Below are 217968 nucleotides of genomic sequence, written 5' to 3'. Positions count from 1 at the left end.
GGTAACGCATGTCTTTGTCAAGGCGGGAGACAAGGTCGAGCCCGGTACATTGCTCGTCGAGCTTCAATCGTTCGACATGGTCAAGGAGATCGCGGAGCTGCTGTTGCGACAGGGTGAACTCGCCGTTCGCGAGGGCCAGCTCCACAGCCGACACGAAGCGATCCAGTCCGTGATGCCGCTGGCCGAGCGGACAGCGCGTGAAACCAGGACGACACTTGCGAGAATCGACACCATCGTCACGGCAGGCATCGTCTCGACTTCGACGAAGGACGAAGCCGTTCGTGGCAGCTTCCAGGCCGCCGAACATCTGGCTGATCTGACCGGTCAATTGCAAGCGACCAAATCCGAACTCGCCCTGGTGGCGCAATTCCGTGCGAGATCGGGCGAGGCTATGGATGAGGTAAAGGCCATATATGACGGCGGAAACATCCGCTCGGTCACGGAGGGGGTCGTTGGCGCGAAGGTGCCGGTCCCTGGCCAGGTGCTGCGGTTCGGCGATCCGCTTCTACAGATCGACGGCGGCAAGTCCTACGTCCTCGCCTATCTGCCGGACAACTATCTGTTTTCGCTGCGCGAAGGAATGGCGGTCGACGTGGGTAACGGAACCGAGCGTGCAAGAGGAACAGTCGAAAAGATTCTGTCGGTCGCCGACGCGTTGCCGGACGAGTTTCAGAACATGTTCCGGCCCCGCGACAGGTCAAGGCTGATCCGTATCGCACTCGATGAGGCGAATTCCTTCGCGGTCTCGCAAAAAGTATCAGTGAGTGGTTGCGCGTTCGGCTTCTGTTGGGCCAGGTAATGCCTGCTTAATCCTGCGGAGGCAGCTACTTAGCCGTCCCGGGAACGCAGTCAATCTTCCTCGCCCGATACGACGTTCCAGGCCCTTCGCGTTGCGAGCAACGCCAGTGCCACCATGGCCGCGCGAAACCGTGGGATCAAAGAGGTGAAGTCAATCCACCAGGATCCGTGCCGCGTCCTCCGGGCACCGTCCGGCAAGCTTGATTCGTTTTAACCAAGTGGCTAGGAGAGGCGGCCTTGCGCTAGGGTGAGCCGGCATCCTATTTACACAATAACGATCCAGAACCGATTCTGCCCGATTGCAAATCTCCGGCGCCGGAATCCCATCCTCAAAAAGGGATAGTCCATGAAGAACCCCGTCGAAACCTACATGAACCTCGTTCCGATGGTGGTCGAACAGACCAATCGCGGCGAGCGGGCCTACGACATTTTCTCGCGGCTCCTCAAGGAGCGCATTATTTTCATCACCGGCCCGGTCGAGGATGGCATGGCGACGCTGGTCTGCGCGCAGCTGCTGTTCCTCGAGGCGGAGAATCCGAAGAAGGAAATCAACCTCTATATCAACTCGCCCGGCGGCGTCGTCACCTCCGGCATGGCGATCTACGACACCATGCAGTTCATCAAGCCTGCGGTGTCGACGCTCTGCATCGGTCAGGCCGCCTCGATGGGCTCGCTGCTCTTGACGGCGGGCCACAAGGACATGCGCTTTGCCACGCCGAACGCCCGCATCATGGTCCACCAGCCTTCCGGCGGCTTCCAGGGCCAGGCTTCCGACATCGAGCGCCATGCCCAGGACATCATCAAGCTGAAGCGCCGCCTCAACGAGGTCTACGTCAAGCACACCGGCAAGAGTTATGATGAGATTGAAAAAACGCTCGACCGTGACCATTTCATGACTGCCGACGAGGCCAGGGATTTCGGCCTCATCGACAAGGTCATTTCGTCACGTGAGCCGGTCGAAGGTATTGCCTTATAGGTCCGCGGTGGCCCCGCGGTGGCAATGAGTGGCGGGATCACGCGCTTTTGGCGCAGCTTGCGGCATTTCGGCCACAATTGGCTGTTCCCTCGACGGGTGCAATTGCCTACGTTAAGGCTATGTTGATTTTCGACGGCTTAGCTTTGCGTGGGGTTGTTCGAATCATTGCCCCGTTTTCCGATTTGTGTTTCGTACGGAATGCGTTGCGGGAGCCGGGGCACTGGCGGCGGCGGATTCCCGCGATAGATTGAATATGCGCCCTTTCAACCAGACCATCGGCGGGCGGCCATGAAAGGACATGAAAATGAGCAAGGTCGGCAACAACAGCGGTGATTCCAAGAACACGCTTTATTGCTCGTTTTGCGGCAAAAGCCAGCACGAAGTGCGCAAGCTGATCGCCGGGCCGACGGTGTTCATCTGCGACGAATGCGTCGAACTGTGCATGGACATCATCCGCGAGGAGAACAAGACCTCGATGGTGAAGTCGCGCGAGGGCGTGCCGACCCCGCAGGAAATCCTCAAGGTTCTCGACGACTACGTCATCGGCCAGCCTTACGCCAAGCGCGTGCTGTCGGTGGCCGTCCACAACCACTACAAGCGCCTCGCCCATGCCGGCAAGAACAACGACGTCGAGCTGGCGAAGTCGAACATCCTGCTGATCGGCCCGACCGGCTGCGGCAAGACGTTGCTGGCGCAGACGCTGGCCCGCATCATCGACGTCCCCTTCACCATGGCCGACGCGACGACGCTGACCGAGGCCGGCTATGTCGGCGAGGACGTCGAAAACATCATCCTGAAGCTGTTGCAGTCGGCCGACTACAATGTCGAGCGCGCCCAGCGCGGCATCGTCTATATCGACGAGATCGACAAGATCTCGCGCAAGTCGGACAATCCCTCGATCACCCGCGACGTGTCGGGCGAGGGCGTGCAGCAGGCACTTTTGAAGATTATGGAAGGCACTGTCGCCTCCGTGCCGCCGCAGGGCGGCAGGAAGCATCCGCAGCAGGAATTCCTGCAGGTCGACACCGCCAACATCCTGTTCATCTGCGGCGGCGCTTTCGCCGGCCTGGACAAGATCATCTCGGATCGCGGCAGAAAGACCTCGATCGGATTCGGCGCCATCGTCGCTTCGCCCGAGGATCGCCGCACCGGCGATGTTTTCCGCCTGGTCGAGCCTGAGGATCTGTTGAAGTTCGGCCTCATTCCCGAGTTCGTCGGCCGTCTGCCTGTCCTGGCGACGCTGGAGGATCTCGACGAGCCGGCGCTGATCCAGATCCTGACCGAACCGAAGAACGCGCTGGTCAAGCAGTATCAGCGGCTGTTCGAGATGGAGAATGTCGACCTGACCTTCCATGAGAACGCGCTGTCGGCGATCGCCAAGCGCGCCATCGAGCGCAAGACCGGCGCACGCGGCCTGCGTTCGATCATGGAAGCGATCCTGCTCGACACCATGTTCGAGCTGCCGGCACTGGAAGGCGTGCGCGAAGTGGTTATTTCGGAAGAGGTGGTGTCAGGCAACGCCAGGCCGCTCTACATCTATTCCGAGCAGAAGGAAAAGAAGGGCAACGTCAGCGCCTGACGTGAGCCGGCAATGGATTTTTCTGAAACGGCGCCGCAGGGCGCCGTTTTGCTGTCGCACACCGCGTACGGCGCCGCGTAGTTGCTGCGGATTGGAGGGACGGACCGTGTTGACCCTTGATCTTTACCCCCTGTGCCTCCAACTAAAGGCGGAAGGCCGTGGTGCCGAATTCTGTGCTGTAAAACTCCCGTCACAAACGGTGGTAGGCGGAACGATCCCCGGTCGTTAATATGAGATTCGCGGTTGGCCGATTGGCGGCCGCGACATGAAAGGTTGGACAATGGCCAAATTATCCAAGGCTCCCAGCGACGGCGTCTTCGCAGTCCTCCCACTGCGCGACATCGTGGTGTTCCCGCACATGATCGTTCCGCTCTTCGTCGGGCGTGAAAAGTCGATCAAGGCGCTGGAAGAAGTGATGGGTCAGGAAAAGCAGATCCTGCTCGCGACCCAGATGAATGCCGCCGACGACGATCCGGAGCCCGATGCCATCTTTGACATCGGCACGCTCGCCAATGTGCTGCAATTGCTGAAACTGCCGGACGGCACCGTGAAGGTGCTGGTCGAAGGTGCCTCGCGCGCGAAAATCGTCGCGTTCACCGACCGTCCCGACTTCCACGAGGCCCGTGCTGCGGCGCTGGTCGAACCGGAGGAGGAAGAGGTCGAAGTCGAGGCGCTGGCACGTTCCGTGGTCACCGACTTCGAGAACTACGTCAAGCTGAACAAGAAGATCTCGCCCGAAGTGGTGGGTGCTGCCAGCCAGATCGACGACTATTCCAAGCTCGCCGACACGGTCGCTTCGCACCTTGCCATCAAGATTCCCGAGAAGCAGGAGATGCTCGCCACGCTGTCCGTCAAGGAACGGCTGGAAAAGGCGATGGGCTTCATGGAAGCCGAAATCTCGGTGCTCCAGGTGGAGAAGCGCATCCGCTCGCGCGTCAAGCGCCAGATGGAGAAGACGCAGCGCGAATACTACCTCAACGAGCAGATGAAGGCGATCCAGAAGGAGCTCGGCGAGGGCGAGGACGGCCGCGACGAGGCCGCCGAGATCGAGGCGCGCATCAAGAAGACCAAGCTCTCCAAGGAGGCCCGCGAAAAGGCGGAAGCCGAGCTGAAGAAGCTGCGGACGATGTCGCCGATGTCGGCTGAATCGACCGTCGTGCGCAACTATCTCGACTGGCTGCTATCGATTCCGTGGGGCAGGAACTCCAAGGTCAAGCAGGACCTGGCCTTTGCCCAGAATGTGCTCGATACCGATCATTTCGGCCTCGACAAGGTCAAGGACCGCATCGTCGAATACCTCGCTGTGCAGAGCCGCCAGAAGAAGCTGAAGGGGCCGATCCTGTGCCTCGTCGGACCTCCCGGCGTGGGCAAGACCTCGCTCGGCAAGTCGATCGCCAAGGCGACCGGCCGTGAGTTCATCCGCATGGCGCTGGGCGGCGTGCGCGACGAGGCCGAGATCCGTGGTCACCGCCGCACCTACATCGGCTCGATGCCCGGCAAGGTCATCCAGTCGATGAAGAAGGCGAAGAAATCCAACCCGCTCTTCCTGCTCGACGAGATCGACAAGATGGGCCAGGATTTCCGCGGCGATCCGTCATCGGCTTTGCTCGAGGTGCTCGATCCCGAGCAGAACTCGACGTTCATGGACCATTACCTCGAGGTCGAATACGACCTGTCGAGCGTGATGTTCGTGACGACGGCGAACACGCTGAACATCCCTGCGCCCTTGATGGACCGTATGGAGATCATCCGTATCGCCGGCTACACCGAGGACGAGAAGATCGAGATCGCCAAGCGTCACCTGATGCCCAAGGTGATCCGCGACCACGCGTTGCAGCCGAAGGAGTTCTCCGTCGGCGAGGACGCGATCCGCGGCATCATCCAGACCTACACCCGTGAAGCGGGCGTCAGAAGCCTGGAGCGCGAGCTGATGAAGCTCGGGCGCAAGGCGGTGACCGAGATCCTGAAGACGAAGAAGAAGACGATCAACATCACGGCGGACAATCTTGCCGATTACCTTGGTGTTCCGCGCTTCCGCTTCGGCCAGGTCGAGAGCGACGATCAGGTCGGCGTGGTCACTGGGCTCGCCTGGACGGAAGTCGGCGGCGAGCTGTTGACGGTGGAAGGCGTCATGATGCCCGGCAAGGGCCGCATGACCGTGACCGGCAATCTGCGCGATGTGATGAAGGAATCGATCTCGGCGGCGGCCTCTTACGTCCGCTCGCGGGCCATCGATTTCGGCGTCGAGCCGCCGCTGTTCGACAAGCGCGATATCCACGTCCACGTGCCGGAGGGTGCAACCCCGAAGGACGGACCGTCGGCTGGCGTGGCGATGGCGACGGCGATCGTCTCGGTGCTGACCGGTATCCCGGTCAGGGCCGATGTGGCGATGACCGGCGAGATCACGCTGCGCGGCAGGGTGCTGCCGATCGGCGGCCTTAAGGAAAAGCTGCTTGCCGCACTTCGCGGCGGCATCAAGAAGGTGCTGATCCCGGAAGAGAACGCCAAGGATCTGGCGGAGATTCCGGAGAACGTGAAGAGCGGCATGGAGATCATTCCGGTCTCACGGGTTGGCGAAGTGTTGCGCCATGCGCTGGTGCGCATGCCGGAACCGATCCAGTGGGTCGAACCCGTCAATGCGCCGGCCGTGGTCGATGTCGGAGACGAGGCTGGTAAATCGCTGGCGCATTAGTGCTTGCTAAAGTTGCAATGCACAAAGAGAGAGCCGGGCCTTGATCCCGGCTTTTTCATGTGAAGAACCGCGGATTTCCGGGCTTTTTTCGACTTTCCTGGCGCTTTTCGACTTGGTTGCCGGAGCGCTTCTTTCTAAAGTCCGTTTCCTGCCGGATGAGTCGAGTGTTCCGGTTTTCTCATGGAAGGGAATTTTTATGAACAAGAACGAACTGGTGTCCGCTGTCGCCGATGCCGCGAGTATTTCGAAGGGTGACGCGCAGTCGGCGGTTGATGCGGTGTTTTCCGTGATCACCGGCGAACTGAAAAAGGGCGGCGATGTCCGGCTTGTCGGCTTCGGAAATTTCACCGTGTCAAAACGCGCCGCGTCGACCGGCCGCAATCCGCAGACCGGTGCGGAAGTGAAGATCCCGGCGCGCACCGTGCCGAAGTTCTCGGCCGGCAAGGGCCTCAAGGACGCGGTCAACTAGGCGCCTCCTTAAGTCTTTCAGAGAAAAGAAAAGCCGGCATATCCGGTTTTTCTTTTCTGTTGGAAAAGGCGGCGCTATGCCGTCGGCGCGTCCGTGCGCATCAAGCCTTCTTTCTTGAGATCGGTCCACAGCGCCGATGGCAGCTTTGCGTCGAGCAGCGAGCGATTGCTTTCGACTTCGCCCGGCCGCTGGCCGCCGGGGATTACCGAGACGACGGAAGGATGCAGCAGCGGGAACTGCAGCGCCGCCTCGATCAGGCGCACGCCGTGGCGTTTGCAGACGGCCTCGATGCGGGTGACGCGGTCGATGATGTCCTGCGGCGCCTCCGAATAATTGTAGTAGGCGCCGGGCTTCGGCCCGGTTGCCAGGATGCCGGAATTGTAAGGCCCGCCGAGAACGATGCCGATGCCGCGTTGCTGGCATAGCGGCAGGAAAGACTGCAGCGCTTCCTGCTCCAGCAGCGTGTAACGCCCGGCAAGCAGGAACAGATCGAAATCGCCGCGCTCGGCCAGCGTCTGGGCAACCTGCCACTCGTTGATGCCACCGCCGAATGCCTTGATCACGCCCTGGTCGCGCAATGCCAGCAATCCGTAGTAGCCGGAGCTCATGAATTCCTGGATGCGCTGGTCCGAGGCTTCGTTGCTGCCATGGGTGAAGATGTCGACATCGTGCACGAAGAGGATGTCGATGCGGTCGACGCCGAGCCGTTCCAGCGAGGCTTCGAAGGAGCGCATGACGCCGTCATAGCTGTAGTCGTAGACCTCGCGGCGCGACGGCGTGTCGAAGAACTTGCCGATGCCGGTGCGCTGTTTCGGCGGGCAGGCGCGCATTATGCGCCCGACTTTGCTGGACAGCACGTAGTCGTCGCGCTTCTTCGAACGCAGGAACGGATTGAGCCGCGTTTCGGCTAGGCCTAGCCCATAAAGCGGCGCGGTGTCGAAGTAGCGGCAGCCGACCCGCCATGCCGCCTCCAGCGTAGCATTGGCATCCTCGTCGGAGACGGCGCGGTAAAGATTGCCGAGCGGTGCGGTGCCGAAGCCGAGCTCGGTGAAGGTGATGCCGCCATTGCCGATGCGGTCGAAATGCCGTGTCTTCATATGTCGTCGTTTCCTCATTCACGATTTGCCGTGACACTATCACGGCTGTAGCGCATCAAAAGCACTGCGTGTCGTTGGACACCGATTTTCGCGGTGATAGCATGAATGAAAACAAGCTGTTCGGGGCAAAGGTGACTGAGATATTCAAATGGTTCTCCGGCACCGGCAGGCTGGTGCAAATGTCATGACGGACGCCGGCGAAAACCTGTTTGGGATTGCGCTGAACGAGCTTGGCACCGTGCTGGAGCGTATCGACGCAAGCCGCATCGACGCCGCTTGCGCCATCTTGGCCGGTGCGAAAAAGATCGTCACCTATGGCTGCGGCCGCGAGGCGCTGCAGGTCAAGGGTTTTGCCATGCGGCTCTATCATCTCGGTCTGCCGGTGTCGGTCGTCGGCGACATGACCACGCCGCCGCTGGGCGCGGGCGATGTCTTCCTCGCCAGTTCCGGCCCGGGTGAGACGTCGACGGTGCTGACCTTGATGCAGGTCGCGCGCGAGGCCGGTGCCACCGTCCTGCTGCTCACCGCGCAAGCCGACAGCACTGCCGCGAAGCTGGCCGACCTCACACTGCTTATCCCGGCTCAGACCATGGCCGACGACCAGGGTCCCGAAAAGACATCCGTCCTGCCGATGGGCTCGGTGTTCGAAGGCGCGCTGTTCGTCCTCTTCGAAGTGATGGTGCTGAAGCTCAGGGACCTGACCGGCGTCTCGGCGGAAGCGATGCGCGCCCGCCACACCAATATGGAGTAGGTGTCATGCGCTACGAATTGATGCTGCCGCATCAGATACGCAAGGTGATCGCCGAAAACCGGCCGGTCGTGTTGCCGCTGGGTGTGCTTGAATATCACGGCGAGCACATGGCCGTCGGCATGGACACGCTGGCGGTGGTCAAGAGCCTGGAACTGTTCGAAAAAGAAGCCGAAATCGTCATTCTGCCGCCCTTCTATTACGGCGCGGCGAGCTATGCCGTTGCAGCACCGGAGGGCAGTGGTTCGCTGCAGGTCGGCGGCAATGTGCTGGCGCCATTCGCGGAAGAACTGTTCTATAGCCTGCTGCGCATCGGCTTCCGCAACATCCACGCCATCATTCACCACCAGACCGAAAATTTTGCCGCCGGCATGCCAACCGATCTCGCCTTCAAGGCCGCCGGCCGGCAGGCGATCTTCCGCTTCCTGGAGAAAGAACGTGGCGAAGGCTGGTGGGGCTCTGCGGCGATGGCTGACTATTATGCCGAACACGCCGAGGGCAGCAATTTCTTCAACTGGGTGCAGGTGCATCCGTTGATGCCGGCCTCAATGCACAGCCAGTACCCATTCGACCATGCCGGCATCGGCGAGACGTCGCTGATGCTGGCGCTGTGCCCGGAGGCGGTGGATGCCGGCCGCTTCGCCGACAACACCGGCTGGTACACGGCAAGTGCGCCCGAAGCCTCGGTGGAGTTGGGGCAAAAAGGGGTTGCCATGATCCTCGAGCATTTGCGGGCAACACTTTCGGGTTAGCGCGCTTTTCCCTTCTCCCGCAACAAGGGGAGAAGGGAGAGCCGGCGCAGTTATTTCACCGCGCCCGCTGTCATGCCCATGATCAGGTAACGCTCGAGCGCGATGCCGATGACGGCGAGCGGTGTGATGGCGGCGGTGGCAAGCGCCGCCATTGACCACCAGTTGATGCCTTGTGAGCCGGTCTGGCTGGCCACCATGACAGGAATGGTTTTTGCGTCGGTCGAGGTCAAAAGCGCGGCGAAGAAATACTCGTTCCAGCACAGCACCATCGCCAGGATGAAGGCGGCGACCATGCCCGGCAGCGCGATCGGCATGACGATGCGCAAGAAGGCGCCCCAGATCGACAGGCCGTCGACGAGTGCTGCCTCCTCCAGCTCCACCGGGATGGAGTTGAACTGGTCGCGCATGATCCAGATGACGATCGGCAGCACCATCAGCGTATAGAGCAGGATCAGCCCGACGCGTGTGTCGAGCAGGCCGACCTCCCGGTAAAGCACGAGGAAGGGCAAGGCCAAAACCACCGGCGGCAGGATCAGCTGAGACAGGAAGAAGAAGGAAATATCCTCGTTCCTGAACCAGGCAAACTTGTAACGATAGCGGGTCAGCCCGTAGGCGGCGAGGCTGCCGATGACGATGGCGAGGCTCGACGCGCCGACCGAAGTGATGACCGAATTCATGAAGCGCTTGATGAATTCGTCGCGGACCGTCGACGTCCGAAAGATCGAGTCCGGCGACAGGCCGAGCGAACGCCAGCCTTTCCAGTCGGGCCGGAAGTCGACGAACGGGATCAGATGGCCCTGGGTGACGTCGACCGCGGTCTTGAACGAAGTGGTTATCGTCCAATAGATCGGGAACAGGCAGATGAAGGCCCAGAAGATGAGCGCGCCATAGATGAAGACGCGGTTAGCGAGGAAGCTCGCCGGCGAGCGGATTTCGGAAGCGGCATAGTCGGTGGTCTGAACGCTCATCTTGCCGGCCCGATCAGTTGACGTTGCGCACGAAGCGGCTGGCGAACTTCAGCAGCCAGGTCACGAACACGATGATGATGATCAAATAGGCCATCGCCAGCATCGTGCCGTAGCCGACGTTCGAACGGTCGCGATATTCGCGGTAGATGAAACTGGACACCGAATCGGTCGCGCCGCCCGGCCCGCCGGAGGTGACGGTGATGATGATGTCGGCGAGCTTCAGCTTGAAGATGATGCGCAGGATGACCGCTGTCACCGACACCGGCAGCATCAGCGGGAAGGTGACCTGCCAGAAAGTCTGCCAGGCAGTGGCGCCATCGACACGCGCCGCCTCGAGCACCTCGCGCGACATCGCCTGCAGGCCGGCGAGCAGCATGATCATCATGAACGGGATGAACGTCCACGCGTCGAGCACCATGATCGAGATGCGGGCGGTGATCGGGTTGGAGAAGAAGGCCGGGTTCTCCCAGCCGAGATGCCGCGCCAGCGTCGCGGCGGGCCCGAAGCGGTATTCCATCAGCGACTTGCCGATCATCCACGACACCGCCACCGGCGACAGCATCAACGGCATGAGAAACACGACGCGGAAGAATTTTCGTGCCCTAATCTGCGCGTTGAGCAGCAGCGCCAGGCCGAAGGCGATGACATATTCGACGAACACCGCCAGCACGTAGAGGACCATGTTGAACAGCGCGTTGCGATAATAGGCGTCGTTTAGCATCTGCCAGAAATTGTCGAGCCCGTTGAACTGCCGTCCGCTGAAGGAACTGAGGTTCCAGTCGGTCAGCGCGATGTAGAAGCCGAACAGCGTCGGGAAGATCACCATGGCAATGGTAAACAGCAGCGCCGGCAGCAGGAACAGCGCGCGCTGGCCGTCCTCGCCGCGCGTCAGCACCTGGCCGATGCCGAGCGCGACACCCCACAGCACATAGGCGTAGACCACCGGCCGCCAGGTCTCGAAGCCGATGGTGTCGACCTCGCTCTTGTAGAGGATTTGCAGCGCGATCACCGCCAGAAGGCCGAGCGTCGCAGCAGCCATCAGCGCCCAGCCAAGCCGTTTGCGGCTCCGCGGAATCAGGTCGGATGGCACGGCGCCTGCCGGCCATTCACTTGTCGACAAAGTCTGGTCAGCCAGGGTCCGGTCAGCCACGCGTCTTGCCTGTTCACAGGAGGCTCGATGACCGGCCGAGCCGATCGAGGCCGGGCCGGTCAAGCGGATGTCCGGCGGCTGTGCGCCGCCGGACCAGGTTTCACGATCTCAGCCTACATGCCGAGCGATGCCTTGTAGAGCTTGACCTGTTTGTCGCGGCCGATCTGGTCGGTCAGCTTCTCCCAGGCGGCTGCGATGGCGTCGGCGCCTTCCTGCGCCTTCATCTTGCCGGCAAAAGTGTTGGCCAAAATGTCCTCGGCGGCGCTGTAGTACTGGAAGATGCCGGGGATGCGCGGCTCGATCGCCGCGTTCGGATGGTTGTAGCTGTCGGCTTCCGACTTCAGATACGAGGTGATGAACGCCTCGTCGTAGCCCGCCGCCACCCATTCCGGAATGTTGAAATGCGAGTTGCGATAGGGCTGGAAACCCGACGGATAGGCCGCGCACCAGAGCGACAGGTCCTTGCCGCCGAGATGGGCAGCGGCAGACCATGCCGCCTTCTTCTTCTTTTCGTCGCTGTCGACGCGGGCCATGACATAAACGCCCCAGCCGAGATAGGCGCAGTTCGGCGCATGGTTCGGGCCGCTGGCGAGCTTGTCCCACTGGCCGGTCTTGGAGTTGTAGACATCGTCCGAGCCCGGCAGGATCGAGAAGCCGGTGATGTCGCCGACGACCGAGGAATCGTTGGTCTTGACGTTCGAACCGACGTCGCCCCACCAGGTGACCATCGAACCGGTGCCTGCCAGGAATTGCTGGAAGGCGGTGGTGTTCGGGTCGGCGTTGATCTGGTCGGCGGGTTCGGAGGGCAGGGCATCGATGACGTCCTGGATCGCCCGCACCCATGCCGGATTGTTGACGCGCGGCTTCATCGTGTCGGCATCGAACAGCCAGGCCTTGTCATCGGGATGCTTGGCGTAGGCGCTGGCGCGGCTGCCGAGGAAATAGAAGCCGAAACCGCCCCAGGGCTTGGGCGCATCGAGGTAGCCAAAGACATCCTGGCCCTTCACCTGCTTGCCCTTGAGGAATTTCGTCACCGCCTGCACCTGCTGCCAGGTCTTCGGCACGCCCCATTCGCCTTCTCCGCCGCCGTCCTTCCAGGCCTTGGCGAGGTCGGCATCGGCAAACACGTCGGTGCGGTAGTTGAAATTATGTGCGTCGCCGTCAACGGTCACGCGATATTGCTTGCCGTCCCAGGTGCCCACCGGCGGCTGCAGATAGGCCACGACATCCTTCATGTCGATCTGGTCCTTGACCCAGTCCGGCATCTCGGAGGTGAGACCCTTGCCGCAGACGTCGCCTTCGAACGGTGCCCCCATTTCGATGATGTCGAAATCGACGGTGCCGGTCGCGATCGACTGCTGCAGGCGGGCGTTGTAGTCAGCCTGCGCCAGGTCGATCCAGTTGATCTTGGCGCCGGTATAGGTCTCCCACGGCTTCAGGAAGCCGCGAAACAGCACATTGTGCAGGTTCTGGTTGTTGAGGCCCATGAAGGTGAGTTCGACACCGGCGAATTCGCCTTCCTTGACATTGGCCTTGGTGGCGCCAAGGCAAAGCTCGCCGACCTGCTGGAAGTCGGCATCGGTCGGCTGACCCTTGCCGACACCCGGAATCTGCAGGATCTGCGCACGCAGGTCGTCGGCGGCCGCAGCCGTGCGCGTCAGCGCACCAAGCCCGGCGCTTGAGGCCGCCGCGAGGGCGGCCATGCTGGCCGCTCCCTTCAGCACGTCGCGGCGGGTGGCCCCGGCGCGGACAAGTTGGTTATAAAGGCTGACTTTCATTTCGTTCCTCCCAGAAGGTCAATTGTGCATTGGTTCAGATGGTGGAGCGCCGATTATGTTCCCCAACGACAGCGACTCCGGTAAATAGCGGCCCGAATTCTCCCTCCCGCGACGCTTGGCATTCAGTGCCGGACAAGCGTACCGGTGCGCCCGGAACAGGGTCATAAGCCGGACACTGTCACTATTCGCACAACGAAGTGCGGTGTCAACGTGAATGGGTTTTTTATCTATAAGAGACTGACTTGCCCTAGCCGTTTGCGTTGTTTAGCTTCACGGCAACTGAAGGGGGAATGATGGCTCAAGTCGCGATCCGCAATGTGGCCAAGGCGTTCGGAACCGTCAAGGTTCTGCACGATGTCAGCGTCGACATCGCCGACGGGCAGTTCGTGGTGCTGGTCGGGCCTTCCGGCTGCGGCAAGTCCACGCTGCTGAGGATGGTGGCCGGGCTGGAGACGGTCTCCGGCGGCACCATCGCCATCGGCGAGCGCATCGTCAACCATCTGCCGCCGGCCAAGCGCGACATCGCCATGGTGTTCCAGAACTACGCGCTCTATCCGCACAAGACGGTCGAGCAGAACATGGCCTTTGCTCTCAAGCTGCGCAAAACCGACCCGGCGGTGGTCACTGAGCGGGTCAAGCGCGCCGCCGACATCCTCGACCTCAATCCCTACCTCAAGCGCTATCCGCGCCAGCTCTCTGGCGGCCAGCGCCAGCGCGTCGCCATGGGCCGCGCCATCGTGCGCAACCCGCAGGTGTTCCTCTTCGACGAGCCGCTCTCCAATCTCGACGCCAAGCTGCGTGTCCAGATGCGCACCGAGATCAAGGAACTGCACCAGCGGCTGAAGACCACCACCATCTACGTCACCCACGACCAGATCGAGGCGATGACCATGGCCGACAAGATCGTGGTGATGCGCGACGGTCGCATCGAACAGGTCGGCGCGCCGCTGGAATTATTCGACCGGCCGGCCAACCTGTTTGTCGCCGGCTTCATCGGCTCACCCTCGATGAACCTGCTCAAGGGCGTCGTGCGCAAGGGCGACAAGCCTGTCGTCGAGATCGCCGGGACGCCGTTCCCGATTGCGGCGACCAGTGCCGTCGAGGATGGCCGTAATGTCGTCTACGGCGTGCGGCCCGAGCATCTCGAAATCCATCCCGATGGTGTTCCGGCGAAGATTTCGGTGGTCGAGCCGACCGGTTCCGAGACTTTGGTGTTCCTGCGCTTCGGCGAGGGCGAGATGGTGGCGCTGTTCCGTGAGCGCCACGACTTCAAGCCGGGCGACACACTGCACCTGAAACCGCGGCTCGACCAGGTGCATCTCTTCGACGCAGAGACCGGCAAGCGTCTCTGATTTCGCCCCAGCAAACTTCGCGAGGAATACCATGCTCAAAGGAATCAATCCGCTGCTCAATGCCGATGTGCTGCAGGCGCTGCGGGCGATGGGCCACGGTGACGATCTGATTATCGCCGACACCAATTTCCCGTCCGATTCGGTGGCGCGCCAGACCGTGCTTGGCCGGCTGCTGCGCATCGATGCGTCGGCGGCCGACGTGGTCAAGGCGGTACTGTCGCTCTATCCGCTGGACACCTTCGTCGACGATGCCGCCGCGCGCATGGAGATCGTCGGCAAGCCGGACGACATTCCCGCCGTGCAGAAGGAAGTGCAAAAAGAGATCGATGCCGCCGAGGGCAAGGCCTGGCCGATGATCTCGGTCGAGCGCTACGCCTTCTACGAACGCGCCAAGAAGGCCTATTGCGTCATCCAGACCGGCGAGCGCCGCTTCTATGGCTGTTTTGCGTTCCGCAAGGGCGTCGTGCCACCGGATGCGGAGTAGCGGGATGCCGGCGAATCCGATCGTCATGAAGCCGGTTGTCATATTGGGCGTCTTCGTCGCCGATACGGCCTACCGCGCCGCCCGCCAGCCGCGCATGGGCGAGACGATCCTGGGCACGTCCTTCACGCTCGGCCCCGGCGGCAAGGGCTCGAACCAGGCGGTGGCGGCCGGCCGGCTCGGCGCCGACGTCACCTTCCTTACCCGCCTCGGCGTCGACCCCTTTGCCGATATGGCGAGACAGACCTGGTCGCACGCCGGCGTGAAGAGCGCCGTCATCGACACACCGGAAAGCTACACCGGTGCCGCCTATATCTTCATCGAGGAGACGAGCGGCAACAACGCGATCATCGTCAGTCCGGGTGCGGCGATGCTGATCTCGCCCGCCGATATCGAGGCAAATGCCGGCCTCATCCGCGCGGCCGGCGTTTTCGTCACCCAGCTCGAACAGCCGATCGAGGCGGCGCTGCGGGCGCTGGAGATCGCGCGCGGGGCAGGGGTGACCACCATCCTCAACCCGGCGCCCGCGGCCAGGCTTCCGGACCGCATCTACACGCTTTGCGACTATGTCACGCCGAACGAAACCGAGGCCGAGGAACTGACCGGCATCAAGGTGTCCTCGATCGACGACGCCCGCCGTGCCGCCGACAGCCTGCTTGAGAAGGGCGTTGGGGCAGTCATCGTGACGCTTGGCGAAAACGGTGCGCTGCTGCACACGGCCGACCGTTCCGAGCATGTCGCAGCGGTCGCCGCCGGCCCGGTGGTCGAGACCACAGGCGCGGGCGACGCCTTCAACGGCGGCCTGGCTGCCGCGCTGTCGAGGGGGATCGAACCTCTGGAAGCGGTGCGCTTCGCCTGCGCCGTCGCCGGCATCTCGGTGACGCGCCCAGGCACCGCGCCGTCCATGCCGACGCTGCAGGAAGTCGAGGCGCTGCTCGCCAAGAGGTGAGACCGTATGGATTACATCATGAACGACGACGGTTTTTGACAAATCAACGTCGACATTTCTCCGACACCAGGGGACGTGACCCCAAAGGAGAAATGGCGCGAGTGACGGGGCTCGAACCCGCGACCTCCGGCGTGACAGGCCGAATAGAAGCCCTTTCCAAACAGCGACTTCAGAGTTTTCCACAGGTTTCTAGTGGCTGTGGACAAACCGGGAAACTTTGAACTGCGGTCGCATAGGCCGGCCAGGGAACCAGGATGGCCTTGGCCGCTCCAGGCCAAAAAGGATGCATGGCCGGAGGGCTGAGACCTGCACCCGTGTCGGATCACTTCCCCTCGAATTCAGACGCAAAAATTTTGACTGCGTCATCGACCAAATTCGCGCCCTTCACAAATGCACTGAGAACCGATGCGCCCTCGAGCTTTGTCCCTACTGGAAAGACCGCGTCAACGGTCGAGTCTGGTTGCTGTTGGCCTTCAGCCGCGGACCATCCGACTGTTTGAAAAGCGGGGTTTGCCTTGCCGAATCCAGAGATGCGGGCACCCTCGATCGAGAGGCCAGGCATTGCGGTGGTGTGCACGTCGGCGAATATTACCGTGGGCGTGATGAGCCTGTGTTTGTCGATGTTGTCCATCGTGATAAGGCGCCAAAGGAAGTCACCGAACTCGCCTTCACCTCCGTTCCAAGGCTGGATGCGGTCCATGACGATCTCCTTCAGGCCCTGGTATCGAAGTTGAACATTATAGAGCGCTTGGGCGCGGCGTTGCTTATTAGCATCATCCTTGAAAGATTTCTCAACATCACCGCGTGTCCCACCGAATGGGAACAAAATGCTATCGTCTGGGAGCGAAGCCTTCCTGGCAAGGGCGCTTACTAGATAATCCAAGCCGCTGCGGAGGCAGCGGAGGCAGTCGCTTATGGGAAGAATAAACTCGGCTGGTGGGACAAGGAGATTCTGATAGAGACTGTGCGTTTGGCTGGATGCGTCGTAGTCTATCCTAGCCATGTCGGTTGTTTCACGTATCCAAATTTCCCAAATCTGGCTCGCCTCATAGGCAAAGCAATGTGCCCTGTACACCTTCAAGCGTGAATCGTTGAAGATCGATGACGGGACGAGAACCGGCAGTTGCGGATTAGGCACAACCAGAGACGATGAGCGGCATTTCTTATCAGTCATTTGACAGCTTCCCTTAATGCCACGAAATCCGACGCCGCCTAATCCACTGACAACACTGGCAGAAAGCTTGTAAAAGAAAGAGAGGGCCAGGTGGCCACGAAAACAAAAAGGCCCTAACGACCAGTCGCTAAGGCCCTTTTGTTTCGGGAGCGAAGGCATTGCAGCACCAGTGGCAGCTAGCATACGCTCCTTAACGTCCCCGAAGGGATAGAAAAGTAATATGGGGTGTTTCTGAGCTTTACGCAATGCCGATCGCGTGGCGAAGTCCGACCGCTATGCGCTCCACGTCTTCAGGCGTCAGGTCTTCAAAGAGGTCCTTGCCTTTTGCGCGGACCGGGGTGAGCCGGGCGTGTGAAACGCTCGATAGCGCGTCGCAATAAGCCCAGGTCTCTTCTGTGAGGCTCGCATACACGTTGGCGGCGAACGGTACATAGCAGGGTCTGTTCGCAACTGGTGCTGCCGATGAGAAGGGGACGACGAGACACCGTCCGGGCCCAGCTCCATGGCGTCTGTTGTAAGAGCGGGGAGATACCACTACCACCCGACGTTCCTTCGCCATTTCAGGCGGCACACAGGCCATGTCGAAGTCGCAAATCAAAATCCGCCCTCGCGGCGGGACAAAGTAGATAGGCATTCGATAGCTCCCCGGTCGCGCCCTTTGAAGCCTTCTATAAACCGTGTTGCCGTCTACGACAAAAGCCGCCAGGCGCGGCCTTTTCATCATCGCACCACCCTTGCTGCCGCCGTGCCGGCGTTGCTTGGCATGGTGATGCCGACGGCGACCCGGCGTGAGCCGCATTTCGGGCAGCGCAGCCGGCCGGACAGCATGGCCAGCGGGAAGTCGCGGCCGCGCGTCCACAGCATGGTGTAGACGTCCAGCTCGTAGCGGTTGCCGCACTCGCGGACGGTCTTCAGCCCCTCGCGATTACCCCAAACGCAGCGCACAGTCAGCCTTACGCCGTGGTTCCAGGCATCACCCAACGTCTCGATTTCCATGAGAACGGAATAAGAACAAATTCCTGCTCCCGGTCAAGCCGTCTTGACGACCGTCGGGCGCGCGCCAGTATCCTAACGATGGATGAGAATTACATCTACGGGGAAAGAACCGGCCTGCAGCTCGTTCGCATGGCGATCGAACTCACTTGTCCAGCCGGCGTTCTGCTGAGCGAGGAAGCCGTGAATTGCCTCTACGGCCCGTTGCCGGTGCACGAGGGTGAAGCGCTTGCAAAGGCGATTATTGAGACGGTCGAGCGATTGACCCGGTAGCTAGCCCTCGTCATCGAAGCCCAGCAGCGAAGCGTGGCGTATAAATTTGTGCTCGCCCCGAAGGTGCTTGATCCGCAGCTTCACGCCTGGCCCAACCCACTGCGTTGCCGGTCGCTTCTTGACACCCTCCGGAGGTGGCCCGGCATGTTCCTGGACCCGCCTCCAGAGCCGTTCTTTCATGTCGCGTCCCAAGCTGATGAAGGCTGACCCGACATACTTTCCGGTACCCGGCTCGGCCAGCAGGGCAAACGCCGCTTTACCAGGTTCGCGCTCGACGCCCAGCAGTTCGTACTCCTGGACCGTGAAGCTCTTCGTCTTCAGCCAATTCGATGTCGGGCCGCTTCGATACGGGCTGTCGGCGCGCTTCGACACGATCCCCTCGATCCCGGCCTGGTCGACGAGGTAGAAGATCGCCTTTGGGTCACCTGGAAGCGCCTCGCTGAACTGGATCCTGCTGTCAGGCTTGATGATGCTGTAGAGCATTTCGCGGCGCGCTTTGCAGCCGATGTCGCGCAGATCGTGGCCGTTCAGATGCAGAATGTCGAAGGCGCCGAGGATCATCGCGTAAGGATCGCTGTGGACGGCCTTCTGCAGCGCGTCGAAGTCTGGCAGCCCGGCCTTGTTGGTGACCACCGCCTCGCCCTCGAAGATCGCGTTTTCGACGTCGAGCTCGCGCGCGGCTTCAATGAGGCCGGTATATTTGCTGGTCCAGTCCGCTCCGCTCTTGGTGAAGGCGCGGATATCATCGGGGCTGTTGATGACGATCTGGGTGCGGTAGCCGTCGAGCTTGACCTCGTGAATCCAGTGTTCACCCTCGGGTGGCTTTGAAACCAGCTTGGGCTCCATCGGCGGAATGAACTCGAGGCGGCCGGCGCCGGTACTTACAATTTTACGCACTCAATGAATTGTAGGTACAAAGCTTATATTAGCCAGAGTGAACGGAACGTGATTCGCATGGCTGCCGCAACGAACGGTAGTTCCCTGAATTATGTGCAATGCACAGACATGATGCGACATTATGGGCAAAGACTGTGATACGGCAATCGTTGACGACTAAGCCTTTTCTACACAACAGAAGGATGCATGATGCCTTGGATTACCGCGACCTGCCCGATCTCGAAACACCCTGCAACTCTGATGTTGGAGACCGTTGACGATGTAAGGACGTTTCGCTGCCCGGCATGCGGTGAGTTTCACATCACAACGGCTGCGCTTGTTAAATTTGCAGCACTGTCCGTAGAAGAGAAGTTAGAGCGCTTCGTTTACGCAAAGTCGCTAGCAAGCGACAAGCACGCTGTTACCGTCGCGATTTAATGTAAAAAAGCTGCCGCACTCGAAACTAGTTCAGCGCCGGCGGCTTGCCAGGTCTGAAACCCTTCAGCGCCGCGGCGATGCCCATCATCACCGACTGGTCGGGATGGTCGAGCACGCGCAGCGTACCCGGTTCGTCGCCGCCGACGCCGCAGATCGGCAGCACATGGTAGTCGCCTTCGAAGGGCAGCGCGTCACCATTGGCGAAAAACTCGAACTCGGGAAAGCAGCCCTTCAGAAATGCCTCGACCCCGCGCAAGGCGGCTTCGGACCGAGCCCCTGACGGCGGTAGGATGATGAAGCTGTCGACCTGGTCGCCGGCAGGCATGCCGGAGATATCGATGGCGGAATGCATGAGATCCCCCGACTGGATGTTCTCATTCCGTTCATGATCGGGCGGCCGTGTCAACCCGGCCCCAAAAACGCAAAAAGCCCGCCGCGCTGTTCGCGCACGGCGGGCATCAAGCGCTGACACCAAGCTTAGGGACTTCGGGGGTCTGGGCTTGCCTGGCGCCAGATCGTGGGGGAGAAGTTAGGCGAATCAGCTATAACGTGTCCACCAACCGACGGTGGAAGAAGGCTACTGTGGAGCCGTGGGACTCGCTACCCAGAGAAGCAATACAACTCCGATCGCATAGGGAACCAGCACAACCGCCAGCGCCACCCAAAAGCCTGGATCCGCCAACGCCGCCATTTCACTGCGAAGCTGTTCCATCGCGTGTTTCCGACGTGGGTTTGTTTTCAGCCTTCAGCCGCTGCTCCCGGAGCCGAGCCGTCTTTGCGTCTCGGGCCGACCGCTCCACCTCGATTAATGACCGTGCAGCATCTGTCGTGCGCTGCTCTCTGTCGTCCCTTCGTGTCCAAATGGGCAAGCGGCGCTCTCCTCTGTGCATGCCGCGACATGGCGGCACGGTGCTGCTTGATCAAACCATGGTCGCAGGCGAGTGTTCCACCAACACAGCAAAAAAGCCCGCCGCACCTTTCGGTACGGCGGGCGATGTTGCTGGCGTCGGGAGAATGATCAGCGGGACGCGGCGGCCTTCGCGGCTTCGATCTCCTCGGGCGTGGCTTGGCGCTCGAACACTTCGAACACCGAGGGGCCGCCGTTGTTGTGCGGAAGGCCGAAAGACTTCTCGACCATCGAGCCGGGGCCGACAGTGCCCGCTTCGACGCCGTTGATCTTGATGGTCGACACGTAGTTGCCGTTGGTGTTCACCTTGATGGTGGTGGTCATGTGTGCGGGTGTTCCCTTTTGGCATTGCCCGGAACCGCCGGGCGCGGATCTAGTAGCTGCTGACGGATGCTCCGATCAGAAAGCCGGCCACGAGCGAGGCGGTTGCGACGGCCGCCACCAAGGCCCAGACCGTCTTTTTCCGGATGCCCTCGCTCCTGACGCCGGGTGCTGCGATGAACAGCAAACCGGCCAGCACATAGCAGTAGGGCCAGAAGCCTGGTATTGCCGATTCCTGCCATGATTGCGGCTGGCCTGCCCAATTGTAGAGGATCACATAGGTGCGCTGGACCATCACCACGGACCAGAGCAGGAACGTGCCAAGGATCAGCATCCATTCCCCACCGGCGACATTCTCTCTCGCCGCCCTGTAGGCCGATGGTCCCCAAGTCATGGCGATGATGAGCGACACGCCGAAGGAAAGCGAGTTGACGACGTCCCTCAGAAGATGATGGTCCACGACGATGGATAGAGCCCAGTATAGGATGATGGCAACGACAGACCCGGCAACCACTCTGTTGGGGGAAAACTCCGGTCCGTGGATCATTGGTCGTCTCCTGAGACTATGCTGAGAACTCTTCCCGCAAGGTCCCTGCGAACCTCCCAGCTCTTCCGGCGCAGATCGATCGCGCTAACGATCAGTTTGGAGGTAGCCGCCTTCACCTCCCGCTCTTTTTCCGCAGGCCGCTCGGCCGAGGGCACTTCGTTGTGTGTCACGGGGCCGACCCGATCGAGCCAGAACAGCTTCCTGAGTGAAGTCATCTGGAATCCCTTCCTCTGACTGTCATGGCGAAGGCGTCCATCGTGGATTGAAACGACTTGGCCAGGTCGAAGCCGACGCGCGCCTCCTTGAGCCGGTCCTCCTGAAGTTCATTGATGAGGGAGTCTTTGGCCGCGAGCTCCACCTTGTGAGCGGCTCGAACATCCCGGAGCTCGGCGCGCAGCATGAGGATGAAGTAGACGAGCGCCAGGCAGATGGCGCCGAGAAGGCCCTGGGAAAGAAAGATCGAACCTACGTCTTCTAGCGGGATCGGGACCGGACCCGAAGCTGCCAATGCGATGTCGCCTGTCATGCTGTCTTATTCCCAGCACTTACGGCGCTGGCCGTTCCGGTCGTTGCCGAGCACCCGCTCGTAGCCGGGTCGGTCTACGCCGATCAGCGCCACTGTCCCAGCCGGGCTAAGGCTGTTCTTCAGGAACCCCGCGCAGCTGCTCGCAGGCGTCGACTGGCATGCCACTCCCGCGCAGGCCAGAAACGCAAAGATCATAGTCAGACATACCAGCGAGCTTCGCATTGTCGCCTTTCCTTTCGAGTTCAGCTTTGACGTCCGCCGCGGCGACTTCGGCGACGCGGCGGTTGTAACCTTGCGTGTCGCCCTTCCAGTGCCCGATCGAATAGGCGATGGGCACCGCTCCGATGAGCGCGCCGAGGGCGATCAGTTTCCAGTTCTTAAGTGCAACGGCGAGGAGCTCGAGCATCAGCAATCCCTCAGAACGCCGTGATGCAGAAAGCCGTGAAAGCCAGTTATGGCGATCGAACCGGCGCCTGCAGCGCAGGTATTCCCGTTCTTGTCGACATGCAGCGTGCCATCCTCGGGACGGCCATGGCGGACCCAGCAGAAGTGCTCCCTTTCGTCAGGCATCGTGCAGTTGCTGGCGCGGTTATCGATATGCCAGTCGTGATTGCCGGGGCACTTGACCACGAGGGACCGATAATCGGGACCAATCATATAGCCGGAGCCGGTCGGACCCTCCTTGCGACGCTCGGAAATCCACCATGCATCCCAGCAGGCACCGACGGGCGCCTTGTCGAGCGTCGAGCGCTGGCCTGTCGCCTGGCAGATGTAGATCTGCTTGCCGAAAAGCTGATGTGGATCATTGTCACCGAACAGCCGGCCGCAGGCCTCGCAGGATTTCGGCCAACGAGGGTCATCTTCTGGAGGTTTCCGATCGTCTCGGTCACCCGTGATATAGCCGTCCTTCGTGTACAGGATATCGGCTTCACCAAGTTCGAACATGGCGTTGCAGTAGCTGCCCGTCCCCGAGCATTTGTGCTGGTCGCTCGATGTATACCGGCGAAGCCATTGCCGCTTGCGATCGGTCGGCTCCCACCACGATATCTTGTACTCGCTCATCAGAGTGAGCCCTGGGCGTTGATGGTCTCGACCTTCGCAGCCTGGGCGCTCTTCATGCGGTCACGGCGGATGATGAGAAAGGCCGCGAAGGCGGCGACAACCACAATCAGCGTGATGGCGACGATCGGCGCGGCGCCACTCAGGAACGTGCCCACGCCAGTAGCAACAGGCGCTGCGGCCGGGATCAGCACCTCAGGCGATTGCCAGGCGGGCTTCTCCAGTTCCTTCACAGGCACCGCCACCGGCTCCACAGTGGTCACCGGTGCCGCCTTGACCTCGGGTGCCCGCTCGGGCTTTGCAGTCAGCTTGACCAGGCGGGCATGCAGAGCGGCGCGCGTCTGTGGGCCGGGATCGCCGTCGACCTTGCCCTTGTAGTCGCCGGTCTTCTGCGCGTTGGTCTGGAAACGCTCATACTCAGTCGGTCCGTAGTCCAGCATCACCAGCGCGGCGCGATCGTAATATTCGAGGCGATCGGCATAGCCATTGAGGCCGCCGTTCACGCGCTTGGTTATCATCTCGGCGTTGTTTTGGTCGGCATAGGCGTTGAGCGACTTGCCGGTCGGATTGCCGACGTCCCAATACCAGATCGCCGATGCACCTTCCCAAGGATCGGTGTTGACCAGCTCCGGATGCGCCACGCAGTCGGGGGCGGACGCGTCGAGCTTGCGCGCCCATTTGGTGAAAGCAGCGTAGTTCTTCCTGCCTGTGAGCTGCATTGGGCCACGACCTTTGAACCTCTTGCCGTCGCCCCTGACCGTGTTGCCGAGATCCTTTCGGCCTTCGTATGCGGCGCCCGAGGCGATCTCCTGATCGTATTTGAACGACCCGCTCTCATGCATGATCTGCGATAGAAAGTGAGCCAGGCGATGCGGCTGATCGAGGCCCGTGGCGGCGCCAAAGCAATCGAGCGCGATCAGGACCGAATTCATGTTCGCAGCATTCGGCGTGCCCTTGCTGATTTTGCGCAGCAAGGCGGCCGTCAGGATAGACGACATAGCAGTTCCTTTCCGCCCTCACGGGCAGTTGAATGAAGGCTGGGTTGTTAGAATTGACTTGCCGGTCGGCTAAGCGCTTAGGTTGCGCTGCAAAATCTGGCGGAAATCAAATGGCATTTCGTATCAAGCTGCCTGGCGGCACGCTGAAGGTGAAGACCTATCGCGAATTGCGGAGCCGCGAGCGCGACCGGCGCGTGCCGGTGTTAAAATTGGGCTCGATATACCTGATCTGGTGGTCGAATAAGCATCACCAGGACAGCACCCCGGGGACCAGTTGAGATTTTCAGGGGTTTGAACTATTCACGACCGGCGGGTGCGGCCGATGGCTGGTCCAAGTGGGTCCGTCACAGACCGCTTGGTCGCTCGACGGCTTTGTAACCCCCGAGCCACCCGCACCAGTCGGCGCACCAATCACCAGCAGATCGATCCGATATCTAGGGCATTTTTCGCCCTCGCGGGGCAGGTTGTACGCTTCGGATTTTGGGGCGTGCCGGCAAAGCGCTTCAAATGACCCACATCCCAAGCGGCCTGACCAGCGAGTTTCTGCTCAATAATTTAGCGGCCGATGCCCAAGTAATAGGCGATTGAATTTGACTTTGCCCGTTATTGGTGCATTTTATGTCCTTGGGCATTGGGGATCATTTACATGCAAAGTTTGACGCGGCTTCGGGCCGCCGTTTCATCTGGCTTGGCGCCGGATAACCGGCTGGCGCCCTAACAGTCTGCTGTGCTTGGCGGCACGCTGAAAATAAAAACCTCTGGTCTGGTGGTCGAACGGGCGACGACCTTTCTAGCGTCCTGTGTTCTCGGGGGGGTATAGTTGGCAAAGTTTCTGATTGCTTTTGGCCGGAAGGAGACACCTCTTTCCCAAAATGATCTGCGGCGCGCTTTTCAGCCTGAATGTGCTGCCCTTGGCATCAAGAAGCCGGATACACATGTCTGCGGCCACGTAAGCACTGCGATGCTAGGGGGCGATGAACTCGTTGGCCACGAAGACCGCGCCTTCTGTTTTGGCATTCTGCTGCGGGACCAAAAGGAGTGGGCAAAAGTCGGCAGCAACACACCTGAAGGTGCTTACGCTCTGGTCCGATACGACGATGAAACCATCGAGCTTGTGACCGACATGGTCGCAAGCCGCGCGATTTGGTATGCGGTGACAGATGACAAGTTTATAGTCTCCACATCGCAGTTTGCCGTCATTCGATCGCTGCCTGACTTGCAGTTCGATCAAACAACCCTTGCCTGGTACCTGGCCGCAGGGACCCTAGGCCCATATCGATCTTGGGATGCTCGCGTTCAAATGCTCAAGCCAGATTCGGTTCTGAGGTTTGACCGCCACGCCTGGCGGCACACAGTCCAAACCGGCAACGTCGAGTTTTGCGAGGCCCGATCGTCCGAAGCTGCAACCACCAAAGACTTGGAGGGAACCATCGACGCGTCGTTCTCCCAGGTACGGCTAGACGAGAAGTCTTGGCACATCTCCTTGTCAGGTGGTTACGATAGTCGATTGAACTTGCTGAAGATTGGCCCCACCAAGCTGCAGTGTTTCAGCCATGGTCGTCGCGACGCATTATCCGATCCGGTTGGCGACGCTGCCGTCGCAAAGTCTATAGCCATTGCAGTGGGTGCAAAGTTTGAGTTCCTGCCCTTCGATCTGTCGGACTACTCACCGAGCGTGCTGCTCACCAGTTTGCTCCACGCTTCAGATGGGCGCGTCTCCAATTTCACGGGCGTCCTGGACAATCTCGACAGCTTCCGAAAATTGTCTGCCGAAGGCGTGAGAGGCATCGTTAGGGGTGACGAATGTTTTGGATGGTTAGAAACCACCACTGAGGAGGACGTGCGCCGCGGTGTCGGGCTTGCGCTGCTCTCGGACTTCTACGCTCCTGCTCAAATCGCAGAGTGGGGTCTTACCTGCCCAGAACTTCCTGTCGAATGGCAACGCAGGCCAGCCGAAAGCCGGGAGAATTGGCGAGATCGCCTTTATCAGGGCTACCGACTGCCGCTTGTCCTCGCCCCTTTGTCCGACATAGTTCTCAACTTCATGGAGGTCGCCAATCCACTATTGACCCATCCGATCATTCGCATGGTCAGGCGGCTTCCTCCGAACCTGCGCACCGCGAAGAAGTCAATCAAGCACATCAGCCTCAAGCTAAAACCGAGGATACCTTACGCAACGAACGGTTCCTTGCCGCCGTATTCTGAATACTGGTCGCAGGGGTTTCTGATCGAATTGGCCGCTGCCTTGTCAAATCCGGCTGCGAAAAAAGTTTTCAACAACAGCTTCATTGAGCATGTGCTCACCTTGATCCCGTTACATGCCGCCGAGCGTACAAACAGCAGGCGTCGATGGGGGAAGTTGGCCTCACGCTTTTTACCCAAATCTCTCCGGAGCGTCCTCAGATTGACGGTGGCGCGGCCGAAGCTTGGTCGTGAACTAGCACTCAATGCCTACATGGCCTTACGTGTGTATGAATTATTGACGGCGGAACCGGTGGCCGGCGCCTCTCATTCGTCATCATTCTCGGCAGCCGCCAGCTGATCGTCGCTCGGCATGCTATCCAAGGCCGCGAAGACTTCTGATGCGGTGCCGAAAGCGCGTGTGAAGCGACTGCCGTCGGATCCGGTAAGCCTGCCATCCGCACCGATTATGATCGATCGGCCTCCCGCGTCGGTCCATTTCATACTCAAGTCGTTGTCGAGCACTCGTGACCAGCCAGCCGGGCCGAACAAGGCGTCACCTTGCTCGATCGAGATCCGGTAGCGCCGATCCTCGTCGTTTTCAGGCCGCGCCAACGTGCCGACGACCTTGGCCACTGATACGCCCTGGTCTGCTGCGAACTTTTCGATCGCTTTCGCAACATGATGCGCCTCCTCGCCGAAGCTGGTGTCGGAGAATTTGGCGATTACGGCTGAAAGGGTGTGTCTGGCAATTTTCATGGTCCGTTTCCCTCTCTTATGCTGCGATGTAAGTTGTGATGGTGCCGGAGAATGCTCCGCCGGACCGGTTGCTGTTGGCGCTTACCAGCCCTGACGTTCTGATGGTCGATCCGGTGCCGGCGTCGAGATCGAAGGTCGAACCTGACGACGTGCAGCCATCCAGCCACATCTGAGTGCCGGGCGTCTCGGTCGCCAGGCCGGAGGCGAAGTTGACGCTGTTTGTGCCGCTCGTGCTGTCGCGTGCCGTGCAGCCCATGTTCAGCGAGAATGAGTTCCCAATGTCGTGCACGTTGCGGTTCTGGTTGTGGTGATACAGCCCTCTCGCGCGAATGATCCAGCCACCTTCGTGCATAGTCGAGCCGTTGTTGGTGCCGGCGGTGTCCGTGCCGTTGTGGCGGCCGATGCAATCCACCTCGATCACCTGCGGCGCAAGCGAGCCGAAGATGGCATGATAGTTGAAGCCGTCTTGGGCACTCCATGCAGCGATGCATCTCTGCAGAACGCAGTAGGTATCACCGTTGATGTCGAAATTGTCCGTGCCGCCATACTTGAACGTGCAGTCGCGGGCATAGACGTTCATCTTGTAGGCGGGATCGTCCAGCCGATTGAAGAACGGGGAGAGGCCGCCCTCGAAATAGATGCCTTCGAGGTAGATCGTCCCATTGCGCGTCTGGAAGTTGCCGTTGGTGTCGTTCGCCGTCGTGGTGGCGTGCTTTTTGTAGATGCGCAGGTCCGGGTCTGCGACCAGCGACCGACCGTCGACCGGGTTCACATAGATGCTGGTCCCGGTGATGAAATACGTGCCCGGAGTTGCCTGGCACGCCGCCAGAGAAGCCGCGAGCGTAAGACGGCCATAATCGCCATCGGCGGTCAGGTTGGCCGTCTTGGCATCCCATGAGTTGACGACGCGACCTGCGAAGGTCGCTACATAGGTCGTACCCGAGTCGAGCGACCAGACCAAGCTCGCGTCATGCATCGACGATATGACCGGAACGCCATCCCAGGAGACGACAGCGATCGTGCTGGATGCTGGAGCCACACTTTTCCAGCAATTGTCGAAATCGTAGAGACCGCCCTTGACGTAAATGATCACCTTCGACCCGGCAAGACACCGTGCCAGGGCGGCATTGATGGATTTCAGCGGCGAGGTAGAGGAACCGATGTTGATATCGCTGCCAGTGGCGATATCGACGTAGATGCTAGCGACGTCCGGATCGTAAATCGACAGCACCTGCGCCAAGGTCAGGCTAACGTTGGCAATATAGACCGCGCCCGAGTAGTAGAACTTGCGAGACGTTGGGACTATCGGTGTCCATCCGGCAGGCATGTGCCGACGCATTGTCTCCAGCAAAAGCTGTACCGCCGCCAAATCCCCCATTTCGTTATCACTGATGCGCTCGTCATGCCGGCTGCGAGCAAAGTCGTCGATGAGCGAATCGAAGGTGCTTTCCTTTGGGAGGAAGTGAGTGACGCTCGTTGTGCCGGTACCGCCGCTTTGCGCAAGAGACATGACGTCGCCGATCGGCACGCCTGTCGCGCCGAAGCAGTATGGAGACTCGCTGTTCTTGAACAGCTGCACATAGATCGTGCCATTATCGTAGACATCGACACGCCATTCGATGACGTCGCCATTCGCGAACGTCGGACCAGAGGTCGAGATCGTGGCAGCTCCGGTTCCAACGCGGCTCATAATGCCGGCGTTGGAGAGCAAGAAGGTCGATCTGCTGGTACCGTCGAAAAGTGAAAAACCGACCCGGCAGCTGCTCGGAAAGGAAGTGACGGTTTGGCGGCAGCGAAACCGCGTATGCCGGCCGCCGATCTTATTGCGGGTCGAATAGAGAATGATGCGATTGCCGCCCGTCGTGCTGGCGATCTGAAGGCCGGTGGGGACGGCCGTGGCGACGTACGCAGGCACCAAGCCATCGGTGATATTGGTGGCGACCATATTGTCGTTGTCGCTGAAATACTCCTCGCGATAGCCTTTCCCAGCCATGTTCTTCTGCTGGTCGCCAGTCGCGTCCAGGCGCGCTCCTAGACTGAGAGCGCCACCGCGCGCTGTGTTCACCTCGGCCGCGTAGCCTGGCTCGATGCCCGCCGGGGAGAAATTAAGCGGGGTGACGCCGAGATTGATTGCGCCGGCAGCCATGGCCAGCGTCCATTTCTCGCCTGCGCCCGCGGTGCCTGCTTGCAGCACAAAACCGATGTGCGTTAGCTCGGCGGCGCTGTCAGCCCACGTGGCGCGCACACCGGCGCCGGCCGCCACCCCAACATACAGCCCATTCTGCGACGGGTCGGTTTGCAGACCGAGGAAATAGAACTTGCCGGTCTGGACCACCAAACCGTTGAGCGCCTGGCCGTTCACCAATCCCGTGGCGAGATCGACATTGGCCGTCGACCTGCATTCGACGCGCTGTGTCGTCCAATTGATGCCAGTCGCCGCGATGGCTTCGACGGAAGTGAGCCTGCCGTCAAGCGCACTATCCGCCGCAGCTCGGGTCGTCTGTTCTGTCGCAAGGCCGGCATCTAATGTGGAAACATCCGCCTCGATAGCGGTGATATCTTGCTCCACGAGGACAAGTCGATCGTTGATTGGACCGCCCGCCGACAGCTGGCTAGCCAGGTTGGTATGCAACTGTCGGCCGGATTTTTTGATGCCATCGACGGTCTTGTTGACGATGACCTCATCTGCGGCATCGTAGAGTGTGAGATCGGTGGTCTTGCTGCCGTCCATAGTTCCAGTCTCTCCGTTCGGGTTCTAGAGGGCCAGCGCGCCCTTGGCGCCGAGATACCTGTTAATCGACGGCCTGGAGCTGCCAGGATCGCCGAGCAGGATGATCCCGCCGAAAAAGTTCATGCCGTTCGCGATGCCGAGCTGAACGCCGCAGCCGGCGACGGTGTCACCGGCAACCCACAGGTTCGCCACTGGAGAGGTGCCGGTCGCTACGCCGTTGACGTTCAAATCGGTAAGACCGGAGATCGAGAGCGTATCGGCGACCTTGGTCGCCCCGGTGGGAAAATTGTTGTTGGCGCATGTCGGCGATATGGCCGTGAGGTGGGCAGTGCTGCGCAGCGACGCGGAGACGCGGTTGTTGGTCGCCACATTGATGAGACGATGAAAGTTCGAAGCGTCCTTTATGAGCGAAAAGAAGGAGGTCGAGTTTTGGGCTGCCTTGGAAAAGCAGGCAGCGATGTAACTCGGCAGCGAGAGCGTAATCGTCAGCGCCGACGACATGGTGTCATCGACGCCGTCGAACTCCAGCCATCGATAGGTGCCATCCGTCCTATATAGCGGGCTCGCCGCAAGAGAGGCCGTGGTCAGGTTGTGACCACGACCTGACTTGTCGTTCATGCGCCGCACGGGGTCGCCATCGGCAGCTACCGGGGTGGTCGCGGCGGTATCCTGCCACAGGCTCGACAGGTCGGATGGGTCGTACCAGGCACCATCGGCACCTGTCGCAAACAGCGTCAGCGGGTCAAGGACCTTCTTGGGTCGCTGCAGCAGCATACGTTGGATGCTGGCCAGCATATCAGTCGACCGGCGCGAACTTGGCACGTACGGTCAGAACCTCACCGCTGATGGGCGTGTAGGTGTTCAGCACCTTCACCAGGAAGCGGAAGTCTCTGTTGCCCACCGTCGTCAGGCCGATGCCGAGGTTCTGGAGGTGAACGTGGTTGTTGTTAGCACCGACCGCCATGATGAAGGGCACTTTCGCCACCAGCGTCTTGATCTCGGCATCGGTGACGCCAAAGGCGGTGTTGTCGTTCACCGCCGTCACGGCGGTGTCGAAGATGTAGATCTCGCCCTGGAGGGCCGTTGCCGCCGAGCTGCTCGAGGCGATGATGATGTCGGTCAGAATGCACGACTTGCCCGCCGCCCTGACCGCATTGGCGAAGGTAAAGCCGCCGGCCGTCGGCGCCGAAGTGCTGTCTGATAGGGCATCGCCAATTGCGTATTGGATGATGTCGGCCGGCCGGGTGATGTCGACCGAGCAGGTGACGATACCGTCATTGCCGCGCACCGGCACAACAGCCAAAGCGGCAAGGATAGCCGCAGCGGTGGCTTCCGTGGCCGGAGCCGCGATGACCTTGGCAAGTAGAGCTGCCAAGGTGGTCTGTGTTGCGAAGTCCTTTCCCGAAATCGTGGCAAGCAGGGCCTCGATGCCGTCCGTATAGCCGGCGATCGCTGTCAAGATTGCTGACTGCGCGTCCTGTTTGGCAGCCGTGGCAGGATCGACAAGAGCGCCAGTCGAGTCGACCGATGTTCGCGAGGGGTAGTGCTTGCCCCCGATAAGCTGCGTCGCTATCGGCGCAGTTGCACCGGTTACGGTGTCGGTCGTGTTGATCTGGCTGTCGGCCATGGTGTTTCTCTAAAGCACGAGCAAAAGGAGAGAATTGGCTGGGACGGGCGGCACGAAGTCGTCGGCACCAATGGTTACGGAAACGATGGGGGTCAGGCCGCTGTCGACGCCGGCGATGCTGACCGCCCAGGCCTGCAGCTCCACCTCATCGCCGAAGAGATAACCGGCCACGTCGAAGGTGGCCTCGGCCGGCGTGCAGGTGAGCGGCGGCTGCCAGACGAGATCGCCCGCAAGTCTCGTCTGCAGCTTGAAGGCGGCGACTTCGACCGCATTCGACGTTCCAGGGGAGACCATGACTCTCAAACCGTTGGCGCTACCGGTGCCAGTGCTGCCAGTTTCAATGCCTGAAAATTTCGGCGTTGCCGGAGGAACCAAAGATTGGTCGATCTCGGCGCCGACGCGGCCGCTCCAGGCCGGTGGCACTTCCGCATCGGTCAACTCGTCGATGATCGGCGCCGCCGGTAGCATCGACAACACCGTCGAATTGTTCTTGCCGCGCGTGATCCCCGCAACAATCAGCGGAATGCTGTCCAGGGCCGACGGGCCGAAATGGATGATGTCGCCCGGCTCCGGCCTTTCGCCTATGCCGGTCAACCGCACGGATGAGCTTTCGCCTTGCACTGTCGCAATCGTACGGACCACGCTGGTGCCGATCGTATCGTCGACATCGAACTGGCGGAAACGGATCGCGTAGCTCTGGTCGGCGACCATTGTGAAGACGCCATCGGTCTCGACATAGTCGTCGCGTACAGCCTTGACCCTGGCCGAATGCATGGCGCGTTTCAGAACGTCGCGCGAGGCAACCACGAGGTCGCCGGTGGTGGCCGTCCGTGCCGCACCTTGCTGGACGGCCGAATAGGAGACGGCCCGGTTCATGATTTCGTACTGCCGGCGGCGTGCCTCCCGCCAGATCTCGTCCGGATGGGTCTTGCCCGGGAGTTTCAGTTCCTCCGTAATGTCGATCGCGCCGACATGACCGGGCCACGGCACGATGCGTTCAGCCTGCTGATAGTCATTGGTCTCGTCGATGAATGGTACGCGCAGCGCGTGCGGCGGCTCGAAATAGGATGGCGACCAGCGGAAGTCGGAAGAGTTCCTCGGGTTGACGTGGTCGACGACCAGGTCGCGCGGACGATCGATGACGACAGTCCACTTCCGGCCGTCCCATTTGACCGCAGCGCGGCCGGCGGCGCCGATCGCCGCCATTACCTCGCCGAACTTGGCCTCAAAATCGTGGATACGGTTGTAGGCGAGGCCCTTGGCTGTGCAGAACTCGTGCCACTCATGGAACGCTGGAAAGTCGATCTCACTATCTGGCTTTGGCCGATAAAGGGCAGGACCGCGCAATGCATACAACGCCAGCGAAGCCGGATTGTTTGTCACCCTGTCGATCCAGGTCTCTGTGCCAGCGTCCCAATCCGGAGCAATGCGCTTGATGAGCACATTGTAAGTGTCAAGCGTGCCGTTGAGCTGGGCCGTCGCCTTGACGCGCACAGCCTGCATGGCAACAGGCTTGCGGAAGTTGAACGGGTATTCCGGCCGGAAGCTCTGCAGCACCACCCAAGTGCAATTCTCGACGAACTGCGAGCCGCCGCCCGGCTCATGTTCCGAGGCTGTCAGCCGCTCATATTCGATCTCATAGATGCCGCGGACGGGATAATCGATGCGATCGGCGCGATAGAAGCCGACCCTTTTCGTGGCGCTGATCTTGAGATCGGGCAAGTCGGTCCATGGGTCGGTACCCGCCGGCCGGTAGCGCCGCTTGAATACAACTTCAACGGAATGCTCCTCGCCCTCTTCGTCGATCTTGATCAGGCCAGCGGGAAACGACAGGATCGTGATCGACCAAGCAGTGTCGCGGGCCGTGAAACGGCTGACCGGCTTTGGTATTTCCGCAGCTCCGGAGACGATCTTGCCCCTGTCGTTTTTCTCCAACAGGCGTTCCAGGTCAGTACCGATGCGCTCCTCGATCACCTGGTTAACATAGAGGGATAGCGGCGCGTCGTCGGGGTAGCCGAGCCGAGTCTCTGTCTCGATCTCGTCGAACTTGGTCACGACCGTGTCGCCGATCTTCTCCCCGGAGATCTCAACCGGCCCGTAACCGCACAGGAAGACGGCGCGGTCATAGAGCCAGTCGCCAACCACCTCGATGTATGACATTGCCCCGAACGGCGGCGCATAGCGGTGGGTACCCATCACCATCGGCACCGGTGCATCCGGCGTGAACTGGTTTTGCCAGCCGGCGATGGCATAGGTCGGCTTCTCCTCGCCCGGCGGCTTCGGCAGGGGCAAGAGAGCGTTGATCAGCAGCCCGCCGAGTGCCGTCAGGCCGACGGTCAGGGCCGTCTTTGCGACGTTGGCCAGCAGCTCGGAGCCGAACAGAGTGGCGCCGGCTGGGAAGAAGAAGCCGGCGATCGCGATCGAGGCGATGGATACCAGTACCTGCAGCACAGACCGAAGCGCGTCGCCGCCCGGGATAACGCGGATGACAATGTTGACGCCGGGGTTGGGACGCGCGCGATGCCAGAGCGCACGCGGGACGATCTGCATCCCGTCTCCCTTGACCAGAGCGACACGTGTCCGCTCAAGCACCGAGTCAGGCGCGCCAGGCAGTACCATTTCTACTATTTCAGCGATCGTCATGCCGGCCGGCAGCGTGATCTCGATGCGGGCGCGGTCCGGCTGGAAGGCGATCGGCGCTGCGGTGACGCGGACGTTCATCCGCCACCTCGCCAACGATAGATGCCAGTCACTCGGCTGGCCCACGGCGATCCGCCGTCGAAGCGCTCAATCTTTGAGCAGTCATGTTCCGCCATGTGCAGCATCAGCCCAGGCCGCAGGTAAATCCCGCAATGAGCATCGAAGCGGCCACGCCGGAACCAGATGATGTCGAGCGCCGCCGGTGTGGCATCTACCTTCAGCCAATGCGGCGATTGCGCTTCGCGTGCGATGATTGAGGCGATCTCGCGCCGCTCGTCCGCACCGAGGCCAGTGTAGGACGGTAGATCGTTGCCGGCGTGCTCGACATGCACGAGGCGCACGAAGCCCCAGCAATCGCAGCCGCTCCAGTCGCGGCCCTTGTCGGAGAATGGCAGGCCGATGAAGACCTGCGTCCAACGAAGATTGTCCTGGGCCACGATCAGGTTCATTTGTGCAACCCCGGGAAGCGTTCCTTGGTCAAGCGATCGGCCGGATAGGGCTCATCAGCTATTGGCTCCATCGAGAACTTGAGGCTTACCTGGCCGCCGTCGCCGTCCGCCCCAGTCATCAGCAAGCCGATCCATTCGGCCTCGACAATATCCGGGCTCGACGCCAGAACGATCGCCATGTGGCAGGTCGCCTGCACGGTAGTGGACGTCAGGACGTCGGCGATGTCGCTGTCGAGGATCTCCAGCACCAGCGAGGCCTGCGCCGGCGCGTCGTCCTCGTCATCGGGAACGAGAGCATCCAGCATGATGAAGAGGAACGGCGAGGCATCCTCGGTGCGCCAGCTCGAGCGCGTGCCGTAAATCAGCGGCTCGACCGAGATTCTGTCAGCATTGTCAGATGAAAGCCGCACCGGCGTGTCGAGCAGTGGATGCTCGATTATCACCAGAACGACCTCCAATTCGTCGGTCGCAATCTGGTCGAGAGCGAGACGGGCATTGAGGGAGACCCGCCTCATGGCATCACCACGACCTGGAAGGTGACTTTCCAGATCATGTCCATCGCCGCCACGACAGGTAGCTGCTGCCCGAAAAGGCAGAGCCAAGTCTCAGCCATGAGGATCGGCACCCCTTCATCGGTCAAAAGGGGCGTACCGTCGTCACTCAGCAGTGGCCATCCGTCCGTTCCGGGATCCGAAAGCAGGAATGGCAGCGTCCCTTGCTTCGTCTCTTCATCGTAGAATCTGTCGAAGCGAGCGAGCTGGGAGCGGTCCAGCTGCGTCGAGAACGACACTGAGCTGGCAACGGCGGAAAACCGGCGGCGGACGTTTGGCGGACCCGCATCTTCGGCCAAGCGTGTCCGACCATCGCCACGCGCGACCTGGTAGCCTTCCCGCAACGGAGCGGGAAGTTCTGGCGGATATGAGGGCAGCATTGCTTCCTATCGCCGCTTGAGGGGCTGTCTCGCGCCACGGGAATTCAGCACCCGATTGGGGGCCGAGCCCGGCCTGTTCATTTCAGTTGCAAGCTGCTCACCGATGATGACGTTGGTCCGGCGACCGCCCTTGCCATCATCTTCCTCTTCGGTTCGTACATTGCTGTTGCCGTAATTATGAACGACGGTATCGTGCTTGAGCTGGATGAGGGTTTGTGGTGGACCGCCGCGCGGGGCACTGTCGTACCGGCCGGGATCACCCATCCAAGCACCGGGATCTTCCGAACGACCGTGCCTTTGCGGAGCCATTCTTGCATTTCGTATCAAGTCGCGAAGTCCGGTGCTTGCGGACATCGAACTGCCGTGATCCATCACCTGCTCGCCGCCGCGCATCCGAATCAGCTCCGGACCGTCCTCGCCGACCCATGCCCATCCTGGAGGCGCATAATCGGTTCCTTTGGCGTAGAGGCCGATATACCCGCCCGGGTTCGCACTCATCCAGCTGTAGGCGGACGTGCCGCTGAAGGCAGAGCTGAGGCCAAGCAGAGAACTAAGGAAACCGCTGATGCCGCCGCCACCAGCTGGCGCGCTCGGGAATTTCAGGTTGCTGAGTTGGTCGCCGAAATTGCCCATGCCTTTGCCGAGTGAGTTCAGCCCGCTGCCCGCCTCCGTCGCATTGGTCGTCATCTTGTCTAGCGCCTTCGAGGCCGTCTCGGCGCTCTTGTCGACTTGGAAGTGCATGGTGTCGGGCTTGTTCCAGTTCCCGCCCCAGAACAGTCCGTTCTTTTTGGCGAGGTCATTGACGTCTGCCGGCAGGTCGGTTCGCTTGTTGAAGCTCCATGGGTTTTCACGAGGATTGATGTCGAGCGCGTTGCCGTAGGCGTGATTCGACAGGTTCTTGCTGCCCGCGACCGTGCGATAGCTGTAGCCGCCTTCACCGAGGCTCTTGATCTTGTAACCCCGATCGGTGAGGTCGTTCAGCAGACCTTGGAAGCGTTCCGCATATTCCGCGTTGACTTTTGCGGTGAGGCCCTGCGCCGATATCTCGGCAAGGGGAATGCCTGTCTTGGTGACCCCAGCACTCGCAAACGTGGTGCCGCGCATCCCCGCCCACGGATCAGCCGAATTGCCGTTGGCCGGGGAAAACACCCTCTTGACGGCGTCGACCAGCCCACCGGTACCGCCGGTGACGCCGAGCGCACCGGTGATGTTGACGACGCCGGCGCTGACTGACATCGCGCCAACACTCTTGTCAGTAGGCATTGCGCCACCGGTCAGGGCGGAGAGGATTCCGCCGATACCGCCCATGCTGTCCATGGTGGGAAGACCGGCGTTGTAGACCGCGTTCTTCAGAGGATTTGCGACCGAGAGCTCGAGCAGCTGTTTTGCGATGTCCTTGGCGATGTTGGTGGCGACATCCTCGATGTTCGTGAAGCCCTCCATGGCGCTGTCGACGAGCTGGTCGATCGCGCTCTTGCCGACATCAGCAACGCTCTTCCACGCCTCGGCGATTTTCTCAACGCTTTGCGCATAACGGATCACCGCGGCATCAGCCGAGTTCAGGTCGACGGCAATACCATACTGCTTCAGGGTCGACGCGACATCCTGTTCACCGGGGGTGCGGACTGCTTGGGCGATCCTGAAAGCCATGTCGTCGGCAAGCGTCAGGTGAGCCCGCTTTTCAGCGGCATCAGCAAGCGCCGCCGCGTTCTCACGGATTTTGAGCGCTTCTTCGCCATAGAGATCGATGCCGAGCCGGCGGATCTCCTGTTCGGCTTTGAGGGCGGCCATGGCGCGATCATGGGCGAGAGTGCTCTGGCCGATCAGGGCTATCTCGGCGCGCTGACTTTCGAGGCCGATGCCTTGGTCGAATATCGACTGCCGGGCCTTCTGGACCGCGGCCAGCTTGCCGTATTCCGCCGCGGCAGCCTTGATCTGCTCGATCTCGGCGCCGAAGTATTTCAGAACGTCGGCTTCACTTGTGATGCCGTTCTGGGCGGCTACCTCGCGGACCTGGGCGAGAAGGTCGAACTCCTTCCGCTGCGCCTCCGCAGCAGCCGTCGTCGCGCCGACCAGACTGATGTCGAGCTGCTGCGAAGCCAGAGTTTGGACAAGCGATCGGAGGCGAGTCTGCTGGGCGTCATCGAGGGTCTTTTCGGCCTGCGCCAGAGCGAGGGCTGCGGCCGTGGCCTCACGGTAACCGCGCACTTCGGGACGCTCGTTCCCATCGACCGGCTTTGCCTCTTCCGCTGCACGAGCGGCGGCGGCCCGCTCTGCGGGAGAGCGGGCATAAAGCTGGCGAAAGGCCACATCTCGATCCGAAGTGAGTTGGCGTAGACGTGCGACGTTGCCGGCGAGATACCTGGTGAGATTGTCACCCTCGTCGCCGCGGCCGACGGTGACACCCTGGATCGTTGAGACCGCGGCGCCAGTGCCGCGCAGCTTCTCCTCGAGCTCCGCTGCTTTATTTGCCGCAGCCTGGAGTTGGTCAGCAAATTCGTGGGCTTGCTTCGACAGCGCGGGGTCGACCCGCAGTTCACCAAGGCGCTTCTGCACATCGGTGGCGCCGATCTGACCGGCTTGGATTTCAGCCGCTAGCTTGGCGAAAGCAGCCGTGCCAGCCTGCCCGAGCCTCGCGAAATCAGCATTCGCCGGGTCTTGTGGACCAGTCGTCGTAGCGATCGTCATCTGCCGGCGAATGTTGCTCAGTCCTTCGATAAGGGACTTCTGCTCGTTCTCAGCCTGCTTAAAGGCATCGGCCGTCACAACCGACTGCGGGAGGAGCTTGGCTTGATCTTCGTAAGCCTTGGCAGCTTCTGCCGCATGTGGATAGGCGGCGGCGATTTCGTCGATGATTACCTTGTGGCTTTTTAGGACCTCCTCAACGCTCAAGGCTCGCTCGCGAACCAATGAGTAAAACGCGCCGGCGGCCAAGCCGACCGCCACGAACCCACCCGCCACAAGACCGAGCGGCCCCATGAAGCTAGCCACTGCGCCAGCGGCGGAGGTGGCTTCGCTCTTGATGGCCTTTAGTGATCCGCCGATACCACCTTCGCCCTGTTGCAGAAGCTGGAATACCTGTCCACCCTGCGAGGCCGCGATCTGGGACAGCGGCGCCCCTAGCAACGCCATGGTAATCACGTCGTTGCCCTGGAAGGACAGGTTTTGCCATTGGCCGGAAGACAGACGGTTGCGCCCGCCGGGCATCCCCGCGAAGGCTTCTGCGGAATCGCGCGCCGAATTGACGGGCCGGCCGATGCCCATACGAGCGTTTAGATCAGCGGCAAAATTCGATCCGATCTGCTGAGCGCGCAATTGCGCGATCTGGTCGATGCGATCGAGCTCCGCGTTGAAAACGGAAGCCGCATCTCGTGCCGACTTCAACGTTCCCGCCACCAGGCTCCTGTCGAGGTCGGCACCGAAGTTCTGGCCGATCTGCTGGGCCCGAAGGCCGGCCGTGGCCTCCATGCGAGACAATTCGGCATCAAACACCGAAGCGGACGATCGAGCTGCACCAGGCGAGATGTCGCGAACACCCAACACGGTATTGACCTGCCTTTGCGCCTGGTCGGCGGCCAAGCCTGCCCGGCCGGCTGCCGCCAGCCGCAGATATTCGTCGGCCTGGCGCCTCGCCGCGGCGGCCGCGGCATCATGCTGCAAGGTGACCGCCGACATCACCTTCGAGACCTCGGCGGCATCGACGCCGAGCAGCTTCATGGCGCGATCGGCAAGCATCGTCGCCTGCTCAACCTTCTGGGTCGCGCTGAACGCCGGATCGATCGAGGCCTTCAGCCGGTCCCACGCCTTCGCCGTCGTTCCGATAGAGCCCGCCGCGTTCAGCATAACGACGTTGCCGTTGCTGGTCGCGAGATCCATGGCGCGCTGGCGATCGATATACCGGTCGACAGCTGCTTGCGCCGACGCCATGGCGCCACGATATGTTGCGGAACCCGCTTCGGCGCCACGGGCGTCGATCGTCAGCTCAGTGACGACGACCTTCTCTGCTACAGCCACGGTCTCGCGCACCTCTGCCTATTGGTTGTCTTCCGGAGGCTTGGCCGACAGGTAAAGGTCGTCCACATCTTCAATGATCTCGATTTCCCAGGAATCGAGCCGACGGTTCGTCTGCCGCGTAAAGGCGTCGATATCTGGCCATTCGATCGGTGCGGCACCGGCCATCGTTGGCGCTTTTCGCCGCCGAAGCCGCCAGTAGATGTTCCATATGTACCGCAATGGGAGTGGAAACGGCGGGAGCTCGAGCTCGGCTTCGTATTCAGCGATCTTTTCCGGCTTGCGTGCTCGATCCAGCAAGCCGCTGATCCGCTTCCGATGCGAGACGCCATCTTCGTCAGGGGCATCTAGCGAAAAACGCCGCTCCGCGTGCTCGATCAGGGCTTCGCGGAGGTTTTGGTAAAAAGCTTGTCGGCGTTGAGCGCCTCGCTGACCTGGGTGAGAACGAAACCAAGCTCGGGCTTGATCAGCAAGTCCTCGGCCGTCTTGTCGGAGAAGGTATAGACCTCGCCGAACAGCTTGACGGGCGTGAAGTCGATGACACGGGCGATGATCCAGCCGACGTTCTCGCGCCGAGCCTGTTCCGGCGTGTTTTCTTCGGATTGATATTTCTTGCCGTTGACCTGGGCCTGCTCGATCAGCTTTTGCTTGTGCAGATTGCGGCGCGCCTGGTCATCGGCAAAGGCAACTGCCTTGGGGTTACCGGGGGCACAAAGTGTCCATTTCCAGCCGGTCGGCCTGCCATCTTGGGTGAGGATTGGCAGGACAGTGTTTTCGGTCGGGACGAATGACGTGATGTCGGCGATGTCGCCAGTTTCGATGTCGGTTTTCACGATTTTTTCCTTTGCCGGAAAGGGTGACGGCGGGACCGGCATCCCGCCGCCGTTGCACGTGCAATGTCGACCCGGTGACGGCCGGGATCTCTGGTCAGCTGGGAGCAGCAGCCTTGTCGACCACCTTGTCAGCCGCCTTCTGGGCTGCGACGCCAGCCTTTGCGGTCACATCAGCCGATACCGCTTCGGAGGTGTTCACCACGACCGTCACCGCCGCCTTCTTCGTCTCGCTGACCGCGATCGCCGGCAGGTCCTCGGCGCGATGCGGCCACTGGACGCTTAGCCCAGTCTCGCGAGCGGCGAGGATTGCGGTATGGAGCGCCACTGCCGCGTCGCGGACCGCCTGTTCTTTGGACTGCATGGAAACCTCCTTTTAGGTTGCGTTGGAAACCTGCAACTTGATCTGAGTGGCATCGAAGGCGCCGCCGCGGCTGTCGATACCAATCAGCGATGAAGGGACGGAGCGGGTAACGGTGCGCGCTCCGCCCTGCTTCGACAACGCGGACTTGTCGATCCCGCCGTAGGTGAAGTTTGGAATCGCCAGCGACATGAAGTCCGCCGGCGCGTTCTCATGCTCGGACGCGAGAAGGTGCAGCGACAGCTGGTTCTCCGCGATGAAGTCCGCAACGTCGAGGAGGTCTTTTCTCATCGCCGTCAGGTTCAGCGTCAGCATCTGTGTCCCAAGGAACACGTCAGGTGCGTACTTGCTCGGACCGGTAACGGATGGTGCGCTCGCCTGGAGGTCGATTGTCAGATCGAACGATGTGAGGTCGAGAATGTCGGTCGTTCCGACCCGGAGAACGGATTCCACCGCGGCCAAGGACAGAGCAGAAGGGTCTGCTGGGGCGGTGAAGAACGGTGCGTCAACGCCTTCCTTGGTCTCAAACTGGCCGGTGCCTGTCCATCCGAGTTCCGTAGTCAATACGCCGTCGGGCGACATTGCGATGCGGAGACGCGACCAGACACAATCGGTGAAGATCTCCGAGCCGTCGATGTCGTATTCGTGTTCCTCGATGGTGAAATACGTCTTCACTAGCCCGCCTGCGCCGGGATTGGTGAGAACCCGGCCTGGACGGGTGATTGTGAAGGCGTTGTCGGCGACGGCGTTGACGACGAGCGTCTCAGCCACCGTGATGGTGAGCGCGGTCAGGCCAGTGATACGAAAGTTCTTGCCGTTGTTAGCGGCATCGGGCAAGCCGGCCGCCCTGATGACGTCACCAACGCGCAGCCCTTGCGTGATCCAGGAGCCGGCGGCAGCCACGATGGTGTTGGCGCCGGTGGTAACGCTCGTCATCGTCGCCTGCGTGATGGCGAGGTCAGCGGCCGAGTAACCGGTCCTCATGATAGCGGCAAGGATCGGATCGGAGGCACCGATAGCGATGGTGCCGCTATATGTACCGGCTGTCTTCTGGGAACCGTGACGGCCCCTGATCTGCATGGCGTCACGACGGATAATCGGATCCTCGATCGCTGCCTTGGTGAGGCGTCCACCCTGGCCGCCGGCCTGGGGCAGGATAAGCGCGCCGGCGCCCGATGCCTGGACGCCCTTGCCGCTCTGGGCCTTGTAGGCGACGTAAGCATTCCAATTTTCTGAATAGCCCACGGGAGGCCTCCTTCGGTTTCAGAGATGTTGACGGGATCGGCCTTAGCCGCGGTGCCAGTAGGTGAAGTCGACGGACATCGTCACGCGGAACCAGTCGCCGTCGTCGTCCGAGGTGCCGCCATCGTCTACTGACGGGGCCAGTGTCCGGACGCAGTACCCGGGTGTTCCGTTGTAGAACTCAGCTGCCCGGAAGATCTCGCCAATCTGGTTGGCGTATTGATCAGCGCGTTCTTGCCCTTCGCCAACCGGAACGAAAACATGGACAAGAATGTTGCCGAAGTAGTGCCAGAGGTGGTTGCCCCTCTTGCCGGAGCCGGCGATCTCAGACCCGGTACTAAGGATTTCAAGAAGGGTCCAGGGCAGCAACACCGCATCGGCATCGACGGGGGGCCAGGCCGCGGTCCAGCCTTCCGGTTTATCCTTGTTCTGCATCACCACGGGCGTGGTGGTCCAGTTCGCTGTGAGCCGCTGCTGGATCGCGACTTTTGCGCCGGGATAGTCTGGCATCGTCAGCGCTCGGTGATCACGAGGACAGGAAACCGGACATCCGATCTATTATGTGCGCCTGGCCTCAGGCGTCGCTCGATATTTCCAGTTGCGGCGCGACGGCGTGTCGCAGTCAGTTCCTGGTTGATGTTGTACCCACCGACGATCGCACGGTAGGTGAATTTGACATCCACCATATTGCCGTATCGGGCCATGATCTTGCGACGCGCCCGCTGATAGACAAGATCGGTGCCTGGTACCCGCATCTTCATTTTCCCGACCTCGATCTTGCGCGCGTACGGTACAGGATTGGTGATCGAGATCTCGAGGCCAGGACGCCAGCCCTTGAGGTTCGGGTAGGGGACACCATTGATGAAGAGCATATGGCTGTTGCGATACTCGCCGGACAGCACGGGCGAGAGATCGAAGAGCGTTTCCATCGCGAATTGAACGACCTGCTCGACACGAGGGTATCGGTAGACGATGACGCCCGTCGGCTTTACCGATTCTTCCGGAGCGCCCATCGCGCCATCGACGATGCGCACGAACGAGCTCGGAACCGGATCAGCGGTCATGATCTTGGCATGCTCACGCTTCGCCGTGGCGACCAGGACGCGATGCGTTTCTGCAAGCGTTCCTTGCAGGGCGACGCGGAACATCTCCGCTATCGACTGGAGCCTGGCCATCAGCCACGCACCTGCAGTTCAATCCTGACCAGCACGCCGCCTGACATGATGGGGTTGGGGACGATGATGCGGCGCGGACTGCCGTCGACCACGACGAAACCGTTCGCCGGCGGAACGCCGAAGGCGTCAAGGCCGGTTGGCGAAAGGATGATCTTGCTGTCCCCGGCCGTGATGATGCCGGCGATCTCATCAGGCTTGTAGAACCGGACCTTTGCTCGGACGGTGACCTGGCCTACCGCGGTATTGGTCTTCCGAAGCTTCACGTCCTGGCCGCGCCTCGCCAAGGCGTCGTCCAGCCTGGCAATCATCCCCGCCGGGGCGTCGGTGAAATCGACCATCAGGCGATGCTCACATTGATATAGCGGGCAAGCTTGGCCGCAATATCATCCGGAACGGGACCAGATGAAGTGCCGGGTACAGCTCCGACCCATCGGTCGATGCGGACCGTTTCCACGTCAGGGATTTCGACCTGCCGTCCCTTCTCGAGCGGATCTGTTGCCGCTGAGGACAATCGTAGCCGCGCCAGGTCCATTGCCGCGCCGACGAGGTCGGCGGGCACAGTTTCAAACCCAGCGGTATACTCGATGACTGCGTCGCCTCGACGCCACGGGAACTCGCAAGTGCCTGAGATCCTGTAGAGCAGCCCGGACTCAGCGTCGAGGATGGTGTCAGTGTCGACGAGTGCCGTGCCGGCCTCGGTGACCAGCGTCAAATCAGAGATGAAGCGTCGAGCAAGAAATAAGAGGTCATCGCAGCCGCGCTGCCTGAAAACCTCGAGGACCCCTTCGCTGCGTAACGTGGGAACATGGACGCCGTCACCACGGATCTGACACGCCGTCGCGATATCGGCGGAGACGCGGGCACCGAGATCGGTCAGTTCTGTATCGCGGCTGGCGTCGCCGGGGAGGAGACCTGCGGCAGCGCGCAGCTGCTCGATCGTCAGCAAGGAAGGGTCGGCCGCAGGCGTTACCACGGTGAAAACTGAACGCATGCGGCCGCTCCGGGTATCTTATATCAGGCCGACTTGCCGGCGTTGATCGCCTCGATGATATCGGCCTTCGTTTTGGCGGCGCTGATGTCGACGCCGCGATCGGCTGCTACCTTCTCGAGCTCGGCCCTGGTCATGCTGTCGAGATCGTCGGCCTTGGCTCCTTCGCCAGACGGAGCCTGTCGGGATGGCAGGGGATCCCCGAACTGATTGGTCGCCTTGTTCTCGCCCGCGGCGACCGCTGCCGCTTCTTTAACGGCCTGCTGTTGTTCCACCGCAGCAGCAGCTGATGGCGGCGTCGCCTCGCCAGGCTTCGAAAGCGGCTGCTCGGTGACCCCGGCGTTGGGATTGATACCCATGACCGGAGCAGCACCTTCCATCTCGGCAAGCATCTGCTGCTTGGCCGCGAAGACGAGACGCGCGTGCACCAAGTTGCCACTATACGGCGTGCCGGAGCGGGCAATGATATCCTTGAGGTCCTGGTCGGAAGCCGCGGCGAGGCGACGATCCATTGCCTCGATGATGCTGCGGTTCAGCGCTTCCTCGGGTGGCAACGTCTGCGTTTTACCGGCTTCGATGTAGCCGGCGTCGACCAGACCATTGAATGCGCCATCGGTGACGATCTGGCCCTCCGGGGGGAATGGCTGTCCAACAGCCAAGTGCTGCACATTGATCCCGTCAAATGCAAACGGGAATGCCTTGATGACCTTGCCGTCCATGGCGGTCGATCCTTCTGTACGGTGCTGCGGGAGCCGGCGCCGAGGCGCCGGCCGGTTCATTCAAACCCCTCAAGATCGATGAGTTATGCCGGCGGATTGGCCGCCGGAGTCAGGTTGAGCATGCCGTTGATCCAGGCGCCGGCGGCGAAGATGTTGCCGGTATTGGCGGCGGGCGTCAGGGTGACGCGCTGATACTGCTTGCCGCCCGTATAGCCGATCTTGAACACCTTATCGTCACTGGAAAACAGCGGTGTAGCCAGCAATTCGGTGCCGTTCAGCATGTCGTCCGGAACCGCGACGGCGTCGGACAGATTGGCGGCATCGCCATGCTCCATCAGGAACGTAAAGGTGGCATCGACGTCGGCGATGGCACCCATCAGCAGTAGGAACGCGACCGATTCGGCGCCAAGTCGGTTATTGATCTGCGAAACAATCGCAGTGTTGTCGGCGACCGCGGCAGCCGGCGAAATGCCGCGCTTCGGGTCGATGTGAGAGATGATGTCCCGCACGGGAACCTCCTGTTCTGGTTTGCCGGCGCGCATGGCGCGATCCGGATCCGATGTTGAGATGGCGAGGCGCGGTCATCGCCGCGCCTCGGATGGATCAATCAGAAGATCAGGCGCTGACGACCTGCAGCGCGTATGCCTCGAAATCGACGACGTCGCCGCCGACACGCTGGCGCGTGTAGAATTCGACGAACGGCTTCGAGGAGTAGGGGTCGCGCAAGACCCGGATGCCGAGGCGATCTACCACGGTGTAACCGGCACGGAAGTCGCCGAAGGCCACCGGCAATGCGCCGGCACCAACGGTGGGCATGTCGTCAGCCCGGCGGACGTTGTAGCCGAGCAGCACCGAAGGCTTGCCGGCTTCGAGGCCGGGACGCCACATGTACTGCCCGTTGAGGTCCTTGAAGAGCATCACGGAACCGACCGTGCCGCGCTTCATCAGCCAATTGGCATTCGCGAGATACTTATCCTTGATGGAAAAGGTCATGGTGACCAGGCCATCCGCGGTGAGGAGGGTCGCATTTCCCGAGGCCACCTGCAAAATGGTACCGCGAACGCCGGCAGCACCCGAAGGATAGGTGAGGATGCCACGAGGCTTCTTGATGCCATTGCCCGAGATGAAGGCGAGGGCGCGCATGCGAGCGAACTTCTCCCCGACCTTGCCAGCCAGCCAGGCCTCGACGTCGATGCCGGCGTCTTCGAGCAGCTGTTGGGTCGCTTTCGGCTTGGCGTAGATTTCGTGCACTGGAATGCGCTGAACGCCGACCTGGGGAGTGCTGGTCTCCGGCCTGGCTTCGGTCTCGCCAACCCAGCCGGCGCCAGCCTCGTCGGTGTCGACCGCGATTTCGAGAGCGTCGGTCGAAACGTTCTCGTGGTAGGCGAGCTCGTCGAGCGGACTGGTTTCATAGACCTTGGTGATGATTCTGGCCGACGTCTGCGTCGGAACCAGAGATCCGCCGTCGGGGTCGCTTCCGACCATCATCGCCTTCTGCTCGTCGGGCGACAGCTGGTTGATTTCGCGGCGCAGCGACATCGCGAACGCGGCCTGGTAGGCCTTGTACTCGTCGAGATTGACGCTCTCGGGGCTGAGAACGGTGTTGGTCTTCAGCTCGCCACGGCGAGACATGGCGACGCGTTTGAAGTCGATCGCGTGCTTCAGGAGATTGTCCTGCTCGCCGATGCCGGCGCCAGGACGGCCAAGCTTCTTTTCGATCGCGATGATGGCGTCGGCCTCTTTCTGGGCCTTCTCCATCATCTCCTTGACCTTGGCTTCGATCGCGGTGTGCTTCTCTTCGACGCCGCGGCTGAGATTCTCAAGGTCTTTCTTGAGCTGGGTACCCGCAGCGGCGTCACTGCCGGCCTTTTCGGCCAGCTCGCGGACCGCCTTAAGGTCCTTTTCCATCGAGGTCTTCAGTGTGCCGACGTCGTCGCCAAACTTCTTCACCTCGCGCTGGACATCTTCCAGCACGTCCTTCAGTTCGGGCATTGTGCCCTCCTTATGCTTGGTTGGGGGAAATCAGCTTGCGCGTGGACCGAAGTCCTTCCAGCAAGCCAGTTACGTCCAGATCGCCCCCAGCCTCTCGCCGTGCGATCTTGGTCAGACGGCCGACGAAATCGCGGGCCGTGTTCTTCGTCCATCGCGGTCCGCCTGCCTCGCGCAAGAAGTCCTCGAAGTCCGAAAGGGTGTTCAAAGCGTCGATCTGGGCAGACTTCACCGCGCCAACGGTCGCCTTGTCATTTGATGGGAAGGTAACGACACTGAGCTCGACGAGGTCAATTTCGTGCAGCGTCCGTGACGGATCGGTCGGCTTCGTGCCGACTGTATATTTCTTAGCGCGGTAGCCGATGGAGAGGCCGTCCAGCGAGCCCGCCTTCATGCCCTCATAGATCAGCTGGCCACGATCGGTGCCGAGCGCGAAGAGCTGGCCCTCGACCTTCAGCCCCTTGGAGTTTTCCTCCATGGACTTCCATTTGCCAATCGGCAGCATGTCGTCGACGGGGCCGAAAAAACCGCCGTGCTGCAGCAGCATCGGTGGCAGCTTGCCCTTGGCTTCCCATGCTCGCAGGGACTCCTTGAAGGCGCCTTTCTCGATGACGTCTCCATGGCTGTCGACGTTCCCAAAGATGGAACCGTAGCCGGAGAATGTGCCGTCCTGGGCGCCATTGGCGAATTTGACCTCGCAGAGATCGGAGGTGAAATGCTCCATATTCATTCTCCAGTGGGAGCCGGTGCGCCCGGCTTGGGGTCTGGCGTCCGTGGGCGACCGTCAGGTCCGATTGGTGCCGTGTTGATGCCGACGTAGAGGTTGTCGCCTCCGTCGACGGGCGGAAGCTCGTCAAAGGCGCGGACCTCATTCGGGGTCAGCCAGCCAGGGTTGCCGCCGCCGCCGAGCGCGATCTTGTTGTATTCGCCCTTGTCTTTCAGGACCGGACTGATGAAATCCCCGTCGACGAAGCCGGTGTAGAAGCCCTTTTTCCGCTCATCCTTTGATAGGAGATGCAGATCGCCAGAGCCGCCGAACCGACGATGAATCGGACGCACCGTATGTGTGAGATGCGCATTGAACATCTGCTCGGCAGACGCGAACGTGGCGTTCTTGTCGCCGGAGAATCCGATCATGATCGGCATCGTGCGAAGCACTTCGCAGATTCGCTCGACCTGGAATTTCCTGGTCTCGATGTGCTGGCTGTCGACGCCAGTCATCTGCATCGGAACAAAGTTGGCGTTCCGATCGACGACCATCAGCCGGCCGGTGTTGTTGGCGCCGCCGAAGTTACGACGGACCCATGCCGCGAGCCGTATCAGCCCGGCCTCGTTCATCGCCCCTTCGACCGAAAGCATACCGCTCGGCCGGACGCCGTTCCGGTGGAAGGCGGCGTGACTTTCTTCGGTCGCGAGCGCGAGACCAATCGCTTCGGCGGCAAGACGGACGACGTCCAGGCCGTCAATCGTATCCCAGGATGGCCCCTTCACCTCCCAGATCTTGTCCCCGGAGACGGTTTCCGTGGTGCCGTCGAGACCATAGAGCGTATAAACACGGGAGTAGTCTGAATTCACGCGCTTGGTAACGCGGTTGGGATCGAGCAGGATCATTTCGACGATCTCGCCCCGCACGATATTCTTGAAGGCGTATGAGCGGCCGGCGAGATCGACATGGAAACTCTGCGTTTCCCGGAATTCCAGGCTCGTCATCCATTCGTTCGGTGCGGTCGCCAGCAGATCGTAGAGTGGATGGTCGCGGGCCTCGCGGCGCCCCACGACCATACGCCCGTTTTTGGTGGTTTCCGTTCGCTGATAAAGCTTCCATGGCACTGTGGCGTGACCGTCGGCGCGAACTCGGCAGCACGCCAAGACGGTCGTGTTCGACAGCGAGGACTTCCAGTTTACCGAGACGCCGGATTTCGACGACCGGAGGCCACCGAAGAAATCTGCCCACATCTCGTCGACCAGACCGTATCGACTTCCTCCCTGGTCCTTTCGCTCTCCGCCGGCGAGCGCGCCGAAAAGGCCGCGCATCAAGCATCACCTCGTACGGGAGACGCGCGGCGAGCGAGCAGCAGAGCGGCACCAGTCAGCATGATGCCGCCGGCGATGTAGGCGGCTGGGACGTAAATCTGCCAGATGCCATAGACGATCGATCCCGCACCAGCGATGCCGACGAGATCACGCAGCAGTGTCGGAACCGCGGCGATCGCCACGGCTACACCGCGGCCAGCACCGCGCGCGGCGGCCGAGACAAAACGCATCTGCTGCTCCAGCGGTCAGTAAACGTGGGAAACTGCGTCGGCCCTGGCTTCCGCCAACGCGTTCGCTTCGGCTCGGGCAACCTCGGCTTCGATCTTCGCCTCGAGCGCGTCCAGATCGTCGGTGTCCCAGCCAGAGGCGCCGGAGGCGATCGGGTTCAACCCCATCAGGACTTGCGCGTGCAGCCCAGCCATCAGCGGATCAATCTTCGCGGACCCGCTGACCTGCTTGTCGATCGAGATCGCGTTGCCCCGCGGAACGATCTTGGCGTTACCGACCGCGAAATCCATGAGCTCGAGGCCGGAATGGACCAGTTGCCCGCCGGCGAGATCTCGTTCCATGTCCTTGATGGCGCCGTTGAGCTTCCAGCCTTGCGAGATGCCGACGATCCGCTCCTTGGCGATGCCACGTTCTTCGCTTGTCAGCGCCTTGGTGATGGCGGCGACGCCGAAGGAGTCGACGCCGATCGCATTCTCGGCCGCGAGCAGTCCGGAGGCTTCGACCTCCATCACAATGTCGGCGAGCTGGTAGACGTCGTCGCCGGGCAGCTTGACGAACGTCAGCTGCTTCAGATCCGCGAATTGGTCGAGGCGGGTAGCGATCTCGGTGCGCCGCTTCTTGACGATTTCATGAGCCCAGGCATGTGACCACAACAGATTCTTGCGGGTTATCTTGCATCTGCCCATCACGGCGAGGCCGAGAAGGTCGTCGAGGCCACCGCCGTCGATGCCAATCACGATCACATCAGACCGCCGAATGACCTCCTGGAGCGTCAATCGCTTGTTCGTCGCCGCTGGCCAGAACTGAGCACCCGCCCAGTTTGCGTCCTTCAGGCCGAGACCGGCCTCGATGTTGAAATGCTTGGAGACGAAAAGACTGAGCGTCTCGGTGCTCTCGATCTCCGCCTGCTTCAGCTTGGTCGAGAGCCATAATTCGTCGACTGATTTGCCAAGGCTTGGGTTCGGTATGTACCAGGTCTTCGGGTCGCGCCAAGGCTGCGCCTTCTTCATCTCCTCCGGATACTCATAAATGAGAGCAAGCGAAGTGGGATCGTCGATCGTGCCGTCGCGAACACCGCGGAAATAGCGCAGTTTCTGCAAGAACACGCCTGTCGGTGGCTCGTCGCTCTGTGTCGTCGCGTAGATGACGAAACCTTCGTTTCGGGAAGCCTGAGACCCCGTCGCCTCCGACAATATGTTGGCCGCCGACGCCTTCTTGCCGAAGAGCCAGAGCTCATCGATGAAGACCACGGTCGCCTTCTGACCGCCGACAACATCGGCATCAGCTGATTTAACCGCAAGGATCGAATCATCGAGGCGGTTGATGATCTCTCGCGTCGTGGTCGACGGTTTGAACCGCTTGTAGAGCGCGTTGTCCTCCGTCACCATTCCATAGGCGGGCTCGAAGCTGTTGTCGGCCACGTCTTTCGTCGGCGCGAGGATGAGAAACTCGCCCATCGCGCGCTCGTTCAGGATGAGCGCTGTCAGCATGATGCCGGCGGCGATCGTCGATTTCCCGTTCTTCTTCGAGATCAGCACGAAGATTTCCCGGACGAGCTGGCGTCTTGCCACGGGATCGAAACACCCGAACACCGCCCAGACCAGGTCGAAGATCCATTCCGGCGAGCATTCGCCGAGCGTCGGCTTCCCCGGGATATCGACGACCTTCAACCGCTTGAAGATGCGCAGCGCCTTATCGGCGCGCTCTCTGTTGATCGGCAGGCCATCGGGCAGCAGGCTCTCGCCCGCGACGATGCGCGCCTCCCAGTCGGGGCGCGCAGTTGACCACTTCATTAGTTCGGTTTCGTGCCCGGGATCGGTGCGAGATCCTCGCCCCATTCGGAGTTGGTGCCGGCCGTAAACGCCTCCTCGCGCTGGGTCTCCTTCTTGCCGGGCTTAGCGACCCGGGCAGATAGCTGTTGCGGCGCTGCGCCGGCTTGTTCCTGCCGCGTCTCGAAGTCGGCCGCAGCGCCGGAGATCCTCGTCATCTCCTCGAGCCGCTTGATCAGTGTGGCGTTGCCCTTCTTGGCGCCGTCGTACATCAGCTTCAGGATCTCACGGCGCTTCTTGGCGTATCCGTTCTTCAACTCGTCGGCGAAATGAGCGCGGAGAGTGTTGTCCTGGATGCCGATCGCACGCGCGATTGTGTCATGGCTGTCGCCACAGGCAACCATTTGCTCGACGGTGCGCTTCATCGTTGCTGTCGGCCTGAAGGCGGGACGGCCTGGTCGGCGGGCGGGCTTCGTCATCAGGTTTGTAACGCCTAGTTTTTGCACCGATTTCGACGGTTCGGCTGAAATTCCGAGGTGGTGAAAAAATTTCGTGAACCTGAGCCCCGAGCGGTTGCGGCCCCCAAAGGCCGCAGAGATCGATGCCCCCCCCGGTTCAGGTCGGTCGCGCCATCCTTGCGGCGCGTGCCCTGATGCCCTTGAGGGTGTTGTGCTGGACGCATAGGCACTGCCCATTGGCGACGTCGAGGGCGGCACCACCATCCTTGCGCTCGACGATGTGGTCAGCGATGAGCCTGTCATGTGGTGCTGCTTTGATGCAGCGTCTGCCGTTCTCAACCCATTCGCATCTGAAGGCGGCGCGCTGCAGTACCTGGGTGCGCCATGCCCGATGCTCTGGTGTCAGTAGTTCTGGATCGGCCTTCTTGGGTGCCGGCATGGCGGTACGCAGATCGACCTGTCTGAGCTGAGGTCCGATCTGCTTTGCCATTGAGGTGCTGACCTTGGTGACGTCTGTCCCACAGACGACATGAGCTCGCGCAAGCGAGCGCTCTCTTCTTCCACGGTTCTTGATGTAGAGCCTACCTTGAGAACGTAGAGCGCTACGATGGCGGTTTCGGCCTGACGGCCGACCGCAACGTGTCTACCAATCAGAACTTGGCGTCTACGCGAGGGGAGGGAGCCGCGAGAAGATGCATGTTTTCAGCGGGTTGTGGGAAATCACGAATTGTATCGTGTCAGGTCTGTCCCGCGGGGACATAGAGCCTGCGGGCATTTGAACATACCAGCGTCCCGCTCTGTCCCCGTAACCGGTCCCGCTATTGCCAGCGATTTCGCTTGACCTATATCGACCGACTCGCCGCAGATGATAGAACCATTCAAGGGAGGACAGCATGGCAGACGATAAATCGAAGCGAGGTCCCGCGGATCGTAGCCGGATCTCCGCCGACGAGCCTTATGAGGTAGACTACTTCGCGAAAAAGCATGGGATCACCCAAGGTCAGGCGAGGGAGATTATCAAGAAGCATGGCCCATCTCGCATGAAATGCGATGTCGCCGCGACAGCCCTGAAGAGATGATCTGAGGAGTCAAGTTCCTGTCGCTGATTGGGTAGCACTCTTTCGCCGACGCAGCTTGTTCTGCTTTTCGAGGCGTTTCCGTAGCGCTTCGATCTCGGTCGGTGTCGGGTAGCGTGGCTTCGATCCGGGCTCCATGAACCCGACGATCCCTTCGTTTTTGTCTTTGGCAGAAGTCTCGGAAGATACCGTTTGTGATGCGGGTTCTGGCTCGATTTCGGCAACGTCGTCAACGGCTTGCTCGAAGCAGGGAACTTTGCGTTGCTCAAGTTGGTCCGCAATAGCTTGGCAAATCCGGGTTATCGTCCAGCGCAGCGTCCGGGATTTGATGCCTTCCCTTGAGGCGAAATCGTCCAGGAACTTGCCTTTGCGGGTCTTCGTCCAGGCCCAAGCGTAGAGGAGACGCCGATCCGACTCGGATTGCAACGCGTTTATCCACGCCCAAGTCTCCATCATTCTGGTCAGCGCGCCCGGGGAAGGGCGGATCCTGATCTTCATGGCTCTGGGATAATGCGGAATGTATTCGGGCCAGGCCGAGCCGGCGGAACCACCAACATTCGGCGTCAGCATTAGTGTCTCCGCGGCTTCAATGACACGGTATTCGACAGCTTTGGCGGTCCAACTCATCGGAAAAGCGACACCAGGCTGAGGATCAGGCCGAGACCTCCCAGTAGCACCGACCAAAATGCAAGCCATGCCGGCACGTGAATGGCTGGGTCTCCATGGTGCAAATACCACCAGAGTTTCCCTTTCAGGCCGACCCGGTCGATCCGCAGTTTGACGGAATCGCCCTCGCGCACGCCGAGCGTTTCTCTCTGGTCAAAGTCCAACCGAATATCCGCTGGGGAAAGGCGATGCCCTAGTGCGACGGCAAGGAACGGCCGGCCGGTTTCCGGCGTGACCTTTACGACCTCAAACCGTTCAGCTCCGCCCCGCCGGGAATGATGGACCCGAATTCGTCCCGTCCACGCATCTCCTTCCAACGCTTCATGGACAATGTAAGAATTCAATTCTGATGTCATGCCGCCCTCCTGTCGTCACGCTGAACCATATCACCGGCCAGCCTCACCGCCAGCAGCACCCGCATAACGTGAGCCAACGGGAGGCCGACAGCGAGCACCTTGGCCTGGTGCCGGATCTCGGCGAGGCTGATCCGGTCGAACTCGTCGAACAGCCTTCCACCTCTGGCCTCGATTGCCGGATTGGCGAGGAGGGCGGAGACCGCCTGGATGGTCTCGCTATAGAGCTCGGCGGCGTTGCCATAGGTTTCCACGATAAGCCGCAAGGTGAGGGCGAGATGCGCCTCACCATGCCGCTGCCCGATCTTCTTCAGCGTCTTCTTGGCGAAACACTCCCTCGGCCGGCGTTGCCGCCAGGCGTGGCTATCCGGATCAGCGAGGCGGACCCCACATTGTTCGGCGACTCGCCAGATGTCAGTTCGATGGTGTTTCATCGCCGGCGGACCTCCACCGGGACGACGCGGCCATCGACGACGACACCACCGAGCGTTTCGATCTGCAGCGCGATCTCGGCGGCGGCGCGGACCTCATGGAAGCTCCGGGCACCGAGGATGTCCTCGTCTGCCGGCTCCGCGGGCTTGAAGTGCAGCGCGAGCTCGGCCGCCTTGACAGCCGCCGTTGCTGAAGCGAACCGTTCAGGTCGTCCATCGGCACCATCAAGCAGGACGTCCGGGACACCATCACTGCGATATGCGGCGCAGTAATATGACCCGAAACTGATGGCTTCGATGCGTGTTCCCGTCATTTCTGCACCGCCGGCTTGCGGGACATTGGAGGGACACTTAGACGATGCGGCGGGACCATTTCCGCTACTGAAGGGACAAACACGATATGTATGCCGTTGGCGGCGACGAGATCAGCAATCTCGCTCAAAGGCTTACTGTGCAAGGCGTAGCGTATTGTAATTGCCTCTCGGTACCAGCGCACCTGCGGGGACATCATGACGATGTCCCCCGGGACCGCGAGAGGACTTCGAGATATCGCGCCTTCAGTGCTCCGTGGCTCGTTTTTGGCTGAGGTCCCGGCTTTGGCGGTCGCGCCAGAAGGGCTCGGCACTCACTCGCTGCGTCGCCCGGGGCGATATCGAACCACTCACCCTGCAGGCGGCGCTCCCGCAAGCATGAATGGATTCTGCTTTCCGCTACCTGGATGCCGCCAAAAGACACGAAGACGGTGTCGTAGACGAACAACAGCGAAGGATTGCCGCACTGGAGGCCAGATAGCCTCTGTTCCAGCCGCATGGTCTTGCCGATCTTGACCGGACCAGCATCGCACCACGCGACCATGTAGATGACGCCGTCACCGGATGACGCCAAAGCCTGATCGAGCGTCCTGATCTGATTGAGGGTGTAGCGGCTCAAAACTGGATATCTCCATCGATGACCTCAGCCATGCCGTCGCTGATGGGCTCCGGCCGCGACAGCTGACTGAAATCCATATCGCTATCACGCTTGAATCCCGGCACCGGCCTGCCAGTGAGCCAGACGTATGGTTCGGCGCGCCCGATCCACTTCGCACCGAAGAAGCGTTCGCCGGCGCGTTGCAGCGCCTTCTTGATCCGCTCCTGCTTTTTCTTCGGATCCTCGTCATCCTGCATCGATAGTGCGGCGTACTCCTGACGCCAGTGACCCATGCGGACGACGGTCTTGATGCTCCTCGGCAGCTTGAGCATGTCCGGCGTGGCCTCACCGTGCCGTTCCAACGCATTGATCAGCGCCTGCATGGCAATGGCCTGCTGATCGCTAAGGCGCTTGTCGTCGGTCACTTCAGGCCCCTGGCCGCCCGGCGGGGCGCAGACCACTGACGTCAACGGCTTCCCATTCGGCCGGGTACCGAGCTTGACCTGCTTCAGGATGAAGTCCCAGCCATGCCCACGCTCGCCATCCTTGTTCTTCTGAATTGTCGCCCGGTGGATCTGGCGGACCAGCTGGGTGCCGTCTTCCCGGAAGGCGACATCGAGACGAGGCGTGATCTCGAGCTCGATTGCGTTGTCGACGTTGGCGAACAAGCTGGAGTGACCACGGGGGTTGTTGCCGTTCCTCGGCTTGTGATGGACCATCAGCACGGTGCACCTGCATTCGTCGCGGATCCGCTCCAGGTTGGTCAGAACAACGGACATATCGGTGGAGGCGTTTTCGTTGGCGCCGGGCGTCGCTGTCGCCAGAGTATCGATGACGACGAGCTCGAGCGGTACTGTGAAGGTCTCCGCCCAGGCCTTGATCTCGGCGATGAGAGCATCAGTGCCGCGCGAGGTTTCGACATCCTGCTCGCCGGGTTTCGCGAAGAGATCGACGCGCGCCGGCAGCAAGACGAAATCGACGCGCTCGCCGGGCTCCATGTAGGTCTGGCGATAGGCGCGAAGACGAAGCTTGACGCCGATACCGCCTTCTCCGGCCTGGTAGATGACGCCGCCCTTCCGGACCTCCTTGCCATTGAACGGGACACCCCGATCGACGGCCATCGCCATGTCGATGGCCTCGAAGCTCTTTCCCGATCCGGATTCGCCATAGATCACGGCGACCTCATGTCGGGTCAGGATATCCTCGATCAGGTATTCGTGCTCCTGGCCGGTTTCGTCGAGGCGATCCCAGGTGACGGCGCCGAAGCGTGACTTCGGTGGCTCCTTCGACCATGGTTTCGCATGCTGGTCGACGAGGTCGAACAGATCGGAGGCGTCACCACCGGCTTGAACCCAATCCCAGATGTCGCCCTTTTCGGGCACCTCAGGCCAGAACAGCCGGATATCGAGCATCATGACCGAGGCCGCGACATCCTTCATCCTGGAGCCGACGAGTTGCATGTGGATGCGGCCGGCGTCATCGTTGTCGGGGATTTGGATGATATGGGCGCCGCGCAGCGACTCGGCGTGGTAGGGCGTCCATTTCTTCGCACCGCCGGCGTTGCAGGTCGCCGCGATCCCAGCCTGCCAGAGCGCATCGGCCTTCTTCTCGCCCTCGACGAGATAGATCGCCTGACCCATGGAAATGGCTTCCGCGACCTCAGGCCAGCGATAGAGCGGCAGATGTTCGATGCCGTCGAAGGTGCGCCGCTCCTTCATCCCCCATTTGTCGAAGGTCTTCGGATCGTATCGGGTCCAGTTATGACCGGGGCCCTTGCGCATGTATTCCTGATCGAGGAGACCGTTGATCCAGACGTCCTTTTCCTCGGCGAAGCGGCGGCGCTGCGCGAAGGTTTTGTCGATCTTGCCGTGCTTGTTCAGACGCCAAGAGCCATCCGGTTGCTTGTATTGCATCCGGACCACCTGGAAGACGAGGTTACCGTCGATGTCGAGATAGTCGTAGGCGGCAACGATCTCCTTCCTTCCGGGTCCCGCGTTCTGGTTTGAGCCCGCGGCGGCACGATTATCAGGGATGTCGAACCCGTTGTCGCGAAGCCACTTGACGGCGCCGCCGGGATCTCCGGCTTTCCCTTCGCGCTGGATCAGCCAGAGCGTGCCGCCGCCTTGATCGTTCTGATGATCAAAGGCTGTGTTCTTTTCGAGGTCGATGGAAAGCGATCCGTTCGTCCCGTACCGGAGGTCGTTGCCCTTGCTGTGGTGCGGGTTCGGATCGCCCAGCAACAGCTTGGCGACCTCAGGCATCAGCATTCCGAAATCAAAGTCTGACATGCTAGGCGGCGACCTCCGCGCCCGGCTTCCATTTGTTGAAGTCGGCCTCGATCTGGGCCCAGTTCGTTGGGTGTTGCGCCTTCAGGTCAGGGGTGTATTTGCCGGATACGAACTGACCGCGTTCGATGCCACGCTCCAGCCAGTCTCGCGTCCATCTGCTCGGATCGATCTTGACGTGCTTGAAATCCGCCTTGGTGACGAAGCCTTGGCGCTCCATGATGATGAGCAGCTTGATCGCCTGTATTTTCCAGTTCGTGAGGCTAACCGGCGCGGAGTGACCGGCACCGACATCGGGGATGTATTCCGGCAGGGTGCAGCGCACGCCGGGGCAACGGTCATACCAGTCGTGCTCGCGGCCGCTCCAATACATGCGAGAGTCAAGGGTTGGCAGATCAGGCCTGAACGCCGGCGATCGCCAGCCATAGCGCTTCTCGGTGTCGTCGTCTGGATGCGTTACGGTGATGATGGTGATGCCGAGCATGGCGCAGATCTCGGACATATGCTTTTGGACGTGCCCCGCCGGCACCAACGCGGCACGGAAGTCGGGTCCCTCGGCCAGGGGATCGTGGCCCCATTCTTTCGATGCCTGGACGACGACCTCGGCGTTGAGTCTCAGCTTCGCTTCAACACCGATCTGGAGGCCATCCTCACGCGCGAGCAAGATGTCGAAACCGGCGGTCTCGTTGTAAGCGGTCCAGCCTGTGGGCAGCGCCGCAACGAAGGCGGCGCAGAGTTCCGCCTCGGTTTTGAAAAAGGCTCCCTTGGTCATCTGCGTTCAACCACCACCGGTTTCTTGCCGTGACCGGGGAATATCTTGCCGAAGCGCTTTTCCGCCTCGGTGCGCGCGATTGAGGCTTTGTCACCACTGCCGACGATGTCGCCCTGCAGGTGGGCGAGCAGCGCGCGCCAGGCGGCAACCTCGGCGGCATCGGCGGTATCGTAGAGTTGAGCGACACCGTTGACCTGGACGGGCTCCCATTCGGACCGATGGACCTTGCGGAACTGGCCTTCAAAGCCGCCCCGGGTTGGGATTGACCGTGCGTTGACGCCGTTCATGCCGATACCTCCGTTTTTGACGAAGGTGAGCTTGTCGCCGTTTTCACCGTGTTACGTTTTACGGCCTGCGGACGGTATGTTATCCCTCCTGCATGGGGCGAAGCGCTTGGACGATCATCTTCTACGCATACTGCGTTGTGCTGGCGGCAGTTATCCTGCTGCCTACCTATACTGACGCCCTCGATTACTGCCCAAAGGAAGAAGATGGAGTTATGTGCGTCCGGGAATGGTTCGGCACTGCGAGCGGCTATTTCGCCACAATAGTCGCGGCCATCACGATCACTTACCTCTACCAGCAAAACAATGAACTGAAGAAACAGACGCAATTCACCATCGGTGACGCGAGCGCCACCTTGGATGTCGTTCCGCACCACAAGACTGATGACGAGATCGTGGTGAGGATAGTGAATTGGAATAGGCGGAGTTTGCTTCTTCGACGGGTTGAGATTATCGGCATGGACTGCGCGACTTTTGTTTTGAAAGCTGAAGTCGATGACGTGTTGATACCGGATGTCCTCTCCCCGAATTTTGAACCACCTATCGACGTCAATGGTTGGGAAGACCGCAACGACAAGCCACATGTGGCGAAGCTTCGTGTTTTTGCCATGGATCCCACCGGCAGCGTCCGCGTGAGGGACTGGCCAGCCGGGACGAGAGTGGCTGTCACGGCGCAGGTAGTCGGCGACAGGCATGACAAGAAGATTCTCACTGGTGATGTGATGCCAGAGGGATGAACTCACGAGCCAACCCTCCACGTCCCGCCGTAGTCGACCAGGAAGCCGCGCATCAGGCTTTCGGGCGCGACGTATACAGGCGGCTGCGTCCGGCCGGAGAGAATGCTGATGAAGATGCGCTTGGTCCGGACGACCTCGGCGAGCTCGGCCTCATCTAACTCCCAGCACGAAACAGAGCAGTGCCCGTTCGTGAAAGTGTGCATCTCCCCAACGTTTTCCGCGCCCTCAGGGGCGCGGAAAGTCATGTTGCATCCTAGGAACTCGACTGGCACTGGCATGTGATCAGGCGTCCTCGAATTCGTCTTCTTCCTCGTCGACCTCGTCGAAGTCGGGATCGTGCTCGGCTGGATCGTGGTCGCCGATCTCTGGTACCTTGCCAGGTCCGGAGTAGGTCGGAGCTCGCAGCTCAGGCGGGAGCCAGCCGGTCTGAGGCACGTTCGCGAGCGCGAACGCTGTGAGATCAGCCTTCTTCATCTTGTCGGCCTTGCGGGCCTCCTCATCGTTGATGGCCTCGCGAATGGCTTGGACGACGAATGGCTTCGAGGCGCCACCGAAGTAGTCGGCGGCATCGAAGGTTTCCTGCAGGGCCACGGCCAATAGGTCGGGCCTGATCGAAGCAGCAAGAGGCGCTGCATCGGCGTCGAATGGCATCCTGCCGTTGTGCGGCCGCTCCATATGAACGGCTTCAGCGGCGCAGCCGGCGGCGACCGCGAACAACTCCTGATCCGTCATGTCGGACAGCCGAGCGAAGACGCTGGCGAAACTTTCCTTGTCCTCGCCATGTTTCTTGGCGAACCCTTCATGGTAGACGCGCACCGGGCTGTTGGCATGCATGCGACGGTGTGTCATAAACCCAGCGAGTAGGGCGACCAGACCGACGCGCGGTTCCTGCTGGAGCGCCTGTCGCACCGCTAGTGTGGCCTGCCCACTCAGCCGCTGGTGCAGCGCATTCGATATCGTCGGCGGGCCTTTCTCCTTCGGTGCGCCAGTTGAGTGGGTCTTCTTCTCGGCCTGTGGTTTCACGACGGCGCGACAGACCTCAAGGTCACCGTGGTGGCCGATCTTCACGACGGCGCCAGCCTTGCTTAGCTGGTCAGGTGTCCATTGCCGGCCAGCGATGGCCTTCTGCAGCGCGGCGAGTTCTTCCGCGCAACCTGCGTCCCCAGTCTTGGCGACAGTCTTTTCAAGCTTCTTGATCTGCTTCTTTTCGTCCGCCGTCGCCTTGCCGTCGCCGGCTTTCTCGCGCTTCCAGCTATGCTCCCAGTAATAGCCGAGGTCGGCGCCCATGCTGACCCAGGACCAGCCCTCCGCCTTCAGCCCGGCGATGGTTGCCGCGATCTTCTCCTCGGCGACTTTCTCGGCGATGTCAGGATCAGTGATGACATGGTTGTCACCGAAAAGGTCGGTCGTCATCTGCCCGCCCGCAGCCTTGTACGCTTCGAGACCAGCGATCTTGATATTCCTGGCGGCTTGCGGGTTGTCGGCGCCAAGGGCGCGTTTCACCGCCCATGCGCGGACATCGCCTTGCTTGAGCAGCTTCTTGAACAGTTTCTCCTGATCGTCGAGAGATGGCGCCAGCGTAAAGGCACAAACTGCACCGAAGACTTCATTGCTCTGCTCTTGCTGCCGCCACCAGTCGATGACAACTGAAGACAACCGGCCAAGGGCCAGGATGCGCTTAACGCGCTTGGGGTCGATGCCGAACCTGCTAGCGATCGACAGTTCCGACATACCTGCGTCGGCGAGCTCGCGGAATTCCACGTATTCGTCTGCGGGATGCAGGTCGATGCGGTTAATCTGTTCGGCGAGGGCGGCCTCCTTGGCGTCGACGGTGGCATCGAATTCGGTGCACTCGACCGGATCGCTGACCGCCATCTGGCTTTGCTCGACGAGGAGCCGCAGTGCGGCGAGACGACGATTGCCGGTGCCGACAAAGATGCCGACGACGCCGTCTTTGTCGTGGCTTTCCTTCACCTTCAGCGGCGTCTGCAAACCGTGCGCGCCGATGGAGGCGGCCAGTTCGGCGATGCCGTCATCACGGCCGACGCGGCGGGCGTTGATGGGTGGATCGGCTTCGTGACCGAAGCGGAGCTGGTCGAGCGGGATGAGGCGAGTGGTCATGTCGGTGTCCTTTCCGATGTCGGTCGGTTTGGTTTGAATGAAAGCTTCAGCACCGCGGCTTGCCGGGCCACATTGACGTATGGCCGGCCGATGGATGCAGCGGTGTCAATCAAGCTGTCGCCGCGCCCGGAAGCTGCTTGGAGCAGCTGATATTCCTCGGCCGTCCAGGCGGTGCGCTGCTTCAGGCCGAGATTGCTGGCGCGGGTGCGCACCGAGGCGATCGGCTTGCCGAGCGCAGCGGCGATCTCCTTGACCGGCTTCTTCGCGGCATAGAGTTCGCGCAGCTTCTCGATATCCTCGTGCGTCCAGGGATCGGGGGCCCGGTTGAAGTTGTTCTTGGCGGCGAACTTGAAAATCGCGGTGTGCCCGCGCTCAAATCCGGCGTCACGGAGGTCCTGCAGGATCTCGCGGTACGGTTTTCCAGCTTGCAGACCGGCGATAGCGATCGCCTTCTCCGGCTCCGTCCAATAGTTGACGCGATCGCGCGTGATACCAAGCGCGATCGCCCTCATCTGGACAGACACTCGGCCGCGATCGTATCCGGCATCGGCGAGCAGCTTGGTGATGTCGATGATCTTGACCTCGCGCGCATAGGCATCGACGAGGATCTGATCTTCCTCCTCGCACCAATCCGCTTTGAAGACAGCGCTCACCAGGCCGAGATCATGGGCGCGCATCGAGATACCGCCGACGCTGCGCCGCCGGAAGCCGGCAGCCTCGAGGCGATCAGCTACCTGGCGAACCGGAAGCTTGTCGGCATACCCAACCTTGATGATCTGATCTTCGCCGGCGTCCCAGCCGCGGCCACGCTTGCCCGGGGTGCGGCGGTCGAGATCGACTTGGCGTGCCGCATCCGGCACTTTCAGAAGAAGCGCGGCGGCATCGGCCGCCGATATCGATGGCGGTGCCACGATCTCAGGCGCGCGACCCTTGTGACGCGACAGCACGGCGCCGGCCTTGAACCGGATACGGCGAGGACCGGCGATGGCGGGCCCGATCGCGAGAAACTCGCCATCGGCGAGCGTACGCAGCGCGCGACTGTGGCCCAATGTGAAGCCGAGCAGGGCGCCGGCGCGCTCAAGATCTCGATCGAAGATGGTACGGCCGACGACCACGTTCGTGGCCTTGGACACCACTGCCTTTGCTGTTTCAGCGATGCGCTGTGTCGCGATGACGCCGGCGATCCCGCGTTTCCGGCCGCGGCCCATGAGGTCGGCCAGCATCGCGGTCGATCGCTTCCGAGTGTCGGCGGTGACGTCGCCGGTGTCGTAATGCGGCGCCAACGTCTGCGCCTCATCGACCTGGACGAGAAGTGGATGCCAGAACTGCTCTGCCGCGGTCAGCAGGCCCTCGGCGAGATCGGCGACGATATCGAGGCGATCTTCTGATGTCGCGTCGGATAGGTCCAGTACGGCGCTGTAGCGGTGCTCGCGGAGATGGTGTGCGAAGACCTCGCCGCCGATCCTGCTGATATCGGCGGCGGTCAGCACGGCAACATCAAAGTGTTCCTTCAGCGTCGAGAACTCGCCATCGGGATCGATGAGCAGCTGCTGGACGCGGCCGAAGGCCTTCTCGAACAGTCGGCGCAGCAGCATCGACTTGCCGGCGCCGCTGTTGCCCTGAATCAAAAGGCGGCCGTCGATCAGCTTCGCGAGGTCGATGCCGACCGGCTCACCCTTGGACGTCGCCCCGATGTGGATGTCGCTGTCAGTGATCGGCCGCGCTGGCGCCGAGATCTCGATCGGTAGCACCGTAGCGCGCGGTTCGCGCTCGATCGGCTCGTCGTCCTGGATGCGCACAGGTGAGGGCAAGCCGGCTTCCTCCGCCAGCAGCGCGGCAACCTTCTGGTCGGCCGGCGACAGCTTTGCCATGGCTTCAGGCTTCGGAAACGAGATGCCGAACCGACGATCAATTGGCCGTTCCGCGGCCTCACGAATGAGCTGTTGCATAGCGATGCTCCTTTGGTGCGAGATTTCGCCATTCCCGTGCGCCTTCGACGTCACGCATCGCGCCGTGATCGATCGCAGCTGCCATGTCGCCGGCGGCGCGGCGGAGCAGATCGACGGACCAGTCCGCGAGGGCGTCGACGAGCTCCTCGAGGTGGCGGCTAGCGGTGGATAGTGGTCCGGTCATTTGCCACCACCCATGCCGGCGGCGTTGAGCCGATAGACCTCGCATGCCGCGGCGAGCTGCTTGCCGAGGTCCTTGATCGTTTTCGCGGCGGGGTCGCCGGCGAGAACAAGACCGGCGTTGAGCATGACGTCGTTCAACGTGAAGGTCTGCTCGACGGTGGCGTCATCACCTTTCACGGCGACGATCGAGAAGCCACGTTCCTCAACGCGGACTTCGCGCATCGTATCGGGCGCGTTGTAGACCTGGTTGGCGACGATCGTCGGCCCTGTACGTACGGCGATCGGCGCCGGCTCGCCCATCTGAACCAACTGGACGCCGGCATCGGACAGGATGCGGATTAGATGGTCAGCGCGGCGGCGGACCTCTTCCCGGCTATCCTCGTCCCAATCCTGCCAAAGCGGCCGGATCAATCCGAGTCGTTCACGCCTCATGCCCTCAGCGAGGATGTCGCGGATAGGGCGCATCATGGCCGCACCCGCCGAACCGACCGCCAATGCTCGATGACCGCCGCTTCGCGGTCCTGGCGGCCTTGCTTTGACCAGGGATGACGGCTGGCCCAGCTGCAGGGGCAGACCGCCAACGCCTCGCCGGTCTTCGGGTCGGTCTGCATGGAGACGACGTGTGCCGCAAACAGCGGCTCACATGGCTCGCAGAACGGGATATCCGACCGGTTTAGATAGCGCCGACCTTCGCAGACGACACAATCGGGGATACTCATCGCGCCGCCCTCACGCGCTGACGGAACACCGGGGTGAAGCCCTTGGGCTCGAACTGGTACCCGCGGCCCCAGATTGTTCGGACGACGTCGAGCCCATCATTCATCTCGAGCAGCTTGTGGCGCAGCTTGCAGACGAGGACGTCGATGATCTTCTGTTCTGGTTCGTCCTCGCCGCCGTACATGTGATCCATGAGGTCGGCCTTCGAGAAGATCTTGGATGGATCCAGCGCCAATGCCGTGAGCAGTCTGGCCTCTGTTTCGGTGAGGTGCTGCTTCCTTCCAAGACCCTCTGCGTTGCCGGTCTCGGCGTCGTAAACGCAACCCGGCATCTTTATGAAAAGATGATCGTTGTAGGTGCCGCGACGGGTGAGGGCCTTTAACCTGGCGACAAACTCATCGGTGTGGATCGGGGCGGGCTGGACGTCATCGGCACCGCATTTCAGGATCAGCGCCGCGGACCCGTTGTCCCATGCGCCGGCGTCGAGAAGCACGAAGATCAGGTTGCGGACGTCGGCCTTGCGGAAATCCCGGCAGGTCACCGCGGCGAAGGCGCTGTTCGGTGAGCGGATCACCGCCAGAGCATCGGGATCGCGGTAGAGCGCGCTGCAGAGCTCTTGTGGAAGCGGCTCGCCGCCAGAATCGAAACCGGCACTCTCGGCCGCGGCGCGCAGCTCGGTTTCGACCTCACGGCTGGGAGCCAGGACGATGACGCGCATCATGATGGCCCCGCGCCGTCGCACATCACGAAAATGATGAAGGCAATAGCTGCGATCAGCACGCCGATCGACAGCGCCAGGCTGAGCGAGTGGTTGCCGCGCATGCGGCCGTTCGCTGGGCGCGCGCTCATGCCGGCACCCCTTGCGGCCGCTTGACCGGCGGAACGCGCACCTGCCGGAAGACGTCCAGCCGGCGTTCATCGAGCGGCAAGAACGCCCGACTGTCGAACACCGGCTCGTAGGGACCGAGGATGCTCGGATATTCCGGGTTGTGGATTTCATCGAACCGAAGAAAAGGCATGATCCCGCCGGCGTGCCGGAAGAAATCGACGGTTCTGATCCGATAGACGGCGCCCTTGCGCGGGATCACCACCCCGGCTTCGCATTCCCGCGTGAACCTGAAATTGCCGTCGATGCAGGCGACGAGCTGCCCGAGGTGGTACTCCATCAAAATCGCTCCGGCACGGTTGCGGGTTGATATCGGCGACTAAGTTCCTCGGCCTCGCGTTTGCGGCGCTCCGAGGCGATGAAGAGATCGTCGACCGGTTGGGTGTATCGAGGGGCGACGTCGCACTCGACGTAGGACCAGACAGCCAGGGCGTCACTGCGATCGAATGATTGGTCGGCGTCATCCTTGCCGATCCAGCCGAGAGCCCGGCACTTCGCCATGATGGCGGGCTTCTGCTCGCCCTGACCGCCGACGAAATGCTTCTTCACCGAGGACTGGTTGATCCGGACGTGACGATAAACCTTCAGCTGGTAGGCCATGAATTCCAGAACGGCGGGAAGGCCGAGCAGGATGGTGGCGGTGCTGATGTTGGTATGCCCCTGGACGAATGATCCCGGCAGCGGCGCCTCGATGGCAAGAACATCGACCTGGTTGGCGGAGATGAAGCCGGTGATCCAGCGGCCGGCGCCCGAGAAGATGGCGCCGCGTGAGGCGCCTTCGGTCGCGCACTCGATCGAGCCGGAGATCGGTTTCGAGCCGGCGGCGCCATAAGCCCAGCCCATGCGTCTGGCGCAGTCGAGGGCAAGGATGCGGGGAGCGTTCGACATCAGCCAGCCTTCCGAACCGGTTGATTTATCGCTCGCTCAAACGACCATCCTCGGCAAACGCGATCGTTTACGATCGCAAAATCGAACCCCTTGCGTTCGCAGAATTCCGAAAGCGCGACTTGCTCGCCATCGCAGTCGACCATGCGGTTCGAGCGACGGTTGCGCGCCTGGCCCGTGGCATCAGCCCACCGGACATTGCCTGGTTCGTAGTTGCCGTCTTTGATTGGAAAGCGGTCGATGCTGAAGTCTGGCGACGGGCGGGTGCCGACATCTTCGACGAAGCATTGGAATGCGGTCTTCCCGTCCGCGCCGTTTAACCAGCGGTCGCAGACCGTGACACCACGCCCGCCGTACCGTGCGTAATCCTTCCGCCGCGGGTCGTAGCAGCGCGCCTTCATATTCTTGAAGACGTCTTTCAGCTCATGGTTGCCACCGATAAACAGGCCGTGGATAACGTTCGCTTCAGAGCAGCGCTGCAGCTTGTAGCAGCCGCAGGACTGGGTGTGACCGCTCCTCAACTTCGTGCTGATGGTGAAGGTCTCGCCGCCGCAATCGCAACGGCAGTGCCATCGGATCTGCCCGTGGCGCGTCCGGCCACCGTCGGCGAGCACAACCAGACGTCCGAACCGTTGACCGGTCAGGCTTGTCTTATTGGGCGCAATTGATCCCTTGGGTCGACCCATAGCCGCCGCGTCCTCGTCTGCTCGAATTCGGTGCCCGCTACTCTCCCGGGCTGTTCACGCACGTCTCGCTCTGCGTTAGCGTCGGGTTCCGCCGCCCTTTTGGCCTGGTCGAGTCACCCGCAACCGCTCGTTGCCTCGGAATTCAGTGCGCCGCGGCTGAGCCGCCGGCTTTGTTCCATTCCTCGTCGGTCATGCTGCCCTTCACGGCGTCGACCACTGCCGACGTCGTCTCGTCGGCTCCATCGTCGTCCTCGCCTTCCTCACGCTGCACCGCAGCGGCGCCGAGGCCGAAGCTGGCGAAGTTGTCGCCGAGCGCGGTACGGATATCGACGGCGAACTCGCGATCATCGTCCTCGAGGCCGTCGACCTTGCCGTCGGCGCGCTCGATCATGGCCTCGGCCTTGCGCTTCAGCTTCTGCGCATCGACGATCGCGCGGATGACGCCCTTGTTGACGCCGTGCTTTTTCGCGTCGGACAGGATCTCTTTCTGGTCGGCGTCGGTCGCCTTCTGGATCGCCCGTTTCTTGACCTTGAACTCGGCATCCAGGAGCCGGAGCTTCTCTTCGCGCTCCTGCTCGAGGCGATCGAACTCCTCGACGAAGGAGCCGGCTTCGGACGGTGACGCGCGGTTCGGGCGTTCATGCACTTTCGTCATCAGGAGATCCTTTCAGCCGATCTCAAACCGGCGCGCTGTCGGATGGTGGGAGGCTGGTACGCGATGCGTGAGTGGTACCGGCAGTAGGGCCCGTCTGATGGGGCATGGTTGCCGCAGAACGCGAAATCCTCGGCCTGAGGATCACCGTTTGGCCACTTGCAGGTCTGCTCGGTGAGCTCGACCAGCTTCAGATTGCGAGAGACCGGAACGACCTGGTCGTCGACAGGACGGCGAGGTTCACCGGCGACGAGATGCGCCGGCAGACCCGGCGAGGCGGCGCGTTGCTCGATCCTGCCCTTGAGGTCATGGCGATGCGGATTGTTGGCGCCACGCCATGAAACGTTCTGCTGGACGAGTTTGGTTGGCCGGTTCGCCGAGACCTTGGGCGGTCGCGCGGCAACGGCCTCAGATGGCTTTCCGGCGTGGCGCTGGTTGTTTCGGCGCGATGGTGGGTTGAATCCAGCCTGCTTCATCCTGTTGACGGTGCCGGCGATCTGACACCGGCCGCAGTTCAGGAATCGAGCCGCGATCTTGTTATTGGTCTCGCCGGCCTCCAGATGCGGGCTGATGGCCTCGCGCTTTTCGCGCGGCGTCATAGTCGTCCAGTCGGGGAGATCGCTCATCGGGCGTCTCCGCTTCCGGATAGATCCACCGCGCCAGCGAGTCTCCCCAAAGCACGCATCTGGTGGCTATCGAGCGGCGCACCCTCCGCGGCAAGATGAGCTGCCAGAATGTTCGCCGTGGCGGCGAGTTTGAGCCTTGCACGTCTAGCCTCCTCGATGGCGCGCAGTTCCCGCAGCGCCACAACCTCTTCATAGTTTACACGTCTGGCCTCGCCATAGAACCACGTCTTCACCCGGCTCCAAGTCAGTCCGTTGAGGGCGTGTTCGAACTGGTCAGAGGTCAGTGCTCGATGCACTGCACTGATCTGCCGCTTCCATTTCTCACCTGGCGCGAGAATCCCGCCGAGATCCCGGGTGAGCGATTGGGCAGTGGCCACGCTAGACATGAGACCACCGCCGTGCCGCCGGATCTCGGAATGGAATTCTGAGATCTCGGAAGGCTGTTCTGAGTTTCCAGAACCGATCATTGCTATCTCCATTTCCAGCGACGGATACGGAGACGGGCAATGAACAGAAGGAAGAAAGGAGGTGGGTCCGGTCAGGGTCCGGACCCACCAAGCCGGCGGAATGCCGGCGATCGCGCGGGACACAGGGGTTGGCGCGCGAAACAGAATTCAGAAGAAAGATCAGGACATGACGACCGACGGAAATGGCGACACGCCGAATCTCACCGAGCCGGAACCGCTTCCGTGCTTGTTCGTGACCGGCTTCCAGGTTCAGACCGACGAAGACGCAATCGCGCGGCTGGTCTTTTGGGCCGATCTTCCGGCGATGGGAAATCGCCCGGCTGAGGCCCGCCTGCAGGCCAGGATCACAATGCTCGACAAGACCTTTCGACGGCTTCTTTCGGAAGGACGGCGCAGGCACAGCCGCGGCAACTGAAAGTTTTCGGAAACCATCGCACTCGAATAAAGTGTGCTCATCAAAATCAATTGTTTCCGGTCCCGATACGCCATGATGAACTTGCCCTTTCAGGGAGGCTACGTCGTCATGCAGCAGGCGCTTTTTGTCAAAGAGATCAAAGTGGAACTGGACGAAAGCCTGGTTCATCTGATCGGCATCGCCGCGCCTACTCGATATGGGCAGACCGAACGACCTCCGGTTTCTCACGTTGTGATGAGCAACGAGGCATTTCGAAAGCTGCTGGCCGACGGCCGTAGCAGCTTGGCGAAGGGTGGGCACTGAGGCGCTCGTTCTCATGCGACTTCTCCAGCCGCGGTCGCGGAGAGGTACTCGCGACGAGTGTCGTTGAGATCCTGCAGGGAAACTTCGCCCGATGTTGCAAGCACGATCTTGTCCGCGAGGATCGCGTCGATCGGGGCCTCGCCGGTTTCAAGCCGCTGGACGCGGCGGGACGGATTCGCACCCTGGCCGACACCGAGCAGCTCGGCGAGCTCCTTCAAGGTCTTTGATTCCCGGATGCGCCATTCACGTAGTTTCATGCTCACAATTAGCGGCGAACGCTAATGATTTGTCAAGTGCAATTAGCGTCTGACGCGAATTCCTATATTAGCGACAGACGCTATAATTCCCAAGTGCTTACAAACATTGCAAAAATTCGCGAAGCCAAAGGCCTGTCGCAGATCGAGCTTGCTGACAGGCTCGGCATTCACGTGACCAATCTGAATAAGATCGAGCGCGGGAAATCGTCGCCTTCCACGGCACGGCTCGAGCAAATCGCGGCCGAACTCTCAGTCCCGATTTCCGATCTATTCGCGGATCCGCCTGCCTCGACCGGGACACGCACCGTGACCGTCAAGGGCTTCGTCCAGGCCGGTCATTGGGCCGAGACCTGGGAATGGAGCGACGACGACGTCTATTCGGTACCGGTCCCTGACGATCCTGCCCTCCGGCCTTTCATGCTTCATGCAGCGGAGACCCGTGGCCCGTCGATGAACAAGCGTTACCCGGAGAAGACGATCCTGGTATTCACCGACGTTATTGAGACCGGAGCCTCGCTGGAGTTGGGCCGGCGCTATATCGTAGAACGCGAGCGTTCCGATGGATTGCGCGAAGCGACAGTGAAAACCCTGTGGCGCGATGAGGCCGGCAAGATTTGGCTTCTCCCCGAATCAGATGATCCCCGATTCCAGGAACCGATACCGATCGACGGCAATGAGGACGATACGGTCCGCGTCGTCGGCCGAGTCGTCTATGCTGTCAGCCGAGAGTAATTGCGGAGAGTAAGTATGGCTACGAAGATCTCAATCGAAAGCAAGCAAGAGTTTACGTCGGCTGGGAGCTTCGGCTCCCTTTTGTTCATGCTCGGACCTTGTGTCAGCGCAGCTACGCATGGCTTCTTTCGGAACTTGCAAACACCTATTCATACTCGCGAAACACCGGCGGACCGGCACTTCTGATCGGCGGTGGCGGATTGGCCTTCTTGCTTGGCTGCGTGCTCATGCTGATCGGCCGGACTTACAATCACCAGGTCACTGTCGATTCTCAGCCGTCTACCTCCAACTGATCTCTTCCCTTGAATTCTTGGGTGGCGATTGAAGATACCCGTGTTGACAAGCGCCGAGCGCGCGGTCTAACCGCGCGCGTCCTCGCGCCCGGTTGGAGATTAACTCTAACCTTAAATCATAGAGCTCTACGATTCACCGTTTCCGGTTGAGCTCTACGATTCTCAGCTCCGCAAACCTTCATACGAATCCGTGTCCCGCAGCCTGATGTGATTGCTTGCGCAATCACTGTGACGGCGAATCAGGACTTAGCGCTATGCGCGCGAGGCTTGCCCTAAAATCAATAATTAGCGTTGAACGCTATTTTCCTACTTGACTTCGTCTTAGCGACGCACGCTAATATCCGGCATAGGAGAAATTCCGATGCCAGAACCAACTGTCTTCCGCGTCGCTGAGAACATTTCCGAATTCGCGAAATGCCTGATCGTGTTCTTCGTGCTGCCGCCAACGCTGACGATCGCGGCCTATGCGCTGATCGAGTTGGTGCGCTGATGAACCGCGCCATCAAGATCGCCGAGAGCGTGCTGGCTGTTCTGAGCGCGGCGACGTTCGACGGGCCACGCCTCATGCTGCCTGGGCAGCTCGATCGACCCGACTACGTGGCCGTCAATAAGGTTCTCGAGGCGAACGGCGGCAAGTGGAACAGGACCGCCAAAGCCCATGTGTTCCCAGGCGAGAGCGCCGAAGAGGCCGTCGAGCAGGCAATCGCCACCGGAGAGTTCCGTCGCGTGAAGCAAGACCTCGGGCAGTTCGACACGCCGGCGCCGATCGTGGCGCTCGTCATTAAAGTGGCCGAGATCGAGCCGGGTATGACAGCCTTGGAACCAAGCGCCGGTATCGGAAACCTCGCCGTTGGCGCTATCGCGCTCGGCGCCGTTGTCCACACCTGCGAACTAGACCCCCGGCGCGCTGCCGAGCTGACTATGCGCATCGGGAACCTGACAGCGCCCGCTGCTGAACACTGCATGGGCAGGCATGGCGACTTCCTGGCTCTTCAGCCTGGCGATGAACCGGCCTTCGATCGGATCATCATGAACCCGCCGTTTGCTCCGGGGCAGGCGGACATCGACCACGTCATGCATGCCGCGAAATTCCTGAAGCCGGGTGGACGGCTGGTTTCCGTCATGTCTGCCGGCGTCCTCTTTCGCTCGAATGCGAAGACAGTTGCCTTCCGGGATTTCGTCGACGCGCGTGGCGGCTCGATCGAGCGCCTGCCCGATGGCTCATTCGAAGCATCGGGCACCAGCGTCAACACCTGCATCGTGGTCATTCCGGGGGCGGGGGCATGAACACGCCATCCCTCGTCCCAACCCTCGACGACCTCCGCAGCGAACTCGATCGCGCCGAACGCGAGCTTGTCTGCGCTGACATGATCGACAACGGGCAGCGCCGCGAGATCGAGATGGCGGACGCCCGACGCCGCCGCGACAGCATCAAAGCGCAGATCGCCATCTTCGACGACGCGGAGGGCCGAAACTGATGGCCTCAATCGAAGACGTCTCCGATGGCATGCTCCGCGCCTGGGCGGATTGTGGGGTGATCTCGTCGGCTCGCTATGTCGAGGAAGTCGAACGTCGACGCTCCGCCTACCCGCGCATGGTCATCCAGGACGCCCCGCCGCTCGACTGCGCCATCGATGATGAGCTCGTGATCCCCGATATCGATTTCGATCTCTCGGAGTCCACCGACGTCTCGATCGACGCGGCGCCAACGGCGGTGAAGTGGGTCGCGCTTATCGCGGCCGCGCTGATCGTTGTCGCGGTCTGGATGGTGCTGCCATGAGAGTGGACCGCCTCACCACCGAGCAGCTGCGCGACCTCGCGGTCGACTCGTTCGACGTCATGAACTGGGCCAGGCGCAATGGGCTCAAGCGCGAAGCCCAGGTCGCCGAGCTCGTCCGGACTTTCGAGGTCCGACTCGGGTACCGCGAGGCGGTCCCACCGGCCACAGAGGTGGCGTCATGACGGTGGTCACGATCTACGCGCTGTCGATGCCGCCCTACGCCATGTTTCGGCGCGAGTTCGCACGGCCGGCTGATGCCGAGGATTACATCGCGTTCTGGCGGAAACTTGGCTCCTGTCACATCAAATGGAAGGCTCGGCAATGATCACCGTCCCTCCGGAAAACGAAGCCGAAGTGAAGAACCGCGATCTCGCGATCGCCGCTGCATCTCAGGCCGCCGATGCCTGCACCGAGCTTCTGCGCTTCGCCCGCGAAGGCGATGGCGTGATGACCGGTCCGTTCACCACCGAAGTGGTGGAGCAGCTGCTCGACGCCGCCAAGATGGCGATGGAGGTCGAGGGCTGGGGCGAAGAGCACCCCCAGGTCGTGCCGGCATTGCGCGGCATCTACCAGGAGCGCCGTGAGGCCTATGCGGCGGTCGCAAAGTTCCTTGCAGGGTGGGCGTGATGGGCGTCCGGATAGAGACCCTCGGCTACCCAAGCCGGACCGATGCCGTCCTGGCGCTCCGCAGACAGGGCGTCTCAACGTCCGAAATCGCGAAGCGGATCGGCATCAAGACAACGACCGTTTCCGCGCTCGAGCATTCCGCTGGCCGCGCCAAGCGTGCGCCGCGGCCGCATGAAGAACTCTGCCGGACGGTTCTGTTCCCGACTGAGATCCTAGATCGGCTCGGACCGCACGCCGCGAAACGAAACATGCACCCGAACCGCCTGGCTCGCCTCCTCGTCGAGACTATCGTCGACGAAGGCATGATCGATGCGGTTCTCGATGATGCCGACGATTTGCGGGGGTGGGCATGATGGTCGGGCGCGCGATCTGTCTCAAACCTGGCTGCGATCGGTCGTGGCCACGCGATCCGGCCTTGGACGTTGCCTGCCCCGATTGCCGCGCACGAATCGGTGTGAAATGCCGGCGGCCATCCGGTCACCCCGTTTTCGCGCACGGCGTGCACAGCGCCCGCGATCTCGCGGCCGATGCCGCCGGGCATTACGGCCAATGTCCAACAGCACGTTGTGGTCTGGCCCGCAAAGCAGCGACGCCGCTGCAGGCCGATCTCTTCTCGCGGGCGACAGCATGACGATCGAGATCATCCGACCAGCCGATCGCCAGGCATGGCTCGCCGCCCGCGGCCAGGATGTCACTGCCTCGGTAGCTGCAGCCGTCCTCGGTGCCCATCCATACACCACACCTTACGCGCTGTGGGCCGAGAAAACCGGCAGGCTTTCGCCCGACACCGAAGAAACCGAGGCGATGGAACGCGGCAACCTCATGGAACCGGTCGTCGTCGCCATGATCAGAAAGCGGTTCCCGGAGTGGACCGTCACCTACGAAAACGACCGCGCATACTATCGTGATGGCATTCGGCGCATCGGCGCCACCCCGGACGCCTTCATCGATCGCGCCGACCGCGTCGGTACCGGTAACTGCCAGATAAAAACCGCCTCCGAAGACGCCTTCAAGGAATTCTGGCTGGATCCCGACACCGGCGATGTGGTGCCGCCGACATGGATCGCCGTCCAGGCGATCACCGAGGCTCAACTGACCGGATGTGCCTGGGCCTGCGTCGCACTGGTGGTGATCACCTGGCGAGGCACCTTCCAGCTGCACATCATCGACGTCCCGATCCATCTCCGGCTCTGGAACCGCCTTGTCGCCAAGGTCGAGGAGTTCTGGGCGATGGTCGCTAGCGGCGAGGAGCCGGAACCGGATTGGCAGCGCGATGGCGCGGTCGTCATGGATGTCTATCGCGACAGCATGCCGGAGCGGCGCGACCTGACCGGCAATACCGAGCTCGACATGCTGGTGCACCAATACGATCGCGCCCGCGTCGAAGCGGCGTCTGCCAAAGCCGTTGTCGAGCAACTGCGTCCTCACATTATCCGCGCGCTCGGCAACGCCGAGATCGGCGAGACCACCAATTGGCAAATCTCCGCGCGGACTGCCCATCGCTCCGGCCATTTCGTGCCGGCTTCCCAATCCCGCGTGCTGCGCGTCAAGCCCCGAAAGGACATCGAACATGCAAGTTTCTGACGCCCCATCCATCGCAGGGCCAGGGCACAACCTGGCGACGACCGCCGATGTCCTGCGCGACCGCTTCAAGCCGCTGCTCGACGAGGTCGAGGATCTCGCGAAACGCGCGACAGCCGCAAAGAATGCACTGACTGACGGCGCGATCGCCAACGACAACGAGCGGGATCCTTTCATCGCACTCGGTATCGAAGCACGGAAACTGGCGAAGCGACTCGGCGAAACCAAGCTGGCGACGACGAAACCGCTTCGCGATGAGGTGACGGAAACAAACCGGTTCTTCGATGCCGTGATCGTGCGGCCCGAAACGATCCAGTCCGCCTTTGAGACCATCGTCGGCCGCTATGACGCCAAGAAGCGCGAGGAGGCGAGGGTGGCCGCTGCCGAGGTTGCGCGGCTCGCCCAGGAAGAGGCGAAGCGCAAGCTCGAGGAAGCGGCGGCCTCGAGCCACAGCGTGCTTGGTGATGTCCTGATGCAGGAAGCCGCCGACGCCGAACATAGGGCGGCAGTCCTCGTCAACGAAGCCGTGACCGCCGGCAGCGGCCCGACCCGCACCGAGGTTGGCACGGTTTCTGGCAGGGCGGTTTGGACCCACCGCATCACGGAGCCCTCGAAGATCCCGCTGGAAAAGCTGCGGCCGTACATGTCGATCGACGACATCGACAAGTTCGTCCGGGCCTACGTCCGCGCCAACAAGAACACGGCGCCGCTGCCCGGCGTCGAAATCTTCCAAGACCAGAAGACTTCATTCCGCGGCTAATCGCCGGCGGCAACCAAGGAGACCGATTTGATGAACACGCGATCAGGTAATGCCGTCGAGACGATCGACATGGATACCGGGGAAGTCACCTCAGGGCTTCCAGCAGGCTATCAAGCCGGCAATCAAAGCTTGGCTGTCTCCATAGCGATGGCTGAGGTCGATCAGCAGATCACGACGGCGCATGCCTTTCCGCGCAGTGTCGACCAGGCGGTGAAGAACATCCTCACCTTGGCTACGCTCGACGAGGAGACCGCGAAGGAATGCGTCTACGCCCTTCCGCGCGGCGGCAAAGCAATCAAGGGTCCGTCGGTCCGGCTTGCCGAGATTATTCAAAGCTGCTGGGGGAACAATCGAGTCGGTACCCGCGTCGTGCACGTCGACCGTATCGAGAAATACGTCGAGGCCGAAGGCGTGTTTCATGACCTCGAGACCAACGCCGCGACGACATCGCGCGTCCGCCGGCGCATCAGTGATAAGCAGGGCAGGGTCCTCACCGACGATATGATCATCGTGACAGGCAACGCGGCGTCGTCGATCGCGAAACGCAACGCCATCCTGGCCGGCGTTCCCAAGGCGGTGTGGCGCAAAGCCTATGCCCAAGTCGAGAAGGTCATCGCCGGTGACATCAAGACGTTGGTCGAGCGCCGCGCCGAGGCGATGAAGGCATTTGCCGCCTTCGGCATCACGCCGGAGCGCGTCTTTGCGGTCCTCGAAATCAATGGGCTCGACGATATCAGCCTCGATCATATGGCAACGCTGATCGGCATGCATTCCGCGCTGAAGAGTGGCGAGTCCTCGGTCGAGGAAATGTTCCCGATTGCGAAGCCGAAGGGCGACCAGCCTGCCGATCTCAAAGGCAAGCTCGATCAGCTCGCCGACGGCGGTGAGACGATCGTCGACAACAAGAAAGCGGCCGCCGACAAAGCAGCCCCGAAATCGGAAGCCGGCTCGTCCCCCGCTGGCTCCGAGACGTCCGGAAAGCAGGCCTCCACCCCGAAGGCCGCTACCGGACAACAGCCGTCGTCCGGCCAAACCTCCTCCCGAGACCCGGACGACGGCGATCCAATCGCCAAGGCGACCCGAATGGGCCGCGCCGCCTACCGCCGCAACATGAGCAAGAAGGCGATCCCGGTGGACTTCAAGGCTGAGGGCAGGGAGGCCGAAAGGCAGGCCTGGCTGGACGGCTTCGCTGCCGAAGAAGACGCCGAGGCTCCTGAGCCCGGTTCCGTGGAGGAGGAATAGGCCATGATGATCCTGCTTCGCAGAGCAATGCGCGCGGTCGAGCTGACCGAGGCCGATCTCGCGCCTGACACGTTGGTCGGCTCGCTCCTGGACCGCAGCGCGAACTCGGTCATCAACATGCTGGATCGCTTCCGGGGCGACGAAGTCTCCCTGGAAAGAGAGATCGCCGGTGGCTGACCTGCTCACCCTCATCCGCGTGGTCGACGTAGAGACCACAGGCATGGACGATCCCGCCGAAATGGTGGAAATCGGCTGGACCGATCTGCGGCTGTTTCCGGCCGGCTGGGGGATCGAAAGCGGTCCGCATTCCAGACTCGTCAACCCGGGCATGCCGATCAGCTTTCCCGCGATGGCGGTCCACCACATCACCGATGCGGTAGCAGGAGAGGGAATCAACCCCGCTGAAGCCCGCCAGCTCGTAACCGCCGGCGCCGACTATCTGTGCGCCCACAATGTCGACTTCGACAGTCGTTTCATTCGCGGAAACGCGCTGCCGTGGATCTGCACCTTCAAGGCGGCCCGCACAGCATGGCCGGAGCTGCAGAGCCACAAGAACGGATCCATCCGGTATGAACGCGGGCTCTGCCTCGATGATCCCAGAACGGAACCCTCGCACCGCGCCGGCCCCGACACATGGGTCACCGCGCATGTCCTGCTCGATCTGCTGAAGCTTTACCCGCCGGAGACGCTGGTCGAGATCTCCGCAAAGCCGATCCTGCTCCTGAAGATCGACTTCGGCGAGCACCAGGGCAAACGGTTCTCCGAGATCCCGACCGACTATCTCGACTGGATCCTCCACAAGTCGAACATGCCTACCGATCCCAAACGGGTCGATGTCGTGCACACCGCTCGCCTGGAATGGGTGAAGCGGACCTCCGATCCCCAACCTAAGCCTGCAGCGCCGGCGCCGACCAGAGAGGTCGTCGATCCCGATGCCTGGCGCAAAGACATGAGGTTCTGATGGAAACCGCAGCTGAAACTGTCCAGCCGATCGACGAGGCCTTCGAATGGATGCTCGTCGAGATTTTCGGGCATCGCACCCACTGGGGGCGCGGCATCGAGGTGGAGCGCTTCGGCGCCAAGATGCTTCGTATCGACGTCCCCGAAATCGAATGGTCGACGCCGAGCGAAGATAAGCCGGCGCCGGAACCCTTGGTGAAGGGATGGGTGACGCACTTCTACGGCGGCTCCGCGATCTTCTCAAACACGCTCACCGACGAGCGCACCGTGCTGATCCGAAATGCACCCTACGCCAAGCCGGCCCTCTATCTGGCGCCGCCTGACGAGGATCGCGCTGCAGGCGGTGTAGATCTCGACGCGCCGGCCGATGATGATGACGAGCCGAGGTGGTGACGATGCCCGGCCTCTGTGAAGCCAAGCTGAATGAGGTCCTCGCCGCGCTCGGCGACCACCAAGTCACCACCGCCGACAAGCTGGCGAGCCGTGTCGGCGTCTGCGAGCGCACGATCTATCGCTACATCTGCCAGCTGCGCGCCGCCGGCGCGCCGATCCTGTCCGAGGCCGGCATGGGCTACCAGCTGCGCAAGCGGAGCGGCACCAATGGCTGAGGCTTTCACTGCTCGCGACAAGGCCGAATGCGCCGACCGTGAGGTTAAGCAGCGCCGGCGGGTCTATCCGCGCCTGGTCTCCGAAGGCCGCATGACGCAGCAGCTCGCCGATCGACAAACCGCGCTGATGGAGGCGATCGCCACCGATTATCGTATGGTCGCTGACGCCGAAGAGGCCAAGGGGAGGTTATTCTGATGCGTTACACCCGCCTCGCGCTCGCCCGCACGCTCGTCCTCCTGGCGATGCGCCTACTGCGCGCCGACGACTGGGCTTTCGAGCGCCTTTGGTGGGTCGACGACAGTCTCAAGATGCGATTGGCACGCCATCCGCGCGCGCCTGGAGATCCCGATCGGCATGGTGCCGGCGGCGAACAAGGGAAGCACTGAAATGGCTGTACCGAAGAAAGTTCTGAATTGGTCCGCGAAGCGGGCCAGCGCGTCGATCACGATCAGCGGGTTCAACGCGAAAGGCGAAGCGCTGAAGATCACGGGCGTCCCCGTCATCGAAGCCGGCAAGAAGGGGAAAGGGCCGATTGTTACCGATAAGCTCGGCGCCCGCTTCGAACTGGTTTCGAGCTGAGGGCGTCACGATGGACATCGCGCCCTTCCTGGACAAGCCTACCGCCATCGTCGGCACCACCGGCGCCGGCAAGACCTTTGCCGCGAAGGGCGCGGTCGAACGGCTGCTCGAGCTCGGCCGCCGCGTCATCATTCTCGATCCAACCGGCGCATGGTACGGTCTGCGCGCCGGCGCCGATGGAAACTCCAAGGGTGGGTTCCCCGTCCTCATCTTCGGCGGCGATCACGCCGACATCCCGATCGACCCGACTAGCGAGGCCGGCAAGGCGCTAGCCCTGGCGCTCGCGGAACGCGACGTCCAGGCCATCATCGACACTTCGGAGATGACCGGCGGCGAGAAGAACCGATTCCTGACGCCTTTTCTGGAAAATCTCTATGCAAGAAACAAGGCGGCGCTGCATCTCATCGTCGACGAAGCCGACGAGGTCGCGGCACAACGCCTCGCCGATGGCGAGCAACGTCTCTTCGGCGCTTTCGACAAGATTGTGCGCCGCGGCCGCATCAAGGGCTTCCGCCCCCTCATGATCAGCCAGCGGCCCGCCGTGATCCATAAGAACGTCCTCAGCCAGATCGGCACCTTGATCGCGCTGAAGCTGACCAGCCCGCAGGATCGCAAGGCGATCGATGACTGGGTAAAGGGCAACGCCGATGCTGACCAGGCGAAGGCGGTGATGAAGTCGCTGCCGACGCTGCCGCGCGGGCAGGGCTGGGTGTGGTCACCGGCTGACGATGTCCTGAAACTCGTCAAGTTTCCCCCGATCAGCACCTTCGATTCGAGCCGGACGCCAGACGATGGCGAAACCGTTGTGGCGCCGGCGCTGACCGGCGTTGACGTCGACGCGCTGCGCGCGGCACTGACGCCGCAGAGACGGATCGAAAACGCCTCAGAACTGAGCAGTACCGCGACAACAGCGGAGATCGAGGCAGCCGAAAAGCGTGGCTTCGAACACGGGCTTCGCCAAGGGCGCGATGAGGGAGTCGACCACGGCAAGACGCTCGGCGCTGCCGTCGCGCTGGCCGCAGTTCGAAACGCGTTGGAGGCGCTCCGTATCCCGGATATGGTAGTTGACGTCGCTTCAACGAGTTTTCCCTCTTCGTCTAACGGTAGGACATCGGCCTTTGACGCCGCGAATCGTGGTTCGAATCCACGGGAGGGAACCACTTCCCCCGAGAAGCAACTGAAGCCTAGCTGGACATCGGCGCCGAAAACTGAAGCGTTGTTCGAGCTCGGTGCCGAGCGCAAACCGCTGGCCCTTCTCGTCGGCGCCTATCCGGCGGGCTACACCGAAGCGCAATGGGCGAGCCTGGCCGGCTTCAAACGCACCGGTGGCACCTGGTCGACCTACAAGAGTCGACTCCGGACGAAGGGTGCCGTGGAACAGCGTGGCGACCTCTGGTTCGCGACGCAAGTTGGTGTCGACGCGATCGGCGGTGACATCCCCGATATGCCGCGGACGCCTGACGAGCGCTTGGCTATGTGGAAGAGCAAGATCGCTGCGGTCGGGCCGATGCTCGACGTCCTCCGCAACTTCTACCCGAACCAGATCAGCCGCGACGATCTCGCCCAACAAATCGGCATGGCGGCCGGCGGCGGTTCGTTCGGCACATACCTTTCCCGGCTGAGAAGCAACGGCCTTCTCGAGGAACCGCAGCGCGGCTTCTACCGGCTCACCTCTGCAATCATGGGAGATATCTGATGGCCGGATCCGTCAATAAATGCATCTTGATTGGCCACCTTGGCGCCGACCCAGAGATCCGCCGGCTCAATTCCGGCGACCCGGTCGTCAACATCCGCATCGCGACGTCGGAGTCATGGCGTGACAAGAACAGCGGGGAGCGCAAAGAGAAAACGGAGTGGCATAACGTGGTCATTTTTAACGACAATTTGGCCAAGGTCGCAGAACAATATCTAAAGAAGGGCGCCAAGGTCTACGTCGAGGGCCAGCTGCAGACCCGGAAGTGGCAGGATCAATCCGGCAACGACCGCTACACCACGGAGATCGTCCTGCAGAAGTTCCGCGGCGAGCTCCAGATGCTGGACACGAAGAACGGAGGAAGCGGCGATCGGGATGACGATCGCGGCAGACCACCGAGCGGCGGCAGTAGCGGCGGTCGATCGAGCGACTTCGGAGGTGGCGGTGGATTCGGAAGCGGAGGGCAGGGCGGTGGCGGCGGCAACCGACAGTCCAGCCGCGAACTTGACGACGAGATTCCGTTCTGATGGCCGCGGTGACGGATCACATCGAAGCCATTCGCGCGCACGTCAAGAAGCACGCCGCCAAGGAACGCGCGATGTTCTCGATCGCCGGCGTGACGGCGCTGCTAGCGGCCGTCGACGAGGCGACGGCCGAACGACTCGCGGTCTACGATGAATGCGCGGGCGTCGCTGTTCCACAGAAGGCGACACCGGTTTCTCAAGTGGAGGCATACCGCCGGACAATCTGTCTTTTGAAGCTCCGAGCCGCCGGCGCTCCAGCGGAGGCCGGCTGATGGTCGCCTATTCCTTCAAGCAGCGCTTCGTCACACCGATCAAAGCCGGCACCAAACGGCAGACGATCCGAGCCGATCGGAAGCGCCATGCCATGCCGGGCGAGCAGCTGCAGCTCTATCGCGGGATGCGGACAAAGCAGTGCGAGCTGATCGGCCGCGCCGAATGCATCGAGGTCGTCAAGATCACGATCCTGTTCGATGACGCCGACCCCGAAGCGGAAGGCATCATCCTGCCCGGGTTTGGGTTCCCCGGCGGATTGGAAGGTTTCGCGATCGCCGACGGCTTCTCGTCGTGGGCGGATATGAAAGCGTTCTGGAGGCAGAATCATCCCGGTATCGACGAGTTTCAAGGCAACCTCATCATGTGGGGTGATCTCGGATGAGCAAGATTGTCGTCGCCCTTGTCGCGATCGCGCTGTCCGCCTGCGCCACGGCGCCTGATATGTCGCGACGCGAGGCGCGCGACATCACCGATCTCGCCGTCGTCATGGAGCCGCGCCAATGAAAGCCGGTAGCGTCTTGGCCCGCCTTCGCGCCGGCGATAAGCTGCATCAGCAGATCGTCGATGGCCGCCGGCAGTGGTGGTTCGATGAACCGTTCCAGGATGTCCCTGACGCGGTGGTAGTGGCGATCCGCGCCAGCGGCGAGTTCGCGCTTGTCGAGGTCGGGGACAGCCTGTTCGGCTTGCCCGATAACTCTCAGACCTGGGAGGGCGATCCATGTCGGACCGAATAGCCTGCGTGAACCCACGCTGTGGGCGGACCGCCGCCCAGGAACGGCATCCAGGTGCTGACAGCATCATCTGCCGGAAATGCTTTCGCATGTTGCCCGGTTCGTTGCAGCGCCGCTTCAAGACGTTCTGGTCTCGCCACCGCAAACTGTCGCGTATGTCTCGCCGTAAGGCCTTCGAGGATCGCGACGTGCAGTTCGCCCGAGCCAATCACCGCCTGGCCGAAAGCGGCGATCGCGTATGGAACGAGATTTGGTCGTTCTTTCGGCCGGTAGACAAGCCGGCCGGGCTGGAAACTTTCCTCGAGGAGATCGGGCTATGACGCCAACGCTCGTCCACCGGTACGCCTTCCCGGTTCGGGATGCGATCGAGCAGCTGCTCGGTGGCGCCGCAGCCGACTGCGAAGCCTGGCGCATCAGGATCGAGGCCGACGAGCTCGTCATTGATGTGGTGGCGCCTATCGAATCGCAGACCCCTGCCGGTGAGAAAATCCGGACGGCGCAGGGTAACGCGATGGAAACCGTGCCGGTGACAGGGCAGCCGCCGGTAGGCACGGTTTCCCCCTTAAACGAGGCCGAGCTTAAAGCGACGCCGTTAGAACCGCCGCGCAAAGGCGGCCCGCTCGCTCGGCAGGCCGGGATGATGTGCGGTGAAAAGGGCTTCTGGACGTTCATAGGGAAGAAGTTCGGCGTCACCGTGGCCTCGGCCGACGAGGCCGCAGCTTGGCTGAAGGCGCAATGCGGCGTCAAAAGCCGCGTCGACTTCGACTACGACGACGCCAAGGCGGACAACTTCCGCGAGATCGACAAAGCCTATCGGCTCTGGCTGGAAGGCTATGACTGATGGGCGTCCGCTTCCCGATCCAGCCGCGGATGGTCCCGCCTGAGAAGGTCGCAAGGCGCCTTGGGGTGACACCGGCTGTGTTCGCGGAAAAGCGCCTTGCTCTCGAGTCCGCCGGCTTCCCCAAGGCCGAGCCGGTGCTGGGGAATTACTGTTTAGAAGCTGTGGATAAGTGGATCGACTTCAGAGCGGGTTTGACCCGCGCGGACGATCCGGCTTCCGCTCAGGCTGCAATGTTGCGGGCTGTGCGGGAGAAGGCATGGGCAAAGTGAGGGTGCGCTATTACAGCGTCATCAAGGGCAGGGGCTATTGGCAGCCCACTGCCGCCATGCGCGCGCTCGGATTCCGGCCAACGTCATGTGGCCCAGACGGGCCGTCCGCCTGGTCGGTCGCTGAGAAGTTGAACGCCGCATGGGATGCCCGTCAAGCGTCGCCCGAAGTTTCTGTCGAGATCCCCCTGCACGAGACATGGCCTGCCGGATCGATCGGCGAGGCCTTTGACGTCTACCGCGGAACCAACGAGTGGGCGAAAAAGGCCGTTCGGACTCGAGAGGATTGGGAGCGCGGCTGGAAATATATTGGGCCGGTGTTTGGGCGCTTTCCACCAAAGCTCGTGACTATGCCTACCCTGTCGGAATGGCGACAGGGCATCGAGAACGGGAAGAGCCTGCGTGAAGCCCATCGGGCAATGAAGATCTGGCGAGCGCTTTGGAAGGTCATGGCAGCGCTGAAATACTGTGAGGCCGACCAGGATCCATCGCTCGCCGTCGTCAATACCGAGCCGAAGGGAAGGTCTCAAACCTGGACTGAAGGCGAAGCCGTCAGACTGGTCAAAGGCGCTCTGCGCATGGGATATCGCGGCTTGGCGGCTGCGCTGGCCTGCATGTGGGACGGCGCTGTGGCGCCCGTTGATGCACGGACACTGAAGCTCTCCCAACGCCGTGAGGACAACAAGGGTGTCTGGTTCGATATCGTGCGCGGGAAAACTGGGCGCGATGGCGTCTTGACGCTGTCGCGCAGATCGGAACGGCTGTTCAAATGGTATTTGAAGCAGCAGTTCGGTGACGCCGAGCCGATCAGCAGCATGGAGATCTTCCGCACTCGCCGAGGTGCGGCCTATCGGAAGAACTCGTTCTCGGAGGATTTCCGCGATGTCCGTAAGGTGGTCTTCCCAGGGGATACCAGGATGATGCTGGACTTCAGGCGATCGGGGAGCACCGAGGCTGTTGCCGGCGGAGTCGAAGGAACGGCGCTGTCGGCCAAGCTGGCGAACTCGCTTTCCGAGTCGAAGAAGCTTGAACAGACATATGTCCCGGTCCAGGTCGAAATGGTCCGCCGAGCGGACGATGCTCGTCGCGTCGGACGCAATGCTTTGCGGAACAAATAAGGGAGAAAGTCTGAATTGCCGGTCTGGCATTCAGACTTTTTGGCCATCTCCAACGACTAAGTCATTGAAAAATGGCGCGAGTGACGGGGCTCGAACCCGCGACCTCCGGCGTGACAGGCCGGCACTCTAACCAACTGAGCTACACCCGCGCATGGACGAGCACGTGTCAGCCGTGTTCGTCGTTGGGGCGGTGGATAAGGGGTAAGCCACCGGGTGTCAAGCGGACCCGGACAGCATAACAGCAAACAGCAGAAGGTTTTTTGACAAGCCGAACTTTGTTGCCGAAACCGGCTCCCGGCCAAGCCACTGGCCGCTCATTTGGCCTTGCGAAGCCGGTCCTAACTGCTTAAAGGTCCGGCCCGGAGCGGGCGATTAGCTCAGTTGGTAGAGCGCTTCGTTTACACCGAAGATGTCGGCGGTTCGAGCCCGTCATCGCCCACCATTTTCCTCGATGTGTTCAGTTTGGGCTACACCGCTCAAGCTGATCGCCAGGTGAGACGCATCCGACCACTGTGCTACTCGGACTTTGGTCTGATTCAAACCGTCTTTCCGCAGGGACTTAAGTCTGATCTGCTTGCCTCTCATGAGGGAAACGATTGCCGAAAGCTACAACTTGCAGTATCTCAATTGCGTATGGGCATGGGCGGGAGCGAAAATATTCCTGGATGGCTTGCGAGTCATCTTCCGGACGATCCCGTGATCGCAGGAGATCTCGCGGATAAGATATCGAAGGAAGCTGAAAAAAACCGGCTTCCAGGCGATCGGGTTGTGAAGACAACCCGTAACGAAGAAGACACCTTCAAGAAAGAACAAGTCGAAGCTTATCCCGACGCCGCGGTTGCAGGAGTCTTTGCCAGCGGTTCATTCCTCGCCCTGTTGGTATTAGCCATTTATCTGCTTTATGTGCTCTCGATTGTGGCCGGGGGAACGGTCGCGGATGTTCCCCTGCCGCCCATACTGCACTAGTAGACGCTCCGCCAACACTCTGATTAGCCCGCACCGTGTTGGCCTGGCGCCTTCCAGAAGGTTCGGTTGGTGCGGCAAAGGTGTTCACGCGGAGGCACATGGTTGCTGCAGCACCGCAGCATTGTACTTCCATAATCCTCCCGGTCAGTGTCCATGCAGGTTGTGCGATTGCTTGCCGCGGCTCAGCGTGCAGCTTCTGCCCGATGAGCAAGCCGTTTTCCGATGTAAACGCAATGCATCGGCAGGTCCGGGTGCTGCAGCACCCGAAATCCGATCGTCCTATAAAACCTTAGCGCACCATCGTTCTCCGGCATGACTTCGAGGTGGATGCCGGTCGAGCCGCTCGCGGCAAGGCGCTGCTCGAGGAAGGCCATCGCGCGCCTGCCGATGCCTTTCCCGCGCGCTTGCGGCAACAGGTCGATATGGCCATGCGACGGGTAGGCCGCCAGCGCAGGCGGAACAGCGAAATCGGGGTGGTGGATCCGGTACCGCGCCCAGTCGCTGCCGCGCCAGCGCGAGTTGTCGGGTCCCGGGTCTACCACGCGCCGCTGCAGGTCCGGATACCAGTCTGATGCCAGGCTGGCATTGAAAGCGCCCGTATCGGCTGCGCCAAGCAGATAGCCGGCCGCACCTGTGGGGCTATCGATAATGAAGGCCAGATCGGGTTCGAGCACCTGGTAGGGAATAGTGTAGAGGAGGCCGAGCAGGTCCGGGTCGTCCTCGCGGCCGCTGGCATCCTTGCCGGCATCGCCGGTCTTGAGACAGATCATCGCAAGCGCTGCATGATCGGCGGTGGTCGCCCGGCGCAGGAAGAAACCGCCGCCGAAATCGAGGATCATGGCGGCAGCAGCCGGAAATCCTTGCCCTCGGGCAAAAGCTGCCCGCCGTCGACGATGATGGTCGTGCCCGTGATGTAGCTGGCGTCGTCCGAGGCCAGAAACAGGAAGGCGTTGGCCACGTCGCGCGGGCTGCCGAGCCGGCCGAGCGGAATGGCGTCTTCCATGTTCTTGATGAAGGCCGCACCGCGATGCTGCTCTATGCCTTCGGTGAGGATGTTGCCGGGCTCGACGCCGTTGACCGTAATGCCGTAGCCCGAGAATTCGAGCGCAGCCGAACGGATCAGCCCATTGATGCCGGCCTTGGTCGCTGAATAATGGCCGTGGCCGGGGCTGGTGACATGCGGGCCGGTGATCGAGGAGGTGAACAGCATGCGGCCAAAATGCTGTGCCTTCATCGGCACCAGTGAGGCGCGAGCAGCGATGAAGCTGCCGCGCAAGTTCACCGCCATGACCCGGTCCCAGTCGTCGGGACTGGTGTTTTCCAGCAATTGCCAGGGATAGATGCCGGCATTCTGCACCATGATGTCGAGTCGGCCGTGACGGTCGAGGGCCAGCGCCACGGCGGCTTGCGCATCGGCCATCTGCGAGATGTCGGTGCGGATGAAGGCGGCGCCGAGTTCGTTCGCGGTCGCTTGCCCCGCCTCGGCCTCGGTGTCGGCCAGGACCAGCTTCGCGCCCTCTTCGGCAAAACGCTGCGCGATGCCCTTGCCGATGCCACGTGCGCTGCCGACGATCAGCGCGACTTTGTCTTCCAGACGGCCGGTCATGCCAGCCTCTGGCGTATCGTCTGCTTGAACGCATCGAGCAGCACGGCGGCAAGCACCAGCAGGCCATGGATCACCTGGGTGAAGTTGGCCGGCAGGCCCATCAAATTGATCGCCGTGTTGATGGCCGAGAGCAGCAGCACGCCGGCATAGACGCCGGGCAAGGTGCCGACGCCGCCCTTCAGACTGACGCCGCCGATGACGACCGCGGCGAAGGCATTGAACAACAGGCCGACGCCGAGATTAGCTGTCGCGCCGGAGGTACGGATCGCCAGCAGCCAACCGGCAAGGCCGGCGATGGCGCCGGCGAGAACGAAGGCTATGACCAGGTTGCGGTTGACGCGGATGCCGGCGCGAAAGGTCGCCGTCTCGTTGCCGCCGATCATGACCAGGTGCCGGCCAAAGGGCGTCTTGGCCATGATCAGCGAGAACACCACGAAGCACGCAATGGCGATCCAGGCAGTCAGCGGCAGGCCACCCAGGCGCTGGATGGCGAACCAGCGGATTGCCGGCGCCAGATCCTGTGCCGAGCGGCCACCGGAAATAACCAGCACCAGGCCGCGCACCCAGATGTATGACGCCAGCGTGATGATGAAGGCGCTCATCTTCACCTTGACCACGAGGACGCCGTTGAAGGCGCCGATGAGGCCGCCGACGGCAAGCGCGATGAGCAGCGAAACCGGAACCATCAGCCATTGCGGCTGCAACTGGATGCCAAGGCCGATGCCCGACGAGCAGAACAGGATGCCGACCGCCATGGCGCTGAGCGCCGCGACCGATTCGACCGACAGGTCCATATGGCCGGCGATGATGACCAGCGCCAGGCCGATCGACATTACGCCGAGCACGCTCGACGCCTCGATGATGTTGGCGAAGATGCCGAGCTGAAAATAGTTCGGGATAAGGATGGAAAAGACCACCAGCACGAAGACCAGCATGAACCAGACAAGATTGTCGAGGATGAACTCGAGGGTTTGGCGCGTGCGGGGGTTCATCTCAGGATCCGGTTGGCGCCGACCCCGAAAAACCACTCGGTTTTCGGACTATCAGGCGGGGTTGAAAATTGCTGCAGCATTCCCGTGCGCGTCCGTTCGAACGCACCGGGGCTGCAGGGCTGGGCTCCGGGCCGGCATGGCCCGGAGCTTCTGGCGAGTTCGCTATTCGACCGGCTTTATGGTTTCGGTCGGCGGCTTCATGTTGCCCCAGAAGGCCGGGTTATCGACATTTTCCTTGGTGATCGCAGCGCCGGGGATCTTGATGTTCGGTCCCCACGCTTCCTTGGTCAGGGTTGATTTCAGGCCAAGCACATCATATTCGCCGGGCTTGATCTCCTGCTTGTTGACCACCTTGTCCATGAACATCGCGACCGCCGCGGCCTGGGCGTAGAGCGGCTGCTCGACTTCGACGTTGAGCCAGCCCTTGCGGATCAGGTCGAGGCCGACCGGAGCGCCGTTCGAGCTCATCAGCATGACGTCGCCCGGCTTCTTGCCGGCGGCCTCGAGCGAGGCGACGGCAGCGACCGAAAGATGCGCGGCATGGCTGAAGATCAGGTCGATGTCGGGGTTGGCGAGCATCTGGTCGGCAACGATGGTGCCGGCGTTGCTGGCCTCCCATTGCATGGCCGGCAGCGAGATGATCTTGACGTCCGGGAACGCCTTCATTTTCTCCTCGAAACCCTTCTGGATGTCGAGCGTGTAGGGATCGCCCGGATCGCCGAGCACCTGCAGGATCTTTCCCTTCACCGAGCCGTTCTTCGCGGTCAGGAGCTTTTGTGCCTGGTCGGCGGCGACGTAGCCGATCTCGACGGTTCCGGCCACCGAGGTGAAGTCGGACGGGGTCGAGGTGATCTGGCGGTCGAACTCGACGACCGGGATGCCGGCGGCACGGGCCGCCTCGATCGACGGTTTCAGCGCATTGAAATCGACGGCGGCAAGGATGATCGCCGCCGGCTTCAGCGCGATGACGTCGTTCATCTGCGATTGCTGAGCGTCGGTCTTGTTGTCGGCGTTCAACGTCTTCATCTCGTAGCCGACCTGCTTCAGGAACAGTTCCAGCGCGCTCACCGAGCCGGTCTGGAACTCATCGAGCAATGTCGGCACCATGTAGTAGATGGTGCCCTTGGACTGGGCGAATGCCGGCGTGAGCGTGGCAAAGGCCAGTGCCAGGATACCGAAGACGGAAAGAAGTATTTTCTTCATGTCGTTCGCTCCTCTTGCGCCGGACCCCTCATTTGTCCCTCAGTTCGCCGGTCCGGCACCGGCGAGCGTCTCTCCGGTGATCATGTTGATCACCGCGTCGGGACTTGTTTTGTTGCGTGCGACATCGCCCGCCACGACGCCTTGCCGGATCACCACGATCCGGTCGGCGACCTGGAAGGCCTGTTGCATGATATGGGTGATGATGACGACGCCGATGCCCTGGCTCGCCACCTGGCGGATCATGTCGAGGCCGCGCCGCGTCTGCTCGACGCCGAGTGCCGCGAACGGCTCGTCGAGAAGCACCAGCTTGCCGCCAAAATGCACGAACCGATTGAGCTCGATGGCCTGCCGCTGGCCGCCGGAAAGATGCTCGACATTGGTGCGAAGCGAGGGAATGCGGGTGCCGGCGCTGGCCAGCGCCTTTTGCACCACCTGCTCCATCGCGCGCTCGTCGAGCACCGGAATGCCGAGAACCTTCCTGGTGATCTCGCGGCCCATGAAGAAATTGGCGACCACGTCGACATTGGTGCAAAGCGACAGGTCCTGGTAGACCGTCTCGATCCCCGCGGCCTTGGCCTCGGCGGGAGATTTGGCCAGGAATTCCTTGCCTTCGAACAGCATGCGGCCGGAGGTCGGCTCGAGGCCGCCGGCAATGATCTTGACCAGCGTCGATTTGCCGGCGCCGTTGTCGCCCAGAAGCGCCACCACTTCGCCCTTGTCGATCGAAAAGCTGATGCCTTTCAGCGCTTCGATGGCGCCGTAATTCTTGGCGACGTTGTCGAGCACCAGCAGCGGTTCGCTCATGCCGCGATCCCCTTGTTATGCAAGAGATCTCGCCCGCGTTCGCGCTCGGCGGTGAAGATCTGGCCGAAGCGCGGCGAAAGCACCCCGGAAACGGCAAGCGCGGCGGCGCCGCGCAACACCGCATGCTGGCCGCCGCGCGCGACGCTGACGCGGGGCGTCGTGCGATCGCTTCGCGCCGAGACCGAATTGGGCAGGTGCGCGGCCGCGCCGGCAAGCCTTTCGAGCAGCTCGGTGGACGCCAGCCCGCCGAGGATGATGGTTTCGGGATCGAACAGGTTTTCGATGATGGTGACGGCGTTGCGGAAGATCGGTGCAATCTCGCTCACCCACTCGGCGTCGGCGATGTTGCGGCGCCGCAGCGCCTCGAGCGAGAGATACCGTTCGAGGCAGCCGCGATTGCCGCACGGGCAGGGCTCCCCGCCCGGCACTGCGGGAATGTGGCCGATTTCACCGGCGTTTCCCCAGGCGCCGCGCAATGCCGCCCCGTCATGCACCATGACGCCGCCGAGACCGACGCCGAAATAAAGATAGTAATACTCGGAATACGCCGTTCCGAGGCCGTAGAGGCGCTCGCCGATAGCAGCCGCCGCCATATCGGTTTCGAAAAAGGCCGGCAGTCCGGTCGAGGCGGCCAGCCGCTCGCGCAGCGCCACATCCTTCCAGCCGGTCATGGTGGTCGGGCCGACAAAGCTCATGGACTCCACGCCGAACGGTCCGGGCAGCGCCATGCCGATGCCGAGAACGCGGCCACCGGGCCGCAATGCCGTCAACTCGAGCACCATGGCGCCGATCAGCTCGAAAGCGTGGTCGGGCGTTGCATTTGGGGCTTCGCGGTAGGTGCTCTCGATAACATCGCCGCTTAGGTTGATCAGGGCGGCATTGATGCCCAGCGGGGTGACGTGGATGCCGACGGCATAGCCGCCTTCCGGATTGATGCGCAGCGTTGCCGGTGGCAGGCCGCGCCCCTTGGGCTCTTCGCGCAGCGACAACACGTAACCGTGCTCTTCCAGCTCGCGAACGATGGTAGACACCGTCTGCACGGTGAGTCCGACCCGCCTGGCAATATCGCCGCGAGCGATTGGCCCGTGAAGGCGGATGGATTCGAGCACGATGCGCCGGTTATACGGCCGCCCGAACTCCTGATTGGTCCCGCGCAATGCCATGTCTGGCGCCCTCTCGAGAGAGCAGAGGTTCGCACCGAACATTTATTCAGTCAAATGGAATTCAAAAATAATTCGCCTGCGGCCAAGGTCCTTCTAACGCCGGCGAATTCGCGCCCGCCGACGAATGGGCCAACTCTGGCAATTTTCCAGTATGAAGCGCCACCAGCTGGACGGGACGCCAGGCATGACCTTTGACCGGCATTCCGATCAGCGCCCTGAAGCCCATTTCGGAACCCGGCTGTGAGCCGGCCAGGGATCGGAGTTCGTTGCGCCTTTCCGTTGCAGGGAGCATACTTGCTCTCGTCGGTCTGCGGGAGGAGATGCGATGCCGAAGCTGACCCTCGACGGGATTGATCTCGGCTATGAGGTGCGGGGCGACGGGCCGCCGGTTCTGTTCGTCCACGGCAGCGTCACGAACGGCATGATGACGTGGTCCGCGCAGCAACCGCTTGCGGAGCGCTGGAAGCTGGTTGTGGTCGACCGGCCGGGATACGGATCAAGTTCCCCTGCCGAACGCGAGGATTTCGTCGTCGACGCCAGACTGGTCGCCGGATTCCTCGATCGGACGCATGACCTCTGGGGCGAAAGCCGCGTCCATCTGGTCGGGCATTCCTATGGCGGCGTCATCTCTCTTCTTGCAGCAGCGATGCGCCCGCGAGCAATCCGTTCGCTCACGGTGATCGAGCCGCCGGCCTTTGACCTTGCGCGCGAGGATGTTGCCGTCAATGAACTCGTGACGCGCCTGAAGACCCACTGGCAAAGCGGACCGCGCGACGATCCCGCGCTTTTCTTGCGCCAGTTTCTCCATCTGGTCGGCTCGGCGATACAATTGCCAGACCCGCTGCCGCCCCCGCTCGCGCAAGGCGCGGCCATGCTCGTCGTCGAACGCGGGCCATGGGAGGCCGAAATTCCGCTTCGGCAACTTGCCGATGCGCCGTTCCCGAAACTGGTGGTATCCGGCGGGCACAGCGCAGCATTCGACGCCGTCTGCGACGTGCTCGAAAACGTGCTTGGTGCCGATCGTGCCGTGATCGCCGGCGCGGGGCACAGCGTTCAGCAGACCGGTGAGCCGTTCAACCGGCGGCTCGGCGCGTTCATGGCTGCTGCTGAGGGCTGAAAGCGATCTATCTCTGATATTGCCTGGCGGGCGGTTGGCGCGCGACAGGCTTCACGCCGAATGAATCGCCGGCTCTACAGATACCGCTCGACCTTCTTGCCGACGGTCAGGAACCGCAGCGGATCGATCGCCTCGCCATTGTGGCGGACCTCGTAGTGCAGGTGCGGGCCGGTCGAGCGGCCGCTGTTGCCGGTCTTGCCGATGACGTCTCCGGCATCGAGCTTCTGGCCGACGGCGACGTCGATTTCGCTGAGATGCCCGTAACGCGTTACAAAACCGTTGCCGTGGTCGACCTCGATCATGCGGCCGTAGCCGCCGTTCCAGCCGGCCTTGACGACGACGCCGCCTGCCGTGACCTTGGCCGGCACACCGACCGGCGCCCTGAAATCCATGCCGGAATGCAAGGCGGCCGTGCCGAGGATGGGGTCGGTGCGCACGCCGAACGGGCTGGTGACGCTGCGGCCGGGGGCGGGGTTGGCGAGCGGCAGCCGGCGCGCTTCCTTTTTAAGATGATCCAGCGCGTCAAGAGCCTCGTCCAACTCCTTGACCTTGCTGTCGAAGACCAACGAGCTGTCGAGTGGTATCAGCGGGCCGCCGACGTCGCTCTTTTCGAATTCGCTGTCGACGGGCAGGCCGGCGGCCTCGAGCGCCTGCGAAATCGCGTCGGCGCTTTTGTAGGCATTGTCGGCAAGTGTGGCGATGCGGGTGAGCTGCTGGCTCTCGATGGCCTTCAGCGAGTTGTTGATCGAAACGAAGAGCTTGTCTGCCCGGTCGGCCGCGCTTTCGCTCGGCAGCGGATCGGCGCGGGTCGACCACAGCGAGAACGGCCTGGTGTCGTCAACGCCCACAGCAGCGGCAAGGGGGGCGGCAAGGCTGGCGACGGAATAGGCCGTCGGCTGGATGCTGCCGGTCGCGTCGGCATGTTCGTCCGGCTTTGCCGCCGGCACCGGCGGCGTTGCGACCTCGTTTTCGGCTCGTTCGAGGATCGGGCCGAGGCGGCCGTGACGCAGGCTGAGCTGGCTCTGCCGCTCCAGCAGCTCGCTGACCTTGGTTTCCATCAGCTGCTGATCGAGTAGCTGGCGGCTGGTGATGCGGTCGACCTGGCTGCGCAGTGCCGAGATGCGGTCTTCGTAGGCCTGCTGCATGCGCGCCTGCCGCGCCGTCGTGGCGCCGATCAGATCGTCGCGCAGCACCAGATAGGAGGTCGCCAGCAGGTAGCCGATGACGACCGCCGCCAGCGCCGAGCCGCAAAATGCCGCAAGCCAAGGGCGTATGGTGAAATGCCTTATCTGGTCGCCCCGGGCGATGATGACCGTGTGGGGCTCTCTGCGTCTGCCGAAGACCGCTGACTGACTGGCTACGTTCACGGGACCAAGCTTTCGTTACGACACCAACGACGAGCCTGATTACACATTATTAGGGTTAACAAAGTTTTGCCGGATCGAACGACAGGCAAAGGTCTTCGCGCAAAACGGGTATCGAATTACAGCGGCCTGGCGCAGCTCTCAAAGGGCGCGAACCGCCTCCAGCACTTCTTCGGCGTGCCCCCTGACGCGGACGTTGCGCCAGATCCTGGCGATGCGTCCGTCGCGGCCAATCAGGAACGTCGCCCGCTCGACGCCCATATAGGTGCGACCGTAGAGCTTCTTTTCCACCCACAAATGGTAAGCCTCGATCACTTTGCGCTCTTCGTCGGCGACAAGGTCGACGCTCAGATCGTATTTCGCCTTGAATTTGTCGTGTTTCTTGACGTTGTCCGGCGAGAGCCCGATGACGACGGCGCCGGCCTTTTCGAACTCCGGCTTCAACTGCGAAAAGCCGATCGCCTCGTTGGTGCAGCTTGTGGTGTCGTCCTGTGGGTAGAAATAGAGTACGATGGGTTTTCCCAGCAATGCGGCGAGGCTGAGTGAACCGCCGCCGTCGCGCGGAAGTTCGAACTGCGGCGGAACATCGCCCACGTCGAGGTCAGCCATACCGATGCCCTTGTTTGAGGTTACGCGCCAGGCTGCATCGATATAATGTCGAGCGGGGATTCGTCCACGATCGAATTCGTTTCAACGGAAGATTGCGTGGATCAGGAGCTACCGCAGCACGAGAAGATCAGGTTCAGGCGTGACGAGATCACCGACCTGGGAACCTTTCCGTCCGCGTGCCGCGTCCCGCCGCTCGGCCAGGCGTCGATCGGTCGCGGCGTCCGTTTGATGGCGCGGCTGTTTGCCGGCCTTGTCGCCCTTGTGCTGCTGGCTGGCGCCGGCGTCTACGCGATCGGCGTGTCCGGCTTCGGCTCGGAGCGGCTTCGCGCGGAAGCCGAAACGGCAATCGAGAGATTGGCCGGCTTCGATGTCGACGTTGCCGTCGGGCCGGCCCGGCTGACGCTTGACGGGTCGAGCTTCATTGCGCTGCAGGTCAGCGACGTCAGCCTCAAGACCGCCGACGGAAAACCAATGGCCGATGCCGGCCGGGTCCGCTTCGGCATCCGGCTGATCCCGTTGCTTTCGGGCGAGGTACGGCTGACCAGCGCCCGGATTTCCGACGCGCACATCGTCATGGCGGCAATGCCGTCCGGCGGCGACTGGACGGCCGGGCTGCGCAACCAGGATGGCCTCATCGATCCGGAAAAACTTTCCGCCGCCGTCTTCGCCAACGTCAACCGCGCGCTCGATGCGGTGCGCGAGGATTCGATGCGCCAGATCGATCTGCGCAACGTCGAGCTGGAACTGCCCGAGACCGGATCGGTCAAGTCGGTCACCATCGCCGACGCCTCCGTGTCGCAGACGGGACCGGGAAGCATGGAGTTTTCATCCGATGCGGATGTCGACGGCAGGGCGCTTACCATCGCCGCTTCCGCCACCCGTGATCCCGCGACGCGACGCATCACCACGCTGGACGCCAGCATGCAGGCGGCGGATGCCGACGCTGCGGCAGCAGGCGGCAAATTGGGCGCGATCGCCTTGAAGCTGGCGGGGTCGGAAGGGACCGGCGACAACAGTTCGCGGCTGACCGCCGCCCTGTCACTGACCGGATCGGTGCTCGATCTCGGTTCGCGCGGCCTGCTTCCGGCCGACATCGATCTCGATGCGACGCTCGTCGCCGGGTCGAACAAGATCCAGGTCGAAAGCTTGCTGGTGAAAACCGGCCGCTCGACCTTCGATTTCGCCGGTTCGATCGGGCCGAAGCCGGCTACCGGCGCAGCGGGCGAGGAGCCATCCTATCGTTACGACCTGACCAGCGACGGTTCGACCCTGGCGCCTTCGGATTCGCCGGAGCCGGCGCTCAGCTTCATTGCCCGTATCGCCGGCGTCTACCAGCCGACGAGCCAAAAGCTGGTCGCCGAGCAGATCGGCGTCCGGTCCGGACCGGGCAGCGAAGTGCTGGGCACGGCTTCGGTTTCATTCGTCGCCAACCAGGCGCCGGGCATATCGGTGGCGCTCAATGTCCACGACATGCCGGTCTCGCACGTCAAGCAATTATGGCCATGGTTTTCGGCGCGCAATGCCAGGCTGTGGGTGCTTAAGAACCTGTTCGGCGGCCGCGTCGTCGATGGCAGCCTGCAGTTCCAGGTCGTGCCCGGACGGCTCGGCAACGGCGTGCCGCTTTCCGCCGATGAAGTGTTCGGCCGATTCCAGGTCGAAGGATCGCGCTTCGACACGGCCGGCCGCATTCCGCCGATCCGCGATGCCGTTGGCGTCGTCGGCTTCCACGGCAATGACGTCGACGTCGCGCTGTCGTCGGGCAGCGTCTATATGCCGAGCGGCCGCACGGTGGCGGCGAGCAACGGCACGCTCACCGTCAAGGCGGCGAACCATCCGCCGGTGATCGGCGCGCTCGACATCGATGTCGCCGGCGAGGCGCCGGCAATCGCCGAGCTGGCATCCTTTGACCCGATCAACGCCATGCGCCATGTCGGCCTGCTGCCGGACGACCTGTCCGGCACGGTGACCGGCCACGTCAAGGCCGATATTCCGCTGCAGTCCGGTGTCGACTCTTCCAAACTCGATTGGCTGGTGGCGCTCGACTACAAGGACCTGTCGCTGGGCAAGCCGTTCGAGGGCCAGACAGTCAGCCATGCCGACGGCTCGATCACGGTCGCGCCCGACCGGGCGGTGATCTCGGCCAAGGCGCTGCTCAACGGCATTCCGGCCGAGCTCGACCTGATCGAGCCGCTCAGGGATGGCGGCCCGCCGCGCAGTCGTAAAGTGGCGCTGGTGCTCGACGACAAGACGCGCGCCACCGCCATGCCTGGCCTGTCGACGCTGCTTTCCGGAACCATCAAGGTGGCGATCGACAAGAGTGGCACCGGCAACCAGAACGTGTCGGCCGACCTGACCAATGCCAAGCTGGACATCCCCTGGGCCGGCTGGAGCAAGGGGCCTGGCATTCCCGCCAAGGTCGTCTTCGCCATGGCGAAGACCGGCGACACCACGACGCTCTCCAATTTCGAACTCGATGGCAAGACCTTTTCCATCGACGGCAGCGCGGTGCTGGTCAACGGCGCCTTGTCCTCGGCCCGGTTCAGCAAGGTCACGTTGAACAGGGGCGACGACGTCGCCGTCTCGGTGAAGCGGTCGGGCAAAGCCTATGCGGTCGAGGTCAGCGGCAGCGCGCTGGACGCACGCTCGCTGATCAAGCAATTCACGTCCGATGTCGATACCGCCACCAAGACCACCGGCGTCGATGCGATCTCGGTCAGCGCCGACGTCAGCTCCCTGACCGGCTTCCACGACGAGGTGCTGTCGAATCTGAAACTCGACTACAGCGCCGCAGGGTCCCGGGTGAACGGGCTCAAGGTGAGCGCCACGGCAAGTTCGGGAGCCGCCATCACCATCAGCAACACGACCGGCGGCGGCCTGCGCACGCTCAACATGAAGTCGGCCGACGCCGGCGCCATACTGCGCTTCCTCAACATCTACGAGCATATGGAAGGCGGCTCGATCACGCTGGCGCTCACCGGGGCCGGCGACGGTCCGATGAAAGGCCAGGTCGACGCCAAGAACTTCTTTGTCGTCAACGAGCCGAAGCTCGCCTCGATCGTGTCGACGACGCCGGCCGGCGACAACCGCAGCCTCAACGAGGCGGTCAAAGGCAATCTCGACACGTCGAGGGTGAAGTTCGAGCGCGGTTTCAGCGAGATCGATAAGGGCAGCGGCTATCTCAAGCTGCGCAACGGCGTACTGCGCGGCTCGCGCATCGGCACCACCTTCCAGGGCACGCTCTACGACCAGAACAACAATATGGACATGACCGGCACGTTCATGCCGGCCTACGGCGTAAACCGCATCTTCGGCGAACTGCCGCTGATCGGCGCACTGCTCGGCAACGGCCGCGACCGCGGCCTGATCGGCGTCACCTACAGGCTCAAGGGCAACGCCAACAAGCCGAACCTGGAGGTCAATCCGCTATCGGTGATAGCGCCCGGGATTTTCAGGTCGATCTTCGAGTATCGCTGAGGTCAAAACCCAATTACCTCGAGCGACCGAGTTTTGATCTTAAGCGGCCGCTCGTCCGCCCCGCGAATTCACGCCCATGATCCAAAGGCGACTGACGTCCGCCCGGGCCTAAATGGCCGCTTTGCGCCTAATGTCGGCCGTTAAAGTTAGTTGTGCCACCGCCTTACAGCGGACATCACCGGCGATCGCGCTTGAGGACGTAGTTGCGCCAGGAGCGGTCATTCGATGTTCTGCCGTTGAACGGCTTCATTCGCCAGTTTAGCGGAAATTGGGCGACAGCATGGTTGCCTCAACAGGGAAGTTCGAAACCCTCTTGGTCCGCGGATCCCGCTGATTGCACGCTGCCGTGCGATATTCTGCAAGATAGCCACCCAACCAACGCCGATAGCCGCATTGCTCTCGACAAGAGCACTCCTGCCGCAGACCACCTAGCTGGCAGACACTTGGCTGATCCCGGCATCGACCCAGGCGCGCGTCTGCTCAAGCACTTCATCCGACAGCGCGGGATCGTCGATCGCCCGGGCGAGGATTACTGCCCCCACCATCGCTGCCCAGCTTCCGATCGCCGCGCGGCGTCTGTCTGCCGGATCCAACTCCGGGAGCGCCTTGCCGATACGGTCGATCTGCGATCGTAGGCCTTCCGTCATGGCCGAGCGTGCAGCCGGGGTCTGATGGCGGATGGCTGAGGCAAGGCCCGCCGTCGGGCAACCGCCGGCGCAGTTGTCGCGATGCCGGGGCGAAAGATAGGAACCTACATAAGCGCGAAGATCGCCCCCTCCGCCTGAGTCCGCGGCGAGGACGTGGGCAAGGGTCTGCGCGATCAGGTCGTCCTTCGAACTGAAATGGCCATAGAAGCCGCCATGGGTGAGCCCGGCGGCCTTCATCACTTCCGCCACGCTGACCGCGTCGAACCCCTTCTCGCGAAACAGCCGGCTGGCCGCATCCAATATCCGGTGACGGTTCTCCGCCATCTGCTCTCGACTGACCTTCATTTCAAAATTCTCCGTCGGCCCCGTTGACATTTACATGATGCCCATCATATTTAGCCGCAATCATGATGATCGTCATGAATATAGGTTCCATCAGAGAAAAGAGCAATGCCATGACCACCATTCCATCAGTCCTCATAACCGGCGCCTCCACGGGCATCGGAGCTTCCTATGCCGAACGGTTCGCCCGCCGCGGACACGACCTCGTGCTCGTTGCCCGTGACGTGGCACGAATGGAGGCACTGGGAGCCCGGCTCCGTCAGGAAACTGGCGTTGCGATCGATATCATCCAGGCTGATCTTACGCAGCCTGCCGAGCTTGCAACGGTAGAGACGAGGCTGCGCGATGACGCCCGCATCGGGATTCTCGTCAACAATGCCGGAACAGCCATCGGCGGAAGCTTCATCGAGCAGAGTACCAATGACGTCGCCCGGCTCGTTGCGCTCAACACGACCGCGCTTCTGCGACTTGCCAGCGCCATCGCCCCGCGTCTTGCGAAAGCTGGCGAAGGGTCGATCGTCAACATCGGCTCCGTGGTCGGGCTGGCGCCGGAGTTCGGGATGACGGTTTACGGCGCAACCAAAGCCTTCGTGCTGTTTCTGTCGCAGGGGCTCAGCCTCGAGCTCGCGCCGAAGGGTGTCTACGTCCAGGCCGTGCTGCCCGCCACGACGCGTACGGAGATCTGGGGCCACGTCGGCGCCGACATCAACACGCTCTCCAACGTGATGGAGGTGGACGATCTGGTTGATGCGGCGCTGGTCGGCTTCGACCGCCGCGAACCGGTGACCATCCCGCCGCTTCCCGATGCCGGGCAGTGGGATGCGCTTCAGGCCGCGCGCCAGGCCATGCTTCCGAACTATCGGAACGAACATCCCGCCGAGCGGTACCGCAAGGTCGCCTGAGCACCAACGAATCCATTTGATAACGACCTCGTCGCGGCGGGGACAAACAAGGTGACCTATGACCAACAAAGCACTTTTTGAGCCTTATTCTCTCGGCTCGCTGACGCTCTCCAATCGTATCGTCATGGCGCCCCTCACGCGCAATCGCGCTGGCCCGGGCTTCGTTCCGGGCGATCTTGCCGCCGAGTATTACGGCCAGCGGGCCTCCGCCGGCCTGCTGATCTCCGAGGCCACGCAGATCTCGCGGCAGGGACAAGGTTACCAGGACACGCCCGGCATCTATTCTCAGGCTCAGATCGACGGCTGGCGAAAGGTCACGACCGCGGTGCACGCCAAGGACGCGCGGATTTTCCTGCAGCTCTGGCACGTCGGCCGCGTCTCGCACGTCGATCTGCAGGAGAACGGCGCCGCGCCCGTCGCGCCCTCGGCAATCCGGGCCGCGACCAAGACGTTCGTGAACAACGGCTTTGTCGAGGTTTCGGAGCCCCGCGCGCTGGCGCTCGACGAGCTCGCGGGGATCGTCAACGATTTCCGGCAAGCAGCCGCGAACGCCATTGAGGCCGGCTTCGATGGCGTCGAGATTCATGGCGCCAACGGCTATCTGCTGGACCAGTTCGCCAAGGACGGTGCCAATGTCCGCACGGATGCTTATGGCGGATCGGTCGAGAACCGCGCCCGGCTGATGCTGGAGGTTGCGACTGCGGTGGTCGAGGAGATCGGCGCAGAGCGCACCGGCATCCGGATTTCGCCCGTCTCGCCCGCCAACGGCGTCTCGAGCAGCGCCCCCCAGGCGCAGTTCGACTATATCGTCGATCAACTCGATGCTTTGGGCATCGTCTATATCCATGTCGTCGAGGGCGCCACGGGCGGATCGCGCGATGTCGCGCCGTTCGACTTCGGATCGCTCCGCCGCCGCTTCAACAATACCTATATCGCCAATAACGGCTATGACCTCAACCTCGCGGCGTCGCGGCTCGCCGAGGGCAAGGCGGACCTCTTCGCCTTCGGGCGCCCGTTCATCGCCAATCCCGATCTTGTGGAACGGCTGAAGACGCGCACGCCGCTGACGGAGTTCAACTCGGCGACGCTCTATGGCGGCGGCTCCGCTGGCTATACCGACTATCCCGCGATCGCCGCCTCAAGCCGCCCATGAGCTATCGGAGGGCGGCGCCTGCGAGGCAGCCATCCCACGTGACAGCAGCGCCTCAGGGCATCTCTCTGGCGTTCCGCTCGAACTGGTGTCCAAACCCAGGGATTCAGGAGGGCCATGGAGGGCTATAGCATAGACGTTAGCTCCTCTGGTCCGCCCAGGACCAGCCAGGCGAGATTCGTAGCACGTCGTACGTTCGCTTTACCGGCGCAAGCGGACCCGTTCACCGTGATTTCGACTGTCGTGAATGGGTCAGATCGCGTCGATGCATGGGGGCGCCTGAACGTCCGCTTCTCACATTCCAAGCCTCCAAGCCTCCAAGCCGCAAGTCCGCTTCCGTGCCTCGAACAAGACGTTCATCGAAGCGCCGCAGAACGTCCGCTATTTGCGCTACCTGCTCGATCCGATCGATGAGACGAATGGCACCTCGGCCATTCTCGGGAGCTAGCTGATTAACCTCGGCGGTGATTCCGAACCGAAGGTAAGCGCCGCAAGATGAAACCGGTTTCGGAAAAGATCTAACAGGAAGTACCGGGCCCTGGTCAGACCGGCCGCACCAGAACGTGTTTCTTCTTGCCGAGCGACAGCTTCGCGACGTTTTCCGGGCCAAGGTCCTGCAGCGTCACCATCCTGCGATCGTCGGCCACGAGCTGGTCGTTGAGGCGCACGGCGCCGCCCTGGATATGCCGCCGTGCCTCGCCGTTGGACCCGGCCAGCCCGGCGGTGACGAACAGCGACAATATGCCGACGCCGGCTTCAAGATCGGTCCTGCCCACCTCGACGGTTGGCAGTGTTTCGGCGAGCGCCCCTTCTTCGAACGTCTTACGCGCCGTTTCGCTGGCCTCCTCCGCCGCCTCGCGGCCATGCAGCATGGCGGTGATTTCGGTGGCGAGGATCTTCTTGGCTTCGTTGATCTCCGAGCCGCCGAGCCGTTCGAGGCGTCCGACCTCGGCGAGTGGCAGGGTCGTGTAGAGCCTCAGGAAACGGCCGACATCGGCATCCTCGGTGTTGCGCCAGTATTGCCAGAACTCGTATGGGCTCAGCATCTCCGCATCGAGCCAGACCGCGCCCGAGGCCGACTTGCCCATCTTGGCGCCGGACGAGGTGGTGAGCAGCGGCGTCGTCAGCGCATAGAGCTGCGCGCCTTCCATGCGATGGCCGAGATCGATGCCGTTGACGATGTTGCCCCACTGGTCGGAGCCGCCCATCTGCAGCCGGCAGCCGAGGCGCTTGTAGAGCTCGACGAAGTCGTAGGCCTGCAGGATCATGTAGTTGAATTCGAGGAACGACAGCGACTGCTCGCGATCCAGCCGGAGCTTGACCGAATCAAAGGCCAGCATGCGGTTGACCGAAAAATGCCGGCCGACATCGCGCAGGAAATTGACGTAGTTGATGTCCATCAGCCAGTCGGCATTGTTGATCATGACGGCGTCGTTGGGGCCGCCGCCAAATTTGAGGTAGGGCGTGAAGTTGCGGCGGATGCCGGCGAGATTGTCCTCGATGTCCTGCGGCGTCAAAAGCTTGCGCGCCTCGTCCTTGAACGACGGATCGCCGATCATCGAGGTGCCGCCGCCCATCAGCGCGATCGGCCGGTGGCCGGTCTGCTGCAGCCAGTAAAGCATCATGATCTGGATCAGCGACCCGGCATGCAGGCTCCTGGCGGTGGCGTCGAAGCCGATATAGGCGCTCACCGTTTCCGTGGCGAAAAGCTGGTCGAGGCCGGCATCGTCCGAGGTCTGGTGGATGAAACCGCGCTCGCTCATCGTGCGCAGGAAATCGGATTTGAAGGCGGACATTTTCTTTCCCGAAAAGCTTCCGGCCGAACGCGGCTCGGCCATGCATGAAGGCGGGCGTTTAGCACTCAAGCGCGATCAGCAAAAGTGGAATCCGGTTTTGCGACACCCTCTTGCCTTCTCCCCTTGTGGGAGAAGGTGGATTGGCGCGCAGCGCCGAGACGGTTGAGGGGTGTTGGACGGAGTGCCGTCGTTGCCAAGCTGGAACACCCCTCATCCGACCGCGCTTCGCGCGGCCACCTTCTCCCACAAGGGGAGAAGGGAGAACCCCAAGCGTGCGGCCTGCTTGCGTCATTGTTTCGGCTGGCGTAATGAGGCGCCGCGCCAGCGGGGCTCTTCCACTGGACCGCGCGGCATCGATCGAATGCCATATCCTGTGACAGAGTCGAGATGCCGGAGATATCCATCGTCATTCCTTGCCGGAACGAGGCGGCGAACCTGCCGCTTCTGCTCGACGAGATCGGCACTGCCATGGCCGGGCGGGACTTCGAGGTCATTGTCGTCGACGACGGCTCGACAGACGATACACCTTCGGTGCTTGCCGCAGAGGCAGCGCTTCGCCGGTTTCCGCTGCGCCATCTCAGGCATGAAAAATCCGCCGGCCAGTCGCTCTCGGTGCGCTCAGGCGCCTGGGCGGCGCGCGGCGATATCGTCGCCACCATCGATGGCGACGGCCAGAACGACCCCGGCTACATCCCGGTGTTGATCGACGCGCTGCGGCAGGCTGGTCCCGAAGTCGGGGCCGCGCAGGGACAGCGTCTGAAGCGCCGCGACAGCAAGATCAAGCAACTGGCGTCGCGTTTCGCCAACGGGCTGAGAAAAGCCATCCTGCACGACGAGACGCGGGATACCGGCTGCGGCCTCAAGGCGATCTACACCGACATTTTGCGGAAATTGCCGTTCTTCGACGGCACCCACCGCTTTGTTCCGGCGCTGGTCATCCAGGAGGGCTACCGCGTCGTCCATTGCGATGTCGTCGACCGCTCCCGCCGTCACGGCAAATCGAATTACGGCATCTTCGATCGCGGCCTGCAGGGCGTGCTCGATCTTGCCGGCGTCTGGTGGCTGCGCCGCAGGCGCCGCAGAATGCCCAAAGTAGAGGAAATCAGGCATGGGTAACGTGCTTCAGGAATTGGCGACCTGGCTTCACGATGTTTTCGTCAAGCAATTCGATGCCTGGGTTCTGCTCGGCTTCGTCGCCCAGTTCTTCTTCACCATGCGCTTTCTGGTGCAGTGGGTGGCGTCGGAAAAGGCCAAGCGCAGCGTCGTGCCGATCGCCTTCTGGTTCTTTTCGCTGTTCGGCGGCGGCCTGCTGCTGATCTACGCCATCCAGCGTCAGGATCCGGTGTTCATCGCCGGCCAGGCCATGGGCCTGTTGATCTACATCCGCAATCTCTGGCTGATCGCCAACGAGCGCAAGGCGGCGATGACCAAGGTCGATTGAACCCGCCACCGGCTTGAACCGGTCGAGCAAGCAATCCAGATTACTTGCCGTCCAGCCCGCCGTAAGACCTTACCAGCCGGACCATGTCGGCCGAATCGGCAGTCTCGCTCTCGAGCCCCTCGGCGACACCGACGCGGTCGGCGGCCGGGCGGTTCTGGCTGACTTTCCATTTGCCGCTGATTTCGGTGATTTCGATCTCCAGGCCGACGATGCCCTTGATCTGCGACTGGATGAAGGGTGCCGGCGCGTCGGTCACCGCCCACGGCGCCGAGCGGCTGCCCTCCTGCGACATCGTCAGATCGGAAATCTGCTCGGCCAGCCAATCCTGGTCTTCGATCACCGTGACGCTGCCGCGCACCTGGACGATGGCGTAGTTCCAGGTCGGTACCACCTTGCCGGTTTCACGCTTGGTCTCGTACCAGGACGGCGTCACATAGGCATCGGCGCCCTGGAAGACGACCAGTACCGGCGCCGGGGGATTGTCGGCCAAAAGCCGCCATTGCGGATTGGCTTTGGCCAAATGGGCGCGCAGCCTGCCGTTCGGGGGCACATCCGCGTCAAGAAGAAAGGGAATCGCGTTGGCGACCGGCCCCTCGACGCCGTTCGACACCAGCAGGCCAAGCGGATGCGCCCGGATCAGCCCGTGCAGGACGTCCGGCCGTGTTTCCTGGAAGTGAGGCGGTTGGTACATCGCCGATTATCTCAGCCGCTTCGGCCGTGGGTCGGACAGTTCCCCGGCCAGCCGGCGATCCAGGTAGTCCGCGCATTCCTCGATCAGAAGCTCCGCATGGTTGGCAAAGAAATGGTTGGCGCCGGGCAGGGTCTTCTGGGTGATGGTAATGCCCTTTTGCGTGTGCAGCTTGTCGACCAGGCCCTGCACGTCCTTGGGCGGCGCGACCTTGTCGGCGTCGCCGTGGATGATCAGGCCGGACGACGGGCATGGCGCCAGGAACGAGAAATCATAGGTATTGGGCTGCGGCGCGACCGAGATGAAGCCCTCGATCTCCGGCCGGCGCATCAGAAGCTGCATGCCGATCCACGAGCCGAACGAATAGCCGGCAACCCAGCAGCTCTTGGAATCCGGATGCAGCGACTGCACCCAGTCGAGCGCCGCGGCGGCGTCGGACAATTCGCCGGTGCCGTGGTCGAACTCGCCCTGGCTGCGGCCGATGCCGCGGAAATTGAAGCGCAGCGTGGTGAAATTGCGCTTCTGGAACATGTAGAAGAGGTCATAGACGATCTTGTTGTTCATCGTCCCGCCGAACTGGGGGTGCGGGTGCAGGACGATGGCAATCGGCGCGCTCTTTTCCTTCGAGGGCTGATAGCGACCCTCCAGACGGCCGGCCGGACCGGTGAAAATGACCTCAGGCATGAAATACTCCACTTGGCATAAATTGCGCGGCGCCCGGAACAACTCTTCCTCTGGCCCCAGTCTTCCCTAGGCCTTGACGCAGGGCGAGCGTCTTTCTAGAAGCTAGTTTAGAATTGTTCAAAACTGGGCGGCCAAAAATTGTGGCTCGGCCACCCGCGCCGCAAGCCGCGTAAATAGGACGTCTTGCCTTGCAATTTCAAGGAAATAACGCGCTATCTTCGCGGAACGGCTTTTGAAGGGACCAGTTGGACGGAAATGGCCGGAGCACGCGCCTACCTCGACTACAACGCCAGCGCGCCGCTGCTTGCCTCGGCGCGCGCGGCGGTGGTGGCTGCGCTCGACGTTGCCGCCAACCCGTCCTCGGTTCATGCCGAGGGCCGCGCTGCACGGCGGCTGATCGAGGACGCCAGGCGCGACGTGGCGCGACTGGTCAACGCCAGGGCCGAGCATGTCGTATTCACCTCCGGCGCGACGGAAGCGGCCTCGACGCTGCTGACGCCGGACTGGCAGATGGGCCGCGGCGCTGTCCGCATGAGCCGGCTCCATGTGTCCGAGTCCGATCATCCCTGCCTGCTGAACGGCGGGCGTTTCCCCACGGGGCAGGTAACGCGGATCGGCGTCGACGCCGACGGCGTCGTCAGGCTCGACGTTTTGGCCGAGGCTCTCGCCCAGCATGACAAGGCCGAAGGCTTGCCGCTGGTGGCCATCCACGCTGCCAACAATGAGACCGGCGTCATCCAGCCGGTTGGCCGCATTGCCGAAATCGTCAAGGCGGCGGGTGGCATCCTGGTTGTCGATGCCGTGCAGGCGGCGGGCCGCATTCCGCTCGATATGTCAGCGGGTTACGCAGACTATCTGATTCTCTCCTCGCACAAGATCGGCGGACCCAAGGGCGTCGGCGCCATGGTCGCGGCGTCGGACCTGATGATGCCAAGACCGCTGGTCAGCGGCGGTGGCCAGGAAAAAGGCCATCGCGGCGGCACCGAAAACCTGGCGGCGATTGCCGGGTTTGGCGCGGCGGCGCGCGAGGCGTCTGCCGGCTTGCAAACGATCGAAACGGTGCGGCAGCGTCGCGACGAAATCGAGGCGATCGTGAAAACGCTTGTTCCGGACGCCGAAATCTTCGGGACCGGCGCGCCAAGGCTTGCCAATACGACATTCTTCGCTATTGCCGGCATCAAGGCCGAGACGGCGCAGATTGCCTTCGACCTGGCCGGTGTGGCGCTCTCGGCTGGATCGGCCTGTTCGTCGGGCAAAGTAGGGCCGAGTCACGTGCTGAAAGCCATGGGTTATAGCGACAGCCTCGGCGCGTTGCGCGTGTCCGTCGGCCACGCGACCAGCGCTGAAGACATTGAGCTGTTCCGTTCGGCGCTGGCGACGATCGTCGCGCGCCAAGCCGGTAAGGAAAAGGCAAGCAGGGAACGAGCCGCCTGAGCGCGGCAGACGAAATGTAGGGCCTTGCGGCCTGGTAGAGCCGTGCGTTCGCATTTGGCCGGGTGAATTTCCGGCATGAACGCACTATATGAAACTTACGCCGCCTCGGGTGCCTGATGGGTGCTCGTTTGCGGTGCCATAGTTTGAAAACTGCCGGGCCTTGACCCCGGCGTGGATGGAGAACGCTGATGCCTGCTGTGCAGGAGACGATCGATCGAGTTCGAAAGATCGATGTCGACCAGTATAAATACGGATTCCAGACCGAAATCGCGATGGACAAGGCCCCCAAGGGCCTGAGCGAAGACATTATCCGCTTCATTTCGGCGAAGAAGGACGAGCCATCCTGGATGCTGGAATGGCGCCTGGAAGCCTATCGCCGCTGGGTGACGCTGGACGAGCCGAAATGGGCGCGCGTCCACTATCCTAAAATCGATTTCCAGGACCTCCACTATTACGCCGCGCCCAAGAGCACGCCGGGGCCGACTTCGCTCAGCGAGGTCGATCCCGAACTGCTGAAGGTCTATGAGAAGCTCGGCATTCCGCTCAGGGAACAGGAAATCCTCGCCGGCGTGCAGAAGACCGATGCGTCGGAGCTCGAGGAAGCCAGCGACAACGTCTACAAGTCGGGCCGCGTCGCCGTCGATGCGGTGTTCGATTCCGTCTCCGTCGTCACCACTTTCAAGAAGGAGCTGGCGCAGGCCGGCGTCATCTTCTGCTCGATCTCGGAAGCCATCCGCGAGCATCCGGAGCTGGTGAAGAAGTATCTCGGCTCGGTCGTGCCGACCTCCGACAATTTCTACGCAACGCTGAATTCGGCCGTGTTCACCGACGGTTCGTTCGTCTTCGTGCCCAAGGGCGTGCGCTGCCCGATGGAACTGTCGACCTATTTCCGCATGAACGAGAAGAACACCGGCCAGTTCGAGCGCACGCTGATCATCGCCGAGGAGGGGGCTTACGTCTCCTATCTCGAAGGCTGCACGGCGCCGCAGCGCGACGAGAACCAGCTTCATGCCGCGGTGGTCGAACTGGTCGCGCTCGACGATGCCGAAATCAAATATTCGACGGTGCAGAACTGGTATCCCGGCGACGCCGAAGGCAAGGGCGGAATCTATAATTTCGTCACCAAGCGCGGCGACTGCCGCGGCCATCGCTCGAAGATTTCGTGGACGCAGGTCGAGACCGGTTCGGCGATCACCTGGAAATATCCGAGCTGCATCCTGCGCGGCGACGATTCCTCTGGCGAGTTCTATTCGATCGCCGTCTCGAACGGCTACCAGCAGGTCGACAGCGGCACCAAGATGATCCACCTCGGCAAGAACACGTCGAGCCGCATCATCTCCAAGGGCATCGCCGCCGGCTACTCGCAGAACACCTATCGCGGCCAGGTCTCGGCGCACCGCAAGGCGACCAACGCCCGCAACTTCACCAATTGCGACTCGCTGCTGATCGGCGACCAGTGCGGCGCACACACCGTGCCCTACATGGAAGCCAAGAATTCGACGGCGCAGTTCGAGCATGAGGCCACCACCTCGAAAATTTCCGAGGACCAGAAGTTCTACGTCATGCAGCGCGGCATCCCGGAAGAAGAGGCGATCGCGCTGATCGTCAACGGCTTCGTCAAGGACGTCATCCAGCAGCTGCCGATGGAGTTCGCGGTCGAGGCGCAGAAACTGATCGGGATCAGCCTCGAGGGGAGTGTTGGGTGAGTTAACTGGAACGGCGATCATGGATTTGTTCAAGCGGATAGAAGGCTTGATATTTGCCGTTCTGATGCTCTTGCTGACATTGGCTGTTGGTGGTGCTGTGATGGCGTTGATAGGCGCAGTGTTTGGCTTGAGTTCGACAAAAACTATTGGTGGTTCGATTGCAGGCTTAAGCGCGGCTGGGTTTTTTGGCTGGATGTTGGTCACCAGCAAGTTTGTACGCCCTTTTCGAGCTTTTAGAAAAGTTCCGTCGCAGGCCGGGCACCGCGAACAAGAAAGTGGAAAATAATGCTTGAAATCAGAAACCTCCATGCCCGTATCGTCGATGACGGCACCGAGATCATCCGCGGCCTGAACCTGACGGTCAGGGCCGGCGAGGTCGCCGCCATCATGGGGCCGAACGGCTCGGGAAAATCGACGCTGTCCTATATCCTCGCCGGCCGCGAGGACTATGAGGTCACCGAGGGCGACATCCTCTACAACGGCCAGTCGATCCTCGAAATGGATCCGGCCGAGCGCGCAACCGCCGGCATCTTTCTCGCTTTCCAGTATCCGATGGAGATACCGGGGGTGGCGACGATGGAATTCCTGAAAGTGGCGATGAACGAGCAGCGCAAGGCGCGTGGCCAGGAACCGCTGAAGATCCCGGAATTTCTCAAGCGCGTAAAGGAAGCTGCCGCCTCGCTCAACATGGACATGGCGATGCTGAAGCGGCCGCTCAATGTCGGCTTTTCCGGCGGCGAGAAGAAGCGCGCCGAGATCCTGCAGATGAAGCTGCTCGAGCCGAAGCTGTGTGTCCTCGACGAGACCGATTCCGGTCTCGATATCGACGCGCTGAAGATCGTCGCGGACGGCGTCAACACGCTGCGCTCGCCGGATAGGGCCATTGTCGTCATAACCCACTATCAGCGCCTGCTCCAATACATCGTCCCGGATACGGTGCACGTGCTCTACAGGGGCCAGGTGATCAAGTCGGGCGACAAGTCGCTGGCGCTCGACCTCGAGGCCAATGGCTATGCCGGCGTGATCGGGCAAGCCGCGTGAGATGCAAGCGGGCCCGGAAGGCAAGCCAAACAAGGCGATACTGATGAATATGCACACGACACCCCAGCGGACATTAGCCGAAACGGCGCTGATCGACGCCTTTGGCGAGCGGCTGTCGCTGCTGCCTGGCGACGGCGCGGTGATGCTGAAGCGCGACGACGCCATTGAGGCGATCAAGGGCGGCCTGCCGACGCGGCGCATCGAATCCTGGCACTATACGGACCTGCGCCGGCTGCTGATCTCGGTGCCGGACTTCGATCCGGCAGCGGTTGCGAAAGCCATTGCGCCGATCGTCGAAGGCTCCAGCGTTTTGCCGGTGCTGAACGGCGTGTCGAGTACGAAACTGCCCGGTATCAAAGGCGTTGCCGTGCAGCGCCTGTCGGAGAAGCTGACCGACGGCAGCATCGCCCCGGGGCTGGATTCCTATGGCGCCGACGATGCCATCGGCGCGCTCAACACCGCCTTTGTCGCCGACGGCTATTTCGTCGACATCGCCGACGGTGCCCAACTGGAAAAGCCGGTCGAATTGCAGAATTTGCAGGCCGGTGGACAGACGCATGTACGCTTGGCCGTCCGTGTCGGTGCCGGCGCCAAAGCTGTCGTCGTCGAGCGCCAGGCAGGCGAGGGGGCGGCGCTGGTCAGTTCGGTCAGCCAGCTTGTGCTTGGCGAGGGCGCCGAAGTGACATGGCTCATCGTGCAGGAGCAGCCGGATACGGCGACGCATCTCGCCCAGTTCAAGGCGCATCTCGGCAAGAATTCGAAACTGACGCTGTTCGTCATGAATGCCGGCGGCAAGCTTGTCCGCCAGGAGGTCGTTGTGAAGACGACCGGCGAGGGCGCCGAATTCACCTTGCGCGGCATCAATCTGCTCGCCGGCGACACCCATACCGACGTCACCATGGTGCTCGACCACGCCGTACCGCACACAGCCTCGACCGAAGTCATCCGAAACGTGGTGACCGGCAAGGCGCGCGGCGTCTTCCAGGGCCGCATCAACGTCCACCAATATGCGCAGAAGACCAACGCCAAGATGGCCTGTAACACGCTGCTTCTGTCGGATGACGGCGAGTTCTCGACCAAGCCGGAGCTCGAAATCTTCGCCGACGACGTCGTCTGCGGCCATGGCGCGACCGTCACCGAGATCGACCACAGCCATCTGTTCTACCTGATGGCGCGCGGCGTCGACGAGAAGACCGCGCGCGGCTTGCTGGTCAAGGCCTTCGTCGCCGAGGTGATCGAGGAACTGGACGACGAGGCCATCGTCGAGGCGCTGGAAGCACGGCTCGACGATTGGTTTTTGACGCACGGGTAGAGGTGACTGAGGGGTTGGTGCCAACACCCCTCATCCGTCGCCTTCGGCGCCACCTTCTCCCACAAGGGGAGAAGGAGAGGCGCTCTTCCTTCTCCCCTTGTGGGAGAAGGTGGCCGAGCGAAGCTCGGTCGGATGAGGGGTGCTGGACGGAATGAGGCGGTGCCTCGAGAGAGCTTGTAATGGACCAGAAAGTCGAAAACATCCCCTATGACGTCGAGGCGATCCGCCGCGACTTCCCGATCCTGTCGCGGCAAGTCTACGGCAAACCGCTGGTCTATCTCGACAATGGCGCCTCGGCGCAGAAACCGCAGGTGGTGCTCGACGCTATCCAGCACGCCTATTCCCAGGAATATGCCAACGTCCATCGTGGCCTGCATTTCCTGTCGAATGCCGCGACCGACGCCTATGAGAAGGCTCGCGAGACGGTGCGCCGTTTCCTCAATGCGCCGAGCACCGACAACATCGTCTTCACCTCGAATACCACGGCGGCGATCAACACGGTCGCCTATGGTTTCGGCATGCCGAATATCGGCGAAGGCGACGAGATCGTGCTGTCGATCATGGAGCACCATTCCAACATCGTGCCGTGGCATTTCATCCGCGAGCGGCAGGGCGCCAAACTGGTCTGGGTGCCGGTCGATGATCTCGGCGTCTTCCACATCGAGGAATTCGAAAAGCGGCTGACCGACCGGACAAAACTGGTCGCCATAACCCACATGTCGAATGCGCTGGGCACGGTGACGCCGATCAAGGAAATTGTGCGCATCGCCCATGCGCGCGGCATTCCGGTGCTGGTCGACGGCAGCCAGAGCGCCGTGCATATGCCGATCGACGTGCAGGATCTCGACTGCGATTTCTTCGTCTTCACCGGCCACAAGGTCTATGGCCCGTCGGGCATCGGTGTGCTCTATGGCAAGAAGGATATTCTGGAGCGCATGCGCCCGTTCATGGGCGGCGGCGAGATGATCGAGGAGGTGACGCAAGACATCGTCACCTACAACGATCCGCCGCACCGTTTCGAGGCCGGCACGCCGCCGATCGTGCAGGCAATCGGGCTTGGTGCCGCGCTCGAATACATGGAAAAGATCGGCCGCGAGCGCATCGCCGCGCACGAGGCCGATTTGAAGGACTATGCGCATCAAAAACTGCGCGCCATCAACTCGCTGCGCATCTTCGGCGATGCGCCCGGCAAGGGCGCCATCATCTCGTTCGAGCTGCAGGGTATCCATGCCCATGACGTGTCGATGGTCATCGACCGGCAGGGAGTGGCGGTCCGCGCCGGCACGCATTGCGCGCAGCCGCTGTTGAAACGCTTCGGCGTAACATCCACATGCAGAGCGTCGTTCGGCATGTATAATACCAGGGCCGAAGTCGATGCTTTGGCCGATGCGCTGGAAAAAGCGCGAAAATTCTTCGGGTGACGATCATGGATGATGCCAGCCACACCGCCGAGACCAATTCGGAAGCGACGACCAATGCGGCGGTTTCCGGATCGACAATCCCCGCCGACGAATTGGCGCGGCTGACCGACGACATCGTCTCGGCGCTGAAGACGGTCTACGACCCGGAAATCCCGGCCGACATCTACGAGCTCGGCCTGGTCTACAAGATCGACATCGAGGACGACCGCTCGGTCAAGATCGACATGACGCTGACCGCGCCCGGCTGCCCGGTGGCCGGCGAAATGCCGGGTTGGGTCGAAAATGCCGTCGGCGCCGTCGAAGGCGTTTCCGGCGTCGAGGTCAACATGACCTTCGATCCCCCCTGGTCGCCCGACCGCATGTCGGAAGAGGCACAGGTGGCGGTGGGCTGGTATTAGCATCCGACCAGACAGAGGCTGGCGCACTTGCGCCGGGTACAAAACTTCACCATTTTAGGTGAGGAATCATTCGGCAGGCCTTGAACCTGCAAAGAATGGAGAAGGAAAGACATGGGACGCTTCGCCGTCATCACGATGACCGAAAAGGCTGCCGACCGGGTGCGCGAGATCGTCGCGACCCGTGAGAATGCGCATGGCATTCGCCTTGGCATCAAGAAGGGCGGCTGCGCCGGCATGGAATATACGGTCGATCTGGTGACCGAGCCGAACACCAAGGACGACCATATCGAGCGCGATGGCGCCCATGTCTATGTCGCGCCGGAGGCGGCACTTTTCCTGTTCGGCACCGAGATGGATTTCGAGCAGACGACACTGCGAACCGGCTTCACCTTCCGCAATCCGAACCAGAGCTCGGCCTGCGGCTGCGGCGAATCGGTCGAATTGAAGCCGGCTGATCTGAAGGCACTGGCCGAGGCGCGCGAAGCAAGCGCGGCTTAGCGTCTCTGGTGATGAGTGCCGAGGCATATCGCTGGCGGTGTGCCTGTTGCGGTCAGGAATATACCGGGCTTCCAACAGATATGGCGTTCGGTGCGCCCGTGGACACGGACACGCTTGACGATGCCGCTCGAGCGACCTTTCGTAAGAATGAAGATTTCTGCGAGGTGCGCCGTGCGTCGGGGGTAACAGATCGGTTTGTTCGTTGCTTGCTGCCTCTGCCAGTGCCTCAGCTATCCAGCGAGTTCTGTTTCGGCGTATGGATGTCGGTCTCGGAAAAAAGCTGGGATCTATACCGAGATGGATATGACAGTGGCCAGTATGAAGAAGAACTCTGTTTTGGATATCTGATGCACAACATTCCTGAGTATCCCGGCTCGTTGCATCTGCATGCCAATGTTGTATTTCAGCCCGGTGATCAGCGTCCGAAGGTGTTTCTGCATGATGCAGATCATCCCTTGGTTGCGGCCCAACGCAGTGGGGTGGATGTGGCGCAGATAGAGCGCTGGGTGGCTCTCACGCACCGACCTAAGGCCGGGAGCAACTAATCCACCCACATCCCCGTTCGCTTGTGCCAGTCTGCGATCGACTCCTCCGGGTAAACATCGAAGACCTTGTCGCCCTTGCCGATATCCGGCTCGACCCAGTTCGCCTTGTATTTCAGCATCAGATGCACCTTCTCCGGCGGCTTCGGCAGGTCTGTGTCGATCGCCGAGGCGAAGGGGTGCACCAGCTCCGGCCAGGTCGGATCGTAGAGCCAGAGTGCCGTCCCGCATTTCGTGCAGAAGTTCCGCTCGCCGGTCGAGGTCTCGCGTTGCGGGTGCTCGTCGTCCTCGATCTCGGCGCGGTAGACGCCGAGATGGCGCTTGCCCTGGACTTTCAGCGTCTCGTAATCGGCGCCGAGATTGATGGCAAAACCGCCGCCGCCCTGCTGCTTGCGGCAGATCGAGCAGTAGCACAGCATGAACGGCACCGGCGTGTGGCTTTCCACCTGGAAACGCACGGCATTGCACCGGCAGGACCCTTTGAGCAGAAGCGGCATGAGAAACTCCGACGAAAGTGATTTGAACTTTGTCAGGATGGCGCCGGTTGCGGCGATGACAAGGGGAAATCCGGGTGACATGATCGCCGCATGGACAACGAGCGCATAGAAGAGCTTTTCGAAGGCCTCGGCCCGGTCAGCATCCGCAAGCTGTTCGGCGGCAAGGGCATCTATTTCGACGGCGTCATCGTCGCCATCGTCATCGGTGGCGAATTGATGCTGAAGGCCGACGCCGAAAGCGCCCCGGAATTCGAAGCGGCCGGCTGCCGGCAATGGACCTATACCGGCTCGCGCCACGGCAAGCTCGTGTCGATGCCCTATTGGAGCGTTCCCGACAGCGCGTTCGACGATCCCGACGAGATGGCGATCTGGGCGCGCCGCGCCTACGAGGCAGGACGGCGCGCCGGCAAATAGGCTGCGTCATGCTTCGGCAATTCCGGGCCGCACTTCATGCCAGCTCCCGCGCCTCGGGCACGAGCGCCAGCGCTTCGGCAAAGCCAGCGCTGGTGAAGGCGGCACTCTCGACGACGAGCATCGCTGCGGCAATGCCTTCGCGCAGTGCCGCGCGCAGCGTCAGGCCGCGCAGCAGGGCAGCGATCGTGGCGCCTGCCAATGCGTCGCCGGCGCCGGCAGCATCGGTCCGCTTTTGCAGCGGCGGTGGCGAGATCGAGAACGCGCTCAATTCGTCGAAACCGAGCACTGGTTCGTCGCCGGCGGTGATCACGCCGCTTTTCAGCCCGGCGCGTCTCAGGCCGTCGACGATGCCTTGATCGATTTGGACGCCGGCGAGCACGCCGGCCTCGCGCCGGTTCATGAAGGCCATCGCCAGACGGTCGAGCACCGGCGTCAGCCGCGCCGCTTTGTTGGGCGAGACCGCAAGCGCAAACACCGGCTTGCCGGCGGCGAGTGCCGCCAGCCGCTCCAGCGCGGTCGACGGCAGGTTGGCGTCGCACAGCACCGCGTCAGCCGAACCGATCGCTTCCCGCACCTTGGCGCGGCGGATCTGCTTGGGAAGCGCCAGCTCGTAGAGCACCATGTCGGCAAGGCCGGCGATCAGCCCGCCGTCGCTGTCGATCAGCATCGTATGGCTTGGCGTTGCTCGGTCGAGGAACACCGCCGACAGGTCGGCAATGCCGGCCTCGGTGACGGCGCGTAAAACCGTGTCGCCAAGGGCATCGCCGCCGCGCACCGAAAGCAGCGCGGCCGAGGCGCCGCGTCGCACCGCAAAGCGCAAGGCGTTGAAGACGGCACCGCCGACATGCTCGCGCATCGTGCCGGGGTTGGAAGCGGCCGGCACGAAGGCGCCGGCAACCCGGCCGCGCCGCTCGATATAGGCGCCGCCCACGGCCAGGATCGTCGGGGATTTGATCATGCCGTCAAAATGCCCTTTAGCTGTTGCCCGGGGAGACTAGGTCGCCGGGCGGAACCCTGCAATCGCGGGTCCGATTCGGTCGGTAACGGCAACGGCGCCGCATGCGAGGTGAGATACATCCGAAGCAATAATTGCGAAACAAAAATAGAACAAATAGGGATATGCGTTATTTTTCAAACCCTTGGTGCTCATTGACAAATGAGAACAAATGAGGTACATTCTTTTAAGGATTGCGGGATTGTCCGGCCTCCATTGACGACCACGGGGTGATGTATCATGGCTCAGAATTCTTTGCGGCTTGTAGAGGACAAAGCGGTGGACAAATCAAAGGCTCTGGATGCGGCGCTGTCGCAAATCGAGCGTGCCTTCGGCAAGGGCTCGATCATGCGGCTCGGCGCGAACGAGCAGGTCGTCGAGATCGAGACGGTGCCGACCGGCTCGCTTGGGCTGGACATCGCGCTTGGCGTCGGCGGCCTGCCGCGCGGCCGCATCGTCGAGATCTACGGGCCGGAAAGCTCGGGCAAGACGACGCTGGCGCTGCACACGGTGGCCGAAGCCCAGAAGAAGGGCGGCATCTGCGCCTTCGTCGATGCCGAGCACGCGCTCGACCCGGTCTATGCCCGCAAGCTCGGCGTCGATCTCGAAAACCTTTTGATCTCGCAGCCCGATACCGGCGAGCAGGCGCTGGAGATCTGCGACACGCTGGTGCGCTCCGGCGCCATCGACGTGCTGGTGGTCGATTCGGTGGCGGCGTTGACGCCGCGGGCGGAAATCGAAGGCGAGATGGGCGATTCGCTGCCCGGCCTGCAGGCCCGCCTGATGAGCCAGGCACTGCGCAAGCTCACCGCCTCGATCTCGCGCTCCAACACCATGGTCATCTTCATCAACCAGATCCGCATGAAGATCGGCGTCATGTTCGGTTCGCCCGAGACGACGACCGGCGGCAATGCGTTGAAATTCTATGCCTCGGTCCGCCTCGACATCCGCCGCATCGGCTCGGTCAAGGATCGCGACGAGGTCGTCGGCAACCAGACCCGCGTCAAGGTCGTCAAGAACAAGCTGGCGCCGCCCTTCAAGGTGGTCGAGTTCGACATCATGTATGGCGAGGGCGTCTCCAAGACCGGCGAGCTGGTCGATCTCGGCGTCAAGGCGGGCGTGGTCGAAAAGTCGGGCGCCTGGTTCTCCTACAATTCGCAGCGTCTTGGCCAGGGCCGCGAAAACGCAAAACTGTTCCTGCGCGACAATCCCGACACGGCGCGCGAGATCGAGCTGGCGCTACGGCAGAATGCCGGGCTGATCGCTGAGAAATTCCTTGAGAACGGCGGCTCAGAAAGCAGCGACGACGGTTTCGAGGACGACGCTGGGGTGATGTAGGGCAAGCGACGCCTCGCTGAGCCTCAGCCAGGTTTCGATTTGATGTTTTGATTTTGAGTTTGCGTAATCGATGCGTTTCGAACCGCCGGCCCAAGGCCGGCGGTTCGCGTTTGACGGCGAGGCAGACGCATTTCAAGGCGCTGGTGAAAGCCGGGATTTGAGCCCATTTGGTGTTTCTGGACAGGCTGCGGTGCGACCGCTAAAAGGCCATGTCTATTTTCCGCCGGCAGCCGGCGGTTCTCTCGAAAAGGCAGTATTCATGAGTGGCGTCAACGAGATCCGGTCGGCATTTCTCGACTATTTTCGCAAGGAAGGTCACGAGGTCGTCGCGTCAAGCCCGCTGGTGCCGCGCAATGACCCGACGCTGATGTTCACCAATGCCGGCATGGTGCAGTTCAAGAACGTTTTCACCGGTCTGGAGAAGCGGCCCTATTCGCGCGCCACGACCGCCCAGAAGAGTGTTCGCGCCGGCGGCAAGCACAACGACCTCGACAATGTCGGCTACACTGCGCGCCACCTGACCTTCTTCGAGATGCTCGGCAATTTCTCCTTCGGCGACTATTTCAAGGAGCGGGCCATAGAGCTTGCCTGGAACCTGATCACCAGGGAGTTCGGGCTGAAGAAGGACAAGCTGCTGGTCACCGTCTACCACACCGACGACGAGGCGGCTTCGTACTGGAAGAAGATCGCCGGCCTTTCGGACGATCGCATCATCCGCATCGCGACTTCGGACAACTTCTGGGCGATGGGCGACACTGGACCTTGCGGGCCGTGTTCGGAGATATTCATCGACCGCGGCGAGCATATCTGGGGCGGCCCTCCCGGCAGCCCCGAGGAGGATGGCGACCGTTTCCTTGAATTCTGGAACCTGGTATTCATGCAGTATGAACAGGTGACGAAGGAAGAGCGCATCGACCTGCCGCGTCCGTCGATCGACACGGGCATGGGCCTCGAGCGCATGGCCTCCATCCTGCAAGGCGTTGAAAGCGTCTTCGAAACCGACCTGTTCCGCCACCTCATCGACGCTGCGTCTTCGGCGCTTGGCAAAGGTCCGGATGCGGGCACCGCCGCATCGTTCCGCGTCATCGCCGACCATTTGCGTTCGTCCTGCTTCCTGGTCGCCGACGGCGTGCTGCCGTCCAACGAAGGACGCGGCTACGTGCTTCGTCGCATCATGCGCCGCGCCATGCGCCACGCGCAATTGCTCGGCGCCCGCGATCCGCTGATGTGGCGCCTGGTGCCGGCGCTGGTCCGCGAGATGGGCCAAGCCTACCCGGAACTGGTGCGCGGCGAACAGATGATCACCGAAACGCTGAAGCTGGAAGAGACGCGCTTCCGCAAGACGCTGGTGCGCGGCTTGGGCTTGCTTTCGGAGGCGACGGAAAAGCTGGCCCCCGGCGACATGCTGGATGGCGAGACAGCGTTCAAGCTCTACGACACCTATGGCTTTCCGCTCGATCTGACGCAGGACGCGCTGCGCCAGCGCAACATCTCGGTCAACCTTGCCGGCTTCACCGAGGCGATGGAGCGGCAGAAGGCGGAGGCGCGCAAAAGCTGGGCCGGCTCCGGCGACGTGGCGACCGAGACGGTATGGTTTCCGGTGCGCGAGAACGCCGGCGCCACCGAGTTCCTCGGCTATGAGACCGAGCAGGCGGAAGGCCTCATCCAGGCGCTGGTCAGGGACGGCAAGACCGTCGACAGCGCCGGCAAGGGCGACGCCGTTGCCGTGGTTGTCAACCAGACGCCGTTCTATGGCGAGTCCGGTGGCCAGATGGGCGACACCGGCGTCATTTCGGGCGACGGGTTCTCGATCGAGATATCCGATACCCAGAAGAAGGCCGATGGGCTTTTCGTCCATCTCGGCAAGGTGGCTAACGGCACGGTCAAGACGGGCGCGACCGTCGAGCTGAAGGTGGACCACGCGCGTCGCACCAGGCTGCGCGCGAACCATTCCGCCACGCATCTGATCCATGAGGCGCTGCGCGAGGTGCTGGGTACCCATGTGGCGCAGAAGGGCTCGCTGGTTGCGCCCGAGCGTCTGCGCTTCGACATCTCCCACAACAAGCCGATCTCGCATGACGAGCTCGAAGAGGTAGAGCGCATGGCGAACGAGATCGTCGTTCAGAACGGCCCTGTAACCACGCGGCTGATGTCTGTCGACGACGCCATTGCCGAAGGCGCCATGGCGCTGTTTGGCGAGAAATATGGCGATGAAGTGCGCGTCGTTTCGATGGGCACGGGCTTGCATGGCGCCAAGGCCAACCGGCCTTATTCGGTCGAGCTATGCGGCGGCACGCATGTCAGGGCGACCGGCGATATCGGCCTGGTGCGCATCCTGTCCGACAGCGCGGTCGCTGCCGGCGTTCGCCGCATCGAGGCGTTGACCGGCGAGGCGGCCAGAAAGCATCTCGACGAACAGGACAAGCGGCTGAAGGCGGCCGCCGCCGCGCTGAAGATTTCGCCGGCCGATGTGCCGGCCCGCGTCGAGGCGCTGCTCGACGAGCGCAAGAAGCTCGAAAAGGAGCTGACAGAGGCGCGCAAGAAGCTGGCGCTGGGCGATCGCTCGCCAGCCGGTGTGCCTGCGGAAAACGAAACCATTGCCGGTGTCGGTTTTCTCGGCAAGGCGGTATCGGGCGTCTCGCCAAAGGATCTCAAGCCGTTGGCCGATGCCGGCAAGAAGTCGCTCGGCTCCGGCATCGTCGTCTTCGTCGGCGCCGGCGAGGACAACAAGGCAAGCGTCGTCGTCGCCGTCACCGATGATCTGACCGGCCGCTTCAGCGCCATCGATCTGGTGCGCGTCGCGTCCGCGGCGTTGGGCGGGCAGGGCGGCGGCGGGCGACCCGATATGGCTCAGGCCGGCGGCCCGGACGCGTCGAAGGCCGAAGACGCGATCGCTGCGGTGAAGGCGGCTCTCGAAGCGGCGTGAACCTGCACCGGGGGCGGCACGGCCGAAATGGCGCGTCGCCCAGCGGATATCTTTGAGGGCCGATATGCCGACATTGACGATGTATCAGATCGATGCCTTTGCCGAAAGGGCCTTCCAGGGTAACCCTGCCGCCGTTCTCCTTTTAGAGGAATGGCTGTCGGAGCAGGTAATGCAGGCCATCGCCAACGAAAACAATCTTGCTGAAACCGCGTTTGTGCGGCCGAATGGCAAAGGTTGGGATTTGCGCTGGTTCACGCCGGTCCACGAAGTCGACTTCTGCGGCCACGCCACTCTTGCGGCCGCCCATGTGCTGGCTACGGAATACAATGGTCAGGGCGAAATGGCCTTCGCCACCCGGGTCGGCGAGCTGCGGGTTTCCCGGTGGGAAGGGGGCTATCAGCTCGATCTGCCTTGTTTTCCGCCGCAGCCCGTCGAGGAAGAGCTGAACTCGGCGCTGCAAGCGATATTGCCTCAGCGGCCGGTTGCGAGCTTCCGCAATTTCGAGAACCTGTTTGTCGAGCTTGCCGACGAGACAACCGTGCGATCTTTCGTTCCCGATCTGCTCAGGATCGGACGTTTTCATCCTCTCGGCCTGGTTATTACCGCGCCTGGGCGAGCCCACGATTTCGTCTCCCGTTACTTCGTGCCTGGGGCGGGCATTCCCGAGGATCCGGTAACCGGCTCCATTCATGCGACGCTGGTGCCTTATTGGTCTGAAAAACTCGGCAAGACGCATCTGTCGGCATTCCAATGCTCGCAGCGCGGCGGGCATTTGCTATGCGAACTGGCCGGAGATCGCGTGCTGATCACAGGCCGTGCGAAGACCTTCATGAAGGCGGAGATCTACCTTCCCGATTGAGCGGCTTGCCAATTCGGTGGCTGCTTCGCCTGAGCCAGGTGTTCAGATCACGGTATGGCGTTAGGGCCGGGCGGCGGCCCGATGGCGCAGGGCAGTGGCCCCAAAGAGGCGGCGCTAGAACGGCATAGCGCTCATCAGAGATGCCTTGATGCCTTCAGGGCACGCGTCATTCGCGTCGAGTCCCCCCAGGTCGACAGCCAAATCAGGCAGTCGGTGGTAACGGAGATCGCTGCGCGCAGGCGGTTCAGCAACGGTCCAGGCGAGGTCAGCTGCTCTTCGGCGTGACGGAGATGGGCAAGCTCTTCTGCGCGGATGGACAGGATGATGCCGTGCAACTCGTGATCGCGTCCGGTGAGAAAGAACAGCTGATCATCGAGATGGCGGTGCACCGCCGCTTCGACAGCTGCGGTGCAGGCCCAGACGCCTTGCGGGCCGAGCAGGGCAGTGAGGAAACCCAGCAGCCAGCCGCCCCAGCTCCAGAATTGCATCACGCGACACGGTCGGGAATTTCGCAGTGGCATGGCTGCATGGAAAGACGCGCAATGGGTGCGCTCGTGCCCAAGCATCTCCGACAAAGACGGCACGCAGTCCGGCCAGAAACGCTTCGCGACAAGAATCTGTGCCGAATAGATTCTGATCGCGCCGTACTCGCCGGCGTGGTTGACTCTGACTATTCTGGCCACCGTCAGTGCGTCCTGGTGAGAGAGCTTGGCCATGAATGCGCTCGAGAGTTAAGTCAGCCTGCCGGCAACGCTCGCACGCGCCGCAATGCGGGTCCACCAATTCTGGATCTCGGCAAACTCGGCCAGCAGGGCTTGTCCCTCGGCGACTTTGACGAAATAGCCGATGATCGGTGCGGCGTGCAGGTCGGCCAGCGTCAGGTCCGTTCCCAACAGCCAAGGCCCTTCGGCTTTCAGCGAAGAGAGCGCCTGCAATGCCGTTCTTGCCTGCCGCAACCCGTTGGCGATCACCGCTTCGTTGGGCGGCGTTGTTTCCAGCCGCTCGACAGCGACATCCCAGACCATGGTCCTGTAGGCATAGGCGTCGAGCAGGCCGGTGATCTGGTTCATGCGTGCTCGAGGCCGGGCTTCGACCGGTTGCAGCGCCGGGCCGCCAAAGGCTTCGTCGACATAACGGGCAATCGCGCCGGTCTCGTAGAGGCGAAAGCCGTCATGCTCGAAGGCCGGGATGCGGCCGAACGGCTGGTGCTCGAAATACCAGCCGGGAATGCCGTCCGCGGCAAAGATGTCGACGGGCACGAGCTCGTAGCCGACGCCCTTTTCCTCCAGCACCAGCCGCACGATGCGCACATAGACGCTGTAGTCCGCGCCGTAGACGACGGGCTTGCCCATGCCGGTTGGGCTCAGGCCATCGCTTTCTGCAAATTTTCGTCGATCTTGTCGAGGAAGCCAGTGGTCGAAAGCCATGGCTGGTCGGGGCCGATCAGCAGCGACAGGTCCTTGGTCATGAAGCCGGACTCGACCGTCTGGATGCAGACCCTTTCCAGCGTCTCGGCAAAGCGCCTCAGTTCGGCATTGTCGTCGAGCTTGGCGCGGTGCGCGAGGCCGCGTGTCCAGGCAAAGATCGAGGCGATCGAATTGGTCGAGGTCTCCTCGCCCTTCTGGTGCTGGCGATAGTGGCGGGTGACGGTGCCGTGCGCGGCTTCCGCCTCGACGGTCTTGCCGTCCGGCGTCATCAGCACCGAGGTCATCAGGCCGAGCGAGCCGAAGCCTTGCGCCACCGTGTCGGACTGCACGTCGCCGTCATAATTCTTGCAGGCCCAGACATAGCCACCCGACCATTTCAGGCTCGAGGCCACCATGTCGTCGATCAGCCGGTGCTCGTACCAGAGTTTCTTCGCTTTGAATTCTGCTTCGAACTCCGCCTCGTAGACCTCCTGGAAGATGTCCTTGAAGCGTCCGTCATAGGCTTTGAGGATGGTGTTCTTGGTCGAGAGGTAGACGGGGTAATTACGCAGCAGGCCGTAGTTCAGGGAGGCGCGGGCGAATTCGCGGATCGATTCGTCGAGATTGTACATGGCCATGGCGACGCCGGCGCCGGGTGCGTCGAAGACGTCGTGCTCGATCACCTGGCCGTCCTCGCCGACGAATTTGATCGTCAGCTTGCCCTTGCCGGGGAAGCGGAAGTCGGTGGCGCGGTACTGGTCGCCGAAGGCGTGGCGGCCGACGATGATCGGCTTGGTCCAGCCGGGCACCAGCCGCGGCACGTTCTTCATGATGATCGGCTCGCGAAAGATGGTGCCGCCGAGGATGTTGCGGATGGTGCCGTTCGGCGACTTCCACATCTTCTTCAGCTTGAATTCCTCGACGCGCTGCTCGTCGGGCGTGATCGTCGCGCATTTCACGCCGACGCCGTATTTCTTGATGGCATTGGCCGAATCGATGGTCACCTGGTCGTTGGTGGCGTCGCGGTGCTCGATGCCGAGGTCGTAATATTCGAGCTTGAGGTCGAGATAAGGGTGGATCAGCTTGTCCTTGATGCACTGCCAGATGATGCGGGTCATCTCGTCGCCGTCGAGTTCGACGACCGGGTTCGCCACCTTGATCTTCGCCATGGAAAGAATGCCTCACTTTTGGGGAACGGAACGGCCTTGCCCGCACGGCTGCCGGCCCTGGGATGCGGCCCGTATATCAAAGGCTTTTTGGCCGCGCAAACGGCGAACCGCGCCGTAGTGTCGGCATTCCTTGCGAAAGCTTCATTTTCGCCGCCAAATGTGGCAGGGGACTGCGAAATGCCGCAAACAGCAGTTCACTGACAACCATGGCCGCTACCCAGGATCCCGCCACCCCTCTTGCCTCCGGAACTCCAGCGTCCGGACCGGCGATCATCCTGGTCGAGCCGCAGCTCGGCGAGAATATCGGCATGGTTGCGCGCGCCATGGCCAATTTCGGCCTTACCGAGCTGCGGCTCGTCAATCCGCGCGACGGCTGGCCGAGCGAGAAGGCGCGTGCCGCCGCAAGCCGCGCCGACCACGTCATCGATGCCGTCACGGTGTTCGATGACCTCGCCTCGGCGATTGCCGATTTGAACTTCGTCTTCGCCACCACGGCGCGCGCGCGCGACAATTTCAAGCCGGTGCGCGGTCCGGTCGAGGCGGGCAGGGCGCTGCGCGCGCGGCAGCGGGCCGGCCAGCGCACCGGCATCCTGTTCGGCCGCGAGCGCTTCGGCCTCTATAATGACGAGGTCGGCCTTGCCGACGAGATCGTCACTTTCCCCGTCGATCCAGCCTTCTCCTCGCTCAACATCGCCCAGGCTGCCCTGCTGATGTCCTATGAATGGATGAAGTCCGGCCTGGAAGACGAGACCAGGACCAACTTCTCCGGCCCCGAAATGCCGCCGGCTGCCAAGGAAGAATTGCACGGCCTGTTTGCGTATCTGGAAGGTGCACTGGAGGCGCGCGGCTATTTCCGCCCGGCAGCGAAGAAGCCGAAGATGGTCGACAATTTGCGTGCAGTGCTGACCCGCCCCGGCTTTGCTGAGCCGGAGCTCAAGGTGCTGCGCGGCATCATATCATCGCTGGACAGGTTCTCGCCGGCCATGCCGCGCGGCGACGGATCGCCCGGCGACGATCCAAGGCGGCTCCCGGCGGCCGCGGCACGCGCTGCGAGGGCGAAAGACAAAGACTAGCCTCGGAACTGCCCATACCTCACCAGTAACCGAATGTTATTTGGTGTGATCCATTGTCTGGAAAACGATGGATCTTTCGATGTTCAATTCAAATATCGGGCGTCTTCGCTTTTTCTTCTATTCCGCGGCCCTGCTGGTTGCGGAAATCGTGACCTTTGTGCTGTGCGTCGTGCTGACCATCGGCATCGAGGGTTTGGCCAATTCGAAGCCCGGACCTTCCAGGGAAGGGCTGGCCGCGGCCGTTCTCGTTACCTCGCTGGTGATCGTTCTGTTCCGCGCGAATTTCGCCTGGCGTCGAAGCCGCGACGCGCAAGGGTCGGGTTGGATCCTTTGGTCCTATATCGTGTTCTCGACGCTGTTCGCGATCCTGCAGGCCGGCACTGTTCTTGTCGTAAAATTCGACGGCGAAGATTCGCATTCCGGCCTTAACCTGCTGGGATTAGCTCTTGTCGGGCTGTGGGCCGTCATCTTGGCGGCCAAGCCGGCGGGTGGCGGCTCTTCGGATATAGCGTCATCCCTGAGTTTCGACGATTTCGACCCGCCCGGGCCGCTGCGCGGCGCCGCCGCGCTCCATTCAGCGTCAGCCGCCGGCGCGACGGCCCTGGCTCCAGCCTACGCCACGCGGGCCGCGCCGGTGCCGTCGAACCACCCTGCATCTCAACCTGCATCTCCGGCGAACGGCCGGCCGCGGCCCGGCGGCTTCGGCAAGCGCGGCCTTGTGTGACCGGCTCGCCGCATCAAGGCCATGATGCTTCCACATAGAGGCGGCCGGGATAAAGCATCATTGGCCGAAGCAGAAAGCATGGGCCGGGCCTTCCCCCGTGATCTCGTTTGTGATTCCCAGCCCTTAGTGATTCCCAGCCCTTAGTGACTCAATGACAATGACCGATCCATCGAGCGCCCGTCCGATCCTGATGTTCGATTCCGGCATTGGCGGCCTCACCGTGCTGCGTGAGGCGCGCGTGCTGATGCCTGACCGCCGCTTCATCTATGTCGCCGACGACGCGGCGTTCCCCTTCGGCGGCTGGGAGGAGCCGGCGCTGAGAACACATATCCTGGAGTTGTTCGCCAGGCTGCTCGAACGGTTTTCGCCGGCCATTTCGGTCATCGCCTGCAACACCGCCTCGACGCTGGTCATCGATGCGTTGCGCGACCGGTTTCCCGGCCACCCTTTCGTCGGCACTGTGCCGGCCATCAAGCCGGCGGCGGAACGCACGCGCTCAGGCCTGGTTTCGGTGCTGGCTACGCCCGGCACCGTCAAGCGCCAGTACACGCGCGACCTGATCAGCAAATGGGCGCAGAAATGCCATGTCCGCCTTGTCGGCAGCGACAGGCTGGCGGGATTGGCCGAAGCCTATATGCGCGATGGCTTTGTCGACGAGGACGCCGTGCGCGCCGAGATCGCGCCGTGCTTCGTCGAGCATGACGGGCTGCGCACCGACATCGTCGTGCTTGCCTGCACCCATTATCCGTTTTTGGCCAACCGCATGCGCAAGACAGCACCGTGGCCGGTCGACTGGCTCGACCCGGCCGAGGCGATCGCACGCCGGGCGCTGTCGCTGCTTGCCGATACCGAGGCCCGCTATCGCAGAGAGGCACTGCCGGAAGGCGCCGACCTTGCATTCTTCACCTCGAACAGCGCCGATTTTCCGACGCGCCGGCTGATGCAGGGATTTGGCCTGGCGATATCCTGATCGCAGGCAATTTTCGCTTTGGGAACATCACACCGGACAATGCGTTTTCCTCTCATTGGAAACGGGAGAAACCATCATGCCAGCCACCTCAAAAGCCCAGCAGAAAGCGGCCGGCGCGGCATTGTCAGCCAAGCGCGGCGAGACCAAGAAGGGCGCGCTCAAAGGCGCGTCGAAGGGAATGTATAAATCCATGAGCGAAAAACAGCTCGAGGAATTCGCCGAGACCAAGCGCAAGGGCCTGCCGGAAAAGAAGTCGAAACACTGATCGACTGGCCATTCTGACGGCGGATGCCGGTCAATAAAAGGCCCGCGGCTGAGCCGCGGGCCATGAAGTCTCAACGGGCGAGGACGAAAATTACCAGTTCCAGCCCCACCCGCAGCGCCGCACTTTGTAGCGGATCACCTTGCGATGACCGTGGCGCCACACCACCTTCTTCTTGACCACGATGCGGCAGACCTGGTGATGCCTGTGCCCATGCCAATGCCGGGCCTGCGCCGGCTCGGGCGCGACCGCCATCGTGCCGGCCATCACCGCGGCGCCTACCAACGTAAGGAAGAACTTCTTCATGCGAATTCCAGCTCCTCTGACTTCAGTCCCTTCCTGATGCCGCTGGCGCAACCTCCCGCCACATCCGGCACGTTCTACAACCGTAACACTATCCGGTTCGGCGATTCGCGCCAGCCAGAAGCTTGACAGCGGTTAAATCTCCGTTTAACCAGCCCACCAACACCGGGCCGCAATGCCCGGTGGTTTTCTTTATGTGTGCAAGACGTTTGGGAAGCCGGTTTTACTTTCCTTATGTCTTGTTTGAAATGACGTGTCCCGTGGGTTTTCCGTCGCGTTGCGTGGAAAACCCTGTCAGGTCTCGAAAACGGAGGCCAGAGGAGGGCGCGTTTCCTTCACCCGGACCATAAGGTTCCGGGTGCATTGTTTTGAAAGGGAATGCGATGAGCAAGCGCGAATCCGCGAAGTACAAGATCGACCGCCGTCTTGGCGAAAACATCTGGGGCCGCCCGAAGTCCCCGGTCAACAAGCGTGAATACGGCCCCGGCCAGCATGGCCAGCGTCGCAAAGGCAAGCTTTCCGATTTCGGCCTGCAGCTGCGCGCCAAGCAGAAGCTGAAGGGCCACTATGGCGACGTTTCGGAAAAGCAGTTCCGCAAGGTCTATGAAGAGGCGGACCGCCGCAAGGGCGACACCTCGGAGAACCTGATCGGCCTGCTCGAATCGCGCCTCGACGCGGTCGTCTACCGCGCCAAGTTCGTGCCGACCATCTTTGCGGCGCGCCAGTTCGTCAATCACGGCCACGTCAACGTCAACGGCAAGCGCGTCAACATCGGCTCGTACCGCTGCAAGCCGGGCGATGTCATCGAAGTGCGCGAGAAGTCGAAGCAGCTGGTCATCGTGCTGGAATCGGTGGGCCTGGCCGAGCGCGACGTGCCCGACTACATCGAGGCCGACCACAACAAGATGACCGCGGCTTTCACGCGCATCCCCGGCCTGGCGGACGTTCCGTTTGCCGTGCAGATGGAACCGAACCTGGTCGTCGAATTCTATTCGCGCTGATCGGCGCGTTCGTCGCGATACAATCGAAGGCCGCCCGTCGAGGCGGCCTTTTCTTTTTTCGTTCCTTTTCCGCGGCGTGATTCCGAAATCGATTTCGGTTTTCGGTCCGATGCGCTACTGCGGGCGGCAACAGGATCTTGGGGCCGACGCGCCATGAATATGCTGCCAGACGCCGAAACGCTCGAACCGGTCGCCGACGCCGAAGGCGGCTTTCATCCTCTGTTTGCCGATGTGCCGTCCTCCGTCGAGTTCAACAAGCTGCGCAAGCGGCTGTTGCGGCTTGCCCGCCAGGCGATCGACGATTTCGCCATGGTGAGACCCGGCGACCGTTGGCTGATCGCTCTGTCGGGCGGCAAGGATTCCTACGGCCTGCTTGCCGTGCTGCTCGATCTCAAATGGCGCGGGCTGCTGCCGGTCGAGCTGTTGGCCTGCAATCTCGACCAGGGCCAGCCGAACTTTCCCAAGCACATATTGCCCGACTATCTCGATAGATATGCCATTCCGCATCGCATCGAATATCAGGACACCTATTCGGTGGTCACCGACAAGCTGGCCGAGGGCAGCACCTATTGCTCGCTGTGCTCGCGGCTGCGGCGCGGCCATCTCTATCGCATTGCCCGCGAGGAGGGCTGCTCGGCGCTGGTGCTCGGTCATCACCGCGAGGACATACTGGAAACCTTCTTCATGAACCTGTTCCATGGCGGACGCCTTGCCGCCATGCCGCCGAAGCTGCTCAACGACGAAGGCGATGTCATGGTGCTGCGGCCGCTCGCCTATTGTGCGGAAGCCGATCTCGAGAAATTCGCCGGCGCCATGAAATTCCCGATCATTCCGTGCGATCTGTGCGGTAGCCAGGAAGGCCTGCAGCGCAACGCCATGAAGGCGATGCTCGACGACATCGAGAAGCGCATGCCCGGCCGCAAGGACACGATGATCCGCGCCATGACCAATGTGCGGCGTTCGCATCTGCTCGACAGGAAGCTGTTCGATTTCGCCGCCCTCAACGAAACCCTCACCACCAGGCGTCCCGATGACATTTGACGATAGCGCGATCGACTGGCTTGCAGACCTTCTGTCGGAAGCCGCCGTCGCCGAGATCATGCCGCGCTTTCGCCGGTTGAGCGAGGGCGACGTCCGTCGCAAGACCTCGGCCGCCGATCTCGTCACCGAAGCCGACGTCAATGCCGAACGGCTCATCACCGCCAGGCTGCGCCAGCGTTATCCCCACGCAATGATCGTCGGCGAGGAGGCCTGCTCCGACGACCCGACGCTGCTCGACGGTCTCGGCGATGCCGAACTCGCCTTCGTCATCGACCCGGTCGACGGCACCTTCAACTTCGCCTCCGGCGTGCCGCTGTTCGGCGTCATGCTTGGCGTCGTGGTCAAGAGCGAGACGGTCGTCGGCATCATTCACGATCCCGTCGGCAAGGATTGGCTGATCGGCGTTAGTGGCGCCGGCAGCCATATCCGCCATGCCCATGGCAATCTGGAAAAGGTCCATGTCGCCAAACCGGCGCCGATGTCGGAAATGACCGGTGCGGTCTCATGGCACTACGTGCCCGAGCCGGACCGCTCACGTTTGGCGCGCAACCAGACCAAGTCGCTATCGCAGTTCAATTATCGCTGCGCCGCCCACGAATACCGCCTGCTGGCCAGCGGCCACGGCCATTTCGTCGTCTACAACAAGCTGATGCCCTGGGATCACCTGCCTGGCGTGCTGATCCATGCGGAGGCGGGCGGCCATGCCGCGCGCTTCGACGGCAGCGCCTATCTGCCGTCGCATGTCGGAGGTGGCCTGCTGGTCGCGCCGGACCGGGAGAGCTGGCGGGAGCTGCGCCGCGAGCTCTGGGCGGAATAACTCTTCGCTGCCAAAGTTGTCCAATCCTGTGCGAAACCGGAGACCTCGAATGAAACCTCGGTCCGCAATTGTTGCAACGGCCTTTGCCCTTGCCTTGGTTGCCGGTGTCAATGAAGCAAGCGCTGGGGAACGCGCATGTCGCAGTCCCGACTCCGTCGACACCATAGACGAGATGTTCTCCGCGATCTTCGCCTGTTGGAAGCCGCCGCCCGGAACCGCGGGCATGACCCTGACGCTGCAGTTCTCAATTCGCCGAAACGGCACGCTTATCGGCAAACCGCGCGCCACTTATTCCCATCTAGGGGACGATGGTCCGCTCAATCGGGCCTTCGTGGCTTCCGTCCTCGAGGCGCTCGACAAGGCTCTCCCACTGCCCGTTTCGGACAGCATGGGTGGAGCAATCGCAGGACGTACGCTGTTCCCACGCTTCACCGCGGTCAGTGAGGGTGCATCCTAGGCGCGCCCGGCAATGTGCATTAGACCGGCGGGTTATGCGGCTGGAACAGTCTGCCGCGCTCGGCCAGCAGGATCATCAGCAGCGCCGCCACCGACACGCTGCAGAACCCGGCGGCCAGCGGCGTCACCGTGCCGTTGAAGGCTTGGCCGATCAGCGTGCCGAGAATGCCGCCAAGAAATGTCTGCATGAACCCAAGGATCGACGATGCAGTGCCGGCCAGGTGCCCCAGCGGCTCCATGGCAAGCGCGTTGAAGTTCGCGCCAAGCGCGCCGAACGGGACCATGGCGCAGGCAAAGAAGGTAATGAAGAGCCAGAGCGGCATCTTTATTTCGATGGAAACGACCAGCCAGGCAAGGCTGATGGCCAGAAACAGCAGCAGCGCGCTTTGCGACAGACGGCGCATGCCGATGCGGCCGACGAGGCGCGAGTTGAGGTAGTTCGAAAAAGCAAGTACGCCGGCAACCCCCGCGAAGATGACGGGGAACATCTCGCCGACATTGAACACGCTGACATAGATCTGCTGGGCCGAGGCGATGAAGCCGAACATGGCGCCGAAGATGAAGGTGCTGGCGAAGGCATAGCAGAGCGCGATGCGGTTGGTGAGAACGATGCGGAAGCCGCCGATGATGGAGGACAGCGTCAGCGGCCGGCGATATTCGGGGTGTAGTGTCTCGGGCAGGCGCAGCAGCGACCAGGCGGACACGATCAGCGCGCCGGCTGCCATGGTGACGAAGATCACATGCCAGGTCGCAAACAGCATGATGAACTGGCCGATACCGGGCGCCACCACCGGGATGGCCATGAACACCATGAAGATCAAGGACATGACTTCGGCCATGCGCCTTCCGTCGAACGTATCGCGCACGATCGAGACGGCAATGACGCGCGTCGCCGCCGCGCCGATGCCTTGCACCGCCCGGCATAGCAGAAGCGTGGCGAATGACGGGGCGATTGCCGCAGCGCCGGCCGCCAGGACGTAGATCACCAGCCCTGCGACAAGCGGCGCGCGGCGCCCGAAGCGGTCCGAGATCGGCCCGAAGAACAGCTGTCCGCCGCCAAAGCCAAGGATATAGGCGGTGACAACATATTGCCGGTGGTTTTCATTTTCGATGCCAAGCGAAGCGCCGATCTGCTGCAGCGCCGGCAAAATAATGTCGATTGCCAGCGAATTGAGCGCCATCAGCGCCGCGCACAGCGCAATGAATTCCCAGCGCGGAATGGGCAAGGTGCTTGCCTTTTGCTGCGCTTGTGCTTGCTGATCCAAGGCCAGTCCGATCCTCAAACGAAAATGCGCCGGCTGGCCGACGCATCCATTCGTTGATTGCCCGATAGCGGGCAGAACTTTTTGCCAAGGTGGGGGCTGCCCCGGCGCTTAGCGCATGACCCCCGAAAATCGCAGGCGGAAGGTCATACGCAGAAACAGAAGTCAGGCGGCGCCTTTGACGCTGACGCCCTTTTCGACGAGGAAGGTCTGCAATTCGCCCGCCTGGAACATCTCGCGGATGATGTCGCAGCCGCCGACGAACTCGCCCTTGACGTAGAGCTGCGGGATGGTCGGCCAGTTGGAATAGTCCTTGATGCCTTGCCGCAGTTCGGCCGACGTCAGCACGTCGACGCCCTTATAGTCGGCGCCGATATAGTCGAGGATCTGCACGACCTGGCCGGAAAATCCGCATTGCGGGAAGCCGGGCGTGCCCTTCATGAAGAGAACGACGTCGTTGCCCTTCACTTCATTGTCGATGTAGTCGTTGATGCCGCTCATGGAATACCCTTTCATGCCTGTGGGAGTCAGGCTCGAACATTACCCTTCAAATAAACCCATGGGTTGCGCGAAACAAGATGTTTGCCGCCTTGCCATGCAAATGGCGCAAAGGAACGTCTGATCTTGGGCCAAGAGCGTTGGCCACCACCTTTCCCGAGGCGCGATGAAAAGACGATATCTCGCCGGGTTCCTCCTCGCCGTTCTGTTCGCCGCACTGTCCTTGATCTGGTGGGCCAGGTCGCCGAGACAGCCATCTCTCGTCGTCGGCGGTGAATTACCGGCGCCGTGCCGCGACGCGAGCTTCGAGGCGGTCGCCTATGTCGTCTGCGAAATCGATCTGCGCCACTATGACATCGGTGTGTTCCACGCAGGCCTTGACGGCAAGGCTTTCGGTTCACTGGACAAATTCGACAAGGCGATGGCGGATCATGGCCGGCCGGTGCTGCTCGCCATGAACGCCGGCATGTATCACCAAGACCTGACTCCGGTCGGCCTTCTCGTCGAAGACGGCCGGGAGAAGGCGCCGATCAACGTCGCCGACAGCGAAGGGAATTTCTTCCTGAAACCGAATGGCGTCTTCCTGGTCCGGAAGGACGGCAAGGCGGCGGTCATGGAGACAAGCGCCTATGCTGCGACCAGACTGGACGTGATGTTTGCCACGCAATCCGGCCCGATGCTGGTGATCGACGGCCGGCTTCATCCCCGCTTCGAGCAAAACGGCACATCGCGCTATATCCGCAATGGCATCGGCGTGCGTGACGAAAACACTGTCGTGCTGGCGATCTCGCGCTCTGAGGTCAGCCTCGGCAGCTTCGCGCGACTGTTTCGAGATGCGCTCAATTGTCCCAACGCGCTTTTCTTCGACGGGGTCGTTTCGGCGCTGTCGAACGGCGAGCGGATGATTGTGGGTGGAAGCTATCCGGTCGGGCCGATCATCGCCGTGTCGGCGAAAAGGTGAATTTATTTATGCGCACGTACGCATATGAATGCCGGCGCCAAACTCAGTTCGGCAAAATGCCTGGAGTCGACCATTTCCATCTCGGGCGCGGGAACTGGCTCGACGAAACGATCGAGCGTCCAGCCTGTGTCGGCAAGCCCGTTGAGGATATCGCCGAGCGGCCTGCGATAGGATTCGACATAGGGCTTGGGCTCCCCAAAACCTCCCCAATACATGCCCCAGCGATTCGTTTCAAAATAGGTTTTCGTCCCGCGCGTGCGCGTGTCCTGCCAGTCGCGCATTGGATGGCCCATAGAGAACACCAGCCAGCCGCCCGGGCAGGCCACGCGATGAAACTCAGCGAATACCGGCTCCAGTTTTTCGACATAGTCGAGCGCCAGCGAGCAAAGTATTCGGTCGAAACTGCCATCCGCGAGCCAGTAGAGAGCCCTTTCGAGGTTGCCAAGCCGGATATCGACATCGAGCCCAGCGCATCGCTGACGTGCCAGAGCCAGCATTTCCGGCGTAATGTCGAAGGCACTTACCCGCGCACCTGAGCCAGCCAGCTTTTCCGAGCAGATACCGGAGCCGCAACCGGCGTCCAGTATGTTCAGACCCGTCACGTCGCCCAGCAACTCCAGCGAGGCTGGCCGTTCATAAAGGGCGTTGTGCGGCTTGATCGGCGCCAGCGCGTCATAGCGCTCGGCGAAGGAAGCATAGGCACTGACTGCAACCGGATCGCTGTCGCCTTTGGCCATGACTTCCCGCTTGCGTAGAATTAGTCCGGCACGCTGGTCTGCAGGGCAAGCGCGTGCAACACGCCGCCCATATTGCCCTTCAGCGCGTCATAGACCATCTGGTGCTGCTGGACCCGGCTTTTCCCGCGAAAGCTTTCGGCCACAACCTCAGCCGCATAATGGTCGCCGTCGCCGGCCAGGTCGCGAATCGTCACCTTGGCGTCGGGAATGCCTTCCTTGATCAGCCGTTCGATGTCGTGGGCGTCCATTGCCATATGAGGATTCCTTGTTCAGGTCGTGATCTCATAGATATGGTCGAAATGGCGGATGAACCACAGGGAAAGAGCCCACTCGATCACATCACGGGTCCACGACCTCATTTGCCATGAAGCGAGGGAACCAGGATTCGTGGGCGGCGGTCAATTCGCTGACCGGTATCGCACGCGCCTCGCCCAGCTTCAGGTCGCTGCCGCCGGTCGAGCCGATCCACGGCGCAAAAACGCCGAGCTTGTTTTGTTGTTCGCGAATGGCGTCCCATTGCTCGCTCTGCGGGTCGATCGACAGCGTCAAGAGATAGCGGCCCTGGTCCTCGCCGAACCAGACGGGGATTGGATCTGTGCCGATCAGGCCGGGGATGGTCGCGCCGATGCCGGAGGCCATCGCCATCTCGGCCAGCGCTACCGCGATGCCGCCATCGGAAACGTCATGCGCCGCGGTAACGACACCGGAGGCGATCAGTGCCCGCACATGGTCGCCGACCCGCTTCTCGTGGCCGAGATCGACCGGCGGCGGCGGGCCGTCGGCGCGGCCAAAGATGTCGCGCATATAGACCGACTGGCCAAGATGCGAGCCCCATATCGTCGGCGCGCCGACCAGCACGATCATCTGGCCTTCGGCGGCAAAGCCGATGCGCACCATTTTCGACCAGTCGGCAATCAGACCGACGCCGCCGATGGTTGGTGTCGGCAGGATGCCCTGTCCGTTGGTCTCATTATAGAGGGAGACGTTGCCGGAGACGATCGGAAAGCCAAGCGCCCGGCAGGCATCGCCGATGCCTTTCACAGCACCAACCAGCTGGCCCATGATCTCCGGCCGTTCCGGATTGCCGAAATTGAGGTTGTCGGTGGCCGCGAGCGGCAGAGCGCCGGTGGCGGTAAGATTGCGCCAGCATTCGGCAACCGCCTGCTTGCCGCCCTCGTAAGGGTCGGCCTCGCAATAGCGCGGCGTCACGTCGGAGGAGAAGGCGAGCGCCTTGGTCGGGTGGCCATCGACGCGCACGACACCGGCGTCGCCGCCGGGAAGCTGCAGGGAATTACCCTGGATCAGCGTGTCGTACTGCTCCCAGACCCAGCGGCGCGAGGAAAGGTCTGGTCCGCTCAGCAGCTTGAGCAGTGCGTCGGCCACATCGGCTTGCGGTGCATCGCCGGCCAGCGGCGCCGGCTTCTTCGGATCGACCCAGGGACGGTCATATTCCGGCGCTTGATCGCCGAGATCCTTGATCGGCAGGTTGGCGACCTCGTCGCCCTGGTGCAGCACGCGGAAGCGCAGATCGTCGGTGGTCTTGCCGACGATGGCAAAGTCGAGGCCCCATTTGTGGAAGATCGCCTCGGCCTGTTTTTCCTTTTCGGGGCGCAGCACCATTAGCATGCGCTCTTGGCTCTCCGAAAGCATCATCTCATAGGCGCTCATGCGCTCTTCACGCACCGGCACCTTGTCGAGATCGAGCTCGATGCCGAGGTCGCCCTTGGCGCCCATTTCGACTGCCGAGCAGGTGAGGCCGGCGGCACCCATGTCCTGGATGGCGATAACGGCGCCGGACGCCATCAGTTCGAGGCAGGCTTCGAGCAGGCATTTTTCGGTGAACGGATCGCCAACCTGCACGGTGGGCCGCTTCTCGTCGATCTTGTCGTCGAACTCGGCCGAGGCCATGGTGGCGCCGCCGACACCGTCGCGCCCGGTCTTGGCGCCGAGATAGACCACCGGCAGGCCAACACCCTTGGCTTCCGACAGGAAGATCGCATCAGTCTTGGCAAGCCCCGCCGCAAAGGCATTGACCAGGATGTTGCCATTGTAGCGGGCGTCGAAATTGACCTCGCCGCCGACCGTCGGCACGCCGAAGGAATTGCCATAGCCGCCGACGCCGGAAACGACGCCGGCAACGAGGTGCCTGGTTTTGGGATGGTCCGGCGCGCCGAAGCGTAGCGCGTTCATCGCCGCGATCGGCCGCGCGCCCATGGTGAAGACATCGCGCAGGATGCCGCCGACGCCGGTCGCAGCTCCCTGATAGGGCTCGATATAGGAGGGGTGGTTATGGCTCTCCATCTTGAAGACGACGCAGTCGCCGTCGCCGATGTCGACCACGCCGGCATTCTCGCCCGGGCCCTGGATGACTTGCGGCCCGGTGGTCGGCAGCGTGCGCAGCCACTTCTTCGAGGATTTGTAAGAACAATGCTCGTTCCACATCGCCGAAAAAATACCAAGTTCGGTAAAGCTCGGTTCGCGCCCGACCAGGTCGAGGATGCGCTGGTACTCGTCGGGCTTCAGCCCGTGCGCGGCAATGAGTTCAGGAGTGATCGGCACGGAATTGGAAATGGTCATGATCGGCAATTGTGTCCTTGAGATCGAGTCCCGTCTTATCGCAAGCGTCGCAGCCGATACACCCCGTTGGATGACTAAAACGATGGAAAGCAACAGCTGACCGCAAGTAGCGAAAGATCGCCACTCGACCCGCCGGTTTCAAGCCGGTTCAGGAAAAGCTGTCGTAGCCGGCGCGGCCCTCGTCCAGAAGCCGCCGGATTACCGCGACGCCGTGCGCGATATCGTCCCGCTGCCGCGGTTGCGAGATGCCAAACCGTACGCCGTGAAAGGCCTGTTCGGAACGCCCTGCCTTGAACTCGTCCTCGTCGTCGATGAGCACGCCATGTTCGAGGCAGGCCTGCTTGAAAGTGCCGGAAAGCCATGGGTCCGGCAAAGTGAGCCAGACGAACGGCACGTTATCCAGCGCCTTGAAATCGAAGCCGTCGAGTGTCTCGCGCACGATCGCGATGCGCGCACCGATCTCGGCAATGCTGCGCTTGCGCACCTCAGCGGCCTGACCGGACAGCACCAGCCGGCTGCCCACCTCCGCCAGCAGAAAGGGCAGGCCGCCCGTCATCATCTTGTGGGCAACCCGGATGCGGTGACGATAGGCCGGCGGGCAAGCGAGCCAGCCGCCGCGAACACCCGCCGCAACCGATTTCGACAGGCCGCCGGCAACGATGGTCCGTTCGGGAGCATATTCGGCCATTAAAGGCGTTGGGTCATCGGTCAGTCCGCCATAGAGATCGTCCTCGATCAGGACGACGTTATATTGACGGGCGACATGCGCGATTGCCTCGCGGCGCGATGCCGACAGCGTTGTCAGCGTCGGGTTCTTGGCCGTCGGCATCAAAAACATCATCTTCGGGTGCTTTTGTGCGCAGACGCGCTCGAAATCCTGGGGATCGATGCCCTCGTCGTCAGTCGCCACCAGTGCGGTCCGGCGCCCGATCAGGCCGGCACTGCGCGAGATCTGCGAATAGGTGAGGTGCTCGAAGACGACATAGTCGCCGGGGGCGGTGAGCCCCGCAATGGTTGCCATCACCGCGGCGTGGGTGCCGAGCGTGGGAACGATTGCATCCGTCGCCGGGCGATAGGAATTGCGCGACAGCCAGCGCCTGCCGGCTTCGAACCAGCGGTCCGGGAAATCACGAGTATAGCTTGAAATCTCATGCGGATGGTCTTGCGCCGTGCGTGTCAACACATCGGCGACGATGGCACCCTGGCCGACATCCGGTGCGGCGGTGCTATCGAAGCGCAGCTTGTCGCCGGGCGCATCCATATAGCGCGTGCCTTGTTCGACCGGCCCCAGGAAATCCGGCTTTGCGCTCTCCGACTGTTGAGCGAGAACATAGGTTCCGCGGCCGACCTCGCCGCTGACCAGTCCCCGCTCGCGCAGCAATTGATAGGCCCTGCCAACCGTGCCGACGGTCGTGCCGATGTCGTATGCCAGATCGCGCTGCGGCGGCAGCTTTGCCCCTGCACCGATCAGGCCGCGGTCGATGTCCGTCTCGATGGAATCAGCAAGCCGCTGATAGAGCGGGCCGGTGCGGGCGGTCAGGTCTGGAAGCCAAGTTGTCATGGTGACAATTTTTTACATTGCACCGAAATGAGAGTCAATACATATGGAGCGGGCCGTACGAAAAGGCACAATTGCAATCTTGGCAGAAAGAAAATGGGTACAATAGAGACAATCCGCTACGCGGCAGTTGAATTGACCGGAAGCCGCTCGTCGGGCCGGAGATCCTATGTTCGCGGGCTCGTGCAAGTGGTCACGTCATTCGTCCGATGGATCGACAGCCTGCTGGATCGCCGCCGCAGTCGGCTGGTCCTGCTCGAGATGACCGACGCCCAGCTCAAGGATATCGGCATTTCACGCTGCGATGCCCATCGTGAAGGTCTGAGGCCGTTCTGGGACTGAGGAGTTCGACGGGGCGCTATCGCGCGTTAGCGGACGCCCGCCGCCCTGATCCGCGTGACACCGTGGTCCACAAGCACCGCCACAATGCACAGCATCAGAAAGAGCCCGGTGATGGCCAGAGCCGAGACGGCGACGCTGGTCGCGCCGTTCTTGGCGAGATCGAGGAACGGGTAGGGCACTTCACCGGCAATCGGCGCCCGCAGCAGCGCGTAGGCCAGATAGGCGATCGGATAGATCATCCACCAGGAGATGTCGCGCCACCGCGTCGAGCCGTCGGCGCCTGCCACAAGCCACCACAGCACGAACAACACCGGCGTCACATAGTGCAGGAGCACATCGCAGAGCAGGAACAGCCCTTGCGGCTGCCAAAGCTGCGCCAGGACCGTTGCATAAACGATGAGGACCAGCGTTATGGCGACGGCTACGCCCGCCCGCATCCGTGGCGCGGAAAAGGCCGGAAACCATGCATAACCCGTCGACGACAGCAACGAGGCATGGACGAGCACCGCGCCGATGTTGGTCAGGATGGTGAAGAAGCTGAAATAGAAGACCAGCGAGCCGGCAAAGCCGCGGCCGGCTTCCATTGATGCCGGGACGGTGATGCAGAGCTGCAGGACGAGCCCGGCCAGGCCGACGACCAGACCGGCGATCTGCAGCACGCGACCCATTGGGCTAGGCAGCAGCGCCGCAGGCCGGATTGCCCGCCTGCCAGCGGGCAATGTCCGAGCCGATGCGGGCGCCGAGCGGTTCCGCCATCAATGGGCCGAACACGTCGACGCGGCTCGAATTGCCTTGCGCCTGCACGACCAGCAACGGCTTTCCACCATAATGTTTGGCCGGCACCAGCAGGAAGCGCGGCGTGCCGCTGAACGAATTCAGCTCGTTGGCCATCTGGTACGATTTGAAGGCAGGGTCCTTGCTGGCGATCCAGCATTTGTGGGCAGCTATTGCCACCTGCTCCATGGCAAGCAGTGACGCGCTCTTGCCCGCCGGCGCCGGCGCGCTCTTCGGGCCTGACTGGCAGGAGGCGAGTACAAGACCGGCGGAAGCGGCGAGGGCGAGGCGGGCGAGTGTCGATCGCATGGTCAAGCGGCGCCCATCTCGAGTTCGGACAGAAACACCTTCAGACCGTCTGTCATCTCACCCCAGACGCGCGACAGCGCCGGATGCTGCAGGGCGATTTGCTCATAGGCATCGAATTTCGGATAGCCATCAAGCAGGTCGGGGCGGCCGATCGTCGCCCTGAAATTGTTGAAGACGAAGCGGGTCGGCGTCAGCCAGGCATCGGCGAAGGAGATGTCGTCGCCGAGCGCGAACGGGCCATGCGCCATGCGCGCCTCGATTGCCGCGAGCCCGTGCTGCAATCGGGCGAACTGTGCCTTGATCTCCGCCTCGTTGCGCTGCGGCACGAAATGGAGCTCGAACAGCTTCATGGTCGGGGCGAGCACGTCGAGGTCGGTGATGCGGGCGAACATGCGCACCAGCGCCCGGTCCTTCGAGTCCCTCGGCAGCAGCGCCGGCTCGGGAAAGCGCTCCTCCAGATATTCGGCGATGACCACCGATTCGACGATCGTTTCGCCGGAGCCGGTGATCAGCACCGGAATCCGGTTCAACGGCGAGATGGCACGAAACGCCTCGGGGATGGGAAACCCCGGCGGCGGTGCAATGAGCTTGAGCGGCACGTTCTTGATGTAGGCCAACGCCCGCACGATCGACGAATAGGGCGACAACGGCCGCGAATAGAGTTTCATGACCGTGGCTCCAGGAGGAAAATTGAAGGCATCAAGCGGCGATGCCCAGCGCGCTTTCGAACAGCGCCCGGCCGTCGCTGCCGCCATGCGCCGCTTCGATCAGGTTCTCGGGATGCGGCATCAGGCCGAGCACATTGCCGCGGCCGTTGACGATACCGGCAATGTCGTTGATCGAGCCGTTGGGATTGGTGCCTACGGCATAGCGGAACACCACCTGGCCTTCGCCTTCGAGGCGGGCCAGCGTTTCGGCATCGGCAAAATAATTGCCGTCATGGTGCGCCACCGGCGCGCGGATGATCTGGCCCGGCTGATAGCGGCGGGTAAACATCGTGTTGGCGTTGGCGATCTGCAGCTTCACCTGACGGCAGACGAATTTCAGCGAGGTATTGCGCATCAATGCGCCCGGCAGCAGGCCGGCCTCGACCAGGATTTGGAAGCCGTTGCAGACGCCGATGACCGTAACGCCCATGGCCGCCTTTTCGGCCACCGCCCGCATTACTGGCATGCGCGCGGCAATCGCGCCGCAGCGCAGATAATCGCCGAACGAAAAGCCGCCGGGAATGGCGATCAGGTCGACATCGGGAATTTCGGTGTCGGTCTGCCAGACGGTGACCGGCGGCGTGCCGGAAATCTTGGTCAGCGCCGCGATCATGTCGCGGTCGCGATTGAGGCCGGGGAGCAGGACGACGGCTGATTTCACCTCAGGCGATCTCCACCGCGTAATTCTCAATCACCATATTCGCCAGAAGCTTGTCGCACATGGCATTCAGATCCGCTTCGGCCTTGGACTTGTCGCTCTCGGCAAGTTCGATATCAAAAACCTTGCCTTGCCGCACCTGGCCGATGCCGCCGAAACCCATTGCGGACAGCGCATGCTCGATTGCCTTGCCTTGTGGGTCTAGCACGCCGTTCTTGAGGGTTACGGTAATGCGGGCCTTGATCACGCTGGACATGTTCCTGTTCATCTGTTGAGCGGGCAAGCCGTCAGTGCGGCTTGCCTTTGACGCCGTCGGTCGATGCGACGAGCACCGGCCCGGCCGGACGCGGTGGCTCGTTCTCGTTCATGATGCCGAGACGGCGGGCAACTTCCTGATAAGCCTCGACCAGCCCGCCCATGTCGCGGCGGAAGCGGTCCTTGTCGAGCTTGTCCTGCGTCGCCACGTCCCACAGCCGGCAGGAATCCGGCGAGATCTCATCGGCAACGACGATGCGCATCATATCGCCTTCGAACAGGCGGCCGCATTCAATTTTGAAATCGACCAACTGGATGCCGACGCCCATGAACAGGCCGGAAAGGAAGTCGTTGACGCGAATGGCCAGCGCCATGACATCGTCGATCTCCTGTGGGCTCGCCCAGCCGAAGGCGGTGATGTGCTCTTCCGAGACCATCGGATCGTCGAGCGCATCGGCCTTGTAATAGAATTCGATGATCGAGCGCGGCAGCACGGTGCCTTCCTCGATGCCCAGGCGCTTGGCCAGCGAGCCGGCGGCGACGTTGCGCACCACCACTTCGAGCGGGATGATCTCGACTTCCTTGATCAACTGCTCGCGCATGTTGAGCCGGCGGATGAAGTGGGTCGGAATGCCCATCCGGTTGAGATGATTGAAGATGTGCTCGGAAATGCGGTTGTTGAGCACGCCTTTGCCATCGACGATTTCATGCTTCTTCTTGTTGAAAGCGGTAGCGTCGTCCTTGAAGAACTGGATCAGCGTGCCAGGCTCCGGTCCCTCATAAAGGATCTTGGCCTTGCCTTCATAAATGCGGCGGCGATTTTTCATCTGATTTTTCTCTGGATTTGCGGGCAGGCGGCAAGCGACCAGTTCCTGTCCGTCTGCCTAAAATAAGATGGCGACGGTGGGGTTCAATGCCGGTGTCTATCCCAATCGCACTGTTTGCTCAATCGGCAAATCCTTTCAATCAACCGCTTTCGGGCACCGAAATGCCGCAGCGCAGCAAGCAATGTAGCATATTGACCGGCCGGCGCCCTTTTGGTTTGTGCTCCGGCAACACATATTGGCACAACGAATCGGATTTCACGGAGGGATGCCATGAGCAGCATGAAAGACCGCGAAGAGGGCTTTGAGCGCAAATTCGCATTCGACGAGGAACTTCGGTTCAAGGCTGCGGCACGCCGCAACAGAGCGCTCGGCCTGTGGGCTGCCGAAAAGCTCGGCAAGTCCGGCGCCGATGCCGACGCTTATGCCAGGGAAGTGGTCGTCAGCGACATCGAGGAAGCCGGCGATCACGACGTTTTCCGCAAGATACGCAAGGATTTCGATGCGGCCGGCATCGACCAGTCGGACCATCAGATCCGCCGCACCATGGATGAATTGATGGCGCAGGCGATCGAGCAGATCAAGAACACCTGATTTTTCAGCCGGTACCGATCGAATGCTGGACCAATCGACCGCCCGGCCTAACCGCGCGGTTTTTCTTTGCCTTTGCGGTCATTTCCGGCTGAATTGCTGCAAGCAAAGAGGAAATCGCCAATGTCCCTGAAGTCACGCCTTGCGGTCGACGAGACGCTGTTCACCGCATGGTCCGGCGTGCCGGATGCCTTGACGGTCGAGATACTGGCCAGGCAAGGGTTCGACGCGGTTACGCTCGACATGCAGCATGGGGGCCATCACGAGGACAGCGTGCTGCGCGGGCTTGTGCCGGTGCTGGCCGCCAACAAGCCGGCTTTGGTGCGCATCCCGGTCGGCCGCTTCGACATGGCCAGCCGCGCGCTCGACTTCGGCGCCGAAGCGGTGATCGCCCCGATGGTGAATTCGGTGGCGGACGCAAAGCTGTTTGCTGCCGCGATGAAATACCCGCCACTCGGCGAGCGCTCCTGGGGCCCGACCTATGCTTTTCCGCGCCATGGCAAGGGCGACTATGCCGACTGGCTGCGCGACAGCAACCAGCGCACCATGGCGTTCGCCATGGTCGAAACGCGGGCCGCGCTTGATGCACTCGACGGCATCCTCGACACGCCGGGCATCGACGGTATCTTCCTTGGCCCGTCGGATTTCTCGATCGCCTGGTCGAAGGGCACCACCGTCAGTTCGACGCTGGAGAGCATGATGGAGACCGTCGCCTCGATCGCCGAGCGCACCCGCAAAGCCGGCAAGCATGCGGCGATCTATGTGATGGAACCGGCCATCGCCGGTCGCGTGGTGTCGATGGGTTACCGGCTGCTGGCGATGGGTTCCGAGCATTCGCTGATTTCGCTTGGGGCAAAGACCCTGCTGAGCAGCGTCAGGGATTCGATCGCTTCCTAGAGCAATTCCAGGAAAAGTGTGAAACGGTTTTCCGTCCGGAATTGCGTCAAAACAAAGAGATAGAGCGGTTCGCCGTTTCCGTGAAACGATGAACCGCTCTAGAGATCCGTCAGGAATTTCGCGAACGTCATCGAACCTTCGGGCCATGGGCCGAAGCCGGAATCCGCGTTGAGATGACCGGCATCGCCGGCGTCGATGAACAGCGAGCCCCACGCCGCGGCAATGTCCTCGGCGACGCCGAAGGCGCAGAACGGGTCGTTGCGGCTTGCGATCACCACCGACGGAAATGGCAGCGGGTCACGCGGGTAGGGGCCGAAGGTCATCAGGTGCCTCGGCTTTATCTCAGGGTTGGCGACATCGGGCGGCGCCACGAAGAAAGCGCCGGCGACCGGTCGCTCGAACCGAGGCAATGCCTGGATGACCGCGGCGACGCCAAGCGAGTGAGCGACAATGACGACCGGCCGCTCGGCCTCGTTAACCGCCTTGGCGACACCGGCCGTCCAATCCTCGCGCACCGGCTTCGACCATTCCGTCTGTTCGACGCGGCGCGCTGTCGATAGTTTCGACTGCCAGCGGCTCTGCCAATGATCGGGGCCGGAATTGGTGTAGCCCGGCACGATGAGAATATCTGCTTCCCTGACTTTCATGGCGCGCATGTAGCGAGAGGCGCTGTCGGGTGCAACCGGGTATGAACTCAACAGCGACACGCAAACGGCCTCTCATCAGCCCGGTTCTGCTCGCTATTGTGAACACCATGTTCGCTTCTTGCGCTCTTGTGTGAACGATCGCGATCGACGATCTGTCGCTGAGAAAGAATGGCTGTTCCGAGATTTTGGCACGGACACGGCGTAGAATGATTGATGGCGCCGGGTTCCTTCGTTGGAAGCTTGTCGAGCGCCGGCTGAACGGAGCACTTTGATGAGCGAACTGCCTTTTGCCGCGACGACCCCGGTCAGCGTTGCCCGTGTCGGCTTGCGGGCGCGCGATGCAGAAAATCTCGCTGCCTACTATCGCAAAGTCGTCGGTTTGCAGGAACTGACCCGCTCCGGCGGCACGATTACGCTCGGCGCAGTCAATCGCCCTTTGCTCGACATCGAAGCGGATCCGGCTGCGAAACCCGATGACCCGCGCAGCGCCGGTCTTTTCCACACCGCCTTCCTGCTACCCAGCCGGGCCGATCTCGGCCGCTGGATCAATCACGCCATCGCCGGTAAGATCGGCATCGAGGGCGCATCCGACCATCTGGTCAGCGAGGCTCTTTATCTGACCGATCCGGAAGGCAACGGCATCGAGATCTATGCCGACCGCCGCCCCCAGGATTGGAAATGGAATGGCGACAAGATCGCGATGGCGACGGAGCGGCTGAACATTCCGTCGGTCATTGCCGAAGTGCCGGCCGGTGACGCCGGCTGGCAGGGCGCGCCGGAAAACAGCATTATCGGCCACGTCCATTTGCGGGTCGGCAGCCCGGAAGAAGCCGAAGCATGGTGGCATCAGGAGTTCGGTTTCGACACAGTGGCAAAGTACGGTGGCGCGGCGGTGTTCCTGTCGTCCGGCGGCTATCATCACCACATTGGCGCAAATGCGTGGCAGAGCGCGGGCGCCGGTCGCCGCGATCCCGCCCGCTCCGGCTTGGCCTGGGTCGAGATGCGTTCGGACAATGCCGCAAGCGAGACCACCCGCGAGGATCCGTGGGGCACGGTGATAAGGACGGTTCCCGGTAAGGCGTAGGCTAGAGGTTCGCCTTCTCAAGCAGGCGTCCAAGCATCAGCAGGCCCGCTGGCCATAAGCCGAGGCGGGCCTCGTTTCCCATATGGCCAAGATCGCCGGCATCGGCGATGTCCGCACCCCAGGCTCCGGCAAAGGCGGTCGCCTTGTCGAAGGTACGCGTGGGTCGCTGCGGCTCGCCACCACCAATGCCGGGAAGGGCAGGCGCTTCAGCGGCATCGGCGCGAACGGGCGCACCGCGTCGAATGAAGGATCGGTATCCTCGACATTGGTCGCGGCGACCAGGAATGCCGCCGCGACCTTGTCGAGTTGGCTTTGACTGGCGCCGGCAGCCCACTTCACCGCCGTCGCCACCGCCAGCGAATGCGCAAGCAGCACGACGCGGCGCGGTGCGGCGGCCACCGCGGCATCCACCTGGCCGATCCAGTCTTCAGGCTTTGGCCGGTCCCACTCGGCCTGCAGCACGCGGCTCGAATTGGGGAACACCCGGCACCAATGCGACATCCAATGATCCGGTCCGGAATTGCCGCGCCCGGGCAGGGCAAGAAAATCGAAATCTTCGGCCGACGAAATCATCAGACCTCTCCAAACACTCTGCTGAAGATCGTATCGACGTGCTTGGTATGATAGCCCAAATCGAATTTCTCGCGGATCTCGGCCTCGGGCAGGGCAGCGACAACGTCCTTGTCGGCCAGAAGTTCCTCAAGAAAATCAGCGCCTTGCTCCCACACCTTCATGGCGTTGCGCTGCACCAGCCGGTAGGCGTCCTCGCGCGAAACACCGGCTTGCGTCAGCGCCAGCAGCACGCGCTGCGAATGCACAAGGCCACGGAATTTGTTCATGTTATTCAGCATGTTGTCGGGGTAGACGAGCAGTTTGTCGACAACGCTGGTCAGGCGTGAGAGCGCGAAATCGAGCGTCACCGTCGCGTCGGGCCCGATCATGCGCTCGACCGAGGAATGCGAGATGTCGCGCTCGTGCCAGAGCGCCACATTCTCCATTGCCGGCAATGCGAAGGAGCGCACCATGCGGGCAAGGCCGGTGAGGTTCTCGGTCAGCACCGGGTTGCGCTTGTGCGGCATCGCCGACGAGCCCTTCTGTCCGGGTGAAAAGTACTCTTCTGCTTCAAGTACCTCGGTGCGCTGCAGATGGCGCACCTCGATCGCCAGCCGCTCGATCGACGAGGCGATAACGCCGAGCGTGGCGAAGAACATCGCGTGGCGGTCACGCGGGATCACCTGCGTCGACACCGGCTCCGGCTTCAGTCCGAGTTTCTTGGCCACGTATTCTTCGACATATGGGTCGATATTGGCGAATGTGCCGACCGCACCCGAGATGGCGCAGGTGGCGATGTCCTCGCGTGCGTGCACCAGCCTCTCGCGGCAACGCGAGAATTCGGCATAGGCCTGCGCCAGCTTGACGCCGAAGGTGGTCGGCTCGGCATGGATGCCGTGGCTGCGGCCGATGGTGATGGTGTCCTTGTGCTCGAAGGCGCGGCGCTTGAGCGCCGCAAGCAGCCCGTCAATGTCGGCCAGCAGGATGTCGCTGGCGCGGGTGAGCTGCACGGCAAAACAGGTGTCGAGAACGTCGGAGGATGTCATGCCCTGGTGGATGAAGCGGGCATCCGGCCCGACGAATTCAGCAAGATGGGTGAGAAAGGCGATGACGTCATGCTTGGTGACGCGCTCGATCTCGTCGATGGCGTCGACGTCGAACTTCGCCGCTCCGCCTTTCTCCCAGATGGTCTTGGCGGCCTCCTTCGGGATGACGCCGAGCTCGGCCAATGCGTCGCAGGCGTAGGCCTCGATCTCGAACCAGATACGGAACCGGGTTTCGGGTGACCAGATGGCCACCATTTCCGGCCGGGAGTAGCGAGGGATCATCAGTCGGTCCTGACTTGTGAGAGCATTTGCCCGCGTCCTAACAGAGGCAGGCAAAATGCTCAACGTTGCTGGCGCGCAAACCAGACACTGGCGACAGCGAGTGCAACGAAACCGAGCGGAAAATACAGCCGGATGCCGAGGACGACGAACTGGTAAAGCGCCGTCAACATCGTGAACACGAACTGGAAAACCCAGGTGATGGTGAGCGCGGGTGCATGCCATTGGACATAGTAGGAGCGGTATTGCAGCCCAAAGAGGCCGCCGGTGAAGGTAATTGTCGCGGCGAGAAGGCAGACCAAGGCGGCGGCGAGGGCGATTTCCCAGTGGCGTCCGAGCGAGACGAGCCGCGCCAGAAACAGCCCAACCGGGAAGGCCAGCGCGCCGCCGGCAGCATAAAGCAGCGAGACGAAGCGGACCTTCGCCGGGGTCTCCCAATCGTACAACAGCAGATTGAGCAGCGCGCTGGCGCCCATCGCCATGGCCCACAACAAGGCACCGGCAAATGCGGTGCGCAGCGGCGGCAAGGAGCGGCGGAGACGGCCCAGAGCGCGATAGCGCATGGCGGGGAACTTCACAGGCGACCGGTTACCGCGATCCAGCGATAGTCCGGCCCTTCGAAGCCGTATTGGCGCACCGCGATCAGCACGGCATAGGCGCTGAGGCTATCCAGCGAAAATGTCTGAACCGCGCCGATCTGGTAGCCATTCGGACAGCCTCTGCTTTGCGGGATCGATTTGTCCTCGTGAATGATCCTCGTCTGGCCGCCATCCTTCGCCTCGATGCGCAGCAGGCGAAAGCCATTGATCTCGCCCTGGCTCTGGCAGCGTTCGGTGTCGTTCATGCCGATCTGGTCGAGCCGGAACTCGAGCGGATCGTCGACCGGCGAGAAGATCGGGCGCGGATTGACCACCATGCGGAAGGGATCGGCAGAAAGCTCGGTCACCGGGTTGAAGCCGGCGGTGATGCCGCGATTTGCCGTGAGTTCCGCCTGACTGACGATCGCTTCGCCCCTTTGCCGGGCCTGCAGCCGCGCTGCGGCCACCGTGGCATTCTCGTCGTCGAGCCGGACACGTATCGGCGAGCCCTTCAGGAAACTGTCGTCGGCCGTGTCGATATAATAGCGTGTCGCATAGGGAAATCCCGATCCGTCCTGGACGCCGTATTCCTCGAAGGCAAAGACCCCGCCATCACTGCTGAAGCCGAGGATCTCAAGCTCGGCGACATCGCCTGCGAAGGCGGCGGCCAAAGTTGCAAGCGGGGCAAGCAGGCAGACTGCAAACAGGGCAAGATTTCGCATGGGGCTTTCCATTCCGACGGTCGACGCCCTCAAATTCCTATCACGATGCCGTCAAAAGATCGTGCTGACTGAAACACAAAGTCGATGCATCCAATCCGGCCGTCGTTTGTTATTGTCGGCAACTTCACCGCATCGTGCCTTCCGAAAATCAGGATCGATTTTCGGAAGGCGCGATGCATTGATTCAAAAATGTTTAGAGCGTCCTTTGCGCGTTCAAAGGGACGCGCGGCACTCTAAGGGAGACCCCCAATGATTGATGCAGCCAAGATTCGCGAACGTATGGAAGTGATCGGCGCCGACGGCGTCCATGTCGGTACCGTCGACAAGGTTGACGGAGATCGCATAAAGCTGACCAAGCGCGACAGCGGCGAGGGCGCTCACAGGGGCCATCACCACTTCATTCCTCTCAGCCTTGTCGCCGAGGTCGAGGGCCAGAAGGTGCGGCTGTCGGCAAACTCGGATGTTGCGGTCACGTTCGAGGAAGAAAAATCCGAACCCACCTGATCATAATCCAGTCTGACTACGGCTCACCCGAATGAGCGTTGCGCGTTCAGCGCGACGACCAGACCGGGAACAGATCGCCCTCGGCCGGCGTCGCGGCAAAGACGCCGCGGCTGATGGCGCGTGCCATCGTGGCGCCGGCCGCGGCGTAGAGATCGACGGCATCGTTGGGTGCGAGCTCAATGCCGCTCTTGCCCGTTGCCAGCGCGAAGACCAGATCGCCGTCTGCGGGCGTGTGTGTCGGCCAAATGGCACGGACAAAGCCGTCATGCGCCGATATCGCCAGACGTTTGGCGGCGGCCTTCGTGAGTACCGCATCGGTGGCGATCACGGCGATGGTCGTGTTGGCGCCGGTTTCCGCCTGTTCTGCCGCATGCTTGTCACGGAACTTCAGCAGGACCTTTCTGGCATCGTCAGGCATCGGGTGGGGATAGCCTAACCCGCCGAACTCGTCGCCGATCTCGAACGGCGCCGCCCAGAAATGGCGGGTCCCTGCGACCGTCACCGAGCCGGTCGGGTTGACGGCGGCGAGCGCGCCGATGGTGACGCCGCTGTCCAGCACTGTCGAGGCCGAGCCGAGCCCGCCCTTCAGGCCGGAACTCAAAGCCCCGCTACCTGCGCCGGCGGTGCCGAGCGCAAAGTCTATCGCAGCGGCTTGCGCGGCTTCGTAGCCAAGGTCACGGTAAGGCGGATACCGGCCCCAATCCTTGTCGCCGCCATTGCGCAGGTCGAACAGGATCGCCGCCGGCACGATCGGCACGCGAAAGCCGCCGACCTCGACGCCGATGCCCCTTTCACGTAATGCCGCCTGCACCCCCGACGCGGCGTCGAGGCCAAAAGCCGACCCGCCCGAAAGCACCAGGGCATGGATGGCGTGGATCGAATTGTGCGGCTCGAGCAGGTCGGTTTCGCGGGTGCCCGGCGCACCGCCCAGGATTTGCACGCCGGCCACGGCCGGTTCGTCGCAGATGACGGTGGTCACACCCGATTTCAGCTTGGCATTCGCCGCATTGCCGACACGCAGGCCGGCGACGTCCGTGATGAGATTGCGCGGACCCGCATGGAATATCCCTGTGCTGGACATCATTGGCTCTCCGCCGGCACGAAACGGCCGCCGTCGAAACGGAAGGCTCGATAAGGATTTTGCGTCAGGTCACCTTTTTCGTCAAAGCGGATCGGTCCGATCGCCGTGGTGAAGTCATGCGCGGTCAGCACGTTGGCCAGCCTCTCGCCGGAGCTTTGCGTCAATGCTGAAGCCGACTTGGCGATCTCGACCGCGGCATAGGCGGGCAGCGTGTAACCTTCCGGCACGATGTTTTGTCCGGCAAAGCTCTGCAGCACCTTGGGGTCGGCGACATCGGCCCATTCGGGCGGCGCGATCATCAGCGTGCCGTCGGCATAAGCCACGTCGCCGAGCGGCGCGCGCAACGCTTCGCCGCCGGCAAACACCATGCCGGTATTTAGCTGGCCAGCATCCCGGCCCATAATGGCGACATCATCGCCGTCGCCGCCGGCAAAGACATGCGTTGCGCCGGCTTTCCTAAGTCGGCCGATCAGGCCGATCTGGTTATCGAGCTGCGGCCGGAACGTGTCGACGAAAACCGGCTTCAGCGCCGCTTGCTCGGCGGCTGCCCGAAATGTCTCGGCCATTTCGCGGCCATAGATCGTACCGTCGTCGACGATGGCGAACAGCTCGGTCTGCCATAGGCGGGTGAGGATGGCAGCGACGGCATTGCGCTCGTCGTCGCCGCGCGGCCCGAGACGATAGATCGGCCATCCGGTCTTGGCGCGCCGGTCGGTCAGGCTTTCCGTGCGAACGCCGACTGTGATCACCGGTATGCCGGCATCCTTGAGGATCGGCAGAGCCGCCTCGATTGCGTCGGTGCACAAAAACCCGATGACGACGTTGACCTTGGCCGCGGTGAATTCCCGCGCGGCGGCGGCGCCACCGTCGGCCGTGCAGGCGTCATCGATCGTCCTGATCTCGGTACCGTCAGCTTCAGCCGCCATTGTCGCGCCGGCCTCGATCTGTTTGCCGAGGATTGCCGACGGCCCCGACAAAGGTGCCGCGACGCCGACCCGCAGCGTCTCGGCGCTCGCACTACCGGCGACCGAGAGCCAGGCCAGCACCGCTATTGTGGTTGTCCAACGTCGCATGCGAGCGAAGAATTCCTCCGCGCCGATCGCGTGTTCTGCCGGCGCCAATGCCGTCAAGACCTAAAGGCTGGCCAGCTTTGGCGCAACACGCGAATTCGGGATATAGGTCAAGCACTTCGCTTGTGGCCTGCAATATCCCCCCATATATAACGGTTGGTTCTGACTAGTGGAAAATCATCGGTGCTGAAGAAGAATGACATCGGGCCGCAGGCCTACCGCGACGCGATGGCCCATTTTGCTGGCCATGTGCATGTGGTCACCACCGATGGCCCTGCCGGCAGGCGCGGCGCAACGGTGATCGCGGCTTGCTCGGTGTCGGATACGCCGCCAACCATCCTGGTTTGCCTCAATCGTGAAAATCCCAAGAACGAGCCGTTCGTGGAAAACGGCAAATTTGCCCTGAACACGCTGGCTTCGGATCAGGAGCCGCTGTCGATCGGCTTTTCCGGCATTACCGGCCTGCCGGTCGAGGAGCGTTTCGCATTGGCCGAATGGGATGTGATCTCGACCGGTGCGCCGACGCTGAAGGGTGCGCTCGCCGTCTTCGACTGCGAACTGATCGACTCCAAGGATCTGGCCACCCACCGTGTGCTTTTTGGCAAGGTTACAGGTTTGCGCATCGGCGATAATTTGCGGCCGCTGATCTATCACAACCGCGGCTACCACGCTTTGTAGAGGCTTTCAGATGGCCGCGTCCGCGAAGACAGGATGACCGAGTTGAAAACCGCGTCCGGCGCCGCGGACGATCGACGAGACGCTAGATCTGTTGACCGGTGCGGACTATGTGGCGGACCGGTCGCTGGCAACCGTGCTGTTTTTTATGCGTTCGGTCGACGCGCGCCCGTGGATCGAGGCTGGCGTGAAGCGCGTCGCATAACCACATGTCTGCCAGGGAGAAAATCATGGAACGCAGTATCTATCTCGATGAGGCCCGCGACCCGCTGATCATCGCGGAGGGCTGGATGAAGGACGGCAAGGATGTCGCCATTGCCACCGTGGTCGAGACCTGGGGCTCGGCGCCGCGCCCGGTCGGCAGCCACCTGGTCATCGACGCCGAAGGCAATTTCCACGGCTCCGTCTCGGGCGGCTGCGTCGAAGGCGCCGTGGTCGCCGAGGCGATCGATGTTATCGATAGCGGCAAGGCCAAAATGCTCGAATTCGGCGTCGCAGACGAGACCGCCTGGCAAGTCGGCCTGTCATGCGGCGGCCGCATCAAGGTCTATGTAGAAAGATTGGGTTGATCTCGAATGGATCCCTATGCGCTGAAGACACTCAACGCCGAACGCCGCGCCCGCCGCGCGGCAATCCTGGTCACCGATCTCGGCGACGGCCGCGACCGTGTCGTGCGCGAGGGCGACCGGGTAGCCGGCGAACTCGGGGCGGCCGTCGCCAAGGCATTTCGCACGGGCAATTCCGGTTCGGTCGAAGCTGAGGGACGGACCTTCTTCCTCAACGCACATCTGCCGCAGCCTCGCCTGGTGGTCATCGGCGCCGTCCACATCAGCCAGGCGCTGGCACCGATGGCCAGGATCGCCGGCTATCCTGTCGAGATCATCGATCCGCGAACGGCCTTTGCCACGCCCGATCGTTTTCCCGATATCGCGCTGCATGCCGAATGGCCAGAGGATGTGCTGACGCGTCAGCCGCTCGATAGCTATACGGCGCTGGCTGCTCTCACCCACGATCCGAAGATCGACGATTTCCCGCTGAAGGCGGCGCTCGACGCCGGCTGCTTTTATGTCGGCGCGCTCGGCAGCCGCAAGACCCACGCCAAACGTGTGGAACGCCTGCTGGCTTCGGGAGCGACCGCCGACCAGATCGCCCGCATTCATGCCCCGATCGGCCTCGACATTGGGGCTGCCAGCCCGGCCGAGATCGCCGTCGCGGTGTTGGCGCAAGCGATCCACGCCTTTCGCTCCCGCGGCCTCGAATCCAAAGGCGCGGTCGCGTGAAATTTGGTCCCGTTGCGATCGATACGGCCGAAGGGGCAGTGCTTGCGCACGCCACCACGGTCGGAGAGCGCCGCTTCCGCAAGGCGCACAGGCTAAGCGCCGGGGATGTGTCGCTGTTGAAGGCCGCTGGCATTTCCGAGGTCGTAGCGGCGGTGTTGGCGCCCGATGATCTCAGCGAGGACGTCGCCGCCGAAAAGATCGCCGCATCCATGATCCATCGCAACATCGAGGCGAAGCCGGCCGCGACAGGCAGGGTCAACCTCCACGCGCAGGCTGCCGGCATGTTCACCGTCGACGCGGCGATGATCAACGCCATCAACGCCGTCGATCCGACGATCACCATCGCCACGCTCGCGCAGCATGCGCCGGTCGAAAAAGGTCAGATGGTAGCAACGGTGAAGATCATTCCGTTTGCGGTCGCCTCCGCTTTGGTCGATGCGGTGGCAAGGATCTGCGCGGGCGGCGAGATCTTTGCGGTCAACGCCTATCAGCCGGTGCGCGTCGGCGTCATCCAGACGGTGCTGCCCGGCATCAAACCCAGCGTGCTCGACAAGACGCTGCGCGTCACCGAAGCGCGCCTGGCGCGTTCGGGCGGCAGGCTGACGGCGGAGCGTCGAACCCCGCATGAAATTATCCCCGTCGCCGAGGCTGCGGCCTCGCTGATCCGCGACAACGATATGGTGGTGATCTTCGGCGCTTCGGCGATGGCCGATTTCGGCGACGTCGTTCCTGCTGCGATCGAAAGGGCGGGCGGCACTGTCATCCGCGCCGGCATGCCGGTCGATCCCGGCAATCTGCTGGTGCTCGGCACACTCGGCGGCAAGCGCATCATCGGTGCGCCGGGCTGCGCCCGCAGTCCCAAGGAGAACGGCTTCGACTGGGTGCTCGACCGGCTGATCGCCGGTCTCGACGTGACCGCCAGGGATATTGCCGGCATGGGTGTCGGCGGGTTGTTGATGGAAATTCCGACGCGGCCGCAACCGCGCGAGCCGTTGCCGGCCAAAGCCGAACCAAAGATCGAGATCGTGCTTCTGGCCGCCGGCCGCTCCAGCCGCATGGGCGGGCCGAACAAGCTCTTGGCGCTCTTCGATGGCAAGCCGCTGGTCCGTCGCACTGCCGAACGCGCGGTCGGTTCGAAAGCCGGGGCCACTATCGTCGTCACTGGCCACCAGCGCGAGCGCGTGCGCGATGCACTGTCTGGCCTCGATGTGACCTTCGCCGACAATCCGGATTTCGGCGAGGGTCTGTCTTCGTCGCTGAAGGCCGGCATCGCCAAGATTTCCGGCGACGCCGCCGGCGCCATGATTGTCCTCGGCGATATGCCCGGCGTCGCCTCGGCCGACCTCGACAGGCTGATTGAGGCGTTCCGCAGGTCCGAAGGCCGATCGGTGGTGCGGGCCTCGCACGACGGGCGGCGCGGCAATCCGGTGCTGCTGCCGCGTTCGCTGTTTGCCGCGATCGCTCACCTCGAAGGCGATACCGGCGCCCGCCATCTGGTCGAGGCCGAAGGGCTAGACGTCATCGATGTCGAGATCGGCGAAGGGGCAGCCGTCGACGTCGACACGCGCGAGGCGCTGGAAGGCGCCGGCGGCGTGCTGCAGGATTGACAAACCGAAGCCGAAAAACGCATGGCTGAGGGATGGCCTTTCGTTCCTGCTTCCGGTTCCGCTTGCCTCCCTTCGGCCTCCCGGCCCTGCTGATGGCGATTCTTTTGTCGCTCTCTTGTGCCGCCTACGCCAACGCTCTCGAACTCAAACCCTTCAAGGACGATCTGTTCGCCTACCCGGGCACGCTCTCGTCCGAGAGCAACGGCGCCTATACGGTTGTCGATTATCGTGAGCTGCGCGACATCAACGCTCGTGACGAAGTGCCTGAGCGTCGTGTACACGCGCAATACTCCGACACCGGCGTGCGTAAGGTGCAGCACGATCTCTTGCTGCCGACCGATGCAGGCGATGTCCGCCATATTGCCGTCGGCAAGACCGGGGGCGCCAGCATCATCGTGCTTTATCTGCACGGGCAGGGCGGCAGCCGCAAGCAGGGCATTGACGACTTCACCTTCGGCGGCAATTTCAACCGCATCAAGAACCTGATGGCCGGCAATGGCGGCCTCTATCTGTCGCCGGATTTTTCCGATTTCGGCGACACCGGTGCGACCCAGATCGCCGCGCTGATCAACCACTATGCCGAACAATCGCCGAGCGCAAAAATCTTCGTCGCCTGCGGCTCGATGGGCGGCTCAATATGCTGGAAGCTGGCCGCCCGCCATGACACCGGCGGGCGCATCGACGGGCTGCTGCTGCTCGGCTCGCTATGGGACGAGAGTTTCTTCTCAAGCCCCGCCTTCAAGCGTCGTGTGCCGGTCTTCTTCGGCCAGGGCAGCAAGGACCCGGTGTTTCCAATCGAGAAACAGGAAGCCTTCTTCCGATCGATTCTGGCCAAATCGAAAGCCTATCCGACCCGCTTCGTCCGCTTCGAGACCGGCACGCATGGCACCCCTATCCGCATGACCGACTGGCGCGGCACGCTCAATTGGATGTTGTCGAAGGCTCCCTAAGGCGCGGTATTGTAGTCGACGACCGTCTGCGGATTTTCCTCGCCGTCATAAGACGCGTCGACATCGTACTGGACCAGGGAAAAATCGCCGTTGCGAAACAGATAGGTCCCTGATGAAGAGGCATCGCCGATGCCACGCCATTTGTTGAAGCTGGTGATCGTCTTGGTCTCTTCGTCGTAATCGGAATTAGTTGCCCAGCCGGAGGTCTGGAAGCCAACTATGGTCATGCCCAGCAATTTGCCGTCGCTGTCATTGTTCTCGTAGCGGATGTCCATCTCAGGTTCGGCGAACTGCAATTGTCTCACGCCAAGCACGTCGTCGCTCATGTAATAGATCGAGTTTTCGTTGTAGGCCGCGGCCGAGCAGGCGAAATGGAAAAGCCGCGTTTCGCTTTCGGGATCACTGGCAGACGTATCCTTGCCCTTATAGGGGATCGAGAAAATGTCCGGCTCCTGCGCCAAAAGATCCTTGTCACACTGGTCGCCATAAGTCGCGGCAAACGCCTTTTTGGCTTGCTCAAGCGCTGCGTCCTTCTTCGGCGGCGGCCGTCCTTCGCCGCAGCTTGCCGGCACGGCATCCTCGAAATCGGCCTTTGAGGGTTTCAGCGCACCCTTATCGATGAAGATCGAGCGAAATGGCGGTTCCTGGATCGAGGCGTTGATCTGGCGCAGCGTATAGCAGCCGGCAAAGACATTTTCGCTGCCGTCCTTGGCCGTCGCCCGGATGGCGACCGGAACGCTATAGTAGATGCTGCCGGCAGCCCCGTCTTCGGATACGCCACCGGTTTTGACTTCGACCGTGTCCGTGCTGTCATAGCCTTTGACGAAGGAATTGAAATGCTTGGCCGGCTTGGTGTCGCCGAAATAATCCCAGGCGCGCGCGAATTCGTGCCGGCTGATGGCACTATAAAGTGACCGGATGACCGCTTCGGCATTCGACCTGTCGTCGATATAAGGCGCGTCTGCGGCGAGCGCCGATTGGCCGGCAATGGCAAGAGACACAAAAGCGGTCGCTGCAAAAAGGGCGCGTCTCATCGGGAACCTCCACTCGATGAAAAATCCTATCATATCGATTGCGGCGACGTGGTGACGCTTGAACAATCGCCTGCGAAGGCGCTACCTCTCGCCCTCGGCAGTCGGGCCGCGTGGAGATTTCTTGTGACCATATCAATGTATGAAGCATCCGTGCCGGTATTTTCGGCGAGGCTGAAGGCACTAGCCAATGTGCTGAACATTGCCGAGCAAAATGCGGCTGATCGCAAGATCGATCCGCAGGTGTATCTGACGGCGAGGTTGGCGCCGGACATGTTTGCCCTGACCAGGCAGGTACAGATTGCCACCGATCACGCCAAAGGCGCCCCGTCACGGCTTGCGGGACGCGAGGTGCCAAAATACGAGGACAATGAGGCGAACTTCGCTGATCTGCAGGCCCGCCTTACCAAGACGCTCGACTATCTCGCGACATTTTCGGCGGCCGAATTCGATGGTTCAGATGACAGGATAGTCGAACTGCGGCTTGCGGGACGCGAGGTTTCGATGCCGGGGATGCAGTATCTACTGCATGCCGCCATGCCCAATTTCTATTTCCACCTGACCACCGCCTACGACATCCTGCGCCACAACGGCGTGGCATTGGGCAAGTCGATCTTCCTCGGATCGCGTTGAGATCCGCTCGGGAGATATCCGCCACGGCGGATATCTCACGGTTGTTTAGCGCAGGGACATTTCCCGGGCGATGCGCGGGAAATCGGCAGGCTTAACGCCGATATCGGCGCGATCGGCATTGCTCATCGAATGGAGCAGCGCCAGCGCCGCTCGATAGCGCAGCTGTTCCCGCGGACGCGGACGAGCGAACATTTCAGTGAAGAATCCCATGATTCAAGCCCCTTATTGAACCTCCAAGGCGGTCAATATAAGCAGATCATGACGATTGTGCAGTGCAGCATTCGCATGGCAGCCATGCTGCCCTGATCTTTTTTGACATAATTCGGCTGGTCCGGCGAAACTTCTGCGGCGCTTTGACCGTAGGCGTCTATGCCGGCACTTGGCCGGTTTTTTCCTCGCCATTCCTGGCGAACTTCCGGACTGCATGAAAATGCAGTCCGGCTTTTTATTAGCCGCAGGGATAAACCCTGTCCGCCGGCGTCCCGGGAAAGTCGTCTGACCTTCCATCCGTGGGCTTGGAAGCGGGCGACGCTTTCCTGTATGCTATTGCTTCCTCCTCGCGCAGCCGCGCAAAATTCCCGCCGGAGAAACTCCATGCACAAACGCCGTCTCGGCCAGACCGATCTTTTCGTGTCGCAAATCTGCCTCGGATCGATGACCTGGGGCCAGCAGAACACCGAGGCGGACGGTCACGCCCAGATGGATCTGGCGTTTGCTCGCGGCGTCAATTTCATCGACACCGCCGAACTCTATCCGATCCCGCCCAAGGCGGAGACACAAGGCCGTACCGAGACATTCATCGGCAATTGGATGAAGGCGAAGCGCAATCGCGACCAGGTGATCATCGCCTCGAAGGTAGTTGGTCGCACCGCCAACACTTGGTTTCGCGGCGACCGCCCGTCTAAGCTGGTGCGCGCCGATATCTTCGACGCTATCGATAAGTCACTCGCCAGGCTCAACACCGATTACATCGACCTCTATCAGATCCATTGGCCGGAACGCGACGTGCCGTGGGGCGCCAATCCGAACCGCATCGGCGCCGTACCGCGACGCTCCGATGCCGCCGGCGTGCCGGAAGGAGAGACGCCGATCGCCGAGACGCTTGCCGTATTTGATGAACTGGTGAAGGCCGGCAAGATCCGCCATTTCGGCCTGTCGAACGAGAATTCCTGGGGCGTCATGCGTTTCATCGCCGAAGCCGACAAGGGCCTCGGCCCGCGCGTCGCCTCGCTGCAGAACGCCTATAATTTCGTCAATCGCACCTTCGAGGTGAACCTTGCCGAAGTCTGCGAGCGCGAGCAGGTGTCGCTGCTTGCCTATTCGCCGCTGGCGCAAGGCTATTTGACCGGCAAATACGATCATGGCGCGCGGCCGCAGGGCTCGCGCTCGCAGTTGTTCAACCGCGGCCAGCGCTACGAGACTCCGAATGCTGCCGACGTGCAGCTCGAATACAACCGGTTGGCGCGCACCTTCGGCATGGAGCCGGCGCTGTTTGCCAATGCCTATGTCTCGAACCGGCCCTTGGTCACCTCGAACATCATCGGCGCCACCACCATTTCGCAACTCGAAATGGCGCTCTCTTCCGCCGACGTGGTCTGGACCGAGGACATGCAGAAAGCCGTTGATGCGATCCACCAGCGCGTCGGCAATCCGTGCCCTTGATGCGTCGGGACGCGGTTGTCCGATCGTCATAAGGAGAGGGGAACAGCCATGGACTTCTGGATCGACGCGGTGCGCGCGAAATTTCCGGCTTTGTCGCTGACCGACAAGGGCCGCCGGCGCATCTATCTCGACAATCCTGCCGGCACGCAGGTGCCGCAGTCGGTGGCCGACGCAGTATCGCGTTGCTTGCTGACCACGAATGCCAACCTCGGCGGCTTCTTCGACACCACCGTTGCAGCACAAGGCATCGGGGACGAGGCCCATCTGGCGATGGCGGATTTTCTCGGCGCTGCGAGCCCGCAGGAAATTATCATCGGTGCCAACATGACGACATTGACCTACCACATGTCGCGAACGCTCGGCCGCACGATGAAGCCCGGGGACGAGATCATCCTCACCCGCATGGACCATGAGGGCAACGTCTCGCCTTGGCTGCAACTGGCAGAAGACCTTGGCCTTGTCGTGCGCTGGCTGCCCTTCGACCAGCAGAGCTGGCAGATCGAAGAGGCGGCGCTCGCCGCGCTGCTTTCCGAGAGGACGCGGCTCGTCGCGCTCAACTACGCCAGCAATCTCACCGGGTCGATCAACCGGGTGAAGACGTTGACCGGCATCGCCAGGCGGGCTGGTGCGTTGGTCTACGTCGATGCCGTCCAGCTCGCGCCGCATGGCCTGATCGACGTCCAAAACCTCGGCTGCGATTTCCTGATCTGCTCGGCTTACAAGTTCTTCGGCCCGCATATGGGGATTTTGTGGGGCAGGCTGGACGTTATCGATGCGCTTAAGCCGTATAAATGCCGTTGCTCGTCCAATGCCTTGCCGGAGCGCTTCGAGCTCGGCACGCCGCAGATTGAATTGATGGCCGGCCTGTCGGCAGCTGTCGATTATTTTGCCGAGTTGGGCGCGGCAGCCGGCGCGCAAGGATCGCGTCGGCTGAAAATCGCCAAGGCCTTCGAAGTTTCAATCGCTTACGAGAACCCGCTGACGCGACAACTGATCGATGGCTTGTCGGATATTGCCGGCCTGACCATCCACGGCATCACCGATCCGAAGCGGATCAATGAGCGCGTGCCGACGGTGTCGTTCACCGTCGAGGGCATCGTGCCGGAGACGATCGTGCGGCAGATGAATGCGGAAAACATCTTCCTGTGGTCCGGCCACAACTACGCCTGGGAGATCGTCCACCAGCTCGGCATTCCGGCCGAGCAGGGCGTGGTGCGCATCGGCATCGCTCATTACAACACTGCAGCCGAGATCGACGAGACGCTGGAGAGCGTGCACCGCGTTGTCGCCATGCTGCGGCAGGAACGATCCTGAGCGGCCCTCGCGGGCGGATCATCGCTTGTGGGTGCCGCCAAAACCGGTGAGGAAGGCGGTGAGATTGTCGCCGAGCTCGTCGCAGAGATAGCCGCCTTCCTGGACGATGACCGTTGGCAGGCCGAGCCCGGCGATCACCTCGCCAATGCGCGAAAAACCAGGCGTGCTCACCGACAGCCCGCCGAACGGATCACCTTCGAAGGCGTCTAGCCCCAGCGCCACCACAAGCGCATCGGGCGAGAAGGCCTTGATGCGCTGGAACGCCATCGCCAGCGCTTCGAGGAACGCGGCGTCGCCGGATTTGCGCGCTAGCGGCAGGTTGAGATTGTAGCCGAGGCCGGCGCCTTCGCCGCGCTCGTCGCCATAGCCCCAGAAAAACGGGTAGAAGCGCACCGGGTCGGCATGCAGCGACACGGTGAGCACGTCCGGCCGGGCATAGAAGATGCCTTGCGTGCCGTTGCCGTGGTGCAGGTCGACATCGAGGATCGCCACCCGCGCCGCCTGCTTGCGCAGAACCTGTGCAGCGACGGCCGAATTGTTGACGAAGCAGAAGCCGCCGGCGACATCGGCAAAGGCGTGATGGCCGGGCGGCCGGCACAGCGCATAGGCGGCCGGCGCTCCCGACATCACCGCCGCGGCCGTTTCAACCGCGCTCCAGGCGCTCCAAAACGCGCTCTGCCACGTCTCGCCGGAGATCGGGCAGGCGGTGTCGGCCATGTGGTAGCCGGCCTGGCCGACCGCCGAGGCCGGATAGGAGCCGTTCCGCGCGATCGGATGGATATTGGGGATGACCTCGGCCGACGCGCCCTCGATGCGCTGCCAGCGCGCGAAGATATGCTGGAGAAAATAGAGATATTCCGGCGTATGCACCGCCGCAATCGGGCCGAGCCCGTGATCCCGCGGCCGTTCGATCGTGCAGCCGGCAGCCTTTGCGCCGGCCAACAATCGCTCGACCCGTTCCGGCTTTTCCGGATTGGGCTGCGGCGCGCCGCTCGAGAGGAACGCCTTCGGGTCGTGGCGCTTCTGTTCTTCGGCATAGAAGGCTTTCATGTTGGCTCCTCCGGTGCATCGGCAAAAGCGAAAAAGGCGTCGCCGACGATCTTCTGCACCTGCTCGTAGCTGGACCAGGCAATGCCCAATCGTTCGTAAAAAGCCTTGGCGGTCTCGTTGTCGGTATCGACGGACAGCCTGAGATAGGCGCCGCCGTTCTTCCGGCATTGCGCCGCGACTCGGCGCAGCAGGCGTTCGCCGATCCTGCGGCCACGAAAACGGTCCTCGACATAGAGGTCCTGCACATAGACGCCGGGCCGTCCCATCCATGTCGAGAAGATCGGGAAATACAGGCAAAGCCCGGCAAATTCGCCACCGATTTCGGCGATCAAGGTCGAGAAGGCAGGCTTTTCGCCAAAGCCATAGGTGCGGAGATCCTGAGCTGTCGAGGTGATCTCCTGATGTGCGCCGACATGCGCGCCGAGCCGCAGGAGCGCGGCGTGGATGGTTTCGACGTCCTCGACGGTCCCGGGCCGGATGACAATGTCTCTTGACGGTGGGTTGGTCACGGTCGCATCTCAGAACGCCACGCGGTCGCCGCCTTTGAGCGCCAGCATCTGCCGCGCCTCGGCCGGCGTCGCGACGTCCAGCGACAATCCGTCGAGCACGCCGCGGATGCGGCGCACCTGGTCGGCATTGGACTTGGCGAGCTGGCGCCCTTCGTAGAGGCTATCCTCCAGCCCGACGCGGACATTGCCGCCCATCGCCGCCGCAATCGAGATCATCGGCATCTGGTGGCGTCCGGCGGCCAGCACCGAAAACCGGTAGCTGTCGCCGAACAGTTTGTCGGCGATGCGCTTCATATGGATCAGGTTTTCTGGATCGGCGCCGATGCCGCCAAGAATGCCCAAAACAAACTGGATGAATAAAGGTCCGGACACCAGTCCACGATCGCGAAAATGCGCCAGCGAATAGAGATGGCCGACATCGTAGCACTCGAATTCGAAGCGCGTGCCGCAACCACGCCCGAGCTTCTCGAGCACCGTCTCCATGTCGGCAAAGGTGTTCTTGAAGATCGTGTCACGGGTAGCCTCGAGCAGCTTCGGCTCCCATTCGTGCTGCCATTCTCGCGGCCGCTCGAGCATCGGGAACAGCGCGAAATTCATCGAACCCATATTGAGCGAACACATTTCCGGCTCGGCCCTGAGCGGCGCGGCCAGCCGCTGGTCGAGCGTCATCAGCGACGATCCGCCGGTGGTGATGTTGATCACCGCGTCGGTCGCCTGCTTGATGCGCGGCAGGAACTGCATGAACACCTCGGGGTCGGCGGTCGGCCGCCCATCCCTAGGGTCGCGGGCATGAAGATGCAGGATCGAAGCGCCGGCCTCGGCGGCGGCGATCGCGTCTGCGGCGATCTGGTCCGGCGTCACGGGCAGATGCGGCGACATCGACGGGGTGTGTACCGACCCGGTGATGGCGCAGGTGATGATGACTTTTCGCGACGCCATGGTTCGTCTCTCAGCCTTCGACCGGCAGGTCGAGCTCGCCGGCCAGCACCTCGAGCGAGTCGCCGATGATGGATATGATCTCGCCGATCTGCGCGGCGGTGACGATCATCGGCGGCGCGACCATGAAATTGTCGCCGTCGACGCCGCCCTTGACCTTGCGTCCGTAGATGATCAGGCCGCGCTCATAGGCGAGGTCGAGCAGCCGCTGGGTGGCCTTCTTTGCAGGCTCGATCGGCCTCAGAGTGTCGGGATCCGCAAGCATCTCGGCACCGGTGAGCAGGCCCTTGCCACGGACGTCGGCGATGAATGGAAACCGCTTCGCCAATCGCTTCAACTCGTCCATCAAAAGCTCGCCCATGTCAGCCGCATTGGCGATCAGGCCGAGACGGTCCATTTCGCCGAGTACGGCGAGCCCGGCGGCGCAGGCGAGCGGGTTGCCGGCGTAGGTGTGGCCGTGCTGAAAGCCGCCCGACGCGAGCAATGGCTGCACCAGCCGCATCGGTGCCGCCAGCGCGCCGAGCGGCGCGTAGCCAGAGCCCAGCCCCTTCGACAGCGCGACGATGTCGGGCTTGCAGTTCCAGTGGTCGCCGCCGAGGAATTTTCCGGTGCGGCCGGCACCGCTCATCACTTCGTCATGGATGAGCAGGATGCCGTAGCGATCGCAGATCTCGCGGATGCGCGGATAGTAGCTGTCGGGCGCCACCAGTGCTGCCGTGGCAGCGCCGCCGACTGGCTCCATGATGAAGGCGAGCACGCTCTGCGGTCCCTCGGCGAGGATCTTTTCCTCCAGCATGTCGGCGTAGCGGATGCCGCGCTGTTCCATCGAAAGATTGTCGCGGTCGCGCCAGGCGATGGGCGCCGGCACGGTCGGCATCATCTGCATCATCGGCACAAATGTTTCGGACAGCGCATCGTCGCCGGTAACGGCGAGCGCGCCGAGCGTGCCGCCATGATAGGAGGGAAAGCGCGAGATCACCTTCCAACGGCTGGGCTGGCCGGTGGCGACCGCCCATTGCCGCGCCAGCTTGATGCAGGATTCGGTCGCTTCCGAGCCGCCGGAGACAAAGAAGATGCGGTCCATGCCCTCGGGGAGTTTGGCCGCCAGCTGCCGCGCGAGCTCCTCTGCCGGTTCGTTCTCGAAATGCAGACGGTAAGCGAAGGTGGCGCGGTCCATCTGCCGTTTCATCGCGTCGAGCACGTTGCGATTGGAGTGGCCGATATTGGCAACCATCGGACCGCTCGATCCGTCGATGAAGCGGCGGCCATCCTGCGTCCACATGTAGATGCCTTCGGCGCGGTCGATCATCGGCCGGCGCAGGCTGGATAGATAAAACAGATGCGAGGCTTCGCGAGTTTCCGGGGCAGGAGACTTCAACATGTCATGGCTTTCCAAGATAGCGGTCGAGGACATTTCTGGTGACGCGCTCGACAATCGCATCCTGCCTTAGCAGGCCGGCAACCCATTCGCAGCTTCCGGCGTGAAACACCTCGCCTTTGCCGCGCGGGAAATTGACGATCATGCCGTTGCCGCGTTTGACCTTGTCGAGGTTGGCATCGCTTGCCTCGCCGAACAGCGTCTCGGCGGTGAAGCGTCCGTCCTCGTCGCCGAGAAACTGGTCCTCGAACGCAATGTCGGCGCTTTCCTCGACCTGGCTCGCCATGCCGACGGCCAGCACTTGCAGGCCGTCCGGTGCACCGCTGTCGGGCTTGGGGTAGGGCAGGCCGCCGCGGATCTCGAAATCGAGCCCGTCGACCTCGTAGCCATAGACATGGCTGTCGGCGCCGAGCAGATCGCCATAGTAGATGCCGGTGCCGGCAAACGCCCAATGCTCCGGCCGGTAGACCGGAAAGCCGCGTACGCCGCGCGGCGCGCAGCCGCCCCAGCCGGCATAGACGCCTCTTGTCGCGTTGAGACCGAAGGTCGCGGCACCCGGCCGGCCGATTTCCGGCGCTTCCCAGGAATTGGTGGCGCGCCTTATATCGCCGCCGCGATAGGCCGGGTCCTCGGCACGGGCGCGGTATTTGTAGCAGACCTGCCGGCGGCCTTCGTCCTCCAGCCTGGTCTGCCACATGAAATTGCCGGCAAAGCGCGCCGCATGACCGCCGCGCTCGACATAGGTGTCGACCGCATCGCGCATTTCCCAGGTCCAATATTCGTCGTGGCCGACCAGGACGACGCAGTCATAGCCGTCGAGAATGTCAGGCGAAAAATGCAGATCGTGCTGGCTGGCGAGATCGACGGCGTAGCCGGCACGCTCGGCGAAGCGGAAGAAATGGCTGTCGTAGCTTGCCCAGCCGGACGAGGCGTATTTCTTCGAATGGCCGGTAGCAAAGGCCCATTCCATATGCGGATAGCGCGGCACGGTTTTCGGCGGCACGGCGACTTCGAGCGGCACGCGCGGCGCGTCCCTGGGCAGCACGACGAAGCCGCGGCACCACGGCCGTTGGGTCGACACCATTCGTGCATATTGGTCCCGGTCTGGCCCGGTGATGCCTTCGTAATGGTTGGAACCGCCCCATGTATTGTAGGCGAGCCAGGTGCCGGTGGCCGCCACCTGCAGCACACGGCCAGGCTTTTTGCCGGGCTGCGGCGCGATGATAAAAAGATGGTGGCAGCGGATCGGCTTGCCGTCCCGGCCATCTGCTTCAAGCGTGACGCGATAGGCGCCGGACGGCCAGTCGTCGCCGATGCGAAACTCGAACGACGCTTGCCAGCCGCAGCCTTCGACCGAACATTGGTCCGGCGTATCTTGCCAGCGCGCCGCGATTCCGGTCCCTTCGAACATTGTCGTTTCCGCGCCGCCGTCGCGGACGATCGCGATGCCGAAACTGGCGGCCGTCGAACTGACATGCAGTGCCACCATGTCGCCAGGACGGTAGGAAAAACGGTCGCTGTAGCACCAGATTTCGCCGCGCCCGCCATCCATCCCCGGCCATTCCCAGTAATGGCTGCGCACCGCCTGGCCTCGCTGCTCCGGCGTCAGTCCGAAATCGGGAAACTCGGTCGGCAGGTGGTTCATGGACACCGCTAAGGTCGAAGGCCGCCATTTCGGCCATCCGCCGGCCAAGCGTCAATTGGAAACGATCGGGCCAGCCATTGCCGGGCGCTCCCTTGGCGTTGCCGGACAAACAGACTATCTCACAAAACGCGGCCTTGTCCGCCACGGGAGCCGACATGCTGAGAGTGCAAAAGGTTAGGGTCAACGATATCTACGTACCGACGGCGCGCAAAAAGACGCTGCATCCCGAGACCGTCCGCCATCTGGCCGAGGACATTCTGGAAAACGGCATGAAGATGCCGATCCAAGTGCGCCATGACGGCAAGCGCCATATCCTGGTCGAAGGGTTGCATCGGCTGGAAGCGGCCAAGTGGCTCGGCGAGACCGAGATCGACGCCTATCTGGTGCAAGCCAAGCGCCACTGAAGCCACTTATTTCCGTCGTTCGAATCTCCTGTCCCGCGGATTTTTTCGCGGGCCGTGTCGGCTTGCGTCGTGTCGGTTCGTCCTAGACACGGAAGCCAAAACCGACGTGTGAGGAAACACCATGACCACCAAGCTCGACATCGCCCCCAACTCCGACCGCGAGCTGGTTCTCGCGCGCATCATCGATGCGCCGCACGAGAACGTCTATCGCTGCTGGACCGAGCCAAAGCTGTTGACGCAATGGTTCTCGCCGAAGCCGTGGATGACCCCGCGCGCCGAAATGGATGTGCGGACCGGGGGCTCCACCCTTGTCGTCCTGGCCGATCCCGACGGCAAGGAGTTCCCGAATCCAGGCATCTTCCTCGAAGTCGTACCGGGCAAAAAGCTCGTCTTCACCGATGCCTATACGAAGGCGTGGGAGCCGTCCGAAAAGCCGTTCATGACGGTCGTGCTGACCTTTGAGGACGAGGGCGAGGGTAAGACCCGCTACATTGCCCGCGTCGCGCATTGGTCGGTCGCCGACCGTGAACAGCACGAGAAAATGGGTTTTCACGAGGGCTGGGGCCAGTGCGCCGAACAGCTTGAGGAGGTCGCAAAGCGACTTTGATGCAAACGGGAGAGGGAGACTGACGTGTCCAGATCGGTATTTTTCGCCATATTCGCCTCGGCCGCCGCGCTATTTGCCGCGCCGGGCACCATCAACGCAGACGAGGCCAAGCCCGCCATGACGACCGCAACCGCAACACTGCCGACACCGGAAAAATCCGGCCTGCTGCCGATCAACGGCCTGAACTATTATTACGCCGTCTATGGCAAGGGCGAGCCGCTGCTTCTGCTGCATGGCGGTCTCGGCACGATCGACATGTTCGCGCCGATCCTGCCGAAGCTTACCGAGAACCGCACCGTGATCGGGGTCGACCTGCAGGGCCATGGCCGCACCGCGCTCGGCGACCGGCCGCTCAGCCTGGAGGCGATGGGCGACGACATGGCGGCGATCGTCAAGGCACTCGGCTACGCCAAGATCGACGTCATGGGTTATTCGCTGGGTGGCGGCGTCGCCTTCCGCATGGCCGTGCAGCATCCCGAAACGGTGCGCCGCCTGGTGCTGGTCTCGACCGGCTACGCCGCGGACGGCTTCTATGCCGAAATGCGTGGTCAGCAGGCACAAGTCGGTGCGGCGATGGCCGACATGATGAAGGACACGCCGATGTACAAATCCTACGTCGCGGTCGCGCCGCATCCGGAGGATTTTCCGAAACTGCTCGACCAGCTCGGCGCCTATATGCGCAAGGACTACGATTATTCCGCCGACGTGCCGAAGCTGAAAATGCCGGTCATGCTGGTGTTCGGCGACAGCGACATGTACCGGCCCGAGCACGAGATCAAGTTCTACCAGATGCTTGGCGGCGGGTTGAAGGACGCCGGCTGGATGCGCGAGAACCTGTCGCAAAACCGCCTGGCGATCCTGCCGAACCGCACCCACTACGACGTGTTCTTCGCGCCGGAACTGACAGCTGCCACGCTGCCGTTCCTCAATGGCGAGACCAAGGTCAAGACCTGGGATGAGGTCGTCAACGAAACGAACTGACGCCCAGTCAATTGTCTGCCGGCCGTCTCCTGCGCGATGGCCGGTTTTCATCTATGAGGCCTTGGCCGACGCATCGGGCCAATCGTGGATCGGCCGGATCACAGCTTTGGACGGCGCCATCAAAGCTTTTCAATTGACGCCGCCACGCCTATCGATAGGTATCGCCTATCCTCGCAGGGAAGGGACACGGGCGATGGCAAGATATCAGGGCGGGTGTTTGTGCGGTGCGGTGCGCTACCGTGCCGAGGCGGCACCGATCAATGAGCGCGTCTGCCATTGCCGGCTCTGCCAGAAGGCACTGGGTGCCGCCTTCAACGCGCGCGTGCTGTTCCGCATCGACGATGTGACAGTCGACGGACCGCTGGCGACGGTGAATTCCTCGCCCGATCTCAAGCGCGGCTTTTGTCCCCGCTGCGGCACGACGATGTTTTCCCGACGCGATTCCGCCGGCATCATCGGCATCACCACCGGCTCCCTCGATGATCCCTCGGTGTTCAGGCCTGAGATGCATATCTGGACCGCCTCGAAGCAGCCCTGGGTGCAGATCGATGACGGCCTGCCGCAATATGAAGGCGCGCCACCTCCGGCTTGAGGTGAAATCTGGACAAAATTTAATCCGAAGCGACACGAGATAGCCGGCAAAGCGTCATTGGCGGGCCATCATTGCTGCCTATCTATTGCGTGCGGGCGGCAGTCGAGGAGGCGACGGAATGAACGACAGCATCAACACCCTGGACGAGCTCTTGAGCGATCCGATGATCAAGCTGGTGATGGAGCGCGACCGCGTGCAGCCGGCAGAACTTCGTACGCTGCTCGAGGAAAAGGTCCGCCGGGCGGACGATGATGTGGCGGTCAACGATCGTTTTGTACCGCCGGCCCACCTGATGGCCACGACCTGCCACAAGCTGTGGCTGTGCGGCTAGGGTCTTGAAGCGGTCAGCCGGAATTTGCCGGCAAATAGCTGTAATGGCTGCGGAAATAAGCGAGCCTGAAGCCGAGGCCCGCATAGTTGCGATACGCCGGCCCGTCGCGTTCGGCGCGCGGCGCCTCGATGTCGGCCACGAACAGTTTTGCACCGGCCGCAAGTCCGTCGCGCACCATCGCTTCGCCAAGCATTGCATCGAGGTCGAAGCTCGGCGCCATGATGCCGGGAACCGGCGCGTCGATGCCGCTCCAGGCCATGCCGTCGGCACCGATGAACATCGAGCGCACCGCCGCCACCGCGCCGTCCCGCCGCAGCATGTAATGCTGCCAGCCGCGTCGGCCGGCCAGCGCCAGCAACCACGGTGAGGTCGGCAACCGATATTGGCTGTCGATGAACCCGGCCCATTCCCTTGCCGTTGCCGGCGTCACCCGCTCGACCGAGACGTTCTCAGTCGGGAAAAGCGGCTCCGCTGGCAATGGCGTAGCGTCGCGAAAGATGCGCTCCCAGCCGCCCTGACGTTGCAGGCCGCGCGCCTCGAGCCAGCAGCTGAGCGTCGCGGGCTCGGTGTGTGGGTTGGTGTAGAACCAGGGCCGCAGAATGCCGGCGTCGCGATAATGCGCCAGAAGCGCGTCGAGCCGGCTCTCGGTGGCTGCGCTATCGACACCGAAATTCTTGACGCAGTTGAAATGGATGAACGGGATCGTCGTGCAGGTGGTCCAGACGAGATCGCCATCTTCGGCGATGGCAAGGCCTTGCCTTGCGGCAAAGTCTGCCGGGGCGGCGCGATAGAGATCGAGCCAGGCATCGACCTCGGCGCGTTCGATGGTGCGGCTGAGATCGCCAGATATCTCGTCGACCCCGATGGCGGGCGAGCATGGCTCCGGCGGGACTACGGGCTGCAATTCTGACAGGGCGGCGGGCTGCATGACGTCCTCCACGTGGTGCCTTACACCGTAAGATTAGTAGAGACTAATCTCATGCCGTGAGTTGTCAAGCCGAGGCAGCGACGTGGCCGAACATTGGAGGGACAGCACACCTCCGCCCGGCCAACGTCCCGATGCAAAGCCCTAACAATTCGATTCAAACTTTGTTGGTAGTTTCTTGTTAGGAATCCAGCTTGGTTTGTCCGGCGGCGTTGTCCTGCCTTCGGTCTGTTGTGTTTTGCGTACAGGTCCAGATGCAGCTATCAGGCGTCGTCATCTTCTCGATCGCAGCGCTGTGCCTTGCCGGCTGCACGTCGACCTCCGGCGTCGATGCGCTGCAAGTGCCGTCCAGTGAGACCACCAGCTCGGTTGTGCGGCCACCCGCGCCGGTGGCATCTGCTGCGAAAACTGATGCTGCGCCCGCTTTTGCCGAACAGGAGCAGGACGAACAACAGGTCGCGATGGGCGCACCCGATCAGGACATCGATCCGCCGGCCGAGGTCATCGCGCTGATGTCGCCGCCGAAGCGGCTGACACGCGCAGCACCGGCGATGCTTGCCGAGCCGGTCACGCGCTATGGTTTTCGCGATGCCAAGCCGATCAATTTCGGTAAGTCCTCCTCGCCGAGGCGCCTTGCCGTCCACGGCGTCGACGTTTCGCGCTGGCAGGGCAATGTGAACTGGCAAAAGCTGCGCGCCCAGGGCGCCAACTTCGCCTACATCAAGGCCACCGACGGCGGCGATCATCTCGACCCGATGTTTACCAGGAACTGGCGCAATGCCGACGCTGCCGGCCTGAAGCGCGGCGCCTACCACTTCTTCTACTGGTGCCGCACCGCCGGCGAGCAGGCCGACTGGTTCATCCGCAACGTGCCGAGGGTCGAGGGCGCGCTGCCGCCGGTGATCGACGTCGAGTGGAACGGCGAATCCAGCTGCAAGCGCCGCCCGTCGCGGCAAAAGGTGCTGGAGAAGATGCAGGTGTTCATGGACATGCTCGAGCGCTACTACGGCCAGCGCCCGATCATCTACACCGCGCCTGACTTCTACCGTGACAATCTCAGGGGCGCCTTCCCAGATTATCCATTTTGGCTGCGCGCCGTGGCGGCGCACCCATCAAAGGTTTATCCCGGCCGCAAATGGCTGTTCTGGCAATATTCCGGCTCCGGCCTGTCGCACGGCGTAAGAGGCCGCATCGACCTCAACGTCTTCCACGGCGATGAGAAGGCGTGGCGCGACTGGGTTGGTGGAAGGCAGATGGTGGCCGAGGCGGAGTAGCGCGGCAGCTTCTTCCTTCTCCCCATGTGGGAGAAGGTGGATTGGCGCGCAGCGCCAAGACGGTTGAGGGGTGTTGGACGGAGTGCGTCGGTGCCAAGCTGGAGCACCCCTCATCCGACCTCGCTTCGCGAGGCCACCTTCTCCCACAAGGGGAGAAGGGATAGCGCTCGGTTTTCCACACTTGGTCTCAAATTCCTTGGACGTCATGCCCAGATTGGATACCCTCGTCCCATGCCGCACCAGCCCGTCGCGCCGACCAAGCGTCGTTTCGCCCGCTCTATGCGACGCGAGCCGACCGAGGCGGAAGACCCGCCTGTGGCATGAGCTGCGCGGACGCAAGCTCGACAGCATCAAATTCCGGCGTCAGGTCCCGGTCGGCCGGTTCATCGCCGATTTCGTTTGCGCCGAGGGCAGGCTGATTGTCGAGATCGACGGCAGCCAGCACGCGGATTCGGGCTATGATCGGGAGCGGGATGCCGAATTGAAGGCGAGGGGCTTTCGCGTGCTGCGCTTCTGGAACGATGACGTGCTGCGGGATCTGAACGCCGTCTGCGATACCATCATCGCCTACGTACGGGACGAGAGTTTGCGGCCTTGGCGGTAGCGCGCTCTTCCCTTCTCCCCCTGTGGGAGAAGGTGGCTCGGCGCGGAGCGCCGAGACGGTTGAGGGGTGTTGGACGGAGCGCCGCCGGTGCCAAGCTGGAGCACCCCTCATCCGACCTCGCTTCGCGAGGCCACCTTCTCCCACAAGGGTAGAAGGGAGAGGCGAACACGTCCCTCGCGGCTAGTCGCCGGCACGGATGATTTTGCCGCTGGTGGGGCTTAATTTTAAGCTACTTCAATTCGCGGGTGCTCACGCCAGTGAGGTTTTTCCTTCATTACTTTATGCGCAAAGGAAAAATCCTTCCTCCGTGCTGCGATAAATCTGTTGGCCCATTGTATTTGAAGAGCATTCAGAAAAATAAGGATGTCCTTGGATATCGGCGCGTATTGAGAATCGACAAGCATTGCGATTTTCATTTTTGCCTGTTCTAACCTTTCCTTCGCATCTAAAATCACTGACACACCGCTTTGAAGCGGAAGAGCGCCATCCACGAAAACCTTCAGTTGGATTTCACTTATTTTTTGCTCTGCCTTGGCACGTTCTTTATGAAAGCCGTCGATGATCGTAGGACACAAAAAACCTAGGACGAGATCCGAAGATATCGGTAAATAAATTTCGATCCCTGGTACACCCAGTCCAATATTTCCGTACGGTCCAAAGTCGTTGTAATTGTGCATTACGAGTGGATTGTCTGAGATGTATAATTCTCCGGCGCAACACTTTTTTAGCAAGATCAATTTCTTGGTTGTCAAGTGTCCTGCAATCTCATCCAATTTATCGAGGTTCATTTTAAGGAGACAAAATTTTTCATATTCTTCGTCCGAAAAATGCTCGGGAATGTCGTTCGTTTTCAGATCGGGGAACCGAAGTTTGACATCTTGAAATATGCCAGAGTAGCTTTGACGCGACGACTTCGAGCGAAGGTGCTGCACAACCACAAAACAACACAGCGTTGCCAAATCCATGGGGCTTAAGGCAGATACGGTCTCGTTAGCTATTATGCTTTCAAGAACAGGTTTTGCTAGGTTCTCTACGTGGGTGAACTTGCTTTCGAAATCCAGGTAAAAATTACCTTTTAAGCGGACTACATTATAATCCGCTTCGCCCATAATATTGCGTGGGTTAGTTCGAAATTCTTTGCAGGTCGATTTGTCAAAGACATGACATTGTCCTTCTGCGCAAAAATTGCGCAGAAGGAATTGTGGAACATAGTGCTGGTTCTCACGCGGCATCGATCCTCAGCTACACCCGCTCGTCGCCCCGCAAGTATCGCACTTCTCGCAAGTCCCGTTCCGCACCATCGTGAAGTTATGGCATTCCGAGCATTCGTTGCCGGTGTAGCCCTGCATCAGTGATTGCTGGCGCCGGTTGGCGGCAAGTGCTTTGGCTTCGGCTGCTTCTTTCGCCGCCTCGTCGGTGAACAGCTCCGTCGGGTCGGAGGCTTCCGCGTAGACGATGTCCTCGACCAGTTCCCTGGCGCGCTCCTCGTAGTCGCGCTTGTAGGCGATGGCTTCGTCGCTGGCCGGCTTCAGCGTCAGCACGTTGGAGCCGGAGAAGGCGGTCGGGGCGGTACGGGCCGGAGTTCCGGAGCCGGAACCCGCAAAGCCTTTCGGCTCGGCACCCATGCCCGACACCAGCTTGACCGGCGAGGCGCCGCGGGTCAGGCCCTTGGAGAAGGGCGTTGCCTTGCCTTCGTTGATGCCGCGCCCGAGCGCAGTCTTGTCGAAGTCCGACTGGTCGACATGGGCGAGGTCGTTGCGGCCGAGATAGGAGACGGCGAGTTCGCGGAAGACATAGTCGAGGATCGACGTGGCGTTCTTGATGGCGTCATTGCCTTGCACCATGCCGGCCGGCTCGAACTTGGTGAAGGTGAAAGCCTCGACATATTCGTCGAGCGGCACGCCATATTGCAGGCCGAGCGAGATGGCGATGGCGAAGTTGTTCATCATCGCCCGGAAAGCGGCACCTTCCTTGTGCATGTCGATGAAGATCTCGCCGAGGCGGCCGTCATCGAACTCGCCGGTCCTGAGATAGACCTTGTGGCCGCCGACGACCGCCTTCTGGGTATAGCCCTTGCGGCGGTTCGGCAGTTTCTCGCGGTCGCGGTAGAGACGCTCGACGACGCGCTCGACGATCTTCTCGGTCACCTGCACCGCGCGCTGCGCGGCCGGCGCCGCGATCAGCTGCTCGATGGCTTCGTCCTCGTCGTCTTCGACGTCGGCAAGCAGCGAGGCGTTGAGCGGCTGCGACAGCTTCGAGCCGTCGCGATAGAGCGCGTTGGCCTTCAGCGCCAGCTTCCACGACAGCATGTAGGCGCCCTTGGCATCTTCCACCGTTGCGTCGTTCGGCATGTTGATGGTCTTGGAAATGGCGCCGGAAATGAAGGGCTGCGCCGCCGCCATCATCATGATGTGGCTGTTGATCGACAGCGAACGCTTGCCGATCTTGCCGCACGGGCTGGCGCAGTCGAACACCGGCAGGTGTTCGGCCTTCAGGAACGGCGCGCCTTCCAGGGTCATGGCGCCGCAGACATGAATGTTGGCGGCCTCGATTTCTTTTCGCCCGAAGCCTAAGTTTGGTAGCATCTCAAACGAGAAGTCGTTGAGCTGCTCGTCGGTGAACCCAAACGTTTCCTTCACCCAGTCCGCGCCTAGCGTCCACTGGTTAAATACAAACTTAATGTCAAAAGCCGACTTTAGAGCAGAATTTAGAGCTTCAATTTTGTCATCACTAAAGCCCTTAGCTCGTAGCGTGCTAGGATTGATACCCGGTGCTTGATTTAGATTACCGTGTCCAACTGCATAGGCCTCGATCTCTGCAATTTGAGCCTCTGAGTATCCTAATGTCCTAAGCGCTTCCGGCACGGCGCGGTTGATGATCTTGAAATAGCCGCCGCCGGCGAGCTTCTTGAACTTCACCAGCGCGAAATCGGGCTCGATGCCGGTGGTGTCGCAATCCATGACCAGGCCGATCGTGCCGGTCGGCGCGATCACGGTCGCCTGCGCATTGCGGTAGCCATGCTCCTCGCCAAGCTCGATGGCGCGGTCCCAGGCGGCCTTGGCATGGTCGGCAAGCTCCTGCTGCTTGAGATCCGAGGCGACCAGCGGCACCGGGTTGACGGCGAGCTTCTCGTAGCCGTCCCTTTCGCCATAGGCCGCGCGGCGGTGGTTGCGCATGACGCGCAGCATGTTCTGCGCATTGCGGTCGTAGTCGGGGAAGGCGCCGAGCTCGGCGGCCATTTCGGCCGAAGTGGCATAGGCCGTGCCGGTCATGATCGCGGTGAGGGCGGCGCAGATGGCGCGGCCCTCGTCGGAATCATAGGGAATGCCCGAGGTCATCAGCAGGCCGCCGATATTGGCGTAGCCGAGGCCGAGCGTGCGGTACTCGTAGGAAAGCTTGGCGATCTCCTTCGAGGGGAACTGCGCCATCATGACGGAGATTTCCAGCACCATGGTCCACAGCCGCACCGTGTGCTCGTAGGCTGATATGTCGATGGTGCCGTCGGTGTTGCGATAGGGCAGAAGGTTGATCGAGGCCAGGTTGCAGGCGGTGTCGTCGAGGAACATGTATTCCGAGCACGGGTTGGACGCACGGATCGCACCGGCCGAGGCGCAGGTGTGCCAGTCGTTCATCGTCGTGTTGAAATGCAGGCCCGGATCGGCCGATGCCCAGGCCGCATAGCCGATCTTTTCCCAGAGATCGCGCGCCTTCAGCGTCTTCAGCACCTTGCCGTCCTTGCGAGCGGTGAGATGCCAGTCGCCGTCCTGCTCGACGGCGCGCAGGAAATCGTCCTTCAGCGACACCGAATTGTTGGAATTCTGGCCGGAAACCGTGAGATAGGCGTCCGAATCCCAGTCGGTGTCGTAGGTCTTGAACGACATCGAGGTGTAGCCCTGCTTTGCAAACTGGATGACGCGGTAGATGTAGTTCTCCGGCACCGCGTCCTTCTTGGCCGCCTTGATCTCGCGCTTCAGTGCGGTGTTGACCGCCGGGTCGAAGCAATCGTCGCCATTGCCTTCGCAGTTGATGCAGACCTTCATGATCGCTTCGAGATGCTTCTTGACGATCTTCGAGCCGGTGACCAGCGAGGCGACCTTCTGCTCCTCATTGACCTTCCAGTCGATGAATTCCTCGATATCTGGGTGATCGGCGTCGACGATGACCATTTTCGCGGCGCGACGCGTCGTGCCGCCCGACTTGATGGCGCCCGCCGCGCGGTCGCCGATCTTGAGGAAGCTCATCAGCCCCGACGAGCGGCCGCCGCCCGACAGCTTTTCGCCTTCGCCGCGCAGGAACGAGAAGTTGGAGCCGGTGCCGGAGCCATATTTGAACAGGCGCGCCTCACGCACCCACAAATCCATGATGCCGCCTTCGTTGACGAGGTCGTCCTGCACGCCCTGGATGAAGCAGGCATGCGGCTGCGGATGCTCGTAGGAAGACTTCGACTTGGTCAGCTTGCCGGTGAACGGGTCGACATAGAAGTGGCCCTGGCTCGGGCCGTCGATGCCATAGGCCCAGTGCAGGCCGGTGTTGAACCATTGCGGCGAGTTCGGCGCGACGCGCTGGGTGGCCAGCATATAGGCGAGCTCGTCGCGGAAGGCGCGCGCGTCTTCCTCCGACTTGAAGTAGCCGCCCTTCCAGCCCCAATAGGTCCAGGTGCCGGCAAGCCGGTCGAAGACCTGGCGGGCGTCGGTCTCGGAACCGTAGCGCTCGGCTTCCGGCAGCTTGGCCAGTTCAGCCTCGTCGGCGACCGCGCGCCACAGGAAGGAGGGGACTTGCGTCTCTTCGACCTTCTTCAGCCGTGCGGGAACACCCGCCTTGCGGAAATATTTCTGCGCCAGGATATCGGCGGCAACCTGGGAGAACTGCGCCGGCACGTCGATGTTGTCCAAGCGGAACACCACCGAGCCATCCGGATTCTTGATCTCCGAAAGCGCCTTGCGGAATTCGATCTCCGCATAAGCTGATTGCCCTGGCTTGGTGAAACGACGCTCGATGCGCATTGGTCCGGTCCCTTTTGTCTACATATAGCGCTTTTCCCAGAGGATTTCTGCCCTCTTGACGAAACGCGCATGTCCGCCGTCTGCCGGCGTTCGAAACCCGCCGGCTCTCATCTTCACAGTCTCCGCCGCCCTGCCGGTCGAACCTCTTGCGAGGCCGCTGTCCGACGCGCTCACGGACCCTGCGGGTCCCTCAAAACTGAAAACTTTTTGTAACGCCCTCGGTCGAGGGAACTTCACATTATCTAGCGTCGAACCTACCTGCAAACACTAAATATAGTATTAACAGACAATTTATTCAAGTCCGACAATCCTCCCCTTTCGCCCCCCAAGGCTTCAAAATCCCACGCATTCGCCGGCCTCGTAAACAGGCGGGAATGCGGATCAAAACGCACATATTCCGGGAAAAAGACCGGCCTCGAAACTTTTCCGGTCGCACTCTCAACAAGAGCGCATGGCCTATAAAAGGCGACTCGTTTTGCGCCGTCAAGGATTCGTTTGCGTAGTTTTTATGACCCCAACATCTTGTGTGTCACATATGTGGATAACGGGGATAGAAGCGGAGCGCGGCGAGGAAGGGTCGGCGCCGCGCGGAGGTGCTTCGGCGTTCGCGGCACCTGACCGCGGCTATGCGCCGCTCGGGCTCAGGAGAACCGGCGTGGATCGGCGCAGAAATGGGCGATGATCTGGCGAAGATCCGGTTCATGCACCATGCCCACGGCCTCGGCGGCGCTGACCCACTTGCGGGTGCGTGCCCGCTTTTCCTTCCAGCGGTCGGCGACCTTGTCGACCTGCAGCGGGAACACCAGCACCTCGCACGGCACTTCCTCGCCGGAATCCAGCACCTTGGCGTAGAAATAGCGGCCGGCCTCGTGATGCGAGATCGTGCCGCGCAGCCCGGCCTCCTCGCCGGCTTCGCGCGCCGCCGCCTCGCAAAGCGGCTCCTTTGCTTCCGGCCAGCCCTTGGGAAGCACCCAGCGGCCGGTATCGCGGCTAGTGATCAGCATGATTTCGACGCCGTCGCCGCCATCGCGCCAGGGCAGCGCTGCAACCTGCAGGCGGGACGGCACCGTGCCGAAGAGTCGTCGGACCCGTTCGGCCTTATGGTTGTGCGTCGTTGGCCTCGTCAACATCGGAGAAGCTTGCCCCAGCTTCCAGAATCATTTGCCGTCTCACGAATCTTACGGCTAATTATAAGCAATGAAAGTAAAAAATGTTTCACGGATCGGCCAGATTCCGTCAATCTGCGCCGATCTCAGCCTAATGGCGCGACTGCAGCAGCGTCGCGCCACGCCTTTATCGGTGTGCCGAGGTCCCCTGGGCGGACTCGGTGCATCAAGCGGCTTTGCCGCGAATCAGCCGGCGTGGTCATCGGCGATCGGCTTCTGGTAGGTGAAGCCCATGTCCCAGGGGAAATAGATCCAGGTGTCCTGGCTGACCTCGGTGACGAAAGTGTCGACCATCGGCCTGCCTTTCGGCTTGGCATAGACGGTGGCGAAATGCGCCCTGGGCATCATCGCGCGCACGATGCCTGCCGTCTTGCCGGTGTCGGTCAGGTCGTCGATGATCAGCACGCCGGCCCCGTCATCGGCGAGCAGCGCCGGCGTGACCTCCTTCAGCACCTGCAATTGCCCCTGGCTGGTATAATCGTGGTAGGAGGCGACGCAGACCGTCTCGATGATGCGGATGCCAAGCTCGCGCGAAATAATGGCGGCCGGAACCAGGCCGCCGCGCGTGATGCAGACGATCGCCTTCCATTGCCCCTTGTTGGCGCCGGCAAGCCGCCAGGCGAGCGCGCGCGCATCGCGGTGGAACTGGTCCCAGGAGACCGGGAAGGCTTTTTCGGGCAGGGACATCTTTCGCGCACTCCGCAAAGCGCGCATCGCGCGCAGACACTATGGAATGCGCGCGGAATTAACTGGAAAGGCTTCGCTTTGGCAAGGGCGCGGCAAAGCGATTGTCCTGCCAGCTATCCCTGTGAACCTACCGCGACAGGAAAGCCGCCACCGGGGCGGTGCGCAGCACCGTTCGCGTCACCCCGCCGAACAGCAGCTGGCGCAGCCAGGAATGGCTGTAGGCGCCGAGCACGAGCAGGTCCGCACCCGACTCGGCGACCCTGGTCTGGATGATGTCGTCGACCGAGGCGCCGCCGGACCTCAGCACCGAGACGCTGACGGTCGCGCCATGCCTGGACAGCGAGGCGGCGATCTCGGCGCCGGCTGTTTCCGGCGCCTCGTCGAGCGTATCGGGCGGGTCGATGACGACGATGTCCGTCTTTTCGGCCTCGATAATGAAGGGCAGGGCATCGAAGGCCGCGCGCGCGGCTTCCTTGCTGCCGTTCCAGGCGAGCAGCACATGCTTGAAGCTGGTCACCAGCGAACCCGAATGCGGTACCACCAGCACCGGCCGGCCGGCATCGTAGACCAGGGTGTCGACGTCGGCGCTCGGGTCGCTGCCCGATTCGCGCTGCGCGGCGATGATCAGGTCCGCGGTGCGAACGGTCGAGATGCCGGTCAGCGCACTGTCGCCGGAAAAACTCTCGAGACTGCGCCACTCGAACGACAGGCCGGAATTCTCGATGCGCTTGTGAAAGGCGGCCTGCAACTTCTCGGCGCGCTCCCGGTTCATATCGGCGGAAACCTGCAGGAACTCGGTGTCCGGAAAGCCGGTGGCAGAGGTGTAGGGCACGGGCAGCGCCTCGGCATGGATGCCGATCAGATGGCTCTGGAATCGGCTGGCCAGCGGGATCGCGCAGTCGAGGACGCGCTCGGCATCCGGTTCATTCTGCAATATGGCGACGATGGTCTTGAAGCGCATGGCAGTCCCTCACTTCATACGGCGATCCCACTCGTGACAAACGTCACTGCGCGATGCTGGTTCCGTCAGGCCGGCCGATCAGCCCACTCGGCTTTCCTTGATCAAGCCAGCCACCATAGCCTCTACGTCGGCGCGTGCGGAGTCCAGCGCCTGCTGGCTGCGGGCGCGCACCACCAGTTCCGTCCAGAACTTGCCGTCGCCATATTTCGGGTAGGAGCCGATGATCGTGTCCGGGTGCGCCTTCTGGATGTCGCCCAGCGGCCCGCCGATCAGGCCTTCGCCGAACGGGCATTCCACGGTTGCCGACAGCATTTTGGTGCCGGCCCGCAATGTCGGCACGACATTGTCGAGCATCGCCTGGAAAATCGCCGGCACGCCAGCCATGACATGGACGTTGCCAATGCGAAAGCCCGGCGCAACCGACACTGGATTATCGATGTGGTCTGCCCCGCGCGGCATCCGCGCCATGCGTTTGCGCGCTTCGGTGTATTCGATGCCGCGGGCGGCGTAGCTTGCCTCCAGCAGCGCGTAGGCCTTGGCGTCGTATTCGCATGGCACGCCAAAGGCCTTGGCAACCGAATCGGCGGTGATGTCGTCATGCGTCGGGCCGATGCCGCCGGTGGTGAAGACATAAGCATAGCGGGTGCGCAGCGCATTCACCGCAGCGACGATCTCGTCTTCCTCGTCCGCAACGATGCGCACTTCCTTCAGGTCGATGCCGATCGCCGTCATGATGTCGGCGAGGTGGCCGATGTTCTTGTCCTTGGTTCGGCCGGACAGAATCTCGTCGCCGATGACGAGCATGGCGGCGGTGACGATTTCGGTCATGGCAGGCTCCGGCAAACGGGTCGCCTGAGATAGCGCGGCAAACGGCCGGCGGCAATGCCGCCAAACGACGGATCCACCTGTGCCACCTCCCTTGCAGTGGAGCCGTCGGCGGGTGATGCTGCGCCGGTTTGGGCGCTGAGGGAAAGATGCCGGTATCAATTCTGCTATGGCTACCCGGCGCGCTGTTTCTGCTGGCGCTCGTCGTGGCAGCCTATCCGCTGCTGGCGACGCTGCGGATCGCGGCGAAGGCCGAAAGGCTGGTGCCGGCCAGTGGCAAATTCATCGAGATCGACGGCAACCGCATCCATTATGTCGAGACGGGCGAGGGGCGGCCGATCGTCTTCCTGCACGGCCTCGGCGCGCAGCTTCATCAATTCGGCCACACGCTGTTCGGACGGTTCGGCCCGGACTATCGGCTGATCGCGCTCGACCGTCCGGGCTCCGGCTATTCGGTGCGGGCCAGGGCCGCCAGCGGACGGCTGTCCGAGCAGGCCGAGGTCGTGCGGCATTTTATCGACGCGCTTGGGCTGGAAAAGCCGCTGGTCGTCGGTCATTCGCTGGGTGGCGCCATCGCGCTGACGCTGGCGGTCGAGCATCCAGAGGCGATTTCCGGCATCGCCTTGCTGGCACCGCTGACCCATCTGGAGTCGGACGCGCGCGAGAAGTTCGGCCCGCTGTACATTAAGTCGCCGCTGCGGCGCCGGATCATGGCTTGTACGGTGGCGATCCCGGCGGCTCTCAAATATGCCGAAGCGACGCTTGCCTTCATTTTCGCGCCGCAGACGGCGCCGGCCGACTATATGGTCGAGGGCGGCGGCTGGTGCGGGCTCAGGCCAAGCCATTTCTACGCGACATCGACCGATGTCGTGGCGATCGCGCACGACCTTGGCCGCATCGAGCAACGCTATGGCGAGATCACCTTGCCGGCCGGCATTCTGTTTGGTGCTTCCGATCGCGTGCTGGGCATCGATATCCACGGCTGGCCGCTGATGGAAAAGATCAGCGGGCTCGATTTCGAACCTGTCGAGGGGCTTGGCCACATGCCGCAATTCGTCGAGCCGGAACGGGTCGTCGCTTTCATCGAACGCATTGCCGACCGCGCATTTGCGCCGAAGTCCGACACCAGCAGCTGACACCCTCCCGGAACGCGGTCTCGGCCGGCAGGGTGCCCGCCCCGGGCATCCCGGCCGCCGGGAATACCTCCGAACTTAATCACGTCGGCTATTCCTTCACGGCTCCGGTCATCGAGGAAACATAGTGCTCGACAAAGAACGAATAGAGCACCACCACCGGCAGCGAGCCGATCAGCGCTCCCGCCATCAGCGCCCCCCATTCATAGACGTCCGAGCGCACCAGCTCGGTGAGCACGCCGACCGGCACAGTCTTGTTTTCGGACGACTGGATGAAGGTCAAGGCGTAGATGAACTCGTTCCATGACAGCGTGAATGCGAAGATGCCGGCGGAAATCAGCCCCGGTACCGACAGCGGCAGCACGATCTTGGTGAGGATCTGCCAGCGGCTCGCCCCGTCGATCAGCGCGCATTCTTCCAGCTCGAACGGGATCGAGCGGAAATAGCCCATCAGCAGCCATGTGCAGAACGGGATCAGGAAGGTCGGATAGGTGAGGATGAGCGCGAACGGCGTGTCGTAAAGACCAAGGTTGAACACCATCACAGACAGCGGAATGAACAGGATCGAGGGCGGCACGAGATAGGCGAGGAACACCGCGAGGCCGACCTGCCGCGCCCCGGAGAACCTCAAGCGTTCGATCGCATAGGCAGCGAACACGGCAGCCAGCAGCGACAGGAACGTGGCGGCGGTCGAGATGATGATCGTGTTGAGCAGCCAGCCCGGATAAGACGTCTCGAAGAGCAGGTAGCGGATATGCTCGAGCGTCGGATGCACCACCCAGAACGGATTGAAATTGGCGTAGTCGGTCATCTCGAGGTTGGGCTTAACCGCCGTGATCGTCATCCAGTAGAACGGAAACAACAGCACGATGACGAAGATCAGCAGCGGCAGGTAGACCGTCACCACGCGGCGCGGCAAACTCTGCAGGTAGCCCATGCCGCCTTCGTCGAGTTCCGGGCGTTTGCTCGTTTCGATCGCGGTCATGTCAATCTCCGCCGCCCTGCTGCCATTTGCGGCGCTGCAGGCCAAAATAGCTGAACAGGATCGCCGCCAGCAGGAACGGGATCATGGCGACCGCGATCGCGGCGCCTTCGCCAAGCTGGCCTCCGGAAATGCCGCGCTGGAACGACAGCGTCGCCATCAGGTGCGTGGCATTCACCGGCCCGCCGCGTGTCAGCACATAGATCAGCTGGAAGTCGGTGAAGGTGAACAGCACCGAAAACGTCATGGTGATGGCGATGATCGGCGTCAGCAGCGGCAGCGTCACATAGCGGAACAATTGCCAGCGGCTGGCGCCGTCGAGCGTGGCGGCCTCGTAGAGCGACTGCGGGATCGTCTGCAGGCCGGCAAGCAGCGTGATCGCCACGAAAGGAATGCCGCGCCAGACGTTGGCGGCGATAACCGAAGCCCGCGCATTCTCCGGATCGCCGAGGAAGTTGATGCGATGGTCGATCAGGCCCATTTCCATAAGCGCCCAGGACAGGATCGAGAATTGCGAATCGTAGATCCACCAGAAGGCGATCGCCGACAGCACCGTCGGCACCACCCAGGGCAGCAGGACGATCGCGCGGAAGAACGACTTGAACGGCAGGTTCTGGTTGAGGATAAGCGCCAGCCACAGGCCGAGCACAAACTTCAGGACCGAGGCGCTGATCGTGTAGAGCAAGGTGTTGAAGACCGAGAGCCAGAAGACGGCGTCATCCCACAGATATTCGTAGTTCTCGATACCGATGAAGATGCCGGGGCGGCCGATGCGGGCATCGGTGAAGCCGAGCCAGACGCCGAGCCCGAGCGGATAGGTCAGGAAGACCAGCAGCAGCGCCGCCGCCGGCAGCATGAAGCCGAAGCCAAGCGCGTTATGACTTTCGGACACGAACGTCAGAATGCGCGACAGCGCCGACCGGCGCGGCTGAGCGGCAGCGGAGGTCACGGCCATGGGTCGGCTCCTCTAAGGTCTCATTGAACGGCCGGGCGGCCATGCGCGATTCGAAGCCGGGCAGCATGGCTGCCCGGCTGAACCCGGCTCAAACGCGATAGTAGCGGTTTGCGCGCTTCTCGGCTTCTTCCATCGCTTCTTGCGGCGTCGCCTGGCCTGTCACCGCCTTGGCGAACATGTCGACCAGCACATAATCGGCCATGGTCGCTGCCGAGGCATAGCCAAGCGGGCCGGCATAGCCGTTGGGCCGCAGCGTCGCCGAGGCCTTGGCGTAGGCGGCATTGTTCGGATCGGCCGTCCACACCGGGTTGTTGTCGAAGGCTTTGAGCGTCTGGCAGCAATAGCCTGCCGACGACGTGATCCACTGCGACATTTGCGGATCCTCGAACATGAACTGCAGGTAGGCCTTGGCGGCGTTGGGGTAGGGCGTGTAGTCGAAGATCACGGCCGTGGTCACCTGGAACAGCTCGACGGATTTTCCGACCGGGCCGATCGGCAGGTTGGTGGTGCGGATGTCCTTGGCCATCTCGGCCAGTTTCGGATCCTTGTCCTTGTTGATCTTGGCGGTGTTGTAGGCCGAAATGCCGTTGGCGATGACGCTCAATTCGCCGGCCAGGAAGGCGCGGTTGTTGTTGACGTCGAGCCAGCTTTCGGTGCCGGGAATGAAGGTCTTGTAGAGCTGCTGCGCGTATTCGATCGCCTTCAGCGTCTCGGGGCTGTTGATCGTCACCTTGCTGCTCTCGTCGACCATCTGGCCGCCATGGCTCCACAGCAGCCAGTGGGCGTAGTTGTTGCCATCGCCGACGCCGTGGCCATGCGTGAAGCCGGCCGGGTGCCCCTTCGCCTGCAATGCCTTGCAAAGCTCGAGCAGGCCTGCCGTGTCCTTCGGAAATTCGGAGAAGCCAGCCTCTTTCACCCAGCTTTCACGATAGACGATGGCATTGCCGATGGTCGCCAGCGGCAGGCCGAGGAACTTGCCTTGCCGTGTCGCATATTGGTGCGGTCCATCGTGCCAGCCGCCATATTTCGAGCCGAGATATTCGCCCAGCTCCGTCACGTCGTGCAGCTTGTCGGGATATTGGTGCGGGTCGTCGAACCAGACGAACATCAGGTCCGGGCCGGAGCCGACATTGGCGGCGACCGCCGCCTTGGGGCGGATGTCCTCCCAGCTTTCCTTGTCGACGCGGACCTCGACGCCGGTCGCTTCGGTAAAGCGCTTGGTGTTGGCCAGCCATTGATCCTCGTCGCCCTGCACGAAAGGCGACCAGCGCAGCAGCCTGAGCTTGGCGCCGTCCTCGGGCTTGTATTTCAACCCCTCCTGGGCAAAGGCGGGAGAGCCGATGAGCCGGCTTCCCAAGGCTCCCGCCGCAACGCCGGCGGTGGTGCGGATCACGTCACGTCTGGTGAATTTCATGCTCGCTTCCTCCTGCTTATTGTCCTTGCCGTCCTACTGCCCGATGTTCGTTTCGAACCGCTGTCCGGTTTTGCCGTGAAAGAGATGGATGAGGCCAGGCTCGGCCGTAAGCCGGATGGTTTCGCCTGGCGTGAAGGAATGACGTTCGCGGAAGTTTGCGACGATCTCCTCGCCACCGGCGGTGCGGCCGATGAGCTGCACTTCGGACCCTGTCGGCTCGACCACCACGGCGGTGACCGGGATGCCCTGATGGTCGGACAGCCGTAAATGCTCGGGCCGTATCCCCAGCACGACCGGCTCACCATTGCCGATGGAAAGTGCCGAGGCCAACGGGACCGAAATCCCTCCGGCGCCGCGAAACGACGGCGAGCCGTCGGTTACGATCTCGCCCCTGAGCATGTTCATGGCGGGCGAGCCGATGAAGCTGGCGACAAAAAGATTGTTCGGCCGGTCGTAGAGTTCGAGCGGCGGCCCGATCTGCTCGACGATGCCGTCATGCATGACGACGATCTTGTCGGCCATGGTCATCGCCTCGATCTGGTCGTGGGTGACGTAGACCGTCGTCGTCTTCAGGCGCTGGTGCAGTTCCTTGATCTCGGCGCGCATCTGCACCCGGAGCTTGGCATCGAGATTGGACAGCGGCTCGTCGAACAGGAAAACCTGCGGATCGCGCACGATCGCCCGGCCCATGGCAACGCGCTGGCGCTGGCCGCCGGAAAGCTGGCGCGGATAACGGTCGAGCAGCGGCACCAGTCCAAGGATTTCGGCCGCGCGCCGCACGCCGGCATCGCTCTCCGTCTTGGGAACGCCCTTGAGCATCAGCGAGAACGCCATGTTCTCGGCGACCGTCATATGCGGATAGAGCGCATAGTTCTGGAAGACCATGGCGACGTCGCGCTCCTTTGGCGCAACGTTATTGACGACACGTTTGCCGATCGCGATCTGGCCGCGCGAGATCTTTTCCAGGCCGGCGATCATCCTGAGCAGGGTCGACTTTCCGCAACCCGAAGGACCGACCAGCGTGACGAACTCGCCGTCGTTTATATCGACGCTGACCCCGCGCAGGACCTCGACGGTCCCAAATGATTTGTAGACATCGCCGATTGCGACAGACGCCATCGATCTCCTCCCGATTGATTCCTGCAACGACTTCGAAGGAAACCGCTTTCCTGCCTGGCCCGCGACGGCGCCCAGGCTCCTCCCCGGTCACGCGCGATGTGAGACGGTAGCGCTACCAAACCGACCTGTAAAGCACGCCGGCATCACCTGGATATCGGCGCACACTCTAATCCGAAACCTCGGTCTGCGGCCGGTCGCGGCCGTCGGCGAGCTCGTCGTGCCATTTGCCGTCGGCGTCCTCGTACTGGATGCCGTCGGTGTTGCCGGCGACCTGCTGTTCGGCCGAAGCGATCTCCGCGGCGCGCAACGCGTCCTGATGGGTGGGGAACGTTTCGGAGAATGTCGAGCCGACCTTGTAGGCCCAGCCTCCGTCATGCTCGACGATCTTGTAGGTCAGTTTCGCCATGAAACCCTCCGGTTGAAAGCCCGTTGCCTCAATGCAGCCTGTCGTCGGCCAGTCTGTCGTCTGGCAGCCTGTCATCTGCGACCAGCACGTCCGATTCCCTGGCGGCTTCGATCAGTGCCCGGCGCGCATCCGCCGTCGAACGATAACCTTCCAGCACTTTTAGGCAAGTGTCGAGGGCATCACGATGACGCGGCCCGCGATTGAGTGGCCAGACCGTCATCAGGCACTCCGCCGCCTCCTGGGCGCTGCGGATCTGCCGATATTTGCCGACATGGCCGAGTTCGACCACGACCGGTTTTTCAAATGGCTTGCTGTCCATCATCGCCGCCAACGCGGAGCGGCCGATTTGGTTGCAACTGCTATTTTAGCTCAGGCGAAAATAGCTCAACAGCCGCAGTCGTTGCGCAGCCAGCGTGCGTTCGCCCAGCCGGTGCGGCCGCCGAAATCGACCTTGTACCAGCTTCCGCGGCGGTCGAAGATCTCGGTTTGGTCGCCGTTGAACAATTGCCCGATCATGCGCGACGACGAGTTCGGTCGGGCTCGAACGGCGAGAAAGCCGCTTCCCGTCGCCAGATTGTAGTGCCTGGAAAGGCCGTGCACTGTGCCTTCGCAATATTGCGCCCCGGCCGGCGTCGGTGCGGCGAACGACAGCCCGGCCAACACCGCGGCAGCGGCCGCAATGGAAATCCCCCTGAACGACATGTCTCTGCTCCCCCAACCCGCCGCGCCCAGCCGCGGCCCCCGGCCACTCTACACCGGCAGAGGATCAATGCGAAGCTGTGCTGGCCCGTCCAGCGAGACGAACCCGCCGTCAGTTCGCCGCCTTCATCCAGTGCTGCATCGTCGTCACCGAGCGGGCAAGCTGCGGCGCCGGGTGGATTTTTTCACCGAAGGTGGCCGCGGCGCGCCAGCCCCAGCGCGGATCGGCAAGAAAGGCGCGCGCCAGCGCCACCATGTCGGCGCGGCCGTCGGCGACGATCGCCTCGGCCTGTTTCGGATCGTCGATCAGGCCGACGGCCCGCGTCGGGATGCCGACGGCCTTGCGCACCGCTTCGGCCAGATGCACCTGGTAGCCGGGCCCGGAGGGCAGCTTCTGCAACGGTGAATTGCCGCCGCTCGAGCAGCAGAGATAGGCGACGCCGGCTTCCTTCAGCGCCTTTGCCACTTCGATCGCATCCTCGACCTCGAAGCCGCCATCGACCCATTCCTTGATCGACAGACGCGCCCCGAGCATCAGTCTCGGCACCGCCTTCTTCACCGCCTTGGCGATCTCGACGGCGAAACGCATGCGATTTTCCAGCGAGCCGCCCCAGCGGTCGGTGCGCCGGTTGGACAGCGGCGACAGGAACTGGAAGATCAGATAGCCATGCGCGGCATGCAGCTCGATGAAGTCGAAGCCGGCGCGCTCGGCCCGCCGTGCCGCTTCTGCGAAGCGTTCGATGATTTGCAGGATCTCGTCGTCCTCCAGCGCCCGCGGCACCTGCCAGCCGGTGTCGTAGGCGATCGCCGAGGCCGACACGATCGGCCACGGATCCTGATCGGCATGCAGCGGGCCGCCGCCCTCCCAGGGTTTCCGGTTGGAGGCCTTGCGCCCGGCATGGGCAAGCTGCGTACCGAATTTCGTGCCCGGTGCGGCGACACGCTTGGCTGCATCCAGCGTGCGTCGCGCGGCCGCCTCGTTGTCCTCGGAATAAAGGCCGAGACAGCCATGCGAGATGCGGCCGCGCCGTTCGACATCGGTCATCTCGACGGTGACCATGCCGGCGCCGGACATCGCCAGGTTCATCCAGTGATAGAGATGCCAATCGCTGGCCGAGCCGTCCTCGGCCGAATACTGGCACATCGGCGCGACCGCGATGCGGTTGGGGAAGGTCAGGCCGTCGAGGGTGATCGGCTGGAAAAGCGATGAGGTCATAAAAAACTCCGGAGAGGGTTGCCGCTATTTAGGCAGCCGATTGTGCCAGCGCCAGACACGAGACGGTGAACCGGCGCACCAGGCATGTTTGAAATTCAGGTCAGGCCGGCATCACCTGAATATCAACATGCCTGGACCAATTGCTGACCCGATTGCACGAACCGCCGTTCGCGGCTACGCCTTGCCGCGGCAGCAGGGAGTCCACCATGGAAGATCGCATTCGCATCCGCTCCGAGGAAGTCCTTTCCGACGAATGGGCGGTTCTGAAAAAGACCGTCTTCGACTACCGCCGGCGCGACGGCAAATGGGAAACGCACACCCGCCAGACCTACGATCGCGGCGACGGCGCGGTGATCCTGCCTTTCGATCCGGAGCGTTCGACGGTGCTTCTGGTGCGGCAGTTCCGCTACCCGGCCTACGTAACCGGCCACAAGGAGCCGCTGATCGAGGCCTGTGCCGGTCTGCTCGACGAAGACGATTCCGAAACCTGCATCCGCAAGGAGGCCGAGGAGGAGCTCGGCTATCGGCTGAACGACGTGCAGCGGCTGTTTTCACCCTATATGAGCCCCGGCAGCGTCACTGAGCGGCTCTGGTTTTTCGTCGCCCGCTACTCGCCCGCCGACCGCATTTCCGACGGCGGCGGCGCGCATGACGAAGGCGAGGACATCGAGGTTTTGGAAATGCCGCTCGACGAGGCGCTGGCCGGCATCCACGATGGTCGGATCATCGACGCCAAAACGATTATCCTGATCCAGCATTTGAAGCTGAACCCGATCGGAGGGTGAGCCATGCAATAGGCCACGATCCCGCCAACGAACGATTCCGCACGGGCTGTGGAGGAATATTCCTCTATGTAGCGATACAGCGCATCCAACCGGTGCTCCGCTTGCGCGGAAAATACAACCCTGCGCGTCATTCCTTATTGGCATCGTCGCGCCGCGCGGCGGCGCGGTCGCGGATACGCAGCATGACCTGCTCGGCAGGGATGGCGCCGGACGGATTCGCCTTGTACTCGTCGTAGCTCTGGGCGACTTCCTCGCGCAGCCAGCGTTCAACGGCGGCGTCGCGGTCGAGCAGCGCGCGCACGCCCTCGCGCAGCACTTCGCTGACGGAGGCGTACGCGCCGGATTCGACCTTGCGCGCTACGGCCTCGGCCATGTCGCGCGGGAGGGTGATACTTATCGGCTGGGTGGTTCGCATGGGCGGACTCCTTTTCCACCATATAGCAGCCGATGTGACAAAATCATATCGAAATTGCTGGCGATGATGCGTGTGACCGATACCGCCGCCCTTGCCTGAGTGCGCTTTGGAAGCTGGCAAACGAACACGCGGACGCCGGAATACGCATATCGCAGATCCCGCATCGGCTCGCCGGCTCCTGGTCGAGAAATGGCATATGGCAGCCTGTATGCGGCGAGTTCACGCTCTTGCTTAGGCCGCAATGGCGCCGATGTTGCTGGTGCGGACGACGGGAATCGAACCCGTACGATCAGAGATCGAGGGATATTAAGTCCCTTGCGAGGCTTGGTGTGGGCGACGGGATTTGAACCCGTAAGTGCTTGAAACACCGGCAGATTTTAAGTCTGCTGCGTATACCAGTTCCGCCACGCCCACTTCCCACATTGTGGGGAAATCCCACCGGTCTCCCACATGGCTTTCCCACACGGTCGGCTTAGGATTTGCCGTTCACTACCACGAGCCTCGGAGCCGCGCCACCTTCGAGGCGGTCAGGTTGTCGAGCAAGTGATTGGGTGCGAGGTGGGCGTAGTTCAGGGTGGTCTGGATCGACTTTTGACCCATCCAGATTTGGACGCGCCGGATGTCGATGCCACGGATGATCTGCCACGAGCAGCACGTATGCCGCGTTGTGTAGACCACGGTGTCGGACAGTCCTGGGATGTGTTCGCGGATGCTGCGCCACACCTCTATGACCTCCCACTTGCCGATGTCGCAGAGGTCGCTGTGCTGCATCAGACGGTGGATGCCCTTGCGGTTCTGAGTCATCAGGCGACTGCCGGGAGATCGTGGTCGTGATGCGTAATGGGGTTGGCTGGACTAGCTTTGAAGGCGATGTCCTAAACACCGTCCTCTCCTACTCCAATGCGGGCGCCTAGTTTCCGCAAGTTGAGATCAGCAAGGGCCTCGCAGCGCCCTTGAACGTGGTGTCCATGATGTTTTTCTGTGTTTTTGTGGAGGGCAGGCTTTTCTTGGCCACGACTTATGAATAGTAGAAGGTAACGAGCGCTATAGTTCGGCGATCTCTAATATTAGGAGTATATGATTTGTGGTGGTCAAGGTTCAAAAGAGGTTTTGCAGGAACATGGGAGGATAGACTGGACGGGATATTCTCATTGGAGATCGACTATGCTGGGAAATCCATTCTCGATGTTGGCTGCAATATGGGTGTTGTCGCCTATGAGATATCCAAGCTGAAACCCAGCTCGATCCACGGGATCGACGTTGCCAAGCCGCATATCGAGACTGCAAAGATGTTGTTGAGTGGCTCCCCGGTGCATGCCCGGTTCGATCGAATCTTGGCAGCCGGCGCCTCGGCAATATCCTCTTACCGAAATACGATATCGTCCTGCTGCTGGCCGTCTATCAGCACATGCAGCGCAACATCGGCCCGGGCAAGGCGCGAAGGGTGCTTTCCAATATTGTGAGGCGCACCTCGAACGTTGTTGCCCGCGTTCCGCCTGGAACGGATGGCGAATTCATCGAAACGCTTTCTGACGAGGGGTTCAAGGTTAAGAGCACTCACACATCACCTCTTGGCAGTCATGTGCTGGTGCTTGAGAAACCGCCTCACGCACCTCTAGGGATTGTGCTGATTTAATTCGATTTCCTCTTCTGGAACCACCCTTGGCGTAGTTGTCTAACTCGTCGTCGGTGCCGGCCTGCAGATTGATATGGATTGGTTTGGTCATGAACGTCTGTTCTCGTTTTCCCACACGATTTCCCACAACGGCGGGTTTCCCACAAAATCCGCTGCACGAGTGGAGAGTTTAAAATGAAATGCAAACCCCGGCGCAAACCGGGGAATTACAAGCGTTGAGGGGTTAGTTGCGAGGGTGCAACGGACTAGAACGGGATTTTAAGTCCCTTGCGTCTACCAATTCCGCCACGTCCGCAGGCCAGTCCTGTTCAGATGCCGGGCAGGGGCCGTCAAGCCGTCTTCTGCCGTCGACAAATCTGGCACTGGAAGCTAGCGAGGCCGATCACCTACAGTGATACAAACAAAATCGTTTCACCTGGAATGTTTTTAGCGGCAGCTTCCGCGGCTACCGCGAATGCGCGTCCCCCGTTCGCAGGATGCGTTCGGGCGCTCTGCCCTGATAGACTCCAATTGGCAAGTGGATCGGCGCGCCGATACTCGACGCCGTCCTCTACAGACATTGGGAGATTGTCATGCTCAAGCTTGCCTCTGCCCTGGCACTGCTGGTTGTTGGGACGGCGTCTCTGTTTGCCGATGAGATGCCGATGAACGCCAAAGACATCAAATGGGGTCCTGCTCCAGCTGTCATTCCCGCTGGCGCGGAAATGGCTGTTGTCGCTGGAGACCCCTCAAAGGAGGGCGCCTATGTGCTGCGGTTGAAGACACCCGCCGGCTACAAAATTGCCGCACATAATCATCCCACCACGGAATACGTAACGGTGCTTTCCGGCAACTTCCATATTGGAATGGGCGATAAGCTCGACGAGGCGAAAGGTGTCGAACTGACTGCTGGCGGCTTCGGCGTCGCGCCGGCCGGAATGAATCACTTCGCCTGGACGACAAGCGATACGATCATCCAGGTTCATGGCGAGGGGCCATTCAAGATCACCTACGTCAACCCGGCAGACGATCCAAGCAAGAAGTGACAGTTCGGGATCGAATTGAGTGAACCGGCCGAAGGCTCGAACGATGGAGTGCGTCAAACTCCGCGACCGTCGATTCAGAAGGATCCTCTAACGAGACGAAAGCTGATTGGCCGCAACGGAATCGTATTCCGCCTGGGCCATTTGCCATGAATGGCGCAATAACAAAAACCCGCCTCGGGAGGCGGGTCGTTGGAGCCAATTGGCACCATACCCAAATTAGTAGCATAGCTGCCGGCACAAAGCAAGAACAAAGTTGCTGCGGCCGGCACAAAATGCCCTTGGCGATTGGCGAAGGCCATGGCGCATCGATCTCCCTCCTTGAGGGGAGATGGCCGGTAGGGGGTCGTCGCGCGTCGAGCGCCAGCCTGTTTTGGTCGCGGTAAAGGCCAGCCTGTTTTGTTCGCGGTAAAGGTTTGCGTCAGGACGTCCCGACCCCCTCTGTCGCCATCGGCGACATCTCCCCCTCGAGGGGGGAGATCTGCAACTTCGCCGTCCGCGCTTACTTCCCCGCTGGTCAAAATCCTCGCGGCTTGGCACAGTCGGGCAAAGAGGAGCCTGTTGATGCCGAAGACCGCCAATGCGACGAAACCAAAACCCTGGGCCGAGATGGCGACGCATCTGGTCGATGTCGCCATGGGCCGCAAGCCCGCCGATCTCGTCATCCGCAACGGGCGCTGGGTCAACGTCCATTCGGGCGAGATCATCGCCGGCACCGACATCGCCATTGCCGGCGGCCGCTTTGCCTATTGCGGGCCGAACGCCGGCCATGCCATCGGCCAGGGCACCAAGGTGGTCGATGCCGGCGGCCGCTATCTGGTGCCGGGGCTTTGCGACGCGCATATGCATGTCGAGAGCGGCATGGTGACGGTGACGGAATTCTGCCGCGCGGTGATCCCGCACGGCACCACCTCGATGTTCATCGATCCGCATGAGATCGCCAACGTGCTCGGCCTGCCGGGCGTGCGGCTGATGCATGACGAGGCCGTCGCCATGCCGGTCAACGTACTCGTGCAGATGCCGTCCTGCGTGCCTTCGGCACCGGGGCTGGAGCATGCCGGCGCCGAACTGACCGTCGCCGACGTTGCCGAAGCGATGAGCTGGGAAAACATCATCGGGCTCGGCGAGGTGATGAATTTTCCCGGCGTCGCCGCCAACGATCCGGTGATGTCGGGTGAGATCGCGGCGACGGTGAGGGCCGGCAAGACCGTCGGCGGGCATTATGCCTCGCGCGATCTCGGCCTGCCGTTCCATGGCTATGTCGCCGGCGGCCCTGAGGATGACCACGAAGGCACGCGCGCCGAGGACGCCATCGCCCGCGTCCGCCAGGGCATGAAGGCAATGCTGCGGCTGGGCTCGGCCTGGTACGACGTGGCCTCGCAGATCAAGGCGGTGACGGAGAGCGGGCTCGACCCGCGCAACTTCATCCTGTGCACCGACGACAGCCACTCCGGCACGCTGGTGCACGAAGGCCATATGGACCGGGTCGTGCGCCACGCCATCAGCCAGGGCTTGAAGCCGGTGACGGCGATCCAGATGGCGACGCTCAACACCGCCCAGCATTTCCGGCTGGAGCGCGAGATCGGCGCGATCGCGCCGGGACGGCTCGCCGATCTGCTGATCGTCTCCGACCTCGCCGAAATGACCATCGACGAGGTCTATGGCCGCGGCGTCAGGCTGGCCAAGGGCGGCAAGCTCGAAATCGACATTCCGGCCTACGACTATCCGAAGACGGCGAAGAACACCGTCAAGCTCGGCAGGAAGCTCAAGCCCGGCGACTTCGACATCGCCGCACCCATGGGCGCCAACGAGGTGCGGGTGCGCGTCATCGGCGTGATCGAGAATCAGGCGCCGACGCGGGCGCTGGAGGCCGATCTTGCCGTCGAGGACGGGCTGGTCGCCATGGACCGCCGCAACGATGTCTGCCAGATCGCGCTGGTCGAGCGCCACAAGGGCACCGGTGGCGTCACCAACGCCTTCGTCTCCGGCTTCGGCTACATCGGCGATTGCGCCATGGCGTCGAGCGTGGCCCACGATGCCCACCACATCATCGTCGTCGGCACCAACAAGCAGGATATGGCTCTGGCCGTGAACCGGCTGGGCGAGGTCGGCGGCGGCGTCGTGCTGTTTTCCAACGGCAAGGAGCTGGCGCTGGTCGAAATGCGGATCGCCGGGCTGATGTCGGACGAGCGCGCCGAAATCGTCGCCGCCAAGGCCGACAAACTCAGCGACGCCATGCGGCAGATGGGCTGCTCGCTCAACAACGCCTACATGCAGCACTCGCTGCTGGCGCTGGTCGTCATCCCCGAGCTCAGGATTTCCGATGTCGGCCTGATCGACGTGACGACTTTTCAGAAGGTTGATTTGTTCGTTTGAAGAATCACTGAACCCTGGAGGGACAGCGCCCCCCTCTGTCCTGCCGGACATCTCCCCCTCAAGGGGGGAGATTGGCAGTTTCGTCGACAGCGCGTTGTTCGTCAGAGTTGGAGATTGGCGAAAGCCGAAAGTGGCGGCCAATCTCCCCACTAGAGGGGGAGATGTCCGGCAGGACAGAGGGGGGCGCGAAGGATCGCTGCAGAGCGTTTTTGTTGACAGCTACCAATCACCGGCGCGATTGGCAGCAGAGGTCGGCTCACCCGCCGGTGGCGATGGTCAGCACCTTGAACGGCGTGGTGATGACGATTTCGGCGACCGAACCGACGGCCTTGCCGAGGCCCTGGCCGAGATTGTCGAGCTGGGCCGGCGCGGTCTCTTCGGAGGCGAGGCCCGCCGGGGCGCGCAGGCGGTCGCCGAGCAGCTGCACCAGGAACGGGTTGTCGGCGAATTTGGCGTGGTTCAGCCGGTCGCCGCCCTTGGTCTTGGTCAGGTCGACCACCGAGACGCCATAGCTGGCGAGGTCGGCCGCGTCGCCATAGTCGCCGACGCGTGGCTTGTCGCCGGAGATCAGGGTCGACAGCCTGAGCGCCCGGTCGTCGCCCGAAAGCAGCACGGCGAACGGCTTGTCGGGCTTGCCGTAGCGGATCATCTGCTTCTTGAACACGTCGACGTCGATATCGGGTGAGGCCAGGATGACGTAGCCGAGCTTGCCGCCGAGGTCGCGGTCGCCGGTGATGGCAAGCTGGCGCAACGCTTCCATGGTCACCCAGGTCCCCATCGAATGGGCAATGATGTCGATGCTCTTGGCGCGGCTCTTGGCGAGCATGCGCAGCGTCGCTTCGAGATCGTCGCGCGCCGCATTGGCGCTTTCCTTGTCGTAGATGTAGCCGGTCGTCTTGCCGCTCGACGCCCACGAAAACAGCACCGGCGTGCCTGGGTATTTCGTGTCGTGCGCGATCTGCGTCAGCCGATAGATACCGTCATCGAAGCCGTTGTTGAAGCCGTGCACGAAAACCAGCGCGCGGTCGCCGCGCATGGCGATGTCGGCGCCGACCGCCTTGGCGAATTGCGGGGCGCCTTCGTAGAAGGTGACGCCGGTCGCCGTGAAATCCTTCGCCGGATTGCTGTTGGCCGAGCCCTTGACCCGCTCGATGGCGCCGAGCTGGTGGATTTTGGGCACCGTCACCTCGACGCTGGCAAAGCTGGTGGTCGGCGAACGGTCGCCGTCGAACACCTGCCGGGGCTCTTTCATTGCCTTTTGCCGGGTTGTGGCGACGAAGATCTTGTGCGTCGCCGCAATGTCCGAAGCAGGCACGATGATCGTAGTCTTGTTGAGCAGATCGTGCGTGTTCTGGCCGGCGCAGCCGGTAACCGCGAGCGTGAACGCAACGACGAGAAAGATCTTCGAAGGCACGATCACGCGGGCTCCCGCAAAGGCGACGTCGAGCCGGAGACGTCTTGGCCTATTCGATAGAGGCAGAGGCCGGCACGGTCCAGTTCAAACTGTTCCGATGGTGCGGCAATGGTCAACGGTCGCTGCCGCGCAATGCAGCTATTGTCCTACCGAGGCGATGCGGTCTGTCACTTCGCGGTCGCTGGCAAACCCGTCATCCTCGCGCAGCTTCTGGCCGATCAACTGCACCAATTCCGGATTATCGGCGAATTTGGTGTGGTTGAAGCGGTCGGTTCCCTTGACGCTGGAGAGATCGACGACCGACACGCCATAGCTGGCGAGGTCGGCGGCGTTCTTGTAGTCGCCGACGCGCGGCCGCGCACCGGCGATCAGGCCGGAGAGCCGCAGCGCCCGGTCGTCGTCGGAGAGCAGCAGGATGAACGGCTTGTCCGGCTTGCCGTAGCGGCGCATCTGGCTCTTGAACACGTCGACGTCGATGTCGGGCGAGGCCAGCACGACGTCGCCGAGCTTGCCGCCCAGATCACGGTCGCCGGTGATGGCGAGCTGGCGCAACGCCTCCATGGTAACCCAGGTCCCCAGCGAATGGGCGACGATGTCGATGCGCCGCGCGCCGGTCTGCGCCAGCATTCTCAGCGTCACTTCCAGCTGGTCGCGGGCAACGCTGGCGCTTTCCTTGTCGTAGACGTAGTCGGTGGTCTTGGCGCCCGACGCCCAGGAAAACAGCACCGGCGTGCCCGGATAGCCGGAATCATGGGTGATCTGGGTGACGCGGTAGACTGCGTCGTCGAAGCCGGTGTTGTAGCCGTGGACGAAGACCATGACACGGCCGCCGCGCGCCGCGATGTCGGCGCTGAGGGCGCTGGAGAATTTCGGCTGGGTGTCGTAGCCGACGACCTCGGAAGCCATGAAGTATTTGGCCGGATCGTCCGACTTGCCGCGTGAGCGCCGCTCGATCTGGCCTGTCTTGTGGATGCCGGGGACGGTGACGTTGACGCGGGCATAGTTCAGCGTCGCCGAACGCTCGCCGTCGAAGACCTTGTTGGGATCGTCGGAGCGCTTGCGCGTCGTGGCGATGAAGATCGAGTGATTGCCGGCGATTTCCGTCACCGGCACCGCCATCATGGCGCTGCCGAGCAGTTCCTCGGTTTGGCGGCCGCCGCAGCCGGCGAGCAGCGCGGCAAGGACAATGATGCAAATCGTCTTCAAGGGCACTTAAGCAATTCCACTCCGGCCTGACCAAAGGCCCATCCACCTCCGCCGCACCTCCCGGACAGGCGAAGTGCGGCAGAAGTAAGTCGCAGGCGCCCGAAATGCGCTCAGCGCCCCGCGACTGCCATCGCACTGTTGCGCGAAATGTTGGAAAACGGCAGCACTTCCGGCTTCAGCCTTATGCCAAGCACGTCGCGCATGAAGGCGCGGCGCGCCTCGATGCGGCGCCAGGCTTCGGGATAGCGCGCCGCGATCTCTTCGCGCAGCGCCTCGTCGGCCAGCGCGATGCCGTCCTCGATGTTTGTGGTGAAATAATCGGTGCCGGTCGCCGGGATGATGTCGACCTGCAAGGCCATGCCCGACTTCAATCTGATGTCGGAGCCGGAAAATACCGGCGAATGCATCCATTCGTCGATATGGATGAGATGGCCGGGGTTGAGCGCTACGCCGAAGAACCGATCGCCGATGCGCTCGTGCACAGCTTGCCACAACGCGCCGCCGGGAACGCCGATGCCGACCGTCTCGTACCAGTCGACGACGGCGCAGAAATAGGGCGCGACCAGCTTCTCGACATAGTCCTGGATGCCCCTCGGAAGCTCGGCCGCGTCCTCGACCAGAAAACCGGCGCGGGCATTGAGCGAGCCCTGGATGCCATAGGCCATGGTGATCGGGTCGCCGCGCTTGATGACGTCAAGACGCGGGCTCGGCAGGCCATAGGCCGCCCGCCCGCCGGCCGACAGCATCGGGTGGCAGCATTGCGGCAGGCCGTTGATGCCCATCAGCCGCACCGCCTGCAATTCGGTCATGCCGGGTTCGATGCCTTGCAGGACATTGCGCAGGCCTTGCGAGGAATAGGTCGCGGCGAATTCGAACGCGGCCAGTTGGTCGGCCTCGTTGATGGCGCGCAGGCCGTCGGCAGGGTTCATCAACAGGTTCGCCGCGTTGACGATCACGCCCCTATCGCCGGCAAGGCTGCGCAACGTGTCGGCGATGAAGGACGGCAGGTCGAGCGTCGTTTCGCCAAAACCCGCATCGCCGGGGCCGAACGGCTTCCAGCCGATGGCGCCGATGCGCTGGCCGGCTTTCAGGCCGCAACCGACGAGGATGTCGGCCAGCGCTTGCGAGCGGTCGCGCGGCTGCGCCGGCAGCGAGAACGTCTGGTAGAGCACGCGCTCGTAAGGCCCGTCGCAGATCTCGGCATAGCCCCAGCCCTCATTGCCGACCAGCAGTTTCGGCGGCTTACCGGGAACGATGACCAGCAGCGTCTCCTCGAAGCGAGGATCGTAGCCGCAGAGGTAGGCGACATTGGCCGCATGTTCGCGGTCGCCATAGACGACGAAGGCATCGAACCCGCCGCGCGCGACCAGTGCCGCTATGCGGGCCTCGTAGGTGGCGCGCGTAACCAGCGGCATCGCCGTCGGCTCGCCGAACTCCGGCAGCGACACGGTTTTCTGGGCCACCGATGCGACAGGCATGAACACACGCTCCTAACGGCCAACGAGGTTTTGGGAACACCCTTTCGGGTGGCCGGACAATGGCTTCGCGAGGCCGGATATGCAATAGCGGGACCGAATTCGCCTAGCCTGTGGGGTGCTCCTGCCATGACCAGTTTCTCCTCTCGCGTCGCTGCCGCCGCTGCCGCGATCCGCGAGATCTTTCCGGAAACGCCGCTGCAGGAAAACGACTATCTGTCGAAGAAGACCGGCGCGCGGGTGCTGCTGAAGCGCGAGGACCTGACGCCGGTGCGCTCCTACAAGATCCGCGGCGCCTTCAACTTCTTCCGCAAGACGCTCGCCGCCGGCAATGAGGCCGAGCTGTTTGTCTGCGCCTCGGCCGGCAATCATGCGCAGGGCTTTGCCTTCGTCTGCCGCCATTTCGGCAAGAAGGGCGTCGTCTTCATGCCGGTGACGACCCCGCAGCAGAAGATCGACAAGACGCGGCTGTTCGGCGGCGAATTCGTCGAGATCAGGCTGGTCGGCGATTTCTTCGACGACTGCTACCGCGCGGCACTCGAATTCACCGAAACTGCCGGCGCCCACATGGTGCCGCCGTTCGACCACAAGGACATCATCGAAGGGCAGGCGACCGTCGCCTATGAGATATCAGGCCAGATGCCCGGCGCGCGCATGGCTGATATCGTCATGCTGCCGGTCGGCGGCGGCGGCCTGGCCGCCGGCGTCACCCATTATTTCGCCGACCAGCACCGCGAAACGCGCTTCGTCTTTTGCGAGCCGGCCGGAGCCCCGAGCCTGAGTGAGAGCCTTGCCGCCGGAAAGCGGATCAAGCTCGCCAAGGTCGACAATTTCGTCGACGGCGCGGCGGTGGCCGAGATCGGCCGCGAGCCGCTGCGCCACCTCAGGGAGTTTGCCGCCGACACCGTGCGGCTGATCCCGGAAAACCGGCTCTGCGCGACCATGATCGAAATGCTCAATGTCGAAGGCGTCGTGCTCGAGCCGGCCGGCGCGCTGGCGATCGATGCGCTCAAGGATCTTTCCAGGAAGGAAATCAGGGGCAAGACCATCGTCGCCGTGGTGTCGGGCGGCAATTTCGATTTCGAGCGGCTGCCGGATGTGAAGGAACGGGCGCTGCGCTTCGAGGGCTTGAAGAAATACTTCATCATCCGCTTTCCGCAACGGCCCGGCGCGCTGCGCGATTTCCTCGAATTGCTGGGTCCCGACGACGATATCGCCCGCTTCGAATATCTGAAGAAATCGGCGCGCAATTTCGGTTCGGTGCTGATCGGCATCGAAACCAAGGACCGCCGCAATTTCGACCTGCTCAAGGCGAATTTCGACGCCGAGAGCGTCCATTACCAGGACATCACGGACAACGAGACGCTCGCCGGGTTCATCATATGAGCAGCAACGATCTTCCGAACGCTCCGGCGAAGGTTTTTATCGCGCTGTTTTCCGGCATCAATGTCGGCGGCAACCGCATCGTCAAGATGGCGGAACTCAGGTCATTTTTGGAGCAGCTCGGCTTCTCCGATGTCGCCACCTATGTGCAGAGCGGCAACGCCGTGTTCCGGTCGCCAGATGGCGATGCGGCGACGCTGACCAAGCGGTTGGAAGCGGAATTCGAGAAGAAATGGGGGCTCCATTCACGCATCATGGTGCGCGATCTCGGCTGGCTCGAGCGGCTGGCGGCGGACAATCCCTATCCGGAAGTGGCCGGCGAGCCGACCAAGCTGCATGCCTATGCGCTGGAGCGCCGGCCGACCGCCGAGGAGGTCGCCCGGCTGGCGGAAAAATGCACCGGGCCAGAACGCTTCGAGATCAAGGGCGACGTGCTCTACCTGCATGCGCCTGACGGGCTCGGCAAATCCGTGTTTGCCAATCAAATTCCGCGCGTTCTGAAGGTGCCGGGCACGGCGCGCAATTGGCGCACCGTGCTGATGCTGCTGGACATGGCCAAGGCCGGCGGTTGACAGGTCGTCTACGCGGTCGGAGCGCGTTTCCAGTCGAATGCCAGCTCTTCACGGAAGGCGAAGCGCTTGATGTGCTCGGCGACGACCGTTTCCAGGCGCTCGAGCGAGCCGGCTTCATCGGTCGTCACTGCAATGTGCAGCGCAGCCGGGTCGGCATCGAGAACCGTGCGGCCGAGCGTCAGATCGATGGTGCCGTGGTTCGGGTCGAATTCGACGGGAAACTTGTGCGCCCAATGTTTGCACAGCTGCTGCAGATAGCGGCTGGCATGTTCGGTGGCGACGTCGACATGGCTGGCCGGCATGAATGAATTCTCCTTGGGAATGCGGACGCGAAAACCGAACCAGGGCCCGCCTGCGTCCGTTCAAGATGGCGTGATCGGTTACCAGCTGCCGGTGTTCGGCATCGACGCCCACGGCTCGGCCTTCGGCTTGGCCGGACCTTTCTGCAACAGCTCGATCGAGATGCCGTCCGGCGATTTGACGAACGCCATGTTGCCGTCGCGCGGCGGCCGGTTGATGGTAACGCCATTGTCCATCAGCCGCTGACAGGTGGCGTAGATGTCGTCGACCTCATAGGCGAGATGGCCGAAATTGCGGCCGCCCTTGTAGTCTTCCGGGTCCCAATTGTAGGTCAGCTCGACCAGCGGCGCTTTCTCGCTGATGCCGCTTTGCTCGTCTTCGGGGGCGGCGAGGAAGATCAGCGTGTAGCGGCCTTGCTCGTTTTCATGGCGGCGCACTTCCTTGAGGCCAAGCTTGTTGCAGTAGAAATCGAGCGAAGCATCGATGTCGGCGACACGGACCATGGTGTGCAGATAGCGCATGATTTCCTCCTTATGTTGCGTTGCGGCGCAACATAGGGGCGGCCCGGCCAAAGGGCAATTGGCCACGCTTGCCGGCGCCGGCAAACGGCAAATCCGCTATTCCTGTACGGAACCGTGAAAAAAGGCACGTCAGGTCTTGCACACACCGGAAGCCGCGGTGTTAATCTGATACCAAGAATCAGTTGCAGTGTTTCTTGAAAAAGGGGGCGTTCTTATGGGGGAAAAGGCCTCTTTCATGGGGCGGGACGGGGCCGGTAACGATGCGTTGAAGCGGGATGAGAGCGCCGATACGGCCGATCTCGTCGAAATCGCCGGCGCCATCAAATGGTTCGACGTGGCCAAGGGCTACGGTTTCATCCTACCCGATGATGGTACTTCGGGCGACATCCTCCTCCATGTGACATGCCTTCGAAAGGACGGTTTTCAGACCGCCCTGGAAGGCGCCCGTGTCGTCTGCCTGGTCAAGCAGGGCGAGCGCGGGCTGCAGGCCTTCCGCGTGCTCTCGATGGATGTCACCACGGCGGTGCATCCGGCGGAGATGCAGGAGCAGCGCACCCATGTCGCGGTGACGCCGGAAAGCGGCCTCGAACGGGCGCTGGTCAAATGGTTCAACCGCACCAAGGGGTTCGGCTTTCTGACCCGGGGCGAGGGCACCGAGGACATTTTCGTCCACATGGAGACGCTGCGCCGCTACGGCATCACCGAACTTCGGCCGGGCCAGGTGGTGCTGGTCCGCTTCGGGCGCGGCGACAAAGGCCTTATGGCTGCCGAAATTCACCCCGATATGGGTACCTTGCCGGTCTCGCATTAGTTCCGGCCGAGGATTTCATATGGCTCACAGGAACCGGCTGACGGCGGGCGCGCTCTGCGCCGGGATTTTCCTCATCGTCGCCGCAAGTGCGTTCTTCTATTTTCAGCAACCGAGTTCCGCCGACGGCAAGGCGATGATCCTTCCCGTCGACCCGGCGCCGCTGGTCGCGGTGACGAAGGCCGGCGAGCGTTCTTTTTCCGTGGAAATCGCCGACACGCCCGCCGAGCGCGAAGCCGGCCTGATGTTCCGCCGCCACATGGCCGACAATCACGGCATGCTGTTCGTCTTCGGCGCGCCGCAGGATGTGAGTTTCTGGATGAAGAACACGCCGATGCCGCTCGACCTGATCTTCGTCGGACAGGACGGCCGGATCCGGGCGATCGAGCAAGGCGAGCCGCAGTCGGAGGCGATCATCTCGCCGGGCGAACCGGTGCGCTTCGTGCTCGAACTCAAGGCGGGCACCGCCGCCAAAAAGGGCATTAAGGACGGCGACCTGCTGCGCCATCCGGCCATCGGCACGGCGCCGGGGCCGGCCATGCCGCCGCCCGACAAGGGCGATGCGCCGAGTGTCGATTCCGACTGAGCGGGCAGGATCTTCGGCCGATGCAGTTCTTCTCCCATGACGGTTTCGACCTTGCTTTCCTTGACCGCCAGCCGGCATCGGGGCAGGGCGATCCGGTGCTGATGATCCACGGCTTTGCCTCGAGCCATTACGTCAACTGGGTGTCGCCCGGCTGGTTCAAGACGCTGAACGACGCCGGCTATCGTGCCATCGCCTTCGACAATCGCGGCCATGGCTCGTCGTCGAAGAGCTATGACGAAGCCGACTACACGCCGGCAAAAATGGCGTCGGACGCGGCAGCGCTTTTGAACCATCTCGGCATCGACCGCGCTCATGTCATGGGTTATTCGATGGGCGCGCGCATATCGGCCTTCCTGGCGCTCTCCGACCCGGACAAGGTGGCGACGCTGGTCTTCGGCGGTCTCGGCATCGGCATGGTCGACGGCGTCGGCGACTGGGATCCGATAGCCGACGCCCTTCTGGCCGACGATCCGTCAGGCACCAGCGATCCGCGCGGCCGCTCGTTCCGCGCCTTCGCCGATCAGACCCGCAGCGATCGCCGCGCGCTCGCCGCCTGCATCGCCACCTCGCGCGAATTGCTGAGCGAGGCCGACATTGCCCGCATTGCCCAGCCGACCTTGATTGCGGTGGGAACCAAGGACGACATCGGCGGCTCGCCGGATGAACTCGCCGCCCTGATGCCGAACGCCAGGGCTTTTCACATCGAAGGCCGCGACCATATGCTGGCGGTCGGCGACAAGACCTTCAAGCAGCGCGTGCTGGAGTTTTATGCCGAGCATCGGTTTTGATGGATGGCTGCCCAAAAGCGGCCATTGGGCCTGAAGCTGGGGTTCTTAGCGGTTTTGCAACGATACGGGAGTAACCAAGCGTGACGCGTGGATCGGTTCAAACCCGCCACGCGCTGAACGAGGGGCAGGGGGTACGATGGCACAATGGGGAAGAAGCGACGCCGCTTTGCTGGGCGTCGTTGCGAAAAGCAGGTTCGGCGAATGGTCCGTTGTTCTAGCGCTGGCTGCATTGGTGGCAGGCGCGATGGCGATCACCGCGTTGATGGCAATGCCGAGCGACGCGTCCGTGCTTATCCAGCACAGTGTGACAGGCTTCTTCATGGCGGTATTTTTCCTGGTCGGGCCATTGGCGCATCTTACCGGCGCGGTCTTCGGGCTGATGGCGCTGGGTCGTCCAAACGACAATCGTTTGCTCGGCCTGGCTGGCATCGTGGTCAACGGCGCGTCGCTTGCCGCCGGGGTGTTTATGCTGTGGGCCATGGCATCGACCATAGGCGCGTTTACGTGATTTCGGGCAGATCTTCCGGACGCAAGTGGCCGACGCGTCGGGCTACGATCGGCGCGGGCTGTGCCCCAGCGCCCTGAGCGACCGCGCCATGTTATGCCGTGCCTGGGTTTCGAAGCGCCGGCGGAATTCCTCGCTGTGGAAGATATGCGGACGCGCGAGGAAGCCCTCTAGCACTGCGGCACGGCCGGCCCGCCACATCGGCTCATCGACCCACTTATATTCGCGGCGGACCGCCTGTTCATAAGCGTCGAACGCCTCGGGCGCAGCACCCAGGATCGCCAGGTCCATGTCGAGGAACAGCGCCGCGTCGCGAACCGAATGCTGGTCGCCAAGGGGCGGCAATTCGTGGCCGGCGGTGGCAGTGATCATCGCGGCGATGTGGCCGAGGCGTTGTGCATCGGCGCGACCGGCGAGCTTTTCCTCGGCAAGTGCGGCACTCCTCGCCTCATTGTCGTTGGCGCGGCTGTCGTAGATCGCGTCGTGAAACCAGATCGCTGCCTCGACTGCTTCAGGATCATGCAGCAACGCCTTGTAATCATTGGCCAGTGCCAGCATCGCCTCGATGTGGCCAAGGTCGTGGTAGTGGCGATCTTCGGCCTCATAGAGCGCGGAAAGCTCGCGCTTCAGGGTCTCGTCCATCAAGGTTGCGTTTTCCATGGCTGCTTGAAATTCCGCCAACCAAATCCATTTCACGAAGCACTAAGGAAAATTGAGTTCACCCGTGCTATGATCTGGCTTATAGGTGCGGCCGGAGAATAGGCAAGCCGCCAACCGAGACATTGGATGGCCGAGACATTGGATGGCCGGAGACATCAGATGAACAGCGTTACGATTTCCCGTCCCACCAGGGTGCAGCCGGTAGATCCGATCTGGCGTTCGATCCGCGACGAAGCGATGGAAGCGGTCAACCGCGATCCGCTGCTGGCGGCGTTCCTCTATTCGACCATCCTCAATCAGGAAAACCTGGAAGAAGCGGTCATTCACCGGCTGGCCGAGCGCCTCGCCCACCAGGACATCGGCTCCGACCTCATCCGCCAGACGTTCAAGGCGATGGCGGCCGACGACAAGGACTGGTCGACGACGGTGCGCGTTGATATCCAGGCCTATTACGACCGTGATCCGGCATGCGACCGCTTCATCATGCCGGTGCTCTACTTCAAGGGTTTTCACGCCATCCAGACGCACCGGCTGGCGCATTGGCTGTGGAACCAGGGCCGTCAGGATTTCGCGCTGTATTTGCAGAGCCGGTCGTCCTCGGTGTTCCAGACCGACATCAATCCGGCTGCCCGCATCGGCAAGGGCATCTTCCTCGACCACGCCACCGGCCTCGTCGTCGGCCAGACGGCGGTGATCGAGGACGACGTGTCAATCCTGCACGGCGTGACGCTGGGCGGCACCGGCAAAGCCGGCGGCGACCGCCATCCCAAGATCCGCTACGGCGTGCTGATCGGCGCCGGCGCCAAGATCCTCGGCAACATCGAGATCGGCCATTGCTCGAAGATCGCGGCCGGCTCGGTGGTGCTGTCGCCGGTACCGCACAACAAGACGGTTGCCGGCGTGCCGGCCCGCGTCGTCGGCGAGACCGGCTGCGACCAGCCTTCGCGGCAGATGGACCAGCTGTTGCCATCGCAGACGATGGACCACGTCGTCAGCTTCGACATCTGAGTGCTCGGGCAGGGGCTGAATTCCTGCCCCCCCATGCCGGCTTGCCTTTACATGGCCATTGTCGACGTGCCAGAAGCGCGCTCAAACGAAGAAGCCGACGATCGGAGAAGACTGTTGAAGCCGGACGAAATCAGAAAGCTGGACGCCTATTTCAAGCGCACCTTCCAGAACCCTAAACTCGAAGTGAAGGCGCGGCCGCGCAAGGAAGATTCGGCCGAGGTCTATGTCGGCGACGAGTTCCTCGGCATCGTCTTCAAGGACGAGGACGATGGGGACTATAATTTCTCGATGGCGATCCTCGACATCGATCTGGCCTGAGCTGGGAGTTTAGCTGGCCGCTACGCCTCAAGTGCTGCGGCGATACGGAACCTTGCAGGACGCCGGTGGGACAGCGCCCCCCTCTGGCCTGCCGGCCATCTCCCCCACGAAGGAGGATTGGCTGCCTCGGCGCTGCACTCTTTCTGCAACATTGGAGATTGGCGAAAGCCAAGATGACGGCCGATCTCCCCCCTCGTGGGGGAGATGTCCGGTAGGACAGAGAGGGGCGCGAAGGATCGCTACGGAACGGCTCGTTTCGTTGCTTATCGCCCGGTCTTCTGCACACGTGCCGCCTCGCCCGAAATCGCCGCGTCGAGCCCCTGCCAGTCGCCCAGGAATTCCCGGGGGAAGCGGTAGGTGAGGCTGAGATTGTCGCCGACCAGGATGTCGCGTTCGCAGGGCGCCAGCGATTCGTCCGCGCTCGGGCCGCTCAGGCAGCGTGCGACGAACGGATCCTCGCCGGGGCGATCGGCGACCGCCAGCACTTCGTTGAGATAGCCTGATTTTTCGCTGAAGGCGTAAAGCGTGGTGCCGCCAGGGCCGGGTGTACCCGGCTTGGCGATCAGCGCGCTGTAGATCGGCGCGAAGCGGCCGCTCATGTCGCGCGACATCATCTGCGGCTCGAACGACAGGAAGACGATGTCCTTGCTGGGTCCGGTGTGGTTGAAGTCGTTGCGGGCAGCCTCGCTGTAGCCGTCCATCTCGGGATACCGCAGATAGAGGTCGAGTCGCGAGGCGATGCCGTCGCGCCGGGCCTGGGCAAAGCGGATGACATTGGCCGGCACGGCGATGACGTTGTTGCCGATGACGACCCTGTGGACCGTGGTGTCGTCGGTGTACCCGGCCATGGCGATCGAGCGGCCGAACCATTTGCCCCCGAGGCTGATCGCCACCGAAAGCAGCGCCAGCGTCGCGAATGCATAAAACACCCGCCTCATCAGCGTCGAATCGACGACGCTGAGTTGCGGGCCCTCAGTGGCGGCTGCCTGCTTCATCGCGACCCTCATTTGCCGTCCCATCGGGTGTACCTGAACGGCACATCTCGGCGCGGCACGGCTCTTGCTTCGCAGCTTTGCGGGCGACTGTGCGATTTCATGGTAAACGGAGGGTAAAGATGGGCCCGGTCGAACAAATCATATTCAGTTTTATGGCTGGGCTGACGGCTTGCGGCCTGGCCGGATCGGCGATGGAGCTGATCGCCGGCCGCAGGCTTGCCTTCGTCCAGCCCTATGTATCGTCGAAGCACATGCTGCGCTCACTCGCCGCGACGGCTTGCGCCGGGCCGCTGATGTTCGCCAACGAGGCGCTGGACGCCTGGCGCGAGCGTCGCATCTCGGTGCTGGGGCTGATCTCCTGCGGCTGTACGGCGACCATCTGGGCGCTGGCGCTGGGCATGGTGGTGATCGCCATTGCGTCCTGGGCGGCTTCGCTTCTAGGGTCTGGCAGCTTGTCGGTGTGAGACGATCTGGAGACAGCAATGCCGATCTACGCGATTGACGGAAAAGCGCCCGCCTTCGAGGACGCCGACAGCAACTGGATCGCGCCCGATGCCACCCTGATCGGCAATATCAGGATTGGCCGCAATGCCGGCTTCTGGTTCGGCGTCGTCGTCCGCGGCGACGACGAGCCGATCGTCGTCGGCGCCGACACAAACGTGCAGGAGCACACAATCATGCACACCGACGCCAGCTTTCCGCTGACCGTCGGCCAAGGCTGCACGATCGGCCACCGTGCCTTGCTGCACGGATGCACGATCGGCGACAACAGCCTGATCGGCATGGGCGCCATCGTGCTGAATGGGGCGAAGATCGGCAACAACTCGCTGGTCGGTGCCGGCGCGCTGGTCACCGAAGGCAAGCAATTTCCCGACAATTCGCTGATCGTCGGCTCGCCCGCGCGCGTCGTCAGGATGCTCGACGAGGACGCAGTCGCCAGGCTGCGCGCCTCGGCCGCGCATTATGTGGCAAACGGCAGGCGGTTTAGGGCGGGGCTGAGGAAGGTCTAGCCGACCCGGAAATGGCGGAGCCGGGCCTCAAGATATCGAAGCATAACCCCTTCCAAGTCAAACCGGCTGGGCGGTCGGCCGGAACAAGATCTCGTTGATATCGACGTCGTCGGGCTCGTTGATCGCGAAGGCGACCGTTCGGGCAAACGTATCTGGCCCCACGGCGATCTTGCTCACGAAGTCCCTGGTCCCCTGCTGGATATCCTTCTCGCTGATATGCTCGAGCAACTCTGTGCTGACAGCGCCCGGCGAGATCACCGTGGTACGGATATTGTAGGGTTTCACCTCTTTCCGCAGACCCTCGGATAGCGCACGCACCGCGAACTTGGTGGCGCAATAGACCGCCGCACCCGGGTCGACCACATGGCCGTATACGGACGAGACATTGATAATGTGCCCCGATCGCTGCTCCTTCATGTACGGAAGCGCGGCCGCGATGCCGTAAAGGACGCCCTTGATGTTGACGTCGATCATCCGGTCCCATTCGTCGACCTTGAGCCGTTCGAGCGGGGCCAACGGCATGAGGCCCGCATTGTTGAGCATCACGTCGATGCGGCCGAATTCCCGGACCGCCGTGTTCACCAGGTTCTGGACCTGGCCGGCATCGGTGACGTCCGTAGTAACGGCCTTGGCTTTGTGCCCAGCGCCGGTCAGTTCCTGGACAAGGGCGTCGATGCGGTGTGACCGGCGTGCACCCAGGACCACGGAAGCGCCTCGTGCGGCAAGATGGCGTGCCGTCGCTTCACCGAGGCCGCTGCTGGCACCGGTGATGACGACGACCTTGTTCTCGATTCCTTCGGACATGAGATTCTCCTTGACAAGAATTGAAAGAGTTCAGGTGCGGGGGCCGGCCGAGGCGGCGAGCAAGGCCGATCCCGTGAGCAGGACGGCGGTGAGAAGGAAGGCGCTCCACCAGCCGGCCACGTCGAACAGCAGGCCTCCTGCAATAGCGCCGCCTGCGATCGCGAACTGGATCAGGGCGACCTGGAGTCCGCCCCCGGCCTCCAGGTCTTCAGGGATGAGCGTGCTCATCCAGGTGTTCCACGCCACCGGGATCGGGGTAGCGAACAGTCCCCAAAGAACCAGCAGGCCGGCCGTGGCGCGTGCAAACGGTCCAAAGGCAATCAGCAGTAGAGCGAAGACCGCGAGTGCACTCGGCAGCCCGATCAGCACGGCTGTGAGGTGCCGCCGGAGTATGAGGCCGATGATCGACAGTCCCGCCAGGCCACCGAGGCCGACGCCTAACAGAGCCAGTGAGAGGGTGTTGACCTCAAGGCCCGTCACGTTTTCCAGAAACGGCCGCAGATAGATCGAGAGCGCGTTCTGCCCGATGAAAGCGAGCCCGGTCGCGCCCATGCCGATGGCGAATCTGCGATTCCGCAGCAGGCCGAACATGCTCGACACCGAGGCGATCTCTATCGGCGGCATCTTCGGGAGAACGGCCAACTGCCACACGAGCGCCGCAAGGCCGATGGGGACAGTGACGAAAAAGGTTGCCCGCCATCCGATCAGCGATCCGAGGAAGCTGCCGACGGGCGCGGCGATCACCAATGCGAAGGCAGTGCCACCCTGGAGCAAGGCAATGGCCTTGGGCAGGTCGGGTCCCGCGGCCAGGCGGGCCAGAATGGCCGTCGACAGTGACCAGAAACCGCCGATCGCGATGCCCACCAGCGCCCGCCCGGCCAGGAAGACCAGGAAGTTGGGAGCAAGCGCCACCGCCAGGCTCGATGTGGCCAGCACTGCCGTATAGACCAGAACCACCGTCCGTCGATCGACGTTTCGCAACAGCGAGTTGCCGAAGAGGCTGGTAACCACGGCGAAGAATCCGGATACCGCGATTGCCTGGCCTGCCTGACCCTCGGAGACGGCCAGATCCTGAGCGATCGGGGTGAGCAGGCTCACCGGGAGGAACTCCAGTCCGACCAGAAGGAAGGTCAGCAGCGACAGGCAGACCACCGCAGACCATGGGGTCGTCCCGCTGTCCGCAGCAGTGGCCTCGTCCAGCACGAAATCGATGGTCATAAGGCAGTCTCCTGTCCGTTCCCGAACTAAGTAGTCGGGCTGGCCAAATGCGACTAGCGGGTATAATTTTGATGTGGTTGTGAATGAGGCTCATCAATGCCACGCGACGAGTTCGCCGAAATGCGCGCGTTCCTGGAGATCACCCGGACGCGGAGCTTCACCCGAGCAGCCGCCAAGCTCGGGGTCACTCCTTCGGCCCTTAGCCACACCATCAAGTCGCTGGAGTCGCGGCTTGGCGTCCGTCTTCTGTCTCGCACCACGCGCGACGTGGCCCCGACGGCGGCCGGTCAACGCCTCAAGGAAGGCATCGAACCGCATTTCGAAGGCATCGCGGCTGAGGTCAGCGCTCTCGGCGTCCTTCGCGACAGGCCGTCCGGCAACATTCGCCTGGTGTGCACCGACGATTCGGTCGACATTGTCTTCCGCGCCCGGCTGCCAAAGTTCCTGAGCGACTTCCCCGATATCAATGTCGAGTTGGTGGTCGACAACGCCTTCACCAACATCGTCGAGCGCCAGTTCGATGCCGGCGTGCGTCTGGGCGAGTCCATTGCCCGGGATATGGTAGCCGTGCGCATCGGAGCCGACGTGACCTACACTGTGGTCGGCTCACCCCATTACTTCGCCCACCGGACACCGCCGGAGACGCCGCAGGAGCTGACCGACCATAACTGCATCAACTACCGGCTGCCGACGTCAGGATCGGTCTATGCCTGGGAATTGCGGGAAGGAGCGCGCGAGTTCAGTGCTCGGGTCGAGGGGCAACTGACGCTTAACAACATGGGGCCGGCGATCCAGGCTGCGCTTGACGGAGTGGGCTTGGCCTATCTACCGCGTGAACTCGTCCTTCCACACATTGAGAGCGGCCTTCTCCAGGAAGTCCTGACCAAATGGTGCCCGACGTTCCAGGGTTACCACCTGTACTATCCAAGCCGGCGCCATCCCTCTCCGGCGTTTTCCGCCTTTGTCGACGCGTTCCGTATCAGGGGCAAGTAACAGCGTTTCGACGGCAAACGGGAGGCGGTTTAGGGCGGGCTGGGGAAGGCGTAATTCCCGCTTGACCTGGAGCTGCTCCAGCTTGGTAGCCTAACGCAGAATCGGCAGACTGTAGGCAACACATGCGCATCTCGGAGGCGGCATCTACAAGCGGACTGAGTATCGACACCATCCGCTACTATGAGAAATTGGATTTGCTTCCGAAGATCGCACGAGGAAGTGATGGAAAGCGTGACTTCTCGGCGGAGACTGTCGAATGGCTTATCCTCCTGTCCTCGCTGCGCGAGACGGGCATGCCCATGGAGCGGATGCGGTACTTTGCACAGCTCTATCAGAGGGGCAACGAAACGCTGTCCGAACGGAAAGCGATTCTTCTTGACCACGCGGCGCATCTGGAAAAGCGGCGAACTGCCTTGGATCGCTGTGCCGAAGTCCTTGCCTACAAGCTCAAACGGTATGACGAGATGACAGAGGAACTGTCATGAGAATTATTGTCATCGGCGCCGAAGGTGATATCGCGAAAGTGGTCTGCGACGAGTTAGGTTCTCGCCATGAGATCATAAAGGCCGGACGGTCCAGCGGCTACATTCAGGTCGATATGGCCGACCGCGCATCGGTCGATGCCATGTACGCCAAATGCGGCAAGGTGGACGCCATCATCTCGACAGCAGGCAATGTCCATTTCGGACCGCTTGGCGAGTACACTGAAGAAACGTTCATGCGGGGCCTGCGCCATAAGGTCATGGGGCAGGTCAATTTGGTCCTGGCAGGGCTAGCCACTGTCAGCGACGGAGGCTCGTTCACACTAACTAGCGGAGTGCTCGACCGCGATCCCATTCGGATGGGAACAGGGGCAGCAACAGCAAACGGCGCGCTCGGCGGTTTTGTCCTTGGTGCGGCGATCGAGATGCCGCGCGGTCTCCGCATCAATGTTGTGAGCCCCGGACTTCTGGACGTGTCCGTGCCGAGATATGGCGAATGGTTTCCCGGTCACGAGCCCGTTTCGTCGAAACGGGTGGGGCTGGCCTATGCGAAGAGCGTGGAAGGGGCCATCACCGGCCAAGTGATCATCGTCGGGTAGTTTCGCAAAATTCCCGATTAGAACGACAGTTCTGCACCTGATCTTTGCATTTGCAACAGACAATTGACCGGATAGGCAGAGCAAACTGTCGCGAAACTCAGGATACTTGCGACGTTTCGCTTTCGTTGTCTCCTGCAAACAACGTGGCTGACCCTGTTCGACCAAAAAATTCTAAGATTGGCCTATCGTCCCAGACTTGGACCTCAATGAAACGATCGAAGCGCCTTAGGTAATCCGACCGCCAATGCTCGCCGGGTAGGCCGAATTCTGCAACTACTCGCCTGATCTCGCCCAAGGTGAATACCTTGCCATGATAAGGTCTTCGTTCAAGCCGATGGCTCTCCAAGGTCGCGATTGGAAGACTGGCCATGCTATCTGGAAAAGTAAATGTGAGAACGCTGGGCGAAAATACTCCAAGCGGCATCACCAGGGAGCAAGGCCGAGAGGGGTCCTTACCGTGCGCAAAATCACCGAGAAAGAAGTAAATTGGTCTGTTCCGGCGCGTATTACCCAAGAGTCGCTGCCGCTCACCAATGAGCCACGTTTCGGTGTCCATTCTCCGGCGAAGGTAGTTTGCTTTGATCGTCCGCCTGCCCAAATCTCGATGCCTTTGTAAAATCTCCTCAGCTTCAGCGGGCGGCAAATCACACAGATTTGCAAGGAAAGGGCCTTCCGGATGAAAGTTGTGCGTGATCTCTTCTGGAAGAGCATTTATCGACACGCTGCTTTGCTCCTGATCTTTCGCGAAACGTCCGATTAAAACGACAGTTTTGCATCTGATTTTTGCAACGTCGCAGAAGAAGCCTTTTGCGGCAACGTCGCAGAAGAAGCCTTTTGCGGCAACGTCGCAGGTCCGTAAAGATGTCGTCTCCCGCGATCCCAATGGACACCAAGCGTCGGATTGTCACCACCAGGACCCCAGTGCCGCCAGAAATGGTGGAGCCGGCCCGGGGACGGGGCCGGCTCCTTAAACCCGGTCGTTGGGGACGGGGAGGGTGGGGACTCGACCGGGTTTCTCCTAAAGCGCGAAGTCATGCGACGCACTTAACCTCTGTTTTATGCATGTCGTTATCCCAAAACCGCTACGCACTTTTGGGCGACATGCCTTGGCGTCCTCAGCGGACGCTGGCGACCGCGTCGGAGCGGCCGTCGTTGATCGTCACCCAGGCGCCGGAATTCCGCTCGGACTGGCGCTTCAGGTAGGTGTAGCCGGTATTAGTCCAGGACAGCACCTTGGGCTGGAGATTGTCGAGGATGAACTCGCCAAGGCTGGTGCGCACGGTCAGCACCGCATGGCCGTCGCCATTGCGCTGGCGCACCACCGTCATCAGCAGATCGCTGGCCGGCACGCCGATGCTCATCAGCTCGCGGCGCTTTTCCAGCGCATAGTCCTCGCAGTCGCCGAAGCCGCTATTGGGAAAGGACCAGACTTCCTCCTTGCCCCACATCTCCATGTCGGTGCGCGGCGCGACCCTGCTGTTGACCGAATTGTTGACCTTGACGATCGTCGCCCACAGCTTGCGGGTCAGCTCGACGGGTGCCCGGCCAGGCGTCCTCTGATTGCATTCCTGCGGAAGCTGCTGGCACAATTCGTAGTGTCCGACCGGCTGCGTGGTGCGGCCGCCGGTGTGCATGAAGGCCGGCTCCGCCGCGTTTACAGTCCCCCAACCGAAAAGCTGCATCGCTATTGCCGCCAGCAACAGCTTGCCCCTCATCCTGTTCATTATTCAGTCTCCCCGTTTGAGGAGACAATGACACGGCTGGATTTATTTGACGCAAAAGCGCGAAGTAGACATTAAGTAAAACGCCAGTAGAATAAACATAAAATTTGACACAATTGAATATAGAATTGTTTAAGGATTCCAGCCGGGCATGTTCCCATGCTTCGTCGCACCGTTCGAACAGCCAGGATGGCGGGACAGAGGGGGGCGCGAAGGATCGCCAGCCTCTCTTCCCGATAGTGCTAACGCTTCCGCGTCAGCCGCGCGACGAGCTGAATTCAGTGTCGAGCGTTTCCGGCCGCTGGATGACGGCGAACTCGATGGCGACGCCATCTTCGAAATGGCGCACTATCTGGCCGCGCATGGTGCCCAGCATCACCTGGACGCCAATGGCCGGCTTGGCGTCGATCTCGATCGCCGCGCCAGACAGCGACAGGTCGATGATGCGGCACTGGTACTGGCGCCCGTCGGCAAGCTGCAGCACGCTCGTCGGGTTGCGCGGCGCCACACGTTCGTGGCGGCGGTCTTCCGGCAGGTCGAGCTCGTGCTTGTTGGCAAGCCAGGTCAGTTGCGCGGCGAGCTTGTCCCTCTTGCGCTCCGACGCGATGACGGTCATCGCAAAGCCATCCTGCAAAGTGCGGGTGATGACGCCTTCGATGCGGCCGATATGATCGATATAGGCAATGACCTTTTCGCCCGCCAGGCCGGCGCGCTCGGTGCGCAGCGCGACGTTGCCGGGCGACATGTCGACCACCTGGCAGGGATGTTCGGTGCGGTCTTCCAGCATGAAACGTCCGTAAATTTTCACGCGGACGCGCTGAAAGTTACGCCTTTCAGCTTGGGACGGCGCATGGTCGACCGCCGCTGACCTCATCACTGCCATACCCCGTTCGGCATTCCGCGCATGGATGCGGGGAATTTCAGCGGAAAACTACAACAAAGCAGGTTAACAAAGGGGAAAGCCCGGCGCTGTTGCTTTAAGCTTTGGGCATCATTCCTCGCGTCCGCCGTCGAAGACGACCAGGTGACGGATGCGGCGGGCCTGGCCGAGCGCCGAAATCGTCTCGGGCGGGTCGAATTCCGATGGGGCGAGCGAGGGAACCTCGATCGCCGGACGGTTCCCCGGGAACATCGGCTCCTTGTCGGGATCGACGACGCGGATCGAATCGATCAACGCGTCGAGAACCGGGTCGGCGCCCAGCCAGAAGGGCTTTTCGACGGCGCTTATAACACCGAGGCAGCGCGGGCTCTCGACACCGCCGTCGAGCGGCAGCGCGAGCAGCTCGAACCTGTTGGAACGGCCGCTGCGGCTGAAACCTTCATAGGTGATGAGCACCACCGATTTCAGGTCGAAGACGCCATCGGTCAGCTTCGAGATCAGCCGCTGGTCCTTCTCGCGCCACAGCGAAGGGAATGAAAACCCCTTGAGTTCGCGGCCATAGACCGCGCAGAGCCTGGTGCCGGCGAGCCGGAACACCGCTTCGCCGCGCGTGTCCTTTTCCAGGATGAACGTGTCGGCCAGCAGCGACTTGATGTCGGCGGGTTCGACTTCCGAGCGCTTCGGGGCAGGGCGTCCGTCACGCAACCGGTTCCAATAATGGAACAGCGTGATCGATCCGGTCTGGTTCATGCTAATGCTGCTCCGCGCATTCTGTCTTCTGATGTCCCATCGGTGAACAGAAGGGCGCCCTCCGAAGACCTACATGCGTTGCGGAGCAGGATGCGTGCCAGCATCGTTAATACTTGTTCACGGGTCGGGGCGGTTAAGGTTAACAACTGGTTTACGTTGCGCGCCGGCCAGGCCTGTGGCACACCAAAACCACTCCAGAAGCGGTCGTTTTGCGACGATCGGCAGCACTTCAGTCAAGAGTTCAGGGGGAGCAAGGGGGCTCGACCAGCCGTTCAAGGGAAACCTTGGACGGCTTCTTTTTTGATTCGGGGCTGCTGATTCGCCGTTTGTGATTCGGTTGGCCGTGATCTACATGCTCGCCAAGTCCAATCCAGCGACTGAGTGCAAGCCATATGAGCGACCCAGAAAGCCCACCGGAGATCGAGCAGGGCGAGAGCGGGCCTGCCGCCCGCGAACCGGAGCGCCGCGAACCGGTGTTCAACCTGCCGCCCGTGGTGCTGGCGGTGATCGGCATCTGCGTCGCGGTCCATCTGATCCGGGTCTATTGGCTGACCGACGACCAGGATTTCGAACTGCTTGTCCGGGCTGCCTTTGTCCCCATCCGCTATTCGGGCCGCTTCGATCTGGATTTCTTCGCGTTTTCGAGCCCCTTTACCTATGCCTTCCTGCATGGCGGCTTTGCCCATCTTGCCATCAACATGGTGTGGCTCGCGGCCTTCGGCTCACCGTTGGCCAACCGCTTCGGCGCGCTGCGCTTCAGCCTGTTCTTCGCCGCGACTGGACTGGCGGCGGTGGCGCTGTTCTGGGCCATGCACCCGCTTGGCGAGGCGCCGCTGGTCGGCGCCTCCGGCGCGATTTCCGGCATGATGGGCGCGGCGGCACGCTACGGCTTCCGCATCGACCGATCGTCGGGCAAGGCCGCCTTCGCCGGCCAGCCTTTGCCGATGGCGGCGGTGCTGCGCTCGCGCGGCGTCGTCACCTTTCTCGCCATGTGGATGGTGATCAACCTCGCGACCGGCCTCTTCGGCCTGGCGCCTGGCATTGACGGCCAGATCGCCTGGGAAGCCCATATTGGCGGCTTTCTTGCCGGCTTTTTCGGCCTGCGGTTTTTTGATCGGCGAGAGCAGGTGCCCCGGCAGGCGGACGAGCCGGAGACCTGAGACGGCCGCACTTGAAATGCAACCGTTCGCGGCGCACCATGTTCATCCCAGGGCAAGCCGGCCAGGGCAGGAGCCGGCAGGAAATGCAGAGGAGGACGCCATGACTGTTAAGGCAATTCTCGAGGCAAAAGGCCACGACGTGGTGACGCTCGGGCCGAACGAAAAGCTCAGCGAAGCCATCCGCATGCTTTCCGAACACAGGATCGGCGCGCTGGTCATCACCAATGGCGATCACAAGATCGTCGGCATTCTTTCCGAGCGCGATGTGGTGCGGGTTCTCGCCAAGGAGGGGGCGGCGGCGCTCGACCTTGCCGTCCGCTCGGCGATGACGCCCAAGGTGAAGATCTGCAATGAGAACCACACCGTCAACGAGGTCATGGAGATCATGACCAAGGGCCGCTTCCGCCATCTGCCGGTGGAAAAGAACGGGCTGCTCGACGGCATCGTGTCGATCGGCGACGTGGTCAAGCGGCGCATCGAGGATGTCGAGCGCGAGGCCGAGGAGATCAGGGCCTATATCGCCACGGCATAGGTGACGGCGGCCGGGTTGCCGGCAGGTCGATTTTTCAAGCTGCTATCGCAGTTCGTCGCGGCAGGTGCGGGCCTGTGCCGCGTCGGCGCCTGCGGCTTTGCGCTTGTCTCTTTTGGCGGTTTGCACTAGCGAAGTTGCACAGCAAAATATGCGTTCTCGCATATCCGCAATTTCAGTATGCAGGCCCTTATGAGCATTATCGACACCCGCACGCCCGACGCCAAGCGCCTGGTTCCCGGCGCCACCGGCGACTGGGAGATCATCATCGGCCTCGAGGTCCACGCGCAGGTGACCTCGCAGGCAAAGCTGTTTTCCGGCGCCTCGACCATTTTCGGCGCCGCGCCCAACGCCAATGTCAGCCTGGTCGACGCGGCGATGCCCGGCATGCTGCCGGTCATCAACGAGGAATGCGTCAAGCAGGCGATCCGCACCGGGCTGGGCCTGAAGGCCGAGATCAACCACAAATCGGTCTTCGACAGGAAAAACTATTTCTATCCCGACCTGCCGCAGGGCTACCAGATCTCGCAGTTCAAGCAGCCGATCGTCGGCGAGGGGAAGGTGATCGTCTCGGTCGGCCCGGACCGGCAGGGCGAATTCGAGGACATCGAGGTCGGCATCGAGCGCCTGCATCTGGAGCAGGACGCCGGCAAGTCGATGCACGACCAGCATGCGACGATGTCCTATGTCGATCTCAACCGCTCCGGCGTGGCGCTGATGGAGATCGTCTCCAAGCCGGATATGCGCTCCGCCGATGAAGCCAAGGCCTATGTCACCAAGCTGCGCACCATCGTGCGCTACCTCGGCACGTGCGACGGCAATATGGACGAAGGCTCGCTGCGCGCCGACGTCAACGTCTCGGTGCGCCGGCCCGGCGGCGAATTCGGCACGCGCTGCGAGATCAAGAACGTCAACTCCATCCGTTTCATCGGCCAGGCCATCGACTACGAGGCGCGCCGCCAGATCGCCATCCTGGAGGACGGCGGCAAGATCGACCAGGAAACGCGGCTGTTCGACCCCAACAAGGGCGAAACGCGCTCGATGCGTTCCAAGGAAGAAGCGCACGACTACCGCTATTTCCCCGATCCCGACCTTCTGCCGCTGGAATTCGACCAGGCCTATATCGACGCGTTGGCAAAGGACCTGCCGGAACTTCCCGACGCGAAAAAGGCGCGGCTGATCACCTCGCTCGGCCTGTCGACCTACGACGCCTCGATCCTGGTATCGGAAAAGGCGGTCGCCGACTATTTCGAGAAGGTGGCCGCTGGTCGCGATGGCAAGCTTGCCGCCAACTGGGTCATCAACGATTTGCTGGGTGCGTTGAACAGAGCCGGCAAGAGTATTGAAAATGCTCCGGTTTCGCCCGATCAGCTCGGCGCGGTCATCGACCTGATCAAGGAAGGCACCATCTCCGGCAAGATCGCCAAGGATCTGTTCGAGATCGTCTGGAACGAGGGCGGCGATCCGCGTCAGCTGGTCGAAAGCCGCGGCATGAAGCAGGTCACCGATACCGGCGCCATCGAAAAGGCGGTGGACGAGGTGATCGCTGCCAACCCGGACAAGGTCGAACAGGCGCGCGCCAAGCCGACCATGGCCGGCTGGTTCGTTGGCCAGGTGATGAAGGCGACCGGCGGCAAGGCCAATCCGCAAGCGGTCAACGAGCTGGTCAAGGCCAGGCTCGGGATCGAGTAGGATGTTCGTCCGCACCGCCGGCGAGCGCGATCTTGCGGCGGTGCGCGCATTGCTGGTCGAGACATGGCATGCCACCTATGATGCCATCTACGGCGGGCCGCGGGTCACCGAAATCACCGATGAATGGCATTCTATCGCCGCGCTCAAGGCACGGCTGACGCGGCCGAACTCGGAGTTCCTGGTCGCCGACGACGGCAAAAACATCGGCGGCATGGCTTTCGCCGCCGCTACCACGGATGCCAGGATCGTCATGCTGAACCAGCTTTACGTGCATCCGGCCTGGCAGAGGCAAGGCATCGGCCAGGCGCTGCTGGACGAGATCGAGGCCAGCTTTCCGGAGGCCCGGACGCTGCGTGTCGAGGTCGAGGAAGCAAATGCTCCGGCTGTCGCCTTCTACCGCTCGAGGGGGTTCTTGCCCGCCGGCAACACGGCCGATTGCGGCGGCGCCTCGGGATTGCCGGCGCTGGTTTTAGAGAAGGCGATCGGCTAGCTCGTTTGCCTGGCGCTCAGTTGCGTTTCTCAGGCAGGTTGGAGCAGCCGGCAGCGAGAAACTCGCACGGCAGGCTGCCGCCGCCGCCCGACGTGTGCGGGGGCGTGGCGGCTTCGATTTTTTCCACCTCGTAATATTTCGAGGTGACGCCCCATTTTTTGACGCCCTGGCACGTCGAGCGCACGCCAACCTCCGTCGCCTTTGCCGCAGTCTTGTAATAGGTGGTGATCCGGCAGGATTGGCTGACCGGCAGCGCGTTCGCCGGGCTCGTGACCGGCGGCAGGAAGTTCGGGAAGGCAAGCAGCGAGATTGCCGCAATGATCCTGACGGCGGGCATGGTGAGGGGAAGGTGCTGCATCGTTTGTCTCCATCGATGGCGCCGCTCGCTCGTGGCGCAGCGGCGCGTTTGTTCCGGCAAGATCAGGCCATGATGCCGGTGCTGCCGCATCTGCCGCGCGGGGGAAGGCGGCAGCGGTCTGAACCGCCGCCGTCATCCGC

General features: G+C 62.1%; 257 protein-coding genes, 4 tRNA genes and 4 pseudogenes (1 of these 265 only partly in view). 123 read left to right on the top strand and 142 right to left on the bottom strand.

Annotation, left to right across the window (positions count from 1 at the left end):
* The 5 genes from NKH67_RS11765 to NKH67_RS11745 all read left to right on the top strand — a co-directional run.
* A protein-coding gene (locus tag NKH67_RS11765; RefSeq protein ID WP_353030952.1) for an HlyD family secretion protein crosses the window boundary here: on the top strand, window positions 1–799 show its 3' portion. It extends 212 nt beyond the left edge of the window; the window shows 799 of its 1011 coding nt (coding positions 213–1011); its start codon lies beyond the left edge, outside the window; its stop codon occupies window positions 797–799.
* A 345-nt stretch (window positions 800–1144) separates the two neighbouring features.
* Entirely contained in the window at window positions 1145–1774 is a 630-nt protein-coding gene (locus NKH67_RS11760; protein WP_023674655.1) for an ATP-dependent Clp protease proteolytic subunit, read from the top strand.
* A 304-nt stretch (window positions 1775–2078) separates the two neighbouring features.
* Window positions 2079–3353, top strand: a complete 1275-nt coding sequence (gene clpX, locus NKH67_RS11755; RefSeq protein WP_006332719.1) for an ATP-dependent Clp protease ATP-binding subunit ClpX — start codon at window positions 2079–2081, stop codon at window positions 3351–3353.
* A 280-nt stretch (window positions 3354–3633) separates the two neighbouring features.
* Window positions 3634–6045 carry an endopeptidase La gene (gene lon / locus NKH67_RS11750; RefSeq protein ID WP_352501552.1) on the top strand — a complete coding sequence of 804 codons (2412 nt, stop codon included), beginning with the start codon at window positions 3634–3636 and terminating at the stop codon, window positions 6043–6045.
* A 196-nt stretch (window positions 6046–6241) separates the two neighbouring features.
* Window positions 6242–6514, top strand: a complete 273-nt coding sequence (locus NKH67_RS11745) for an HU family DNA-binding protein (protein ID WP_006201846.1) — start codon at window positions 6242–6244, stop codon at window positions 6512–6514.
* Window positions 6515–6588: 74 nt separating this feature from the next.
* On the opposite strand, the gene NKH67_RS11740 is transcribed toward NKH67_RS11745, so the two are convergent.
* The gene (locus NKH67_RS11740; RefSeq protein WP_352501553.1) at window positions 6589–7611 is read right to left on the bottom strand and encodes an aldo/keto reductase; all 1023 of its coding nucleotides are present in this window, start codon (window positions 7609–7611) and stop codon (window positions 6589–6591) included.
* 184 nt (window positions 7612–7795) lie between these two features.
* Between NKH67_RS11740 and hxlB the strand changes: the two genes are divergently transcribed.
* Window positions 7796–8362 carry a 6-phospho-3-hexuloisomerase gene (gene hxlB / locus NKH67_RS11735; RefSeq protein ID WP_352501554.1) on the top strand — a complete coding sequence of 189 codons (567 nt, stop codon included), beginning with the start codon at window positions 7796–7798 and terminating at the stop codon, window positions 8360–8362.
* A 5-nt stretch (window positions 8363–8367) separates the two neighbouring features.
* Window positions 8368–9111, top strand: coding sequence for a creatininase family protein (locus NKH67_RS11730; protein WP_352501555.1), 744 nt, complete (start codon window positions 8368–8370; stop codon window positions 9109–9111).
* 50 nt (window positions 9112–9161) lie between these two features.
* On the opposite strand, the gene NKH67_RS11725 is transcribed toward NKH67_RS11730, so the two are convergent.
* The 3 genes from NKH67_RS11725 to NKH67_RS11715 form a co-directional block, all read right to left on the bottom strand.
* Window positions 9162–10079 carry a carbohydrate ABC transporter permease gene (locus NKH67_RS11725; RefSeq protein WP_352471960.1) on the bottom strand — a complete coding sequence of 306 codons (918 nt, stop codon included), beginning with the start codon at window positions 10077–10079 and terminating at the stop codon, window positions 9162–9164.
* 13 nt (window positions 10080–10092) lie between these two features.
* Entirely contained in the window at window positions 10093–11214 is a 1122-nt protein-coding gene (locus tag NKH67_RS11720) for a carbohydrate ABC transporter permease (RefSeq protein WP_031211226.1), read from the bottom strand.
* 128 nt (window positions 11215–11342) lie between these two features.
* Entirely contained in the window at window positions 11343–13007 is a 1665-nt protein-coding gene (locus NKH67_RS11715; protein WP_023674663.1) for an ABC transporter substrate-binding protein, read from the bottom strand.
* Between the two features lie 293 nt (window positions 13008–13300).
* Between NKH67_RS11715 and NKH67_RS11710 the strand changes: the two genes are divergently transcribed.
* The 3 genes from NKH67_RS11710 to rbsK are packed head-to-tail and all read left to right on the top strand — an operon-like array spanning window position 13301 to window position 15789.
* Window positions 13301–14359, top strand: a complete 1059-nt coding sequence (locus NKH67_RS11710; RefSeq protein ID WP_352449436.1) for an ABC transporter ATP-binding protein — start codon at window positions 13301–13303, stop codon at window positions 14357–14359.
* Window positions 14360–14390: 31 nt separating this feature from the next.
* The gene (locus NKH67_RS11705) at window positions 14391–14843 is read left to right on the top strand and encodes an RbsD/FucU family protein (RefSeq protein WP_352471958.1); all 453 of its coding nucleotides are present in this window, start codon (window positions 14391–14393) and stop codon (window positions 14841–14843) included.
* Window positions 14844–14847: 4 nt separating this feature from the next.
* Window positions 14848–15789, top strand: a complete 942-nt coding sequence (gene rbsK, locus NKH67_RS11700; protein WP_352501556.1) for a ribokinase — start codon at window positions 14848–14850, stop codon at window positions 15787–15789.
* A gap of 322 nt (window positions 15790–16111) precedes the next feature.
* Here rbsK and NKH67_RS11695 read toward each other — a convergent pair whose 3' ends face one another.
* The 3 genes from NKH67_RS11695 to NKH67_RS11685 form a co-directional block, all read right to left on the bottom strand.
* Window positions 16112–16963, bottom strand: a complete 852-nt coding sequence (locus NKH67_RS11695; RefSeq protein ID WP_353030950.1) for a hypothetical protein — start codon at window positions 16961–16963, stop codon at window positions 16112–16114.
* A gap of 238 nt (window positions 16964–17201) precedes the next feature.
* Complete coding sequence (locus tag NKH67_RS11690) at window positions 17202–17597, bottom strand: type II toxin-antitoxin system PemK/MazF family toxin (RefSeq protein WP_353030948.1); 396 nt, start codon at window positions 17595–17597, stop codon at window positions 17202–17204.
* An 86-nt stretch (window positions 17598–17683) separates the two neighbouring features.
* Window positions 17684–17944, bottom strand: a complete 261-nt coding sequence (locus tag NKH67_RS11685) for a hypothetical protein (RefSeq protein WP_353030946.1) — start codon at window positions 17942–17944, stop codon at window positions 17684–17686.
* A gap of 93 nt (window positions 17945–18037) precedes the next feature.
* Here NKH67_RS11685 and NKH67_RS11680 point away from each other — a divergent pair, with 93 nt between their 5' ends.
* The gene (locus NKH67_RS11680) at window positions 18038–18229 is read left to right on the top strand and encodes a hypothetical protein (protein WP_353030944.1); all 192 of its coding nucleotides are present in this window, start codon (window positions 18038–18040) and stop codon (window positions 18227–18229) included.
* On the opposite strand, the gene NKH67_RS11675 is transcribed toward NKH67_RS11680, so the two are convergent.
* The 8 genes from NKH67_RS11675 to NKH67_RS11640 form a co-directional block, all read right to left on the bottom strand.
* Window positions 18230–19126 carry an ATP-dependent DNA ligase gene (locus tag NKH67_RS11675; RefSeq protein WP_353030942.1) on the bottom strand — a complete coding sequence of 299 codons (897 nt, stop codon included), beginning with the start codon at window positions 19124–19126 and terminating at the stop codon, window positions 18230–18232. It lies immediately after the preceding gene.
* A 442-nt stretch (window positions 19127–19568) separates the two neighbouring features.
* Window positions 19569–19895 (bottom strand): hypothetical protein, encoded by a 327-nt coding sequence (locus tag NKH67_RS11670; protein ID WP_353030940.1) that lies wholly within the window; start codon window positions 19893–19895, stop codon window positions 19569–19571.
* A gap of 666 nt (window positions 19896–20561) precedes the next feature.
* Entirely contained in the window at window positions 20562–20774 is a 213-nt protein-coding gene (locus tag NKH67_RS11665) for a hypothetical protein (RefSeq protein WP_353030938.1), read from the bottom strand.
* A gap of 49 nt (window positions 20775–20823) precedes the next feature.
* Entirely contained in the window at window positions 20824–21318 is a 495-nt protein-coding gene (locus NKH67_RS11660; RefSeq protein WP_353030936.1) for a hypothetical protein, read from the bottom strand.
* A 211-nt stretch (window positions 21319–21529) separates the two neighbouring features.
* Window positions 21530–21844, bottom strand: a complete 315-nt coding sequence (locus tag NKH67_RS11655) for a hypothetical protein (protein ID WP_353030934.1) — start codon at window positions 21842–21844, stop codon at window positions 21530–21532.
* Window positions 21845–21950: 106 nt separating this feature from the next.
* Complete coding sequence (locus tag NKH67_RS11650) at window positions 21951–22250, bottom strand: hypothetical protein (RefSeq protein ID WP_353030932.1); 300 nt, start codon at window positions 22248–22250, stop codon at window positions 21951–21953.
* The gene (locus tag NKH67_RS11645) at window positions 22250–22906 is read right to left on the bottom strand and encodes a hypothetical protein (RefSeq protein WP_353030930.1); all 657 of its coding nucleotides are present in this window, start codon (window positions 22904–22906) and stop codon (window positions 22250–22252) included. The genes NKH67_RS11650 and NKH67_RS11645 overlap by 1 nt, the downstream gene beginning before the upstream one ends.
* Window positions 22906–23901, bottom strand: a complete 996-nt coding sequence (locus tag NKH67_RS11640; protein WP_353030928.1) for a glycoside hydrolase family 19 protein — start codon at window positions 23899–23901, stop codon at window positions 22906–22908. Before NKH67_RS11640 ends, NKH67_RS11645 begins: the two co-directional genes overlap by 1 nt.
* A gap of 110 nt (window positions 23902–24011) precedes the next feature.
* Here NKH67_RS11640 and NKH67_RS11635 point away from each other — a divergent pair, with 110 nt between their 5' ends.
* Both NKH67_RS11635 and NKH67_RS11630 read left to right on the top strand, forming a co-directional pair.
* Window positions 24012–24179, top strand: coding sequence for a hypothetical protein (locus NKH67_RS11635; RefSeq protein ID WP_353030926.1), 168 nt, complete (start codon window positions 24012–24014; stop codon window positions 24177–24179).
* A 542-nt stretch (window positions 24180–24721) separates the two neighbouring features.
* On the top strand, window positions 24722–26443 hold the full coding sequence (locus tag NKH67_RS11630) for an asparagine synthetase B family protein (protein ID WP_353030924.1): 1722 nt from the start codon (window positions 24722–24724) through the stop codon (window positions 26441–26443).
* Here the strand turns inward: NKH67_RS11630 and NKH67_RS11625 are convergent.
* The 26 genes from NKH67_RS11625 to NKH67_RS11500 form a co-directional block, all read right to left on the bottom strand.
* Window positions 26410–26841 carry a hypothetical protein gene (locus tag NKH67_RS11625; protein ID WP_353030922.1) on the bottom strand — a complete coding sequence of 144 codons (432 nt, stop codon included), beginning with the start codon at window positions 26839–26841 and terminating at the stop codon, window positions 26410–26412. The genes NKH67_RS11630 and NKH67_RS11625 overlap by 34 nt on opposite strands.
* 16 nt (window positions 26842–26857) lie before the next feature.
* Window positions 26858–29572, bottom strand: a complete 2715-nt coding sequence (locus NKH67_RS11620; RefSeq protein WP_353030920.1) for a hypothetical protein — start codon at window positions 29570–29572, stop codon at window positions 26858–26860.
* A 24-nt stretch (window positions 29573–29596) separates the two neighbouring features.
* The gene (locus NKH67_RS11615; protein WP_353030918.1) at window positions 29597–30346 is read right to left on the bottom strand and encodes a hypothetical protein; all 750 of its coding nucleotides are present in this window, start codon (window positions 30344–30346) and stop codon (window positions 29597–29599) included.
* A gap of 22 nt (window positions 30347–30368) precedes the next feature.
* On the bottom strand, window positions 30369–31199 hold the full coding sequence (locus tag NKH67_RS11610; protein ID WP_353030916.1) for a hypothetical protein: 831 nt from the start codon (window positions 31197–31199) through the stop codon (window positions 30369–30371).
* A gap of 9 nt (window positions 31200–31208) precedes the next feature.
* Window positions 31209–33920 carry a TipJ family phage tail tip protein gene (gpJ, locus tag NKH67_RS11605; protein ID WP_353030914.1) on the bottom strand — a complete coding sequence of 904 codons (2712 nt, stop codon included), beginning with the start codon at window positions 33918–33920 and terminating at the stop codon, window positions 31209–31211.
* Entirely contained in the window at window positions 33917–34348 is a 432-nt protein-coding gene (locus NKH67_RS11600; protein WP_353030912.1) for an NlpC/P60 family protein, read from the bottom strand. The genes gpJ and NKH67_RS11600 overlap by 4 nt, the downstream gene beginning before the upstream one ends.
* Entirely contained in the window at window positions 34345–34863 is a 519-nt protein-coding gene (locus NKH67_RS11595; protein ID WP_353030910.1) for a hypothetical protein, read from the bottom strand. The genes NKH67_RS11600 and NKH67_RS11595 overlap by 4 nt, the downstream gene beginning before the upstream one ends.
* Window positions 34860–35198, bottom strand: coding sequence for a hypothetical protein (locus tag NKH67_RS11590; RefSeq protein ID WP_353030908.1), 339 nt, complete (start codon window positions 35196–35198; stop codon window positions 34860–34862). Before NKH67_RS11590 ends, NKH67_RS11595 begins: the two co-directional genes overlap by 4 nt.
* An 87-nt stretch (window positions 35199–35285) precedes the next feature.
* Window positions 35286–39293: a M15 family metallopeptidase gene (locus tag NKH67_RS11585; RefSeq protein ID WP_353030906.1), complete on the bottom strand. Its 4008-nt coding sequence runs from the start codon at window positions 39291–39293 to the stop codon at window positions 35286–35288.
* Window positions 39294–39311: 18 nt separating this feature from the next.
* A complete protein-coding gene (locus NKH67_RS34150) occupies window positions 39312–39590 on the bottom strand; it encodes a phage tail assembly chaperone (RefSeq protein ID WP_502893742.1) in 279 nt (92 codons plus the stop codon).
* Window positions 39591–39667: 77 nt separating this feature from the next.
* Complete coding sequence (locus NKH67_RS11575) at window positions 39668–40123, bottom strand: hypothetical protein (RefSeq protein ID WP_353030902.1); 456 nt, start codon at window positions 40121–40123, stop codon at window positions 39668–39670.
* Between the two features lie 94 nt (window positions 40124–40217).
* A complete protein-coding gene (locus tag NKH67_RS11570; RefSeq protein WP_353030900.1) occupies window positions 40218–40484 on the bottom strand; it encodes a hypothetical protein in 267 nt (88 codons plus the stop codon).
* Window positions 40485–40496: 12 nt separating this feature from the next.
* Window positions 40497–41726: a phage tail tube protein gene (locus NKH67_RS11565; protein WP_353030898.1), complete on the bottom strand. Its 1230-nt coding sequence runs from the start codon at window positions 41724–41726 to the stop codon at window positions 40497–40499.
* Between the two features lie 42 nt (window positions 41727–41768).
* Entirely contained in the window at window positions 41769–42233 is a 465-nt protein-coding gene (locus NKH67_RS11560; protein ID WP_353030896.1) for a hypothetical protein, read from the bottom strand.
* Window positions 42234–42235: 2 nt separating this feature from the next.
* Window positions 42236–42871, bottom strand: a complete 636-nt coding sequence (locus NKH67_RS11555) for a hypothetical protein (protein ID WP_353030894.1) — start codon at window positions 42869–42871, stop codon at window positions 42236–42238.
* Between the two features lie 26 nt (window positions 42872–42897).
* A complete protein-coding gene (locus tag NKH67_RS11550; protein ID WP_353030892.1) occupies window positions 42898–43236 on the bottom strand; it encodes a hypothetical protein in 339 nt (112 codons plus the stop codon).
* Window positions 43236–43889 carry a hypothetical protein gene (locus NKH67_RS11545; RefSeq protein ID WP_353030890.1) on the bottom strand — a complete coding sequence of 218 codons (654 nt, stop codon included), beginning with the start codon at window positions 43887–43889 and terminating at the stop codon, window positions 43236–43238. The genes NKH67_RS11550 and NKH67_RS11545 overlap by 1 nt, the downstream gene beginning before the upstream one ends.
* 23 nt (window positions 43890–43912) lie before the next feature.
* Window positions 43913–44605 carry a hypothetical protein gene (locus NKH67_RS11540; protein WP_353030888.1) on the bottom strand — a complete coding sequence of 231 codons (693 nt, stop codon included), beginning with the start codon at window positions 44603–44605 and terminating at the stop codon, window positions 43913–43915.
* Window positions 44606–44688: 83 nt separating this feature from the next.
* A complete protein-coding gene (locus tag NKH67_RS11535) occupies window positions 44689–45114 on the bottom strand; it encodes a hypothetical protein (protein ID WP_353030886.1) in 426 nt (141 codons plus the stop codon).
* 106 nt (window positions 45115–45220) lie between these two features.
* On the bottom strand, window positions 45221–46597 hold the full coding sequence (locus tag NKH67_RS11530; protein ID WP_353030884.1) for a phage major capsid protein: 1377 nt from the start codon (window positions 46595–46597) through the stop codon (window positions 45221–45223).
* 10 nt (window positions 46598–46607) lie between these two features.
* On the bottom strand, window positions 46608–47318 hold the full coding sequence (locus NKH67_RS11525) for an HK97 family phage prohead protease (RefSeq protein ID WP_353030882.1): 711 nt from the start codon (window positions 47316–47318) through the stop codon (window positions 46608–46610).
* Between the two features lie 2 nt (window positions 47319–47320).
* Window positions 47321–48550: a phage portal protein gene (locus tag NKH67_RS11520; RefSeq protein WP_353030979.1), complete on the bottom strand. Its 1230-nt coding sequence runs from the start codon at window positions 48548–48550 to the stop codon at window positions 47321–47323.
* Window positions 48551–48627: 77 nt separating this feature from the next.
* Window positions 48628–48858, bottom strand: coding sequence for a hypothetical protein (locus tag NKH67_RS11515; RefSeq protein WP_353030880.1), 231 nt, complete (start codon window positions 48856–48858; stop codon window positions 48628–48630).
* Between the two features lie 15 nt (window positions 48859–48873).
* The gene (locus tag NKH67_RS11510) at window positions 48874–50649 is read right to left on the bottom strand and encodes a terminase large subunit domain-containing protein (protein WP_353030878.1); all 1776 of its coding nucleotides are present in this window, start codon (window positions 50647–50649) and stop codon (window positions 48874–48876) included.
* Complete coding sequence (locus tag NKH67_RS11505) at window positions 50649–51050, bottom strand: hypothetical protein (protein WP_353030876.1); 402 nt, start codon at window positions 51048–51050, stop codon at window positions 50649–50651. Before NKH67_RS11505 ends, NKH67_RS11510 begins: the two co-directional genes overlap by 1 nt.
* 190 nt (window positions 51051–51240) lie before the next feature.
* Window positions 51241–51573, bottom strand: coding sequence for an HNH endonuclease signature motif containing protein (locus tag NKH67_RS11500; RefSeq protein WP_353030874.1), 333 nt, complete (start codon window positions 51571–51573; stop codon window positions 51241–51243).
* Between the two features lie 403 nt (window positions 51574–51976).
* Here NKH67_RS11500 and NKH67_RS11495 point away from each other — a divergent pair, with 403 nt between their 5' ends.
* Window positions 51977–52162, top strand: a complete 186-nt coding sequence (locus NKH67_RS11495) for a DUF3606 domain-containing protein (protein WP_353030872.1) — start codon at window positions 51977–51979, stop codon at window positions 52160–52162.
* 9 nt (window positions 52163–52171) lie between these two features.
* Here NKH67_RS11495 and NKH67_RS11490 read toward each other — a convergent pair whose 3' ends face one another.
* The 8 genes from NKH67_RS11490 to NKH67_RS11455 all read right to left on the bottom strand — a co-directional run bounded on the left by NKH67_RS11490 (window position 52172) and on the right by NKH67_RS11455 (window position 57862).
* Window positions 52172–52729 carry a hypothetical protein gene (locus NKH67_RS11490; protein WP_353030870.1) on the bottom strand — a complete coding sequence of 186 codons (558 nt, stop codon included), beginning with the start codon at window positions 52727–52729 and terminating at the stop codon, window positions 52172–52174.
* 53 nt (window positions 52730–52782) lie between these two features.
* Window positions 52783–53181, bottom strand: a complete 399-nt coding sequence (locus tag NKH67_RS11485; RefSeq protein ID WP_353030868.1) for a hypothetical protein — start codon at window positions 53179–53181, stop codon at window positions 52783–52785.
* Window positions 53178–53612, bottom strand: a complete 435-nt coding sequence (locus NKH67_RS11480) for a hypothetical protein (protein WP_353030866.1) — start codon at window positions 53610–53612, stop codon at window positions 53178–53180. Before NKH67_RS11480 ends, NKH67_RS11485 begins: the two co-directional genes overlap by 4 nt.
* Complete coding sequence (locus NKH67_RS11475) at window positions 53609–53923, bottom strand: hypothetical protein (RefSeq protein WP_353030864.1); 315 nt, start codon at window positions 53921–53923, stop codon at window positions 53609–53611. Before NKH67_RS11475 ends, NKH67_RS11480 begins: the two co-directional genes overlap by 4 nt.
* Window positions 53924–54116: 193 nt before the next feature.
* On the bottom strand, window positions 54117–54539 hold the full coding sequence (locus NKH67_RS11470; protein ID WP_353030862.1) for a GIY-YIG nuclease family protein: 423 nt from the start codon (window positions 54537–54539) through the stop codon (window positions 54117–54119).
* Complete coding sequence (locus tag NKH67_RS11465; protein ID WP_353030860.1) at window positions 54536–56806, bottom strand: AAA family ATPase; 2271 nt, start codon at window positions 56804–56806, stop codon at window positions 54536–54538. The genes NKH67_RS11470 and NKH67_RS11465 overlap by 4 nt, the downstream gene beginning before the upstream one ends.
* Before the next feature lies 1 nt (window position 56807).
* Window positions 56808–57575 (bottom strand): hypothetical protein, encoded by a 768-nt coding sequence (locus tag NKH67_RS11460; RefSeq protein ID WP_353030858.1) that lies wholly within the window; start codon window positions 57573–57575, stop codon window positions 56808–56810.
* Window positions 57572–57862, bottom strand: coding sequence for a hypothetical protein (locus NKH67_RS11455; RefSeq protein ID WP_353030856.1), 291 nt, complete (start codon window positions 57860–57862; stop codon window positions 57572–57574). Before NKH67_RS11455 ends, NKH67_RS11460 begins: the two co-directional genes overlap by 4 nt.
* A gap of 137 nt (window positions 57863–57999) precedes the next feature.
* Here NKH67_RS11455 and NKH67_RS11450 point away from each other — a divergent pair, with 137 nt between their 5' ends.
* Window positions 58000–58596: a hypothetical protein gene (locus NKH67_RS11450; protein ID WP_353030854.1), complete on the top strand. Its 597-nt coding sequence runs from the start codon at window positions 58000–58002 to the stop codon at window positions 58594–58596.
* A gap of 2 nt (window positions 58597–58598) precedes the next feature.
* Here the strand turns inward: NKH67_RS11450 and NKH67_RS11445 are convergent, their stop codons facing one another.
* The 3 genes from NKH67_RS11445 to NKH67_RS11435 are packed head-to-tail and all read right to left on the bottom strand — an operon-like array spanning window position 58599 to window position 62666.
* The gene (locus NKH67_RS11445) at window positions 58599–58841 is read right to left on the bottom strand and encodes a hypothetical protein (protein ID WP_353030852.1); all 243 of its coding nucleotides are present in this window, start codon (window positions 58839–58841) and stop codon (window positions 58599–58601) included.
* 37 nt (window positions 58842–58878) lie between these two features.
* Window positions 58879–60717 carry a ParB/RepB/Spo0J family partition protein gene (locus NKH67_RS11440; protein WP_353030850.1) on the bottom strand — a complete coding sequence of 613 codons (1839 nt, stop codon included), beginning with the start codon at window positions 60715–60717 and terminating at the stop codon, window positions 58879–58881.
* Complete coding sequence (locus NKH67_RS11435) at window positions 60714–62666, bottom strand: helicase HerA domain-containing protein (RefSeq protein WP_353030848.1); 1953 nt, start codon at window positions 62664–62666, stop codon at window positions 60714–60716. Before NKH67_RS11435 ends, NKH67_RS11440 begins: the two co-directional genes overlap by 4 nt.
* A gap of 4 nt (window positions 62667–62670) precedes the next feature.
* Here NKH67_RS11435 and NKH67_RS11430 point away from each other — a divergent pair, with 4 nt between their 5' ends.
* Window positions 62671–62838, top strand: coding sequence for a hypothetical protein (locus NKH67_RS11430; protein ID WP_353030846.1), 168 nt, complete (start codon window positions 62671–62673; stop codon window positions 62836–62838).
* A gap of 8 nt (window positions 62839–62846) precedes the next feature.
* Here NKH67_RS11430 and NKH67_RS11425 read toward each other — a convergent pair whose 3' ends face one another.
* From NKH67_RS11425 to NKH67_RS11380, 10 genes are all read right to left on the bottom strand, one after another.
* Window positions 62847–63317: a hypothetical protein gene (locus NKH67_RS11425; protein ID WP_353030844.1), complete on the bottom strand. Its 471-nt coding sequence runs from the start codon at window positions 63315–63317 to the stop codon at window positions 62847–62849.
* Complete coding sequence (locus NKH67_RS11420; protein ID WP_353030842.1) at window positions 63314–63568, bottom strand: hypothetical protein; 255 nt, start codon at window positions 63566–63568, stop codon at window positions 63314–63316. Before NKH67_RS11420 ends, NKH67_RS11425 begins: the two co-directional genes overlap by 4 nt.
* Window positions 63565–64287, bottom strand: a complete 723-nt coding sequence (locus tag NKH67_RS11415) for a winged helix-turn-helix domain-containing protein (RefSeq protein ID WP_353030840.1) — start codon at window positions 64285–64287, stop codon at window positions 63565–63567. The genes NKH67_RS11420 and NKH67_RS11415 overlap by 4 nt, the downstream gene beginning before the upstream one ends.
* Window positions 64284–64415 carry a hypothetical protein gene (locus tag NKH67_RS11410; protein WP_353030838.1) on the bottom strand — a complete coding sequence of 44 codons (132 nt, stop codon included), beginning with the start codon at window positions 64413–64415 and terminating at the stop codon, window positions 64284–64286. Before NKH67_RS11410 ends, NKH67_RS11415 begins: the two co-directional genes overlap by 4 nt.
* Window positions 64412–64732: a hypothetical protein gene (locus tag NKH67_RS11405; protein WP_353030836.1), complete on the bottom strand. Its 321-nt coding sequence runs from the start codon at window positions 64730–64732 to the stop codon at window positions 64412–64414. The genes NKH67_RS11410 and NKH67_RS11405 overlap by 4 nt, the downstream gene beginning before the upstream one ends.
* Window positions 64732–65340, bottom strand: coding sequence for a hypothetical protein (locus tag NKH67_RS11400; protein WP_353030834.1), 609 nt, complete (start codon window positions 65338–65340; stop codon window positions 64732–64734). Before NKH67_RS11400 ends, NKH67_RS11405 begins: the two co-directional genes overlap by 1 nt.
* Window positions 65340–66023, bottom strand: coding sequence for a hypothetical protein (locus NKH67_RS11395; RefSeq protein ID WP_353030833.1), 684 nt, complete (start codon window positions 66021–66023; stop codon window positions 65340–65342). The genes NKH67_RS11400 and NKH67_RS11395 overlap by 1 nt, the downstream gene beginning before the upstream one ends.
* 142 nt (window positions 66024–66165) lie before the next feature.
* The gene (locus tag NKH67_RS11390) at window positions 66166–66678 is read right to left on the bottom strand and encodes a hypothetical protein (RefSeq protein WP_353030831.1); all 513 of its coding nucleotides are present in this window, start codon (window positions 66676–66678) and stop codon (window positions 66166–66168) included.
* Entirely contained in the window at window positions 66678–67274 is a 597-nt protein-coding gene (locus tag NKH67_RS11385; RefSeq protein ID WP_353030829.1) for a GcrA family cell cycle regulator, read from the bottom strand. Before NKH67_RS11385 ends, NKH67_RS11390 begins: the two co-directional genes overlap by 1 nt.
* A gap of 23 nt (window positions 67275–67297) precedes the next feature.
* A complete protein-coding gene (locus NKH67_RS11380) occupies window positions 67298–67768 on the bottom strand; it encodes a hypothetical protein (RefSeq protein WP_353030827.1) in 471 nt (156 codons plus the stop codon).
* Between the two features lie 100 nt (window positions 67769–67868).
* Here NKH67_RS11380 and NKH67_RS11375 point away from each other — a divergent pair, with 100 nt between their 5' ends.
* Window positions 67869–68183, top strand: a complete 315-nt coding sequence (locus tag NKH67_RS11375) for a hypothetical protein (protein WP_353030825.1) — start codon at window positions 67869–67871, stop codon at window positions 68181–68183.
* A 108-nt stretch (window positions 68184–68291) separates the two neighbouring features.
* Window positions 68292–68486, top strand: a complete 195-nt coding sequence (locus NKH67_RS11370) for a hypothetical protein (RefSeq protein ID WP_353030823.1) — start codon at window positions 68292–68294, stop codon at window positions 68484–68486.
* Window positions 68487–68497: 11 nt separating this feature from the next.
* Here the strand turns inward: NKH67_RS11370 and NKH67_RS11365 are convergent, their stop codons facing one another.
* Window positions 68498–68704 carry a hypothetical protein gene (locus NKH67_RS11365; RefSeq protein ID WP_353030821.1) on the bottom strand — a complete coding sequence of 69 codons (207 nt, stop codon included), beginning with the start codon at window positions 68702–68704 and terminating at the stop codon, window positions 68498–68500.
* A 63-nt stretch (window positions 68705–68767) separates the two neighbouring features.
* On the opposite strand from NKH67_RS11365, the pseudogene NKH67_RS11360 reads away from it, so the two are divergent.
* From NKH67_RS11360 to NKH67_RS11260, 22 genes and pseudogenes are all read left to right on the top strand, one after another.
* Window positions 68768–69016, top strand: a pseudogene (locus tag NKH67_RS11360) (helix-turn-helix domain-containing protein); the annotation flags it as partial.
* 33 nt (window positions 69017–69049) lie between these two features.
* Complete coding sequence (locus tag NKH67_RS11355) at window positions 69050–69475, top strand: S24 family peptidase (protein ID WP_353030977.1); 426 nt, start codon at window positions 69050–69052, stop codon at window positions 69473–69475.
* Between the two features lie 654 nt (window positions 69476–70129).
* On the top strand, window positions 70130–70258 hold the full coding sequence (locus NKH67_RS11350) for a hypothetical protein (protein WP_353030819.1): 129 nt from the start codon (window positions 70130–70132) through the stop codon (window positions 70256–70258).
* Window positions 70258–71055: an N-6 DNA methylase gene (locus NKH67_RS11345; RefSeq protein WP_353030817.1), complete on the top strand. Its 798-nt coding sequence runs from the start codon at window positions 70258–70260 to the stop codon at window positions 71053–71055. The genes NKH67_RS11350 and NKH67_RS11345 overlap by 1 nt, the downstream gene beginning before the upstream one ends.
* Window positions 71052–71246, top strand: coding sequence for a hypothetical protein (locus tag NKH67_RS11340; protein ID WP_353030815.1), 195 nt, complete (start codon window positions 71052–71054; stop codon window positions 71244–71246). Before NKH67_RS11345 ends, NKH67_RS11340 begins: the two co-directional genes overlap by 4 nt.
* Window positions 71246–71548, top strand: coding sequence for a hypothetical protein (locus NKH67_RS11335; protein WP_353030813.1), 303 nt, complete (start codon window positions 71246–71248; stop codon window positions 71546–71548). The genes NKH67_RS11340 and NKH67_RS11335 overlap by 1 nt, the downstream gene beginning before the upstream one ends.
* The gene (locus NKH67_RS11330) at window positions 71545–71730 is read left to right on the top strand and encodes a hypothetical protein (protein WP_353030811.1); all 186 of its coding nucleotides are present in this window, start codon (window positions 71545–71547) and stop codon (window positions 71728–71730) included. The genes NKH67_RS11335 and NKH67_RS11330 overlap by 4 nt, the downstream gene beginning before the upstream one ends.
* A complete protein-coding gene (locus tag NKH67_RS11325) occupies window positions 71727–71873 on the top strand; it encodes a hypothetical protein (protein WP_353030809.1) in 147 nt (48 codons plus the stop codon). The genes NKH67_RS11330 and NKH67_RS11325 overlap by 4 nt, the downstream gene beginning before the upstream one ends.
* Entirely contained in the window at window positions 71870–72175 is a 306-nt protein-coding gene (locus tag NKH67_RS11320) for a hypothetical protein (RefSeq protein WP_353030807.1), read from the top strand. The genes NKH67_RS11325 and NKH67_RS11320 overlap by 4 nt, the downstream gene beginning before the upstream one ends.
* Window positions 72172–72528 carry a hypothetical protein gene (locus tag NKH67_RS11315; protein ID WP_353030805.1) on the top strand — a complete coding sequence of 119 codons (357 nt, stop codon included), beginning with the start codon at window positions 72172–72174 and terminating at the stop codon, window positions 72526–72528. Before NKH67_RS11320 ends, NKH67_RS11315 begins: the two co-directional genes overlap by 4 nt.
* On the top strand, window positions 72525–72806 hold the full coding sequence (locus NKH67_RS34145) for a zinc finger domain-containing protein (protein ID WP_502893741.1): 282 nt from the start codon (window positions 72525–72527) through the stop codon (window positions 72804–72806). Before NKH67_RS11315 ends, NKH67_RS34145 begins: the two co-directional genes overlap by 4 nt.
* Window positions 72803–73759 (top strand): YqaJ viral recombinase family nuclease, encoded by a 957-nt coding sequence (locus NKH67_RS11310; protein WP_353030803.1) that lies wholly within the window; start codon window positions 72803–72805, stop codon window positions 73757–73759. Before NKH67_RS34145 ends, NKH67_RS11310 begins: the two co-directional genes overlap by 4 nt.
* The gene (locus NKH67_RS11305) at window positions 73746–74516 is read left to right on the top strand and encodes a hypothetical protein (RefSeq protein ID WP_353030801.1); all 771 of its coding nucleotides are present in this window, start codon (window positions 73746–73748) and stop codon (window positions 74514–74516) included. The genes NKH67_RS11310 and NKH67_RS11305 overlap by 14 nt, the downstream gene beginning before the upstream one ends.
* Window positions 74517–74546: 30 nt before the next feature.
* Window positions 74547–75758 (top strand): hypothetical protein, encoded by a 1212-nt coding sequence (locus NKH67_RS11300; RefSeq protein ID WP_353030800.1) that lies wholly within the window; start codon window positions 74547–74549, stop codon window positions 75756–75758.
* Between the two features lie 3 nt (window positions 75759–75761).
* The gene (locus NKH67_RS11295; RefSeq protein ID WP_353030798.1) at window positions 75762–75935 is read left to right on the top strand and encodes a hypothetical protein; all 174 of its coding nucleotides are present in this window, start codon (window positions 75762–75764) and stop codon (window positions 75933–75935) included.
* Entirely contained in the window at window positions 75928–76719 is a 792-nt protein-coding gene (locus NKH67_RS11290; RefSeq protein WP_353030796.1) for a hypothetical protein, read from the top strand. Before NKH67_RS11295 ends, NKH67_RS11290 begins: the two co-directional genes overlap by 8 nt.
* The gene (locus NKH67_RS11285; protein ID WP_353030794.1) at window positions 76719–77111 is read left to right on the top strand and encodes a hypothetical protein; all 393 of its coding nucleotides are present in this window, start codon (window positions 76719–76721) and stop codon (window positions 77109–77111) included. Before NKH67_RS11290 ends, NKH67_RS11285 begins: the two co-directional genes overlap by 1 nt.
* 2 nt (window positions 77112–77113) lie before the next feature.
* Window positions 77114–77326, top strand: coding sequence for an HTH domain-containing protein (locus NKH67_RS11280; protein WP_353030792.1), 213 nt, complete (start codon window positions 77114–77116; stop codon window positions 77324–77326).
* Window positions 77319–77522, top strand: a complete 204-nt coding sequence (locus NKH67_RS11275; protein WP_353030790.1) for a hypothetical protein — start codon at window positions 77319–77321, stop codon at window positions 77520–77522. The genes NKH67_RS11280 and NKH67_RS11275 overlap by 8 nt, the downstream gene beginning before the upstream one ends.
* Window positions 77522–77713, top strand: a complete 192-nt coding sequence (locus NKH67_RS11270) for a hypothetical protein (RefSeq protein ID WP_353030788.1) — start codon at window positions 77522–77524, stop codon at window positions 77711–77713. The genes NKH67_RS11275 and NKH67_RS11270 overlap by 1 nt, the downstream gene beginning before the upstream one ends.
* Window position 77714: 1 nt before the next feature.
* Complete coding sequence (locus tag NKH67_RS11265; RefSeq protein WP_353030786.1) at window positions 77715–77906, top strand: hypothetical protein; 192 nt, start codon at window positions 77715–77717, stop codon at window positions 77904–77906.
* A 10-nt stretch (window positions 77907–77916) separates the two neighbouring features.
* A pseudogene (locus NKH67_RS11260) lies at window positions 77917–78234 on the top strand (helicase HerA domain-containing protein); the annotation flags it as partial.
* Here the strand turns inward: NKH67_RS11260 and NKH67_RS11255 are convergent.
* On the bottom strand, window positions 78175–78456 hold the full coding sequence (locus tag NKH67_RS11255) for a hypothetical protein (RefSeq protein ID WP_353030784.1): 282 nt from the start codon (window positions 78454–78456) through the stop codon (window positions 78175–78177). The pseudogene NKH67_RS11260 and the gene NKH67_RS11255 sit on opposite strands and share 60 nt — an antisense overlap.
* A gap of 536 nt (window positions 78457–78992) precedes the next feature.
* Between NKH67_RS11255 and NKH67_RS11250 the strand changes: the two genes are divergently transcribed.
* The 11 genes from NKH67_RS11250 (at window position 78993) to NKH67_RS11200 (ending at window position 83352) form a co-directional block, all read left to right on the top strand.
* Window positions 78993–79066: transfer RNA gene (locus NKH67_RS11250), tRNA-Gln, on the top strand.
* 56 nt (window positions 79067–79122) lie between these two features.
* Entirely contained in the window at window positions 79123–79602 is a 480-nt protein-coding gene (locus NKH67_RS11245; RefSeq protein ID WP_353030782.1) for a type IV toxin-antitoxin system AbiEi family antitoxin domain-containing protein, read from the top strand.
* Complete coding sequence (gene ssb, locus NKH67_RS11240; RefSeq protein WP_353030780.1) at window positions 79602–80126, top strand: single-stranded DNA-binding protein; 525 nt, start codon at window positions 79602–79604, stop codon at window positions 80124–80126. Before NKH67_RS11245 ends, ssb begins: the two co-directional genes overlap by 1 nt.
* Window positions 80126–80395 (top strand): hypothetical protein, encoded by a 270-nt coding sequence (locus NKH67_RS11235; protein WP_353030778.1) that lies wholly within the window; start codon window positions 80126–80128, stop codon window positions 80393–80395. Before ssb ends, NKH67_RS11235 begins: the two co-directional genes overlap by 1 nt.
* The gene (locus tag NKH67_RS11230) at window positions 80395–80778 is read left to right on the top strand and encodes an ASCH domain-containing protein (RefSeq protein ID WP_353030776.1); all 384 of its coding nucleotides are present in this window, start codon (window positions 80395–80397) and stop codon (window positions 80776–80778) included. The genes NKH67_RS11235 and NKH67_RS11230 overlap by 1 nt, the downstream gene beginning before the upstream one ends.
* A complete protein-coding gene (locus NKH67_RS11225) occupies window positions 80775–80900 on the top strand; it encodes a hypothetical protein (RefSeq protein ID WP_353030774.1) in 126 nt (41 codons plus the stop codon). The genes NKH67_RS11230 and NKH67_RS11225 overlap by 4 nt, the downstream gene beginning before the upstream one ends.
* Window positions 80897–81130, top strand: coding sequence for a hypothetical protein (locus tag NKH67_RS11220; RefSeq protein ID WP_353030772.1), 234 nt, complete (start codon window positions 80897–80899; stop codon window positions 81128–81130). Before NKH67_RS11225 ends, NKH67_RS11220 begins: the two co-directional genes overlap by 4 nt.
* 86 nt (window positions 81131–81216) lie before the next feature.
* On the top strand, window positions 81217–81447 hold the full coding sequence (locus tag NKH67_RS11215; protein ID WP_353030770.1) for a hypothetical protein: 231 nt from the start codon (window positions 81217–81219) through the stop codon (window positions 81445–81447).
* On the top strand, window positions 81444–81968 hold the full coding sequence (locus NKH67_RS11210) for a hypothetical protein (RefSeq protein WP_353030768.1): 525 nt from the start codon (window positions 81444–81446) through the stop codon (window positions 81966–81968). Before NKH67_RS11215 ends, NKH67_RS11210 begins: the two co-directional genes overlap by 4 nt.
* Window positions 81968–82237 (top strand): hypothetical protein, encoded by a 270-nt coding sequence (locus tag NKH67_RS11205; protein WP_353030766.1) that lies wholly within the window; start codon window positions 81968–81970, stop codon window positions 82235–82237. The genes NKH67_RS11210 and NKH67_RS11205 overlap by 1 nt, the downstream gene beginning before the upstream one ends.
* Window positions 82225–83352, top strand: a complete 1128-nt coding sequence (locus NKH67_RS11200; protein WP_353030764.1) for a site-specific integrase — start codon at window positions 82225–82227, stop codon at window positions 83350–83352. The genes NKH67_RS11205 and NKH67_RS11200 overlap by 13 nt, the downstream gene beginning before the upstream one ends.
* Before the next feature lie 72 nt (window positions 83353–83424).
* On the opposite strand, the gene NKH67_RS11195 is transcribed toward NKH67_RS11200, so the two are convergent.
* Window positions 83425–83501, bottom strand: a tRNA-Asp gene (locus tag NKH67_RS11195).
* A gap of 217 nt (window positions 83502–83718) precedes the next feature.
* Here NKH67_RS11195 and NKH67_RS11190 point away from each other — a divergent pair.
* Both NKH67_RS11190 and NKH67_RS11185 read left to right on the top strand, forming a co-directional pair.
* Window positions 83719–83794 (top strand) — tRNA-Val (locus NKH67_RS11190).
* 20 nt (window positions 83795–83814) lie between these two features.
* A complete protein-coding gene (locus NKH67_RS11185; protein ID WP_352471956.1) occupies window positions 83815–84318 on the top strand; it encodes a hypothetical protein in 504 nt (167 codons plus the stop codon).
* A gap of 182 nt (window positions 84319–84500) precedes the next feature.
* On the opposite strand, the gene NKH67_RS11180 is transcribed toward NKH67_RS11185, so the two are convergent.
* The 6 genes from NKH67_RS11180 to NKH67_RS11155 all read right to left on the bottom strand — a co-directional run bounded on the left by NKH67_RS11180 (window position 84501) and on the right by NKH67_RS11155 (window position 90086).
* Window positions 84501–85157 carry a GNAT family N-acetyltransferase gene (locus NKH67_RS11180; protein WP_352471954.1) on the bottom strand — a complete coding sequence of 219 codons (657 nt, stop codon included), beginning with the start codon at window positions 85155–85157 and terminating at the stop codon, window positions 84501–84503.
* Window positions 85154–85924 carry an SDR family oxidoreductase gene (locus NKH67_RS11175; RefSeq protein ID WP_352471953.1) on the bottom strand — a complete coding sequence of 257 codons (771 nt, stop codon included), beginning with the start codon at window positions 85922–85924 and terminating at the stop codon, window positions 85154–85156. Before NKH67_RS11175 ends, NKH67_RS11180 begins: the two co-directional genes overlap by 4 nt.
* Window positions 85921–86916, bottom strand: a complete 996-nt coding sequence (locus NKH67_RS11170; RefSeq protein WP_352471952.1) for an ABC transporter permease — start codon at window positions 86914–86916, stop codon at window positions 85921–85923. The genes NKH67_RS11175 and NKH67_RS11170 overlap by 4 nt, the downstream gene beginning before the upstream one ends.
* Before the next feature lie 162 nt (window positions 86917–87078).
* Window positions 87079–88119, bottom strand: a complete 1041-nt coding sequence (locus NKH67_RS11165) for a sugar ABC transporter substrate-binding protein (protein ID WP_352501557.1) — start codon at window positions 88117–88119, stop codon at window positions 87079–87081.
* Between the two features lie 39 nt (window positions 88120–88158).
* Entirely contained in the window at window positions 88159–88923 is a 765-nt protein-coding gene (locus NKH67_RS11160) for an ATP-binding cassette domain-containing protein (RefSeq protein ID WP_352471950.1), read from the bottom strand.
* Window positions 88920–90086: an ROK family transcriptional regulator gene (locus NKH67_RS11155; RefSeq protein ID WP_352471948.1), complete on the bottom strand. Its 1167-nt coding sequence runs from the start codon at window positions 90084–90086 to the stop codon at window positions 88920–88922. The genes NKH67_RS11160 and NKH67_RS11155 overlap by 4 nt, the downstream gene beginning before the upstream one ends.
* A gap of 325 nt (window positions 90087–90411) precedes the next feature.
* Here NKH67_RS11155 and NKH67_RS11150 point away from each other — a divergent pair, with 325 nt between their 5' ends.
* Window positions 90412–91203, top strand: a complete 792-nt coding sequence (locus NKH67_RS11150; RefSeq protein ID WP_352501558.1) for an alpha/beta fold hydrolase — start codon at window positions 90412–90414, stop codon at window positions 91201–91203.
* Between the two features lie 74 nt (window positions 91204–91277).
* Here NKH67_RS11150 and NKH67_RS11145 read toward each other — a convergent pair whose 3' ends face one another.
* Together NKH67_RS11145 and NKH67_RS11140 are read right to left on the bottom strand one after the other, a co-directional pair.
* The gene (locus tag NKH67_RS11145) at window positions 91278–92570 is read right to left on the bottom strand and encodes a M23 family metallopeptidase (protein WP_352501559.1); all 1293 of its coding nucleotides are present in this window, start codon (window positions 92568–92570) and stop codon (window positions 91278–91280) included.
* A 138-nt stretch (window positions 92571–92708) separates the two neighbouring features.
* Window positions 92709–93176, bottom strand: a complete 468-nt coding sequence (locus tag NKH67_RS11140) for a peroxiredoxin (RefSeq protein ID WP_352501560.1) — start codon at window positions 93174–93176, stop codon at window positions 92709–92711.
* A 96-nt stretch (window positions 93177–93272) separates the two neighbouring features.
* Here NKH67_RS11140 and NKH67_RS11135 point away from each other — a divergent pair, with 96 nt between their 5' ends.
* Window positions 93273–96650: a hypothetical protein gene (locus tag NKH67_RS11135; protein WP_352501561.1), complete on the top strand. Its 3378-nt coding sequence runs from the start codon at window positions 93273–93275 to the stop codon at window positions 96648–96650.
* Between the two features lie 428 nt (window positions 96651–97078).
* Here the strand turns inward: NKH67_RS11135 and NKH67_RS11130 are convergent, their stop codons facing one another.
* On the bottom strand, window positions 97079–97642 hold the full coding sequence (locus NKH67_RS11130) for a TetR/AcrR family transcriptional regulator (RefSeq protein WP_352501678.1): 564 nt from the start codon (window positions 97640–97642) through the stop codon (window positions 97079–97081).
* A gap of 110 nt (window positions 97643–97752) precedes the next feature.
* Here NKH67_RS11130 and NKH67_RS11125 point away from each other — a divergent pair, with 110 nt between their 5' ends.
* Together NKH67_RS11125 and NKH67_RS11120 are read left to right on the top strand one after the other, a co-directional pair.
* The gene (locus NKH67_RS11125; protein ID WP_352501562.1) at window positions 97753–98541 is read left to right on the top strand and encodes an SDR family NAD(P)-dependent oxidoreductase; all 789 of its coding nucleotides are present in this window, start codon (window positions 97753–97755) and stop codon (window positions 98539–98541) included.
* Window positions 98542–98599: 58 nt separating this feature from the next.
* Window positions 98600–99694 carry an alkene reductase gene (locus NKH67_RS11120; RefSeq protein ID WP_352501563.1) on the top strand — a complete coding sequence of 365 codons (1095 nt, stop codon included), beginning with the start codon at window positions 98600–98602 and terminating at the stop codon, window positions 99692–99694.
* 539 nt (window positions 99695–100233) lie between these two features.
* Here NKH67_RS11120 and tyrS read toward each other — a convergent pair.
* On the bottom strand, window positions 100234–101487 hold the full coding sequence (gene tyrS / locus NKH67_RS11115) for a tyrosine--tRNA ligase (RefSeq protein ID WP_352501564.1): 1254 nt from the start codon (window positions 101485–101487) through the stop codon (window positions 100234–100236).
* Window positions 101488–101874: 387 nt separating this feature from the next.
* Here tyrS and NKH67_RS11110 point away from each other — a divergent pair, with 387 nt between their 5' ends.
* Window positions 101875–102603, top strand: a complete 729-nt coding sequence (locus NKH67_RS11110; RefSeq protein WP_352474713.1) for a glycosyltransferase family 2 protein — start codon at window positions 101875–101877, stop codon at window positions 102601–102603.
* Window positions 102596–102928 carry a lipid-A-disaccharide synthase N-terminal domain-containing protein gene (locus NKH67_RS11105; protein ID WP_023674681.1) on the top strand — a complete coding sequence of 111 codons (333 nt, stop codon included), beginning with the start codon at window positions 102596–102598 and terminating at the stop codon, window positions 102926–102928. Before NKH67_RS11110 ends, NKH67_RS11105 begins: the two co-directional genes overlap by 8 nt.
* A 40-nt stretch (window positions 102929–102968) precedes the next feature.
* Here NKH67_RS11105 and NKH67_RS11100 read toward each other — a convergent pair whose 3' ends face one another.
* Together NKH67_RS11100 and NKH67_RS11095 are read right to left on the bottom strand one after the other, a co-directional pair.
* A complete protein-coding gene (locus NKH67_RS11100) occupies window positions 102969–103619 on the bottom strand; it encodes an FMN-binding negative transcriptional regulator (RefSeq protein ID WP_352501565.1) in 651 nt (216 codons plus the stop codon).
* Between the two features lie 6 nt (window positions 103620–103625).
* Window positions 103626–104300 (bottom strand): alpha/beta hydrolase, encoded by a 675-nt coding sequence (locus NKH67_RS11095; RefSeq protein ID WP_023674683.1) that lies wholly within the window; start codon window positions 104298–104300, stop codon window positions 103626–103628.
* A gap of 255 nt (window positions 104301–104555) precedes the next feature.
* Between NKH67_RS11095 and NKH67_RS11090 the strand changes: the two genes are divergently transcribed.
* From NKH67_RS11090 to NKH67_RS11050, 9 genes are all read left to right on the top strand, one after another.
* Entirely contained in the window at window positions 104556–105734 is a 1179-nt protein-coding gene (locus tag NKH67_RS11090; RefSeq protein WP_352501566.1) for a cysteine desulfurase family protein, read from the top strand.
* Between the two features lie 188 nt (window positions 105735–105922).
* Window positions 105923–107440 (top strand): Fe-S cluster assembly protein SufB, encoded by a 1518-nt coding sequence (sufB, locus tag NKH67_RS11085; RefSeq protein ID WP_352501567.1) that lies wholly within the window; start codon window positions 105923–105925, stop codon window positions 107438–107440.
* 19 nt (window positions 107441–107459) lie between these two features.
* Window positions 107460–107726 carry a hypothetical protein gene (locus tag NKH67_RS11080; RefSeq protein WP_352501568.1) on the top strand — a complete coding sequence of 89 codons (267 nt, stop codon included), beginning with the start codon at window positions 107460–107462 and terminating at the stop codon, window positions 107724–107726.
* A complete protein-coding gene (gene sufC / locus NKH67_RS11075) occupies window positions 107726–108481 on the top strand; it encodes a Fe-S cluster assembly ATPase SufC (RefSeq protein WP_023674687.1) in 756 nt (251 codons plus the stop codon). Before NKH67_RS11080 ends, sufC begins: the two co-directional genes overlap by 1 nt.
* 43 nt (window positions 108482–108524) lie before the next feature.
* A complete protein-coding gene (gene sufD, locus NKH67_RS11070; protein WP_352501569.1) occupies window positions 108525–109793 on the top strand; it encodes a Fe-S cluster assembly protein SufD in 1269 nt (422 codons plus the stop codon).
* A 179-nt stretch (window positions 109794–109972) separates the two neighbouring features.
* Window positions 109973–111214, top strand: coding sequence for a cysteine desulfurase (locus NKH67_RS11065; protein WP_352501570.1), 1242 nt, complete (start codon window positions 109973–109975; stop codon window positions 111212–111214).
* Window positions 111215–111219: 5 nt separating this feature from the next.
* The gene (locus tag NKH67_RS11060; protein WP_352474719.1) at window positions 111220–111612 is read left to right on the top strand and encodes an SUF system Fe-S cluster assembly protein; all 393 of its coding nucleotides are present in this window, start codon (window positions 111220–111222) and stop codon (window positions 111610–111612) included.
* Window positions 111613–111723: 111 nt separating this feature from the next.
* The gene (sufA, locus tag NKH67_RS11055) at window positions 111724–112110 is read left to right on the top strand and encodes a Fe-S cluster assembly scaffold SufA (protein WP_352474720.1); all 387 of its coding nucleotides are present in this window, start codon (window positions 111724–111726) and stop codon (window positions 112108–112110) included.
* Between the two features lie 11 nt (window positions 112111–112121).
* Complete coding sequence (locus NKH67_RS11050; protein ID WP_352474721.1) at window positions 112122–112655, top strand: DUF2199 domain-containing protein; 534 nt, start codon at window positions 112122–112124, stop codon at window positions 112653–112655.
* Here the strand turns inward: NKH67_RS11050 and NKH67_RS11045 are convergent.
* The gene (locus NKH67_RS11045; protein WP_353030758.1) at window positions 112652–113149 is read right to left on the bottom strand and encodes a GFA family protein; all 498 of its coding nucleotides are present in this window, start codon (window positions 113147–113149) and stop codon (window positions 112652–112654) included. The genes NKH67_RS11050 and NKH67_RS11045 overlap by 4 nt on opposite strands.
* A gap of 90 nt (window positions 113150–113239) precedes the next feature.
* Between NKH67_RS11045 and NKH67_RS11040 the strand changes: the two genes are divergently transcribed.
* The gene (locus tag NKH67_RS11040; protein WP_352501573.1) at window positions 113240–113563 is read left to right on the top strand and encodes a TfoX/Sxy family protein; all 324 of its coding nucleotides are present in this window, start codon (window positions 113240–113242) and stop codon (window positions 113561–113563) included.
* Between the two features lie 34 nt (window positions 113564–113597).
* On the opposite strand, the gene NKH67_RS11035 is transcribed toward NKH67_RS11040, so the two are convergent.
* Window positions 113598–114521 carry a PfkB family carbohydrate kinase gene (locus tag NKH67_RS11035; RefSeq protein WP_352501574.1) on the bottom strand — a complete coding sequence of 308 codons (924 nt, stop codon included), beginning with the start codon at window positions 114519–114521 and terminating at the stop codon, window positions 113598–113600.
* Between the two features lie 276 nt (window positions 114522–114797).
* Between NKH67_RS11035 and recA the strand changes: the two genes are divergently transcribed.
* From recA to NKH67_RS11020, 3 genes are all read left to right on the top strand, one after another.
* Window positions 114798–115895 carry a recombinase RecA gene (recA, locus tag NKH67_RS11030; RefSeq protein WP_023674696.1) on the top strand — a complete coding sequence of 366 codons (1098 nt, stop codon included), beginning with the start codon at window positions 114798–114800 and terminating at the stop codon, window positions 115893–115895.
* A 259-nt stretch (window positions 115896–116154) separates the two neighbouring features.
* On the top strand, window positions 116155–118821 hold the full coding sequence (gene alaS / locus NKH67_RS11025) for an alanine--tRNA ligase (RefSeq protein WP_352501679.1): 2667 nt from the start codon (window positions 116155–116157) through the stop codon (window positions 118819–118821).
* A gap of 64 nt (window positions 118822–118885) precedes the next feature.
* Window positions 118886–119680, top strand: coding sequence for a PhzF family phenazine biosynthesis protein (locus NKH67_RS11020; RefSeq protein WP_352501575.1), 795 nt, complete (start codon window positions 118886–118888; stop codon window positions 119678–119680).
* A gap of 134 nt (window positions 119681–119814) precedes the next feature.
* Here NKH67_RS11020 and NKH67_RS11015 read toward each other — a convergent pair whose 3' ends face one another.
* Genes NKH67_RS11015 through NKH67_RS11005 form a run of 3 tightly spaced genes read right to left on the bottom strand, consistent with a single transcriptional unit; the run spans window position 119815 to window position 122255 of the window.
* Complete coding sequence (locus tag NKH67_RS11015) at window positions 119815–120396, bottom strand: demethoxyubiquinone hydroxylase family protein (RefSeq protein ID WP_352501576.1); 582 nt, start codon at window positions 120394–120396, stop codon at window positions 119815–119817.
* A gap of 15 nt (window positions 120397–120411) precedes the next feature.
* Complete coding sequence (locus NKH67_RS11010) at window positions 120412–121032, bottom strand: glutathione S-transferase family protein (RefSeq protein WP_352501577.1); 621 nt, start codon at window positions 121030–121032, stop codon at window positions 120412–120414.
* A gap of 11 nt (window positions 121033–121043) precedes the next feature.
* Window positions 121044–122255 carry an NADP-dependent isocitrate dehydrogenase gene (locus tag NKH67_RS11005; protein ID WP_352501578.1) on the bottom strand — a complete coding sequence of 404 codons (1212 nt, stop codon included), beginning with the start codon at window positions 122253–122255 and terminating at the stop codon, window positions 121044–121046.
* A 206-nt stretch (window positions 122256–122461) separates the two neighbouring features.
* On the opposite strand from NKH67_RS11005, the gene NKH67_RS11000 reads away from it, so the two are divergent.
* The 4 genes from NKH67_RS11000 (at window position 122462) to NKH67_RS10985 (ending at window position 125287) form a co-directional block, all read left to right on the top strand.
* Window positions 122462–123328 carry an RNA methyltransferase gene (locus NKH67_RS11000; RefSeq protein WP_352501579.1) on the top strand — a complete coding sequence of 289 codons (867 nt, stop codon included), beginning with the start codon at window positions 122462–122464 and terminating at the stop codon, window positions 123326–123328.
* A gap of 79 nt (window positions 123329–123407) precedes the next feature.
* Complete coding sequence (locus tag NKH67_RS10995; protein WP_352501580.1) at window positions 123408–124052, top strand: DUF805 domain-containing protein; 645 nt, start codon at window positions 123408–123410, stop codon at window positions 124050–124052.
* Window positions 124053–124209: 157 nt separating this feature from the next.
* A complete protein-coding gene (gene murI, locus NKH67_RS10990; RefSeq protein ID WP_352501581.1) occupies window positions 124210–125022 on the top strand; it encodes a glutamate racemase in 813 nt (270 codons plus the stop codon).
* A gap of 76 nt (window positions 125023–125098) precedes the next feature.
* Window positions 125099–125287 carry a DUF3008 family protein gene (locus NKH67_RS10985; protein ID WP_023674705.1) on the top strand — a complete coding sequence of 63 codons (189 nt, stop codon included), beginning with the start codon at window positions 125099–125101 and terminating at the stop codon, window positions 125285–125287.
* A gap of 90 nt (window positions 125288–125377) precedes the next feature.
* On the opposite strand, the gene NKH67_RS10980 is transcribed toward NKH67_RS10985, so the two are convergent.
* Complete coding sequence (locus NKH67_RS10980; protein ID WP_023674706.1) at window positions 125378–125590, bottom strand: hypothetical protein; 213 nt, start codon at window positions 125588–125590, stop codon at window positions 125378–125380.
* 380 nt (window positions 125591–125970) lie between these two features.
* Here NKH67_RS10980 and rpsD point away from each other — a divergent pair, with 380 nt between their 5' ends.
* The 4 genes from rpsD to NKH67_RS34140 all read left to right on the top strand — a co-directional run bounded on the left by rpsD (window position 125971) and on the right by NKH67_RS34140 (window position 128903).
* Complete coding sequence (gene rpsD / locus NKH67_RS10975; RefSeq protein WP_023717376.1) at window positions 125971–126588, top strand: 30S ribosomal protein S4; 618 nt, start codon at window positions 125971–125973, stop codon at window positions 126586–126588.
* Between the two features lie 153 nt (window positions 126589–126741).
* On the top strand, window positions 126742–127629 hold the full coding sequence (ttcA, locus tag NKH67_RS10970; RefSeq protein WP_352501582.1) for a tRNA 2-thiocytidine(32) synthetase TtcA: 888 nt from the start codon (window positions 126742–126744) through the stop codon (window positions 127627–127629).
* The gene (locus NKH67_RS10965; protein WP_352501583.1) at window positions 127619–128446 is read left to right on the top strand and encodes an inositol monophosphatase family protein; all 828 of its coding nucleotides are present in this window, start codon (window positions 127619–127621) and stop codon (window positions 128444–128446) included. Before ttcA ends, NKH67_RS10965 begins: the two co-directional genes overlap by 11 nt.
* Window positions 128331–128903, top strand: a complete 573-nt coding sequence (locus NKH67_RS34140) for a UCP034077 family protein (protein WP_502893740.1) — start codon at window positions 128331–128333, stop codon at window positions 128901–128903. Before NKH67_RS10965 ends, NKH67_RS34140 begins: the two co-directional genes overlap by 116 nt.
* 19 nt (window positions 128904–128922) lie before the next feature.
* Here the strand turns inward: NKH67_RS34140 and NKH67_RS10955 are convergent, their stop codons facing one another.
* Together NKH67_RS10955 and grxD are read right to left on the bottom strand one after the other, a co-directional pair.
* On the bottom strand, window positions 128923–130122 hold the full coding sequence (locus NKH67_RS10955) for a multidrug effflux MFS transporter (protein ID WP_502893744.1): 1200 nt from the start codon (window positions 130120–130122) through the stop codon (window positions 128923–128925).
* Between the two features lie 207 nt (window positions 130123–130329).
* A complete protein-coding gene (gene grxD, locus NKH67_RS10950; RefSeq protein ID WP_023674712.1) occupies window positions 130330–130665 on the bottom strand; it encodes a Grx4 family monothiol glutaredoxin in 336 nt (111 codons plus the stop codon).
* 163 nt (window positions 130666–130828) lie between these two features.
* Here grxD and NKH67_RS10945 point away from each other — a divergent pair, with 163 nt between their 5' ends.
* Window positions 130829–131623 carry a phosphodiester glycosidase family protein gene (locus tag NKH67_RS10945; protein WP_352474643.1) on the top strand — a complete coding sequence of 265 codons (795 nt, stop codon included), beginning with the start codon at window positions 130829–130831 and terminating at the stop codon, window positions 131621–131623.
* Window positions 131624–131625: 2 nt separating this feature from the next.
* On the opposite strand, the gene NKH67_RS10940 is transcribed toward NKH67_RS10945, so the two are convergent.
* From NKH67_RS10940 to NKH67_RS10925, 4 genes are all read right to left on the bottom strand, one after another.
* Window positions 131626–132360 carry a class I SAM-dependent methyltransferase gene (locus NKH67_RS10940; protein WP_352501585.1) on the bottom strand — a complete coding sequence of 245 codons (735 nt, stop codon included), beginning with the start codon at window positions 132358–132360 and terminating at the stop codon, window positions 131626–131628.
* Between the two features lie 20 nt (window positions 132361–132380).
* Window positions 132381–132614, bottom strand: coding sequence for a BolA/IbaG family iron-sulfur metabolism protein (locus tag NKH67_RS10935; protein WP_023674714.1), 234 nt, complete (start codon window positions 132612–132614; stop codon window positions 132381–132383).
* An 85-nt stretch (window positions 132615–132699) separates the two neighbouring features.
* On the bottom strand, window positions 132700–134937 hold the full coding sequence (gene purL / locus NKH67_RS10930; protein ID WP_352501586.1) for a phosphoribosylformylglycinamidine synthase subunit PurL: 2238 nt from the start codon (window positions 134935–134937) through the stop codon (window positions 132700–132702).
* Between the two features lie 148 nt (window positions 134938–135085).
* On the bottom strand, window positions 135086–136498 hold the full coding sequence (locus tag NKH67_RS10925; RefSeq protein WP_352501587.1) for an aminotransferase-like domain-containing protein: 1413 nt from the start codon (window positions 136496–136498) through the stop codon (window positions 135086–135088).
* A gap of 93 nt (window positions 136499–136591) precedes the next feature.
* Here NKH67_RS10925 and NKH67_RS10920 point away from each other — a divergent pair, with 93 nt between their 5' ends.
* Window positions 136592–136837, top strand: coding sequence for a DUF1127 domain-containing protein (locus NKH67_RS10920; protein ID WP_352449398.1), 246 nt, complete (start codon window positions 136592–136594; stop codon window positions 136835–136837).
* Between the two features lie 26 nt (window positions 136838–136863).
* Here the strand turns inward: NKH67_RS10920 and NKH67_RS10915 are convergent, their stop codons facing one another.
* The 6 genes from NKH67_RS10915 to purC are packed head-to-tail and all read right to left on the bottom strand — an operon-like array spanning window position 136864 to window position 140367.
* Window positions 136864–137505 (bottom strand): Pr6Pr family membrane protein, encoded by a 642-nt coding sequence (locus NKH67_RS10915; RefSeq protein WP_352501588.1) that lies wholly within the window; start codon window positions 137503–137505, stop codon window positions 136864–136866.
* Between the two features lie 4 nt (window positions 137506–137509).
* Window positions 137510–137920, bottom strand: a complete 411-nt coding sequence (locus NKH67_RS10910) for a hypothetical protein (protein WP_352474652.1) — start codon at window positions 137918–137920, stop codon at window positions 137510–137512.
* 2 nt (window positions 137921–137922) lie between these two features.
* Entirely contained in the window at window positions 137923–138588 is a 666-nt protein-coding gene (locus NKH67_RS10905) for a glutathione S-transferase family protein (RefSeq protein ID WP_352501589.1), read from the bottom strand.
* 31 nt (window positions 138589–138619) lie between these two features.
* Window positions 138620–139288, bottom strand: a complete 669-nt coding sequence (gene purQ, locus NKH67_RS10900) for a phosphoribosylformylglycinamidine synthase subunit PurQ (protein ID WP_352449402.1) — start codon at window positions 139286–139288, stop codon at window positions 138620–138622.
* Window position 139289: 1 nt separating this feature from the next.
* Complete coding sequence (gene purS / locus NKH67_RS10895) at window positions 139290–139532, bottom strand: phosphoribosylformylglycinamidine synthase subunit PurS (RefSeq protein ID WP_352501590.1); 243 nt, start codon at window positions 139530–139532, stop codon at window positions 139290–139292.
* Window positions 139533–139572: 40 nt separating this feature from the next.
* A complete protein-coding gene (purC, locus tag NKH67_RS10890; RefSeq protein ID WP_023674725.1) occupies window positions 139573–140367 on the bottom strand; it encodes a phosphoribosylaminoimidazolesuccinocarboxamide synthase in 795 nt (264 codons plus the stop codon).
* Window positions 140368–140637: 270 nt separating this feature from the next.
* Between purC and NKH67_RS10885 the strand changes: the two genes are divergently transcribed.
* The gene (locus tag NKH67_RS10885) at window positions 140638–140958 is read left to right on the top strand and encodes a DUF1476 domain-containing protein (protein WP_023674726.1); all 321 of its coding nucleotides are present in this window, start codon (window positions 140638–140640) and stop codon (window positions 140956–140958) included.
* 120 nt (window positions 140959–141078) lie between these two features.
* Entirely contained in the window at window positions 141079–141852 is a 774-nt protein-coding gene (locus NKH67_RS10880; protein WP_352501591.1) for an HpcH/HpaI aldolase family protein, read from the top strand.
* Window positions 141853–141950: 98 nt separating this feature from the next.
* Here NKH67_RS10880 and NKH67_RS10875 read toward each other — a convergent pair whose 3' ends face one another.
* Window positions 141951–142499 (bottom strand): RBBP9/YdeN family alpha/beta hydrolase, encoded by a 549-nt coding sequence (locus tag NKH67_RS10875; RefSeq protein WP_352474656.1) that lies wholly within the window; start codon window positions 142497–142499, stop codon window positions 141951–141953.
* 271 nt (window positions 142500–142770) lie between these two features.
* On the opposite strand from NKH67_RS10875, the gene NKH67_RS10870 reads away from it, so the two are divergent.
* Entirely contained in the window at window positions 142771–143583 is an 813-nt protein-coding gene (locus NKH67_RS10870; protein WP_352501592.1) for a VOC family protein, read from the top strand.
* Window position 143584: 1 nt separating this feature from the next.
* Here the strand turns inward: NKH67_RS10870 and NKH67_RS10865 are convergent.
* The 4 genes and pseudogenes from NKH67_RS10865 to NKH67_RS10850 all read right to left on the bottom strand — a co-directional run bounded on the left by NKH67_RS10865 (window position 143585) and on the right by NKH67_RS10850 (window position 146760).
* Window positions 143585–144084: pseudogene (locus NKH67_RS10865) on the bottom strand (RBBP9/YdeN family alpha/beta hydrolase).
* Between the two features lie 71 nt (window positions 144085–144155).
* Window positions 144156–145463 (bottom strand): adenylosuccinate lyase, encoded by a 1308-nt coding sequence (gene purB, locus NKH67_RS10860; RefSeq protein ID WP_352501593.1) that lies wholly within the window; start codon window positions 145461–145463, stop codon window positions 144156–144158.
* Window positions 145464–145522: 59 nt separating this feature from the next.
* Complete coding sequence (locus NKH67_RS10855; RefSeq protein ID WP_352501594.1) at window positions 145523–146023, bottom strand: hypothetical protein; 501 nt, start codon at window positions 146021–146023, stop codon at window positions 145523–145525.
* Between the two features lie 11 nt (window positions 146024–146034).
* The gene (locus NKH67_RS10850; RefSeq protein ID WP_352501595.1) at window positions 146035–146760 is read right to left on the bottom strand and encodes a DUF2259 domain-containing protein; all 726 of its coding nucleotides are present in this window, start codon (window positions 146758–146760) and stop codon (window positions 146035–146037) included.
* Between the two features lie 249 nt (window positions 146761–147009).
* Here NKH67_RS10850 and NKH67_RS10845 point away from each other — a divergent pair, with 249 nt between their 5' ends.
* A complete protein-coding gene (locus NKH67_RS10845; RefSeq protein ID WP_352474015.1) occupies window positions 147010–147264 on the top strand; it encodes a DUF2171 domain-containing protein in 255 nt (84 codons plus the stop codon).
* A 46-nt stretch (window positions 147265–147310) separates the two neighbouring features.
* Here NKH67_RS10845 and NKH67_RS10840 read toward each other — a convergent pair whose 3' ends face one another.
* A complete protein-coding gene (locus NKH67_RS10840) occupies window positions 147311–148330 on the bottom strand; it encodes a P1 family peptidase (RefSeq protein ID WP_352501680.1) in 1020 nt (339 codons plus the stop codon).
* A 14-nt stretch (window positions 148331–148344) separates the two neighbouring features.
* A complete protein-coding gene (locus NKH67_RS10835; RefSeq protein ID WP_352474016.1) occupies window positions 148345–149418 on the bottom strand; it encodes a branched-chain amino acid ABC transporter substrate-binding protein in 1074 nt (357 codons plus the stop codon).
* 180 nt (window positions 149419–149598) lie between these two features.
* Between NKH67_RS10835 and NKH67_RS10830 the strand changes: the two genes are divergently transcribed.
* From NKH67_RS10830 to NKH67_RS10810, 6 genes and pseudogenes are all read left to right on the top strand, one after another.
* Complete coding sequence (locus NKH67_RS10830) at window positions 149599–150093, top strand: flavin reductase (RefSeq protein WP_352457772.1); 495 nt, start codon at window positions 149599–149601, stop codon at window positions 150091–150093.
* A gap of 33 nt (window positions 150094–150126) precedes the next feature.
* A pseudogene (locus tag NKH67_RS34135) lies at window positions 150127–150235 on the top strand (AAA family ATPase); the annotation flags it as partial.
* A gap of 85 nt (window positions 150236–150320) precedes the next feature.
* Entirely contained in the window at window positions 150321–150659 is a 339-nt protein-coding gene (locus tag NKH67_RS10825) for an XdhC family protein (protein ID WP_352501596.1), read from the top strand.
* A 6-nt stretch (window positions 150660–150665) separates the two neighbouring features.
* On the top strand, window positions 150666–151370 hold the full coding sequence (locus NKH67_RS10820; RefSeq protein ID WP_352501597.1) for an XdhC family protein: 705 nt from the start codon (window positions 150666–150668) through the stop codon (window positions 151368–151370).
* Window positions 151367–152977 (top strand): NTP transferase domain-containing protein, encoded by a 1611-nt coding sequence (locus tag NKH67_RS10815; protein ID WP_352501598.1) that lies wholly within the window; start codon window positions 151367–151369, stop codon window positions 152975–152977. The genes NKH67_RS10820 and NKH67_RS10815 overlap by 4 nt, the downstream gene beginning before the upstream one ends.
* Window positions 152978–153069: 92 nt before the next feature.
* On the top strand, window positions 153070–153927 hold the full coding sequence (locus tag NKH67_RS10810) for an alpha/beta hydrolase (RefSeq protein WP_352501599.1): 858 nt from the start codon (window positions 153070–153072) through the stop codon (window positions 153925–153927).
* On the opposite strand, the gene NKH67_RS10805 is transcribed toward NKH67_RS10810, so the two are convergent.
* Entirely contained in the window at window positions 153924–154961 is a 1038-nt protein-coding gene (locus NKH67_RS10805; protein WP_353030751.1) for a DUF1176 domain-containing protein, read from the bottom strand. The genes NKH67_RS10810 and NKH67_RS10805 overlap by 4 nt on opposite strands.
* A 123-nt stretch (window positions 154962–155084) precedes the next feature.
* Here NKH67_RS10805 and NKH67_RS10800 point away from each other — a divergent pair, with 123 nt between their 5' ends.
* Window positions 155085–155591 carry a DUF1993 domain-containing protein gene (locus tag NKH67_RS10800; RefSeq protein WP_352541421.1) on the top strand — a complete coding sequence of 169 codons (507 nt, stop codon included), beginning with the start codon at window positions 155085–155087 and terminating at the stop codon, window positions 155589–155591.
* 45 nt (window positions 155592–155636) lie between these two features.
* Here the strand turns inward: NKH67_RS10800 and NKH67_RS10795 are convergent, their stop codons facing one another.
* A complete protein-coding gene (locus NKH67_RS10795; protein WP_023674744.1) occupies window positions 155637–155801 on the bottom strand; it encodes a hypothetical protein in 165 nt (54 codons plus the stop codon).
* A 384-nt stretch (window positions 155802–156185) separates the two neighbouring features.
* Here NKH67_RS10795 and NKH67_RS10790 point away from each other — a divergent pair, with 384 nt between their 5' ends.
* Window positions 156186–157253, top strand: coding sequence for an aldo/keto reductase (locus NKH67_RS10790; protein ID WP_352501601.1), 1068 nt, complete (start codon window positions 156186–156188; stop codon window positions 157251–157253).
* A 48-nt stretch (window positions 157254–157301) separates the two neighbouring features.
* Window positions 157302–158567, top strand: coding sequence for a cysteine desulfurase-like protein (locus NKH67_RS10785; protein WP_352501602.1), 1266 nt, complete (start codon window positions 157302–157304; stop codon window positions 158565–158567).
* An 18-nt stretch (window positions 158568–158585) separates the two neighbouring features.
* On the opposite strand, the gene NKH67_RS10780 is transcribed toward NKH67_RS10785, so the two are convergent.
* From NKH67_RS10780 to NKH67_RS10760, 5 genes are read right to left on the bottom strand one after another with little or no spacing between them, the layout of a single operon-like run.
* Entirely contained in the window at window positions 158586–159617 is a 1032-nt protein-coding gene (locus tag NKH67_RS10780; protein WP_352501603.1) for a histone deacetylase family protein, read from the bottom strand.
* Complete coding sequence (locus tag NKH67_RS10775; RefSeq protein ID WP_352501604.1) at window positions 159614–160126, bottom strand: GNAT family N-acetyltransferase; 513 nt, start codon at window positions 160124–160126, stop codon at window positions 159614–159616. Before NKH67_RS10775 ends, NKH67_RS10780 begins: the two co-directional genes overlap by 4 nt.
* Window positions 160127–160135: 9 nt before the next feature.
* On the bottom strand, window positions 160136–161065 hold the full coding sequence (gene kce, locus NKH67_RS10770) for a 3,5-dioxohexanoate:acetyl-CoA acetone transferase (protein WP_352501605.1): 930 nt from the start codon (window positions 161063–161065) through the stop codon (window positions 160136–160138).
* A gap of 10 nt (window positions 161066–161075) precedes the next feature.
* Window positions 161076–162443, bottom strand: coding sequence for an aminotransferase family protein (locus NKH67_RS10765; protein WP_352501606.1), 1368 nt, complete (start codon window positions 162441–162443; stop codon window positions 161076–161078).
* Between the two features lies 1 nt (window position 162444).
* Window positions 162445–164085, bottom strand: a complete 1641-nt coding sequence (locus tag NKH67_RS10760; protein WP_352501607.1) for a N,N-dimethylformamidase beta subunit family domain-containing protein — start codon at window positions 164083–164085, stop codon at window positions 162445–162447.
* 155 nt (window positions 164086–164240) lie between these two features.
* Here NKH67_RS10760 and NKH67_RS10755 point away from each other — a divergent pair, with 155 nt between their 5' ends.
* The 5 genes from NKH67_RS10755 to NKH67_RS10735 all read left to right on the top strand — a co-directional run bounded on the left by NKH67_RS10755 (window position 164241) and on the right by NKH67_RS10735 (window position 167000).
* Window positions 164241–164489, top strand: a complete 249-nt coding sequence (locus NKH67_RS10755) for a ParB N-terminal domain-containing protein (RefSeq protein WP_023674751.1) — start codon at window positions 164241–164243, stop codon at window positions 164487–164489.
* A gap of 121 nt (window positions 164490–164610) precedes the next feature.
* Window positions 164611–165096: an SRPBCC family protein gene (locus tag NKH67_RS10750; RefSeq protein ID WP_352501609.1), complete on the top strand. Its 486-nt coding sequence runs from the start codon at window positions 164611–164613 to the stop codon at window positions 165094–165096.
* Window positions 165097–165120: 24 nt separating this feature from the next.
* The gene (locus NKH67_RS10745) at window positions 165121–166077 is read left to right on the top strand and encodes an alpha/beta fold hydrolase (protein ID WP_352501610.1); all 957 of its coding nucleotides are present in this window, start codon (window positions 165121–165123) and stop codon (window positions 166075–166077) included.
* Between the two features lie 193 nt (window positions 166078–166270).
* Window positions 166271–166669, top strand: a complete 399-nt coding sequence (locus NKH67_RS10740; RefSeq protein ID WP_023674754.1) for a GFA family protein — start codon at window positions 166271–166273, stop codon at window positions 166667–166669.
* Between the two features lie 118 nt (window positions 166670–166787).
* Entirely contained in the window at window positions 166788–167000 is a 213-nt protein-coding gene (locus NKH67_RS10735; protein WP_023717422.1) for a hypothetical protein, read from the top strand.
* A gap of 13 nt (window positions 167001–167013) precedes the next feature.
* Here NKH67_RS10735 and NKH67_RS10730 read toward each other — a convergent pair whose 3' ends face one another.
* Window positions 167014–167928 (bottom strand): hypothetical protein, encoded by a 915-nt coding sequence (locus NKH67_RS10730; protein WP_352501611.1) that lies wholly within the window; start codon window positions 167926–167928, stop codon window positions 167014–167016.
* A 251-nt stretch (window positions 167929–168179) separates the two neighbouring features.
* Here NKH67_RS10730 and NKH67_RS10725 point away from each other — a divergent pair, with 251 nt between their 5' ends.
* Window positions 168180–169199 (top strand): GH25 family lysozyme, encoded by a 1020-nt coding sequence (locus NKH67_RS10725; RefSeq protein WP_352501612.1) that lies wholly within the window; start codon window positions 168180–168182, stop codon window positions 169197–169199.
* Window positions 169200–169404: 205 nt separating this feature from the next.
* Entirely contained in the window at window positions 169405–169803 is a 399-nt protein-coding gene (locus tag NKH67_RS10720; protein WP_352501613.1) for an endonuclease domain-containing protein, read from the top strand.
* A 224-nt stretch (window positions 169804–170027) separates the two neighbouring features.
* Here NKH67_RS10720 and NKH67_RS10715 read toward each other — a convergent pair whose 3' ends face one another.
* The 6 genes from NKH67_RS10715 to NKH67_RS10690 form a co-directional block, all read right to left on the bottom strand.
* The gene (locus tag NKH67_RS10715; protein WP_352614080.1) at window positions 170028–171035 is read right to left on the bottom strand and encodes a DUF4238 domain-containing protein; all 1008 of its coding nucleotides are present in this window, start codon (window positions 171033–171035) and stop codon (window positions 170028–170030) included.
* 6 nt (window positions 171036–171041) lie between these two features.
* Window positions 171042–174806, bottom strand: a complete 3765-nt coding sequence (locus tag NKH67_RS10710) for a vitamin B12-dependent ribonucleotide reductase (RefSeq protein WP_352501615.1) — start codon at window positions 174804–174806, stop codon at window positions 171042–171044.
* A gap of 641 nt (window positions 174807–175447) precedes the next feature.
* Window positions 175448–175936 carry an NUDIX hydrolase gene (locus NKH67_RS10705; RefSeq protein WP_352501616.1) on the bottom strand — a complete coding sequence of 163 codons (489 nt, stop codon included), beginning with the start codon at window positions 175934–175936 and terminating at the stop codon, window positions 175448–175450.
* A gap of 222 nt (window positions 175937–176158) precedes the next feature.
* On the bottom strand, window positions 176159–176659 hold the full coding sequence (gpt, locus tag NKH67_RS10700) for a xanthine phosphoribosyltransferase (RefSeq protein WP_352481145.1): 501 nt from the start codon (window positions 176657–176659) through the stop codon (window positions 176159–176161).
* 127 nt (window positions 176660–176786) lie between these two features.
* Window positions 176787–177620 carry a universal stress protein gene (locus NKH67_RS10695; RefSeq protein WP_352474045.1) on the bottom strand — a complete coding sequence of 278 codons (834 nt, stop codon included), beginning with the start codon at window positions 177618–177620 and terminating at the stop codon, window positions 176787–176789.
* Window positions 177621–177698: 78 nt separating this feature from the next.
* Window positions 177699–178448, bottom strand: coding sequence for a competence/damage-inducible protein A (locus NKH67_RS10690; RefSeq protein WP_352474047.1), 750 nt, complete (start codon window positions 178446–178448; stop codon window positions 177699–177701).
* A gap of 146 nt (window positions 178449–178594) precedes the next feature.
* Between NKH67_RS10690 and NKH67_RS10685 the strand changes: the two genes are divergently transcribed.
* Entirely contained in the window at window positions 178595–179581 is a 987-nt protein-coding gene (locus tag NKH67_RS10685) for an alpha/beta fold hydrolase (RefSeq protein ID WP_352501617.1), read from the top strand.
* A gap of 88 nt (window positions 179582–179669) precedes the next feature.
* On the opposite strand, the gene NKH67_RS10680 is transcribed toward NKH67_RS10685, so the two are convergent.
* The 8 genes from NKH67_RS10680 to NKH67_RS10645 all read right to left on the bottom strand — a co-directional run bounded on the left by NKH67_RS10680 (window position 179670) and on the right by NKH67_RS10645 (window position 186369).
* Complete coding sequence (locus NKH67_RS10680) at window positions 179670–180563, bottom strand: carbohydrate ABC transporter permease (protein ID WP_023674766.1); 894 nt, start codon at window positions 180561–180563, stop codon at window positions 179670–179672.
* A 1-nt stretch (window position 180564) separates the two neighbouring features.
* A complete protein-coding gene (locus tag NKH67_RS10675; protein WP_502893743.1) occupies window positions 180565–181416 on the bottom strand; it encodes a carbohydrate ABC transporter permease in 852 nt (283 codons plus the stop codon).
* A 187-nt stretch (window positions 181417–181603) separates the two neighbouring features.
* Window positions 181604–182929, bottom strand: coding sequence for an ABC transporter substrate-binding protein (locus tag NKH67_RS10670; protein WP_352501618.1), 1326 nt, complete (start codon window positions 182927–182929; stop codon window positions 181604–181606).
* Between the two features lie 33 nt (window positions 182930–182962).
* A complete protein-coding gene (locus NKH67_RS10665) occupies window positions 182963–184048 on the bottom strand; it encodes an ABC transporter ATP-binding protein (RefSeq protein WP_352501619.1) in 1086 nt (361 codons plus the stop codon).
* A gap of 166 nt (window positions 184049–184214) precedes the next feature.
* Complete coding sequence (locus tag NKH67_RS10660) at window positions 184215–184454, bottom strand: DUF2188 domain-containing protein (RefSeq protein ID WP_023674770.1); 240 nt, start codon at window positions 184452–184454, stop codon at window positions 184215–184217.
* A 28-nt stretch (window positions 184455–184482) separates the two neighbouring features.
* The gene (locus NKH67_RS10655; RefSeq protein ID WP_352453484.1) at window positions 184483–184776 is read right to left on the bottom strand and encodes a DUF982 domain-containing protein; all 294 of its coding nucleotides are present in this window, start codon (window positions 184774–184776) and stop codon (window positions 184483–184485) included.
* Between the two features lie 62 nt (window positions 184777–184838).
* Window positions 184839–185156 (bottom strand): SH3 domain-containing protein, encoded by a 318-nt coding sequence (locus NKH67_RS10650; protein WP_352501620.1) that lies wholly within the window; start codon window positions 185154–185156, stop codon window positions 184839–184841.
* 109 nt (window positions 185157–185265) lie between these two features.
* Window positions 185266–186369 (bottom strand): NADH:flavin oxidoreductase/NADH oxidase, encoded by a 1104-nt coding sequence (locus NKH67_RS10645; protein WP_352501621.1) that lies wholly within the window; start codon window positions 186367–186369, stop codon window positions 185266–185268.
* A gap of 206 nt (window positions 186370–186575) precedes the next feature.
* Here NKH67_RS10645 and NKH67_RS10640 point away from each other — a divergent pair, with 206 nt between their 5' ends.
* Window positions 186576–187154 (top strand): NUDIX domain-containing protein, encoded by a 579-nt coding sequence (locus tag NKH67_RS10640; RefSeq protein ID WP_352501622.1) that lies wholly within the window; start codon window positions 186576–186578, stop codon window positions 187152–187154.
* Window positions 187155–187281: 127 nt separating this feature from the next.
* On the opposite strand, the gene NKH67_RS10635 is transcribed toward NKH67_RS10640, so the two are convergent.
* From NKH67_RS10635 to NKH67_RS10620, 4 genes are all read right to left on the bottom strand, one after another.
* Window positions 187282–187569, bottom strand: coding sequence for a ribbon-helix-helix domain-containing protein (locus NKH67_RS10635; protein ID WP_352453480.1), 288 nt, complete (start codon window positions 187567–187569; stop codon window positions 187282–187284).
* A gap of 325 nt (window positions 187570–187894) precedes the next feature.
* A tRNA-Leu gene (locus NKH67_RS10630) sits at window positions 187895–187983 on the bottom strand.
* Window positions 187984–188058: 75 nt separating this feature from the next.
* Complete coding sequence (locus tag NKH67_RS10625; RefSeq protein ID WP_352453479.1) at window positions 188059–188373, bottom strand: tyrosine-type recombinase/integrase; 315 nt, start codon at window positions 188371–188373, stop codon at window positions 188059–188061.
* Between the two features lie 743 nt (window positions 188374–189116).
* Complete coding sequence (locus tag NKH67_RS10620; RefSeq protein WP_353030743.1) at window positions 189117–189296, bottom strand: hypothetical protein; 180 nt, start codon at window positions 189294–189296, stop codon at window positions 189117–189119.
* A 481-nt stretch (window positions 189297–189777) separates the two neighbouring features.
* Here NKH67_RS10620 and NKH67_RS10615 point away from each other — a divergent pair, with 481 nt between their 5' ends.
* Window positions 189778–190230 carry a cupin domain-containing protein gene (locus NKH67_RS10615; protein WP_352453477.1) on the top strand — a complete coding sequence of 151 codons (453 nt, stop codon included), beginning with the start codon at window positions 189778–189780 and terminating at the stop codon, window positions 190228–190230.
* Between the two features lie 561 nt (window positions 190231–190791).
* Window positions 190792–192603 (top strand): adenine deaminase, encoded by a 1812-nt coding sequence (gene ade / locus NKH67_RS10610; RefSeq protein WP_352501623.1) that lies wholly within the window; start codon window positions 190792–190794, stop codon window positions 192601–192603.
* Window positions 192604–192859: 256 nt separating this feature from the next.
* Here ade and NKH67_RS10605 read toward each other — a convergent pair whose 3' ends face one another.
* From NKH67_RS10605 to NKH67_RS10595, 3 genes are all read right to left on the bottom strand, one after another.
* Window positions 192860–194023 carry an alpha/beta hydrolase gene (locus tag NKH67_RS10605; RefSeq protein WP_352501624.1) on the bottom strand — a complete coding sequence of 388 codons (1164 nt, stop codon included), beginning with the start codon at window positions 194021–194023 and terminating at the stop codon, window positions 192860–192862.
* Between the two features lie 132 nt (window positions 194024–194155).
* On the bottom strand, window positions 194156–195229 hold the full coding sequence (locus NKH67_RS10600) for an alpha/beta hydrolase (protein WP_352451120.1): 1074 nt from the start codon (window positions 195227–195229) through the stop codon (window positions 194156–194158).
* A gap of 104 nt (window positions 195230–195333) precedes the next feature.
* Window positions 195334–196701 carry a hypothetical protein gene (locus tag NKH67_RS10595; protein ID WP_353030740.1) on the bottom strand — a complete coding sequence of 456 codons (1368 nt, stop codon included), beginning with the start codon at window positions 196699–196701 and terminating at the stop codon, window positions 195334–195336.
* Window positions 196702–196827: 126 nt separating this feature from the next.
* Here NKH67_RS10595 and ilvA point away from each other — a divergent pair, with 126 nt between their 5' ends.
* Window positions 196828–198084, top strand: coding sequence for a threonine ammonia-lyase IlvA (ilvA, locus tag NKH67_RS10590; RefSeq protein ID WP_352501626.1), 1257 nt, complete (start codon window positions 196828–196830; stop codon window positions 198082–198084).
* Window positions 198081–198653 carry a DUF1697 domain-containing protein gene (locus NKH67_RS10585; RefSeq protein ID WP_352501627.1) on the top strand — a complete coding sequence of 191 codons (573 nt, stop codon included), beginning with the start codon at window positions 198081–198083 and terminating at the stop codon, window positions 198651–198653. The genes ilvA and NKH67_RS10585 overlap by 4 nt, the downstream gene beginning before the upstream one ends.
* Window positions 198654–198661: 8 nt before the next feature.
* Here NKH67_RS10585 and NKH67_RS10580 read toward each other — a convergent pair whose 3' ends face one another.
* Together NKH67_RS10580 and gloA are read right to left on the bottom strand one after the other, a co-directional pair.
* On the bottom strand, window positions 198662–198955 hold the full coding sequence (locus NKH67_RS10580; protein WP_352472739.1) for a DUF2218 domain-containing protein: 294 nt from the start codon (window positions 198953–198955) through the stop codon (window positions 198662–198664).
* 78 nt (window positions 198956–199033) lie between these two features.
* Window positions 199034–199474, bottom strand: coding sequence for a lactoylglutathione lyase (gene gloA, locus NKH67_RS10575; RefSeq protein ID WP_023674793.1), 441 nt, complete (start codon window positions 199472–199474; stop codon window positions 199034–199036).
* Window positions 199475–199688: 214 nt separating this feature from the next.
* Between gloA and NKH67_RS10570 the strand changes: the two genes are divergently transcribed.
* The 4 genes from NKH67_RS10570 to NKH67_RS10555 all read left to right on the top strand — a co-directional run bounded on the left by NKH67_RS10570 (window position 199689) and on the right by NKH67_RS10555 (window position 202164).
* Complete coding sequence (locus tag NKH67_RS10570) at window positions 199689–200285, top strand: cold-shock protein (RefSeq protein WP_502893739.1); 597 nt, start codon at window positions 199689–199691, stop codon at window positions 200283–200285.
* 19 nt (window positions 200286–200304) lie between these two features.
* Window positions 200305–200868, top strand: a complete 564-nt coding sequence (locus tag NKH67_RS10565) for a DUF192 domain-containing protein (RefSeq protein WP_352501628.1) — start codon at window positions 200305–200307, stop codon at window positions 200866–200868.
* A gap of 20 nt (window positions 200869–200888) precedes the next feature.
* Window positions 200889–201656, top strand: coding sequence for an alpha/beta fold hydrolase (locus NKH67_RS10560; protein WP_352501629.1), 768 nt, complete (start codon window positions 200889–200891; stop codon window positions 201654–201656).
* Window positions 201657–201792: 136 nt separating this feature from the next.
* Complete coding sequence (locus NKH67_RS10555; protein ID WP_352472741.1) at window positions 201793–202164, top strand: hypothetical protein; 372 nt, start codon at window positions 201793–201795, stop codon at window positions 202162–202164.
* Window positions 202165–202206: 42 nt separating this feature from the next.
* Here NKH67_RS10555 and NKH67_RS10550 read toward each other — a convergent pair whose 3' ends face one another.
* On the bottom strand, window positions 202207–202821 hold the full coding sequence (locus NKH67_RS10550; protein ID WP_352501631.1) for an HD domain-containing protein: 615 nt from the start codon (window positions 202819–202821) through the stop codon (window positions 202207–202209).
* Window positions 202822–202980: 159 nt separating this feature from the next.
* Here NKH67_RS10550 and cysE point away from each other — a divergent pair, with 159 nt between their 5' ends.
* Both cysE and NKH67_RS10540 read left to right on the top strand, forming a co-directional pair.
* Window positions 202981–203829, top strand: coding sequence for a serine O-acetyltransferase (cysE, locus tag NKH67_RS10545; protein ID WP_023717455.1), 849 nt, complete (start codon window positions 202981–202983; stop codon window positions 203827–203829).
* 114 nt (window positions 203830–203943) lie between these two features.
* Window positions 203944–204147 (top strand): DUF3126 family protein, encoded by a 204-nt coding sequence (locus NKH67_RS10540; protein ID WP_023674799.1) that lies wholly within the window; start codon window positions 203944–203946, stop codon window positions 204145–204147.
* A 263-nt stretch (window positions 204148–204410) separates the two neighbouring features.
* Here NKH67_RS10540 and NKH67_RS10535 read toward each other — a convergent pair whose 3' ends face one another.
* On the bottom strand, window positions 204411–205142 hold the full coding sequence (locus NKH67_RS10535; protein WP_352501632.1) for a hypothetical protein: 732 nt from the start codon (window positions 205140–205142) through the stop codon (window positions 204411–204413).
* Between the two features lie 119 nt (window positions 205143–205261).
* Here NKH67_RS10535 and NKH67_RS10530 point away from each other — a divergent pair, with 119 nt between their 5' ends.
* Together NKH67_RS10530 and NKH67_RS10525 are read left to right on the top strand one after the other, a co-directional pair.
* Entirely contained in the window at window positions 205262–205606 is a 345-nt protein-coding gene (locus NKH67_RS10530; protein WP_254817711.1) for a DUF6949 family protein, read from the top strand.
* Between the two features lie 18 nt (window positions 205607–205624).
* Window positions 205625–206152 (top strand): gamma carbonic anhydrase family protein, encoded by a 528-nt coding sequence (locus NKH67_RS10525; protein ID WP_352501633.1) that lies wholly within the window; start codon window positions 205625–205627, stop codon window positions 206150–206152.
* A 57-nt stretch (window positions 206153–206209) separates the two neighbouring features.
* Here NKH67_RS10525 and NKH67_RS10520 read toward each other — a convergent pair whose 3' ends face one another.
* Entirely contained in the window at window positions 206210–206956 is a 747-nt protein-coding gene (locus NKH67_RS10520; RefSeq protein ID WP_352472745.1) for an SDR family oxidoreductase, read from the bottom strand.
* A gap of 30 nt (window positions 206957–206986) precedes the next feature.
* Window positions 206987–208174: an MFS transporter gene (locus NKH67_RS10515; RefSeq protein ID WP_352501634.1), complete on the bottom strand. Its 1188-nt coding sequence runs from the start codon at window positions 208172–208174 to the stop codon at window positions 206987–206989.
* A 96-nt stretch (window positions 208175–208270) separates the two neighbouring features.
* Here NKH67_RS10515 and NKH67_RS10510 point away from each other — a divergent pair, with 96 nt between their 5' ends.
* The 3 genes from NKH67_RS10510 (at window position 208271) to NKH67_RS10500 (ending at window position 210248) form a co-directional block, all read left to right on the top strand.
* Window positions 208271–209167: a LysR family transcriptional regulator gene (locus tag NKH67_RS10510; RefSeq protein ID WP_023674806.1), complete on the top strand. Its 897-nt coding sequence runs from the start codon at window positions 208271–208273 to the stop codon at window positions 209165–209167.
* Between the two features lie 122 nt (window positions 209168–209289).
* Window positions 209290–209652, top strand: coding sequence for a MerR family transcriptional regulator (locus tag NKH67_RS10505; protein WP_352501635.1), 363 nt, complete (start codon window positions 209290–209292; stop codon window positions 209650–209652).
* Window positions 209649–210248 (top strand): short chain dehydrogenase, encoded by a 600-nt coding sequence (locus tag NKH67_RS10500; RefSeq protein WP_352501636.1) that lies wholly within the window; start codon window positions 209649–209651, stop codon window positions 210246–210248. Before NKH67_RS10505 ends, NKH67_RS10500 begins: the two co-directional genes overlap by 4 nt.
* A 97-nt stretch (window positions 210249–210345) precedes the next feature.
* On the opposite strand, the gene NKH67_RS10495 is transcribed toward NKH67_RS10500, so the two are convergent.
* From NKH67_RS10495 to NKH67_RS10480, 4 genes are all read right to left on the bottom strand, one after another.
* Complete coding sequence (locus NKH67_RS10495; RefSeq protein WP_352501637.1) at window positions 210346–211131, bottom strand: hypothetical protein; 786 nt, start codon at window positions 211129–211131, stop codon at window positions 210346–210348.
* A 232-nt stretch (window positions 211132–211363) separates the two neighbouring features.
* Complete coding sequence (locus NKH67_RS10490; protein ID WP_352501681.1) at window positions 211364–211963, bottom strand: transglutaminase-like cysteine peptidase; 600 nt, start codon at window positions 211961–211963, stop codon at window positions 211364–211366.
* A gap of 262 nt (window positions 211964–212225) precedes the next feature.
* Window positions 212226–212843, bottom strand: a complete 618-nt coding sequence (locus NKH67_RS10485; protein WP_352501638.1) for a PilZ domain-containing protein — start codon at window positions 212841–212843, stop codon at window positions 212226–212228.
* 117 nt (window positions 212844–212960) lie between these two features.
* The gene (locus tag NKH67_RS10480) at window positions 212961–213599 is read right to left on the bottom strand and encodes a PAS domain-containing protein (protein ID WP_023674809.1); all 639 of its coding nucleotides are present in this window, start codon (window positions 213597–213599) and stop codon (window positions 212961–212963) included.
* A 392-nt stretch (window positions 213600–213991) separates the two neighbouring features.
* Here NKH67_RS10480 and NKH67_RS10475 point away from each other — a divergent pair, with 392 nt between their 5' ends.
* From NKH67_RS10475 to NKH67_RS10460, 4 genes are all read left to right on the top strand, one after another.
* Entirely contained in the window at window positions 213992–214759 is a 768-nt protein-coding gene (locus NKH67_RS10475) for a rhomboid family intramembrane serine protease (protein ID WP_352501639.1), read from the top strand.
* Window positions 214760–214859: 100 nt separating this feature from the next.
* On the top strand, window positions 214860–215291 hold the full coding sequence (locus NKH67_RS10470) for a CBS domain-containing protein (RefSeq protein WP_023674810.1): 432 nt from the start codon (window positions 214860–214862) through the stop codon (window positions 215289–215291).
* Between the two features lie 189 nt (window positions 215292–215480).
* Window positions 215481–216980 (top strand): Asp-tRNA(Asn)/Glu-tRNA(Gln) amidotransferase subunit GatB, encoded by a 1500-nt coding sequence (gene gatB, locus NKH67_RS10465; protein ID WP_352501640.1) that lies wholly within the window; start codon window positions 215481–215483, stop codon window positions 216978–216980.
* 1 nt (window position 216981) lies between these two features.
* Window positions 216982–217470, top strand: coding sequence for a GNAT family N-acetyltransferase (locus tag NKH67_RS10460; protein WP_352501641.1), 489 nt, complete (start codon window positions 216982–216984; stop codon window positions 217468–217470).
* Between the two features lie 16 nt (window positions 217471–217486).
* Here the strand turns inward: NKH67_RS10460 and NKH67_RS10455 are convergent, their stop codons facing one another.
* A complete protein-coding gene (locus tag NKH67_RS10455) occupies window positions 217487–217828 on the bottom strand; it encodes a hypothetical protein (RefSeq protein ID WP_352501642.1) in 342 nt (113 codons plus the stop codon).
* Between the last annotated feature and the right edge of the window lie 140 nt (window positions 217829–217968).

Source organism: Mesorhizobium sp. M0968 (assembly GCF_040319065.1).
GTDB lineage: Bacteria > Pseudomonadota > Alphaproteobacteria > Rhizobiales > Rhizobiaceae > Mesorhizobium.
Note: the sequence above shows the minus strand (reverse complement) of the source record. Positions and strands in the feature narration are given on the sequence as shown.

Coding starts and splice junctions, on each gene's coding strand:
- NKH67_RS11500 (WP_353030874.1), bottom strand. CDS start 51,573: ATGGCAAAGCAGATCGGACCTCAGCTCAGACAGGTCGATCTGCGTACC.
- ssb (WP_353030780.1), top strand. CDS start 79,602: ATGGCCGGATCCGTCAATAAATGCATCTTGATTGGCCACCTTGGCGCC.
- NKH67_RS11350 (WP_353030819.1), top strand. CDS start 70,130: ATGCCAGAACCAACTGTCTTCCGCGTCGCTGAGAACATTTCCGAATTC.
- NKH67_RS11140 (WP_352501560.1), bottom strand. CDS start 93,176: ATGGCTGACCTCGACGTGGGCGATGTTCCGCCGCAGTTCGAACTTCCG.
- NKH67_RS10910 (WP_352474652.1), bottom strand. CDS start 137,920: ATGCGATCGACACTCGCCCGCCTCGCCCTCGCCGCTTCCGCCGGTCTT.
- NKH67_RS10475 (WP_352501639.1), top strand. CDS start 213,992: ATGAGCGACCCAGAAAGCCCACCGGAGATCGAGCAGGGCGAGAGCGGG.
- NKH67_RS11180 (WP_352471954.1), bottom strand. CDS start 85,157: ATGATCCTCGATTTCGGCGGCGGTTTCTTCCTGCGCCGGGCGACCACC.
- NKH67_RS10555 (WP_352472741.1), top strand. CDS start 201,793: ATGGCACAATGGGGAAGAAGCGACGCCGCTTTGCTGGGCGTCGTTGCG.
- NKH67_RS11420 (WP_353030842.1), bottom strand. CDS start 63,568: ATGAGTATCCCCGATTGTGTCGTCTGCGAAGGTCGGCGCTATCTAAAC.
- NKH67_RS11275 (WP_353030790.1), top strand. CDS start 77,319: ATGGCTGAGGCTTTCACTGCTCGCGACAAGGCCGAATGCGCCGACCGT.
- NKH67_RS11320 (WP_353030807.1), top strand. CDS start 71,870: ATGATCACCGTCCCTCCGGAAAACGAAGCCGAAGTGAAGAACCGCGAT.
- NKH67_RS11130 (WP_352501678.1), bottom strand. CDS start 97,642: ATGAAGGTCAGTCGAGAGCAGATGGCGGAGAACCGTCACCGGATATTG.
- NKH67_RS10760 (WP_352501607.1), bottom strand. CDS start 164,085: ATGAACCACCTGCCGACCGAGTTTCCCGATTTCGGACTGACGCCGGAG.
- gloA (WP_023674793.1), bottom strand. CDS start 199,474: ATGCGCTATCTGCACACCATGGTCCGTGTCGCCGACATCGATGCTTCG.
- NKH67_RS11745 (WP_006201846.1), top strand. CDS start 6,242: ATGAACAAGAACGAACTGGTGTCCGCTGTCGCCGATGCCGCGAGTATT.
- NKH67_RS10725 (WP_352501612.1), top strand. CDS start 168,180: ATGCAGCTATCAGGCGTCGTCATCTTCTCGATCGCAGCGCTGTGCCTT.
- NKH67_RS10640 (WP_352501622.1), top strand. CDS start 186,576: ATGGAAGATCGCATTCGCATCCGCTCCGAGGAAGTCCTTTCCGACGAA.
- NKH67_RS10505 (WP_352501635.1), top strand. CDS start 209,290: ATGCGCATCTCGGAGGCGGCATCTACAAGCGGACTGAGTATCGACACC.
- sufA (WP_352474720.1), top strand. CDS start 111,724: ATGGGACGCTTCGCCGTCATCACGATGACCGAAAAGGCTGCCGACCGG.
- NKH67_RS10635 (WP_352453480.1), bottom strand. CDS start 187,569: ATGCGAACCACCCAGCCGATAAGTATCACCCTCCCGCGCGACATGGCC.
- NKH67_RS11680 (WP_353030944.1), top strand. CDS start 18,038: ATGGATGAGAATTACATCTACGGGGAAAGAACCGGCCTGCAGCTCGTT.
- NKH67_RS10845 (WP_352474015.1), top strand. CDS start 147,010: ATGATTGATGCAGCCAAGATTCGCGAACGTATGGAAGTGATCGGCGCC.
- NKH67_RS11110 (WP_352474713.1), top strand. CDS start 101,875: ATGCCGGAGATATCCATCGTCATTCCTTGCCGGAACGAGGCGGCGAAC.
- NKH67_RS11285 (WP_353030794.1), top strand. CDS start 76,719: ATGGAAACCGCAGCTGAAACTGTCCAGCCGATCGACGAGGCCTTCGAA.
- NKH67_RS11340 (WP_353030815.1), top strand. CDS start 71,052: ATGAACACGCCATCCCTCGTCCCAACCCTCGACGACCTCCGCAGCGAA.
- NKH67_RS11465 (WP_353030860.1), bottom strand. CDS start 56,806: ATGTCAGACTTTGATTTCGGAATGCTGATGCCTGAGGTCGCCAAGCTG.
- lon (WP_352501552.1), top strand. CDS start 3,634: ATGGCCAAATTATCCAAGGCTCCCAGCGACGGCGTCTTCGCAGTCCTC.
- NKH67_RS11280 (WP_353030792.1), top strand. CDS start 77,114: ATGCCCGGCCTCTGTGAAGCCAAGCTGAATGAGGTCCTCGCCGCGCTC.
- NKH67_RS10715 (WP_352614080.1), bottom strand. CDS start 171,035: ATGCCGCGTGAGAACCAGCACTATGTTCCACAATTCCTTCTGCGCAAT.
- sufC (WP_023674687.1), top strand. CDS start 107,726: ATGCTTGAAATCAGAAACCTCCATGCCCGTATCGTCGATGACGGCACC.
- NKH67_RS10460 (WP_352501641.1), top strand. CDS start 216,982: ATGTTCGTCCGCACCGCCGGCGAGCGCGATCTTGCGGCGGTGCGCGCA.
- ade (WP_352501623.1), top strand. CDS start 190,792: ATGCCGAAGACCGCCAATGCGACGAAACCAAAACCCTGGGCCGAGATG.
- NKH67_RS11505 (WP_353030876.1), bottom strand. CDS start 51,050: ATGAAGCGCACCGTCGAGCAAATGGTTGCCTGTGGCGACAGCCATGAC.
- NKH67_RS10740 (WP_023674754.1), top strand. CDS start 166,271: ATGGCAAGATATCAGGGCGGGTGTTTGTGCGGTGCGGTGCGCTACCGT.
- NKH67_RS11490 (WP_353030870.1), bottom strand. CDS start 52,729: ATGCTGACGCCGAATGTTGGTGGTTCCGCCGGCTCGGCCTGGCCCGAA.
- NKH67_RS11620 (WP_353030920.1), bottom strand. CDS start 29,572: ATGGACGGCAGCAAGACCACCGATCTCACACTCTACGATGCCGCAGAT.
- NKH67_RS11510 (WP_353030878.1), bottom strand. CDS start 50,649: ATGAAGTGGTCAACTGCGCGCCCCGACTGGGAGGCGCGCATCGTCGCG.
- NKH67_RS11395 (WP_353030833.1), bottom strand. CDS start 66,023: ATGGGTCGACCCAAGGGATCAATTGCGCCCAATAAGACAAGCCTGACC.
- NKH67_RS11435 (WP_353030848.1), bottom strand. CDS start 62,666: ATGCAACAGCTCATTCGTGAGGCCGCGGAACGGCCAATTGATCGTCGG.
- NKH67_RS10525 (WP_352501633.1), top strand. CDS start 205,625: ATGCCGATCTACGCGATTGACGGAAAAGCGCCCGCCTTCGAGGACGCC.
- sufD (WP_352501569.1), top strand. CDS start 108,525: ATGAATATGCACACGACACCCCAGCGGACATTAGCCGAAACGGCGCTG.
- tyrS (WP_352501564.1), bottom strand. CDS start 101,487: ATGTCCGCCTTCAAATCCGATTTCCTGCGCACGATGAGCGAGCGCGGT.
- NKH67_RS11670 (WP_353030940.1), bottom strand. CDS start 19,895: ATGCATTCCGCCATCGATATCTCCGGCATGCCTGCCGGCGACCAGGTC.
- NKH67_RS11665 (WP_353030938.1), bottom strand. CDS start 20,774: ATGACCACCACCATCAAGGTGAACACCAACGGCAACTACGTGTCGACC.
- NKH67_RS11600 (WP_353030912.1), bottom strand. CDS start 34,348: ATGAACCTGATCGTGGCCCAGGACAATCTTCGTTGGACGCAGGTCTTC.
- NKH67_RS11060 (WP_352474719.1), top strand. CDS start 111,220: ATGGATGATGCCAGCCACACCGCCGAGACCAATTCGGAAGCGACGACC.
- NKH67_RS11000 (WP_352501579.1), top strand. CDS start 122,462: ATGGCCGCTACCCAGGATCCCGCCACCCCTCTTGCCTCCGGAACTCCA.
- grxD (WP_023674712.1), bottom strand. CDS start 130,665: ATGAGCGGCATCAACGACTACATCGACAATGAAGTGAAGGGCAACGAC.
- NKH67_RS10485 (WP_352501638.1), bottom strand. CDS start 212,843: ATGAGGTCAGCGGCGGTCGACCATGCGCCGTCCCAAGCTGAAAGGCGT.
- NKH67_RS10750 (WP_352501609.1), top strand. CDS start 164,611: ATGACCACCAAGCTCGACATCGCCCCCAACTCCGACCGCGAGCTGGTT.
- NKH67_RS34140 (WP_502893740.1), top strand. CDS start 128,331: ATGCCGCGCGCTTCGACGGCAGCGCCTATCTGCCGTCGCATGTCGGAG.
- NKH67_RS11695 (WP_353030950.1), bottom strand. CDS start 16,963: ATGACTGATAAGAAATGCCGCTCATCGTCTCTGGTTGTGCCTAATCCG.
- NKH67_RS11385 (WP_353030829.1), bottom strand. CDS start 67,274: ATGACGCCGCGCGAAAAGCGCGAGGCCATCAGCCCGCATCTGGAGGCC.
- NKH67_RS11045 (WP_353030758.1), bottom strand. CDS start 113,149: ATGCCGCTTCTGCTCAAAGGGTCCTGCCGGTGCAATGCCGTGCGTTTC.
- NKH67_RS10720 (WP_352501613.1), top strand. CDS start 169,405: ATGCCCAGATTGGATACCCTCGTCCCATGCCGCACCAGCCCGTCGCGC.
- NKH67_RS11305 (WP_353030801.1), top strand. CDS start 73,746: ATGCAAGTTTCTGACGCCCCATCCATCGCAGGGCCAGGGCACAACCTG.
- NKH67_RS11040 (WP_352501573.1), top strand. CDS start 113,240: ATGGACAACGAGCGCATAGAAGAGCTTTTCGAAGGCCTCGGCCCGGTC.
- NKH67_RS10615 (WP_352453477.1), top strand. CDS start 189,778: ATGCTCAAGCTTGCCTCTGCCCTGGCACTGCTGGTTGTTGGGACGGCG.
- NKH67_RS11015 (WP_352501576.1), bottom strand. CDS start 120,396: ATGGCCAAGCTCTCTCACCAGGACGCACTGACGGTGGCCAGAATAGTC.
- NKH67_RS11615 (WP_353030918.1), bottom strand. CDS start 30,346: ATGCTGCTGCAGCGACCCAAGAAGGTCCTTGACCCGCTGACGCTGTTT.
- NKH67_RS10785 (WP_352501602.1), top strand. CDS start 157,302: ATGGACTTCTGGATCGACGCGGTGCGCGCGAAATTTCCGGCTTTGTCG.
- NKH67_RS10510 (WP_023674806.1), top strand. CDS start 208,271: ATGCCACGCGACGAGTTCGCCGAAATGCGCGCGTTCCTGGAGATCACC.
- NKH67_RS11440 (WP_353030850.1), bottom strand. CDS start 60,717: ATGACCACTCGCCTCATCCCGCTCGACCAGCTCCGCTTCGGTCACGAA.
- NKH67_RS11095 (WP_023674683.1), bottom strand. CDS start 104,300: ATGCCTGAGGTCATTTTCACCGGTCCGGCCGGCCGTCTGGAGGGTCGC.
- NKH67_RS11760 (WP_023674655.1), top strand. CDS start 1,145: ATGAAGAACCCCGTCGAAACCTACATGAACCTCGTTCCGATGGTGGTC.
- NKH67_RS11010 (WP_352501577.1), bottom strand. CDS start 121,032: ATGGGCAAGCCCGTCGTCTACGGCGCGGACTACAGCGTCTATGTGCGC.
- NKH67_RS10560 (WP_352501629.1), top strand. CDS start 200,889: ATGCAGTTCTTCTCCCATGACGGTTTCGACCTTGCTTTCCTTGACCGC.
- NKH67_RS11210 (WP_353030768.1), top strand. CDS start 81,444: ATGACGCCAACGCTCGTCCACCGGTACGCCTTCCCGGTTCGGGATGCG.
- NKH67_RS11740 (WP_352501553.1), bottom strand. CDS start 7,611: ATGAAGACACGGCATTTCGACCGCATCGGCAATGGCGGCATCACCTTC.
- NKH67_RS11655 (WP_353030934.1), bottom strand. CDS start 21,844: ATGACAGGCGACATCGCATTGGCAGCTTCGGGTCCGGTCCCGATCCCG.
- NKH67_RS11230 (WP_353030776.1), top strand. CDS start 80,395: ATGGTCGCCTATTCCTTCAAGCAGCGCTTCGTCACACCGATCAAAGCC.
- kce (WP_352501605.1), bottom strand. CDS start 161,065: ATGGCGTCGCGAAAAGTCATCATCACCTGCGCCATCACCGGGTCGGTA.
- NKH67_RS10595 (WP_353030740.1), bottom strand. CDS start 196,701: ATGCCTGTCGCATCGGTGGCCCAGAAAACCGTGTCGCTGCCGGAGTTC.
- NKH67_RS11200 (WP_353030764.1), top strand. CDS start 82,225: ATGGGCAAAGTGAGGGTGCGCTATTACAGCGTCATCAAGGGCAGGGGC.
- sufB (WP_352501567.1), top strand. CDS start 105,923: ATGCCTGCTGTGCAGGAGACGATCGATCGAGTTCGAAAGATCGATGTC.
- NKH67_RS10835 (WP_352474016.1), bottom strand. CDS start 149,418: ATGCGACGTTGGACAACCACAATAGCGGTGCTGGCCTGGCTCTCGGTC.
- NKH67_RS11375 (WP_353030825.1), top strand. CDS start 67,869: ATGCCGGCGATCGCGCGGGACACAGGGGTTGGCGCGCGAAACAGAATT.
- NKH67_RS11220 (WP_353030772.1), top strand. CDS start 80,897: ATGAAAGCCGGTAGCGTCTTGGCCCGCCTTCGCGCCGGCGATAAGCTG.
- NKH67_RS10625 (WP_352453479.1), bottom strand. CDS start 188,373: ATGACTCAGAACCGCAAGGGCATCCACCGTCTGATGCAGCACAGCGAC.
- NKH67_RS10795 (WP_023674744.1), bottom strand. CDS start 155,801: ATGGGATTCTTCACTGAAATGTTCGCTCGTCCGCGTCCGCGGGAACAG.
- NKH67_RS11495 (WP_353030872.1), top strand. CDS start 51,977: ATGGCAGACGATAAATCGAAGCGAGGTCCCGCGGATCGTAGCCGGATC.
- NKH67_RS11295 (WP_353030798.1), top strand. CDS start 75,762: ATGATGATCCTGCTTCGCAGAGCAATGCGCGCGGTCGAGCTGACCGAG.
- NKH67_RS10985 (WP_023674705.1), top strand. CDS start 125,099: ATGCCAGCCACCTCAAAAGCCCAGCAGAAAGCGGCCGGCGCGGCATTG.
- NKH67_RS10675 (WP_502893743.1), bottom strand. CDS start 181,416: ATGCTGCCGGCGGCGGCGCTGCTGCTGGTCTTCCTGACCTATCCGCTC.
- NKH67_RS11170 (WP_352471952.1), bottom strand. CDS start 86,916: ATGAACCCCCGCACGCGCCAAACCCTCGAGTTCATCCTCGACAATCTT.
- NKH67_RS11475 (WP_353030864.1), bottom strand. CDS start 53,923: ATGACGGGAACACGCATCGAAGCCATCAGTTTCGGGTCATATTACTGC.
- NKH67_RS11300 (WP_353030800.1), top strand. CDS start 74,547: ATGAACACGCGATCAGGTAATGCCGTCGAGACGATCGACATGGATACC.
- NKH67_RS10905 (WP_352501589.1), bottom strand. CDS start 138,588: ATGAAACTCTATTCGCGGCCGTTGTCGCCCTATTCGTCGATCGTGCGG.
- NKH67_RS11050 (WP_352474721.1), top strand. CDS start 112,122: ATGAGTGCCGAGGCATATCGCTGGCGGTGTGCCTGTTGCGGTCAGGAA.
- NKH67_RS10705 (WP_352501616.1), bottom strand. CDS start 175,936: ATGTTGACGAGGCCAACGACGCACAACCATAAGGCCGAACGGGTCCGA.
- NKH67_RS10730 (WP_352501611.1), bottom strand. CDS start 167,928: ATGCAGCCCGCCGCCCTGTCAGAATTGCAGCCCGTAGTCCCGCCGGAG.
- NKH67_RS11175 (WP_352471953.1), bottom strand. CDS start 85,924: ATGACCGGCCGTCTGGAAGACAAAGTCGCGCTGATCGTCGGCAGCGCA.
- NKH67_RS11640 (WP_353030928.1), bottom strand. CDS start 23,901: ATGTCGTCTATCCTGACGGCCGCCTTGCTGCGCAAAATCAGCAAGGGC.
- NKH67_RS11635 (WP_353030926.1), top strand. CDS start 24,012: ATGGCATTTCGTATCAAGCTGCCTGGCGGCACGCTGAAGGTGAAGACC.
- NKH67_RS11270 (WP_353030788.1), top strand. CDS start 77,522: ATGCGTTACACCCGCCTCGCGCTCGCCCGCACGCTCGTCCTCCTGGCG.
- NKH67_RS11645 (WP_353030930.1), bottom strand. CDS start 22,906: ATGAGCGAGTACAAGATATCGTGGTGGGAGCCGACCGATCGCAAGCGG.
- cysE (WP_023717455.1), top strand. CDS start 202,981: ATGAACAGCGTTACGATTTCCCGTCCCACCAGGGTGCAGCCGGTAGAT.
- purC (WP_023674725.1), bottom strand. CDS start 140,367: ATGAAAAATCGCCGCCGCATTTATGAAGGCAAGGCCAAGATCCTTTAT.
- NKH67_RS11445 (WP_353030852.1), bottom strand. CDS start 58,841: ATGACTTTCCGCGCCCCTGAGGGCGCGGAAAACGTTGGGGAGATGCAC.
- NKH67_RS11125 (WP_352501562.1), top strand. CDS start 97,753: ATGACCACCATTCCATCAGTCCTCATAACCGGCGCCTCCACGGGCATC.
- NKH67_RS11710 (WP_352449436.1), top strand. CDS start 13,301: ATGGCTCAAGTCGCGATCCGCAATGTGGCCAAGGCGTTCGGAACCGTC.
- NKH67_RS10995 (WP_352501580.1), top strand. CDS start 123,408: ATGTTCAATTCAAATATCGGGCGTCTTCGCTTTTTCTTCTATTCCGCG.
- NKH67_RS10790 (WP_352501601.1), top strand. CDS start 156,186: ATGCACAAACGCCGTCTCGGCCAGACCGATCTTTTCGTGTCGCAAATC.
- NKH67_RS11560 (WP_353030896.1), bottom strand. CDS start 42,233: ATGCCAGACTATCCCGGCGCAAAAGTCGCGATCCAGCAGCGGCTCACA.
- NKH67_RS11530 (WP_353030884.1), bottom strand. CDS start 46,597: ATGCCCGAACTGAAGGACGTGCTGGAAGATGTCCAGCGCGAGGTGAAG.
- NKH67_RS10870 (WP_352501592.1), top strand. CDS start 142,771: ATGAGCGAACTGCCTTTTGCCGCGACGACCCCGGTCAGCGTTGCCCGT.
- ttcA (WP_352501582.1), top strand. CDS start 126,742: ATGAATATGCTGCCAGACGCCGAAACGCTCGAACCGGTCGCCGACGCC.
- NKH67_RS10940 (WP_352501585.1), bottom strand. CDS start 132,360: ATGGCCAAAGGCGACAGCGATCCGGTTGCAGTCAGTGCCTATGCTTCC.
- NKH67_RS10530 (WP_254817711.1), top strand. CDS start 205,262: ATGGGCCCGGTCGAACAAATCATATTCAGTTTTATGGCTGGGCTGACG.
- NKH67_RS10935 (WP_023674714.1), bottom strand. CDS start 132,614: ATGGCAATGGACGCCCACGACATCGAACGGCTGATCAAGGAAGGCATT.
- NKH67_RS11265 (WP_353030786.1), top strand. CDS start 77,715: ATGGCTGTACCGAAGAAAGTTCTGAATTGGTCCGCGAAGCGGGCCAGC.
- NKH67_RS10550 (WP_352501631.1), bottom strand. CDS start 202,821: ATGGAAAACGCAACCTTGATGGACGAGACCCTGAAGCGCGAGCTTTCC.
- NKH67_RS11325 (WP_353030809.1), top strand. CDS start 71,727: ATGACGGTGGTCACGATCTACGCGCTGTCGATGCCGCCCTACGCCATG.
- NKH67_RS11035 (WP_352501574.1), bottom strand. CDS start 114,521: ATGATCAAATCCCCGACGATCCTGGCCGTGGGCGGCGCCTATATCGAG.
- alaS (WP_352501679.1), top strand. CDS start 116,155: ATGAGTGGCGTCAACGAGATCCGGTCGGCATTTCTCGACTATTTTCGC.
- NKH67_RS10850 (WP_352501595.1), bottom strand. CDS start 146,760: ATGCGAAATCTTGCCCTGTTTGCAGTCTGCCTGCTTGCCCCGCTTGCA.
- NKH67_RS10680 (WP_023674766.1), bottom strand. CDS start 180,563: ATGACCGCGATCGAAACGAGCAAACGCCCGGAACTCGACGAAGGCGGC.
- NKH67_RS11715 (WP_023674663.1), bottom strand. CDS start 13,007: ATGAAAGTCAGCCTTTATAACCAACTTGTCCGCGCCGGGGCCACCCGC.
- NKH67_RS10690 (WP_352474047.1), bottom strand. CDS start 178,448: ATGACCGAAATCGTCACCGCCGCCATGCTCGTCATCGGCGACGAGATT.
- NKH67_RS11255 (WP_353030784.1), bottom strand. CDS start 78,456: ATGGATCACGGCGGGCCGCTGGCTGATCATGAGGGGGCGGAAGCCCTT.
- NKH67_RS10645 (WP_352501621.1), bottom strand. CDS start 186,369: ATGACCTCATCGCTTTTCCAGCCGATCACCCTCGACGGCCTGACCTTC.
- purB (WP_352501593.1), bottom strand. CDS start 145,463: ATGATCCCTCGCTACTCCCGGCCGGAAATGGTGGCCATCTGGTCACCC.
- NKH67_RS11515 (WP_353030880.1), bottom strand. CDS start 48,858: ATGCGTTTTGTCTCGGCCGCCGCGCGCGGTGCTGGCCGCGGTGTAGCC.
- NKH67_RS11455 (WP_353030856.1), bottom strand. CDS start 57,862: ATGAACGGCGTCAACGCACGGTCAATCCCAACCCGGGGCGGCTTTGAA.
- murI (WP_352501581.1), top strand. CDS start 124,210: ATGACCGATCCATCGAGCGCCCGTCCGATCCTGATGTTCGATTCCGGC.
- NKH67_RS11105 (WP_023674681.1), top strand. CDS start 102,596: ATGGGTAACGTGCTTCAGGAATTGGCGACCTGGCTTCACGATGTTTTC.
- NKH67_RS11150 (WP_352501558.1), top strand. CDS start 90,412: ATGCCGAAGCTGACCCTCGACGGGATTGATCTCGGCTATGAGGTGCGG.
- NKH67_RS10670 (WP_352501618.1), bottom strand. CDS start 182,929: ATGAAATTCACCAGACGTGACGTGATCCGCACCACCGCCGGCGTTGCG.
- NKH67_RS11370 (WP_353030823.1), top strand. CDS start 68,292: ATGCAGCAGGCGCTTTTTGTCAAAGAGATCAAAGTGGAACTGGACGAA.
- NKH67_RS10915 (WP_352501588.1), bottom strand. CDS start 137,505: ATGGGTCGCGTGCTGCAGATCGCCGGTCTGGTCGTCGGCCTGGCCGGG.
- NKH67_RS11485 (WP_353030868.1), bottom strand. CDS start 53,181: ATGACATCAGAATTGAATTCTTACATTGTCCATGAAGCGTTGGAAGGA.
- NKH67_RS10980 (WP_023674706.1), bottom strand. CDS start 125,590: ATGAAGAAGTTCTTCCTTACGTTGGTAGGCGCCGCGGTGATGGCCGGC.
- NKH67_RS11100 (WP_352501565.1), bottom strand. CDS start 103,619: ATGTACCAACCGCCTCACTTCCAGGAAACACGGCCGGACGTCCTGCAC.
- NKH67_RS11390 (WP_353030831.1), bottom strand. CDS start 66,678: ATGACGAAAGTGCATGAACGCCCGAACCGCGCGTCACCGTCCGAAGCC.
- NKH67_RS10880 (WP_352501591.1), top strand. CDS start 141,079: ATGTCCCTGAAGTCACGCCTTGCGGTCGACGAGACGCTGTTCACCGCA.
- NKH67_RS10455 (WP_352501642.1), bottom strand. CDS start 217,828: ATGCAGCACCTTCCCCTCACCATGCCCGCCGTCAGGATCATTGCGGCA.
- NKH67_RS11545 (WP_353030890.1), bottom strand. CDS start 43,889: ATGCGTTCAGTTTTCACCGTGGTAACGCCTGCGGCCGACCCTTCCTTG.
- NKH67_RS11380 (WP_353030827.1), bottom strand. CDS start 67,768: ATGATCGGTTCTGGAAACTCAGAACAGCCTTCCGAGATCTCAGAATTC.
- NKH67_RS10520 (WP_352472745.1), bottom strand. CDS start 206,956: ATGTCCGAAGGAATCGAGAACAAGGTCGTCGTCATCACCGGTGCCAGC.
- NKH67_RS10820 (WP_352501597.1), top strand. CDS start 150,666: ATGGATCCCTATGCGCTGAAGACACTCAACGCCGAACGCCGCGCCCGC.
- ilvA (WP_352501626.1), top strand. CDS start 196,828: ATGACCAGTTTCTCCTCTCGCGTCGCTGCCGCCGCTGCCGCGATCCGC.
- NKH67_RS10570 (WP_502893739.1), top strand. CDS start 199,689: ATGGGGGAAAAGGCCTCTTTCATGGGGCGGGACGGGGCCGGTAACGAT.
- NKH67_RS10685 (WP_352501617.1), top strand. CDS start 178,595: ATGCCGGTATCAATTCTGCTATGGCTACCCGGCGCGCTGTTTCTGCTG.
- NKH67_RS11215 (WP_353030770.1), top strand. CDS start 81,217: ATGTTGCCCGGTTCGTTGCAGCGCCGCTTCAAGACGTTCTGGTCTCGC.
- NKH67_RS10920 (WP_352449398.1), top strand. CDS start 136,592: ATGGGTACAATAGAGACAATCCGCTACGCGGCAGTTGAATTGACCGGA.
- NKH67_RS11020 (WP_352501575.1), top strand. CDS start 118,886: ATGCCGACATTGACGATGTATCAGATCGATGCCTTTGCCGAAAGGGCC.
- NKH67_RS10500 (WP_352501636.1), top strand. CDS start 209,649: ATGAGAATTATTGTCATCGGCGCCGAAGGTGATATCGCGAAAGTGGTC.
- NKH67_RS10565 (WP_352501628.1), top strand. CDS start 200,305: ATGGCTCACAGGAACCGGCTGACGGCGGGCGCGCTCTGCGCCGGGATT.
- NKH67_RS10875 (WP_352474656.1), bottom strand. CDS start 142,499: ATGAAAGTCAGGGAAGCAGATATTCTCATCGTGCCGGGCTACACCAAT.
- NKH67_RS10650 (WP_352501620.1), bottom strand. CDS start 185,156: ATGTCGTTCAGGGGGATTTCCATTGCGGCCGCTGCCGCGGTGTTGGCC.
- NKH67_RS11335 (WP_353030813.1), top strand. CDS start 71,246: ATGGCCTCAATCGAAGACGTCTCCGATGGCATGCTCCGCGCCTGGGCG.
- NKH67_RS34145 (WP_502893741.1), top strand. CDS start 72,525: ATGATGGTCGGGCGCGCGATCTGTCTCAAACCTGGCTGCGATCGGTCG.
- NKH67_RS10655 (WP_352453484.1), bottom strand. CDS start 184,776: ATGATGGACAGCAAGCCATTTGAAAAACCGGTCGTGGTCGAACTCGGC.
- NKH67_RS10535 (WP_352501632.1), bottom strand. CDS start 205,142: ATGAAGCAGGCAGCCGCCACTGAGGGCCCGCAACTCAGCGTCGTCGAT.
- NKH67_RS10810 (WP_352501599.1), top strand. CDS start 153,070: ATGGCGATTCTTTTGTCGCTCTCTTGTGCCGCCTACGCCAACGCTCTC.
- NKH67_RS11725 (WP_352471960.1), bottom strand. CDS start 10,079: ATGAGCGTTCAGACCACCGACTATGCCGCTTCCGAAATCCGCTCGCCG.
- NKH67_RS11160 (WP_352471950.1), bottom strand. CDS start 88,923: ATGAGCGAACCGCTGCTGGTGCTCGACAACGTCGCCAAGAATTACGGC.
- NKH67_RS11120 (WP_352501563.1), top strand. CDS start 98,600: ATGACCAACAAAGCACTTTTTGAGCCTTATTCTCTCGGCTCGCTGACG.
- NKH67_RS11595 (WP_353030910.1), bottom strand. CDS start 34,863: ATGAGGCGGGTCTCCCTCAATGCCCGTCTCGCTCTCGACCAGATTGCG.
- NKH67_RS11065 (WP_352501570.1), top strand. CDS start 109,973: ATGGACCAGAAAGTCGAAAACATCCCCTATGACGTCGAGGCGATCCGC.
- NKH67_RS10825 (WP_352501596.1), top strand. CDS start 150,321: ATGGAACGCAGTATCTATCTCGATGAGGCCCGCGACCCGCTGATCATC.
- gpt (WP_352481145.1), bottom strand. CDS start 176,659: ATGTCCCTGCCCGAAAAAGCCTTCCCGGTCTCCTGGGACCAGTTCCAC.
- NKH67_RS11730 (WP_352501555.1), top strand. CDS start 8,368: ATGCGCTACGAATTGATGCTGCCGCATCAGATACGCAAGGTGATCGCC.
- NKH67_RS11155 (WP_352471948.1), bottom strand. CDS start 90,086: ATGGCATTGCGCGGGACCAATCAGGAGTTCGGGCGGCCGTATAACCGG.
- NKH67_RS11165 (WP_352501557.1), bottom strand. CDS start 88,119: ATGAAGAAAATACTTCTTTCCGTCTTCGGTATCCTGGCACTGGCCTTT.
- rbsK (WP_352501556.1), top strand. CDS start 14,848: ATGCCGGCGAATCCGATCGTCATGAAGCCGGTTGTCATATTGGGCGTC.
- NKH67_RS10585 (WP_352501627.1), top strand. CDS start 198,081: ATGAGCAGCAACGATCTTCCGAACGCTCCGGCGAAGGTTTTTATCGCG.
- NKH67_RS11525 (WP_353030882.1), bottom strand. CDS start 47,318: ATGGAGCATTTCACCTCCGATCTCTGCGAGGTCAAATTCGCCAATGGC.
- NKH67_RS11415 (WP_353030840.1), bottom strand. CDS start 64,287: ATGATGCGCGTCATCGTCCTGGCTCCCAGCCGTGAGGTCGAAACCGAG.
- NKH67_RS11660 (WP_353030936.1), bottom strand. CDS start 21,318: ATGATCCACGGACCGGAGTTTTCCCCCAACAGAGTGGTTGCCGGGTCT.
- NKH67_RS11550 (WP_353030892.1), bottom strand. CDS start 43,236: ATGGTCGATTTCACCGACGCCCCGGCGGGGATGATTGCCAGGCTGGAC.
- NKH67_RS10805 (WP_353030751.1), bottom strand. CDS start 154,961: ATGAGACGCGCCCTTTTTGCAGCGACCGCTTTTGTGTCTCTTGCCATT.
- NKH67_RS10665 (WP_352501619.1), bottom strand. CDS start 184,048: ATGGCGTCTGTCGCAATCGGCGATGTCTACAAATCATTTGGGACCGTC.
- NKH67_RS11005 (WP_352501578.1), bottom strand. CDS start 122,255: ATGGCGAAGATCAAGGTGGCGAACCCGGTCGTCGAACTCGACGGCGAC.
- NKH67_RS11650 (WP_353030932.1), bottom strand. CDS start 22,250: ATGCTCGAGCTCCTCGCCGTTGCACTTAAGAACTGGAAACTGATCGCC.
- NKH67_RS11570 (WP_353030900.1), bottom strand. CDS start 40,484: ATGCAGTCCAAAGAACAGGCGGTCCGCGACGCGGCAGTGGCGCTCCAT.
- NKH67_RS11480 (WP_353030866.1), bottom strand. CDS start 53,612: ATGAAACACCATCGAACTGACATCTGGCGAGTCGCCGAACAATGTGGG.
- NKH67_RS11520 (WP_353030979.1), bottom strand. CDS start 48,550: ATGTGGGCAGATTTCTTCGGTGGCCTCCGGTCGTCGAAATCCGGCGTC.
- NKH67_RS10885 (WP_023674726.1), top strand. CDS start 140,638: ATGAGCAGCATGAAAGACCGCGAAGAGGGCTTTGAGCGCAAATTCGCA.
- NKH67_RS10580 (WP_352472739.1), bottom strand. CDS start 198,955: ATGCCGGCCAGCCATGTCGACGTCGCCACCGAACATGCCAGCCGCTAT.
- NKH67_RS11690 (WP_353030948.1), bottom strand. CDS start 17,597: ATGCCTATCTACTTTGTCCCGCCGCGAGGGCGGATTTTGATTTGCGAC.
- NKH67_RS11205 (WP_353030766.1), top strand. CDS start 81,968: ATGGGCGTCCGCTTCCCGATCCAGCCGCGGATGGTCCCGCCTGAGAAG.
- NKH67_RS10780 (WP_352501603.1), bottom strand. CDS start 159,617: ATGAAAGCCTTCTATGCCGAAGAACAGAAGCGCCACGACCCGAAGGCG.
- NKH67_RS11225 (WP_353030774.1), top strand. CDS start 80,775: ATGAGCAAGATTGTCGTCGCCCTTGTCGCGATCGCGCTGTCCGCCTGC.
- recA (WP_023674696.1), top strand. CDS start 114,798: ATGGCTCAGAATTCTTTGCGGCTTGTAGAGGACAAAGCGGTGGACAAA.
- NKH67_RS11310 (WP_353030803.1), top strand. CDS start 72,803: ATGACGATCGAGATCATCCGACCAGCCGATCGCCAGGCATGGCTCGCC.
- NKH67_RS11705 (WP_352471958.1), top strand. CDS start 14,391: ATGCTCAAAGGAATCAATCCGCTGCTCAATGCCGATGTGCTGCAGGCG.
- NKH67_RS11400 (WP_353030834.1), bottom strand. CDS start 65,340: ATGTCGAACGCTCCCCGCATCCTTGCCCTCGACTGCGCCAGACGCATG.
- NKH67_RS10660 (WP_023674770.1), bottom strand. CDS start 184,454: ATGGCGAAACTGACCTACAAGATCGTCGAGCATGACGGAGGCTGGGCC.
- NKH67_RS10765 (WP_352501606.1), bottom strand. CDS start 162,443: ATGTTGAAGTCTCCTGCCCCGGAAACTCGCGAAGCCTCGCATCTGTTT.
- NKH67_RS11540 (WP_353030888.1), bottom strand. CDS start 44,605: ATGGACGGCAAGGTCATCAAGGCATTCCCGTTTGCATTTGACGGGATC.
- NKH67_RS11460 (WP_353030858.1), bottom strand. CDS start 57,575: ATGACCAAGGGAGCCTTTTTCAAAACCGAGGCGGAACTCTGCGCCGCC.
- clpX (WP_006332719.1), top strand. CDS start 2,079: ATGAGCAAGGTCGGCAACAACAGCGGTGATTCCAAGAACACGCTTTAT.
- NKH67_RS11235 (WP_353030778.1), top strand. CDS start 80,126: ATGGCCGCGGTGACGGATCACATCGAAGCCATTCGCGCGCACGTCAAG.
- NKH67_RS10490 (WP_352501681.1), bottom strand. CDS start 211,963: ATGAGGGGCAAGCTGTTGCTGGCGGCAATAGCGATGCAGCTTTTCGGT.
- NKH67_RS11410 (WP_353030838.1), bottom strand. CDS start 64,415: ATGAGCGCGCGCCCAGCGAACGGCCGCATGCGCGGCAACCACTCGCTC.
- NKH67_RS10620 (WP_353030743.1), bottom strand. CDS start 189,296: ATGACCAAACCAATCCATATCAATCTGCAGGCCGGCACCGACGACGAG.
- NKH67_RS11345 (WP_353030817.1), top strand. CDS start 70,258: ATGAACCGCGCCATCAAGATCGCCGAGAGCGTGCTGGCTGTTCTGAGC.
- NKH67_RS10480 (WP_023674809.1), bottom strand. CDS start 213,599: ATGAACCAGACCGGATCGATCACGCTGTTCCATTATTGGAACCGGTTG.
- NKH67_RS10710 (WP_352501615.1), bottom strand. CDS start 174,806: ATGCGCATCGAGCGTCGTTTCACCAAGCCAGGGCAATCAGCTTATGCG.
- NKH67_RS10925 (WP_352501587.1), bottom strand. CDS start 136,498: ATGACAACTTGGCTTCCAGACCTGACCGCCCGCACCGGCCCGCTCTAT.
- NKH67_RS10965 (WP_352501583.1), top strand. CDS start 127,619: ATGACATTTGACGATAGCGCGATCGACTGGCTTGCAGACCTTCTGTCG.
- rpsD (WP_023717376.1), top strand. CDS start 125,971: ATGAGCAAGCGCGAATCCGCGAAGTACAAGATCGACCGCCGTCTTGGC.
- NKH67_RS11090 (WP_352501566.1), top strand. CDS start 104,556: ATGGCCGGAGCACGCGCCTACCTCGACTACAACGCCAGCGCGCCGCTG.
- NKH67_RS10695 (WP_352474045.1), bottom strand. CDS start 177,620: ATGCGCTTCAAGACCATCGTCGCCATATTGCAGAATGAACCGGATGCC.
- NKH67_RS10855 (WP_352501594.1), bottom strand. CDS start 146,023: ATGCGCTATCGCGCTCTGGGCCGTCTCCGCCGCTCCTTGCCGCCGCTG.
- purL (WP_352501586.1), bottom strand. CDS start 134,937: ATGACCATTTCCAATTCCGTGCCGATCACTCCTGAACTCATTGCCGCG.
- NKH67_RS10735 (WP_023717422.1), top strand. CDS start 166,788: ATGAACGACAGCATCAACACCCTGGACGAGCTCTTGAGCGATCCGATG.
- NKH67_RS10755 (WP_023674751.1), top strand. CDS start 164,241: ATGCTGAGAGTGCAAAAGGTTAGGGTCAACGATATCTACGTACCGACG.
- gatB (WP_352501640.1), top strand. CDS start 215,481: ATGAGCATTATCGACACCCGCACGCCCGACGCCAAGCGCCTGGTTCCC.
- NKH67_RS11555 (WP_353030894.1), bottom strand. CDS start 42,871: ATGTTCCGCGTCGCCCTGCAAGGAACGCTTGCAGAAACGCATCGCGTC.
- hxlB (WP_352501554.1), top strand. CDS start 7,796: ATGACGGACGCCGGCGAAAACCTGTTTGGGATTGCGCTGAACGAGCTT.
- NKH67_RS11610 (WP_353030916.1), bottom strand. CDS start 31,199: ATGGCCGACAGCCAGATCAACACGACCGACACCGTAACCGGTGCAACT.
- NKH67_RS11625 (WP_353030922.1), bottom strand. CDS start 26,841: ATGAAAATTGCCAGACACACCCTTTCAGCCGTAATCGCCAAATTCTCC.
- NKH67_RS10470 (WP_023674810.1), top strand. CDS start 214,860: ATGACTGTTAAGGCAATTCTCGAGGCAAAAGGCCACGACGTGGTGACG.
- NKH67_RS11430 (WP_353030846.1), top strand. CDS start 62,671: ATGCTCCTTTGGTGCGAGATTTCGCCATTCCCGTGCGCCTTCGACGTC.
- NKH67_RS10945 (WP_352474643.1), top strand. CDS start 130,829: ATGAAAAGACGATATCTCGCCGGGTTCCTCCTCGCCGTTCTGTTCGCC.
- NKH67_RS11425 (WP_353030844.1), bottom strand. CDS start 63,317: ATGATGCGCCCTATCCGCGACATCCTCGCTGAGGGCATGAGGCGTGAA.
- gpJ (WP_353030914.1), bottom strand. CDS start 33,920: ATGAACGTCCGCGTCACCGCAGCGCCGATCGCCTTCCAGCCGGACCGC.
- NKH67_RS11330 (WP_353030811.1), top strand. CDS start 71,545: ATGAGAGTGGACCGCCTCACCACCGAGCAGCTGCGCGACCTCGCGGTC.
- NKH67_RS11405 (WP_353030836.1), bottom strand. CDS start 64,732: ATGGAGTACCACCTCGGGCAGCTCGTCGCCTGCATCGACGGCAATTTC.
- NKH67_RS11080 (WP_352501568.1), top strand. CDS start 107,460: ATGGATTTGTTCAAGCGGATAGAAGGCTTGATATTTGCCGTTCTGATG.
- NKH67_RS10515 (WP_352501634.1), bottom strand. CDS start 208,174: ATGACCATCGATTTCGTGCTGGACGAGGCCACTGCTGCGGACAGCGGG.